At 42.6% G+C, this 164,395-nt stretch carries 160 protein-coding genes, 1 tRNA gene and 1 riboswitch; of the genes, 50 read left to right on the plus strand and 111 right to left on the minus strand.

Translation table 11 applies throughout. From position 1 onward, the window contains the following. The first annotated feature begins 14 nt into the window (after positions 1-14). Positions 15-905 carry a methylenetetrahydrofolate reductase gene (gene metF / locus KP803_RS08030; protein ID WP_248008311.1) on the plus strand — a complete coding sequence of 297 codons (891 nt, stop codon included), beginning with the start codon at positions 15-17 and terminating at the stop codon, positions 903-905. A 124-nt stretch (positions 906-1,029) separates the two neighbouring features. Here the strand turns inward: metF and zapB are convergent, their stop codons facing one another. Beyond that, on the minus strand, positions 1,030-1,272 hold the full coding sequence (zapB, locus tag KP803_RS08035; RefSeq protein ID WP_248008312.1) for a cell division protein ZapB: 243 nt from the start codon (positions 1,270-1,272) through the stop codon (positions 1,030-1,032). A gap of 289 nt (positions 1,273-1,561) precedes the next feature. On the opposite strand from zapB, the gene glpX reads away from it, so the two are divergent. Further along, on the plus strand, positions 1,562-2,569 hold the full coding sequence (glpX, locus tag KP803_RS08040; protein WP_248008313.1) for a class II fructose-bisphosphatase: 1,008 nt from the start codon (positions 1,562-1,564) through the stop codon (positions 2,567-2,569). 64 nt (positions 2,570-2,633) lie between these two features. On the opposite strand, the gene KP803_RS08045 is transcribed toward glpX, so the two are convergent. The 3 genes from KP803_RS08045 to KP803_RS08055 form a co-directional block, all read right to left on the minus strand. After that, positions 2,634-4,079, minus strand: a complete 1,446-nt coding sequence (locus KP803_RS08045) for an ATP-binding cassette domain-containing protein (RefSeq protein ID WP_248008314.1) — start codon at positions 4,077-4,079, stop codon at positions 2,634-2,636. Between the two features lie 304 nt (positions 4,080-4,383). After that, the gene (gene groL, locus KP803_RS08050; RefSeq protein WP_248008315.1) at positions 4,384-6,030 is read right to left on the minus strand and encodes a chaperonin GroEL; all 1,647 of its coding nucleotides are present in this window, start codon (positions 6,028-6,030) and stop codon (positions 4,384-4,386) included. Between the two features lie 71 nt (positions 6,031-6,101). After that, positions 6,102-6,392, minus strand: a complete 291-nt coding sequence (locus KP803_RS08055; protein ID WP_248008316.1) for a co-chaperone GroES — start codon at positions 6,390-6,392, stop codon at positions 6,102-6,104. Between the two features lie 277 nt (positions 6,393-6,669). On the opposite strand from KP803_RS08055, the gene KP803_RS08060 reads away from it, so the two are divergent. Beyond that, positions 6,670-7,287, plus strand: coding sequence for a helix-turn-helix transcriptional regulator (locus tag KP803_RS08060; protein WP_248008317.1), 618 nt, complete (start codon positions 6,670-6,672; stop codon positions 7,285-7,287). Positions 7,288-7,334: 47 nt separating this feature from the next. On the opposite strand, the gene KP803_RS08065 is transcribed toward KP803_RS08060, so the two are convergent. Both KP803_RS08065 and KP803_RS08070 read right to left on the minus strand, forming a co-directional pair. After that, the gene (locus tag KP803_RS08065) at positions 7,335-8,312 is read right to left on the minus strand and encodes a sensor domain-containing diguanylate cyclase (protein ID WP_248008318.1); all 978 of its coding nucleotides are present in this window, start codon (positions 8,310-8,312) and stop codon (positions 7,335-7,337) included. Then, positions 8,309-9,250: a response regulator gene (locus KP803_RS08070; protein ID WP_248008319.1), complete on the minus strand. Its 942-nt coding sequence runs from the start codon at positions 9,248-9,250 to the stop codon at positions 8,309-8,311. Before KP803_RS08070 ends, KP803_RS08065 begins: the two co-directional genes overlap by 4 nt. Before the next feature lie 426 nt (positions 9,251-9,676). Between KP803_RS08070 and KP803_RS08075 the strand changes: the two genes are divergently transcribed. Further along, on the plus strand, positions 9,677-10,018 hold the full coding sequence (locus KP803_RS08075) for a DUF3135 domain-containing protein (RefSeq protein WP_248008320.1): 342 nt from the start codon (positions 9,677-9,679) through the stop codon (positions 10,016-10,018). 23 nt (positions 10,019-10,041) lie between these two features. Here the strand turns inward: KP803_RS08075 and birA are convergent, their stop codons facing one another. Continuing rightward, positions 10,042-11,046, minus strand: a complete 1,005-nt coding sequence (gene birA / locus KP803_RS08080; protein ID WP_248008321.1) for a bifunctional biotin--[acetyl-CoA-carboxylase] ligase/biotin operon repressor BirA — start codon at positions 11,044-11,046, stop codon at positions 10,042-10,044. Next, the gene (gene murB, locus KP803_RS08085) at positions 11,043-12,131 is read right to left on the minus strand and encodes a UDP-N-acetylmuramate dehydrogenase (protein ID WP_248008322.1); all 1,089 of its coding nucleotides are present in this window, start codon (positions 12,129-12,131) and stop codon (positions 11,043-11,045) included. The genes birA and murB overlap by 4 nt, the downstream gene beginning before the upstream one ends. A 64-nt stretch (positions 12,132-12,195) precedes the next feature. On the opposite strand from murB, the gene KP803_RS08090 reads away from it, so the two are divergent. Both KP803_RS08090 and pssA read left to right on the plus strand, forming a co-directional pair. Then, on the plus strand, positions 12,196-12,657 hold the full coding sequence (locus KP803_RS08090) for a GNAT family N-acetyltransferase (protein ID WP_248008323.1): 462 nt from the start codon (positions 12,196-12,198) through the stop codon (positions 12,655-12,657). Positions 12,658-12,783: 126 nt separating this feature from the next. Beyond that, positions 12,784-14,124 (plus strand): CDP-diacylglycerol--serine O-phosphatidyltransferase, encoded by a 1,341-nt coding sequence (gene pssA / locus KP803_RS08095; RefSeq protein ID WP_248008324.1) that lies wholly within the window; start codon positions 12,784-12,786, stop codon positions 14,122-14,124. 47 nt (positions 14,125-14,171) lie between these two features. Here the strand turns inward: pssA and KP803_RS08100 are convergent, their stop codons facing one another. Beyond that, positions 14,172-14,729: a sugar transferase gene (locus KP803_RS08100; RefSeq protein WP_248008325.1), complete on the minus strand. Its 558-nt coding sequence runs from the start codon at positions 14,727-14,729 to the stop codon at positions 14,172-14,174. Between the two features lie 18 nt (positions 14,730-14,747). Further along, positions 14,748-15,713: a UDP-glucose 4-epimerase family protein gene (locus KP803_RS08105; protein ID WP_248008326.1), complete on the minus strand. Its 966-nt coding sequence runs from the start codon at positions 15,711-15,713 to the stop codon at positions 14,748-14,750. A 173-nt stretch (positions 15,714-15,886) separates the two neighbouring features. Here KP803_RS08105 and KP803_RS08110 point away from each other — a divergent pair, with 173 nt between their 5' ends. Further along, entirely contained in the window at positions 15,887-17,779 is a 1,893-nt protein-coding gene (locus tag KP803_RS08110; protein ID WP_248008327.1) for a polysaccharide biosynthesis protein, read from the plus strand. Here KP803_RS08110 and KP803_RS08115 read toward each other — a convergent pair. The 23 genes from KP803_RS08115 to tagD form a co-directional block, all read right to left on the minus strand. Beyond that, the gene (locus KP803_RS08115; protein ID WP_248008328.1) at positions 17,754-18,590 is read right to left on the minus strand and encodes a glycosyltransferase; all 837 of its coding nucleotides are present in this window, start codon (positions 18,588-18,590) and stop codon (positions 17,754-17,756) included. The genes KP803_RS08110 and KP803_RS08115 overlap by 26 nt on opposite strands. Continuing rightward, complete coding sequence (locus tag KP803_RS22005) at positions 18,590-19,267, minus strand: CDP-alcohol phosphatidyltransferase family protein (protein WP_427916929.1); 678 nt, start codon at positions 19,265-19,267, stop codon at positions 18,590-18,592. The genes KP803_RS08115 and KP803_RS22005 overlap by 1 nt, the downstream gene beginning before the upstream one ends. Beyond that, positions 19,257-20,060 (minus strand): hypothetical protein, encoded by an 804-nt coding sequence (locus KP803_RS08120; RefSeq protein ID WP_248008329.1) that lies wholly within the window; start codon positions 20,058-20,060, stop codon positions 19,257-19,259. Before KP803_RS08120 ends, KP803_RS22005 begins: the two co-directional genes overlap by 11 nt. Further along, positions 20,057-21,232, minus strand: a complete 1,176-nt coding sequence (locus tag KP803_RS08125) for a CDP-glycerol glycerophosphotransferase family protein (RefSeq protein WP_248008463.1) — start codon at positions 21,230-21,232, stop codon at positions 20,057-20,059. The genes KP803_RS08120 and KP803_RS08125 overlap by 4 nt, the downstream gene beginning before the upstream one ends. A 69-nt stretch (positions 21,233-21,301) precedes the next feature. Then, positions 21,302-22,276 carry a hypothetical protein gene (locus KP803_RS08130; RefSeq protein WP_248008330.1) on the minus strand — a complete coding sequence of 325 codons (975 nt, stop codon included), beginning with the start codon at positions 22,274-22,276 and terminating at the stop codon, positions 21,302-21,304. Beyond that, positions 22,269-23,456 carry a CDP-glycerol glycerophosphotransferase family protein gene (locus tag KP803_RS08135; RefSeq protein WP_248008331.1) on the minus strand — a complete coding sequence of 396 codons (1,188 nt, stop codon included), beginning with the start codon at positions 23,454-23,456 and terminating at the stop codon, positions 22,269-22,271. The genes KP803_RS08130 and KP803_RS08135 overlap by 8 nt, the downstream gene beginning before the upstream one ends. Positions 23,457-23,464: 8 nt before the next feature. Next, positions 23,465-25,027: a hypothetical protein gene (locus KP803_RS08140; RefSeq protein WP_248008332.1), complete on the minus strand. Its 1,563-nt coding sequence runs from the start codon at positions 25,025-25,027 to the stop codon at positions 23,465-23,467. Between the two features lie 282 nt (positions 25,028-25,309). After that, positions 25,310-25,906: a histidine phosphatase family protein gene (locus tag KP803_RS08145; RefSeq protein ID WP_248008333.1), complete on the minus strand. Its 597-nt coding sequence runs from the start codon at positions 25,904-25,906 to the stop codon at positions 25,310-25,312. Beyond that, positions 25,903-26,745 (minus strand): N-acetylneuraminate synthase family protein, encoded by an 843-nt coding sequence (locus KP803_RS08150; RefSeq protein ID WP_248008334.1) that lies wholly within the window; start codon positions 26,743-26,745, stop codon positions 25,903-25,905. The genes KP803_RS08145 and KP803_RS08150 overlap by 4 nt, the downstream gene beginning before the upstream one ends. Further along, on the minus strand, positions 26,739-27,419 hold the full coding sequence (locus KP803_RS08155; RefSeq protein WP_248008335.1) for an RraA family protein: 681 nt from the start codon (positions 27,417-27,419) through the stop codon (positions 26,739-26,741). Before KP803_RS08155 ends, KP803_RS08150 begins: the two co-directional genes overlap by 7 nt. Then, positions 27,406-28,068, minus strand: coding sequence for an acylneuraminate cytidylyltransferase family protein (locus tag KP803_RS08160; protein WP_248008336.1), 663 nt, complete (start codon positions 28,066-28,068; stop codon positions 27,406-27,408). The genes KP803_RS08155 and KP803_RS08160 overlap by 14 nt, the downstream gene beginning before the upstream one ends. 54 nt (positions 28,069-28,122) lie before the next feature. After that, entirely contained in the window at positions 28,123-29,610 is a 1,488-nt protein-coding gene (locus KP803_RS08165) for a hypothetical protein (RefSeq protein ID WP_248008337.1), read from the minus strand. A gap of 130 nt (positions 29,611-29,740) precedes the next feature. Next, the gene (locus tag KP803_RS08170; RefSeq protein ID WP_248008338.1) at positions 29,741-31,705 is read right to left on the minus strand and encodes a hypothetical protein; all 1,965 of its coding nucleotides are present in this window, start codon (positions 31,703-31,705) and stop codon (positions 29,741-29,743) included. Next, positions 31,698-32,750, minus strand: a complete 1,053-nt coding sequence (gene pseI, locus KP803_RS08175; protein ID WP_248008339.1) for a pseudaminic acid synthase — start codon at positions 32,748-32,750, stop codon at positions 31,698-31,700. The genes KP803_RS08170 and pseI overlap by 8 nt, the downstream gene beginning before the upstream one ends. 6 nt (positions 32,751-32,756) lie before the next feature. Then, positions 32,757-33,707: an ATP-grasp domain-containing protein gene (locus tag KP803_RS08180; protein WP_248008340.1), complete on the minus strand. Its 951-nt coding sequence runs from the start codon at positions 33,705-33,707 to the stop codon at positions 32,757-32,759. Beyond that, the gene (locus tag KP803_RS08185) at positions 33,700-34,413 is read right to left on the minus strand and encodes a metallophosphoesterase family protein (RefSeq protein WP_248008341.1); all 714 of its coding nucleotides are present in this window, start codon (positions 34,411-34,413) and stop codon (positions 33,700-33,702) included. Before KP803_RS08185 ends, KP803_RS08180 begins: the two co-directional genes overlap by 8 nt. After that, entirely contained in the window at positions 34,410-35,090 is a 681-nt protein-coding gene (locus KP803_RS08190) for an SDR family NAD(P)-dependent oxidoreductase (RefSeq protein ID WP_248008342.1), read from the minus strand. Before KP803_RS08190 ends, KP803_RS08185 begins: the two co-directional genes overlap by 4 nt. A gap of 7 nt (positions 35,091-35,097) precedes the next feature. After that, positions 35,098-36,183, minus strand: coding sequence for a UDP-2,4-diacetamido-2,4,6-trideoxy-beta-L-altropyranose hydrolase (gene pseG, locus KP803_RS08195; protein WP_248008343.1), 1,086 nt, complete (start codon positions 36,181-36,183; stop codon positions 35,098-35,100). Next, positions 36,183-36,965, minus strand: a complete 783-nt coding sequence (locus KP803_RS08200; RefSeq protein ID WP_248008344.1) for an SDR family NAD(P)-dependent oxidoreductase — start codon at positions 36,963-36,965, stop codon at positions 36,183-36,185. Before KP803_RS08200 ends, pseG begins: the two co-directional genes overlap by 1 nt. 4 nt (positions 36,966-36,969) lie before the next feature. After that, positions 36,970-38,601, minus strand: a complete 1,632-nt coding sequence (locus tag KP803_RS08205) for an aldo/keto reductase (RefSeq protein WP_248008345.1) — start codon at positions 38,599-38,601, stop codon at positions 36,970-36,972. Further along, on the minus strand, positions 38,598-39,755 hold the full coding sequence (gene pseC, locus KP803_RS08210; RefSeq protein WP_282437219.1) for a UDP-4-amino-4,6-dideoxy-N-acetyl-beta-L-altrosamine transaminase: 1,158 nt from the start codon (positions 39,753-39,755) through the stop codon (positions 38,598-38,600). The genes KP803_RS08205 and pseC overlap by 4 nt, the downstream gene beginning before the upstream one ends. An 8-nt stretch (positions 39,756-39,763) precedes the next feature. Beyond that, positions 39,764-40,777, minus strand: a complete 1,014-nt coding sequence (gene pseB, locus KP803_RS08215; RefSeq protein WP_248008347.1) for a UDP-N-acetylglucosamine 4,6-dehydratase (inverting) — start codon at positions 40,775-40,777, stop codon at positions 39,764-39,766. A 26-nt stretch (positions 40,778-40,803) separates the two neighbouring features. Further along, a complete protein-coding gene (gene tagD / locus KP803_RS08220) occupies positions 40,804-41,268 on the minus strand; it encodes a glycerol-3-phosphate cytidylyltransferase (protein WP_248008348.1) in 465 nt (154 codons plus the stop codon). 649 nt (positions 41,269-41,917) lie between these two features. On the opposite strand from tagD, the gene KP803_RS08225 reads away from it, so the two are divergent. The 3 genes from KP803_RS08225 to lpxM all read left to right on the plus strand — a co-directional run bounded on the left by KP803_RS08225 (position 41,918) and on the right by lpxM (position 46,134). Then, on the plus strand, positions 41,918-43,927 hold the full coding sequence (locus KP803_RS08225; protein WP_248008349.1) for an acyltransferase family protein: 2,010 nt from the start codon (positions 41,918-41,920) through the stop codon (positions 43,925-43,927). A 220-nt stretch (positions 43,928-44,147) separates the two neighbouring features. Beyond that, positions 44,148-45,089, plus strand: a complete 942-nt coding sequence (gene rfaD / locus KP803_RS08230) for an ADP-glyceromanno-heptose 6-epimerase (protein WP_248008350.1) — start codon at positions 44,148-44,150, stop codon at positions 45,087-45,089. A gap of 88 nt (positions 45,090-45,177) precedes the next feature. Beyond that, positions 45,178-46,134 carry a lauroyl-Kdo(2)-lipid IV(A) myristoyltransferase gene (gene lpxM, locus KP803_RS08235; protein ID WP_248008351.1) on the plus strand — a complete coding sequence of 319 codons (957 nt, stop codon included), beginning with the start codon at positions 45,178-45,180 and terminating at the stop codon, positions 46,132-46,134. A gap of 65 nt (positions 46,135-46,199) precedes the next feature. On the opposite strand, the gene KP803_RS08240 is transcribed toward lpxM, so the two are convergent. The 5 genes from KP803_RS08240 to KP803_RS08260 are packed head-to-tail and all read right to left on the minus strand — an operon-like array spanning position 46,200 to position 50,581. After that, the gene (locus tag KP803_RS08240) at positions 46,200-47,159 is read right to left on the minus strand and encodes a glycosyltransferase (protein ID WP_345791552.1); all 960 of its coding nucleotides are present in this window, start codon (positions 47,157-47,159) and stop codon (positions 46,200-46,202) included. Between the two features lie 18 nt (positions 47,160-47,177). After that, positions 47,178-47,666 carry a pantetheine-phosphate adenylyltransferase gene (coaD, locus tag KP803_RS08245; protein ID WP_248008353.1) on the minus strand — a complete coding sequence of 163 codons (489 nt, stop codon included), beginning with the start codon at positions 47,664-47,666 and terminating at the stop codon, positions 47,178-47,180. A 20-nt stretch (positions 47,667-47,686) separates the two neighbouring features. Further along, positions 47,687-48,751 carry a glycosyltransferase family 9 protein gene (locus KP803_RS08250; protein ID WP_427916930.1) on the minus strand — a complete coding sequence of 355 codons (1,065 nt, stop codon included), beginning with the start codon at positions 48,749-48,751 and terminating at the stop codon, positions 47,687-47,689. Then, on the minus strand, positions 48,748-49,542 hold the full coding sequence (locus KP803_RS08255; RefSeq protein ID WP_248008355.1) for a glycosyltransferase family 2 protein: 795 nt from the start codon (positions 49,540-49,542) through the stop codon (positions 48,748-48,750). The genes KP803_RS08250 and KP803_RS08255 overlap by 4 nt, the downstream gene beginning before the upstream one ends. 1 nt (position 49,543) lies before the next feature. Next, positions 49,544-50,581 carry a glycosyltransferase family 9 protein gene (locus KP803_RS08260; RefSeq protein ID WP_248008356.1) on the minus strand — a complete coding sequence of 346 codons (1,038 nt, stop codon included), beginning with the start codon at positions 50,579-50,581 and terminating at the stop codon, positions 49,544-49,546. Positions 50,582-50,734: 153 nt separating this feature from the next. On the opposite strand from KP803_RS08260, the gene KP803_RS08265 reads away from it, so the two are divergent. After that, a complete protein-coding gene (locus KP803_RS08265) occupies positions 50,735-51,427 on the plus strand; it encodes a 3-deoxy-D-manno-octulosonic acid kinase (RefSeq protein ID WP_248008357.1) in 693 nt (230 codons plus the stop codon). Here KP803_RS08265 and KP803_RS08270 read toward each other — a convergent pair. The 11 genes from KP803_RS08270 to radC form a co-directional block, all read right to left on the minus strand. Then, on the minus strand, positions 51,424-52,164 hold the full coding sequence (locus tag KP803_RS08270; protein WP_248008358.1) for a glycosyltransferase family 25 protein: 741 nt from the start codon (positions 52,162-52,164) through the stop codon (positions 51,424-51,426). The genes KP803_RS08265 and KP803_RS08270 overlap by 4 nt on opposite strands. Then, positions 52,164-53,462 (minus strand): lipid IV(A) 3-deoxy-D-manno-octulosonic acid transferase, encoded by a 1,299-nt coding sequence (gene waaA, locus KP803_RS08275; protein ID WP_248008359.1) that lies wholly within the window; start codon positions 53,460-53,462, stop codon positions 52,164-52,166. The genes KP803_RS08270 and waaA overlap by 1 nt, the downstream gene beginning before the upstream one ends. 11 nt (positions 53,463-53,473) lie before the next feature. After that, positions 53,474-54,517: a lipopolysaccharide heptosyltransferase II gene (gene waaF / locus KP803_RS08280; protein WP_248008360.1), complete on the minus strand. Its 1,044-nt coding sequence runs from the start codon at positions 54,515-54,517 to the stop codon at positions 53,474-53,476. Positions 54,518-54,521: 4 nt separating this feature from the next. After that, a complete protein-coding gene (locus KP803_RS08285) occupies positions 54,522-55,451 on the minus strand; it encodes a glycosyl transferase family 90 (protein WP_248008361.1) in 930 nt (309 codons plus the stop codon). After that, a complete protein-coding gene (locus KP803_RS08290; protein WP_248008362.1) occupies positions 55,448-56,677 on the minus strand; it encodes an O-antigen ligase family protein in 1,230 nt (409 codons plus the stop codon). The genes KP803_RS08285 and KP803_RS08290 overlap by 4 nt, the downstream gene beginning before the upstream one ends. Before the next feature lie 2 nt (positions 56,678-56,679). Then, entirely contained in the window at positions 56,680-57,441 is a 762-nt protein-coding gene (locus KP803_RS08295; RefSeq protein WP_282437220.1) for a LicD family protein, read from the minus strand. Positions 57,442-57,505: 64 nt separating this feature from the next. Next, positions 57,506-58,315: a bifunctional DNA-formamidopyrimidine glycosylase/DNA-(apurinic or apyrimidinic site) lyase gene (mutM, locus tag KP803_RS08300; RefSeq protein ID WP_248008363.1), complete on the minus strand. Its 810-nt coding sequence runs from the start codon at positions 58,313-58,315 to the stop codon at positions 57,506-57,508. Between the two features lie 40 nt (positions 58,316-58,355). Continuing rightward, on the minus strand, positions 58,356-58,835 hold the full coding sequence (locus tag KP803_RS08305; RefSeq protein WP_248008364.1) for a hypothetical protein: 480 nt from the start codon (positions 58,833-58,835) through the stop codon (positions 58,356-58,358). 200 nt (positions 58,836-59,035) lie between these two features. After that, positions 59,036-59,203 (minus strand): 50S ribosomal protein L33, encoded by a 168-nt coding sequence (gene rpmG, locus KP803_RS08310; RefSeq protein ID WP_002535344.1) that lies wholly within the window; start codon positions 59,201-59,203, stop codon positions 59,036-59,038. A 13-nt stretch (positions 59,204-59,216) separates the two neighbouring features. Beyond that, a complete protein-coding gene (gene rpmB / locus KP803_RS08315; RefSeq protein ID WP_017036316.1) occupies positions 59,217-59,453 on the minus strand; it encodes a 50S ribosomal protein L28 in 237 nt (78 codons plus the stop codon). Positions 59,454-59,748: 295 nt separating this feature from the next. Then, positions 59,749-60,423, minus strand: coding sequence for a RadC family protein (gene radC, locus KP803_RS08320; protein WP_248008365.1), 675 nt, complete (start codon positions 60,421-60,423; stop codon positions 59,749-59,751). Between the two features lie 221 nt (positions 60,424-60,644). On the opposite strand from radC, the gene coaBC reads away from it, so the two are divergent. The 4 genes from coaBC to lpxL (KP803_RS08340) all read left to right on the plus strand — a co-directional run bounded on the left by coaBC (position 60,645) and on the right by lpxL (KP803_RS08340) (position 65,009). Continuing rightward, positions 60,645-61,865 carry a bifunctional phosphopantothenoylcysteine decarboxylase/phosphopantothenate--cysteine ligase CoaBC gene (gene coaBC, locus KP803_RS08325; protein WP_248008366.1) on the plus strand — a complete coding sequence of 407 codons (1,221 nt, stop codon included), beginning with the start codon at positions 60,645-60,647 and terminating at the stop codon, positions 61,863-61,865. A 140-nt stretch (positions 61,866-62,005) separates the two neighbouring features. Continuing rightward, on the plus strand, positions 62,006-62,596 hold the full coding sequence (gene slmA / locus KP803_RS08330; protein ID WP_102402473.1) for a nucleoid occlusion factor SlmA: 591 nt from the start codon (positions 62,006-62,008) through the stop codon (positions 62,594-62,596). Between the two features lie 20 nt (positions 62,597-62,616). After that, positions 62,617-63,567, plus strand: a complete 951-nt coding sequence (gene lpxL / locus KP803_RS08335) for an LpxL/LpxP family Kdo(2)-lipid IV(A) lauroyl/palmitoleoyl acyltransferase (protein ID WP_248008367.1) — start codon at positions 62,617-62,619, stop codon at positions 63,565-63,567. A 491-nt stretch (positions 63,568-64,058) separates the two neighbouring features. Next, positions 64,059-65,009: an LpxL/LpxP family Kdo(2)-lipid IV(A) lauroyl/palmitoleoyl acyltransferase gene (gene lpxL / locus KP803_RS08340; RefSeq protein ID WP_248008368.1), complete on the plus strand. Its 951-nt coding sequence runs from the start codon at positions 64,059-64,061 to the stop codon at positions 65,007-65,009. A gap of 104 nt (positions 65,010-65,113) precedes the next feature. Here lpxL (KP803_RS08340) and pyrE read toward each other — a convergent pair whose 3' ends face one another. Together pyrE and rph are read right to left on the minus strand one after the other, a co-directional pair. Then, on the minus strand, positions 65,114-65,755 hold the full coding sequence (gene pyrE / locus KP803_RS08345; protein WP_248008369.1) for an orotate phosphoribosyltransferase: 642 nt from the start codon (positions 65,753-65,755) through the stop codon (positions 65,114-65,116). A 136-nt stretch (positions 65,756-65,891) separates the two neighbouring features. After that, positions 65,892-66,608, minus strand: a complete 717-nt coding sequence (gene rph / locus KP803_RS08350; protein ID WP_248008370.1) for a ribonuclease PH — start codon at positions 66,606-66,608, stop codon at positions 65,892-65,894. 152 nt (positions 66,609-66,760) lie between these two features. Here rph and KP803_RS08355 point away from each other — a divergent pair, with 152 nt between their 5' ends. After that, complete coding sequence (locus KP803_RS08355) at positions 66,761-67,627, plus strand: YicC/YloC family endoribonuclease (RefSeq protein WP_248008371.1); 867 nt, start codon at positions 66,761-66,763, stop codon at positions 67,625-67,627. Positions 67,628-67,716: 89 nt separating this feature from the next. On the opposite strand, the gene KP803_RS22010 is transcribed toward KP803_RS08355, so the two are convergent. From KP803_RS22010 to KP803_RS08380, 5 genes are all read right to left on the minus strand, one after another. Next, on the minus strand, positions 67,717-67,866 hold the full coding sequence (locus tag KP803_RS22010) for a hypothetical protein (RefSeq protein ID WP_248008372.1): 150 nt from the start codon (positions 67,864-67,866) through the stop codon (positions 67,717-67,719). Positions 67,867-68,159: 293 nt separating this feature from the next. Then, positions 68,160-68,234 (minus strand): SEC-C metal-binding domain-containing protein, encoded by a 75-nt coding sequence (locus KP803_RS22015; RefSeq protein WP_427916936.1) that lies wholly within the window; start codon positions 68,232-68,234, stop codon positions 68,160-68,162. Between the two features lie 56 nt (positions 68,235-68,290). Further along, the gene (locus tag KP803_RS08370; protein WP_248008374.1) at positions 68,291-69,601 is read right to left on the minus strand and encodes a type II toxin-antitoxin system HipA family toxin; all 1,311 of its coding nucleotides are present in this window, start codon (positions 69,599-69,601) and stop codon (positions 68,291-68,293) included. Further along, entirely contained in the window at positions 69,591-69,881 is a 291-nt protein-coding gene (locus KP803_RS08375; RefSeq protein ID WP_114337649.1) for a helix-turn-helix domain-containing protein, read from the minus strand. The genes KP803_RS08370 and KP803_RS08375 overlap by 11 nt, the downstream gene beginning before the upstream one ends. Before the next feature lie 173 nt (positions 69,882-70,054). After that, positions 70,055-71,425, minus strand: coding sequence for an NCS2 family permease (locus KP803_RS08380; protein ID WP_248008375.1), 1,371 nt, complete (start codon positions 71,423-71,425; stop codon positions 70,055-70,057). 69 nt (positions 71,426-71,494) lie between these two features. Beyond that, a riboswitch (purine riboswitch) is annotated at positions 71,495-71,594 on the minus strand. A gap of 387 nt (positions 71,595-71,981) precedes the next feature. Here KP803_RS08380 and gmk point away from each other — a divergent pair. The 5 genes from gmk to recG all read left to right on the plus strand — a co-directional run bounded on the left by gmk (position 71,982) and on the right by recG (position 78,247). Next, positions 71,982-72,605 (plus strand): guanylate kinase, encoded by a 624-nt coding sequence (gene gmk / locus KP803_RS08385; protein WP_248008376.1) that lies wholly within the window; start codon positions 71,982-71,984, stop codon positions 72,603-72,605. 137 nt (positions 72,606-72,742) lie between these two features. Further along, positions 72,743-73,015 (plus strand): DNA-directed RNA polymerase subunit omega, encoded by a 273-nt coding sequence (rpoZ, locus tag KP803_RS08390; RefSeq protein ID WP_004735648.1) that lies wholly within the window; start codon positions 72,743-72,745, stop codon positions 73,013-73,015. Between the two features lie 84 nt (positions 73,016-73,099). Then, the gene (gene spoT, locus KP803_RS08395; protein WP_248008377.1) at positions 73,100-75,220 is read left to right on the plus strand and encodes a bifunctional GTP diphosphokinase/guanosine-3',5'-bis pyrophosphate 3'-pyrophosphohydrolase; all 2,121 of its coding nucleotides are present in this window, start codon (positions 73,100-73,102) and stop codon (positions 75,218-75,220) included. A gap of 94 nt (positions 75,221-75,314) precedes the next feature. After that, positions 75,315-76,001 carry a tRNA (guanosine(18)-2'-O)-methyltransferase TrmH gene (trmH, locus tag KP803_RS08400; RefSeq protein ID WP_248008378.1) on the plus strand — a complete coding sequence of 229 codons (687 nt, stop codon included), beginning with the start codon at positions 75,315-75,317 and terminating at the stop codon, positions 75,999-76,001. A gap of 167 nt (positions 76,002-76,168) precedes the next feature. After that, on the plus strand, positions 76,169-78,247 hold the full coding sequence (recG, locus tag KP803_RS08405; protein ID WP_248008379.1) for an ATP-dependent DNA helicase RecG: 2,079 nt from the start codon (positions 76,169-76,171) through the stop codon (positions 78,245-78,247). A 92-nt stretch (positions 78,248-78,339) separates the two neighbouring features. Here recG and envZ read toward each other — a convergent pair whose 3' ends face one another. The 4 genes from envZ to KP803_RS08425 form a co-directional block, all read right to left on the minus strand. Beyond that, a complete protein-coding gene (gene envZ / locus KP803_RS08410) occupies positions 78,340-79,644 on the minus strand; it encodes a two-component system sensor histidine kinase EnvZ (protein ID WP_248008380.1) in 1,305 nt (434 codons plus the stop codon). An 86-nt stretch (positions 79,645-79,730) separates the two neighbouring features. Beyond that, on the minus strand, positions 79,731-80,450 hold the full coding sequence (gene ompR / locus KP803_RS08415; RefSeq protein WP_248008381.1) for an osmolarity response regulator transcription factor OmpR: 720 nt from the start codon (positions 80,448-80,450) through the stop codon (positions 79,731-79,733). Between the two features lie 260 nt (positions 80,451-80,710). Further along, on the minus strand, positions 80,711-81,190 hold the full coding sequence (gene greB / locus KP803_RS08420) for a transcription elongation factor GreB (protein WP_248008382.1): 480 nt from the start codon (positions 81,188-81,190) through the stop codon (positions 80,711-80,713). 140 nt (positions 81,191-81,330) lie between these two features. Next, entirely contained in the window at positions 81,331-83,220 is a 1,890-nt protein-coding gene (locus KP803_RS08425; protein WP_248008383.1) for an ATP-dependent zinc protease family protein, read from the minus strand. Between the two features lie 279 nt (positions 83,221-83,499). Between KP803_RS08425 and KP803_RS08430 the strand changes: the two genes are divergently transcribed. Then, positions 83,500-85,848: a Tex family protein gene (locus KP803_RS08430; protein ID WP_248008384.1), complete on the plus strand. Its 2,349-nt coding sequence runs from the start codon at positions 83,500-83,502 to the stop codon at positions 85,846-85,848. Positions 85,849-85,962: 114 nt separating this feature from the next. Here the strand turns inward: KP803_RS08430 and KP803_RS08435 are convergent, their stop codons facing one another. Then, positions 85,963-86,433 carry an ATP-dependent Lon protease gene (locus KP803_RS08435; RefSeq protein ID WP_248008385.1) on the minus strand — a complete coding sequence of 157 codons (471 nt, stop codon included), beginning with the start codon at positions 86,431-86,433 and terminating at the stop codon, positions 85,963-85,965. Between the two features lie 134 nt (positions 86,434-86,567). After that, positions 86,568-87,335 carry a pimeloyl-ACP methyl ester esterase BioH gene (bioH, locus tag KP803_RS08440; RefSeq protein WP_248008386.1) on the minus strand — a complete coding sequence of 256 codons (768 nt, stop codon included), beginning with the start codon at positions 87,333-87,335 and terminating at the stop codon, positions 86,568-86,570. 147 nt (positions 87,336-87,482) lie between these two features. Between bioH and KP803_RS08445 the strand changes: the two genes are divergently transcribed. The 4 genes from KP803_RS08445 (at position 87,483) to cysQ (ending at position 90,474) form a co-directional block, all read left to right on the plus strand. Further along, positions 87,483-88,211 (plus strand): ComF family protein, encoded by a 729-nt coding sequence (locus KP803_RS08445; protein WP_427916931.1) that lies wholly within the window; start codon positions 87,483-87,485, stop codon positions 88,209-88,211. A 91-nt stretch (positions 88,212-88,302) separates the two neighbouring features. Continuing rightward, positions 88,303-88,890 carry a Fe-S biogenesis protein NfuA gene (gene nfuA / locus KP803_RS08450; RefSeq protein WP_248008388.1) on the plus strand — a complete coding sequence of 196 codons (588 nt, stop codon included), beginning with the start codon at positions 88,303-88,305 and terminating at the stop codon, positions 88,888-88,890. Between the two features lie 161 nt (positions 88,891-89,051). After that, positions 89,052-89,600 carry an ADP compounds hydrolase NudE gene (gene nudE, locus KP803_RS08455; RefSeq protein ID WP_248008389.1) on the plus strand — a complete coding sequence of 183 codons (549 nt, stop codon included), beginning with the start codon at positions 89,052-89,054 and terminating at the stop codon, positions 89,598-89,600. A 25-nt stretch (positions 89,601-89,625) separates the two neighbouring features. Further along, positions 89,626-90,474 (plus strand): 3'(2'),5'-bisphosphate nucleotidase CysQ, encoded by an 849-nt coding sequence (gene cysQ, locus KP803_RS08460; protein WP_248008390.1) that lies wholly within the window; start codon positions 89,626-89,628, stop codon positions 90,472-90,474. 126 nt (positions 90,475-90,600) lie between these two features. Here the strand turns inward: cysQ and KP803_RS08465 are convergent, their stop codons facing one another. The 12 genes from KP803_RS08465 to gspC are packed head-to-tail and all read right to left on the minus strand — an operon-like array spanning position 90,601 to position 102,097. Continuing rightward, the gene (locus KP803_RS08465; protein WP_248008391.1) at positions 90,601-91,386 is read right to left on the minus strand and encodes a type II secretion system protein N; all 786 of its coding nucleotides are present in this window, start codon (positions 91,384-91,386) and stop codon (positions 90,601-90,603) included. Next, entirely contained in the window at positions 91,386-91,883 is a 498-nt protein-coding gene (locus KP803_RS08470; RefSeq protein WP_248008392.1) for a type II secretion system protein M, read from the minus strand. Before KP803_RS08470 ends, KP803_RS08465 begins: the two co-directional genes overlap by 1 nt. After that, positions 91,880-93,094 (minus strand): type II secretion system protein GspL, encoded by a 1,215-nt coding sequence (gene gspL, locus KP803_RS08475; protein ID WP_248008393.1) that lies wholly within the window; start codon positions 93,092-93,094, stop codon positions 91,880-91,882. Before gspL ends, KP803_RS08470 begins: the two co-directional genes overlap by 4 nt. Next, entirely contained in the window at positions 93,063-94,082 is a 1,020-nt protein-coding gene (gene gspK / locus KP803_RS08480) for a type II secretion system minor pseudopilin GspK (RefSeq protein WP_248008394.1), read from the minus strand. Before gspK ends, gspL begins: the two co-directional genes overlap by 32 nt. Continuing rightward, positions 94,082-94,912, minus strand: a complete 831-nt coding sequence (gspJ, locus tag KP803_RS08485) for a type II secretion system minor pseudopilin GspJ (protein ID WP_248008395.1) — start codon at positions 94,910-94,912, stop codon at positions 94,082-94,084. Before gspJ ends, gspK begins: the two co-directional genes overlap by 1 nt. Beyond that, positions 94,899-95,264, minus strand: coding sequence for a type II secretion system minor pseudopilin GspI (gene gspI / locus KP803_RS08490; RefSeq protein WP_248008396.1), 366 nt, complete (start codon positions 95,262-95,264; stop codon positions 94,899-94,901). The genes gspJ and gspI overlap by 14 nt, the downstream gene beginning before the upstream one ends. Further along, positions 95,248-95,847: a type II secretion system minor pseudopilin GspH gene (gene gspH, locus KP803_RS08495; protein WP_248008397.1), complete on the minus strand. Its 600-nt coding sequence runs from the start codon at positions 95,845-95,847 to the stop codon at positions 95,248-95,250. The genes gspI and gspH overlap by 17 nt, the downstream gene beginning before the upstream one ends. 34 nt (positions 95,848-95,881) lie before the next feature. Further along, positions 95,882-96,325 carry a type II secretion system major pseudopilin GspG gene (gspG, locus tag KP803_RS08500; RefSeq protein WP_248008398.1) on the minus strand — a complete coding sequence of 148 codons (444 nt, stop codon included), beginning with the start codon at positions 96,323-96,325 and terminating at the stop codon, positions 95,882-95,884. A gap of 37 nt (positions 96,326-96,362) precedes the next feature. Next, positions 96,363-97,586 carry a type II secretion system inner membrane protein GspF gene (gene gspF, locus KP803_RS08505; RefSeq protein WP_248008399.1) on the minus strand — a complete coding sequence of 408 codons (1,224 nt, stop codon included), beginning with the start codon at positions 97,584-97,586 and terminating at the stop codon, positions 96,363-96,365. Beyond that, complete coding sequence (gspE, locus tag KP803_RS08510; protein WP_248008400.1) at positions 97,586-99,079, minus strand: type II secretion system ATPase GspE; 1,494 nt, start codon at positions 99,077-99,079, stop codon at positions 97,586-97,588. Before gspE ends, gspF begins: the two co-directional genes overlap by 1 nt. Next, a complete protein-coding gene (gene gspD, locus KP803_RS08515) occupies positions 99,079-101,127 on the minus strand; it encodes a type II secretion system secretin GspD (RefSeq protein WP_248008401.1) in 2,049 nt (682 codons plus the stop codon). Before gspD ends, gspE begins: the two co-directional genes overlap by 1 nt. A 37-nt stretch (positions 101,128-101,164) precedes the next feature. Further along, positions 101,165-102,097, minus strand: a complete 933-nt coding sequence (gspC, locus tag KP803_RS08520; protein WP_427916932.1) for a type II secretion system protein GspC — start codon at positions 102,095-102,097, stop codon at positions 101,165-101,167. A 264-nt stretch (positions 102,098-102,361) separates the two neighbouring features. Here gspC and hslR point away from each other — a divergent pair, with 264 nt between their 5' ends. The 4 genes from hslR (at position 102,362) to KP803_RS08540 (ending at position 107,732) form a co-directional block, all read left to right on the plus strand. Then, positions 102,362-102,748 carry a ribosome-associated heat shock protein Hsp15 gene (gene hslR, locus KP803_RS08525; RefSeq protein ID WP_248008402.1) on the plus strand — a complete coding sequence of 129 codons (387 nt, stop codon included), beginning with the start codon at positions 102,362-102,364 and terminating at the stop codon, positions 102,746-102,748. 15 nt (positions 102,749-102,763) lie between these two features. After that, entirely contained in the window at positions 102,764-103,639 is an 876-nt protein-coding gene (gene hslO, locus KP803_RS08530; protein ID WP_248008403.1) for an Hsp33 family molecular chaperone HslO, read from the plus strand. A gap of 375 nt (positions 103,640-104,014) precedes the next feature. Next, positions 104,015-105,643, plus strand: a complete 1,629-nt coding sequence (pckA, locus tag KP803_RS08535) for a phosphoenolpyruvate carboxykinase (ATP) (RefSeq protein WP_248008404.1) — start codon at positions 104,015-104,017, stop codon at positions 105,641-105,643. A 151-nt stretch (positions 105,644-105,794) separates the two neighbouring features. Further along, positions 105,795-107,732 (plus strand): AsmA family protein, encoded by a 1,938-nt coding sequence (locus KP803_RS08540; protein ID WP_248008405.1) that lies wholly within the window; start codon positions 105,795-105,797, stop codon positions 107,730-107,732. Positions 107,733-107,754: 22 nt separating this feature from the next. Here KP803_RS08540 and KP803_RS08545 read toward each other — a convergent pair whose 3' ends face one another. The 3 genes from KP803_RS08545 to KP803_RS08555 form a co-directional block, all read right to left on the minus strand. After that, complete coding sequence (locus KP803_RS08545; protein WP_248008406.1) at positions 107,755-108,672, minus strand: bifunctional GNAT family N-acetyltransferase/hotdog fold thioesterase; 918 nt, start codon at positions 108,670-108,672, stop codon at positions 107,755-107,757. Positions 108,673-108,893: 221 nt separating this feature from the next. After that, complete coding sequence (gene dtd, locus KP803_RS08550) at positions 108,894-109,328, minus strand: D-aminoacyl-tRNA deacylase (protein WP_248008407.1); 435 nt, start codon at positions 109,326-109,328, stop codon at positions 108,894-108,896. Further along, positions 109,282-110,172 carry a virulence factor BrkB family protein gene (locus tag KP803_RS08555; RefSeq protein ID WP_248008466.1) on the minus strand — a complete coding sequence of 297 codons (891 nt, stop codon included), beginning with the start codon at positions 110,170-110,172 and terminating at the stop codon, positions 109,282-109,284. The genes dtd and KP803_RS08555 overlap by 47 nt, the downstream gene beginning before the upstream one ends. Before the next feature lie 439 nt (positions 110,173-110,611). Between KP803_RS08555 and KP803_RS08560 the strand changes: the two genes are divergently transcribed. Next, positions 110,612-113,857: a glycoside hydrolase family 3 protein gene (locus KP803_RS08560; RefSeq protein ID WP_248008408.1), complete on the plus strand. Its 3,246-nt coding sequence runs from the start codon at positions 110,612-110,614 to the stop codon at positions 113,855-113,857. Positions 113,858-113,893: 36 nt separating this feature from the next. Further along, positions 113,894-114,034 carry a hypothetical protein gene (locus tag KP803_RS08565; RefSeq protein ID WP_248008409.1) on the plus strand — a complete coding sequence of 47 codons (141 nt, stop codon included), beginning with the start codon at positions 113,894-113,896 and terminating at the stop codon, positions 114,032-114,034. A gap of 65 nt (positions 114,035-114,099) precedes the next feature. On the opposite strand, the gene KP803_RS08570 is transcribed toward KP803_RS08565, so the two are convergent. Beyond that, entirely contained in the window at positions 114,100-114,621 is a 522-nt protein-coding gene (locus tag KP803_RS08570) for an AAA family ATPase (RefSeq protein WP_248008410.1), read from the minus strand. Positions 114,622-114,729: 108 nt separating this feature from the next. Next, the gene (gene typA / locus KP803_RS08575; RefSeq protein WP_248008411.1) at positions 114,730-116,565 is read right to left on the minus strand and encodes a translational GTPase TypA; all 1,836 of its coding nucleotides are present in this window, start codon (positions 116,563-116,565) and stop codon (positions 114,730-114,732) included. A gap of 520 nt (positions 116,566-117,085) precedes the next feature. Between typA and glnA the strand changes: the two genes are divergently transcribed. The 6 genes from glnA (at position 117,086) to add (ending at position 125,708) form a co-directional block, all read left to right on the plus strand. After that, positions 117,086-118,495, plus strand: a complete 1,410-nt coding sequence (glnA, locus tag KP803_RS08580) for a glutamate--ammonia ligase (protein ID WP_248008412.1) — start codon at positions 117,086-117,088, stop codon at positions 118,493-118,495. Positions 118,496-118,646: 151 nt separating this feature from the next. Beyond that, the gene (locus tag KP803_RS08585) at positions 118,647-119,246 is read left to right on the plus strand and encodes a DUF4124 domain-containing protein (protein WP_427916933.1); all 600 of its coding nucleotides are present in this window, start codon (positions 118,647-118,649) and stop codon (positions 119,244-119,246) included. Between the two features lie 129 nt (positions 119,247-119,375). Next, a complete protein-coding gene (glnL, locus tag KP803_RS08590; RefSeq protein ID WP_427916934.1) occupies positions 119,376-120,443 on the plus strand; it encodes a nitrogen regulation protein NR(II) in 1,068 nt (355 codons plus the stop codon). Between the two features lie 67 nt (positions 120,444-120,510). Then, a complete protein-coding gene (gene glnG, locus KP803_RS08595) occupies positions 120,511-121,914 on the plus strand; it encodes a nitrogen regulation protein NR(I) (RefSeq protein WP_248008413.1) in 1,404 nt (467 codons plus the stop codon). A 140-nt stretch (positions 121,915-122,054) separates the two neighbouring features. Next, positions 122,055-124,592: a phosphodiesterase GepA gene (gene gepA / locus KP803_RS08600; protein ID WP_248008414.1), complete on the plus strand. Its 2,538-nt coding sequence runs from the start codon at positions 122,055-122,057 to the stop codon at positions 124,590-124,592. Between the two features lie 114 nt (positions 124,593-124,706). Continuing rightward, positions 124,707-125,708 (plus strand): adenosine deaminase, encoded by a 1,002-nt coding sequence (add, locus tag KP803_RS08605; protein ID WP_248008415.1) that lies wholly within the window; start codon positions 124,707-124,709, stop codon positions 125,706-125,708. Positions 125,709-125,822: 114 nt separating this feature from the next. On the opposite strand, the gene KP803_RS08610 is transcribed toward add, so the two are convergent. The 22 genes from KP803_RS08610 to flgB all read right to left on the minus strand — a co-directional run bounded on the left by KP803_RS08610 (position 125,823) and on the right by flgB (position 144,728). Beyond that, positions 125,823-126,788: a flagellar motor protein MotB gene (locus KP803_RS08610; RefSeq protein ID WP_248008416.1), complete on the minus strand. Its 966-nt coding sequence runs from the start codon at positions 126,786-126,788 to the stop codon at positions 125,823-125,825. Continuing rightward, positions 126,788-127,645 carry a flagellar motor stator protein MotA gene (gene motA, locus KP803_RS08615; RefSeq protein WP_248008417.1) on the minus strand — a complete coding sequence of 286 codons (858 nt, stop codon included), beginning with the start codon at positions 127,643-127,645 and terminating at the stop codon, positions 126,788-126,790. The genes KP803_RS08610 and motA overlap by 1 nt, the downstream gene beginning before the upstream one ends. Positions 127,646-127,655: 10 nt before the next feature. Then, positions 127,656-128,387 (minus strand): FliA/WhiG family RNA polymerase sigma factor, encoded by a 732-nt coding sequence (locus tag KP803_RS08620; RefSeq protein WP_248008418.1) that lies wholly within the window; start codon positions 128,385-128,387, stop codon positions 127,656-127,658. Between the two features lie 15 nt (positions 128,388-128,402). Continuing rightward, positions 128,403-128,870 carry a flagellar basal body-associated FliL family protein gene (locus tag KP803_RS08625; RefSeq protein ID WP_248008419.1) on the minus strand — a complete coding sequence of 156 codons (468 nt, stop codon included), beginning with the start codon at positions 128,868-128,870 and terminating at the stop codon, positions 128,403-128,405. Between the two features lie 9 nt (positions 128,871-128,879). Further along, on the minus strand, positions 128,880-129,938 hold the full coding sequence (locus KP803_RS08630; protein WP_248008420.1) for a flagellar hook-length control protein FliK: 1,059 nt from the start codon (positions 129,936-129,938) through the stop codon (positions 128,880-128,882). Continuing rightward, positions 129,935-130,240: a hypothetical protein gene (locus KP803_RS08635; RefSeq protein ID WP_248008421.1), complete on the minus strand. Its 306-nt coding sequence runs from the start codon at positions 130,238-130,240 to the stop codon at positions 129,935-129,937. The genes KP803_RS08630 and KP803_RS08635 overlap by 4 nt, the downstream gene beginning before the upstream one ends. Further along, the gene (fliS, locus tag KP803_RS08640; RefSeq protein ID WP_248008422.1) at positions 130,230-130,625 is read right to left on the minus strand and encodes a flagellar export chaperone FliS; all 396 of its coding nucleotides are present in this window, start codon (positions 130,623-130,625) and stop codon (positions 130,230-130,232) included. The genes KP803_RS08635 and fliS overlap by 11 nt, the downstream gene beginning before the upstream one ends. Before the next feature lie 10 nt (positions 130,626-130,635). Continuing rightward, positions 130,636-131,961 carry a flagellar filament capping protein FliD gene (gene fliD, locus KP803_RS08645; RefSeq protein WP_248008423.1) on the minus strand — a complete coding sequence of 442 codons (1,326 nt, stop codon included), beginning with the start codon at positions 131,959-131,961 and terminating at the stop codon, positions 130,636-130,638. A 531-nt stretch (positions 131,962-132,492) separates the two neighbouring features. Continuing rightward, positions 132,493-133,368, minus strand: a complete 876-nt coding sequence (gene lafA / locus KP803_RS08650; RefSeq protein WP_248008424.1) for a lateral flagellin LafA — start codon at positions 133,366-133,368, stop codon at positions 132,493-132,495. A gap of 164 nt (positions 133,369-133,532) precedes the next feature. Beyond that, a complete protein-coding gene (locus KP803_RS08655) occupies positions 133,533-134,120 on the minus strand; it encodes a hypothetical protein (RefSeq protein WP_248008425.1) in 588 nt (195 codons plus the stop codon). 135 nt (positions 134,121-134,255) lie between these two features. After that, complete coding sequence (locus tag KP803_RS08660) at positions 134,256-135,317, minus strand: hypothetical protein (protein WP_248008426.1); 1,062 nt, start codon at positions 135,315-135,317, stop codon at positions 134,256-134,258. A 70-nt stretch (positions 135,318-135,387) separates the two neighbouring features. Next, positions 135,388-136,293, minus strand: a complete 906-nt coding sequence (gene flgL, locus KP803_RS08665) for a flagellar hook-associated protein FlgL (protein ID WP_248008427.1) — start codon at positions 136,291-136,293, stop codon at positions 135,388-135,390. Positions 136,294-136,306: 13 nt separating this feature from the next. Beyond that, entirely contained in the window at positions 136,307-137,677 is a 1,371-nt protein-coding gene (gene flgK, locus KP803_RS08670) for a flagellar hook-associated protein FlgK (RefSeq protein ID WP_248008428.1), read from the minus strand. After that, positions 137,674-138,303 (minus strand): rod-binding protein, encoded by a 630-nt coding sequence (locus KP803_RS08675; RefSeq protein WP_248008429.1) that lies wholly within the window; start codon positions 138,301-138,303, stop codon positions 137,674-137,676. Before KP803_RS08675 ends, flgK begins: the two co-directional genes overlap by 4 nt. Positions 138,304-138,313: 10 nt before the next feature. Continuing rightward, positions 138,314-139,486: a flagellar basal body P-ring protein FlgI gene (locus KP803_RS08680; protein ID WP_248008430.1), complete on the minus strand. Its 1,173-nt coding sequence runs from the start codon at positions 139,484-139,486 to the stop codon at positions 138,314-138,316. 9 nt (positions 139,487-139,495) lie between these two features. Beyond that, positions 139,496-140,176, minus strand: coding sequence for a flagellar basal body L-ring protein FlgH (gene flgH, locus KP803_RS08685; RefSeq protein ID WP_248008431.1), 681 nt, complete (start codon positions 140,174-140,176; stop codon positions 139,496-139,498). A gap of 228 nt (positions 140,177-140,404) precedes the next feature. Continuing rightward, positions 140,405-141,190 carry a flagellar basal-body rod protein FlgG gene (gene flgG / locus KP803_RS08690; RefSeq protein WP_248008432.1) on the minus strand — a complete coding sequence of 262 codons (786 nt, stop codon included), beginning with the start codon at positions 141,188-141,190 and terminating at the stop codon, positions 140,405-140,407. A gap of 10 nt (positions 141,191-141,200) precedes the next feature. Next, complete coding sequence (locus KP803_RS08695) at positions 141,201-141,932, minus strand: flagellar basal body rod protein FlgF (protein ID WP_248008433.1); 732 nt, start codon at positions 141,930-141,932, stop codon at positions 141,201-141,203. A gap of 11 nt (positions 141,933-141,943) precedes the next feature. Next, the gene (flgE, locus tag KP803_RS08700) at positions 141,944-143,134 is read right to left on the minus strand and encodes a flagellar hook protein FlgE (RefSeq protein WP_248008434.1); all 1,191 of its coding nucleotides are present in this window, start codon (positions 143,132-143,134) and stop codon (positions 141,944-141,946) included. Between the two features lie 53 nt (positions 143,135-143,187). Continuing rightward, the gene (locus tag KP803_RS08705) at positions 143,188-143,904 is read right to left on the minus strand and encodes a flagellar hook capping FlgD N-terminal domain-containing protein (protein WP_248008435.1); all 717 of its coding nucleotides are present in this window, start codon (positions 143,902-143,904) and stop codon (positions 143,188-143,190) included. Positions 143,905-143,913: 9 nt separating this feature from the next. Then, positions 143,914-144,348, minus strand: a complete 435-nt coding sequence (gene flgC, locus KP803_RS08710; RefSeq protein ID WP_248008436.1) for a flagellar basal body rod protein FlgC — start codon at positions 144,346-144,348, stop codon at positions 143,914-143,916. Positions 144,349-144,353: 5 nt separating this feature from the next. Further along, positions 144,354-144,728 (minus strand): flagellar basal body rod protein FlgB, encoded by a 375-nt coding sequence (gene flgB, locus KP803_RS08715; protein WP_248008437.1) that lies wholly within the window; start codon positions 144,726-144,728, stop codon positions 144,354-144,356. 180 nt (positions 144,729-144,908) lie between these two features. Here flgB and flgA point away from each other — a divergent pair, with 180 nt between their 5' ends. The 3 genes from flgA to flgN all read left to right on the plus strand — a co-directional run bounded on the left by flgA (position 144,909) and on the right by flgN (position 146,544). After that, a complete protein-coding gene (gene flgA, locus KP803_RS08720; protein ID WP_248008438.1) occupies positions 144,909-145,643 on the plus strand; it encodes a flagellar basal body P-ring formation chaperone FlgA in 735 nt (244 codons plus the stop codon). Between the two features lie 125 nt (positions 145,644-145,768). After that, positions 145,769-146,083 (plus strand): flagellar biosynthesis anti-sigma factor FlgM, encoded by a 315-nt coding sequence (flgM, locus tag KP803_RS08725; RefSeq protein ID WP_248008439.1) that lies wholly within the window; start codon positions 145,769-145,771, stop codon positions 146,081-146,083. Positions 146,084-146,094: 11 nt separating this feature from the next. After that, positions 146,095-146,544, plus strand: coding sequence for a flagellar protein FlgN (gene flgN, locus KP803_RS08730; protein ID WP_248008440.1), 450 nt, complete (start codon positions 146,095-146,097; stop codon positions 146,542-146,544). 161 nt (positions 146,545-146,705) lie between these two features. Here the strand turns inward: flgN and KP803_RS08735 are convergent, their stop codons facing one another. The 8 genes from KP803_RS08735 to KP803_RS08770 are packed head-to-tail and all read right to left on the minus strand — an operon-like array spanning position 146,706 to position 154,816. Further along, positions 146,706-147,158: a flagellar export protein FliJ gene (locus KP803_RS08735; RefSeq protein ID WP_248008441.1), complete on the minus strand. Its 453-nt coding sequence runs from the start codon at positions 147,156-147,158 to the stop codon at positions 146,706-146,708. Continuing rightward, on the minus strand, positions 147,151-148,491 hold the full coding sequence (fliI, locus tag KP803_RS08740) for a flagellar protein export ATPase FliI (protein WP_282437222.1): 1,341 nt from the start codon (positions 148,489-148,491) through the stop codon (positions 147,151-147,153). Before fliI ends, KP803_RS08735 begins: the two co-directional genes overlap by 8 nt. Next, complete coding sequence (gene fliH / locus KP803_RS08745) at positions 148,488-149,417, minus strand: flagellar assembly protein FliH (RefSeq protein WP_248008442.1); 930 nt, start codon at positions 149,415-149,417, stop codon at positions 148,488-148,490. Before fliH ends, fliI begins: the two co-directional genes overlap by 4 nt. A 2-nt stretch (positions 149,418-149,419) precedes the next feature. Then, positions 149,420-150,445, minus strand: a complete 1,026-nt coding sequence (locus tag KP803_RS08750) for a FliG C-terminal domain-containing protein (protein ID WP_248008443.1) — start codon at positions 150,443-150,445, stop codon at positions 149,420-149,422. Next, entirely contained in the window at positions 150,435-152,168 is a 1,734-nt protein-coding gene (fliF, locus tag KP803_RS08755) for a flagellar basal-body MS-ring/collar protein FliF (RefSeq protein ID WP_248008444.1), read from the minus strand. Before fliF ends, KP803_RS08750 begins: the two co-directional genes overlap by 11 nt. 10 nt (positions 152,169-152,178) lie before the next feature. Beyond that, positions 152,179-152,511, minus strand: coding sequence for a flagellar hook-basal body complex protein FliE (gene fliE / locus KP803_RS08760; protein ID WP_282437223.1), 333 nt, complete (start codon positions 152,509-152,511; stop codon positions 152,179-152,181). Positions 152,512-152,543: 32 nt separating this feature from the next. Continuing rightward, a complete protein-coding gene (locus KP803_RS08765; protein ID WP_427916937.1) occupies positions 152,544-153,929 on the minus strand; it encodes a sigma-54-dependent transcriptional regulator in 1,386 nt (461 codons plus the stop codon). A gap of 5 nt (positions 153,930-153,934) precedes the next feature. After that, positions 153,935-154,816: a MotY family protein gene (locus KP803_RS08770; protein ID WP_248008445.1), complete on the minus strand. Its 882-nt coding sequence runs from the start codon at positions 154,814-154,816 to the stop codon at positions 153,935-153,937. Positions 154,817-155,394: 578 nt separating this feature from the next. Between KP803_RS08770 and KP803_RS08775 the strand changes: the two genes are divergently transcribed. Genes KP803_RS08775 through flhA form a run of 7 tightly spaced genes read left to right on the plus strand, consistent with a single transcriptional unit; the run spans position 155,395 to position 161,725 of the window. Further along, positions 155,395-156,273, plus strand: a complete 879-nt coding sequence (locus KP803_RS08775; RefSeq protein WP_248008446.1) for a FliM/FliN family flagellar motor switch protein — start codon at positions 155,395-155,397, stop codon at positions 156,271-156,273. After that, entirely contained in the window at positions 156,270-156,641 is a 372-nt protein-coding gene (fliN, locus tag KP803_RS08780; protein WP_248008447.1) for a flagellar motor switch protein FliN, read from the plus strand. The genes KP803_RS08775 and fliN overlap by 4 nt, the downstream gene beginning before the upstream one ends. Before the next feature lie 40 nt (positions 156,642-156,681). Beyond that, entirely contained in the window at positions 156,682-157,392 is a 711-nt protein-coding gene (gene fliP, locus KP803_RS08785) for a flagellar type III secretion system pore protein FliP (RefSeq protein WP_427916938.1), read from the plus strand. Further along, positions 157,392-157,661, plus strand: coding sequence for a flagellar biosynthesis protein FliQ (gene fliQ, locus KP803_RS08790; RefSeq protein WP_248008449.1), 270 nt, complete (start codon positions 157,392-157,394; stop codon positions 157,659-157,661). The genes fliP and fliQ overlap by 1 nt, the downstream gene beginning before the upstream one ends. Before the next feature lie 5 nt (positions 157,662-157,666). Continuing rightward, the gene (gene fliR, locus KP803_RS08795; protein ID WP_248008450.1) at positions 157,667-158,440 is read left to right on the plus strand and encodes a flagellar biosynthetic protein FliR; all 774 of its coding nucleotides are present in this window, start codon (positions 157,667-157,669) and stop codon (positions 158,438-158,440) included. Continuing rightward, positions 158,441-159,574: a flagellar biosynthesis protein FlhB gene (gene flhB / locus KP803_RS08800; protein WP_248008451.1), complete on the plus strand. Its 1,134-nt coding sequence runs from the start codon at positions 158,441-158,443 to the stop codon at positions 159,572-159,574. A gap of 57 nt (positions 159,575-159,631) precedes the next feature. Beyond that, positions 159,632-161,725 (plus strand): flagellar biosynthesis protein FlhA, encoded by a 2,094-nt coding sequence (flhA, locus tag KP803_RS08805; RefSeq protein ID WP_282437224.1) that lies wholly within the window; start codon positions 159,632-159,634, stop codon positions 161,723-161,725. 181 nt (positions 161,726-161,906) lie between these two features. On the opposite strand, the gene ohrR is transcribed toward flhA, so the two are convergent. After that, positions 161,907-162,350, minus strand: a complete 444-nt coding sequence (gene ohrR, locus KP803_RS08810) for a transcriptional regulator OhrR (protein WP_248008452.1) — start codon at positions 162,348-162,350, stop codon at positions 161,907-161,909. A 149-nt stretch (positions 162,351-162,499) separates the two neighbouring features. Between ohrR and ohr the strand changes: the two genes are divergently transcribed. Both ohr and KP803_RS08820 read left to right on the plus strand, forming a co-directional pair. Beyond that, positions 162,500-162,922 carry an organic hydroperoxide reductase Ohr gene (gene ohr / locus KP803_RS08815; RefSeq protein WP_248008453.1) on the plus strand — a complete coding sequence of 141 codons (423 nt, stop codon included), beginning with the start codon at positions 162,500-162,502 and terminating at the stop codon, positions 162,920-162,922. Positions 162,923-163,007: 85 nt separating this feature from the next. Further along, a complete protein-coding gene (locus KP803_RS08820) occupies positions 163,008-163,943 on the plus strand; it encodes an NADP-dependent oxidoreductase (protein ID WP_248008454.1) in 936 nt (311 codons plus the stop codon). A 271-nt stretch (positions 163,944-164,214) separates the two neighbouring features. On the opposite strand, the gene KP803_RS08825 is transcribed toward KP803_RS08820, so the two are convergent. Continuing rightward, positions 164,215-164,305, minus strand: a tRNA-Ser gene (locus KP803_RS08825). Positions 164,306-164,395 lie beyond the last annotated feature (90 nt).

A 164,395-nucleotide genomic window follows, 5' to 3' on the forward strand; every position in this document is an offset into this window, starting at 1 on the left:
CAGGGAGAGTTGAGATGGGATATACACACGCAGGTCACATAGACGCATTAAATCAAAATGTTGCTGAGCTTTCAGATAACATCAACGTGTCATTTGAGTTTTTTCCACCGAGTAGCGAAAAGATGGAAGAAACACTGTGGAGCTCAGTTCACCGTCTAAAAACACTTCAACCTAAATTTGTATCGGTAACTTACGGTGCAAACTCTGGTGAACGTGATCGTACCCACTCCATCATCAAAGATATTAAAGACCAAACCGGTCTTGTTGCAGCGCCTCACCTTACTTGTATTGACGCTTCTCGTGATGAGCTTATCCAGATCGCTGATGATTACTGGAACAATGGTATCGAGAGCATCGTGGCGCTTCGTGGTGATATCCCACCAGGTGGCGGCGCGCCTGATATGTACGCTTCAGACTTAGTCACACTACTTAAAGAGCGTCATGACTTTGATATCTCAGTTGCAGCTTTCCCAGAGGTTCACCCTGAAGCGAAAAGCGCTCAAGCAGATTTAATAAACCTTAAGCGTAAGATCGACGCAGGTGCAAGCCGAGCAATTACCCAGTTCTTCTTTGATGTGGAAAGCTACCTACGTTTTCGTGACCGCTGTGTAGCAGCTGGAATCGACGCTGAAATCGTACCGGGTATTCTTCCTGTTTCTAACTTCAAGCAAGCATCACGCTTTGCAGCGATGAACAACGTAAAAGTACCAGGTTGGATGGCGAAACAGTTTGAAGGCTTAGATGATGATCCAACAACTCGTCAACTAGTTGGTGCTAGCCAAGCAATTGATATGGTTCGAACACTAAGCCGTGAAGGTGTAAAAGACTTCCACTTCTACACGTTAAACCGCGCAGAGATGACCTACGCTCTTTGCCACACACTGGGCGTTCGCCCACAAGGTTAATTCTCGTAAAATGCGAGCCTTACAGATACAGCATATACAAAAACGCCAACGATCATTCGTTGGCGTTTTTCTTTAGTACTTAATAAGCCTAAACCTAAAAGCAAAGCTCTAATAAATCCTGAACTTATTCTACTTCGTCCATTTTACCAAGCAGGCCACGGATGCGCTCTTGCCATGCCGATTGCTCTTGTTGCATCTGCTCTGTTTTTTGCTCTAGCGCTTCACGATTTGCTTTAAGCTCATTAGCTTCATTCGCTAGCTGTTGCTTTTCTTCTTTTAGCTCTTCAACTTCCATTTGTAGCAGTGAAATTGTATCGACTGCTGTTTGAATCTTTGCTTCTAGTTGCTCTAATACTTCAAAAGACATTATTAGCCTACCTTTCTGTGCGCTTTAGTCGTTGTTTGGTGAGTGTTGCTCTTACCCCCATTCTACTCAGCCATGAAAAGATAAACACCTGCTAACTTCGATAATTCATATCATTCGCTCAAAATTCATACGTATATTGACAAACCGCTGACTGTTGCTCCGATCCGCTACAATATTTCATTCAAAATCGGCAAAATGGAATCGATTCGACAAAAAAGCAAACGTTTCCGATTCGTTGTGGTAAAATCGCGCCGAATTTTTCCTATTCCCTTTCATATTTGGAGTCATCATGAAACGCGACTTAGCTTTGGCTTTTTCACGAGTAACTGAAGGTGCTGCGTTAGCAGGTTATAAATGGCTTGGCCGTGGCGATAAGATTGCCGCTGACGGCGCGGCTGTTGAAGTTATGCGCACACTACTAAATAAAACCGAAATTAGCGGCGAGATCGTTATCGGTGAAGGTGAGATTGATGATGCTCCGATGCTTTTCATCGGAGAAGAAGTAGGTAAAGGTGGTGATGCTGTCGATATCGCCGTTGACCCAATTGAAGGTACACGCATGACAGCAATGGGGCAATCAAATGCTCTTGCTGTTCTTGCAGCTGGTGAGAAAGGCAGCTTCTTGAAAGCACCTGATATGTACATGGAAAAGCTCGTGGTTGGCCCTGGCGCTAAAGGTTGCATTGACCTTGAGAAACCACTAACAGAAAACCTAGAGAACATTGCTAAGGCTCTTGGTAAAACTCTAGATACTCTAGTAGTAACCACACTTGCAAAGCCTCGTCACGATAAAGTGATTGCCGAGATGCAAGCGATGGGTGTACGCGTTTTTGCTGTGCCAGATGGCGATGTTGCCGCTTCAATCCTAACTTGTATGCCTGATAGCGAAGTTGATGTGATGTACTGCATCGGCGGCGCACCTGAAGGTGTAGTTTCTGCTGCTGTTATCCGCGCTCTAGACGGCGACATGCACGGTAAGCTTCTTCCTCGTCACGAAGTGAAAGGCGATACTGAAGAGAACCGCAAACACGGCGAAGAAGAACTTAAACGCTGTGAAGAGATGGGCGTTAAGACGGGTATCGTTCTAAAAATGGAAGACATGGCACGCAGTGACGATGTTGTTTTCGCAGCAACAGGCATCACGAAAGGCGATCTCCTAGAAGGCATTGCTCGTAAAGGCAACATTGCAACAACGGAAACGCTAGTTATCCGTGGTCGCTGCCGCACGATTCGCCGAATTAAGTCTACACACTACCTTGAGCGTAAAGACCCAGAAGTACGCGATCACATTCTTTAATTAGAGTGTTTTGATATTGATAGAAGGCTTCGTTCTAAAATGAAGCCTTTTTAATCACCCTAGACTACTCGATATGAGTAGTGACCGCTTTATGCCCTTCTCTATCCGGTACAAAATCGACAAAGTGCGTGATTGCATCTAGCGCATCTTCTTCATAGTGCGTGACATACAAAAGCTGGCTCAGATTCGCTTTAGCAATTCTATTCAGTGCAAAATAGACTAACTTACGATTAATAAAATCGAGCCCCTGATACGGCTCATCTAAAATCAATAATGCAGGTTGCTTAATCAACGCACGACCAATCAGTAACAAACGCTGCTGTCCGTAATCAAGGCTTCGAAAGCTGATACTAGCAAACTCTCTCATCTCTAGTACTTCAAGCCAGTGATGCGCAGTTTCAAGCTGTTTTTTACTTGGCTTTTCGTAAAGACCGATGGAGTCAAAAAAGCCCGATAGAAGTACATCTAATGCCTGACAGCTAACTCGATATTGTAAATGGAGCGCAGAGGAAACAATGCCTATCTGCTTTTTAATATCCCAGATAGTTTCACCACTACCGCGCTTCATTCCTAGTACACTGATATCGTTACAATAACACTGAGGGTGATCTCCCATAATAAGACCAAGCAATGTACTTTTACCACAGCCATTAGGCCCTCTAACCTGCCAATGCTCGCCCTGTTTTATTTGCCAGTTGAAGTCCTTGAAAATGATGCCATCTAGGTACTCCACTTTGACATCCTTCATAGAGACTAAGTTTTCAAGGTTAGAATCTACTGTTGGATTTTCTGCCATTAAGTGAAGTAACGCGTCACTTTTTTGTTTTGATAACGCTTGGATTTGCTCTCTTGCTGGGTGTGTGTGCCATTGTTCGACGCTCATCGTTTGAGTCAGGCTTTGGTGATCAAATAAAGCGACATTAGTGATGCACTCGGGCAGTTCATCTTCCCTAGAGGTTATGATAATGAGCTGTATTTGGGTCGCGCATTGATTAAGTAACTCAGTTAAAGCCAAACGGTGCTGGGTATCAAGCCCAGTATAGGGCTCGTCTAAAATGAGTAGCAGAGGCTTTTGAACCAGCGCTCGTGCAAGCATGACTCGGCGAGTCTCACCTGTTGATAGTTGTCGAAATTGGCGCTCTCGCAAGCCAAGTAAATCTGTTTTATCCAGTATCCTTTCAAGCTCATTTGCACTGCACCCTGCATCCAATATCAACTGCTCTACTGAGGTTCCATAATCTAAGCTATCTTGGAAATCGGTTTCATCTTTGGCGATTTCCTCTTCCAGCAATATTTGCTGCCTTTCAAGAGAGACACATGCAATAGGGCTAGGAAGCTCATGAATCTCACCATTATCTGGTATTAAATCACCACTTAGTATCTTCGCCACCAACGAAGCACTATGGCTGTGAGCGGCAAAAATGCCCCAATGTTGAGTCGAGTCGATTTTCCAGTCGTTGATTTTCAGTGAAGCGGCTTCACTCTCATAGCGAAGCTGTTGAATGTGCATAACCTGTCCTTGTTTTGCCTTGCCCTAGCTAAGTTGTATTCAATATTTCAACCCTTTGTATCCATAGTGCAAAATAACCGCACTAATTTCTAGTAGCACATCACCATCAATTTCAAAAACATTAGCCTCAAATGACAGACAAAAAAACCGAGACTAAAAAGCCTCGGTTCTCTATCTGATATTTGTTTAACTATCTCTTTAAGCTGTAACGTTTTATAGCAAGAAGAAAGCACGGAGTTTACGCTAGTAAATGAGTACTTTCGACGCCGCTATCAAGCTTTACAGCGACAAGATAAACAACAAATTACATCATGCCTGGCATGCCACCCATACCACCCATGCCGCCCATATCAGGCATAGCTGGACCAGAATCTTGTGGCTTGTCAGTTACCATTGCTTCTGTTGTGATCATAAGACCCGCAACTGATGCTGCGAACTGAAGTGCTGAACGAGTCACTTTAGTTGGATCCAGGATGCCCATTTCAATCATATCGCCGTATTCGCCTGTTGCAGCATTGTAACCGTAGTTACCTTCGCCAGCGCGTACGTTGTTAGCAACGACAGACTCTTCATCGCCTGCGTTCTTAGTGATTTGACGAATCGGTGCTTCCATTGCACGAAGTGCAACACGGATACCTACGTTTTGCTCTTCGTTGCTACCTTCTAGGCCAACAACTTTAGATGCAGCGCGGATAAGTGCAACACCACCACCAGCAACAACGCCTTCTTCAACCGCTGCACGAGTTGCGTGAAGAGCATCTTCTACACGGTCTTTCTTCTCTTTCATTTCAACTTCAGTTGCTGCGCCTACTTTTATTACCGCAACACCACCAGCAAGTTTTGCAACACGCTCTTGAAGTTTTTCTTTGTCGTAATCAGAGGTTGCTTCTTCGATCTGTTGACGCACTTGAGAAACGCGACCTTGAATCATCTCTTCTTCACCCGCACCATCAATGATGGTTGAGTTCTCTTTAGTGATAGTCACGCGCTTAGCTTGACCTAGGTCTTCTAGCGTTACTTTTTCAAGATCCAGACCAATCTCTTCAGAGATTACTGTGCCGCCCGTTAGGATAGCGATATCTTGAAGCATTGCTTTACGACGATCACCAAAGCCTGGCGCTTTAACTGCAGCAACTTTAACGATGCCACGCATGTTGTTCACAACAAGAGTTGCAAGCGCTTCGCCTTCTACATCTTCAGCGATGATTAGAAGTGGACGAGATGCTTTCGCTACTGCTTCTAGTGTTGGCAGTAGTTCACGAATGTTCGATACTTTCTTGTCGATAAGAAGGATGAATGGGTTTTCTAGATCAACAGAACCTGCTTCTTGGTTGTTCACGAAGTATGGAGATAGGTAACCGCGATCAAACTGCATACCTTCTACAACGTCTAGTTCATCTTGTAGAGCTTGACCTTCTTCAACCGTGATAACACCGTCACGGCCTACTTTTTCCATCGCTTCCGCAATGATGTTACCAACAGTTTCATCAGAGTTTGCAGAGATAGTACCTACTTGAGCGATCGCTTTAGTATCTTTACATTCAACAGAAAGATTCTTTAGCTCTTCTACTGCTGCGATAACTGCTTTATCAATACCGCGCTTAAGGTCCATTGGGTTCATGCCCGCTGCAACCGCTTTAAGGCCTTCAGTAATGATTGATTGTGCAAGAACCGTTGCGGTCGTTGTTCCGTCACCCGCTGCGTCGTTTGCTTGAGAAGCAACTTCTTTTACCATTTGTGCGCCCATGTTTTGGAACTTGTCTTCCAATTCAATTTCACGCGCTACAGAAACACCATCTTTAGTGATCGTTGGTGCACCAAATGATTTATCTAGAACAACGTTACGACCTTTAGGACCTAGCGTTACTTTTACAGCGTCAGCCAGAACGTTAACACCTTCTAGCATTTTAACTCGTGCGTCATTACCAAATTTTACGTCTTTAGCAGCCATCTTTAATTTCCTTTCTAAATTCGATTGTCGTTTTCGTTGTGATTCAGAATCAACTATTCAACGAGTGCTTATTACTCAACAATTGCCATGATGTCGTTTTCAGACATGATTAGAACTTCTTTACCGTCGATCTTCTCAGTCTTTGTACCGTAACCTTCAGCAAAGATAACCGTATCACCGACTTTAACATCCAGCTCTTGAACGCTACCATTTTCTAGGATGCGGCCTTTACCCACAGCGACTACTGTACCGCGAGTCGATTTTTCCGCTGCTGAACCTGTAAGTACGATGCCACCCGCTGACTTTGACTCAACTTCTTGGCGTTCTACGATAACTCGGTCGTGTAATGGACGAATGTTCATCGGTCGTCTCTCCTAAAAATTTCCATGAGGTTTGATAGATACTGGCACCTAGCAGTTATTGAAGGCGCTTCAGCTTGTGAAAGAGATGTGGGGGCATTCCAAAATATCCCAAGGGGGCAAAGGGGAATATTTGTGAGCAAACCTGCAAATAAATGGGATTAGTGACGTAACTTAAGCTTTGTCTAATCAATCCTAATAGTAAATTCTTTGCTTTATTAAATCGTTACGACATAATTAAACGGTTACCGCATAATTGAGTAGCGGATACGAGGGAACAATGAAAAGTAGCGAAAAGATACTGCAAACGATCAAGGAAAATGGTGCGATCACCGCAAAGCAGTTAGCTCTCGATCTAGAGATGACCACTATGGGTGCAAGGCAACATCTTCAGCAATTAGAAGATGACGGACTGCTGAACTTTGAAGACATTAAAGTAAAAGTCGGCAGGCCTACGAGACACTGGACATTAACCAGTAAGGGCCACGCACAGTTTTCTGATCGTCATGGAGAACTCACCATTCAAATGATTGATGCGGTAGAGCGACTATTTGGTGAAGATGGACTAGAGAAAATCGCTGCCGATCGTGAAAAACAAACACTAGAGAATTACCAAAAGCTGATAGCAAGTAGTCACTCACTTGAAGAGAAGCTGACTATCCTTACCAAGCAGCGCCGTAATGAAGGGTATATGGCTGAGCTAGAGCCAATCGATAACGGCTATTTATTAGTTGAGAATCACTGCCCAATTTGTAAGGCTGCGACACGTAATCCAAAGCTGTGTACATCAGAGCTTAATGTATTTAAGGCACTGCTTGGAGAAGAGTATAGCGTCAATCGAGTTGAGCATATTGTGCAAGGGCAAAGACGTTGCGCTTATTACATCCATACCCTTTAATACTAAACAACGATGTTCACTCGTTTAAAGTAAGGTCTCACTGGCGCTCATAGTGCAAGTGAGTAAACCGTAGTTAGGTTTCTGCCGTTATCTTTGGATTTATACAGCGCAGTATCGGCTGCTTCTATCCATTGCGTTGCGGTCTCAATCTGAGTTCGGTTAAACTCACAAACTCCTAAACTAATGGTGTAGTTGATTGTCCCTTGCGCAGTTTTTATCTGGCTCTCTGCAATTCGTTTACGTAGTCTTTCGGCAAAATAGAGCGCTTGTTCATGCCCAGTGTTAGGCAGCAGAACTGCAAATTCCTCTCCACCATAGCGCCCAACAAAATCACTTTCTCTTGAAGTTTTTTCAGCAAGTTGAGCAGTATGGCGAATAACTTCATCTCCTATGCTATGACCATAGGTATCGTTCACTCGTTTAAAGAAGTCGATATCGAATATGACTAACGTCGAGACACGCTCATCATCGACTTTTAAACGACGACACTCTTTAATCAGTGACTGCTCCCAACAAGCTCGATTCAGTAGCCCTGTTAATCCATCAATTCGGCTTTTGTGCTCCAACTTTCGATTCGATTCATTCAGCAACATTTTGTTTTGCGCTGTATCAGAGACATCGCTGATCATCACGCACAAATGCGACACCTGACCAGACAACGAGCTCAATGGCGTAATCACCATGTTCTGATGCATTAACTCAAGCCCACGCGAGGCCGGAGAGAAGTTTTGGAACTCAAAAATATAGGCGCGATCTTCCCAAGAAGAAAACCCTTGAGTACCCAACGAAATAGTCGCATTGCATTTGGCTTCCATCCAGGCTTGTGGAAGATCAGTACACACACTAAAAAGTGGCTTATGTAGTATGTCCGAGGATGGAATGCCGCTGTAAGATTGCATAAAGCGATTCCACGCCATAACGTTAAACTCAAGGTCCAGAACAAAGATACCAACGTCCATTGTGTCAATAACCTGGGTGTACCAATGCAGCTCTTCTACTACATTAAGGTTGGATTCAACACTCATATCAACTCCATTACACGGTTTATCACTTGTTCCGAACCACTATCGAACATAAACAGCACTTCACACTCAAAGGCTTGCTTATCGCGATAAATAAACTCAACCGCTAAAGTATCATCACTAATACAGCTTGGTTTGGCGTACACCCTACTATCAACAACAACAGGTTGACGCAGTGAAATACTGACATCCATTTGCTCGCATAGTGAGGTCATAAATGAAGAGACGAACAGGTTTGCCACGTTGAGCACTACCTCGTTATAAGAGTTCTCTTCACTTGGGAATCCTAACCTTTCACCAATATGAGTGATCCCTTTTCCATGTAAGCAAATGAGAGCTTCACCATGCATGCCACTGCCGACAAAGCGCTGTGTTACGGCAGTTACCTCTTCACGATATAGAGCATCACGCAGCATCATATCGAGTTCAGCTTTTTCAATAGTACTGACTGTCGGAATGGGCAGGTGGATGAACTCCCCCAGAACAGAGGCTAAACTTCCAGCCCCTTGCCCTAGTGCAATATTAGCGATTTCTTTGAATTTAACTTGCGGAGAAATATCGTCAACTCGTACGCCATTGGCTTTAAAAATAAGACCAAGCCGCGTAAAAATTTCGGCTGCATAGCTATTAGAAAATGGTTTCTGAATAAAGGTATACGCGCCTAAGTCCATACAACGACTCACCGCTTGGGCTTGTACGTCGCCAGAAACCACCACCACTTTCGTTGGGTAGGTATGAGGCATCTGCTCTAATACTTGATAACCATCGATATCGGGCATAGTAAGATCGAGAAACATGACATCAATCGCTGTTTGATGTAAGTGCTGTAACGCTTGTTCGCCACCTTCGGCAAACAGCACGTTTTGATTCGGTAACAACTCGATACTTCTTGCTAGCATTTTTCGCGCAAGCGCAGAATCATCGCAGATAAGAATATTCATGGTTAGTGGCTAAAGGGGCTCATCATTTATCAACAACAAGAAACCAACTCACGTTATCCGGCTGGTCTCTCACGCATGCTTCTGGAATAAAGATCACTTTATAGTGTTAATCAATACACCATGTTAATAAATGGGTAAAGGCACGTTGTTTAAATTTAGAGCTTTGCTCATAGTTATTTCCTGATTTTTACTTTTAATTCATAGAAATAAGAAATGTTTCACTATTTTGAAAAGCAAGCAATTGCATATATAGCTGACGTCTCATAATTAAGAATCAAGACGTTCGTTCAAACTTTAAGCTATTTCATTGCGTAAGCTTAATGTAGTGTTGAAAAAAAGCTCAATGAGAAACATTGCTATTTTGGCTATAAAATAGACCGAAATTGTAAAATTAAAACGATAAACGCTGCTGTAGAGGAATTGGATATGAATGCCACGCCCTTAAATCAGACTCTTCCACCTTTTGATGAGTTAGTAGACTTGGCAAAGCACCACCCTGATGCTTTTGTTCAGTTTAAAAAGGACATGTGTGAGGAAATGATTTTATCTGCCTCTTCAGAGATGCAAGATCGCTTATGGGCACAACAGAGCCATATTGACCGTGTGGTGAGTCGATGTAAAAACCCAACTCACACCAATGTTATATTGATGAAAGAACTCTCTGAGCAGTTCCATCGTTTTCAGAACGTATTAGATGGACGAGAGAAGGTTACCCAGACCAGCGCAGATATTATCCCCTTTAAACCAAGAGATGATGAGTGGCGCTAAGAAGCGCCATGTAACTTTAAAGCCTACTGACTAGCTTCGTTGTTTCGTAGCGATATTTCCCCGCCAATAAAACTCTCTACGCCTTGCTCAGTTTCAAGTAGTACCGCGCCTTGTTCATTGATACCTCTGGCTATACCTTCTATCTCTCTTGAGCTCATAATCAGCTTCACTTTGCGATCTAAGAAGTTATCTAATCTATTCCAACGCTCAACAAAACCTGTCATGCCGCGCATCTCGTAATCATTTAGCGTGCTATGTAGCGTGTTGACCAGTGTTGCGGCCAACTCATTTCGATCAATAGGCGGTTGATTTGGTAGCGCATTACATACTTCAGATAAGCTTACCCATGGCTGAGTAATGTTTGAGGTTACTCCCTGATCATCTTGGTTATCAGCAACCATATTCAGGTTGATGCCCATACCAATCACAAGATTTGCCGCTGCACCTGCTTGACCTGACATTTCAACTAAAATGCCCGCAAGTTTCTTGTCCTGAAAATAGAGATCGTTTGGCCACTTTAGCTTAACGCCATCAATGCCTTGTTTTTCGAGGGCTTCAACAATTGCAACACCGACCACGAGGCTTAAGCCCATAGCTGCCGCCATACCTGCATCTAAGCGCCAGTAAATGGAAAGATACAGATTACTGCCAAACGGAGAAACCCACTCACGACCACGACGACCACGCCCTTTGGCTTGGTATTCAGCAATACAGACGGAACCTGATTCTAGTTGGTCAACTCTATCCAGCAGGTATTGATTGGTGGAGTCGATAATAGGGATGAGTTCTAATGGAGTGTCGACTTTAGATTTGAGTAACGCTTCATCTAAGAGCTGCATCGGTTTAGAAAGCTGGTAGCCCTTGCCTTGTACACTATATACATCCACGCCCCACTCTTGGATTCCTTTAATGTGCTTACCAATAGCTGCGCGTGACATACCTAGTTGTTCACCGAGATCTTGCCCAGAATGAAAGCCACCTTGAGAAAGCATGTTGAGAATCGTCAATTTTACGCTGTGGTCTTTCATTGTTCGTTCTCCACTTTAGCTCTTTCAGCCAGCATGGTTTTTAGATTAGTTTCGCCAGTGGCACTCATAAAACGAACTTCATGCTCAAGCTCTATGTTGTATCTGTCCAATACTGTCTGACGCACCTTCGCTGCTAACATCACTACATCGTTAGCGGTTGCATTATCTTTGTTAACAATAACTAGCGCTTGATTAGGGTGGACTTGCGCGCCACCAACCATCACGCCTTTTAGGCCACATTGATCGATAAGCCATCCCGCTGCAATCTTCATACCCTCACGGCCGTTTTCATCTATAGCAGGGTAAGCAACCATATCGGGAAAACGGGCCTGTAAGTCTTGAAACGTTGCCATAGAGATAATTGGGTTTTTAAAAAAGCTGCCCGCATTACCTGTTTCAGCTGGGTTTGGCAGCTTTTCCATACGCACCTGACAAACACAGTCAAAGATTTGCTTAGACGTTACCGTTGTTTCGTCAAAGGACTTTAATGGCCCATAACCAATATTCGGCTTCCAATACTTATCAAGTTTCAAACCTATAGCCACAACCACCACCTTTTGGTAGAGCTGATGCTTAAAGATAGAGTCCCGGTAGCCAAACTGGCACTCTTCACTCGCTAAGCGCTTTACTTCAAAGCTCTCAAGGCAAAGCACATCGACATACTCACATACATCTTTGAACTCAACACCGTATGCTCCAATATTTTGAATAGGCGCAGAGCCAGCACAGCCCGGGATCAATGCTAAGTTTTCTAATCCGTTATAGCCTTGATCTACACTCCATTTCACCAATGATGGCCAATCTTCTCCACCACTAACATGAAGATGATAATCACTATCAGATTCTTCTACATTAATGCCACTCAAACTATTGACGATAACCACACCTTGGTAGCGTTCAGTAAACAGCATATTGCTACCTTTACCCAAAATGAGCTTCGGCAATGATTGCCACAGCTTCGATTGATAAACCGCTTTCAATTGAGCTACGCTGGTCACTTCAAGTAAGAGTTCACACTGCTGCTCAATCGCAAAGGTGTGGTAAGAGCTAAGATTTGCATTAGATAGAGATTGCATGGCATTCATCGAGTAACTTAAACTGCCTCCATTCTACATGACAACAACGCAATTGGATAAGAGGAAGGTCAGAATGAGTGAGCAGAGCGCATCAGACAAGATAGAGCCAGAACTAACGATAGCTGTGCTGCCTCCAATAAAAGTGCCATTAGTCAATAAGCTTTATAAAGATCACTACCCTTCTGGCAAAGCAAAAAAAGATGAGCACATTATTACAGCCTCTACAAAGGGTGGCATAGTCGCTATGGTTCGGTTTCGAACCATTGAGCAGTATCGTTTACTCACTGGAATGTTAGTGATCCCAGAACATAGAGGAAAAAACATTGGGCATGCGCTTCTCCATTATTGCCATAGCCATGAGTTAACCCATAACGACTTCTGCTTTGCTTACCAGCATCTAGAATCGTTCTATATCCAGCATCAGTTTAAGACGGTTGACGTCGATACACTGCCCAACAGCCTCAAGAATCTATTCCAGCGCTACGTAAATAGTGGTAGAAGTCTCATTCCTATGCAGTTTCAGGTTGATAATTAGGCAACTGACCGCCTTTTCTGGTAAACGGTAGATTAAGTTTGGTAATATTCGTCTCTTGCTATTTTTTATGCTGGTTATAACGTTATATAACCAAGATGGCTTAACGATTAAGGTGATACGTCCGACATGATGGTCAATAGGAATCCATTAACTAAACTGCCAACCCTTGCCCTAGAACCTGAGAACTTTGATGTGCTCTATTCGGCGCAAGAGTTTCGAATTCGCATAATTAAAGCGATTCAGGAGGCAAGTAAACGGATTTACCTTGTAGCTCTTTATCTAGAAGATGATGAGGCTGGTCATGAGATCTTATCTGAGCTGTATAAAGCAAAACAAAAAAACCCAGAATTAGACGTGAATGTTTGTGTCGATTGGCACCGAGCGCAACGCGGCTTAATTGGCGCAGCACCTTCTGAAACCAATGCGGCAATGTATAAATCATTTGCTGACCAACATGAGCATAAAGTACCTGTTTACGGCGTACCAGTTCGTGGCAAAGAAGTGTTTGGTGTACTGCATTTAAAAGGTTTTATCATTGATGATGAAGTGATTTATAGCGGCGCAAGCTTAAATAACATCTACCTACACTATCAGGATCGTTACCGATTTGACCGCTACCATGTATTAAAGCAGCCAGCGCTTGCTGACAGTATGGTACGATTTATTCGTGATGCACTGATTGATCACCCTGCGGTTAACAACTTAGCTTGTGAAGCAAAGCCAACCACCAAAGATATAAAAGCCGATATTCGCCAACTACGAGCTTCCTTGGCTCAATCTAAGTATTTGTTTAAACCTGAATCTGTTAGCAATGAACAAATCGCTGTTACTCCATTAGTTGGTGTTGGTAAGCGTCGCAACAAACTGAACAACAGTGTTAACCAATTGCTTGCGGCTGCTAAAGATGAGATTTTCATCTGCACACCTTACTTTAACTTCCCACGTAGTGTGGCAAAAGAAGTGAAGAAAGCGATAAAACGCGGTGTGAAAGTGACGATAGTTGTGGGCGATAAAACAGCGAATGATTTCTACATATCTCCAGAAGAGACGTTTAAAACCATTGGCGGCTTGCCGTATCTGTATGAGATAAATCTGCGCAAGTTTGCCAAAGCCAATGAAGCTAACATCGCTAGCCGTAAACTTTCAATTCACCTTTGGAAGCACGACAGTAACAGCTTCCATCTAAAAGGTATTTGGATCGATAAGCGCTACATGCTACTGACGGGGAATAACCTAAACCCAAGAGCGTGGAAACTGGATCTTGAAAATGCGATTCTAATTCAAGATAACTACAACCACCTAACCGCAAAGTTTGAGTTAGAGGTTGAGAATATCTTGAAACATACTGATATGATTTGTGCGTATCGCCAATTAGAGAAGTTAGAACACTACCCAGCGCCAGTACAGAAGTTGATTCGTAAGATCACAAGAGTGAAAGCTGATCGGGTGTTAAAGCAGATTTTGTAGCACTCAAAGATTAACTTAACTAACTCGAGGGGTAGTTAAGTTAAGCTTTACGGCTTCTTCTTTACCCTATCACCGGAGCCTTTACCCAAAACTGTTTGCAGAATATATTTAAAATAGTGGGATATGGTTAGAGAGTTAATCATTTTAAGATCTAACTCGACGAGCTTTTTAGGAGTGGACATATCCACTTCATTGACTTGCGCTAAGCCTGTTATACCTGGTCTAACACTATAAATATTGTGCTTTCCCCTCAGCTTAACTAGCTCTTCCTGATTGAATAGCCCAGGTCGAGGTCCAACCAAACTCATCTCACCTTTAACTACATTAATCAGTTGTGGAAGCTCATCAAGCTTAGTTTTGCGTAACACCCCACCAAATTTAGTCACCGTGCTAGCACAAACAAGATGAGTAGCTACTGATTTAGTTTCAGCTGGCATTGTTCTAAATTTAACTAATGTAAAAGGCTTTTTGTCTTTACCTACGCGAGTTTGAGTAAAGATAGGTGAGCCGGTATCAAAATACCCGATCAGCCAAACAAGGAGAAGAACTGGCCATAGAAACACTAACCCTAAAAAGGATAAAACAAAATCTAAGAAACGAATCAAAACTCTACCTTTATTAAACTAGCTGTTACTCTTCAAAAATGCTTGTACGGCTCTGTTTACGCCATCTTGTGTCGAAATTTTCGGCTTCCACCCAAGTAACTTTTGAGTGTTAGACATATCAACCTGAAGGTTACTACATATCCGCTGTGAAATCTGTGGTTTGCCAATTAACTTTGCGCCCAGTTTTATCCAAGACATAGGTATAGGCAGCAAGCGGTTGGGTCTATTCATTGCTTTTGAGATTAATTCAATTAGACCTGTTGTTGATACATCTTGTTCATCAGCTACTAAGAAGGTTTCTCCAACTGCTTTGGGATGTTGACAACACAGTAAAATAAGATCAACAAGATTATCTCTAAAAACCAAGCTCCGCTGATTATGGATTGCTCCTAGGGGAAGCGGGAGCCCTTTTCGTATTATACTCATTAAATTTTCAAAGTTCGCCTTTACGCCCTCACCATAAACCAGGGGGGGGCGAATAATAACAACCTCGAATCCTGTTTCTTTGGCAAGAGCTTTTAACCCTATTTCAGCTTCGTATTTACTCAATCCGTAAGGGTCATTTGGAATACTCTCCAAATCCGGTTGAAATGCATTACCTTCTTTAGTGAATTCGCCATTCACTTTAATGGAGCTTAAAAATATAAATCGCCTTACACCAGCCTTTTCAGCCTGTTGTGCTAAATTTAATGTACCTGCTGCGTTGATCTCTCGATAAGCTTCTATTGCGTCTGTTTTTGACTCCTTCATCTGATGAACACGCGCAGCACAATGAACCACACAGTCCACACCCTCAAAGGCTCCGTCCCAGTTAGTTTTGGAGCTTATCGATGATACTATAAAGATTTCTCCATTTTTAGAATCCCATTTCTGAGTTAGGGTACTATCCCTTTTTACTTGGCAAACTTCCAAGTTAGAACTCATTGCCATTTCATAGAGACGCTGACCAACAAAGCCAGAGCTACCCGTTACTAATAATTTCATCTTTAACTTTCCAACCACTTTAAATTATCGCTTGCTTTTTAACCGCAATCAATTTGACGGCACAGTTTTACTAGATCTTAATCAATTCAACTAGCGTTTCGAGCTAAAGGTTTCTAGAATACTGACGACATAACAATAGACAACTTCATTAAACGGCTGGCAGTAAATACTCTATGTTCACACCGATACAACTTCTCTTAAATGCAAGTCGACGTAATAAGCGCATTATCAGTATCATCTACGATATTTTAGCCGTTCTAGGTTCGCTTTACTTTGCAACTGCATTTAGACTTGGTACTTACCAATTTAACATTGGTCCAGACGAAATCGCGAGCATAACTGCCACCCTTATCGTAACACTATATTGTTTTACTAAACTTGGGATGTACCGAGCTGTACTTCGTTACATGATGCTTCCTGCTATCGGTCATATTTTTCTTGCTGTGATTCTTTCTACCTTAACCTTAGTATTAAGCGGATTCTTTTTTCACTCGTTTATCCCAAGAAGCGTACCGTTCATCTATGCTGGGTTTGCCACTTTATCACTTGGTGGTCCACGCATTTTCATCCGTTCAATCTACTATCAATATTACAAAAGACAAAAGCCAAACGTGTTCATTTATGGTGCGGGGGCAACTGGTAGAGATTTAGCTTATACGCTTATTCAAGGCGACGAATATCACCCAGTAGCCATTTTAGATGACAACCCAAGTAAAGCTGGTCAAATTCTTTCAGGTATTACTGTCTACCACCCTAATGAATTTAAGAAATTACAACCTCTCTATCAACCCGTAAAGCTATTACTAGCAATTAACAACATCAACAAAGGGAAGCGCCTTCGTTTAGTTGAAAAACTGTCTAGTTGGCCGATTGAAATTCAATCTGTCCCTTCTGTCGAAGATATTGCTGCGGGAAGAGCATCAGCAACCGATGTTAAAGACTTGGATGTTGAAGACTTACTGGGTAGAGCACCCGTTTCTCCAGATAAACAACTACTCGAAAAAAACATTAAGGGAAAAAATGTCTTCGTAACAGGTGCTGGCGGATCAATTGGTTCAGAACTATGTCGTCAAATTATTACTCAGAAACCCAAAACTTTGGTTCTTTTTGAGCTCAATGAGTTCAACTTGTATAGTATTGATCAAGAACTCAACGCCATTAAGATTAACCTAAAGTCACCGACTGCCATTATAGCTTCTTTAGGATCGGTTCAAAAAGAGAACAGACTAACCAAGCTAATGGAAACGTATAATATTGATACTGTTTATCATGCCGCTGCATATAAACATGTTCCTCTTGTTGAAGACAATATAATAGAGGGTATTAGGAACAATGTATTCGGCACTCTTGCCTGTGCAAACGCAGCGATTGCAACTGGGGTTAAAAACTTTACGTTAATCTCTACAGATAAAGCTGTACGCCCAACAAATGTAATGGGGGCAAGTAAACGAATGGCTGAACTAGTCCTTCAAGCCCTTGCCGATAAACAGACAGAGACTACCTTTACCATGGTTCGGTTTGGCAATGTTTTAGACTCGTCAGGCTCCGTTGTTCCTCTCTTTAAAAAACAAATACGAGCAGGAGGGCCTGTTACTGTTACTCACCCTGACATTACTCGCTATTTTATGTTAATTCCAGAAGCCGCTCAGCTTGTCATTCAAGCGAGTGCCATTGGTAGTAACGGACAGGTATTTGTTCTCGATATGGGAGAGTCTGTGAAAATACTCGACCTCGCGAGACGAATGATCCAGCTTATGGGACTAAGAGAATATGTTGATGGCAAGCTTGATGAGGGTGATATCGAGATCCTATTTACTGGGCTAAGACCTGGCGAGAAACTATATGAAGAGCTGCTAATAGGTGAGAATGTTGAAGGTACTAGCCACCAGAAAATTATGACAGCAAAGGAAGATAAACTCACTTGGAATGAGATGGAAAATTTACTTGAGCAATTAGATGAGTGCTGTCACAACTTTGATGCTCAGTGCGTTCAAACAATTTTAACAAATGCACCGACAGGTTATGTTAATAAAGACCCTCTCATCGCCGAGGGTCAAATAGATTAATCAAAGGCCTAATAATATTAAATATAACATTAGGTATAATAGCTCTAAACATAGGGTAACAAAGAGCCAAATAGGCGAATACTCGCCTATCATAAGAATTGACAGCACTGAATCCAATCTTTGCTCGATTCCAAGCTACATCAAGAGAGTTTTTTGTTTTAGATGAGCGAGCCAATCGATAGCTAATCAGCTCCATTGATATATTGGCAAAAACTAAACCACTCGAAACTGCGCGAATCCAAAGCTCATAATCGTCCTGTCGCCTAGGTGCCGTTTCTGAGTAGCCTCCAATTTTTAAGATTTTTTCTTTCTTAAACATGACGCTAGGATGGATCATAGGACATGACCAAATAAGGCGTTTTATTTCATCGTGTTCTGTTGGAACTGTAAGTTTGTCATATTTATCACCGCTCTCTGAAATAACATCACAATAAGCTCCACAAATATCTACATCACAATGATTAGTCATAAATTCCACCTGTTGTTTGAATCTATATGAATGAGACAAATCGTCAGTATCCATTCTAGCGACCAAATCATGAGTACAATGCTTTAAGCCAATATTTAGAGCTCTAGCTAGCCCTTGATTAACGTTCAACCTGACTAACTTAAGAGGTAGCTTATCAGACCAATATATTATGGCATTCTCCAATTCTAGTCGTACGGGCCCATCTATAACTAAAACTACCTCTTCAGCAGGCAATGTTTGTACGACAAGACTTTCCATTGCCAAACTAAAATAATCAGCAATTTCGCCGTCATATAACGAAATCAATACACTTAACTTTGAAGTCTTTTGATTCAAAGACATTAGCTGCTCCCAACTTTAGACAACAACCTAAAATTGTACATTAGAAGAAAACCAGTGAAAACAGCATAAAAGGAATACAAAACAAGCACAAAATCAAAGTAGAAAGCCAGGCAAGTAAGAACGAAAAGGTTTCCAGTATCCAGCATCTCATATAAAATACGGGACAATTTATAAAAGTAACTATCTAACTTCTTAGCATGTCCTTTTAATTCTGGAAAATAAAGCGGTCTGAGGGTAGATACGAGTGAATTAAAGGCAATAAATAGAACACCGAGTAATACTATATAGTCCTCTATTCGCTCAAAATCTAGCTTACTAAATATCAATAATAGAAATATCAACGAACATAGCCTATCCACAGATACATCGAGAAATGCACCAAAACGGGTCGAAGAGTTAGTAGCTCTGGCCAGTGCACCGTCTGTACAATCGAACACGTAACTCAAAACCCAAACAGATAAAGATAAAATATAGTGTTCATTAATAAAAAATGTCGCACCAATCAAGAACAATAAAAATGATACCAATGTAACGAAATTAGGTGTAACGCCTATTCTTTTGGCTATTAAAAAAAATGGGTACGCTAAGTTTTGATAGATATTCTCAACTGTCCATAACGATACTGGTGTTTTATACGACTTAAATTTCTTTAAGCTTCGGAAAAGATCATTGACCATTTAAATTATTATACCTTTTATCATTTTCCAATAGCTTATTAGCACTAATGAGGTAGCCTTTTACCGCTGCCACTACAATTCTAGAACCAAACAAGAGCAATATCGCGTTATGGATCGGAAACGGGATATAAGTGTAAACAAAAAACAACATCACCAGAAGAAATAAATATAAAAGTGAAGATGATATTTCAACTATCTGCTTAGGATCAACGCCGAGTTTATCAAGGAAGGCATATCTATTGTCTGTAAATGCAACATACTCGATTACCATAGAATACAGAACCATAGAAAATAGAAAAGTATAAGCATAATAAGGAGAAATAAAATAAAACAAAACCAACGTACATGATATTGTCATTAAGTCTGATATCAATTTATATGTTGGTTTAATATTCTTAAATAATAGCTTCTTAGGTAAGTTATCATTCCCTTTGTTAACATACACTTCAATCAATGTATCTTGTTTTTTTTCTAGCCGTGAGAAGAATATTTGTTGGACAATATTAACGATATATATAAACACCGTAAATGAGAGTAAAAAAACAATATAACCCCTTTTATCTAATAAACCAGATAGCAAGTCTGGAACCAAAAAATCACTAGCAAGTAACAAGAATATTTTAATCGGGATAAACATTACAGCCAAACGCATATATCTGCTAGTAAACTGAAGAAATGATAATAATAATATATTAGCAGATACCTCTATACGATAAATGGTAAAGAATGACCTTAACAAAGAAAACTTAGCGATACCAGATTGAAATAAATATCTTATCTTTCTAATCTTCATTTTAATCGTGCTGCCTTAATCATTTTTTCAACTACTCGCATTGACGATCTCCCATCTTCAAACGGATTATAGGTTCTATTAAATTCAGAAACATTTACCGAAGGTGCGAAGTTAGAATCAATAGCGTTTAAAATTGCCTCCTTTAGCTCACTTTCCGACCCAACACGTACACACGGGAATGTATCATCAATTTCTATATACATACCTCTACTTTCATTAGCGTAGCTATCCAGGTCATATAGATAGCATATAATAGCGCGCTCTAATAATGCAAAGTCAAACATGATACTTGAGTAGTCCGTTACCAATAAATCCGTAATGTTAAGTAATTCATTCACATCGTTATGAGATGAAACATCAATTACATTATCAATACTTGCCATTTGATCACTAAAATAGTGCCCTCTATAAAGTACTATTATTTCGTCAGAACATCTTTGAATTGAGTCTAGAATGCCTTGAACGGAGAGGCTATCAGCGCTTAAAGAAGACTTAGGTGCAAACACATCGTCTCTATAGGTCGGTGCATAAAGTACAACTTTCTTATCTAAAGGTATACCCAACATAGATTTAACCGCACTACTATGCTTCTTCTCTTTCAATTCGATTAATCGATCACACCTGGGGTAGCCACTTTCAAGTATTTGGTCTGGTCGTAAATTAAAGGCACTAATAAACCTTTCAGATGCGTATGGGGATGGGGATAGGAAATAATCCACATCCTCAGTTTGCTTCGCATATAGGTAGTCTCGTGCAAGTTTTGATATCGATATGTCACTAGTTGTAACGATGTCACAACCAAGTTTTTTTATCGGTGTTCCATGCCAGCACTGTAAAAATATTTGACTTCGACTTTTTTCTAACTGTTTAGGCAAGCGACAATTTGTTACCCAAATTGAGGCCAACCTATAATTTATGAAGTAATCCTTCGATTTAAAGAAGACAATTTTCGTTCTAGGTTGAGACTCAATAAAGGGTAAGATCGTATTAGAGGGCGAATCAATCACCCATACAAAAGAAAGGTGTGAATAACATTTTTCACCTAACAAATACTCATAAATAGCCAGTGGAGAGTCGGACACAGTTCTGCCATTAAAGCTTTCAAAAATAACAACCCCTTGTTGTGGAGAACGAAAGAGGTTTATCACTTTAAAGCGTAACCGTAAGAGCATTGTTGTAAGTTTGTGCCAATATAGATCGACTTTCTGATTCTTCTTTCTTAAGTAAATAAACACCACAACTTACTTCACCAATCTAGAAAACCTGAGCTTAGCATAATCCCAGTAGTAGCCAAATATTCTCTTATAAGATCGCTGAATAGGCAGCGTGCGTAACTTTTCCGCAATAATCATTCCAGAGTTCCCTAAATACTCAGAAGGTAAGTACTGTTCCATGAACAACTTAACATCATCTCCTAAAGGTTTGTTCTCAGAAATAATTCGGTGAACATCTTCAATACTTTCAGCATGCAAACCGATATTATTCTCGAAAATATAAGCTTCTGCAGACCCTTTTACATACTTAATAACTCGATCTTTCAGTATCCAGCGTGGAAAAATGACTGGAATACCAAGTGCCCATGCTTCATAGACCATAGTGCCAAAATCTGAAATTACAAAATCAGATTCGGCGAGTGAAACTGTTGTAGGCTCTTTTGATGTTCGATTTCTTGGATGAAGAGCAATAGTATAGTTATAGAGTGAGTTCATTTCTTCACTATGTTCACCAAAGCGAGGATAAGAAGACGTTGATTCTTTTGATTTTCCGCGCTTTCTATGATCGTGCGTTGGTGCCCAAAGAACATTTGGCTGTGAACTTTCGCCTTTTTGTTCTAGATATTTTTTTCTAACTTTACATAGCGGGTCAAGCCTTGGCCACCCTACTACGTGAATCTGGTCCTCCTTTAGAGTAAGACCAGGCAGTGCCATCAATCTATTTTTTAGCCACGGCCCTGGAACCAATACATGCTGGAACTTATTGATCATTCGGCCTTCGCTATCTCTCATGGACAGGTAATTTTTATCTGCAACCCCGTGAGACATGAGGACATCCGCTTCCTGCCTTATAAAATATGTTATGTTAATAAGCCTCGGGTGATAAATAGGCTTATTACTGTACTCTCTACAATCCAAGTGGTTAATAATAGATTCATTTATATTTGACTGCACTTGTTTATAAGCTGCATTTCTTCTTTTTTTAAAATTAATCTTATTCATCGTTAGCTACTTCTAAAATATGTTTTTTAACCGTATCAATAAATAGCGTTGTCGACTCCCCCTTAGAGAGGTCACCCAAATATTTGACTTTAAGCTCTTTACTTCCTTGATAATCAAAAGATGCTAGCCTCGTATCTAACTCTGCTGGAATAGATGCTATTTGGTCTTTTTCGACCAGTACGCCTTTTAATCTAGCAATAGGAGGGAGGGTTGCTCGATTATCTACATGGAAATTATTAGTTATACAAAATGCTTTTTCGAAAGAAAGGTAATCGATGATCACTGATGAGTTATCAAATATAGCAAAGTCTACAGCATGAAAGACTGATAGGATGTCTTCATTGTTGGATAAGTAGACACCGTTTGGACTAGCATCCATTAACTTAACTATTTCACCATGGCTATCTCGATGAGCAGTTGAAGAAATACCTAAGCTTGGATGAGGCTTGTAGATAATAAAAAAATCTTCCCTTAAAAGCAGTCCTGCAATCATTTTTACCGCTTCGGAATCAACAGAAGAATAGCTCATCTCGCTATGCGAGCCTTCCCATGTCGGCGCATACAAAATTACTTTCTTTTCAGCAGGTACATTCAAATCTAGTGGACTAATAGAATCTAATTGCGGCCGACCAACACATATAAACTTATCTTCATCAAAATTTCTTAGGTGGTTTCGGTATCTATCAAGAGCAACTTGGCCTGCTACGAAAACCGAATCATAGGCTTTAGCTTGATTTGAGTACATTGAAGATTTTTCTGATTCTCCATGATTAATAAATACATGATGGGCATTATTATAGGACAATGATTGAAAGTTTCTCATTCGGTTATTTGGATATAGAACTAGTTTAACTCCATATTCACCATAAGAACTTAACAACCCATCAAGGTCGGAAACAAATATTTTACAATCGCCATAATCAGCCAAGGTATCCCAATCTATAGGGCCTCTAAACACAGTTAAAATATTAATGCTATTTTGAGACAAATTTTTAATTACAGGCCCCCACATATCATATTGATATAAGGTATCTTCCCCCCCTGACATATACAGTACAACATCATACGAAGAGTGTTTCAATTCAGGTGTACTAAGTAATGACTGTTTCTGATGAAAAGAAACATATGCACTTTTTGCATAAGATAATAGTTTAAAAAAAAGTTTATTTATCATATTCATTTAAAAATTTATTGTGTTTTCTTCTCAATTATATCTAGAGTAGAAGTAATTACGTCTTGCTTTGATAGGTGATAGAAATCATCAACTACCTTAATGTTTTCAAACCAAATATCATTGTTATCTTTAAACCTATAGCGTTGCGTTGAGGAGTTAGACAATAAATAAGTCGCGCTACCAGAAATACCTGCAAGCTCTAGAACTGCTGTTCCTGCACTAATAATAAAGTCCAATTTTGACATTAAATACAACACACTAATAAAATCGTTCAGCTGGTTTATCGGTGGTTCAATGAAATTAATCTTACAATTGTATTTATTAACCAACTCACGCTCTGAGTCAGAGAGGTCATATTGAAGAGATACAATATAAATATTTCGGCCGGCTGATTGAGACAGTAGCTCCTCTAAATCGAAATAGTTGTCATTTCTAAATGGGCCCAAAAGCATACTACGCCAACATAGGCCCACAAGAATAATTGACTCCTTTCGTATTTCAGAAACAAAAGCATCAATTACTTGAAACAAATTAGGCTTTGCACAATTGAATTCTTTACAACCATTTTTAACAAAGTCAATTCCACTCAGAAGATCCGTAGATAGGCAGACTTTATCCACTTCATCTGAGAACCTATATAACTCATTATCCATTGCATGATACAATCTAGATTCAATTATCTCGGAGTACAAATCATGATTAGATTTAGATATGAACTTCGTTCTATGTGATGGTATAAATTTTGCCTCAGGATATAGAGACTCAAAAAGTAATAATAGTCTTGGCTCACAAGAAAAATACACTTTAGAATGTGTTTTCAGAATTATAGGGATTATTTTTGAATACCTAATATCATCACCAACTCCCCAAGAAGACAAAACCAATAAATATTCATCACTTTTAACTAAATTTAGGTCTTGAATATACTTATCTTTAAAAACGTCTGCACAATATAATGATACATCTCTTTTTTTCATGGCAGAGTATCCTTCTCGCGTTAATCCTTGGCTATGAAAATATTTCACCAAGTTTGCGTTACTAATTAACGAACGATACTTACTGACAAACGAAGGCAAGATATTAACTGAATTTGTACAAATTAGCGATGAAACAATAAAATTTACACTTTGAGTGTTAAGTTCTACTATATTAGTATCGACGAAGATTTTAACTATTTCCTGGTCTTCTCCTAAGAGTGAGTAACTTAATATTGTATCATTAATATCAAGGCTATCTAAGCTTACTTTTTCCCCAAGGAAGCTACGAATCAATGCTACACTTCTAAGAGGGTAGTTACCATTTTTTTTTAAAGTTAAACGTAAAGCGTTATTCACTATTCGATAATCAAGGAACGAAGCAGATAAATGAGAAAACTGAGCAGTGGCGAGCAAACTAGGGTTTATCAAAACAGCGACGATAATGTACTCCAATTTGATATTTTCATTGTCAGAATTATTTGCCGCGTTTAATATTAATCTTGCTTTCTTTAAATAGATCAATAAACCAAGATTATCGGATACCAGTTTATTAAAATTCCTATAATCTCCTATAACTAATGAGCTTTTTAGTTCTGACAATAACTTACTGGGAAAAATAGTATAATACAACCTTATTGGCTCAAGGTTAGATAATGATATCTTCTTTACTCTGAAGTAATTACAGATACTTTCGTTTGATCTGGCATAATTATATTGCAATCTATTTAAAAGTCTCACTAGAAAAATCTTCCATATTATTTATTAGGCAACACAATTACATTACTAATTGTTAGTAATGTACTAACATGAAAGAAAATCAAACATTCTTAACTAATTACTTTCAATTAACATTACCAATGTTCACAGCCAGAAATAAATTATTCAATCACTTACTTTAACAGGAGTAGCTTTACCGCTTTCTAGTATATATATTGTATCTTGCGGATGATCCAGAGACAATATATCACTTTCATTCATTCCAGTATATGCCCCTCTAATGACTTTGCTAATCATCTCATGAGTAAATATTATAACATTTCGTTCCTTGAACTCTTCTAGAACCTTATTAGCTCGCATACTAATTAGATTATATCCTTCCCCTTGAGGTACTATATAGTCCCACCAATTCGCATACCTTGCCTTGAGGAAGCCTGGATAATCTGATTCAATTTCGGTTTCTGTTAACCCTTCCCATAACCCAAATGAATGCTCCTTAAGTAAGTCATTAGTTTGTATCGTTCCTTTTTCATTCTCAATATTCATTTCTTCGAGAAATATGGATGCAAACTGCATGGTTCTAAATAATGGACTTGAGTATATTTCAAAATCATTTACATCAATAAAATTACTTTTCTTAATATAACTAGCGATATCTTTAGCCTGTTCTATTCCTTTAAGTGTAAGCGGGGAGTCACTTTGTCCCTGCTTTCGTTTTTGTTTATTCCAAACTGTTTGACCGTGCCTAACTATAACAATCATTGGTAATCCATGCCTTTGAGAAATCTAAGTTCTTCTTCATCATATGAGGAGGAAACGTTTATATTTTCTAGTTTAATATTTGTTATTAAACTAGTCATTGCCTGATATTCGCTTGGTGTTAATGCTGCAGCAAGGTGATGTATAGCCCAATCTTTTGATAGGGTAAAGTGCCTTTCAATCATAGCTACGCCATTCATAGCTGCAAGTAAAGTAGCTGAATAACCAACCTCATGGCCTGAGTAACCAATTCTGACATTCTCAGATTCGTATTTATCTTTCAGTACCGGTATAAAGTTAATATTGTTCTTTCCCGTTGGCGTCGGATAAATAGAAACAGTATGCAATAGGAAAGCCTTTATTTTCGCATCATTGATTCTACCTACCAGTTCATCTGTAAACTCTATATCTTTACCACCTACACTAATTACTAATGGCTTACCTTCTTTTTTGCATAATTCTATAACATAATCTACAAATTCACTTTTATCAGCATCCATAGATGCAACTTTATATAAAGGTAAGTTGAATTGTTTCAAAAAATCCAACCCTTCTTTATCGTGTACGGTGCAAAACCATTCTATATCCAAGCTTTTGCAATATTTATCTAATTCAAAAAAATCCTCCTTACTCAACTCTAAAGAACCCCGATAGTCATTAAAGTTGAAATTTCTCCATTTCTTGCTATCATCCTCATAGTATTTTTCTACATTTTTTAACTTCAATTTAATTAATGTCGCCCCTGCTTCTTTTGCTGACTTAATCATTTGTTTCGCGATACTAACCATACCCAGATGATTAATAGTCAACTCCGCCACAAATTTTATATTATTAGTTACCATCGACCTTCTTCCTCAACAAGCTTTGATAGAATATCACTCATATCCGTTTCGTTCTTAATCTTGAAAATAGTATCTCTAGCCTTATTTTCTTTGTTCAAAATTGCTCTAACTTTCTCTTCAAATCTAAATAGGTCACTCTTTGGAACTCTAATTACTCCATCCTTGCTTGAAATTATTAGATCTCCTGGTGAAATAGAAACACTTTTAATAACAATATCCACGTTATACTTTGTCAATGCCCAATAATCAATTGCATCTATTGGATTAGAGTTTTCAGCAAACACTGGAAAATTCAGCTCATCAATTTTGTCCAAATCTCTTACATTTCCATCCGTAACAAAACCTTTAGCTCCCAGTGTTTGATATATTTGTGATGTTATATCTCCACTATGAGCTACATAATTATCATTTGCCTGGAGAAGAACAATAGGATTATCATTGAAATACTTTTTCTTATAAATATCCAACCTTATATTATCAAGCTCTTGATAGTTTGATTCTTTAGAAACAACTTCACCATAAGTTGTAAATGCAGGACCTATTATAGTTTTATCGTAACCCGCTAATGGTTTAATATTAATATAAAACTGTTCAGGTCGATATCCTAACAATCTCATTGCATCATATGCTACACCTGAGTATATTTCTTTATAAATTAGTTCAATACTTTTCATAAATTGCACCTATAAGCTCTAAGTCATCTTTGTCGTTTATATCAAGAGATTCAATCTTTGGAATTTCCAACATTAAAGGTCTTTTACCAACTCTAGTTTTATTTTTAATCAAACTATCAACATATATTCCATATACACCGTGAGTTTCCATATATACTTTATCTAACTCAAAACTGTTTGGTAGTTTCTTGATATCAAAGTTAATAGGCTCACTGTTCTCATTCCAGAAGTATTCTTGCATTTTAACAACTGAAAAAAATGAATCATACCCGCTAGAGTCAATGAATTTTTCGATGCAGTTATCAATAGTTTTTGATGTTATCAAAGGAGACGTTGCGAAAGTTTGAATGATAAGATCTGTTTCCTCTATTGAATGCAAACCGTATATCATCATATCATTAGCACTAATATCATTATTAGCAAGTTCACTAGGTCTTCTAATTAAATTCAAACCTTTAGAGAGAAGATCCTGTATGTCTAATATAATACTTTCGCTTTCTGTGTCTAGGTAAACCCTATGTACATTTTTGCACTCTAGCGCTTTCTCACATGCCATCCTTACAAGCGTTTTTCCATTGATTTTATATAAATTCTTATTTTTTAGCCGTTCACTTGTACCTTTAGCAGGTATGATCATTGATACCTTCATTAGTATTTCCTTTCTATCTGTTTATTCTATTCTATTCTATCTGTTTATTCTATTCTATTTTCTCATAAATAATAGACTTCGGCCAACAAATCTAATTGGTTTAGTTAATTTCCAACTAAAGCTACTCTTCAATTTTGAAAATTGTATCTTTTGATTTTTTATTTTAATTTTCATTTCAGCGATGACTCTTTCCTGAGATGTTTTTTGAGACTCCATAAGATGTAATTTATTTTCTACATGAATGGCCTTTTCATTTAAAGATTTGATCTTATTCCTTAACTCACTTATTAGTTCAATATTAGTTGATTCAATATGTTGGTCTTCTAATGCTTTTTTATTAAAATTTACTCGATAATTCTCTGTTAAACAAGAAGCATATTCAACATTTGACATATTTAATGTTAGAGTTAGTATATCATCAGCTAAAACTTTACTATTATTTTTAACTATACGTCTAATTATATTTAATTGACCAAACGGGTCATGAATAGAAAAAGACTTACTTACTGAAGCTTTAAAAAGTTCATCTTCGTTTAGGATGCTATTTTCGGAGTAATAATTTTTCACTCTTAAGGATGGTTTTAATTGCATATCACTATGAAATATTTTAATTTCAGAAGGAGAAAACACAAGTAAATCAAAAAGAGTATTTGGCAACATATTAAATGTTCCGTTTAGCAAGCTGTTGTCAAAAGGGTATAATCGTCTATATTTATTATTTCTATCAATAGACTTCCCTTTACCTACTAGAAATTTCAAATCATCAGGAGCCTGCCCGGAGAATTCCTCGTCTAACTTATTCAATGTCATTTTATTATAATACGATATATCTGTTCTAACTCCCTTATATATCATGTCACAACCTTGCCCTTTATATGAGTAGTTCAATCTAACAACTACATCTGAACCATCAATTTCACTAGCATCTAGAGTTTCTACTAATGTTGGTACTACAAGAGCAATTTTCTTTCCTGATATGTAATTATAATAATCTTGATTATTTGAAATGTATTTCTCAGCGATTTTACTTACAGTACCATTGCAAAAAGAAAATATCATGTCAAGGTGATCAAGATCGGCTAGCTTATTAGACGGTATTCCCTCTTTCTTTGATATTACTTTTCTTATTTCTATGTATAGTGCATCATCGCCATCTTCTATGGCCAGTGATAATAATTTACATAGAAGTTCAGTGTTTCTTTCTCCACTTCGATACTTTATATATATATTTCTCTTTGCATTTTCTCTAAATAAATATGCTAAAGAAAAATTACCCGTATGCATAGCAATTGAAAAACATAATAACCAAGTACTATAGCTACAGGAGCTAGAGTCTATAGACTGTATCTTATCAATAAGCTCAGCTCTAATTGGTTCTTCTAATGCTGTATTATGAATAGTGCACAGATAGATTATTTCATATAATTTCTTATCTCTTAACACAAGATCCTTAATTAGTTCATCCATGACATCTTCGTGATTTTCTGATCTAATTATTTCTATGATTCTTTCAACTAACTTTATACTTAAAGCCTGACTCATTTATCATCCCTTCAGTCTGAATTATTTAAATGACATTATCGCTACAAGATTTATATTATTTACCATCATTAACTCAACTATAGCGTCGATAGTCGATAGTCGATAGTCGATAGTCGATAAGGTATCGTCATCAGTGAAAAACTCTTAGTTTATCATTAAGAATATTAACTAAATTATCTAGGCAATCTATTGTTATTTCATTTGGCGTTCTATCATAGAAACCATCAAGTGGTGGTACAGAAATTGTGTTACATCCCATAATATCTGAGTTGTCTAATTTGGAAATGTCACCGTTTCTCATATAAATTGCTTCTGGAGAGTTACATATATGGAAGAAGGTACAACCAGAAGCAGCTGCCAACTCTGTAGTAAGGCTTGATGGACCAATAACAAAGTCTAACGTCTTATAAAACAAAAAACTCCCATAGAAATCGTTATACAAGTCTACGTTACTAGGGATTTGTATATCATACTTGCCACACAAGTGGTTAATATGTTCTGTTACAGGTGATTGTATACAAACAAACTCGATGCCATTATTTTGTTTACGTATCTTTTGGAGCGTTCTTATCATCATTTCACTAGGAATAGAATATCGTTGCTTTCGTATACCAGACTCTAAAGACGAAGAAAACATAACTCCAATGCGAACTTTTGTTTTTCGATCATTAAATTTCCGTGTATTAATACTTGTACATATATCTTTATCATCTAATAAATTATATAGTATCGATGTTGGATATACTAAATCAAAGTCCTTATAGTACTTAGGTATATTATCTCGATGAAATGAGATTAGTGACTCACCAGAACCTCGAAACTTCCTTTTGTGTGATAGAAAGTTTATACAAGGGTAAAGCTCACGAAATAATTTGTTATATCGAGGATCACACACTATAAATATATTACTAGCACCTGACTTTTCTAATTGTTTGTTTACTACACCATAAAGGTAAGACCACCTCACCTCATCAGCAACACCTGACTCAGAAATAAATAAAGTTTTACTCTTATTCATTTCAAAGACTGAATTTATTATATTTTCAACGTTTATGACATTTACATTATTATTAATATAGTTAGCTAAACCACTGGCGACGTTCATTCTCTCGATATTTGTTGCCTTATTACCATAATTAAATGCACTTAAGTATATTTTCAATGTATTTATTGGAACAGAAAAATCATCTAGGATACTTATAAGATCTTCTAACTTATCCGGCTTGTTATTATAGTATGCATAAGTTATATAATTCCTAAGTTGATAAATAATTGATTTACTTCTAATTAATCGTAAGAAATTAAATATTTTTATTACTTCACTGTATTCTGATACATAATAAGAGTAAATTAGCCTTCTTTTGGGGCTATATTTTAATTTAGGGTTGTTTCGATAGTGAAGTATTAGCCTTTCAATATCACCTAAAGCATGTAATATATCGAATACATACTTTTCAGAAAAATTAGAAATAATTGAATAAATCTCTTCCTTTATTTCATCATCTCCTCTAAGTTTAAAAATCAACAATAGAATCTTAATTTTTCTTTTTTGGCTCCAATCTTGAAAATTAACCCATTTTACTACACCGTCACCATCTAGACATTTAGACAACAGATATGGTGCTGCTAAATTCATAGAATCAAATCTATTGTCAGATTTGATTCTATTGTATATGGAAATATTTCTCCTTAATTCAGAAATATCCACATACTCAATTACCTTTCCATTAGTAATATTTAAAAAATCAGCCAACCTATTTGAATTGGTAATAAGTTCGATACTTTCATTATTAAAATAAAAATGAGAAATATAATCCACTGCCAATTCTAAAGTGACCAAATCTAAATTATTATTTATCTCATGTTTATTGCTGTTAAAAAAACACTCTGTAGCGAACTTAGAGTGTCTACAGGAAACATACTCTAATGATAAAGCTTTGCTAATGTCTGATTTTGACACCCATTTATTTGCTTCTTCTATATTTTTTAGTTTATAAAAACTATAATATAGTTTGTCATATTTAAATCCACTTTTAATATATGGACTTATTGCTTCACATATAATAAAAGCAAACATTTTTATTATATTAATCATTGAAGTCCTTAAGACTTATCGGTGTTCCTTTTTTAAGATTATACTTCGCTACTTTTCCAAGAGAGGTTTCATAATACTTAGGCTCTAACCCGAAGCCTGGTCTGATACTCTTCAAATTATCTTTTGTAAGTTTTTCACCTGCTTTTATATCTTCTACAAGATACAATGAGCGCCTAAACTTTACATTACCTTTTTCAGCTTCTGTTCTTTCATAGTTAACTTTACCAAGTGCTTGCCATGCTGTTTTTGCATCTTGACATAAAGCCTTTAAATCTTTTGGCTCTAAAGAAAAACTATCATCCGCACCACCACCATTTCGATCTAGCGTTACATGCTTTTCAATTAGACAAGCATCAAGTGCCACCGAGGCCACAGCAGTTGCGTTATCAATTGTATGGTCAGAGAGTCCTGAAAGCACTCCAAACCGTTCAGCTATATCTTTGATTGTTCGCAGATTATATTGTTCAGCTGGTGCAGGGTAGCCACTCACGCAATGAAGAACAACCAAATCCTTACAACCATTATCTCGTGCTACTTTAATCGCTGTTGAAATCTCTTCTTCATTTGCCATACCTGTTGAGATAATCATCGGCTTTTCGGTTTGAGCCACACGTTTAATCAATGGCAAATCAACAATCTCAAAAGAGGCAATTTTATAAGCGGGCGTATCCAATTCTTCGAGAAGATCTACAGCTGTAAAGTCAAATGGTGAGCTAAAAATAGTAATACCAAGTTCTTTCGCTTTATCAAACAATGGCTTATGCCACTCCCAAGGCATATGAGCATCTTTATATAGTTCATATAAAGTTTTTCCACCCCACAACCCACCGTGAATTTGGAACTCATTTGAATCACAATCTATTGTTATGGTTTCATGAGTATAACTTTGCAATTTAATCGCATCTGCTCCAGCTTTTTTAGCCTCCTCCATGATTTTGAATGCTCGATTTATGTCACCATTGTGATTAGCCGATAGTTCGGCAATAATATATGGAGGGTAGTTTGGGCCAATTTTACGACCTGCAATTTCAATATATTTATTCATAATATTCTACTTTATGTACTCTTGAATTCCACGATAAAATTTTGTACCAGCTTTTGGAGCGACATAGATATCTAATGGTAAATTAAACCTATCTTCTATTGCCCATATAAGGTCTCGAAAGCCTAGCTTATGTCTAAACATTACCGTACTAGATAATCTCGGGTTGATTTCAAACAAAACTGGCCCACATGACGTAAGACGTAATTGAAAATTTACCGCCCCAAAAATATTTAACTTCTTCGCTATTTCAAATATATATGAGTCTATTTCCGAGTTTTCAACCACTTCACCCTTATCCGTAAAACCACCACTTAAAGTTCTTCTCATGACAATACTTCGTGTCACACCGCTACTATGGCGAAATACACCACAGGTAAATTCTTGTTCATCTGGTAGTAGCAGTTCTTGCCAGATATAATCTTTGTTTCCAAGTAAATCCTTAGCCTCAGCTTCAGAATGAACAACCCTTAATCCTTTGCTACCTTGCCCTGATTTTGGTTTAAAAATGCATGGCAACTCTCTGGGCATTTTTAATGCTAACTCCGTCCAAGGGGATCTAACTCCTATTGTTTTGAGGATCTCGGCGGTTTTTAATTTGTCCAATGCGACCAATGCAGTTTCCTGATTAGTTATTAAAACTTCGACGCCAAACAACTGACCATTTATCAATCCAAAATCTATTGTAGCTTTAATCTCTGCTTCACTTGAGGGGATAAATAAGTCTACACTAAATTCCTCAAATATTTGTTTTAGGAAGTCAAAATACCCACTTTCGCTAGCAAGTGGGGCTCTGCGAAAATCATCAAATACGCATTCACCTGCGTGTCCTCTTTCTACATCGCAGCCTACTACTTTCGTGATTTCACATTCTTTTAGAATTCGGCCAATGGCAATACCGATATCGCCACCTCCGCCACTCACTAAGACAGTTTTCACTTTGTTATTAATTTTATACATACGGATTGTTTCTCTTAAGAATCTCAACTAAATAGCTATATTCTGGATCATTTTCCAATGATTTTTTACTAACAATATCGCTATCAAATGGTAATCGTCTTTGAATCAAAGCTCTATTTTTGGTGTTTAGTATTAAATAGCTGGCAAGAGAACCTACATCTCTTGGTTGGCCTACGGAACCTGGATTTGCAATAACACAACGTTCACGGTTAAAAACTACCGGATAATGTGTGTGTCCATAAAAAATATAATCTTCTATATCAGTCTCAATATCATCGATTCGTTCTTTGGAGGTATCAGGGTAAATATACTCATTGACTTCTTTTTCGCTTCCATGGAACAGGGCAAACTTAATACCATCAAGAGTAACCTTCTTAGATACAGGTAGATCATGAATCCATTTTATTTGATCCGGTGAGAGGCTTTCAATACAAACGTTAAGGCCACTCCCATATTTTTCAAAACATTGAATAGCAAACTTTTGATCATGAAGAGCTCGCAACAGCAGATCTTCATGGTTTCCTTTGATTACCGTACAATTGGAGAGTGCCATAACCTCCTGCACTACCTCCTGAGGCCAGTGATAATAGCCGACTAAATCACCTAATATAAAAATATGCTCACATTTACTCTTTGCTATATCGCTCAGTACAACATCTAGCGCAGGTAAGTTTCCGTGTATATCTGACAAAATAGCGATTTTCATGAAAGTAAATCACATATTTCAGCCAGTTCGATTGCAACATCTTCTGGAGACCTTAATTTACCGTTCTTGGCAAGCTCTCTAAAACTCTCCACTGACGGGACGTTCTGTGAACTTGTAGCCCGGATACTTTGCTGCATATGAGTATTAATTACGCCTGGGTCAAAATGAGTGACACTTACATGTTCATTCTCCTTAGAGAGTACATCCAAGAACATTCTAAACCCTGATTTTGCCATGCAATAGGCGCCCCAGCCGGCTATTGGCCTTAATGCTGCACCACTTGAAACGTTAATGATCTTAACGGCGATATTATATTTCTCAGCCCATAAGATAAGGCTAGATATCAACTCAACTGGCGAAGTCAAGTTTACATTAATCGCTTCTCTAAATAGCTTATTGTTTTCATGGGTTATAGGTCCAAGAGGCTGGATGACACCAGCATTAGATATAAATGTAAGTGTTTCTGGTAATCCTGAGTGATATACCGAATCCCAATCAACTTGACTATTTTGCGATAGATTTATTTCACAATAGACATGGCTTTCACTTTTAGTTACCCGTTCAAGAGCTCGTCCTATAAACACATATTGTGTACCTGTAGACTCTACAGTTATTGCACGGTCATGAAAGGCCTTCCCTAATCCACTAGTACATCCTGTAATTATTACACTTCTCATAACGCGGTTATTCTCCTAACAATGTTGAAGTAACCACTTCAACATTGTTACCAATATTCAGACTTAAAGCTAAACCAGACACTTCAACATACCTTGTTTCCAGTTCAATTAATGCTGAACCTAAAGCTTGTTCATCCTCTAGAGGTTGGAAATAACCTACTGAGGCACCTGATGAAATAACTTTGTTCACGACATCTGTCTGGTTATCTGCTGTTTTTACCAGTAAAGTAGGGAGACCTAAGAAGCAACGCTCCCAAGTGCTGCTTCCTGCAGCACCAATTGCCAGATCAGAGTCTACTATTAACTCCGCCACTCGGTCACAATCGACATGTATTGTCACTTTATAATTTAACAGCTCAGCTAAATGCTCAATCTTATCCAAATGTGGACATGCGCTACCGATCAAAATGACTACTTCAACATCACGAGAAGTTGCAAAGTAGCTCAAACCTTCCAAAGCTAATAATGTATGCCCTTTAGGATCTGTACTTCCAAAACTAACTAATAACTTTTGGGTTTTCCGGAATGACATTCTTTTTTCGATAGCTCTATTGCGAGCCTCAAAGAATTCCTTCCTCAATAGGCAATATTGCTCACCAACATATAAAACTGTATCGGGCTGCACCAGTTCTTGGTATTCATATTTGCCTCTACCACAAGTTTGATCTAACAAAAAATCAGATATATGTGGCCTATTCACCAAATCGTCTATTACTCCAACTTTTATACCTTTAGTATAAAAATAGCGTTCCCACTTTTCATCCAACCCATAATGATCGACAATAACCCAGTCTATTCCACTAGGAATAATGTCATTTATCGCTTTGTAAGTTTGCTCTGAATCAATATCCCATGGAGAACCTATCCAAGTAGAATAACAATCTGCATCTACTTCGTACCCAGGTGTTCTTGGCAACAAAATTAATTCAAAACCAGCACGCGTCACGTACTCCCCTAAAGTGCCAGAGTGATCTCGTAATACAAACAGGCATCTTGCACCTTTATTTTTCAGTGCACTGGCAAAGGTTAAGCAACGGCTTAAGTGCCCCCCACCTAGCTGAGGAGCCGCGTCAACTCTAAAGACTACATTCATTACCAAGCCGTCCACCCTCCATCTACTTTAAGGTTTGAACCATTCACAAAAGAACTTGCTGAGCTTGCGAGGAAAACAACTGGACCTTTAACTTCTTCTGAGTGCCCAACTCTCCCAAGAGGTACTCTATTTTCTAATACCTTACGGAAATCGACATTGTTAGTTTCAGGATTTGGGAATGGCCCCGGAGATATTGAATTAAAGCGGATTCCTTCTTTACCAAATTCACATGCTCCGTATTTTGTCCACTGTATAAGCGCTGCTTTTGCTGCACCATAAAACGGTGGATTAGAGCCACTTGGGGATGAATAAATTCGTAAGTCGGGACTAACAACACCATACATAGAAGCAATGTTAATAACAGAGGCATCACCAACCCTTCGAACCGAATCTCTCAGTTTTGGTAAAGCCTTTTGTAGAATGTTATGCGCTGATACCACTGAAATATCGAAAGCATCAAGATAGAATTGGCCATTACTACTTTCGATAGTGCCTGCACTTCCTGCGTAAGCGTTATTTACGATGATATTTATATCACCACTGTAGTGAAGAAAGAACTGCTCTACTTCTTGCTCTACTGATACATCAAATACTGCTTTCTCCGCTTTCAAGCCTTTACTCTTCAATTCACTAACTAGAGCTTGAGCATTTTCTTCTGAGCGAGAGTTAACTAGTATGTTAGCTCCTGCCTCCCCTAATCCAATACACATCTCACGACCCAGGTACCCTGTAGCACCGGTAACGAGTGCTACTTTTTCATTCAATGAAAAGGAGTATTGCATTAGATTACTTCCATAGAGCAGGATTGAGTGTATTTTCACTTAGTGAAAAGGGAGGTGTTAAGTTTCGCAAAGGATACTCTCTATTACTACATTCTAAATTAATGGCTTCAATATTACTTTTAATCTGATGCAAGTTCTCACACCCTACAACTATTCCATCAACCCAATCTAAGCTATTAACATAGGAAATACAAAGCTCATAGATAGAACTATAACCATATTTTTTAGTTTGATTTGTTAACCAAGTGACAGCCTGTTTAGAGGTATCAAAATCAACATTAGCTCTAGCCCAAAGTTTAGGACAGTCAGAAACCAATAACCCTTGCAATAAAACACTACGTACATGAATCGTTATCTTTCGATGCTTTTTCTCTTCTCTAATTTTTGTTATCGCTTCAGACCAGCGATGATCAAAAAGATTATACGGTAGTTGGATAAAATCAACATCCTTATGCTGTAACGCTATAAATAATTCTTGAGGGCTTTGGACAGATACACCTAGGTTCGTAATGACGCCAATGCTCTTAAATATATTAAGTTTTTTAAGCACCGCACCATCAAATTGATAGAGATGCTCAGTTCTGTGAAGCATTAGTACATCAATTCGGTTTAAACCTAAAGATAAACAAGACTGTGACAATGAAGCTTCGACAGCTGCACTCACAAGCCTAGTACTTGATCTTTCATTCAACTCTTCAAGCGTACCAAGTTTAGTAATTACTTTACATCTCCCTTGCCACCCTTTTTGTAACCATGATCCTATTACTTTTTCACTATCTCCATAGGTTCTAGCAGTATCAATATAATAGACACCTAAGCGAGCTGCTGTTGATAGTAAATTGGACGCACTATGTGAGTCTGGTTTACCAGTTTTATTATTTATTCCATATGCAAGACCAAGTTGAGCAGTTCCAAGAACTAACTTATTTGTACTTTTTTTAATAGGAAACTTATCTAAAAGCTCATTACACAGCCATTCAACTGAAGCACCAATAGGATCACTACAGCTAGAGAATATATCTGTAATCTTCAAATAATCATCTAAATTGTCTACCGTGCATCTCAATCTAGAAAACGAATTCTTCAAGTTTAAACTTTTGTAGAAATGTTCACCGTATTGTCGTCGAATATATGGAGTCACGTGCTCTAAATCAAAGTTATCATTAGCATGAACTAAGGCTTTTCTAAGGTGGTGAACACGCATCACCTCTGCAGATAATCCATATGGTAGCTCTGATGAATCCCCATTGGCACAAACATACTCAAATTCATTACTTTCGAAATAAGAGACGATGTTTTCTATAAATCGAGAATCAGGGAATACATTATCTGCAGTTAGACGAACTACAATGGTTTGATCATTTTCCGCTGACAATGCATCTACAAACCTTTTAAGTACGTTATTTAAGTCTCCACGGTAATATAAAACACCATGTTGTTCTAGAACACTCGCCAAATAATCGTCACTATTCTCTTCTGATATAAGCACCCGAGTATCATATGAAGACTGATACCCTGCTCTTTTTGCTGCTAACACTGAAAGGGGTAGACCACAGACAGGTAATAGAACTTTACCTGGTAACCTTGAAGAATTAGTTCTTGCTTGTATACAGATTACAACTTTTGACTTTATCATTTCAAAATTCGCTCTAGTATCGCTATCACCTGTTCTTGCTGCTTTTTGCTCATGCTATGATACATAGGTAGAGAGATTGCCTCTTTGTAATAGCGTTCAGCCGCAGGAAAATCACCCGTTTTGAACCCCAGATTTTGGTAATATGGCTGTGTGTGTACAGGTATGTAATGTAAGTTAACTCCAATACCATTTTCACGCAGTGCGTCAAATACTTGCCTGTGAGTCATTAATATTTTGTCAAGCTTCAACCGAATAACAAACAAATGCAAGCCAGAGTAGGTATTTTCTAATTGATGAGGAAGAATTATAGGTAGCTCTGATAGGAGTTCATTGTAACGTTTTGATAAAAGATGCCTCGCTGCAACAAACTCTTCAAGCCGCTGCATTTGAGTAACACCTAGCGCAGCCTGAAGCTCTGTCATACGGTAATTAAAACCTAGATCTATCTGTTGGTAATACCAACCACCATGAGAAGTCTCGCTCATCATTTCAGGATCTCGAGTGATACCATGGCTGCGCAGTAGCACCATTTTATCTGCAAGTTCTTTTTGATTAGTTAATGCAGCACCACCTTCAGCAGTGGTAACTATCTTCACCGGGTGAAAACTAAACACTGTAATGTCTGAGTATTCACAGTTACCAATAGGTTGGTTGAGATACCTTCCTCCAATAGCATGTGAAGCATCTTCTATAACTTTAAATTCGTACTCTTTCGCCAATTTAGCGATGGATTCCATATCACAAGGTTGTCCACACAAATGAACAGGTACAACCACCTTTGGCAGTGTACCGTTAGCCTTCGCTGCAATTAACTTTTGTTCAAGCTTTTTAGGGCACATGTTGTAAGTCGCTGTATCAATATCAACAAAATCAACCTTTGCACCGCAGTACAACCCACAGTTTGCCGAAGCTACAAAGGTGATTGGGGATGTCCACAGCCAATCACCTTCACCCAATCCCAAAGCTAGGCAAGCAATATGCAACGCGGATGTAGCACTATTCACCGCTAGAGCATATTCAGCCCCAGTATGCTTCGTTAAAGAATTTTCAAACTCAGGTACTTTTGGCCCCTGTGTCAGAAAGTCTGAATTTAAAACATCTATTACACCATCAATATCTTGTTGGGTAATTTCTTGTTTGCCGTATGGGATCATCTCACTTCTCACACTGTAAAAGTAGGGTCAACGTGCTCTACGATCAACTCTCGTAAGCCTTCAATCGTTTCCCACTCCGTATTTGTACCAGAATTATATTTGAAACCAAATGGAACCTTTTTAGCTTTATGGTGCTCCATAAACTCTTCTTCAGAATAGGTAAATGAGACAGATGGCAAAATCACATAATAACGGCCTAAATCAATGGTATTAAGTGAATCACTATCAGTGATCATCTCTTCGTGTAGCTTCTCTCCAGGGCGAATACCAACGACTTTAGTTTCAACACCTGGCGCAACAGCTTCTGCTATATCTAAAATCTTGTATGACGGGATTTTTGGAATGAAAATTTCCCCACCAAGGTGATTTTCTAGTGCGTACATCACCATGTTCACACCATCTTGTAGCGAAATATTAAAACGGGTCATTTCTTCATGAGTGATAGGTAACATGCCTTCTTCTTTCTTTTTCATAAAGAAAGGGATAACAGAACCACGAGAGCCCATCACATTGCCATAGCGAACCACACTAAAGCGAATGTCCTTTGAGCCTTTAATGTTATTTGCTGCTGCAAATAACTTATCAGACGCAAGTTTTGTCGCGCCATACAAGTTGACTGGTGCACACGCCTTATCGGTTGACAGAGCGACAACATCATGAACGCCACATTGAAGTGCTGCTTGAATAACATTCTCAGCACCGTCTACGTTTGTACGAATACATTCTGTAGGATTGTACTCAGCAGTATCTACTTGCTTGATTGCAGCAGCGTGAATGATGACATCTACGCCCTCACAGGCTTGAATCATACGATTCTGATCTCGTACATCGCCAATAAAGAAACGAAGTTGAGGGAAATCTTTCTGCGGATAATTTTGCTTTATCTCAAATTGTTTCAACTCATCTCGAGAATAAATTATAATTTTTTTTACATCTTGGTAGCGTTCAAGGATAGTTTTAATAAACTGCTTACCAAATGAGCCTGTACCGCCAGTAATTAATACTGTTTTATTATTTAACATTTCTTCTTAATTCCTTTCATTATGACTTAGCTTCGAGACATTGTTTTTACAATAGAAATAACGTCATGAAGAGAGCTTTCAATTTTATCTAATTCACTTTTTTTCAATGATGATAGTGTCGATTTTATTTTAGTCGTTGAAACATCTTCTGTTCTTGGTAAGTAAGCGACCTCACATAAGTCCTCTAGGAAATCAAATTTCCCCACCCAATCATCACCCATAGCAAAGATGTCAGCATTATATTTCTTAACGTCGTTTAATTTTTGTTCCCAATTGTGCTCAGGGAAGACCTCATCAACATACTTACATGCAGCAACTATCTCAGCCCTTTCATCATATGAGAAAAAGGATTTTTTCCCTTTGAGCTCATTAAACTCATCCGAAGATAGCCCGACAACTAATCGGTCACCAAGCTCACTTAAGCGTTTTAGCAAGCGAATATGACCAACATGAAAGAGATCAAAAGTCCCGTATGTTATTACTGTTTTCATCCAGCCTCACTTCTAATTATTTGATCTAAAATACTTTTTCATAGATTCCCACTACTTCATAGACTGCGCATCTAAGAACTGCTAGCTTTCAAAACGCTACCGCCATTAGGTTTAAGCTCCCACTGACTATCCACTGATTGTAATGAAATCCATATTCTACAAAATTCAAGCCGAAATTTTACAACAATTTACAATCAGAGGCGAGAAACATGCACTCCCTCTCCCCAGAATTGAAACTTGAAAACATCACTATAATCTGCTTAAGGCATGATTTTATTAGGGGCTTAGCTTACAGTACCATATCAGCTACCGACTGAAACTGAGCAACTCTTAAACAACACATTGAGTATCAAGCATACCAAACCTAGGCTTGTTCAGCGCTATGAGCATACGTAGGTTTCTCCAACCAGATAGTTGTTATTGGCGTTGTTGAACAAATCAAGTAAAGGATAAACAATACCCTTAAAACTTCTTTAATTAGTTTCTAACAGGCATACCTAGAATTATGACTTTGTTCATAGCTTTAACATGTGCGAGTTCCCTTGAAAGCCATAAAACTTAACAAGCGGTTGTCATTTTTTATCATTGATGGTTGTTTAGATATTTCTTTCCAGTACACTCAAGCTAATCTTTATTAATACTTAATTTTATGTTGACATACAGAAAAGAGCTAGATGGCCTTAGAGCTCTAGCAGTAATAGCAGTAATAGCCTACCACGCTAATTTACAAATCCTTGATATTGAAATATTCAAGGGTGGTTATCTTGGCGTTGATGTTTTCTTTGTCTTATCTGGATACCTGATTACAGCAATTGTGAGAAATCAAATGAGCAACGGAACGTTCTCATTACCTGATTTTTACTGGCGAAGAGCTAAACGTATAGTACCCGCGTTTATTTTTGTATTAGCAGTAACGTCACTATTTTCATATTTAATCCTAACTCCTAGTGACCTTATTAATTTTGCAAACTCTCTTAAGTCTTCCTTATATTTTGGTTCTAACCACTACTTTTATAGCATGGATAGCTATACCTCACCAGCTAGTATATATCAACCTTTATTACATACGTGGAGCCTATCTGTAGAATGGCAGTTTTATCTTATATTTCCATTTGTAATATGGGGGATAAATAAGCTATCTCCAAACAACATAATACCTTGGCTAGTAATAATACTACTAGTTTCACTACAGTCTTCAATTTACATTGTCAATAAAAATCCTGACATGGCTTTTTATTTTTTATTCACTCGAGCTTGGGAACTCATTATTGGAGGGATTATTACGTTTTACGACCGAGCCAACATAAAAACAAAAAATGGAACACTAAGTAATATATCTTATCAATCACTCCCATCTGTTGGGCTATTTTTAATAATTTACAGTTTTATTTACTTTGACCATAACATACCCCACCCTTCGCTTTACACCATTATACCAATAATAGGAACGTGCTTATTTATCACATTCTCAAAGGAAGGGGAGCTTTCCACTAGGATATTTTCCTCAAGGCCAATGGTATTAGTAGGTATAATTTCATTTTCATTATATCTATGGCACCAACCAGTATTTGTATTTTTTAGATTACTAAAGACAGATACATTCCAAGTGGGAGAGTTTTTTACTTTATTATTCATCTCCATTGCACTAGCCACTATAACCTATAGACACGTTGAATCTAGGTATAGGAAACGAAAAGTAGGTATTAAAAGCTTAATAATCTTGGTCTTGTTATATTCTGGCTGTTTTGCATTTTCAAAATTAATTTTGATAAATAATGGATTACCAGAACGACTAGGTCCTACAGCCAAGTTATTCAAACATCTAAATGATATTAGTCAATTTAGACTTGATGGTGAAAGGTGTCATGCTCGAACTTTTGAAAAATCATGTACTTTACTTAATAATGAAGGTCGTAATATAATATTATTAGGTGATAGCCATGCTGGAACTCTCGGCAGACACACCTACTTAATGTCTAAAAGAAATGAATGGGGCTTCACTCAAATGACCCACAATGGATGTATAGGTTTTGATAATGTAATGAGTGTAAGCGGTAGAGAAGAGCTTGAAAATGAATACTGTACTGAGCAATCTAAGTTAATATCAAAATTCATTGACAATAATGAAAATAATAAGCTAACTATTATATTTTCAGCTAGAATACCTTTGTATATACAAGGCACATCCTTTGACAACACCCAGGGAGGAGTAGAAATAATAGAACCACATCGTGGAATGATAGCTCGTAATGACTTATCGATAAGTGATAACATAGTCAATAAATTATCCTCATGGGCTTCTTTAGGGCACGAAATTGTACTTGTCTACCCTATTCCAGAAGTTGGCTGGAATGTTTCACAACTTGTTCAAAAAGAATTATCTCAACACTTACTCCCTATAAATAAAGCAATTGCCTATGATAATCTTATAATATCTACGTCTTATGATGTGTATCAAGAACGTACTAAAGAATCCTTTACAGCTCTTAATAGAATTACTGGTAACTCTATTACTCGTATATTCCCGGATGAACTTTTTTGCTCACATGAACGTTGTCATGCAAATGATAGTGAGAGATTATTTTATTTTGATGATGATCACCTTTCAACCCACGGAGCAAGTTTAGTAATTGACAAAATTGAGAGATCTATAAAATAGCTTGGCCAAAAACATAAGCGTCAATATTCATTACTTTTGAAAATTGACGCTATATCGTTTATCTAGACTTAAAAAATACATTCAACACTCACTTGATTGCCTATATTAAATCAAACCCTAGAATTAATATTCCCTGAACTCAAGTTAACAATCATCACTGTTCAGACTAAGTTCAAAAATATATAATGCCCTAACTATCTCACTGACTCAGGGAAATTCTATGATCATCGTTACTGGCGGTGCTGGCATGATTGGCAGCAATATTATCAAAACTCTAAACGAGCAAGGTATTAATGACATCTTAGTGATTGATAATCTTAAGGATGGTAAGAAGTTTCAAAACCTTGTTGATCTCGATATAACTGATTACATGGATCGTGATGATTTTCTTGTTCAAGTGATGTCTGGTGAAAACTTTGGGCCTATTGACGCTATTTTTCATGAAGGGGCATGCTCAGCCACCACTGAGTGGGATGGCAAGTACATGATGCTCAATAACTATGAGTATTCAAAAGAGCTTTTGCATTATAGCTTAGAACGTGAAATTCCATTTCTTTACGCATCTTCAGCTGCAACCTATGGTGAGACTGACACTTTCATAGAAGAAAAACAATATGAAGGCGCACTCAACGTTTACGGCTACTCTAAACAGCAATTCGACAACTATGTACGCCGTTTGTGGCAAGATGCCGAGAAGCACGGTGAAACGCTTTCTCAAATTACTGGCTTTCGCTATTTCAATGTTTATGGGCCACGTGAACAGCATAAAGGCTCTATGGCATCAGTTGCATTTCACCTGAATAACCAAATGAACAACGGTGAGAACCCAAAACTGTTTGCAGGTAGTGAAACCTTCAAGCGTGATTTCGTTTACGTTGGAGACGTGGCAGCGGTTAATCTGAAGTTCTTACGAAATGGTCAGTCTGGTATCTTTAATTTAGGTACCGGTAATGCTGAATCTTTTAATGAAGTTGCTAATGCAGTGATTAAACATCATGGTAAAGGTAGAGTGGAAACTATTCCATTCCCTGAACACTTAAAGGGCGCATACCAAGAGTTTACTCAAGCTGACTTAACTAAACTTCGCGCTGCAGGTTGCCATCACCAATTCAAGTCTGTTGCAGAGGGTGTTGCTGAGTATATGAACATCGTAAATAACTAATACGAATAGTCATTTGCTGAATTGTAGCCAAGGGTTTATCTTATAGCTCTTGGCTTTTTTATTTCTGATGCCCGCTGAAGGTTTCCCTGTGACTAAAACACGCAACGATTACGATCCAAAAGCATATAACCCAACATTTCAACGCAACTTTCTTGCACCAAAGCACTGGGGAACTTGGTTAGGGTTACTGTTCGGTTTACCATTAACACTGCTTCCAAACTCTACACGTGTTTCGGTTGCTCGTTTTGCTGCAAAAAAAATGTGCAAGAAGGAAAAAGGCTCAGTACAGAAAGCTCGCATTAACTTATCGCTCTGCTTTCCGGAAAAAAGTGAACAAGAACGAGAAAGAATTCTCGAAAAGTGCCTCACAACTGCAGGCGCATTCCTGTTAGGTTTTCCAACAATAAGTCTTCGTAGTAAAAAGTGGCTAGAAAGAAACTCTGTTATTATTGGCTTAGAACACTTGCAAACGCTTCAGAGTGAAGACCAAAGTGCAATTTTGCTAGTGCCACATTCCTGGTGTATCGATATCCCGGCTATTCTACTCGCCTCACGCGGCCTACCAGTTTCAGCAATGGCAAATAGCCAAAAAAACCCTTTTACTGATTGGTTAATGCATAAGCAGAGAGTTCAGTATGGAGGTAGAGTCTATGACCGTAGTGGAGGTATTAAACCTTTTATTAAGTCTGTAAAAGATGGCTACCTAGGCTATTACCTTCCGGATCAAGATCATGGGCCGGAACAAAGTGTATTTTCAGAATTTTTTGGCACAGAGAAAGCAACACTACCAGGGCTTGGAAAACTCGCTAAAGTTAGCCGAGCAAAAATTGTCCCTACCTTTGCTAGCTACAATATAGAGACAGGTAAATATGAAATTGAAATTAAAGCCCCTATCGATGACCTTTCAGGTGATGAATTCTTAGATGCCAGAGTGATGAATAAAGTCGTTGAAGACTTTGTAAATCCAAAGCCGGAACAATACATGTGGATCCTAAAGTTACTCAAAACTCGTCGAGATGGTGTGGATCCATATGTGGGATACTAGCTTGAAAAACACAGCGAGATAGCAAATCTATGGAGTTGCATACGAACGTACGCAACTCTTTTTATTTATGCTTTTGAATATTTAAGTCGCTTAAACTCTGAGATTACATCACCAAGTGATGAATTAAGCACAACGCCACTCACTACCTTCTGGTACTTTTCTAAATAAGCGCGAGCCATTACATCTGCATTAAAAAGCTCTTTTGCATATTCGTGGCACTGAGCAGCACTATATTGATTCGCATTAGCGACTGCGTCTACCAATTCAGATTCTTTGGCGGAAAGAAAACCTACATTAGCTGGCACAAGTTCAGGCAAAGATCCGTAAGGTGTACCAAATACAGGGCAGCCAAAGTACATACTCTCCGTAAGTGCTAAGCCAAATGGTTCATGCCATGTCACAGGGAATACCAACCCCTTCGATTGAGTCATTATTTTCGATTTCGTTGGATCATCAACCATGCCTAAAAAGCGTACATGCCTATCCAATGTTAGTCTAAAGCCCATCTTTAGATTTAATCGGTGTCCACCTAGTACATCAAGCTGCTGTCCCGCTTTTTTAGTGATATTAATAGCACCCTGTACATTCTTGACTCGCCATGCTGCTTTACCTAAAAAGTGAAATCGCTCTCGAGCCGTCCTTAAATCGGGCTTAAGGTAGTTATCCCAGTTTAATCCATTGTATACATATGCTTCACCACCATGATTCCTTGCATGTTGTGACGATACAAACACCGTGTTTGGGTTTATCGGTCCATCAGAGTTTCCATGCTGAGTCAAAATATATGGAACATCTAGCTCTTCAAAGTTTGAATGAAAATGAACAACATCGATCTCTTTAGGTAGTTGCGCCTGTAGGGGAATATCAGGCTGATACTCAACAACTTTCGCCCATTCACATTGAGTTCCCTTTCCCGCTAGCAGCGTTACTTTATGCCCCAATAAATGTAAGGCATAAACAAGATCCCAAATAACCCTCTCTGTCCCACCATAATTCACGACAGGTAATGTGGCTCGGGTATACATTAAAATATTCATAAAGACCTAGCTTTTTTGCGCTGTAACTTTGGCAAGTACCGCTTGATGAACGCACTCTGGAACAAATTGCTGTATTTCACCACCATGAATAGCAACTTCACGCACTAATGTTGAAGATAGAAATGCATACTCTTCTGATGGAGTAAGGAACAAACTTTCTAATTCAGGCTTTAATCGACGATACATAGTGGTAAGACCAAACTCATACTCAAAATCCATGGTCGTTCTTAATCCACGCACTAAGATTGTTGCATTTTGATCTGATGCAAAATCAACTAATAACCCGCTAAACCCACCGACAGAGACATTAGAAAGGTCTTTTGTCGTTTCTCTTAATAAGCCAACTCTTTCATCTAAGCTAAACAGGGTATTCTTGCTTGGGCTCGCTGCAACACCTATAACTAGATGGTCAAACATACTTGCTGCACGCTTGACGAGATCATAATGCCCATTTGTTACGGGATCGAATGTCCCAGGGTAAACTGCAATACGCATAAAAGGTCCTTAGTTTGGTACTAATCTTGGTTAGTTGCATTCTCAACAGTAACTGACCGAAGTACTAATACTCGCTCTAGTTGTTCTATAACTTGTTCTAATTCTATTTTCTGCATCAGATCACTGCCTTTCACTCTAGCCCCCCAATGCACGTTTTCCAACGGTTCACCGTATTGCTCTTCAGCAACCTGTTTATAAACTGAAACCGTATAACCTAAACTATTATAGGGACCGGTTCTATGAGGATTACTATGCGCATACAAACCAATCACAGGTGTTCCTTGTGTCGTTGCAATATGAGCAGGGCCTGAATCAGGGGCAATAACAACCTCGGCCTTTTTCAATACAGCAGTTAACTGCTTAAGAGATGTTTTTCCAATTAAGTTGATCGCTGGAGATTGCATAGCTTGCTCTATCTTCGTTGCGAGAGTTCTCTCTCTATCGGTTGGCCCACCACACAGTATAACTTGTAACCCCAAATGATAAGCATGATCAGCTAGTTGTGCATAGCGTTCAGTTAACCAATTACGCTCATCCTTGCTTGCTGCCGGACTAATAACAACATAAGGCTGATGAGAAAGCTCATTAGCTAACGTACTATCTTTTTCACTAATAGGAATAGACCAAGATGGTGATTGCTTTTTACAGCCCAGAAATTGAGAAAACTGAGCAAAATTATCGAGGACATGGGGGGCCTTAGTGTGGGGGAGCTTTTTATTTGTGAACAACCATTGACCTTCTTTCGCTCGTGACCAACTAAAGCCAAGCTTAGTTTTCGCCTTTATTCCCAGCGTTAAGATACTTGCACGTAAAGCGACTTGCATATGTAACAAATAATCAAACCTGTGGTTTTTAAGCTCAGCCCAAACATCTCGCATACCTTTAAAGCCTTGCTTCTTATCAAAGACCACAACTTTTATACCAGGGAGATCGCCTAGAAGTTGAGCTTCTACTTTCCCCATCACCCAGGTAATCCTGCATTGAGGATAAGTTGATTGGATCTGCTGTACTGCAGAAAGAGCATGGCAAACATCACCAATCGCAGAGAGGCGAACAATACAAATTGAGTGAATCGAATCCATCATTCTTCCTTCAAGAACCTATCAATACCTTTATCACACCTTGTAAGCTTATTAAGGACCGTATTCTTAAAGATACGATCATTCTTCTCTAATGACTCTCTTGGGTTCTCTTTGTGATACAAGTGGATTCCTGCTGCAGAAAACTTTAAATAAAGTCGATCTAAACCCAGATGGAGTAGCCGATATACAAACTCACTATCTTCACGCCCCCAACCTACAAACTCATTATTAAACCCATTTACAGATAAAGCGTCTTCACGCCAAAAAGACATATTACAACTGCGAGTCGACTTATCTACATTCCAAATACGTGACGTCAGTTTAGAAAGCAGTCTATTTCTAAGCATGTTTTTTCTGTTTTTTATTCCACTGTCAAAGAAGCTCGGCATAATATCTTTTGATATCAAACGTTGAGAGTTAGCCTCATTTAAAATAACTCTGCCTCCTTGAATAAATTGACCTTTCTTTGATGCATTAAGATGATCTTTTACAAAATGTTGGGGAAGATATATATCGCCATCAATAATGATGATGTAATCAGAACTGGCTTTAGCAATTGCTCGGTTTCTACTTTCAGCAGCTCTAAAGCCTTCATCAGGTTGCCAACTATGGATAATAGGGACTGGAAAGGTTTGCTGATAACTCATTACCAGCTCTTTAGTATCCCTTCGAGAACCATCATCAGCAATAATGACCTCATTGGGCAACAAGGTTTGCTCTTTAATACTACGAAGAACAGCACCGAGCGCCTCTTTCCAATTGTATGTGGTAATAATCAAGCTAACACTGGTCATGTCACTTTATTCCTTGATGGTAATGAATCGACTTAACGACACTTTCAAACACTTCATTGGGGGAAATATCAGATAAGCATGGCGATACTTGCTTCTCATCTGTGCGACATGCCCCGTATCCACATGGCACACAGCTACGGGTTGACTGTAAAATAGTCACATTCCCTAGAACTTGCCTACGAACTCCATTTCTATATGGCTGTTTTTCGTATTCATTGATCGACATTCGATATGGCCAGGGAGCCCACATACTCGCAGCTGCGACACTAATGATGCATATAATTGGAACGTTATGTCCAGATGCGAGATGTGTAATTCCACTGTCTGCACCTATATAGCCTTGACTACTCTTAATCAAACTTGAAGTTTGCGCGATTGATAGCGAACCACTTAAGTTAACAATGTTATCGCTTGGGGATAAACTTGCCATTAACTCAGAAAGTAGATTTTCATCACGCGCAGAAGGCGATCCTGTCAGCACTATCTTATGCCCTGAAATCTCTAGTCTCTCTATAAGCTCTTTCCAAGAAGACACTGGCCACTGCTTTACTTGGTTAGAGGAAGGGCAATGAATGACTATATAATTCTTAGGTAAACTTGGAAGTTCATCATTCTCGGGGGCTATAACCGCCATTTCATCATCTAGCGAAAGTGGTGAGAGCAAACTAAAATTTCGAATAATTCGATGCTCTTCATTGCTAGATTCAAAGACCGTATGTTCAGAAAACAGCCTACTGGTTCGCCACCCCTCTGAGTCACCTTCATTAACCACTCTTGAGCGCCAGCTTCCTTTACTCAACCACTTACTAAATAGCATTGCATAAATCTCTGACTTTCCCGAAGGTTTGTCGTTAATAACCCAGTCATACTGATAGAAATTATCTTTTAGCAGTTTAAGGCTTTCAACTAGCTTGGGCTTGCTTCCTACTGTAATTAAATTATTTAAATCTGTGTTCCCAGCTAGTGCTAACTTACCACTAACAGTCACCAAAGCATCGATTTGAGTGTCTGGATACGCCAATCTGAGTTTACGTATCATACACGTCGCTAATAAAGTGTCACCGATATAGCGCGTTAGTACAAAAAGGACTTTAGAGGGTGCAAGCTGCGAAGGCATAACCAGTTACTATAACCAAAAAGAGAATACTGATAGTATGCCATAAGCATGTAGGCAAAAACTAATGAACGAGTCATGATCAAGCAAACACGAACCTCTAAAGGCATAATCTGGAGCGTTAATTCAGAAAGTTGGGACGATAAGCATTTTGAGCCGTCCTACTGGCAATCAAAAAACAAAGTAATAGGCAGCGCCAAGGGAAGAGGCACTACATGGTTTGTAGAGCATGAAAACCAACAGCTTGCTTTACGCCACTATTACAGAGGCGGTTTTTTTGGCAAACTTATCCAAAATACGTTTCTATATACTGGTGAAAAGAACCTTAGGCCGCTAAAAGAGCTAAAGACCCTACACCACCTCGCCAGGTACGGTGTTAATGTCCCCGAGCCAATCGGAGCCAGAATAGTTAAGCAAAGTATCGGTTATACCTGTGATATTTTGACGAAAAAAATTCAAAATGCTCAGGACCTTTCCAAACTTCTCTCATCGAATGAACTGCCTGAGTCTATGTATTCAAGAATAGGTCAAGAAATCAGAAAGATGCATGATTCAGGGGTTAATCACACCGATCTAAATATCCATAATATTTTAGTTGATAGCACTGCTAAGGTTTGGATTATTGATTTTGATAAATGCAGTCAAAGAGAGGGTGATTCATGGAAATCTGACAACCTTAAACGATTATTACGCTCATTTAACAAAGAGCAAACTGCTATTAGATGGACTACAAGTAATTGGCAACATTTGCTCAATGGTTATTACAATTAATATTTAGTGATATTTTTAAAGTGTGCAAGGTGCTTTGCTTTTAAATTACTTAATATATGCTTCTTATAGTTATCTTTAAACCAAGCTCTAAATGCAGTATAAAAACCAGCCTTTCTTCCACTTAACTCGCTATCAAATAAACCACTTTTGCTACCTTGCTTGACCAAAGGTGGATGAACCCAAAACAGGTTGTACCCTAATAGGTGCCTTAGTTTACCAAGAGTTGTATCAATAGGGGCATCTTGAGTATATGACTCAACATACGTTACTACTGCCTCTGCCATAGAGTAATCATAAATCAAGCCACCAGCTAACTTATTAACCTCGCATAAATAGAGTTTTTGTTTTGGAACTCGAATACTCACAGGTACTAAGCTAGATGCCTCTTCAATATTAACCAAGTACTTTGATTGCTTCCTTAACTCCAAAGAAATCAAAGAGAGCTGATCTAAAAAGTCAGGCTCCAACAAAGCATCATCTTCTAAAACCAAGACTTGTGGGATTTTTTCTTCGACTACCCTCTTCATCACAAGGTAATGCTTATAGAAGCAGGACTTTTCTGGCAAACTCATTGATTCACCGAAAAAGTGATTACGAATATCATCACTGAGATCATCGATATCACCACGTAGCATATATTCATAATCGGTAATACCACGCTCTGGTAGATGACTATCTATATGTTTTCGACGATCTTCATAACCTTTACTTACATGAATGACAAATGTTTTAATCATTATGAACTCTTAGAAATTACTTGCTCAATTGTATTAAGTGTACGTTGAAGTGCACCTTGATTTTTCTGTACTATATCATAGCCATGCTGACCCATTGATGCCATTTTCCGCGAATCAGAAAACAGAGACGTGACCAAGCTGGCTAGCTCTTCAGAAGATGAGACTACGCTTAGAGCATTATGAGAGATTAACTGATTAGCAAGATCAGAAAAGTTAAAGTAACTTGGCCCAGTTAAACAGGGTTTACTCAAAAGCGCTGGCTCAATAAAGTTATGGCCGCCAACTTTATTTCCAATAAGGCTTCCTCCCATAAACACTAAATCGCTCGCTGCTAGTAACACCATCATTTCGCCCATAGTATCACCTAAATATACATCAACTTTTTCACTAATCGCATCGTTACTGTCAGTTCGACGACTAATCGTCAATCCACTTTCTCCGACTAATTTTGCTACCTGATTAAATCGTTCTGGGTGGCGTGGTACTATAACTAGCAATAGTTCCGGGGCGTGTTTTTTCGCAAGATTATAAGCCTTGATAATCAGCTCATCTTCGCCTTGATGTGTGCTTGCTGCAATCCAAACTTTACGCTCTAACCCTAATACAGAGCGCAAAGCTTTCCCTTTAACTAAGATTCTCTCATCTAAACTTACATCGTATTTTATTGATCCTGTAACCTTAACCTTATCAAGTCCTGATACAAGAGAGTTGAATCGACCTTTATCATCATTATGGACAGTCAAAATCATTTGAAGGTTATTAAGTGCTGGTGAGATCAACTTTCGAAACTTCTTATAGTTCGCTTCCGATTTTTCAGACAAGCGTCCATTAATAAGTACAATAGGTACGTTATGTTTAGACACGTTATGAAGGGTATTGGGCCAAATCTCAGTCTCGACAATGATAAATAGATCTGGCTGAATAATTTTCAAAAAACGGTTAATACACCAACTAAAATCTATCGGCATATATCGATGAACTATATTACCTTCTAAATTGACCACCTGCTCTGCGCCCGTAGATGTTGTTGTTGTGACCAAGATTCTTTTATGTGGGTACAATATTTGTATGCGTTCAAGAAGCACCTTACTTGCCAGAACCTCACCAACAGATACGGCATGCAACCATATAACCCCTTCTCGCCTTTCATCTAAGTCTGGTGTATAACCAAAGTGTTCCTTCCATCGCTCGCCAAATATTGGTTTATTCGGCTTTTTCCGATACAAGCCCCATAATAAAATTGGGCTAACCAAAGCAAGTGCCAATGTATAAAGCCAACGGATCATTGTTCCTGCCATACTAGCTAACCTTAAGTAATAACATCGAATTGTTTAACTGCGCCAATCACTCTTTCCGGTAGAAGTTCAACTAAGCACTTCATATGTTGCTTTGGACAAACGCGTTCGAAACAAGGACGGCAATCAATATCAGTATTTAAAACAGATAACTTATCAGTTAGTGGTGGAGTATAATTTGGTGAGCTCGACCCATAAACAGCAACTACATTACAGCCTACTGCTGCTGCTACATGCATTAAACCAGAATCATTACTAATGACCGTTCTGCATGCTCCTATCAGATCAACAGCTTGGATTAGACTTGTATTGCCAGCAAGGTTATAACAATGCTCCTGGTTAGCCTCATCAACCTGAGCAATAATCTTTGATGTAACTTCTCTGTCCTTTCCTGAACCAAATAGCCACACTTGGTAACCAAGATTAATCATTTCAGTTGCGACTGTAGAAAAATGATTGTCAGGCCAGCGTTTTGCAGGGCCAAACTCAGCTCCTGGACATAACCCTAAAATAGGACGTTGCTTATTTAATCCAAATTCGCTCATCGCCTCAAATTGGCTAGTATCAATAACATCAAGTTTTGGGTAGGGTAAATTTACGAGTTCGCCTAAACACCCACTCCCAATCATTTTTTGTTTTGAATGAGCAAGCGCAACATATCGCTCGAGCATAAACTGGAAAGATTTCTTGTTAGTACGGATATCGTTGAGCAATCCATAACGCATCTCTCCTTTCCATCCAATACGTTTTGGAATTTTTGCAAACCAAGGAATCAGTGCTGACTTAGCAGAATTCGGTAATATATACGCTGCATCGTATTTTTCTTCTCTCAAAGATTTCCCCAATGCATAGCGTGTTTGCAGATCAAATTGCCCATGCCCAAGGGGCATTTCTAAAGCAGAGTTAACTTCCGGCATGCGCTCTAAAATAGGTTTGCACCATAGCGGAGCTAATACATCTATTTGAGCATTTGGGTGTTGCTTCTTAAGCTCAATGTAAAGCCCTTGAGACATAACCATGTCGCCTACCCAAGAAGGGCCAATTACCAGTATGTTCATCGTATTAATTCTTATCGACATGTTGACCAGATAACTCAAAGTAACGTTCTAGAGTCTTAATACAGATTAATTGTTCTAGCTTTTCATCTTGAAAAGGAGCTACATATTCATGTGCATTTTTAATAATCTGCTCTGCTTTATCTGGGTTATCTAGGTAATACTGAATTTTATCATCAAAGTCAGACCAATCATCTTTTACTTCGATATAGTGAACGCCCGCTTTGAGGGTTCCTTCCATAAACCATGTTTCAAACTTCATTTTTGGTGTGACCACCACAGAGTTAGAAGACATAGCCCACTTTAAGTTTGACGCTACATCGTTACCTTCTAAACAGATTAGAAACTTACAATTAAGCTGCTCATCTACCGACATAAACGGTTTTGTCCACTCAGGGTACTCTTCACAAGAGTTAGACTGACCCGCGTCAACCAAAGGGTGTTCAAACATCTTCTGCATAAAGCGAATACGGTGCGGCTGAGTGACCGCACCGCGAAATACAGCCATATCTTTTTTATCTGTATAGTTACGCTTGTCATCGACAAATCGAAAATGACGTCGTTTATCGAGCTTAAATAGCACTGAATTTTGGTTATCACCGTCAATAGGCCGAGCCTTAAACAAAGTAGGAACAGGTTCTATGTGCGTTTCATCTCCAAAATTATAGTTAAATTTTAGCCCTTTAGGGAAATAATAAAGAAACTCTTTAAGATCATAATAATAAGATGTATATCCCTTTCTTGTATAATTATAAATATCACTTCTTGCTTGATTATCAATAGCCCATTTGTGACACTTGACATAGTAGCTGACACGAGATTCTACATAGTGACTTCTTGAATAAAGCAATCTATAAACTCCTTGCCTTTTCACTGTGAAGAAAGTTTTAGGTAAAATAGCCAGAATAAAATGCTTAAGGTAATAAGTTAATTTCATTTTCTCACCTTAGTATTTTCAATCATAGAGCCTTCTCTGTAAATATAGCTCAGCAACGCACCAACAAATAAAAGGTAAGAAAAGAAACTATGTCCATTTGTAAACGGAGTATCAGTAATATTAATTAAAGAAAACATTAAAGATAAGCCAAAGATCAAAATTGTCACAAAGGAGAACCCTACCTTACGAATTGAAAGTACTACAGGTAAAATCAACAAACCAAGCATTAATATCAAACCAACAATGCCGGAGGATACTAATTTTTCCAGATAGCCATTATGAAAATTCCAAGATGCTATCCTATGAACCTTATCGTTTATTATTTCACTCTCCAACATTTTATCTAATTTAATTTGAGTATTACTACCATGACCTAATAGAGGTGCTTCTTCTATAAATGAAAGGGATAGTTTATAAACACTAAAACGAAGACCTATGGAAGTATCGAAATTACCATCTTCTATTTTTTCTATTTCAGATACTGTATTATCATATCTCTCTATAATAAAAGGTAGAGATACAATAGACGCCATAAAAAAAGAGATTATACTAAACATAATAAACTTGGGGTTATATACCTTCTTCAATAGCACTATTGATATAACCAACATAGGAAGCACTATTATTAAGGCAATAATTGACCCCCTTGTCTGGGTCATCAAAGTAGCGGATAGTGACAATATGAAAGCCAATGACATCAAAATCGTTCGAACCCTCTCCTTTGAAAAGGATAAAATCACAAAAGAAGAAATCACTATCAGACTGGTGAAATTAGAGAATGGTATAGCATTCACAGGCCAATAACGCCTGTCTGTAGGCTCTATTATTTGAAAATATACGGACAAGACAATGGCATTAATAGAACCAAGTACTAATAAAAATACAAACGCAGATTCTGTATAGTACTTAGTTGGTACGGCTATAAAAAATACGGCAGCAATCGCTGCTGCTCTTAGTTCCCTTGAACCGAAGCCATAAGTTAGATAGGATAAAATAGAAAATGACAAATATAAAAAAACAACAGCTAGCCATTTGTTATTTTTAATGTTAAACACTACATCCTTTGTATTAAAGGAAAGTGAGAATAAAAGTGTCAATAACACAATCCCTACTAATACTTTATCTCCAGATGGGTGCCAATACATTCCTGTGAAAGACCAGAGTAAAGGTAGTCCATAGAAAAAAACAGAAAGCCAGTACATTAAAGTATTTTTATCTTTAGTCATATTTATAGTTTGACCATAAGTGGGCTATGTGTATTTCGCTCACTCTCTTTTGGTAAAGTCATATAGTCATCACCATATTTATTAATCAAATAGGATTCAACATTATTTGGGACACATATTTCAATATCACAAAAATCCATTTTTCTTAATGGAAATAAATTATGGTATTTAAATAAGTCCCTTCCATGTATAGCTCCATAGAAACCTGATTTATTCTCTGAATTAGATGTAAGGAATTCTTCTATCTTCTCATGCCTTTCACCTGGATTTCCGTACCTGAATTTATAAAATAGACGTTTTACAAAACCATAATATCCGTTATTGCTTTTTACTGCTCTAGAAAAATTGCAAATTAGTTTATTAGCAAAATCACATTGAACTTCATCAATCCCTTCATCTAAAGGAAAAATATCTATGAACAATCCATGATGAATATCAACACCTTTAAATCTTTCCTCTAAGAATACTGTTCCATTCATTCTTACCTTAGCAAAGTATAGTGAATAATTAGGGTCAGTTTTAAATGTCTGTATAAAGAGTTCATTCGGCAGTTTTTCTTGTAATGTTAAAAACTTATTATAGTCAGCCCTCGGCATAGCAATATCAATATCATCATCCCAAGGAATAAAACCACTATGCCTAAATGCACCCAATACAGTTCCACCAACTGCTACATATTCAAGGTTTTCTTTGTTTAAAAAATCACTTAAAGTTTTAAACATCGATAACAATCTATCTTGTATTTGTTTCGTTTTACCGCTCATACTTACTCTAACTAATTTTTAGCGAATTTGAGTTTCTAAATTAACTCAACTATTTAATACTTACCTAATCTTGGCAATGATTACATAAGTAACTATTTCTTTGCCCTATTTTTTTCTCTTCAATCAGAGCCCTACAAACTGGACAAGGAGAACCTGACTTCCCGTACACCTGTAACTCTTGAGAGAAATAACCTGGTTTACCATCTACTTGTGAAAAATCTTTCAGCGTGGTACCGCCTTGGGCAATAGCTTTCTCTAAGACTTTTTTTATCACAGTCACTAGATAGCTCCACTCTTTATCTGATACTTGCCCAGCATGCCTTAAAGGATGAATTTTAGCAGAAAATAGCGACTCACAGGCGTAAATATTCCCCACTCCAACCACATTTTTGTTATCCATGATGAACTGCTTAATCGTTATGCGCTTTCCTTTCGCTTTTTCAAACATATATCCAGCATTGAATTCATCAGTTAATGGTTCAGGTCCCATATTTTCCAATACTGAGTGTGAGTCACCTTTCTCCATCCATAACCAACAACCGAATCGACGGGGATCGTTATAGCGCAGCACTTTGCCATTAGTGAGCTTAAGATCAACGTGATCATGTTTGGAAGCTTCAAAATCAGCATCTAGCACTCTTAACGAACCAGACATACCTAAATGAACAATTGCACTGCCAATGTTTGTTTCAATGATCAGGTATTTAGCTCTACGAGAGATAGTTCGAATCACTTCTCCTTCAAGCTGCTTTAACTCTTGAGGAATTTCCCAACGAAGCTTTGGCGTTCGAAAAGTAATTGACTGAATAGTCTGGCCAATGAGGTGAGGGCTAATACCCATTCTACTCACTTCAACTTCTGGCAACTCGGGCATGAGTTAAAACTCCTTGAAAGTAGGTTATAGAAACTGTGCTTTAATTAGTTGGGCCTAGATACTGTGGCTCAACTGATAAGGCTATCCACTTGTCTTGCCAGTTTTTTAAAAGCCAAAACTGAGGTGTTCGATAATAGGTGATCCTTTGAGGCTCTTCTACATCGATATACCAAACTTCAATGGTCTGTGGATTTTTAAGCGTCGGGTTAAGTGTCAGCCTTGTTTCGTCATCCACTTCGGTTCCAACGAGCGCCTGCCAACGCTCAGCCAACTCTTCAGGGGCTATATCGCTTGGAACGCTAATTCGCCATCGGCCTTGGTTCTTCTCTAGTGACCACTGACTCAAGTGCAGTGATTGAAGCTCTTCACTAGGGTTTAGTAGATATGGATAAGGGCTTTCTGGTGGTTCAATCAAATACGTTTTGATCATAGTAGGAAGATACAAAATACCAATAAACGCCACAATCGCTAACATAAGCAGATTGTTCCAACGTTTTCGACGGGCTGGCGGCACTCGCATTTTAACTCCCTATCAATTCAAGCAAACTATCTTGAGTATAAGGGATTGAAGATAGAGATAAAGAAAAGATAGAAAACAGAAGAAAAGAAGAGGGAAATCTAGGATTGGAAAATTTAGCGGTAAGAACTAAAAAACCCAGCTCGAAAGCTGGGTTTTATGCAATCTTCTCTAAACAAGAAGCTTCAAAGAATTAAATTCAATTACTTGATTTTAGCTTCTTTGTACATAACGTGTTGGCGAACTACTGGATCAAACTTTTTGATCTCAAATTTGCCTGGCATGTTACGTTTGTTCTTGTCAGTTGTGTAGAAGTGACCTGTTCCAGCAGAAGATACTAGACGGATTTTCTCACGAATGCCTTTAGCCATTGCTCAATTCCTCTTAAACGTTTTCGCCACGTGCACGGACATCAACAAGAACAGCATCAATGCCTTTCTTATCGATAATACGCATGCCTTTAGCAGTTAGACGTAGTTTAACAAAACGTTTTTCGCTCTCTACCCAGAAACGGTGAGTTTGTAGGTTCGGCAGAAAACGACGCTTGGTAGCATTGCGTGCGTGTGAACGGTTGTTACCCGCTACAGGACGCTTACCAGTTACTTGACATACTCGGGACATGAAATGTCTCTCCAAATCGTTTCAGCTCGATATCAACCTTGGTGGCCGAACCTCTCTATCAATTCTGAAAATAGAGGTAAAAACCAAAATGGAAAATCCATTCAAGGCTATCAAAGGTCGCGCATTATACTAACTTGACATGCATTGCTCAAGACCCGAACAGATCCTTTTTACAGGTTTTCGTGATCTTTTTTTGAACATCGCAGCTTTTTGAGTAATCGAGGCTGATTTAAGGTTCTAAAAATGTGGCGGGAATGATAGCAGATTTTTATCAACTAACAAGCCAAAATGTGATTCAAATCCATCCTCGCTCTGCAAAAGAAACCACTTCGCCATCTCCGACCACAAAATGGTCCAGAACTCGAATGTCCACCAAAGACAACGCATCGGTAAGTTTTCGCGTTATTCTTCTATCCGCTTGGCTAGGTTCAGCAACGCCTGAAGGGTGATTATGTGCCAATATTAATGCGGCTGAGTTATGTTCTAGTGCTCGCTTTACCACCTCTCTAGGGTAAACAGACGCTGCATCAATTGTCCCTTCAAATAGAATTTCGTCCTTTATTACTCTGTTCTGATTATCTAAAAATAAGATATGAAAAGCTTCTCGTTGGCGATCTCTTAGAATACTAGAGAGATAGAGCTTAGTTTGTTGTGGGCTTGAAAGCGCATCACCTCTCTTTAATGTTTCGGCTAAATAACGCTGGGTCATTTCCAGCACCGCCTGAAGTTGGACAAATTTCGCTTCTCCAAGCCCTTTATGTCGACAAAATTGATCCTTCGACGCTGAAAATAGCCCTCGTAATGACCCCATCTCTTTTAACAGGACATCCGACAGCTCAAGAACATTCATCCCCTTTGTGCCTGTTCGCAAGAAAATCGCCAGTAGCTCCGCATCGGTTAATGAGCTTGGACCATTCGCCAGTAATTTCTCTCTCGGCATCGATTCAGCAGGCAGTGCTTTAATGCTCATAAATAAAATCGCCACTAATTAGTAATGAAGTATCCAATACCGACAGAGTAAAAGTCATACAACTATTTATCTTGTTCTTTGGTACTGTTTGAGATCGATTGATAAAAGTCATGCAACTGTGATGTTGATTAAAACGCATAAACCTAATAGAAAGCAGGGGGGCTAGGAAAAAAATAACGCTCCGTGTTATCGTAGCGACAGAATTTTCAAAGGAAAACATCATGCAAACGTTAGCGGGAAAAAAGATTCTATTAGGCATCAGCGGTGGTATTGCTGCTTATAAATGTGCAGAGCTTACTCGTCGCCTCATTGAACGAGGAGCAGAAGTTCGAGTTGTCATGACCAGTGCTGCTAAAGAATTCATTACCCCTTTAACCATGCAAGCTGTCTCCGGGCACCCTGTATCAGAAAGTCTTTTTGATCCTGCTGCTGAAGCCTCTATGGGGCATATAGAACTCGCTAAGTGGGCAGACCTTGTACTCATCGCACCTGCTACTGCTGATCTTATTGCAAGAATAAGAGCGGGAATGGGCAATGACCTTCTAAGTACGTTAGTACTTGCTACTGACTCTCCTGTTGCTGTTTCTCCTGCGATGAATCAGCAGATGTATCAAAATGCAGCTACTCAAGAGAACATCGCTGCGCTAGACAAGCGTGGTTTGAATATTTGGGGGCCAGGTTCTGGTGAGCAAGCGTGTGGAGATGTAGGCCTCGGTCGAATGCTAGAGCCAATGCAATTGGTCGAGCGATGTGAACTTTTTTTCCAAACAAATGAGATCCAGCCTAAATCCCAACCGCTAGCAGGGAAGTCAGTATTAATTTCTGCAGGCCCAACTCGCGAAGCCATCGACCCTGTTCGCTACATCTCAAATCATAGCTCTGGAAAAATGGGCTATGCACTTGCTGAAGCGGCACTTGAGCTTGGCGCAGAGGTAACACTCGTTAGCGGGCCAGTGTCTATATCGGCCCCTACTCATGCATCTACCGTTCAAGTAGAAAGCGCGCTGCAAATGCATGAAGCTGTTATGGCCAATGCTCCAACTCATGATGTTTTTATCAGTTGTGCGGCGGTTGCTGACTATCGTCCTGAGATCATTGCTGATCAAAAAATCAAGAAAGCGGACGATAGCGATCAAATGAGTATCACTATGGTGAAAAACCCAGATATTGTCGCTTCTGTCGCCGCCCTTACCAAAAATAGACCATTTACTGTTGGCTTTGCCGCTGAGACTCAAGACGTCGAAAAATACGCTCGTGGAAAATTAATCAATAAAAATCTTGATATGATCTGCGCTAATGACGTTTCTATTACAGGTCAGGGATTCAATAGTAATGATAACGCGATTACAGTATTCGAGAAGCAAGGTGAGCATTCACTTCCACTCGCCTCTAAGACACAACTTGCTCAATCAATCATGATGCTTATCGAGAAAAGCTTGTAACATCACTATTTTTACTTTTATCTACTGCATTTTTATTGAAATACTACGAACTCTATTCACTGTTGGTTACACTAATCCCCCTCCAACAGTGAATTTATAACACGTCCAAATTTATCAAGTTGTCATCAAAAGGAAAGGTCATGGCCGGTACAAGAAAATCCAATCGTCGTGAAGAAATATTACAAGCATTAGCACAAATGCTTGAATCAACCGACGGTGCCTCTCGGATCACAACCGCCAAGCTTGCCAAACAAGTCGGTGTTTCAGAAGCAGCACTTTACCGTCACTTCCCAAGTAAAGCGCGTATGTTTGAAGGACTCATTGAATTCATTGAAGAATCACTGATGTCACGTATCAACCGTATCCTAGATGAAGAGAAAGACACACTAAACCGCATTCGGTTAGTCATTCAACTGATCTTGGCTTTTTCAGAACGAAATCCAGGCTTAACGCGCATTTTGTCGGGTCACGCTTTGATGTTTGAAAATGAACGGCTACGCGACAGAATCAATCAACTATTCGAACGCATTGAACTGTCACTGCGCCAAATTCTACGAGAACGCAAATTACGTGAAGGAAAATCTTTCCCTGTCGATGAGTCTGTACTTGCCGCACAGTTACTTGGTCAAGTAGAAGGCAGTCTCAACCGCTTTGTACGCTCCGACTTTAAATATCAACCAACAGCAAACTTTGAAGAGTACTGGGCACTGCTGAGTGCACAAATTCAATAGTCAGCGTACTGAGTAGCAATATGACCACTAAAACATATGACCATCCGGAATTTTCACTTTCGCTACTTCACCCAAAATATTGGCCGGTATGGCTTGGGTTTGGTCTGCTCGCGCTTGTCGTCAACCTTCTGCCTTACCGTATATTGTTGAGCTTTGGACATAAGCTTGGCCTACTAGGAATGAAGTTTGGGAAAAAAAGGGTTCATGTGGCTACTCGCAATCTTGAGTTGGCCTTCCCAGAACAATCAAAAAGTGAAATTAGCGATTTGGTTCGTGAAAACTTCAAAAATACCGGGCTAGCGCTGATCGAAACAGGTATTGCGTGGTTTTGGCCAACTTGGCGTTTTAAGCTGCTACTTGTTGATAAAGATACCAACGCCCTCAGACAACATAGCCAAGACGGTAAAGGCGTACTGCTCTGCTGTGTCCATGCATTGAACCTTGAAATTACTTGCCGTGCATTTGCTGTATTGGGTTTATCGGGTTACGGAGCATATCGCCCTCACAACAACCCAGCCTATAACTTCATTCAATATCGTGGAAGAACCCAAAATGGCAACGGAGCGATTGACCGTAAGAACGTCAAAAAAATGCTACGCGTCCTTCGTAACGGTGAACGTTTATTCTACCTTCCTGATCACGACTACGGCCGTAACAAATCTGCATTTGTTCCTTTCTTCGCGATTGAAGATGCTTGTACCACCACTGGGACCAGTCTTTTCGCTTATACCACTAAATGCGCAATTGTAGTCGGCTCAGGGTATAGAAACTCTAATGGCCAATACGACATACTCGCCAATAAAACAATTGAAGAAGCTTATCCTCAAAAAGATGAGAAAGCCGCTGCCGCTTACATGAATAGGTATATAGAAGAGACTATCCTACGTGCGCCCGAGCAATGGATGTGGCTGCATAAACGCTATAAAACGATGGAAGATGAAAGTGTTGAGCGCGGTATTCGCTACAAATAGCCTTCCTATAGCAACAAGGGGGCTTACTCCACTACTTCAAAGTAAGCCCACTATATAAAGCGACTTTACCTAAAGGCCACTTCCATCTAAGAGCAACACCATCAATTCACGTTGGTATTCTTGTCTCTTATTTTTCTAATCACTTTTCTAAAGTTTATCTCTTACCACTCTTTGAGCATCACAACCCCTTTTCCTTTTCAGAACAAAGCACCCTATAGGATCGCGCATTAAGGTTTAAAAATGGGCGGTTACCCTATAAAATCTACTTTTGAGCGTATTGATAAATCTCTGCGCCAGATATTAAGTGAATGCAAGATACATGAAGGAAAATATTTCCTCTTGATAAGTCTGTACTCGCTGCAGTTGTGGGACCGATAGGAGGAAGTCTCAATAGCTTGGCAACTTCAGATTTTAATTATTAACCTACGGCTCGCTTCAATGAGCACTGCTAAGTGTACAAGTTGAGTGGCCATCCGTATTAAGTCGCCGTTATGAATAAGAAAGAATACGATAAACTAGAATTTTCTCTCTCCTTACTCCACCCTAAATACTGGTCTATATGGCTAGGATTTGGTCTATTGGCTCTGATTGTAAACCTTCTCCCCTACCGCTTACTGCTCTCTTTGGGGCATAAGTTGGGCCTATTAGGGATGCGCTTTGGAAAGAGCCGGGTTCACGTAGCGACACGTAATATAGAATTAGCTTTTCCAGACAAGCCAGAAAAAGAGATTAGAGAATTAGTTAGAGAAAACTTTAAAAATACTGGAATGGCCGTAATTGAAATGGGTATTACTTGGTTTTGGCCGACTTGGCGCTTTAAGACGCTACTGGTTGATAAAAATACCGAAGCACTAAGAAAACACGATAAAGACGGAAAAGGTGTTCTGCTCTGCTGTGTTCACGCACTTAATCTAGAGATTACCGCTCGTGCTTTTGCCGTACTAGGCCAGCCAGGCTATGGGGTTTATCGCCCACATAACAATGCGGTATATAACTTTATTCAGATTTGGGGAAGAACTCATAACGGTAATACTCTCGTCGATCGAAAAGATGTAAAACAGATGATCCGAATACTTCGTAAAGGAGCTCGCTTGTTTTACTTACCTGACCACGATTACGGTCGTAACAAATCAGTCTTCGTGCCATTCTTTGCGATTGAAGATGCCTGTACAACCACAGGGACAAGCATTCTTGCCTACACGAGTAAATGCGCTATTGTCACTGGTTCAGGATTTAAAAATGCCGATGGAAAGTATGAGATCATCGCCAATACCTCTATCGAAGAAGATTACCCTCAAAAAGATGAGAAAGCCGCCGCCGCTTATATGAACAAGTATGTAGAAGAGATTATCTTACGTGCACCTGAGCAGTGGATGTGGTTACACAAACGGTACAAGACGATGGAAGATGAATCAGTAGAACGTGGCATTCGCTACAAATAGCCTCCCTAGAAAGCCTGTAAATAAGCTGAACCCAATAAAAAAGCTGAGAATTATCTCAGCTTTTTCGTTTCTCACTTGTTAATCGCTGCTATTGCAGTCTTAACTTAAATTCCGTACTGTGCGCGATACGCTTTAACCGCTTCTAGGTTAGCAGCATCAGTGCCCTTCTCTTCCAAGAAAGTCACCAAATCCGTTAGGCTAACGATAGAGATAATTGCACAACCAAAGTCACGCTCAACCTCTTGAATCGCAGAAAGCTCGCCTTTACCTTTCTCTTGACGGTCAATCGCAACCAATACACCAGCTAGGTCAGCGCCGTTGGCTTTAATGATTTTCATCGATTCACGAATAGCCGTACCCGCTGTGATCACATCATCCACTAGCATGATACGACCTTCGAGTGCACTACCGACTAAGTTACCGCCTTCGCCGTGGTTTTTCGCTTCCTTACGGTTAAAGCAGTAAGGTACGTCTGTATCGTGGTGATCCGCTAGAGCAACCGCTGTGGTTGTCGCAATTGGGATACCCTTGTACGCAGGACCAAATAGCACGTCATAATCGATACCTGAATCAGCCAATGCCGCTGCATAGAAGCGACCAAGGCGTGCTAGGTCACGGCCAGTATTGAACAATCCAGCATTGAAGAAGTAAGGGCTCTTACGGCCAGACTTCAAAGTAAACTCACCAAATTTTAAAACTTCTTTCTCTAGGGCAAACTCAATAAATTCACGTTGATATGCTTTCATGTTTCTCTCTCATCTTTTCAAATAACGGTTTAAACAATGTCTCTCTTACCGCCTTTTTCATTACCGTTAATATTCAACGGCTCATATGAAAAAGGCAAAAAAATAGCCTCTATAAATAGAAGCTATCTTTTAAAAACTATTCTGCCAGAGCTGCTTTCTGCGCTGCGGTAATCTCGCTGATGCCTTTGCTTGCCGACTCCAATAGAGCCATTAGCTCTTCGTGGCTAAACGGTTCGCCTTCAGCAGTGCCTTGCACTTCAATCATCTTACCATCTTCGGTCATCACAACGTTCATGTCAGTGTCAGCCGCTGAGTCTTCAACATACTCTAGGTCACACAGTACGTCTTTACCTAGAAGACCAACAGAAACAGCAGAAACGTGTCCCTTCATTGGGTTCTTTTTCAGCTTACCGCTCTCAATTAGCGACTGAAATGCATCTGCCATTGCGACACTTGCGCCAGAGATAGACGCAGTACGTGTTCCACCATCGGCTTGAATAACGTCACAATCCACAGTGATCATGATTTCGCCCATCGCTTTTAAATCGACAACTGCACGTAGGCTGCGAGCGATTAAGCGTTGAATTTCCATCGTACGGCCACCTTGCTTACCACTAGCCGCTTCACGACGAGTACGCGTATGAGTTGCACGTGGCAACATACCGTATTCAGCCGTTACCCAGCCTTTGCCTTGGCCTTTCAACCAACGAGGAACGTTCTCTTCGATCGTTGCATTACAAAGAACTTTAGTATTACCAAACTCAACCAAAACAGAACCTTCTGCGTAAGCGGTGTAGTTACGAGTAATTTTAATTGGGCGTACTTGGTCTGCAGCGCGATCATTTGGACGCATAGGGCATCTACCTTTTATGGATGAGACGGATTGAATTGGGGCAAGATTATATAGGAAATGTCTCTTCGAGGCGAGTAGCAGATAGCGCATCCCCTTTAGTGTGCTACTATTACGCGGTTAATTTTCACCTAATATTGAGACAGGAAAATTCGATGATTTATAGTATGACCGCCTACGCGCGCAAAGAAGTAAAAGGCGACTGGGGCACAGCCGTATGGGAAATCCGCAGCGTAAACCAACGTTATCTTGAGACTTACTTTCGCATGCCAGAGCAGTTTCGTGGCCTAGAGCCTGTACTGCGTGAGCGTTTTCGTAAACGTTTAGCGCGCGGAAAAGTAGAGTGTAATTTACGCTTTGAAGCGAACCCTGCAGCAAAGGGCGATCTTTCAATCAATGAAGATCTGGCTAAGCAAGTGATCAATGCCGCGAATCAGGTAATGACGCTAACAGGCGAAGATAGCCGTTTAAACCCATTCCAAGTGATGAACTGGCCGGGTGTGATGGAAACGCCAGAGCAAGACATGAACAGCATCAACAAAGATCTGCTAGCAGGTTTTGATGAAGCGATTAAAGAGTTCATTGAAGCGCGTGCAAGCGAAGGTGCAAATATGAAAGCACTGATCGATCAACGTTTAACGGCGATCACTGAAGAAGTGGTTAAGGTTCGTGCCCGCATGCCTGAAATCTTGGTGTGGCAACGTGAGCGTCTACTGAAGAAGTTTGAAGAAGCGAACATTGAACTTGATGGTTCTCGTGTTGAGCAAGAACTTATCCTACTGGCGCAAAAATCAGATGTAGCAGAAGAGCTAGACCGTCTTGATTCACATGTAAAAGAAGCCAACGCTGTTATGAAGAAAGGTGGCGCTTGTGGCCGTAAACTGGACTTTATGATGCAAGAGTTTAACCGTGAGTCAAACACACTCGCGTCTAAATCTATCAGCACCGACATCACCGCATCAGGCGTTGAGCTTAAAGTACTTATCGAACAGATGCGTGAACAGATCCAGAATATTGAATAACGTCAATCTGTTCGTAAAAGAAGTTTGATAAAAATATGAGAGTCCAGCACTAGCTGGACTTAAGTTTTATACCAGTTACATTACAATTTTTAGCATTCATCTGGAACTGAAAAGCTTGCTTCATCAATGGCTGCCTGCACCCGGCTGTAATGCAATGCATTGAACTTATCTTCGTTACTGCCTGCATATTCACTGATGTTGATATGTCGTTCAAATTCAGAGACTGAAAACTCTGGCAAAAAACTCTCTAGCCTGCTTAACAATTTTTGTCGGCAAGTTACCTTTGCTAGTGGCGTTAAATGAGCCATCGTTTTGCATAGCTTCATTCAATATCAATGCTAAGTAACGCATCACTGGGCTGGTAATTAGGTTATCTGGCGTGTGTATTGTTACCCGTTCTAATTCTTTGAAAGGCGCATATAACCAATTGCTCATTTGTGTTGGCGAAAGGCCACAGAAATCAGGATGAGGCCGTTCATTAGCCGCCTTCATTTTTTGCTCTGCAACGATATTAAGTTCTTCTAAATACAAGTTAGGGTTCATTGCAGCAACGTTTGTACTTTTTACCGCTGCCACAAGGGCAAGGTTCATTTCGACCTGGTTTCATGTTTTATCTACTTGTCTTCTTTATCTTAATGCTAGGTCACCTTATAAAACGTTATCTCAAACTAAGAGTGCCGCATTTTCTTGCTTACGTTCTGCGAGCGTTTTTTCTATCGCTAACACAGTGGTCATACTCACCCCGTGTTGCTCAGCAAGCTGCCTAAACTGACTAATGGCATCAACGACCTCTTGAATGCATTGCTGTGCTTCCTTCCAATTAGCAAAGCCTGCACTGGCCGAGAGCTTTTGCATCACTTTGAGTGGTGGTGCTTTTCCGTACCCTGCAAAGGCGGTGGCATGTTCATTAAAAGGGTGAGGGCTAAAGGTTACGTCGTAAAACGGAGCGAGTTGCCACCTGCCATCATCGTCTTGTAAAAAGCCCCAGTTTTTACTGTGATCGTCTTGGTTAGCTGCAAACAAGTTAAACATTGCGCGACGAAATTGAAGCTGCCCAGCAGCGGGAGACTTACAAAGTTGACGGCTGGCCTTAATCAGCTCGCTGTAATCTAAGCTAGGGCTGCGAAAATCAGCATCCAATAGGCCGCAAGCACTGTGCATATGTAAACGCCCAGCCTTATCCTGCGCGGGCAAATAATCGAAACGCTTTAACGCAAGCCATGCTTTAGCGCCGCTACTTGCAGGTGCTTCAATTAACTGCCAAATAGGTGGCTGACATTTTGCCAACTCAGCCATTTCTAAATAGACCGCTTCACACAAACCTTCTTCGTGGCCCAATGCTAAGTTCTTCGAAGTAAACTTAACTAACCATGCTTCATCGCTAGGCTGTGCATAAGTGCGGCATTGCGTCGCATCACCAGAAGGCATATAAATTTGCGCTTTAGGGCGAGCACCGCCGGAGCTGCCGACTGCTACCAACGTTGCTAACACTTGCTGAGTGCTACCGTCTAAATCGTCAGATAGAGCCTGGTCGAACAAGGTTTGGGCTTCTAGCCCAAGTGTTTCCAAATCAATATCTGAACGTTGTTCGAGTGAGAATTCGGATACAGGCGTAAAAGACAATGCCCCCATTCCTTGCTGACCAACAAACGCCAGTCTATCCATTGCCGTTACTTGTGCAGGTAAAATACCTTGTTGGCGAAACACACGATCTTGCAACAACAAACCCCAACCATCTGGAAGGCTGTCTCCAAAAACGCCGTGTATACCTTGGTGAGGCTCTTTTGGTGCTTGCTGTAATCGCACATCGCCTTGAAGAGTAAAAGGGGATAGATTGCCAAATCTGCTTAGATAACTTTCATCATACTGAAAGAAAACACCTTGGCGGTTTTGCGCTAATATACCTGCCGATACAGTTTCGCCCGTTGTGAGAGTGCGCTCCACATTCAGCTTTTGGATAGATTTAAAGCTCATCTTTTAGTACCTCTTCTATACTGGTCGGTAAAGCGGTACGGTCAGCCGTGGTTTGTGTCAATTGATAAAGCCTGTCTAGTGAATCCAGCGACTGCCACAAAAGCAGCAGCTGACGAAATGAAATTTGCCCGGTGAGTTCAAACTTTTTTATGGTCGAAGCAGGTACACAACTACGCAGTGCCAGTGCCTCTCGCGATAGCTTCGCTTGTTTACGCAAACCCCGCAGATGAGTAGCAAAAGCTTGGCTTACGTCGGTATCATCTAAAAGTGAAAAGTTCATACGCAACCTCAATGGATACAATAACATCCATTATAGCGTTATTTTCTAATTTATGGACACAATAACATCCATATGAAAGTGAATGGTCACACCTAGCAAGCCAAATACAACAAAGCCAGAGCATGATGCTCTGGCTTTTCTATATATTCATTATGCTCTTAAAGCAAAAGCAATTAAAGCAGAACCAAATAAGTCATGAACAGCACACACAGCGCATAAATCACTGGGTGAACTTGCTTGCCTTTACCTGCAACAACCATGGTAAAGGCGTAGCTGATAAAGCCCATCGCCATGCCATTTGCCGGGGAGAAGCTCAGTACGGTAAACATGATGGTAAAGAAGGCAGCGATGCGCGACTCTTTCTTTTCCCAGTTAATTTGTCCAAGACGACCAATCATGTAGATACCTACTACTACCATCGCTGGCGCAACCATGGCAGCAGAGAAGATAGAGAACAGTGGGTATAGGAATAACGAAATCAGGAACAAGCCAGCAACCATTACCGCCGCAAGACCAGTTTTAGCCCCTTGAGAAGAAGCAATGCCAGACTCAGAGAAGGCCGTAATAGAAGTCGTACCTAATACAGAACCAATCACCGTGCCGCCAGCATCCGCCACTAGTGCAGAACGTGCATTTGGTACTTTACCGTCTTTATCGATGATACCCGCATCGCGACCAACACCGACAATAGTACTTAAGCCATCAAAGAAATCGACAATCAAGAAAATGATAACGATAAACAAAAGATCAAACATCTTCTCAGCGGTAAAGCCCGAGAAGTTAAAGATAGCACCAAAGCTACCTTCCATACTTGGTGGCATCGTTACGAACTGATCAGGAATAGGCGCGTGGTTCGTACCCAAAAAGATATCCGCAATGATCGTTAAGACGATTGCCGAGATAAACGAGATGAACGTGGCCAGTTTGATATCGCGAACCATGCAGCCTAGTGCAATGAAGATACTCACGAAAGCGATCAGCACTTGTGGATCAGTAATATCCCCCATACCCACTAACACAAATGGGTTTGAAACGATAATACCTGCGTTTTTTAGGCCTAAGAAAGCAATGAATAAGCCTAAAGAAACTGTAATAGCGAGCTTCAAGTCTTCAGGAATCGACTCAATCATGGCTTTACGCAAGTTGGTCATCGACAGAATCAGATACAGCACACCTGACAGGAAAATACCGAATAGAGCCTCGTGCCACACTAACGCAACAGAGCCACTAAATAGTAATCCTTTAAAGAAGCCATTCATGCTCATGCCCGGCGCTAACATCACAGGGTAGTTACCAAAAATGCCCATGATTAACGTAGCAATCGCTGCAGCCAAAGCGGTAGCCGTAAAGATTGCACCGCGATCCATGCCTGGAATGTCACCTAAAATGGCGGGGTTTACCGCCAAAATGTAGCTCATCGCAAGGAAGGTAATGAAGCCCGCGTACAGCTCGGTACCAATGGTGGATTTTCTTTCGGTAATTTTGAAGGTAGATTCAAGAATAGAATCAGACGCTCTTTTCTTGATTGCAGTATCGACGCTCACAGTGAGACCTTATTCAGTTAGTATAAATCGGTGGGATTATCACGCTGAATATGGTTAAACGCTCAATACAAGCAACCAAAGGAGAACTGTAGCAGCTGAGTTAGGCTCAGCGGTAGAGACGTTTAGACCAAATTACTAAACATATACAGTGCGATAAAACTTTGGCGCGAATTCTAATTCCTTACATGAATAATTCAATGATTTTCGACATTATTTTGAACAAAAATTACGCCGTAAAATCAAGTTGTTGAATTATAAGCAAACGTTTGCCACCCTAACAGTGTGATTTAGTGAGCGTTGATTGACAGAAAGCATCAATTCACCACAACAATACGACAAATTGAGTGATTGATTTACATCGCACTGCCCCACTTGTCGAAATCAGAATAACTGTGCTATTCTTCGCCTCCATTTTTCTGGTCTAAAAACCATCAAAACTTGCAGGTTCGCTAACTATTTAGTGCCTCGTTCGATGACGTGAATTTAGGCCAGTGCTATCTTTAATTGAAGACGAATATAATTCGGCTTTCATCCAACCAAACGTGGAACAGTACAGATGGGCAAAGGTACTCTATATATCGTATCGGCACCTAGCGGCGCAGGTAAATCAAGCTTGATCTCAGCAATGTTGGAAACCAACCCAACATACGCAATGAAAGTGTCTGTTTCACACACAACTCGCGGCATGCGCCCGGGTGAGCAAGATGGCGTACACTACCACTTCGTGCAAAAAGAGCACTTTGAAGACCTCATAGGTAAGAAAGAGTTCTTAGAGTACGCAGAAGTCTTTGGTAACTACTACGGCACCTCTCGCGTGTGGATTGAAGAGAACCTTGAAAAAGGCATCGATGTCTTTCTTGATATTGATTGGCAAGGCGCTCGTCAAATCAGAGAGCAAATGCCCCTAGCACGCAGCGTATTTATTCTACCGCCATCAAATGGTGAGCTAGAACGCCGCCTTAATGCTCGTGGTCAAGACAGCGATACTGTGATTGCAAAGCGCATGGCGGAAGCAAAAGCAGAAATCTCTCACTACGATGAGTACGACTACGTCATTATCAATGATGATTTCGATGCGGCATTAATGGATTTTAAAGCCATTATTCGCGCAGAAAGATTGAAGCAAGATAAGCAAGCTGCTAAATATAAAGGCATGCTTAACGCGCTTTTAGCAGAGTAATCCTGTAAACAGGCTGAAACTGCAAGATAAACACTAAGATCCTTTAGGATCAATTCTATTTAATTGCTAGAAAGTATCACACTAAGCTTGTATACTTTCTCGTCACATAAAATTTTAGTTAACTAATTGGAGTCCTCATGGCACGCGTAACTGTTCAAGATGCTGTTGAAAAAGTAGGCAATCGTTTCGACCTAGTTCTTATTTCGGCACGCCGCGCTCGTCAAATGCAGACTGGTGGTAAAGATTCACTAGTGCCTGAAGAGAATGATAAGCCAACGGTTATCGCTCTACGCGAAATCGAAGAAGGACTTATTACTAAAGATGTTCTAGACGCACGTGAGCGCCAAGAACAGCAAGAGCAAGAAGCAGCAGAACTAGCAGCAGTAAGTAGCATCGCTCACACTCGCTAACCAGTTCTCAAGGGATTAGTTCGCAAGGAAGATCTTTGCAAAGTAAGTTGCTTATACGATTAAACAACCTGCCGGGCCTATAATTTGTATCTATTTGATAGCCTCAAAGACGTTGCCCAAGAATACCTAACAGAGCCTCAAATTGAGGCTCTGCGTCAATCTTATGTGGTAGCAAGAGACGCCCATGAAGGGCAAACCCGCTCAAGCGGTGAACCATACATCATCCACCCTGTCGCTGTATCTCGTATCTTGGCTGAAATGCGCCTTGATATCGAAACACTACAAGCCGCTCTCCTTCACGATGTCATTGAAGACTGTGATGTCACCAAAGAAGATCTAGAAGAGAAGTTTGGAAACACAGTTGCAGAACTAGTTGATGGTGTGTCTAAGCTGGATAAGCTTAAATTTCGAGACCGTAAAGAAGCGCAAGCAGAAAACTTCCGTAAGATGGTCCTTGCCATGGTGCAAGACATTCGCGTAATTTTAATCAAGCTCGCTGACCGTACTCACAACATGCGCACACTTGGGGCACTTCGTCCTGATAAAAAGCGACGCATTGCTCGTGAAACTCTTGAAATATACTCTCCTTTGGCGCATCGCCTCGGTATCCACAATATTAAAACTGAGCTTGAAGAGCTTGGTTTTGAAGCGCTCTACCCTAATCGCTACCGCGTCCTTAAAGAGGTGGTTCGATCTGCGCGTGGTAATCGTAAAGAGATGATCCAACGTATACACAGTGAGATTGAAGGTCGCCTCGAAGAGGTTGGACTCAACGCTCGCGTGTTTGGTCGAGAAAAAAACCTTTTTTCCATCTACAACAAGATGAAAACCAAAGAGCAACGATTCCATACCATTATGGATATCTACGCTTTCCGTGTTGTCATTGAAGATGTAGACACCTGTTATCGTGTTCTCGGTCAAGTTCACAGCCTGTACAAGCCACGCCCTGGTCGCATGAAAGATTATATTGCGGTACCAAAAGCGAATGGCTATCAGTCTTTGCATACCTCTATGATTGGTCCTCACGGTGTTCCTGTCGAAGTACAGATTCGTACTGAAGATATGGACCAAATGGCTGACAAGGGTGTTGCAGCGCACTGGTCATATAAAGCTGATGGCGATCGCACCGGCACTACCGCGCAAGTGAAAGCTCAGCGTTGGATGCAAAGCTTACTCGAGCTACAGCAAAGTGCAGGTAACTCGTTTGAATTCATCGAGAACGTGAAATCTGATCTGTTCCCTGATGAGATTTATGTCTTTACGCCGAAAGGCCGTATTGTTGAACTGCCTGTAGGCGCAACGGCGGTTGATTTCGCTTATGAAGTACATACTGATGTCGGTAACATGTGTGTTGGGGCTCGTGTAGATCGCAACCCTTACCCGCTCAGCAAATCGCTGAAAAACGGTCAAACCATTGAGATCATCAGTGCTCCTGGTGCGCGTCCAAACGCCGCTTGGCTAAACTATGTCGTGACGTCTCGTGCTCGCACTAAGATCCGTCAGGTTCTTAAAACCATGCGCCGCGAAGAGTCTGTCACGCTTGGCCGCCGACTTCTCAATCACGCTTTGGGTGATAAATCGATCACTGATCTCTCAGAAGATAATATTAATCAGGTATTGAGCGATCTTAAAATCAACGATATCGAGGATCTCCTCGCTGCGATTGGTTTGGGTGAGCTGATGAGTATCGTGATTGCGCGTCGCCTATTAGGTGACAGTGATGAGTTAACGGAAGTAGTAAGCAAAGATGGCAAACCGAAGAAGAAACTTCCTATCCGTGGTGCGGAAGGAATACTACTGACCTTTGCCAACTGTTGTCACCCTATTCCCGATGACCACATCATTGCGCACGTCTCTCCAGGCCGTGGCTTAGTCGTTCACCGTGAAACATGTCCTAATGTTCGTGGCTACCAAAAAGAGCCAGACAAATACATGGGCGTTGAGTGGTCTGAAGATTACGATCAAGAGTTCATTAGTGAGCTAACCGTTGATATGCAAAATAGCCAAGGTGCTTTAGCAGAATTAACCAATGTTATCTCTAAAACAGGCTCTAATATCCACGGTATCTCAACCGAGGAGAAAGACGGTCGTTTGTATACCATTACCATGCTACTGACGACAAAAGACCGTGTGCATTTAGCCGGGATCATGAAGAAGATTCGTGTGATGCCTCATGCACTGAGAGTTCGACGCAAACGAAACTAAGCTCTTTATTAAAATGCGCTCATCATCGAGCGCATTTTTGTTTCTATGCCGCTCTCTTTAACTGTAAATTTATTATCTAAAAACAAATAAGATTATGAACTTAGAACGATACCAACGTATTCAAGAAGTGCTCAAAGCTCGTCAAACAGATCTCACTTTATGTTTGGAAGAGGTTCACAAGCCTAACAATGTTTCAGCGATAATCCGTACCGCCGATGCCACAGGTATTCACAAAATCCACGCCATTTGGCCAAGTGCTCAAATGAAAACACTGAGCCATACTTCCGCTGGAGCTAGAAACTGGGTTGAAGTAGATACGCATAACGGCATTGTCGACGCGGTTAAGCAATTCAAAGCGCAGGGCATGCAGGTGCTAGTCACTAACCTCTCAGATAGCGCAGTCGATTTTCGAGAGATTGATTACACCAAACCAACGGCGATCATTCTTGGAAATGAAAAAGAGGGTGCTTCAAAAAAAGCGTTAGAGCTTGCCGATCAAGACATCATCATTCCTATGATGGGTATGGTGCAATCACTCAACGTTTCTGTCGCTAGCGCCATTGTTCTTTATGAAGCACAACGTCAACGCCAGCAAGCTGGTATGTATGACAAACAAGAGAGTACGATTCCTAAAGAAGCCATCCACAAAACTCTCTTTGAACGTGGTCATCCCGTTCTAGCCAAAGTCGCCAAACGTAAGAAACTCCCTTACCCACCATTGGATGACGAAGGACAGATTGTCGCCGATGAAAATTGGTGGAAAGAGATGCAAAGTAAGTAACCAATACTTGATATTAATATCGGCATAAAATCCCCAGTCGATTAAGCACTTAGCCAGATACTCTAGCGTTCTCTGGTTAAGTGCTTCTTTCCAATTTTTCCTGTACAAAAACACAGCCTAATGGTTAACTATCTTCATTAACCTGCTGCTGACGTGCGAGCCTATTTATGTCCCAACTTCTTTCCGCTATTCCTCTAACTTCACTATCGGGTGTCGGAGCAAAAGTTGCGGAAAAACTGGCAAAAGTCGGGCTGCATTCAGTTCAAGATTTACTGTTTCATCTTCCTTATCGCTACGAAGATCGCACTCGTGTCTACCCAATAGTCAAGCTTCACGCTGGGCTTTGGGCCGCGGTGCAAGGCAAAGTCATGAGCGTCGATACCATCTTTGGTAAACGCAAAATGTTGGCGGTAAAAATCAGCGATGGTAACGGTACGATTACCCTGCGTTTTTTTAATTTTACCGCAGGTATCAAAAACAACTTTTCTGAAGGTAAATGGGTTCACGCTTACGGCGAGATAAAACGTGGTGGAATGGGGCTGGAAATTATTCACCCTGATTACAAGTTTTCATCGCCTGAACAAGCCCCAGAAACAGAGCAAACATTAACGCCCGTCTATCCCACAACCGATGGACTAAGGCAGCTCACTCTGAGAAATCTAACCGATCAGGCGCTAGCTTTACTCGATAAAGCCGCAGTACAAGAACTTCTCCCTGCCGGCCTTTACGATCATCAACAGACCTTGGCTCAAGCACTGCATACGATTCACCGTCCACCGCCAACGATCAATCTTGAACAGTTTGACGAAGGAAAACATCCCGCTCAACTGCGTTTGATCATTGAAGAGTTATTAGCACAAAATCTGTCAATGCTGGCCGTTCGTAGTAAAGGGCAACAAGACAACGCGACACCACTGCCTACGGTAAACACGCTAAAGCAGCAGCTTCTTGATCAACTGCCATTTACGCCAACGAATGCTCAATCAAGGGTCGTCAATGAGATTGAGCACGATCTCGCACTTGCTCACCCTATGATGCGTTTGGTTCAAGGTGACGTAGGTTCAGGCAAAACCTTAGTTGCCGCACTGGCTGCTGTTCAAGCGATTGAGCATGGTTACCAAGTTGCGCTGATGGCCCCCACCGAACTCCTTGCAGAACAACACGCCATCAACTTTGCCGCTTGGTTTGAAAAGATGGGTATTCAAGTCGGATGGCTTGCCGGAAAACTAACGGGTAAAGCCAAACAAACCGAACTGGATCGCATCGCCTCCGGTGAAGCACAAATGGTGGTGGGAACACACGCACTGTTTCAGCAACACGTTGAATTCCACAATCTCACACTGGTCATCATCGATGAACAGCATCGATTTGGTGTCCACCAGCGATTAGAGCTAAGAGAGAAAGGTGCAAAGCAAGGCTATTATCCGCATCAACTCGTCATGACAGCAACACCGATTCCACGAACACTCGCCATGACCGCCTATGCCGATTTAGAAACCTCTATTATTGATGAGCTTCCACCGGGAAGAACGCCTATTCAAACAGTGGCGATCCCAGATACGAAACGAGTTGATATCGTAGAGCGTGTCCGCAATGCCTGTCTAAACGAAGGCAAACAAGCGTATTGGGTTTGTACCTTAATCGATGAATCCGAAGTGCTCGAAGCTCAAGCCGCCGCTGATACGGCTGAAGAACTGCAATTGAAGCTGCCTGATTTAAAGATCGGTTTGGTACACGGACGAATGAAAGCGGCGGAAAAACAAGCCGTTATGAAGGACTTTAAAGACAACAAGCTTCATCTTCTTGTAGCGACAACAGTCATTGAAGTGGGTGTGGATGTACCCAATTCGAGCTTAATGATCATAGAAAACCCAGAACGCTTAGGGCTCGCTCAACTGCACCAGCTTAGAGGTCGTGTAGGTCGAGGAGAAATCGCCAGTCACTGCGTTCTTTTATATCACGCACCACTATCAAAGACAGCGCAAAAGCGCTTAGGCGTTCTGAGAGAAAGTAATGATGGATTCGTGATTGCTCAGCGCGATTTAGAAATCCGTGGCCCAGGTGAACTACTTGGCACCAAACAAACAGGCCTAGCAGACTTTAGAATTGCCGATTTATTGCGAGATCAATACTTGATTCCAGAAGTTCAGCGCATGGCTCGACATATTCATGACCAATATCCGAAAAACTCCGCAGCGATTATAGAACGTTGGCTTGGTGAGAGAGATTTCTACGCCAAGGCGTAAATCTATTGGTTTCTATCGCGTAAAAAACAAGGCTGACAAAGTCGCTGCCAGCCTCATTTACTCTACGTCATTCTTTTTCTTCTAAAATACCGTTATTTAGTCGGGAAACTTAGCTGCGCTTTTAGTCCGCCTTCACTGCGGTTATTCACCGAAATAGAGCCTTGGTGCTGGCTGATAATACGCTTAACAATCGCTAAGCCTAGTCCTGTCCCTTCACTTCCTCTTGCAGTATCACCACGAGTGAAAGGTTCAAACAGCTTAGACACTTGATCAGGTTTTATTCCGGGTCCGTTATCTTCGATACAAACCCAAACCAATTTCTTATCCGCTGTCACACCGGTACTGATTCGAACCCAGCCATTACCATAACGAACCGCATTAACGACGAGGTTTGTCACCGCACGTTTGATCGCGATCGAGTTTCCTATCGCGACCTTCTCTTTTTCAGTAAGGACGGTTTCAATCTCAACATCAGCGTTCATTTCCGCCAACGCTATTTCGTTAGAAATTTCATTCAAGGAGACAGGCGTGAACGTTTCTCGATCAACCGGCTTTAGATAGTCCATAAACTGGCTGATGATCTCGTTACACTCTTCCGTATCGCTAATAATTCCTTGAGCAAGATAACTGTCTTCATCAGACATCATTTCAGTGGCAAGGCGAATACGTGTAAGGGGCGTTCGTAAGTCATGACTGACCCCTGCCATTAATAGTGCTCTGTCTTCCTCTAACTCTTGAATGCCTTTCGACATTTGGTTAAAAGCTCTCGTTACAGAGCGGATTTCGGAAGGGCCTTTCTCAGGTAAAGGCGACGGTATTTCTCCTCGCCCGACCCCTTTCGCTGCTTTTTCTAAAGCAATTAACGGTCGATTCTGCAAGCGTATAAACAGCCAACCACCAGCAATAACCAGTAGTGCAACGATTAAGCTATTGTAGAAAAGTGGCGTAAAGTCATTTTCTTGTAGTTCAGATAAGGGAATACGGATCAGCGAATTGGGTAATGAATCGATTTGCATCCACAACACATAGCTGTCACTGGCAAGAATCATTCTCACTTCAGTGGGAGTATTTAATTCGTGAGACATGTCTTCACTCATTAAATCAATGCTCATCGCTTTTTGGTATTCGTTCGCAATAGGGCTATCTTTTGCGTGAATGGTCACACCAAGTCGTTCAAGCACTCGTCGACGCAATGGCGCGTCCATCTCCAGATCTTCAAGTCCAGAATCAGATTCATCCAACATCAAACGAATCTCATAGCCAATAATTTTATTGAATTGCTGCAAACTCGGCATTAAGGCGTAATTAAATACCGCGTAATACGAATAGACTTGGCTTGCGATAAGTAGAGTAAGAAACAGGAGGATAGTTTGAGTGAACGAGCTGCGAATGCGCATAATGGGAACCTTTGCTAATCCTTAGCAATGAACTCGAGCAGCTAAGTACTTAACCACTCGAGCATTCAATAGTCTATGAAGAGGAATTACACTTCTTTTCCATCTGGAACGAATACGTACCCCAAACCCCATACCGTTTGGATATAACGTGGTTTACTTGGGTCAACTTCTAGCATGCGGCGCAAACGAGAAATCTGTACGTCAATAGAGCGCTCCATTGCCGAATACTCACGGCCACGTGCCATGTTCATTAGCTTATCGCGAGACATTGGCTCACGAGCATTCGTCACGAGTGCTTTTAATACTGCAAATTCACCCGAGGTAAGTGGCATCGGCTCTTCACCGCGGAACATTTCACGCGTGCCTAAGTTTAAGCGGAACTCACCAAATTCAACCAAAGCTTCTTCAGAGCTTGGTGCACCTGGGGCTTCAATCGTTTGACGACGAAGAACGGCTTTGATTCGAGCCAATAGCTCACGCGGGTTAAATGGTTTTGGCAGATAATCATCCGCACCCACTTCAAGACCAACAATTCGGTCAATCTCATCGCCCTTAGCGGTTAGCATCAGGATAGGCAATAGGTTATTTGAGTTTCTCAGGCGTCGGCAAATCGATAGGCCATCCTCTCCTGGTAGCATCAAATCTAACACCATTAGGTGAAAGTTCTCACGTGTTAATAGGCGGTCCATCTGCTCACTATTGGCAACACTGCGTACTTGGAATCCTTGCTCTGATAAGTATCGCTCTAGCAATGCGCGTAAACGTGCATCGTCATCTACCACTAAAATTTTAAAGTTTTCTTGCATGTAATGATTCCACCTATTAATAAGCTTGCACTCAAAACAGAGTCGCAGTTGGAAATGTAACACTGTTCGCCGCAATGTGGCGCAAAGAATTGTTAACGTTTATTACGTGATTCAATAGTGTATTAAGCCCTTTCAACAATCATACGCCAAAACTATGAAAAACAATCAAATTAATCGCAAAGACTATGATCTAGTTTAATCAATCCGGCCACATTTTTTAAAGCAGAGTCATCTTATTCAGAGGGACTTCTGGCTCACGCTCAACACTTATCGTATTCAATCGAATTAATGAACCACTCTTTTTCGCCTTCGGGGGTTTTGACAACAAACTCATCATCCACTTCTTTTTTAAGCAGAGCTCTCGCCATTGGAGAGTCAATCGAGATGTAACCTTTCGCATCACCATAAATCTCTTCAGGGCCAACAATACGGAACCGCTTTACTTCACCCTCTTCATTTTCAATCTCTACCCACGCTCCGAAGAAAACCTTCCCTTCTTGCTGTGGGGAGTAATCGACAATGGTCACATCAGGTAAGAATTTTCTAAGAAAACGAACGCGACGGTCTATTTGTCGCAGCAAACGCTTGTTGAAAGTGTAATCTGCATTTTCAGAGCGATCGCCAAGACCTGCTGCCCAAGTGACTATTTTGGTGATTTCAGGTCGTTTTTCATGCCATAAATGATCATGTTCTTGTTTAAGTTTATTGTAACCTTCTCGGGTAATGAGCTTGGTTTTCACTTTTAGCACCTCTATTCGGGTTACTTATTTAACACCATTCAATTGTGGCTAATGTACAACATATATAAAGATTTACGACCTTCAAAAATAAAATCCCTGATTTGGACTGCAAATCAGGGATCGGGCCTGTTCGTTTAATCTTATTTTTTATCGGCGGGATCGTTACCTAAAATATAGTTTTCATCACTGCTCACAACAGCGCCATGCTTCAAGAAGTTTTTGCCTAAAATCATACTGTATTCAAATCGAGAGCGATCTTGTAGGTTCACTTTCACTTCTTTCTCAAGGTCACCCAATTTCACTCGCATCTCAACCACTGGGCGAATGTTTGGTTTCTCACCCTTCTTGGCTTTAATACGCATGACATCAATTACGGGTTTGGTGAAGACTTTCTCATCGCCTTGGCTATTTTGATAAGTGAAGGTCACCATATCTTGGCCGTCTTTCTTAAAACGTTTGAGCTTAACCGCATTCATCGAGCTCACATCCGCTCCCGTATCGAGCTTGGCAGGGAAAGACATACCACCCACTTGCACTGTCTCAATATGGCCTGCTTTAAACAAAGGCTCAGCTTCTAGCAAATGATCAGCACGAGCATTCACGAACACCCCACCCTTCGCCATTTTCTGCCCTAGGATGAAGTACGGGCGTTTCTCATCGCTATCTAGCGTATCAATCGCGAATTCAAGCTCACGAACCTCACCTGCAATGGAAAGCTGCCCTATCACAACAGGCCTCGTGGTCTCTCCAACTCTAAGGTTCTTTTCTACTTTCTTTTTGACTTTCTGTTGCTCACCTTTCGAGTTTCTTAAAAAGAATTCAACGTAATCGTCTTTACCTTCTGTCACCTCAAAGCTGGCGACTTTCAATAAAGGCGTTTTCACCGAGAACGAAGGTTCAGCCTCAAGTTTAAAGCCGTCCAACAAGATGGTCTCTTGAGGCGAAATAACCAGAGGTTTTCTTGATTTTTCTACTTCAAGGAAGCTTTTCGCACCTTTACCTAGCAGGTCTTCAGCACTGGTATCAATCATGAACGATTCACTGATGGTATCGGTGCCCACTCGAAGTTGAGAGCTACTGCCTGAGCGATCTTTGAGATACACCAACCAATATTGAGTTGTCTTGCTGTCTAGCTGAACAGGAACGTAAACCAAAGGACGTTTATGGCCGCTAACTTTAAGCATACGAACCAATGGAAGTGTCATTTCTTTCTGTTCACCACCACTGCCAACCATATCGAATTTCACTTCATCGTTTTTCTGATCAACATCGATATTTTTTGCATGCAAAATGCTATAGCCATTGTTAAGTGAGAAACTCACGTTCAGCGGAACATCTGAGATAGAGACCGTCTCTTTTTTACCTACTACTTTGGCTTTTGGCTGCTCTTGAAGATAATCGTAACCGGCAAAAACCCAAGCGTTATCTTCCAAGAAGGTTTTACCAATCAGTACGGGCGCAGAGAAATTACTTCTATCGGTCAGGTTTACATCGGTCTTCACTTCTGTCCCTGCGATACTCATAGGGATTTTTACTGTTGGGCGCAGTAAAGGCGTGCTGCTGGTACGGCTGCGAATCATGCTGACACGTTCTAGCGGCTCTTTAATGACGATCTCTTTGCCGTTATACGGGTGCTGAATCGTAAATGAGACTGTTGCCTTAAAGGGAGCAAAAACCTCTCCATCCCAGTCGAAATAGTCGAGCTCTTTGTCTTTCTCCACCTCTTCGACCAAGGCCATCATTAACTTTTCATCTTTCAGGTTTTTATAGTCAGGATGAGCGCTTGAAACGTGAATATTCTCAGCGTGCATAGATGTCGTGTCAGCGCCAGTATCTATCTTGCCAATAAAAGGGACACCTTCTAGCGCCTCAGATCCCGTCAGATAGACGTTTTCCGTACGACCCAATACCACTTTATCATCCAGTTCATAAGCTGGGCTTTGAGTCGTGAATGGAATATCAACCGCTAAAGATGAGTAAGAAAACAGAGATGTGCCTAACATGGCTATAACCAAAGAGATTTTTTTCATTATAGATTTCCGTAATTCAAGAGAACGCCCATCACTTTCGAGTCCATGAAAGTGGATAAGTTCGAGATACTCTATGTTTTGACATAATTTTAACCAAAATCGATCAAAAATCCTGCTTCGATGTGTTTTTTTGACAGCTGACTTACAAATATATTGGAAAATCCACTGCTTACCCCAATATTAAGATAAATAGAAGTTGTTAGTGTCCACGTGTCGTTTGGATACAGTACATAAAGGTCCGTTGACCTATCCAATACTAGAACAAAAGAGAATTCTCAGATGAGCCAAGCTATCTGCAACGCTATCGCACGCGAATTGAGTGTGCGCCCAGAGCAAGTTATTGCTGCTGTTACCTTGATCGATGATGGTAATACCGTCCCTTTTATTGCACGTTACCGAAAAGAGGTCACTGGCGGGCTCGATGATACTCAATTGCGTAACCTAGACAGCCGCTTATCGTACCTTCGCGAGCTAGGCGACAGACGAGAAACCATTTTAAAATCAATTCGTGACCAAGGTAAGTTAACGCCTGAACTAGAAAACGAATTGAATCAAGCGGACAGCAAAACACGTTTAGAAGACCTTTACCTGCCATACAAACCAAAGCGTCGCACCAAAGGGCAAATCGCCATTGAAGCTGGGCTGGAACCGCTTGCCGATATCTTGTGGTTAACTCCCCAAACAGAACCTGAGTCAGAAGCCACAAAATACCTGAATACAGAAAATGGCATTAACGATACCAAAGCAGCGCTTGATGGTGCTCGCGCTATCGTCATGGAACGCATTGCCGAAGACGCGAATTTATTGGAAAAAATTCGCCAGTACCTCACTCGTAATGCAGAGCTAGTTTCACGCGTTGTAACCGGTAAAGAGCAACAAGGTGAGAAATTTAAAGACTACTTTGAACATAATGAGCTACTCAGCAAGGTCCCTTCTCACCGTGCATTAGCAATGCTTCGAGGACGAAACGAAGGTTTTCTTAGTATCTCGATGAACGCCGACCCTGCGCAAGAAGAGAGCGTTCGACAATCTTATTGTGAAACCATCATTACCGATCACTACGGTATTAACCTTAGCAGTGCTCCGGCCGATGCTTGGCGCAAACAAGTGGTTAGTTGGGCATGGCGCATTAAGGTATCCATGCACATGGAAACCGAGTTGATGGGCGTATTGAAAGAGCGTTCTGAAGTCGAAGCCATTGAGGTTTTTGCCACCAACCTAAAAGATCTGTTAATGGCCGCGCCTGCTGGCCCTAAAGCAACATTGGGTCTCGACCCTGGTCTGCGTACCGGCTCTAAAATTGCGGTGGTTGATGCCACTGGTAAGGTACTAGCGACTGACACCATCTACCCTCACCCGCCGCAAAAGCAATATGACAAATCTGCGCATACGGTTGAGCAACTGGTTAAGAAATACAACGTTGATTTAATCGCCATTGGTAACGGTACCGCCTCTCGTGAAACCGATAGCTTTGTTGCAGACGTGATTAAGCGTGGTAGCTTGAAAGTACAAAAGATTACTGTCAGTGAAGCGGGAGCATCAGTTTACTCGGCATCAGAGCTTGCTGCGAATGAGTTTCCAAATATGGATGTTTCGCTACGTGGCGCAGTCTCTATTGCTCGTCGCCTGCAAGATCCATTGGCAGAGCTAGTGAAAATTGATCCGAAATCGATTGGTGTGGGTCAATATCAGCATGATGTGGGTCAATCCATGCTGGCGAAGCGTCTTGACGCAGTAGTCGAAGATTGTGTAAACGCCGTGGGCGTTGATGTTAATACCGCCTCTGCGGCACTACTGACTCGCGTTGCGGGATTAAGCACGACGATTGCGCAAAACATCGTCGATTACCGTGACACCAACGGCCGCTTTGAAGCACGTACCACATTGAAAAAAGTCGCTCGACTTGGGCCTAAAGCGTTTGAGCAGTGTGCTGGATTCCTACGAATCATGGATGGTAAAAACCCTCTTGATGCGTCTGCCGTTCACCCTGAAGCTTACCCTGTGGTTAAAGCGATTTCAGACAAAAACAGCACCGCCGTTAAAGCCTTAATTGGTAACAGCGATTTTTTACGTAACCTCCGCGCAAGTGAATACACCAGTGAAAGCTTCGGTGTTCCAACGGTAACTGACATTATCAAAGAGCTAGACAAACCGGGTCGAGATCCACGTCCTGAGTTTAAAACAGCAAGCTTTGCCGATGGCGTGACGAAAGTGTCAGATTTGGAAATCGGCATGGTTCTAGAAGGCGTGGTCTCTAACGTCGCTAATTTTGGTGCATTTGTGGACATTGGTGTTCACCAAGATGGCTTGGTACATATCTCAGCATTGACCGATCGCTTTGTCGCCGATCCTCGTGAAGTAGTAAAAGCAGGTGATATCGTCAAAGTGAAAGTAATGGAAGTGGATGAGCAGCGTAAGCGTATTGCTCTGACTATGCGTTTGAGCGATGAGCCCGGTCAAGACAATCGCCCACAACGTTCAAGCTCAGCTAAACCAAATCACACTAATGGTCGTAATAATCCGTCTCGCTCTGACTCTCGTCATCAGAATCAGCGCCAGAACAATGACCTCTCTGGTGGTGCAATGGGTGGCGCCTTTGCCGCTGCGTTTGCGAAAGCAAAAAAATAGTCACCATAACTATACGCTAGAGAAAAAAATACCCACTCAATAGTGGGTATTTTTATAGATAGCGATAAACACGTGAATACAACAAGTAACGATAGCCATGTTTAATACCCGTGTTTACAACACCGCTATAACCTCAGACGGTACGTTAGGGGCAACTGCGTGACCGTAATGATATTTTATTACTGTTCGCCGTTTTGCCATCTGTCCCTCAGTTATCGCTGCATCAACAATGTGCTTAGGTAACTTAAATCGCATTGCGTAGCCTTTGCCTTGCTTTTCGCTGTAAGTTTTTAAAGCGATCAAGCTAAATAGACGCTCTAATACGCTTTTGGGCTCTTCATTATGCGGCTCAGCAATATCGCCATCGTCATCCATGTCGTAATCAGGATGCTCTGACGGGTCCCATGAGGATCGCCTTCGCCGTTTATCGTCAGCTTTTAACTTACGCTCTGCGTTCGACTTCACTAACTCTGCGGTCGGTACAACAGGTTCGCGAATTTTATTGTCTCGCGCAGCCTGCTCCGTTTGCACATTAACTGATGGGGCGATAAGTGGCACACTAACGTTAGTCGGTGACACAATCATAGCCAAATACCTCCTTGGCATCGCCCAACCCGATAATGCTTTTCGTATTGTCAGCTATATTGGGTTAAATAACTTATCGGCTAAGGTGGTTAAATATTTAGCAGTATTTGAGCGATTTCACTCAAAAGTGCCAATTATTTTTCGCCAAAAGCGACAATTTGATGACAGAAGGCATCCAGTTCGGTCATGAAGGGCGCGTGAGACGACTGGCTAAAGACATACTGCTGAGTCTCTGGAAGGTGTTTTTCAACATCCGTTGCGACCTTAATCGGCACCAAACCATCTAACCGACCATAAAGCCTCAACATCGGCACAGAAAGCGTTTCTAACTGGGGGCGTAAATCGACATTCGCCAGCATAGCTAGCCCAGCGAGTAACGACTCGGGATTTGGTGTTGGGCGCGACAATACGGCTTTTTTAAGCTGCTTTACATCTTGTCTTGCTGATGGGCTACCCATCGCCTGCAGTGCCATAAAGCGTTCAATCGTGGTTTGGAAATCTTCGACCAGTTGATCAGTAAATGCATCCAGAACTTTCGGTTGAATGCCACGCCAATGTCTATCCGCTGCGAACTTAGGAGAGCTTGCTACGGTAATAAGCTTACTCACTCGTTCACTGTGATTAAGCGCCATGTGTGTTGCCACTAAGCCACCTAATGACCACCCTAGCCAAATGGCCTGCTCAGGCGCCTCTTCAAGTAGACTCAGAGCAATCTCTTCAAGCGTCGATGCGTGCAAATGTGCGCTATGACCATAGCCGGGTAGATCAACCACATGAACCCGATAATGTTGATTGAGTGCCTCAACGGTTTGATCCCAAACCGCGCCGTTCATTCCCCAACCATGCAGCAATACAAGGTCATTCCCCTGCCCTGAAACTTGCCAATGCAAAGCGTTATCCATGCTCACTCTCTCTATTCAACGTGACGTACTCAATTCATGTCACGTTTTGTACTTAATGTCACAATATACCCGACTAAAAACAGCCTGTTGGTGTGGCTGTTCCGCGCATTATAAGGATTAAACTCTTCCTATAGAAAAGCTTGGCTTATGGTATCCGATTGGCTACAAAAAAACATGCGCCGTTACTTAGGCTGCGACTGCGATTTATGCAGCCTTCCTATCAACTTCACCCACAGTACCCTCACTGATTATCCAAATACTATTTGGTGCCATAGCTGCCTTGAACTATTTACACCAACACCACGCTGCCTACGTTGCGGGTTGAAGACTCTTACAATCACACCTCAATGCGGAGAGTGCCTTCGTCGCCCACCACTTTGGTCTCGGCTTTATTGCGTTGGGGATTATCAACCACCCCTTTCCCACTATATCCATCAATTTAAGTATCAAAAGCAGTTTTGGCTTGCTAAACCACTGATTGCTCAACTTAATCAGAACATTGACAAAAAACCAGAACTCATTACCTACGTTCCACTGCATTGGAAGCGCTACCTTCATCGGGGATTCAATCAAAGTGAGCTGCTAGCCACACAGCTCAGTCGTACACTAAAAGTTCCGATCTCTAATACCCTATTTACTCGGACGAAAAGCACCCCACAACAGAACGGACTCAATAAACAGCTTCGACAACAAAATCTTAGAAAGGCCTTTCGACTTAACCACCCACTAAAACAGAAACACATTGCGATTATTGATGATGTCGTCACTACAGGCAGTACAACCCATCATTTATGTAAATTACTACTTGAAGCGGGCGTCGAAAAGATTGATATTTATTGTATCTGCCGCACTCCAGAAACCGACAACACAATCTAAAGCGAAGAGATTTCATTTTAGCTCTAGAAATTAGATTTCTCAGGAGTAGAATGGCGTATAAATAGTTTACAAAATTACTCAGGTATTCGTCGTGTCAAACACTATTACTATTACAGAAACAGCGCAAACTCACTTCGGTGGCTTACTTAGCCAACAACCTGAAGGAACTAATATTCGCGTATTTGTTGTTAACCCTGGAACTCAAAATGCAGAGTGTGGCGTTTCTTACTGCCCACCTGAAGCCGTGGAAGCAACAGATACTGAACTAAAATTTGAAACGTTCTCTGCCTTTATTGATGAGCTAAGCTTGCCATTTTTGGAAGATGCAGAAGTCGATTTCGTCACAGACAAAATGGGCTCTCAGCTCACACTTAAAGCGCCAAATGCGAAAATGCGTAAAGTGGCTGATGACGCCTCTCTCATTGAGCGTGTTGAATACGCTATTCAAACTCAAGTTAACCCGCAACTGGCCGGTCACGGTGGTCACGTTAGCCTAGTTGAAATCACCGATGATGGTGTTGCTATCGTTGCCTTTGGTGGCGGTTGTAATGGTTGTTCAATGGTTGATGTCACGCTAAAAGAAGGCATCGAAAAAGAGCTTCTTCAGCAATTTGAAGGCGAGCTAACGGCAGTACGTGATGCGACAGAGCATGACCGTGGTGAGCACTCTTACTACTAAGCAGTAATGATGAAACGAAGCCGATGTGAATACGTCGGCTTTTTTGTCTTAATTTCAATACTTTGATTTACCTCCAAAGGATCGCTTTTCAACTGGGTTGGTAATTTCATATATTAAAGCCTGTGGATCTTTCACTCTAATCACTCAACGGAGCGAGCAACATGACAACACTAAGCCCACCGACCATTCTAGCGATACGTTCGGTTGCTCAATCTAAATTATTCACCATCGAATCTCTCGACCTTCGTTTTAGTAATGGTGTCGAGCGTACTTATGAACGCATGAAGCCAAGCGGTCGTCATGCTGTCATGATGGTGCCAATCACTGAGCAAGGCGACTTGTTATTGGTGCGAGAATACGCAGCAGGAACAGAACGCTATGAACTGGGTTTTCCAAAAGGTCTGATTGATCCTGGTGAGTCAGACGAAGAAGCAGCAAACCGAGAGCTAAAAGAAGAGATCGGATTTGGTGCTCGCAAATTAACACCATTAAAGAGAGTGGTTTTAGCGCCCTCTTATTTTTCCAGCCAAATGACCCTATTCGTCGCACAGGATCTATACTCAGAGAAGCTAGAGGGTGATGAACCTGAACCGTTGGAAGTGGTACGTTGGCCATTAGCCCAAGCTGAAGAGTTAGTGACTCATTTAGATTTTAGCGAAGCACGCAGTATCACCGCTTTGCTGCTTGCTCTGAAGCATTTAAAAAAATAATAATCTCAGAGTCTTAGGAAATATTATGTCGACAGAAAAAGACTTATCTCATCTAGTGCCCTCCGTTATTGAGATCGCTCGCTCTGCAGGGCAGCTCATCCTCGATATTTATGAAACCAAACAATACGAAGCTTACGTAAAAAGTGACGAAACCCCTGTCACTAGTGCCGATATTGCCGCACATAAGCTGATTACCAAGCGCTTAACCGAGTTAACGCCTGATATTCCAGTGCTCTCTGAAGAAGCCGCGGATATTAGCTTAGACAAACGCGCTGAGTGGGATCGTTACTGGTTGGTAGATCCTCTTGATGGTACTCAAGAGTTCATTGCTCGAAGTGGTGACTTCGCGACGATTATCGCTCTAATTGAAAATAACAAACCGATCATGGGTGTCTGTTACGGCCCTGTGTCTGGTGTCACCTACTACGCCTATAGCGGTCAAGGCGCGTGGAAAATCCCCGCCTTAAATGAAGCGCCTAATATGGCGAATGCCGTGAAGATAGAGACTCATAAGCATGAACCTGGGCAAAAGCAGCCCATTGGGATCGCCATTAGCCGACGCCAAGATATTAATCGCATTACTGGGCGCATGAGCAGTGCCTGGAACTATGACCTAGTACCACTGGGTTCTGCTGCACTGAAAGCGTGTTTGGTCGCCGAAGGCGCTGTAGATTGTTATCTACGAATAGGTCCAACCGGTGAATGGGATACCGCGGCTACTCAATGTATTGTTGAAGAGGCAGGAGGGCGTATCTTGAGTACTCAGTTAGAGCCACTCTCCTACAACGAACGTGAGACGCTCGAAAATCCAAACTTTATTGTACTTGGCGATGAAGGGCTTCCGTGGGATGAGATCTTAAAAGTCAAAGACTAGCGGTTAATCTACGCACACTGTCGCATTCTCTATAAACAAAGCGAATAAATCAAAAAAGCGAGACCATTACTGGGCTCGCTTTTTTATTTCAACAATTCGCTTTCAGCTGAACGAAAACTGATAGTTCTATAGTCGACCGTTAAAGCTCTGTGGGTAACGACCTTGGTTATCGGGATTACCTAACCATTTTAATTGGCTGGACAGCGTAGCTGGGAATTCAGATTCAGGCTTAAACCATCCTTTGGCTTGATACGCGATTTGCCCATTGGCATTCACATCCAATGTAGCATCAAACTCAGCGCTCACCTGCTCACTGCCTTGCTTACCTTTTAAGGTAACAGCACTCTCTTGGCATTGAATATTAACAACGACAGGGCCAAGCACCAATTCTGCAATCGGCGTCGTTACGTTATTTCCACCCCAAACCACTGCGCCTTCACCTTGCTGACACGTTGGCATTGGCTGATCAAGATCTGAAACAACAAGCTTACTGATTGAAAGCTCTACCTGCCCTTCAAGATCAATCGGCAATGGCAGTGATAGCTGGTCAATAGCAAATTGAGCAGGAACGGAAGCAATCGTGTCACTCGCATAAGCGCCCGACAAGCCATAACCTATCGTTCCTCGACCACGCAAACCCATAGCACTGCCTTGACCAAACCTCACATCAGCTTGCGCTTTACCTAAGAGAAGCTGACTTGGATGTAGCGTCCATTGAAGCTGCCCAAAAGTGTTCCCCTGCCAGCTCACTTGTTTCACGCTACCTTGCCATACCGACCCTTGTACACCTTGAATCTCTAACCCTCTGGGTAGCGGTGCAAACTGCAACACAAATTGAGCTGGCATATGGACAACGATACTAATAAGCAGCGTCATTAGAATAATCAGTGAGGCTAAAATAATACGCTTCATTAACCACCTCGCTTAAACTGCAAGCGTTTCACATCAACCACACCCGCACGCTCTGTACGACTAATATCAAGATGCTCGACATCGATACCCTGCTGCTCTTTTAGATATGTAATCCATTGTAAGAACTGATTAAACTCAATTGGCTGAACCCATACCTGAAACATGTCATCGCGCGGTTGAATACGAATAAGCTCGACCTTAAAGCGACTCGCTGACGATGAGATCACTTGGTTTAGTGGTTGACTGGTTGTCGCTATACCACTTTGTGCTCTGAGTTGAACGATCTCATCCGCTTTGCTTTGTACCCAGCTAAGCAGTTGTTTCTCACTGTTCAGTCGATTCTGTGCTTGTGTGCTACGTTGGTTCATCGGCTCAAAAATGCCCCAGTAACCAATACCAATCAGTAGTAGACCGGAACAAACCAAGACCAGTCGCTGCTCTCTTAGTGAGATCCCGTGCCACCAAAGCTTCAATGTTGTGAGTAATTTATCCATCATTGCTCTCTCTTCAATACAAAGCTACCGTTCACCCACTCTCCAGAGCGGCTGAGCTGACCTTGTTCAACGTTGAAGTTCTCAGAGAACTTAACTCTCACCTGCTCAAAGCTTTGAAAGTCCTTACTTTGAGCCTGAATACGAATTTCTTCTCGATTTCCATCGTAACGAATACTTAATAGCGTCATGGAGTTGGTTGCTTCCAGTGATTCTGGAATTTTCATCATCCACTCTAGCATTGGGTAGCCACCGCCGCCGCCCGATAAACGATTCGATTCATCCGTCATTTGGCGCTTAAGGTAACTGACCGTTGGGATACGAGTCTTCCCTGGTAGCGCTTCGCGGAAGATACGTTCACTCTCAGTTCGATACGCATTGGCCTGTGCTTCGTCTTGGCTTACTTGCAATCCATGTTGACCTACAAACACCACACCGAGCGCGATAGCAGCAACAGCTGTCTTTTTCCAAATAGACCAATATTTCAGTAGCGATGAGCTTGGTTTGAAGTCGCCCGTCAGCATCGTCACTTTCGTTAAAAGGGCCCCTTGTGTCAGTAGCTGCATGATCAACGGTGCATCAACACTTTGCCAAGATTGTTCGTTCGCCAAGCTTAATTCAGGTAATGGACTATATGATGCCAAGGACAAGTATTCACCGTCTTGTTTTACCCAGTCAGACGGATGCAACATGCCAAGCCACTCCGATTGAACACAAAGCCCCAGATAGTCACCTTTTCGCACTAACCACTGATCACCAATATTCGCTGCAGTCAGTTGCTCGCTTTGTGGTAAAGCCAACACATCGGGCAGTACTTTAAACACATTAAGCCCTAACTCTTTAAGCTCACTTAAACATTCGTTCAGCCAGGCTTTATCGGTAGCCACGATGTTCGCTGTTTTCGCGTTTTTAGCTAAAACCGTAAAATGCAGTTCATCGACATCTTGCGCGATATCATCTTCAAGTAAATACGGCAGCATCGACTCTAACTGACGTGATGAACCCGCTGGTAAATCTACCTCAGACAACACCACATCATCACTTGAAAGTAGCGCGATCACTTGTCTTTTGTCGGCATAGTCTGATAATTCAGATAAGCTGTGCCAGCCGGTTAACTCACCGCTGGCGATGACTTCGTCTTGAGCTGTTGACCAGACGAGCCATTGAATTGGTGCACTTTTGTCACTACTCAGTCGAACTGTCAGAAACTCGCTCACTGATCCCTCCAAAGCGACGGCGAATCACCGTTGCTGTTTCTCGATTATCACTAAATAACAGACTTCGAATTCGGACTCGAGAGTCATTCACTAATATTTGTGCGTCTAATTCAAAGTAAGCGCTATCAATCGTTAGGTAGGCTTTCGCCTCATCTCGAACACTTTCTTCAATACTATTGATGGATGTTTCTGCCATAAAATCATCAACGGTTGACCAGCCATCAAACGGCCTAGATTCAATCAATGATTCGGCATTTTGTTCACTTAAATGCGGTTGAAATAGAGCAACAAGCAGCGCCGATTGTTCAGCTTCAATAGTATTAATATTGAGTCGCCAATCATCGGTCGGCAATGCGCAAATATAAGGCGCAATTTTTTGCATCACATCACCAGAAACCTGCTGAATTGAACGTAATTCACTGGTGTCAGCAATTAAGCCATTCGCCGCCATATAAGCCGGTGACAAGGATTCGTAATAGCTGTCACCTGCTCCCATTGAAGATTGCACGGAGTTCTCTTGGCTAATGTAATCCCAGGTAGATTCGGCAATGACTTCTGCTTGATACCCTTCAACCTCAACCTCTTCCAGCAGCGCTTGCCAAAAGCGAACTAAATAGGGCTTACGCGACTGCGATGAATCACTTTTTACTCGAGCAAACACATTGAGATTAAAGCACGCTTGTTTATCAAACATTCGTCCACTTAAGGTGCCGTAATCTAAGGGGTAGGTCTGCTCTTCAAGTGCCCAAGGTTGCGATAAGTTAATCGTATCGCTGTCTTGGTAACTCTGCTCAATACCTACTTTTGCTAAACCCTCTACACCAATGCTGTACCAATACGCTTGCTGATAAGTAAGCTGATTACTACCACGCTTAAATTGAGTAAACAGTCGGCTCGACATGGTCGCCGCAATCGACACCATCACTGCAAGAAGCATTAAGACAATGATTAACGCAACACCGCGCTGCCTCGATTTTAGATTACTCATCAAGTCTGCTCATCATCAGGGTCTTCACTATTGTTACCGCCTTGATTGTCACCACTTTGGTTGCCACTGCCTTGAACAATTGCACCACTTGCGACTAAATAAACTCGCGTAATTTTTCCGTAGTCCGTTAACTCTAACTCCACCGAGATTGCCTCAGGTAAAGCCTGCTCAATACTCCACTCTTCAACCCAACTTCCTTGGTAATAAAAACGTAGATTAAAGCTTTCAACGTCATGAAGAAGTGGAGTAACTACCGCTTGTTGGCCAACGGGCGTATCAGGATAACGCCACCAAACTCGCTCTAAGGTGTCGTCTTTTATTCGATAACCCACTTTAACAATCTCTCCACGGGGGAATTGTTGCTGCGGGTTATGCCAGCCAAGGCGTGTAAAAAGCACACCTTTGCTATCGGATTCTAATAAGTAATCTTGCCACTGAAGAAGCTGCACACCCTCTTCACCGTTAGCCTGTTCGCCATTGGTGCGAAATTGTCTGGTGGCGATCTGACGAAAATCACTGTCCATCATCACCATACTGCGTTGCAGCTCTTTCAGGCGCTCGCCTCGCTCAAGTGACATCGCGTTGCTTAAGCGAACTTGATCAACCACTTGATAAGCGCTAACACTCAATGCCGCAAAGATAGCCATGGCAACCAACACTTCCAAAAGCGTGAAGCCACTCTTCATTCTTGCGTTTTTTACAGCTTTATGGGCTTTTGGGTTGCCATGATCCAAAAGCTGTTGACCCTGACTTAGCCGCTTTTTATTTAGCAGCCTATCGTTAATCAACGACATGACTTTACTTAACAGCATTGTTTTACTTAGCCACATAGCTTCGCACCGTGACGATCGCATCACCCTGTTCACTCAATGATGCACTCACATCAAAAGCACTCAATAATCCATCGGATGTTTTTATCGGTGTGACTTTCCAATACCATTTTCGCTCTGCTAGCTCTTCTGTGCCTTGCTGCCCCTTTAACTCAGACGGGTTAAGGAGGACGTTTGCCATCTGATTATCAACCACCATCGCCGCAAAGGTTTTATCTTCTAAATGTGTAATGGTATTGATGTGCTGGCCCACGGAACGAATCACTGAAATCGCAGCCGTCGCAAATATTGCCAGTGCAACAAGCACTTCAAGTAGCGTCATACCCCGTGAAGGCTTAAAACGATTCATCATCTTCGCGCTCCCCCGGGGCTAACAGTAATATTTGACCATTTTCTTTGGCCACAACGCGCCAACTATCTTGTTTGGCATCTCTGTCTTGCGGGTACAGAGCAATCGAAACGGGTGTGATTTCACCACTAGAGAAGATAAATATCTGAGGTGGAAGCGGCTTTGCATCCGCATCTACATCAGCAAACATCTCTTCATCAAACAGTGAGCCGGGATTAAACAGGCGATCTTTGTCGTTCCAAATATCACCACCCAGTACCATCTCAATCGCAACACCGTCTTCAGCGAGTGATGTCAGCTCTGGAATAGTGTCAAACCCTTGGGTCTTCCACTCTCCGTTTTCAATCGTCATCCACACATAACGCGAGCGAGTTTCATCAACTCTTAAGCCAAAATCTCGACCACTGAGTATGGCTTCATCATTGAGCAGCTGAAGCCGCTGAAATAAGGCTTGCGCCTGACCCTTGGCTTGATCTTCACTGTTGCTTGGAAGGACAGAAAGGGTGGTCACAACACCGACAGAGATAACCACTAGAACCAATAAGATTTCTAGTAAGGTGAAGCCCTGTTGTTTATCGTTCCGCATGCGGTGACAACCCTATCTATGATCAATCAAGCCATTACTGAAAGTCTTGGATATTCCAGTTACCGATAACGGAATTGATCCCTTCGCCGCCCTCTTGACCATCAGCACCAAGGCTGAAGATATCAATTACACCATGCTCACCAGGGTTAAGATATTGGTACTCATTGCCCCACGGGTCAGTTGGCAAACGCGTTACATACCCATTTTCTGGGTAGTTGCGTGGCTCAGGGTTGTTTGGCTTAGTAACAAGCGCTTCAAGGCCCTGATCGGTCGTAGGGAACGTGTGATGATTCAATCGATACTTCATCAGCTCACTTTCTAATGCAGCGATATCAATCACCACTTTTTTCTGATCGGCCTGATCTTTACTACCAATCAAATTGGGTACAACAAAGCTAGCGAGTAAGCCTAGAATGACCACAACGACCATTACTTCTAACAGGGTAAAGCCTGACTGTTTGTTCATTTTACGTCTCATTTTTTCTCCAAAAACCATTGAGGCATAGATTGCAGTCTTATCGACTCATCAAATTATTCATTTCTAAAATAGGCATTAAAGTCGCCATAACGATAAACAGTACCATACCAGCCATTAAGGCAATCAGCATCGGCGTAAAGATACCCAAAGCAATGTTTACTGTTGATTCAAACTGGTTATCTTGGTTATCTGCCGCTCGCGTTAACATATTTTCAAGCTGACCACTTTGTTCGCCACTGGCGATCATGTGCAGCATCATCGGTGGGAATAGTTTGGTTTGATCCAAGGCTTTTCTCAGGCTAGCGCCCTCTCTGACATTATCCGTCGCCATCAACACTTGCTGCTTAATGTATTGATTAGACATCACGTCCACAGCCACTTTCATCCCTTCTAAAATAGGGATCGCACTGGAAGTACAAATCGATAATGTTCGAGCAAAACGCGCTGTATTCAATCCTTTTATGATTTTTCCAACCAAGGGAACTGACAGCATGGTTTTATCCCAACGCAATCGAATATCAGGCTTGGTGAGCAACCACTTGATAAAAGTAATCACTAAAACCGTGGCAACAAGCAACGCGACGCCCCACTGCTGCACAAAGTCACTGGCTGCCAATAAGATTTGAGTGGATTGAGGTAAGTCCTGCGCCATCTGCACAAATTGATCGATAATTTTAGGTACCACAGCAGCTAATAAGAACGCTACGATACTGATGGCAAACACCACCAACACGATTGGGTAAATCATCGCTTGAAGCAGTTTCGAACGCATTTTTTCACGATTTTCGGCGTAATCCGCCAAACGCTCTAGTACCGCATCCAAATGTCCGGACTTTTCACCTGCAGACACCATAGAACGGAACAAGTCGTCAAACACATGCGAATAGTCCGTTAAACTGTCAGCGAGGGTATAACCTTCGGTTACTTTAGCGCGAATGGCAGCCAACATAGTGCGAATTCTTGGCTTTTCTGACTGCTCCGACACCGCTTTCAGACACTCTTCGAGTGGCATTCCCGATTGAACTAAGGTTGATAGCTGGCGTGTAATCAAAGCCAAATCTGGCGTGCTCAAGCCACGCTTAAAGCTCAAGCCACCTTGAGAAGAATGCGCGTTACTTTTGGCTCGAGTTTCTGTCACCTCAATAGGAATAAGACCTTGCTCTTTTAGGCGAGAACGAACCTGACGAGCGTTATCGCCATCGATAACCCCTTTCTTCTGCCGCCCTTTGGCATTTAACGCTTTATACTCAAATGCCGCCATTAGGTCTCCTTAGTGACGCGCATAACTTCTTCAATTGAGGTCACCCCTAAACGAACTTTGGATAAACCATCGCTTCGAATACTCGGCGTTTGCTGACGAACCGCTTTTTCAATCGCCTGCTCACCTGCCTCACTGTGAATGAGCGCCTGAACATCCTCATCAACCAATATCAACTCATGAATACCTGTTCGACCACGGTAACCTTTGTTATTACACGCTTCACAGCCAGTCGCTCGATGTAAAGTAAGCGCTTCATCTTCTGCTAGACCAAACATTGCTTTTTGCTCAGGAAGGGCTGGATATGGCTGCTTGCAGTCACTACACAGAGTTCGCACTAATCGCTGAGCGAGTACGCCAAGCAATGACGATGAGATAAGAAATGGCTCAATGCCCATATCACGCAATCGCGTTATGGCGCCAACGGCAGTGTTGGTGTGCAGTGTCGACATCACCAAGTGACCCGTTAATGACGCTTGAACGCCAATTTGTGCGGTTTCTAAATCACGAATTTCACCAACCATTACCACATCAGGATCCTGACGCAGTATGGCTCTTAAACCACGAGCGAAGGTCATATCAACTTTCGGGTTAACCTGTGTTTGACCAATGCCATCAATATCAAATTCAATCGGATCTTCAACGGTTAAGATGTTTCTTTCATTACTGTTAAGCTCTTGCAAGCCCGCATATAAGGTCGTCGATTTACCTGAACCTGTTGGTCCAGTCACTAAAATAATGCCATGCGGACGTGCAATTAACTTGCTGAAACTTTCATGGATAGACTTTGTCATACCCAGGCTATGTAGGTCGAGGCGCGTCGCGTTTTTATCCAATAGACGCATGACCACTCGCTCACCATGTGAAGAAGGCATGGTTGAGACACGCACATCGACCGCTCGGCCACCAATACGCAGTGAAATACGGCCATCTTGGGGTACCCGCTTTTCAGCAATATCGAGTTTCGCCATAACTTTCACACGAGAGACAAGCAATGGTGCCAGTTTACGGCTCGGTGCAAGTACGTCACGTAAAACACCATCAACACGGAAACGAATAGAGAGTGATTTTTCAAAGGTCTCGATATGAATATCTGACGCGCCTTCTTTGATCGCTTCACCCAGCATCGCATTGATTAACTTGATGATAGGGGCGTCATCTTCAGCCTCAAGTAGATCTTCATCGTGTGGCAGCTCTTCAGCGAGCGAGAAGAAGTCATCGTTATCTGCACCAATATCTTCCATCAGCTGACGCGCTTCAGAAGAGTCTCGCTGATACACTTCGGTGAGCTTTTTATCAAACTCTTCAACGCTTTGCTCGATTGGCGTAAAGGTCACTTTCGCAACGCGTTTTACTTCAACCAGTGCTTCTATCGATAAAGGTGCAACATAAAAGAGCGTGCAACCTTGATCACTGCGCTCAAGTACAAGCTTAAAGCGATTAGCAAAGCTAAAGGGTAAGCGTGTTAGAACGCCACTATCTAGCAGCTCGCTCATTACTCGTCACCCATTTGATCAAGGAAGGCTTGAATCTCTGCAGGGTGGCGAATGTCTTGTCCAAAAGCGGGCAGTACCGGAATATTATTATCACCCATCAACTTAAGGCCTTGATCGGCTTTAAACAGCTGCTCAGCACGAATGAAGTTATATTTACGCTGCGTAATGCCGTCTGCGGTCATGCCATCACGAATAATGGTTGGTTTGATAAACACCATTAGGTTCTTTTTCTCTACCTGAGTGCTGGTCGATTTGAAAAGGTGTCCTAGGAATGGAATATCACCCAGCAGTGGCACTTTTGATTCACTCTCAAGCGCTCGCTCGTCAATCAAACCACCTAGGACAATCATCTGTCCATCTTCAACCATTACAGAAGTATTTAGCTGACGCTTAGCAAAACGTACATCAACCGCACCTTGCGCGCCTAAGACGTTTGAAACTTCTTGCTCGATATCCAGTTGGACTGAGTTACCTTCGTTAATCTGTGGTACGACTTTAAGTTTGATACCGACTTCTTTTCGGTCAACGGTTTGGAATGGGTTTTCGTTATTTGAACCTGACGTAGAACCCGTAATAACCGGTACTTCTTCACCAACAATAAAAGACGCTTCGCCATTATCCATCACAGTGATACTAGGAGAAGAAAGGATATTTGAGTTGGAGTCGGTTGAGACGGCACTGATTAACGCTGTCCAATCACCCATGGCAATGCTGACCGCAGCCCCGTTCACGCCAGATAAAGCAGCGGCTAATGTCGAGTAATCCCCTTCTTCGGTGGTTTCACGAGATTCCCATTTATTATCGCTTGAGTTCCAATAGCTTTCCGTTTTAGTCGTGTCTTTAGCTTCTTCTAAGCCAATCATCACGTTACCAATCGACGCTCCCGTGTTGCCGTATTGAACCACAGCACCCGTTTCCAAGTTACCCCATTGAACGCCAAGGTTGATGCCATCACCTTCCGACATTTCAACAATTAGCGCTTCAATCAAAACTTGTGCACGGCGGATATCAAGCTGGGCCACCACATCTTGGATGGCATTCATGATATCTGGCGGCGCGGTAACCACTAACGCATTAGTACCTGTATGCGCCGCAATCACCACTTCACTTCGGTTACTATTGGTATTCGCGCCACCACCTGACCGAGCCGCTTGCTTTTCAGCTTGTAAGTTATCTGACACGCCCTTTAGTACATCAACCAAATCATCCGCTTTCGCATACTTAAGGTAGATAACTTGGTTATTACCCTTTGACGCCATCTCAATATCAAGCTGAGTAATCAATCTTTTTAGTCTTGCTCGTACCTTAGGATCGCCAGAGATTAGGATAGAGTTGGTGCGATCATCAGCAACCAGCTTAGGTTGAAGAAATGCAGGGGTATTCTTGGCATCGGTAGTTTTATTAAGCGCATCAACAATGCGAACCATCTCCGCTGCAGAAGCGTTATTAAGCTCAATCACCTCAATTTCTTTATCACCCGCTTGGTCAACACGTTTGATGATTTCCGCTAAACGGTTCACGACCGCCGCACGGCCAGTAATGAGAATAATATTGGCAGGGTCATAATGAACCACGTTACCTGCACCTGCATTATCATTCAGCTGGCGCAGTAGTGGTGATAGCTCTCTCACCGAGACGTTTCTTACAGCAACCACTCGAGTGATGACGCTGTCCCCTTTAGCGCTGTCATCACTGACAACTGGAATGGCTGAGGTTTTGGCATCTTTCGATTTCACGACCTTCAATACGCCGTTATCCATCTCAATCACAGCAAAGCCATAGACTTCAAGGACATTAAGGAAGAAGCTGTAATATTGCTCTGTCGTCAGCATGTCGTAACTGCGCACATCCACTTTGCCACGTACGGATGGGTCGACAATGATGGTTTTTTCAAGATTACGCCCAACAATATTGATGAACTCTTGAATATCCGTCCCCTTGAAGCTGGCACTAAAATCATTGGCAACAGCCACAGGTGGTGCCAGTAAGTTGCCTACTAATAAGCTTCCTGCCAATAGACAAGCACTTTTGTTAAACCAATGCTTCACGTTTTACTCCTCATACCGATGCTTCATTGCACCCGCATTAAAATTCAATATTGATATCATGATTCTGACCATCTCTCTCAACCGTTAGATTTAACTCACTTAAATCAGAGATAGTTTTAAAAATTTTGCTCATTGAGGCCGGATCAGTGAGATCATGACCATTTAACTGTGTCGCAATATCACCACTTTCTAAACCCACTGAGCGAAACAGCTCCGGCTCTTGGCCTGGTGTCACTCGATAGCCCATCACCTGACCATCACGTTTTACTTGAGACATACGAACGTACTGGAATATTTTCTGTGGATCTTGTGAGATTTCGGCCCGAATGGTGTCTAGCTTGGCATCGCCATTAGAAGAGGCGTTTGCAGCGTTGTTACCATGGCGATTTTGAGCGGGCTTTGTCGCAGGCGTATTGGCTGACAATTTGCTGTAATCAATCCCCGCGAGCATAAGTGTTTCATCTCGACCCGAGTTATCAATAATAACGCGATCACTGAACACCGCTTTAAGCTGAGCACGCGTGCCTTCAATCTGCTCATTAATGCCATAAGTCGACTGACTGCCTCGATTCGCGATAACCGCTAAGCTCTTATTGTCATCACTACTCGCCACCACACCAACCAGTGTTAAATTTAAACGCGTTTTAGGCGCATCTTGCACTACTGGTTTCTCGACCACTTTGGCTTCTTGCTGATAAACACCAAAGAGGTGACTATTTTTTAAAGAAGAGGTATCCAAACTCGATTGTGTTTGGCTTTGTGCTGATACAGGTTTTGCATTCCAAGGGGAGACAGAGTCCTCTGGACTTTGAAGTAACCAGAACATCTTTCCTAATACCCACGCAGCAGACATCAAAAGTAGCAAGCAGCAAGCAAGGCTCAGGCGCTGCTGAATCACAACAGATTGCCCTGATAATTTCTGTAGCCAAACGTTTGAAGCGACGATGTGAGAAAGTGAGTTCTGCTTCACTCAACGATATCCTTATAAATACAAATCCAAGATCACGATCTACTGGCGTGATAAATATTACTGATCATACAGTTATGACCTTTCAATATAACATAGCGTTGTTAAGCTACCGTGAAATCATACGAATATTTACGCTTTACCTTGAAAAATTGGAACCTCAACACCATTGTTTACCCACATTTGATGACTATTTCTTCTTCGTCAGTGATCACAGTCTGTCTGCGTGAAACCATGCGTGATAAAAATTAGAGGTAATTTTTTACTATGAGTGCCAACTCTACAGCAATAAGACTCGATAAATGGATTTGGGCGGCCCGTTTTTATAAAACTCGCTCCATCGCTCGTAATATGATCGATGGCGGTAAAGTTCATTACAACGGTCAACGTAGTAAACCGAGTAAACTTGTAGAACTCGGCGCGCTTATTACACTAAGACAAGGGCACGAAGAGAAAACGGTTGTCATTGAAAAACTCTCAGATCAAAGACGGGGAGCACCAGAAGCTCAAACGCTCTATAGTGAGACCCCTGAAAGTATCGAAAAGCGACAGGCCAATGCAGAGCAGCGCAAACTACACGCGCACAGCCCTGCCCCTGAACGTCGACCTGATAAAAAACAGCGTCGAAACATTATTAAATTTAAACATCAATAAGCTGGAGCTCCCTAGATGGCAAGCAATGTATTAAACCGCTACCTTTTTGAAGATCTTTCTGTACGCGGTGAGTTGGTACAAGTGGATGAAGCCTACCAACAAATTATTTCTAGCAAGGAATACCCACTGGCCGTACAAAAGCTACTGGGTGAGCTACTGGTATCAACGACTCTTCTAACGGCAACCCTTAAATTTGAAGGCTCAATCACAATGCAGCTTCAAGGTGATGGGCCTGTTTCTTTGGTGGTTATCAATGGTGACAATGAACAAAGGATTCGTGGTGTTGCTCGTCATAAAGGTGAGATTGACGATAACGCGTCTCTACATGACCTGATTGGTAAAGGTCACCTAGTGATTACTATCGAGCCGAAAAAAGGTGAACGATACCAAGGGGTAGTTGGGCTTGAAGGCGATAATCTCGCTGAGGTTTTAGAAAGCTATTTTGAGCGTTCAGAACAACTCAAAACTCGCCTATGGATTCGCACTGGCGAATTTGAAGGTAAGCCTCATGCTGCAGGTATGTTACTGCAGGTAATGCCTGATGGAACAGGCTCTGCTGACGATTTTGAGCATTTAGAACAACTCACCGACACGGTGAAAAATGAAGAGCTCTTCTCACTAGAAGCGAATGAGTTACTTTATCGCCTCTATAACCAAGAGAAAGTACAGATTTTCACTCCACAACCGGTTGTTTTCCACTGTGGTTGTTCACGTGAGCGAAGTGGGGCTGCAATCATTACCGTTAGCCAAGAAGAGCTGGCCGATATTATTGCCACGGAAGGCGCGGTGTCTCTACATTGTGACTACTGTGGTACCAACTATTCCTTTAATGAAGAGCAAGTCAAAGAACTGTTTGTTGAAGCGAATTCAGGCAATAGCACTCTGCACTAGACTCTGTACGTGTAAGTCCTTGTAATTCAATACGCATTAATTCGCATAAAATAACAAGCACGTAAATCCCACCAATAAGCCAGCATCACGCTGGCTTTTTTTGTGATCAAACCCATGTGATATCAGGGTTTTCGTCATGAAATAATCCACTTAATTTCTTAGTATTAATAATTCTTTTGATCTAGCGCAAAGGTTTGCTTACAGGATAAAATAGCTGTAGCCAATATGTGATGGAACACATAACCCTTACCGGAATTGTGGGTATTTTTTGAACTACATCCCTTTTTTCCGACTACCCCATTGGTAGTATATTGAGCAGATAAAAAAATAATAAATTACAAATCCCTACATTATCTATCCCTACAAGGAGCACCTATGACCGTTATGGAACATACAAAGGCTGCACAACTCGATCTAACCAAGCACGGAATTACTGGCGCAACTGAGATTCTTCGCAATCCTAGTTACGAACAATTATTCGAAGAGGAAACCCGTTCAAGTTTAGAAGGCTACGAAAAAGGCGTAGTGACTGAACTTGGTGCTGTTGCTGTTGATACTGGGATCTTTACTGGCCGCTCGCCAAAAGATAAGTACATTGTTAAAGATGCAACAACAGAAGAGCACATGTGGTGGACCTCTGACGCGGTTAAAAATGATAACAAAGCAATCGACCAGGCGGTTTGGAATGACCTAAAAGCGCTTGTAACGAATGAGTTATCAGGTAAACGCTTGTTTGTGATAGACGGTTACTGTGGTGCTAACCCAGATACTCGTTTAAGTATTCGCATTATTACTGAGGTTGCATGGCAAGCTCACTTCGTGAAAAACATGTTCATTCGTCCAACCGAAGAAGAGCTTGCAACCTTTGAGCCAGATTTCGTTGTAATGAACGGCGCGAAATGTACGAACCAAAAGTGGGAAGAGCATGGTCTGAACTCTGAAAACTTCACGGTCTTTAACTTAACTGAGCGCATGCAGCTGATCGGCGGCACTTGGTATGGCGGCGAGATGAAAAAAGGCATGTTCGCCATGATGAACTACTTCTTGCCACTGAAAGACATCGCATCGATGCACTGTAGTGCCAACATGGGTGAAGAAGGCGATGTAGCCGTATTCTTCGGGCTATCAGGTACAGGTAAAACAACACTCTCTACTGACCCTAAACGCGCACTGATCGGTGACGATGAGCACGGTTGGGATGATGACGGCGTATTTAACTTCGAAGGCGGCTGTTACGCGAAAACCATCAAGTTATCGAAAGAAGCCGAGCCTGACATCTACAATGCAATCCGTCGTGATGCGCTGCTAGAAAACGTCACGGTTCGCAACGATGGTTCTATTGATTTTGATGACAACTCAAAAACAGAGAACACTCGTGTTTCTTACCCAATCCACCATATCGATAACATCGTTAAACCGGTATCGAAAGGCGGTCACGCTAATAAAGTGATCTTCTTATCTGCCGATGCATTTGGCGTTCTTCCTCCAGTATCGAAACTGACACCTGAGCAAACGAAGTACCACTTCCTATCAGGCTTCACTGCGAAACTTGCAGGTACTGAGCGTGGTATTACAGAGCCAACACCAACCTTCTCAGCTTGTTTCGGTGCCGCGTTCCTAACGCTTCACCCAACTAAGTATGCAGAAGTACTGGTTAAGCGTATGGAAGCGGCAGGTGCAGAAGCTTACCTTGTAAACACAGGTTGGAACGGCAGTGGCAAGCGTATCTCAATTCAAGATACGCGTGGCATCATCGATGCAATCCTTGATGGTTCAATTGAGAAAGCAGAAACAACCTCAATTCCAGTATTCAACCTAGAAGTGCCTACATCGCTACCAGGTGTTGACCCTGCAATTTTGGACCCACGTGATACCTACGTTGATCCACTGCAATGGGAAAGCAAAGCCAATGACCTCGCTCAGCGCTTTATCAATAACTTTGATAAGTACACTGACAACGCTGATGGTCAATCACTGGTTGCCGCAGGTCCTCAACTCGACTAATCGCTCTCTTTAAGCGTTAAAGTTCAGTTGTAAAGCTCAAACTTAGTACAAGCCCCTAACTTTAGGGGCTTTTCTATTGAAGCAGCCCTTGTTTTAGACCAATCTATAAACTCACATTCTATTTACTCACTCAGATTGGATTTCGCCTTAAATGAAGAAGCTGCTGACTATTTTGCTGATCCTCTTGCTGATTACTATTGCGCTCATCACTTCTGTTTATGCATTATCACAAACACGCTATGCCGCGCCAGCGAGCAATCAACTACTGAGTTATTGGCTAGGTGATAAGGTTCAATTTGAAAAAGTCACCTACAACGCACCGTTTCATCTTTCTTTGCAAGGGGTGAGCTACAACGCGGAATCACAACAGTCTGACCAAACAACCTATATTCCTCAAGTAGATATTTGGCTAAATAAACAGCCCTATCAACAAGGAAAATGGGTATTAGATAGCATACTTATCGATGGTTTGAGCCTGCAACAGCTCGACTCTTACTTTCATTGGCAAGAATCGGTGACACTCCACCAGCTTGCGCTCAATAACCTTGACCTCTCAGTCGATGATGTGATCGCACGTGGTGTCAATGTTCAGGTAAAGGAACCAGTTTGGCTAGGCGACAATCAGATCATTCCGTTTGGTGAAATTCAGCTCAGTGCCGAACAGCTCTATTACCACGGTGAAGCGTTCAATCAGCTACTCATCAATAGCGATTACAAAGCCAAAGACAGCACTGTCTATGGCGCGTCGTTTGAGTGGCGAGGTGCTGATATCTCAGGGCAAGCTGAACAGTATGATCACGGTTGGTCACTGATTAACGTGACGCTCAATAAGCTCAACCTTTCTCACTTAGAGAAATTCAGCGAATTCTCTGCCAAGCTATTGCCGATCGTGAAGAACATTTCACACATTAATAGTCTAGATATCCTGAATAGCCACTTTTCATCATCAACCATTCAAGCGACTAATTTAGATGCATCAGTTGAAAATCTGTCACTGTTCCCTACCTCTGAGGAATCCGTTTCACAATGGTTATGGCAGCAAGACAACGCCTCAATTTCATTTAACGCAGAAAGTGTCGCCTACCTAGAGCAACTTTTTGTCTCTCCGATGGCCAAGCTTCGTTTGGAAAGTAATAAGTGGGTCATTTCTGAGTTCGACAGCGACTTCCACCAAGGGCGAATTCAGCTTTCGGGTGAATTATCCCCTACCACCACCAAACTTGATTGGCTAAGAGCTACGGGCTTAAAGCTGACTGAAGCACCTCAGCAGACCTTAGATCTGTTATGGGCATACCTAGAACAGCAAGAAGTTATCAACATTGGGCAGCTCGATATTCTACGAAGCCAAATCATTCAGATTGAACAAGCTCCCTTCTGGCAAATGTCTGGATTAAACATGACAGGCAGTAACCTTGAACTAAAACGCAATCACACCCTGGGTTTGTGGAATGGGCAAGTAGAGTTATCCGCCAATAGCTTAAGCTACGATGACTTAATTGGCACTCAAGCCGTCCTTAATAGTAATGCGAGTGATGGCGCATGGGAATTAGAACGCCTGTTCATCCCATTGGAAAGTGGATACGTTGATGCATCCGGTTTTTGGGAAATCGGGAAACTAAGCCAACCATGGCAGTTAGTTGCGCATGGGGATGGATTGCCTCTTAATCTCATCCATCAGACCGCCAGTTTGCCAATTGAGTTAGATGGCACACTTGAGTTTGATATGAATGCGCATGGGCTGTTAGGCAGCAAAGAGATGCTTGAGCACTCACTGACTGGCTCACTTAATGCCAGCATTCGAGACGCTGACTTCACTTATAAGAAAGCCAACGGCTATGGCAGTGCGCAGCTGCAAACCATCGTCCAACCATTTTCAATCAGTGAGTTAGGTGTTCAGTCAGACCGAGGACGAGTGACCATTGCTGAGACCAAAGTGAATGGTACGGATATGTCTGGCGAAGTTCAGGGGTTTATTGACTTGGTGATGCCCAAGCAAGGCAACATTAAGCTGTCGATTGAGCAAGAGTGTCAGCAGCTTAACTTCGACTTACTCAAAGGGACAACAACATCACATCATCGATGTCCCTAATACCGAGTCAGTCATATTATCTCTATTTTGATAATGACGATTCATAGTTCGGCAACAGCATGTAGGTTCCGATAAACTCGACCGCCGGCTTATCACCACTATAAATGGTAACGTTAATTGCAATCCTTGCCTTACGACCCGATGCTAGTCTATCCAAATCACCACTAATACCATCTAATGAGGTACTGGCAACGGGGTTGTGCTCAACAGGGTGTCGATAACGAATTCGACTGTCGGCTAACACAATGTCTCCTTCTAGACCTCGCTCTTTTAGCAGTAACCAAGTCATCCCCCACCCCGTTAAGGTTGCAAGCGTAAACGCCGACCCTGCAAACATCGTGTTATGAGGATTCAAATTTGGGTTTAACTGCGCGCTACACTCGAACTGATAACCCGTATATTGGTTAATCTTGATACCCATCTTGTCGCTAATTGGGATCTGGTTCTCCCAGCGCTCTTGAAGCTCGGTACACCATTCAGGCTTTCTTAGCACATTTGCCATTGGGTCTAAGGTTTTCACCATCTGCTGATGACGCATAGGCCCACGCTGATCAGTTAACTCCCCACGACGCTCAAAATGGTTTTTTTCATAGAATGAGATGGCGTCTTCACGCGCATTACAGACCAGTCGCTTTACCCCCTCTTGGCGAGCTAACGACTCTAGTGCCACCAACAGCAACGAACCCATACCTTTATCACGACGATTGCTTTTCACCGCCATATAGCGAACTTGGCCTTCATCATCCGGGGTAATATACAAACGCCCAATCGCCATAGGTCGCCCACGACCATCGACAATCATGCGGTGATGGCTCGTTGAATCAAATTCATCGCGCTCTGAACCAAGCGGCATTTGCCATGGCTCACGTAACATCTGCCAGCGGAAGTGATAATACTTATTCAGCTGGTTATCTGTTTTAGGGGTAATTAGTTTGAACATTGAGCTCTTCCTAGCATGTAGACGCTTGTCTATTGAATGGTTCTGCGGTCGTTATTATTTTTATGGATCCGCTGAGTTTATCTCTTCTTTCTCTGTTCGTAGGTTTTTCTATCTCTATCAATTAGTGGCTTGCTCTGTGTATCCCATACATTGCGATGCTATCGCGAGATTCTAATAACATAACACGCGGTTTAAAGTTAACCGCTTCTTCACATCTCAAATTAGACCTGCAACCAGAATGTCACAGGGCCATCGTTGACCAAAGACACTTTCATATCCGCAGCAAATCGGCCTCGTTCTGTGGGTAATACCGCTTCACATTGATCAGAAAAGTAATCGTACAAACGCTCAGCATCAGCAGGATGTGCCCCACGAGAAAAGCCCGCTCTCGTGCCTTTTTTCGTATCAGCAGGCAACGTAAATTGAGAAACAACCAACACCTTACCGTCAATTTGTTTCACATTAAGGTTCATTTTCCCTTCGTCGTCACTAAAGACACGATAGGTAGTAACACGTTCCATTAAGCGCTTTGCTTTCGCTTCATCATCGTCCTTTTCGACACCAAGCAATACTAATAAGCCTTGGTCGATTTCCCCGACAACTTCACCATCAACCTTTACTGCGGCTTCGCTTACTCTCTGAATCAGCGCAATCACACTCTTTTCCTTTCTCTTGTTCAATACTTTGAACGTTATCAACATCAATAGCGCCTGATTGTAGCATCTCTGAATCTTGTGACCACTGGCTCTCTTCCCCTAGTGCTGCAGTCACTTCTGCACCGACTAAAACGATCAACCAGCATAAGTAGACCCAGACAAATAAAATGGGAATTGCCGCAAGTGCACCGTAGATCAGTTGATAAGAAGGGAAATGGGTAATGTAGGCCGCAAATCCTTTCTTACTCAATTCAAACAAGATGGCAGCGACAATCGCACCTACTACGGCGTGTTTAAACAACACTTTTTTATTTGGAACGAGGAGATACAAAACGATAAAGGCAAAAAATGACAACAAGAATGGCAGCCAACGTAACAGTAAATTATAAACCCCAGTAATCGCTTCGCTGTCGATAATTTTCAAAGAGGTAATGTACGAAGTTGCGGCAATACTGGCCCCGACTAAGATAGGGCCAAGTGTTAATACCATCCAGTACATTGAAAAAGAGAAAACGGGGCGGCGCTTCTCAGTCACACGCCAGATAAAATTTAGATTCTTATCGATATTAGAGATCAGCATCAATGCCGCAACAAACAGAAACAGACCACCCACTGCGGTCATTTTCCCTGTATTGGCAATAAACTCAGCCAACGCCCCTTTTACGGCATCGCCAGCTGCAGGTACAAAGTGCGTAATAACAAAGTCTTGAATGACGTCACCAGCGGAAGCAAACAGTGCGAACGAAGAGAGCACCGATAACAATACAGTAAGCATAGGAACGATAGAGAGTAAGGTAATATAAGTTAAATACCCCGCATTCACATTAACGCGATCGTGCTGCATTCTAGTTAACAAGTATCGAAAAAAGTGAAGCGCTTTATGCGCGATTACGTTCAATTCCACTACAACTATCCCTAGTACTTTTAATCCATGTCACTTACAACAAAGAAATATTCAAACGTTTAATGTACCTAAGCATAAACCACAGCCGCTATCGTTGAATAGAGATAATCCCAACACTCAATCGCTCTAGTTGCATTTTGAGCCACGAACTCGCACTCAAAACCATTCATTTTCTGTATTTGTTTCACGACAAACGGATATTCGTGATTATCAGCCCAAGGCTATAAACAACTCAAAAGTACTGGCTAAACAACGCTATAAATCACAAAAAAGCCCGCAACAATTCTATCTACTGATGATATCCCCCGTAGAACAACAACCCTCATCATCGTGAAGTTACCTATTTTCACGATTAAATACGGATATTGAAGGACTATCTATGACGTATAGAAAAACACTCATTAGTACCCTGATTTCGTCAGCGCTGTTTCTACACTCCACCAGCTATGCCGACACAGAAAAGAGTCAATTGCCCTACTTTGAACAGTGGCCTGAGATTAACAGCCTAATTAAAGAAAACCCTGGCATTGAGAATCGAGTCGCTAAAATCCTAGCCAAGATGACTCTAGAAGAGAAAGTAGGTCAGATGATCCAACCCAATCTTCAAGAAGTAACACCGGAAGAAGCCAAGCAATATAAATTAGGCTCACTGCTCAACGGTGGCGGGAGTTGGCCAAGTGAAAATAAGTACGCGACAGCCGATGATTGGGCAAAAGAGTCTGATAAATATTGGCTTGCTCTAAAAGAAGCGTATGCCGAACGCGGCTTTGATATCCCTTTTATCTGGGCAACAGATGCCGTTCACGGCCATAACAACGTCTTTCGTGCGACTGTTTTCCCACACAATATTGGCCTAGGTGCCGCTCGAAACCCAGACCTTATTGAGCAAATAGGTCAAGCCACAGCCAAAGAGGTCGTGGCGACAGGGTTAGACTGGACTTTTGCACCAACCGTCGCTGCACCTCGTGATTATCGATGGGGTCGGGTCTATGAAGGGTACTCTGAAGATCCTGAGGTCATTCACCAATACGCGGCCAAAATGGTTCAAGGCCTGCAAGGTGGTAAAAATGGCATTAAGAGCGATCGTTATGTTATCTCCAACGTAAAACACTGGGTTGGTGACGGCGGTACCTTTGAAGGGGTTGACCGTGGTGAGAACCATTCCACAGAAGAGTATCTACGCAACATTCACGCGACGGGTTATTTCTCAGGGCTCGATGCAGGTGCACAAGTTGTGATGAGCTCATTTAACTCGTGGCACGATGAGGCGAACTACGACCAGACAGGAACAGGCGAATACAACTACAAACTTCATGGCAGTAAATACTTACTCAATGACATTCTAAAAGAAAAAATGGGCTTTGATGGCATCATAGTAACCGACTGGAATGGCCAAGGTGAAATCAATGGTTGTAGCTCAGCCAACTGCCCTGAAGCCGTCAATGCGGGTAACGATGTATTCATGGTGACCGCCCGAAATGACTGGCAAGCTTTCTACCGCAACGTAATCGAACAAGTCAACGAAGGCATTATTCCAATGGAACGTATTGATGATGCTGTGACTCGCATTCTAAGAGTTAAAATGCGTGCTCAACTGTGGGAGAAGCCACAGCCATCACTGCGTACCTATGCTGGAGATCAAGACATTCTTGGGGCCGATGCGCACCGAGAACTTGCTCGCCAGGCGGTAAGTGAATCTCTTGTTCTACTCAAAAATAACGATCTTCTGCCACTGAAAAAAGACAAGAAGTACCTTGTTGTGGGCAGCGCGGCGAATAGTATCCAAAAACAAACGGGTGGCTGGAGCTTAACCTGGCAAGGCACAGAAAATGAGATCGACCGAGACTTCCCCGGCGCTCAAACTCTCTTAATGGCGATGAAAGACGTCGTAGGCGACGAAAATGTGATCACCGATATCTCCTTGGCGGATGACGAAACGATTGCCCTCGTGGTCTTCGGTGAAGACCCATACGCCGAAATGTTTGGGGACATTAAGAGACACCAAACACTTGAATACTCAACGCTAAAATCTCGCTATGGAAAAGATCTAGAGCTCATCAAAGAGCTAAATAGTGCGAAATTACCGATTGTCTCAGTTTTCTATTCAGGTCGACCTCTTTACGTTAATGAAGAGATTAATCTTTCAGACTCATTCGTGGCGGCTTGGTTACCCGGTACGGAAGCAGGAGGCATCACTGATGTGCTGTTCGCTAAAGACGGGGCTGACTTTTCTGGAAGCCTCTCTTATTCATGGCCTAAGCTAAAATGTTCCACCACCATCAACCGACATGCACCCAATATCCCCGACTACCAAACACCGGATATGGAGCAGGATATCAATGGTGAACATAAGCCACTCTTCCCATACAGTTATGGACTTAGCTATGCTTCTGGATCAAATTCGCCCGCTTCAGAACAGGACCTTAACAACCTTCCTTTAGATCCTAGAGACTTTGGTTGTGGTCAAGACAAGCCCGATGATGCGGTCGCAACAGACAACCTAGAGATTTTTGGTCGATCAAGCAGTGGAGAGTTCATTGCTCGCCTTGGCGGTGAAACCACTGGATGGTCAAACGTTGATATCTCAAGTGGCTCTGAAACGGACATTGGGAATATAAAAACGCGACCAATCAACTACAACCACCAACAAGATGCATTAGAGGTGACTTTCTACGGTGAAGGCGCTCGTCAAATCTACATGCAGACTTACGATGAACAAGGCGTCGATAAAAACGCATACCTCAACGCTGATTCCACGCTTCAGTTTGATATTGATATGAAGACCACAGCACCTGATGATTTTATTTTGTCGATGCACTGTGAATGGCCTTGCCATGGGGAGCTAAAGCTTGGTCCGGTTCTTCCTAAGCCTAGTGACCCTACTATTCCAAACTGGGAAACAATCAAAATACCGTTAGCCTGTTTAGCGGAAGAAGGTATGGTTTTTCCTAACTTAAACAGTGCGTTCTTGCTCTATTCAAATAGCAGTGAGGAAATCAAATTTAATCTCGGTGAAATTCGTTTTGTTCCAAAATCGATCGATCCGGCTGAAGACGCATTAAGCTGCGACATGTTACAAGGAGAGACACTACCACCATTAAATAAACCTAAGGTTGATGTCACTGAACAATGGCCTGATATGGCTGACTGGAAAACCAACACCGATGATTGGCAAGGTATCGATGGGCATGTTTTCTACACTAAAAGCGTATCCGGAGATGAGACAACCATTCATGTCGAGTATGACGCGAGTAGCCCAGAAAGCTATAAAGGCATCGTATTTGTAAAAGGACCGACTCAAAACCTTAGCCTTTATCAAGAAGGGACACTTTCCTTTGATCTCTTTATTGAGAGCTATGGTCAACCAGCCAATGATGGGGAAAATCCTACACATGGTTTGGTCTTTAAAATAGAGTCTGAAGAGGGGCCTGGAGACGATTACCTATTGCCACGAGATAACTATCCAACAGGTGAGTGGCATCATGTCGTTACGCCAATTAAAGATCTTAACAATGGCTCTTTGGATATCGAAAAGGTCAATACTCCAATTGCGCTTCTCCCCTCTTGGAGCGCAACTCAAGCAGGGTTTAAGTTTCAAATAAAGAACATTGAGTTAGCTCAATAGTACTGATGACTAAAGGTCCTAAGGCTAAAAGGGACGATGACTAAAAAGCCAGTTATTGCACTGTTTTTACCTGCAATGGCTGGCTTTATTCACGCAAGAAACCCCATTCAGGCTGGCGCAAAAAAACTGAGAAGTTTCATCATCGATGAAATAATAAGCACTCGATCACTCTATTAGCTCTAATATACTGATCTTTATCGATTTATATCTTTATAAAAGTCAGCAAGTAAGATTAAACGCCATCAAAGCTCGTTTTCAATAAAGTTTACTCTCTGCTCAACACTTCCCCACGGTACATCCACCACCTCAAAACCTAACTCAACATAGGTATCATGCAGCTGATTGTGAATATCAATGGCCTCTTCAAATGGGTAAGGTCGTACGTCATCTTGCACGTAAATCGAGAACTCAGGCTTACACAGGAACACGTGTGGATGATAGTCACAGCACCCTTGTACAAATCGCTCTGAAACATCCAGTTTTCCCTGTTTCAAGTAAGCACAAATATCAGGAATGGCACGATCCATAAAAGAAAGTGAGTTTGAATCAATGGCTGCTTGTTTTTGCTTGCCCATGACTTCCAAGCAAAGCTCTGCAAAGCCCGCTAAGTTCGTCCATGGCAATATTCCATGCTCTAGTTGGCTCTGCTGCTCTATAAGTTGTCTAGAGCTCTCTGTATGCGTTTGATAGCCACGTTCAGCTAGCGCGTTTATCAAGGTGGTTTTTCCCGCCCCAGGGCCACCAGAAATAATGATCGGCTTCATTTTCTTCTCCATGAGGTGATCGCCAGATACAAAAAAGGGCAAGAAGAACTCTTCTCACCCTTTCTAAGGCTTAACCGTTACTGCATTAAGCAGTTAAGCAAGCTGTTATTAAGCGTCTTTAGCTGGACGTGCTGCACGCTTACGTTCGTTTTCAGTAAGAAGTTTCTTACGGATACGAACGTTCTCTGGTGTTACTTCTACTAGCTCATCTTCGTCGATAAACTCAAGCGCTTGCTCAAGCGTATGACGAATAGGCGGCGAAAGAACCTGTGCTTCATCTGTACCAGATGCACGAACGTTGGTTAGCTGCTTACCTTTCAAACAGTTAACTGTTAGATCGTTAGAACGGTTATGAATACCGATTACTTGACCTTCATAAACTTCGTCTGCGTGCTCAGCAAATAGACGACCACGAGCTTGAAGGAAGAACAGTGCGTAAGTCAGTGCTTTACCTGTACCGTTTGAAACAAGTACACCGTTGTTACGTTGACCAATTACGCCGCCTTTGTGTGGGCCGTAGTGATCGTATGAGTGGTAAATAAGACCAGAACCAGACGTCATTGTTAGGAATTCAGTTTGGAAGCCGATAAGACCACGAGAAGGCATCATAAAGTCCATGCGAACACGGCCTTTACCATCTGGAGCCATATCAGTTAGCTCACCTTTACGTAGACCGATGCTTTCCATGATTGCACCTTGGTGCTCTTCAACAACATCAATCGTTACCGTTTCAAACGGTTCCATTAGTTGACCATCTTCTTCTTTGATGATTACTTCAGGACGAGATACCGCTAGCTCAAAGCCTTCACGACGCATGTTTTCGATAAGAATCGAAAGGTGAAGTTCACCACGACCCGATACGCGGAAACGGTCTGGGCTGTCAGTCTCTTCAACACGTAGTGCAACGTTGTGTACCAATTCTTTCTCAAGACGCTCAAGAATGTTACGTGAAGTAACGAACTTACCTTCTTTACCTGCGAACGGAGAAGTGTTTACTTGGAAAGTCATTGTTACTGTTGGTTCATCAACAGACAGTGGTTCCATCGCTTCAACATTGTTTACATCACAGATAGTGTCTGAAATTTTCAGCTCACCAAGACCCGTGATTGCAATGATGTCACCAGCATTAGCTTGTTCAACTTCGTGACGCTCAAGACCTAGGTAACCTAGAACCGTACCCACTTTACCGTTACGCTTCTTGCCTTCAGCATTCACAATTGTTACTTGCTGGTTTGGCTTAATGCTACCGCGAGTTACACGACATACGCCGATAACGCCAACGTAAGAGCTGTAGTCTAGTTGAGAAACTTGCATTTGAAGTGGACCGTCTAGGTCAACTTTAGGGGCTTCTACCGTATCAACAACCGCTTGGAATAGTGGTTCCATGTCTTCGCCAACAACGCCTTCTTCCATTGTTGCCCAGCCATTAAGTGCTGATGCGTAAACCGTTGTGAAGTCTAGTTGCTCATCGGTTGCACCTAGGTTGTCGAATAAGTCGAATATTTGGTCCATAACCCAATCAGGACGAGCACCAGGGCGGTCAATCTTGTTGATAACAACGATTGGCTTAAGGCCGTGTGCGAATGCTTTTTGTGTTACGAAACGAGTTTGAGGCATTGGGCCATCAACCGCGTCAACGATCAGTAGAACAGAGTCTACCATTGACATGATACGCTCAACTTCACCACCGAAGTCCGCGTGTCCCGGAGTATCTACGATGTTGATGCGGTAGTCATTCCAGTTAATTGCTGTGTTCTTAGCAAGAATGGTAATGCCACGCTCTTTTTCGATGTCGTTCGAGTCCATGACTCGCTCTTCAGCTTCACCGCGAGACTCAAGCGTACCTGACTGCTGTAGCAATTTATCAACCAGTGTTGTTTTGCCGTGGTCAACGTGCGCGATGATCGCGATATTTCTTAACTTATCAATCTGTGGAGTAGCCATGGATTCTGATTCACTTATAAAAGAAACAACCCTCTTAAATCGTATATTTAATGAGCATTGCTTTATTTGATTAAAAAAACGTCCGTAATGTACCAGATTCTAGGAAAAATCCCAGAAATATGTGATCTATCACAGCGAATTCCTTTCATATAAGACTAGAAGAGGAGTTGATTTGGGACAAATTACAATCAGGTACACATTATTACGATTGACATCTACGGTAAATATTGGCTGAATAACCTCTGCTGTTTGATTCATATTGGTGCACCATCAATTAATTCGCACCACTTAGGTGCAACAAAGGATCATTTTGGTGCAATAGATAGTTATTCCACCTTCAGCAATCACATAATACATTGAAATTAATGGATTAATTTTTTTGGCACGATAATAGCTTTATGGAAATAAGCATCGATTAATACTATTGAAACCAAATTAATCAATGCTGGATTTCATGCTTAGTTAAGTTAAGCACACAATCGAGCCAATACCGCTTTAATTACACTGGAGGTTATCCAAGATGTCAGTAGAAAACGTTCTATCGCTGATCCAAGAAAACGAAGTTAAGTTTGTTGACCTACGTTTTACCGATACAAAAGGTAAAGAGCAGCATATCTCTCTACCATCTCACCAAGTTGACGCAGATTTCTTCGAAGAAGGTAAGATGTTCGATGGTTCTTCAGTTGCTGGCTGGAAAGGCATCAACGAATCAGACATGGTAATGATGCCGGATGCATCATCAGCTGTTCTTGACCCATTCACAGAAGATTCAACACTAAATATCCGTTGTGATATTTTAGAGCCTGCTACAATGCAAGGCTACGATCGTGACCCACGTTCAATCGCTAAACGCTCGGAAGAGTACATGCGTTCAACAGGTATCGCAGATACAGTTCTTATCGGTCCTGAGCCAGAGTTCTTCCTATTTGACGACGTTAAATTCAACACTGACATGTCAGGTTCTTTCTTCAAGATTGACGACATCGAAGCCGCTTGGAACACAGGTTCTGAAGTTGAAGGCGGTAACAAAGGTCACCGTCCTGGCGTTAAAGGTGGTTACTTCCCAGTAGCTCCTGTTGATTCATCTCAAGATATCCGTTCTGCTATGTGTCTAATCATGGAAGAGATGGGTCTTGTTGTTGAAGCGCACCACCACGAAGTAGCGACGGCGGGTCAAAACGAAATCGCAACTCGCTTCAACACGCTAACAACGAAAGCTGATGAAACTCAAATCTACAAGTACGTTGTACACAACGTTGCTCATGCATTTGGTAAGACAGCGACATTCATGCCTAAGCCACTTGTTGGTGATAACGGTTCTGGTATGCACGTTCACCAATCTCTAGCGAAAGACGGTGTTAACCTATTCGCTGGTGATAAGTACGGTGGCCTATCTGAAATGGCTATCTACTACATCGGTGGTGTTATCAAGCACGCTCGCGCAATCAACGCATTTGCTAACCCATCAACGAACTCGTACAAACGTCTTGTACCAGGCTTCGAAGCACCAGTAATGCTTGCATACTCTGCACGTAACCGTTCTGCTTCTATCCGTATCCCAGTGGTACCAAGCCCTAAAGCACGTCGTATCGAGCTACGTTTTGGTGACCCAGCGGCGAACCCGTACCTATGTTACTCAGCAATGCTAATGGCTGGTCTTGACGGAATTAAGAACAAGATCCACCCAGGCGAAGCGATGGACAAAGACTTGTACGACCTTCCAGCAGAAGAAGCAGCAGAAATCCCAACAGTTGCAGAATCTCTAGAAGTTGCACTAAAAGCTCTTGATGAAGATCGTGAGTTCTTAACAGCTGGCGGCGTATACTCTGATGACTTCATCGATTCATACATCGCACTTAAGTCTCAAGATGTAGAGCGCGTAAACATGACAACTCACCCACTTGAGTTTGAACTTTACTACTCTGTATAACCTCAGCCCATATTTCACAAATAAATGTGTAATATGTAATTGAAGTATCTAGTTATTTAGGCTCACCTCGCAGGTGGGCCTTTTTTCTATTTAGGCTTTAGTTATCACCCTTTAACATACTCAACCAGTTGATTAATTAAAGGGACTGGTGATGACAAAGCGACTTCTTACTTATTTTTGGCAACTCTCATTACGTCTAGCCACTTCACTCATGATCGTATCTACCTTGATCGCGCCCACAGCTGCATTTTCCCAGACTGTTTATACCTGGGAAGATGAAAATGGCGTCCTGCACTTTAGTGATTCTCCTACGGCAAGCAAAAATGCGAAGCGTGCAAAAACGCTCACTTTACCAGACCATCAAGCCTCAGCGCCTGCACCATCATTTGAAAACCTCCCAACCGACCCATCAGGCACGCCTAAGGCCAATGAAAAAAAGAAAAAGCCCACAGCAAGGCCTGAGCCTTTATCGCTCTCCTTTCAATCTCCACAACACGATCAAACCATTCGCAGCAACACAGGAAATTTCAATATCGCTGCCCAGCAGAATCGCAAGCTTTCGGTCGATGAACATCTACAATTGCTCTTCAATGACTCCCGCTATGGAGCCCCAAACACCACTGGAAAATGGCAATTAAAAAACATCGATCGAGGGACTCATACTATTTCAATTCAAGCATTTAGAGACGGCAAGCTTATTGCATCATCCAGTACTATAACGGTGCATTTACACCGAGCTTCGATTAAGTAGCTCAAAATTGGCTTGAAACGCATGACATAGCCCATTTTCACTTTCTCTTGATGCTCCTATGCGCCATACTGGAAACATAGCGCACCATATTGGTGCATTGATGATTTCCAGAGACACAAGGATGAGGCTGTGAGCTTAGAGCAAAGTAACGTAGAGTTAAGTAATGCCATATTAGATAATGTTGTTACAGCAACATTAATGCTCGACGAGTCCCTAACGGTAAGGTATGCCAACCCTGCCGCCGAACAACTCTTCACTCAAAGTGCCAAACGAATTGTTGATCAGCCACTCTCAAAGCTCATTCAGCACGCCTCTATGGATTTAGCACTGCTTTCTCAGCCATTACAGAGCGGTCAAAGCATTACTGATAGTGACGTTACCTTTGTTGTCGACGGAAAGCCTCTAATGTTAGAAGTCACCGTTAGCCCACTATCGTGGAAAAAAGAGCTCATGCTGCTCGTCGAAATGAGAAAGATTGGTCAGCAGCGCCGCTTATCTCAAGAGCTGAATCAACATGCGCAGCAGCAAGCGGCAAAATTACTGGTTCGAGGTTTAGCTCATGAAATCAAAAACCCGCTAGGTGGGTTACGAGGGGCAGCGCAACTGCTTGAACGTATGCTGCCAGATCCCAACCTGACCGAATACACCCAAATAATAATAGAGCAAGCAGATCGACTAAGAGCGTTAGTTGATCGTTTACTTGGCCCTCAAAAGCCAGGAAAGAAACAGCCAGAGAATTTGCACTCTATTATTGAAAAAGCGCGTCAGCTGGTAGAGCTAGAATCCCAACATGCCATTGCGATTGAACGAGATTACGACCCGAGCCTGCCAGATATCTTGGTTGATGCCGACCAAATCGAGCAAGCACTGCTCAATATCATTAGTAATGCGGCTCAAATTCTAACTGAACATAAAATCGAACACCCAACCATCACCATTCGCACCAGAACGGTGCATCAAGCCAATATACACGGCCAAAGGCACAAACTCAGTGCACGTATAGAGATCATCGACAACGGCCCTGGAATCTCTTCTGAACTGCTTGATACCTTATTCTACCCAATGATCACGGGGCGCGAGGGTGGGACAGGACTTGGGTTATCAATTTCACAAAATTTAATTGATCAGCACAACGGAAAAATCGACGTTGAAAGCTGGCCCGGTAAAACAACATTTACCATCTATTTACCAATTTAAACTTTTATCGCTTGCAACATTAACGCCGCGACATCATCAACTGACGTTGCCGTAAGGAATAGACACTATGAGTAAAGGATACGTTTGGGTTGTTGATGACGACAGCTCTATCCGATGGGTTATGGAAAAAACACTCTCATCGGCAAACATAAAATGTGAAACATTTGCCGATGCCGAAAGTGTCCTACTCGCTCTAGAGCGAGAAACACCAGATGTGCTGGTTTCGGATATTCGTATGCCCGGCATAGATGGTATACAGCTGTTAGAACAGATCCACAAACGGTCCCCAGAGCTGCCCGTTATTATCATGACTGCGCACTCAGATCTTGATGCCGCAGTTAATGCTTATCAAAAAGGCGCCTTTGAGTACCTGCCAAAACCTTTTGATGTCGATGAAACACTGACACTGGTTGAGCGAGCGATTACTCATAATCAAGAGCAGCGTAAAGCACAAAGCAATGATGATGTCACACCCGATGAAACACCTGAAATCATTGGTGAGGCCCCAGCCATGCAGGAGGTTTTCCGCGCTATAGGTCGACTCTCTCGTTCTTCAATTTCAGTCTTAATTAATGGTGAATCAGGGACTGGTAAAGAGCTCGTCGCACACGCACTGCATCGCCATAGCCCACGCGCAAAGAAACCCTTTATTGCCCTCAACATGGCCGCTATTCCAAAAGATCTGATTGAATCTGAGCTTTTTGGCCATGAAAAAGGCGCATTTACCGGAGCAAACAGCGTTAGACAAGGTCGCTTTGAACAGGCTAACGGTGGCACACTGTTTTTGGATGAGATTGGTGATATGCCACTCGATATTCAAACTCGCCTGCTAAGAGTACTTTCTGATGGCCAGTTTTATCGAGTCGGTGGACATTCCGCGATTCAAGTGGATGTTCGAATTGTCGCCGCGACTCACCAAAACCTTGAAAGCTTGGTCCATCAGGGTGACTTTCGTGAAGACTTGTTTCACCGCCTCAACGTGATTCGTATTCATATCCCTGCACTTCGAGAGCGAAAACAGGACATCGAAAAGCTAACTCTACACTTTTTATCGTTAGCCGCAGAAGAGCTCAAAGTGGATATCAAAACACTGAACCCAGCCACCATCGATATTCTCAATAACCTTGAATGGCCAGGTAATGTACGTCAGCTAGAAAACATCTGTCGCTGGCTCACTGTAATGGCCAGTGGTAACGAGATTCTACCCAATGACTTACCAACAGAGCTTCTTGACGAAAAGCCGGTAGCTGCTTTAAATGAAGGGGAAAACTGGCAGGCTTTATTAGCATACTGGGCTAAACAGGCGCTCTCTTCAGGAGAAACCGAACTGCTCACCTTCGCTCAACCTGAATTTGAACGTATCTTATTAGAAGCGGCACTCGACCATACCAATGGCCATAAACAAGATGCAGCTAAGGTATTGGGTTGGGGCAGAAATACACTGACGAGAAAATTAAAAGAGCTATACTGATTGAATACAAGGAAAGACAACGCATAAATGAGACAGAATGACGACATACCACTTATACGGCATATCATTCTGTACAATATTGAGGCATGCTCAAAAAATAACCCTCGAAATGCGCTGATACCTAATATTCATGGACGTTGATGACTCAAATTACCCTTAGAACAGCGGTTGTAGTGCCTTTCATCTTGATATTTATGATCACGATGGGGAGCATTATTACTGTTCAAAAGTTTAGCTATGAAGAGATGGTTGAGGTGGTCAGTGATAAGCACCTCACTTCACTCACCACAAACGTGGTTCAAAAGCTCAACTATTACTTAGAAGAGCCTTTTCAAGCAGCTCTCTCGATCAGTCATAGTATTGGGCAAAATAATCTCTACCAAAAAGATAATCTTGAGGTCATAGAAAAGTACATCTTAAGTAGTTTTGAATCATTGTATCAGCCAATGTCTCAATTGGGTGTGATCAGCTTTGGTAGTGAAGCGAAAGAGTACCTCGGGTTTAGGAAAGAGGCGAATAACGATTACAGCTTGATGCTGCAAGACAATCGAACCGATGGCAAGCTTGTCATCTATCAAGGTAATGCCATCACCCCACAGGCCCGTGCGATCATCGATAATTATGACCCAACCGTTCGGCCTTGGTATACGCCTGTTGCCACTCATGGAAAAGCGACATGGTCTTCTATCTATACCGATGCTGATGAAAGACAAACCATCACCATTTCTGCACTCGCTCCCGTCATTCAAGATGAACAATTTGTTGGGGTCATCGCGAATGATATTAAAATCCACACCTTTAACGCCTTTCTAAAAGAGTTAAAGCAGAGAACCAAAGCCACCATTTATATCTTCGATAATGAGCAACAGCTTGTGACACACTCTAGCGACAAAAGTGTGGTTTCATGGGGAACACCGATTACCGACAAAGGCGAAAGACTGCTTGCCATAGAGAGTAACAACCCCATTATTTACGCGATGGCACAATTCATTCGCCCGTTGGCATTTCCCGTTCAATCACGTTTGTATAAATTCGACTTAGTCCTAGAAGGCGAGCGTTACTTTAGCCTAGTCACCCCCTACACTGACCATCATGGTCTTGAATGGTATATCGGCGTCTCGATTTCTGAACCCGACTTACTTGGTGCCTTGCCGAACAATCAACGCCTCAGCTGGAGTATCGGTATCTTTGTCAGTGCTATTGGTATCGCATTAGGCCTACTCGCTTTTAATCGAATAACTCAACCCATAACCGAAACCGCACAATCGGCTCGAGCACTGGCGTATGGTGATTGGGAAACCAACATGCCGAAGCCTGGACGCATTTATGAGATAAGCGTGTTGGTTAATGCCTTTAATGACATGACCAATAACCTCAAGGCTTCTTTTCAGACTTTACGTAATCAGCTGCTCTACGATTCGCTAACCAATCTATACAGCCGTGAAGGACTTATCGACTGCTGTGACAAGCTTCCTGCACTTAACGGTAGCCTACTTCTTATTGGAATCAATCAATTTCGAAACATCAACGACAGCATCGGACACAACCGAGCCGATTTGCTGCTCAAAGACATTACTCACCGCGTAAAACAACTCTTCAATAACGACGCTTACATAGCCCGAATAGGGGGTGATGAGTTTGCTGTCTATCTCACTGAAGGCCACGATAATAATGAACTAAAACTACTGGCAAACCGAGTACACCAAGTATTTGCATCGCCGTTTGTTATGGAAAAAAATAGCTTAGTGATTAACGCCGCTATTGGTGTTGTGCCCAATAACAGCGAACTACTGTCCATGGAGAAATGGCTGCGTAATGGCAGTATTGCACTGAGTAATGCCAAGCACGAGCTGTCTAATATCAGTTTCTACCTTCCTGAAATGGCAGACATATCTAAAAATAGAACCGCGATGATGGCGAAACTCCAAACCGCGATTGAAAACAACGAATTCGTAGCGTTTTATCAACCCATTATCGATCTCAACACCGGAGATGTAATCGGTGCAGAAGCGCTCGCTCGTTGGATATCACCACAAGAAGGGCTCATCTCACCACTCGATTTTATTCCTATTGCCGAAGAATATGGATTTATTGCTGAAATCGGTGAACAAATATTGCGCCAAGCCTGCAGAGACACAATGTTAGGCACTCAACAAGGAAAGTGGGGAGAGACTTTCCATATGCACGTTAATATCTCAGCGCATCAACTCTCCCATCAAGACTTCATCAATACCTTGACCGACATCATTAGCGAGTCTGGTATTCAAACTCACAACCTCACTTTAGAGATCACCGAATCTCGAATCGTCAGCGGAGATAAGATAGTTTTGGATAACATGCAAGCCATTCAAGACTTGGGATGCCATATTGCTATTGATGATTTCGGTACGGGTTATAGCTCATTGGCGTATTTGCATGAACTCCCATTTGATTGCATCAAAATTGATAGAACCTTTGTTGAACAGATGAAAGCGAATAACCTTGATAGCTCTATCGTCTCCGCCATCATTAATATGACCAAAGGGATGAAGGTTGATATTGTCGCAGAAGGTATTGAAACAATAGAGCAAGTTCAAATGCTCAACTCACTTCACTGCCCTCAAGGACAAGGCTTTCTCTACAGCCGCCCTGTTCCCTTCGAAGAGTGGCCAACACATTTAGTTAACATAGAGCAGTAAACACACCATTTACTGCTTTTTGTCCACTTTCGCTACTGACAGTATCGTGAATGGTTTTTATACTTAGCATCTGCCGGCCTAATATAGCCCTCTAATTTTAAATGGAATGATTACATGATTACTAAGAACATCCCTTTAACTGATCTTCATCGTCATCTTGACGGTAATATTCGTACTCAAACCATATTAGAACTTGGTAAAAAGTTTGGAATCTCGCTTCCTGCCTACGATATTGAAGGATTAACTCCTCACGTACAGATTGTCGAGGCTGAGCCATCACTGGTCGCTTTCCTATCTAAGTTAGATTGGGGGGTTGCAGTACTGGGCGATCTTGATGCCTGTCGTCGTGTCGCTTACGAAAACGTGGAAGACGTCCTCAACGCACAAATTGATTATGCTGAACTGCGTTTTTCTCCTTACTACATGGCAATGAAACATAAACTCCCTGTTGCGGGCGTTGTTGAAGCCGTGGTGGATGGTGTGAATGCTGGCATGCGTGACTTTGGCGTAAAAACCAACCTTATCGGTATCATGAGCCGTACTTTCGGTACCGATGCTTGTCAGCAAGAACTTGATGCAATCTTGACTCAAAAAGATCACATTGTTGCCGTCGACTTAGCTGGTGATGAACTGGGTCAACCGGGCGATCGTTTCGTTACTCACTTTAAACAGGTTCGTAATGCAGGCCTGAACGTAACGGTTCACGCAGGAGAAGCCGCCGGTGCTGAAAGTATGTGGCAGGCCATTCAAGAGCTTGGGGCGACCCGTATTGGCCATGGTGTGAAGGCGATTCACGATCCTAAACTGATGGATTACCTAGCCGAGCACCGCATTGGGATTGAGTCGTGCTTAACGTCTAATATCCAAACCAGCACCGTTGACTCGTTAGCCAACCACCCAGTGAAGCAGTTTTTGGCTCATGGTGTACTCGCTTGTCTAAATACGGACGATCCAGCAGTTGAAGGTATCGAACTGCCATACGAATACGAAGTGGCCGCACCTCAAGCAGGTTTAAGCCAAGCTCAAATCAAACAGGCACAAATGAATGGTTTGGAACTGGCGTTTTTATCAGAGCAAGAGAAGCAAGCGCTGAAAGACAAAGTCAGTCAACGTTAATCACTTAACTTATAGCTCAACCAGTCGCTCAACATATTAAGTTATCAAGATCAAAAAAGCCTCTATCACTAGAGGCTTTGTTATATTCAAATGAATTCGGCATTTCACCAATCACTACCACACAACGGGCTGATTGTCCTGCGCGGTTTGGTGAGCCTGATTTAATGCGCTACCGCTCTTTCGACCAAACAGTTCATTCAGCATTTCTTCACTGTCAGCCGTGAGCACTAATATCTCGATACGTCGGTTCACTGCACTATTTGGGTTCTCTTCATCGAGTAGCATTTTGTCTGACATCGCCGTCACTTGTGACACGCGATCAGCCGGCATACCGCCAAACTCAAGTACCTCTCTAGCACGTTGTGCACGTTGCCCAGACAAGTTCCAGTTGTTATTTCTAGAGCGACTATTAAATGCCGTGGCATCGGCGTGCCCAGAAATCATTATCGCGTTTTCTACTGTCGTGAATACTGGTGCAAGCGCTAATAACAGATCTTCAAAGTAGTCGGTTAAACTAGAACCTCCCAACTTGAACATCGGTCTTTTCTTATCATCGTTCACTAAGATTCGTAGGCCTTGTGGCACAACCTCAATCTGAACGTGATCACCAATCGACAAATGGTCACTGTAGGCGTTCATAAACTCACCCAATACCACCATCTGCTCTTGGCTATCATAACGACCTGCAACTAATGAAAGGCGCTCCGTTCCAATACCACCAAAGTTACTGCCATCGCCATCCTTGACGTTAATGGTTAAGCTGTTCCCCAAGTGACGAGGGTTACTCGGATTTACACTAAGTAAATCAGGTAATGCACTACCACCAAAATCAATAGCAAATAAGCTATTATCAACAAACTGCTCCTCTATTGGAATCATCTGGGGCTGGCCCGCTAATTTTCCAACAATCCGTTCTTTTTCATCCGATGTGGTCACTTGTAATATCCACATCACCATAAAAAAGGCCATCATGGCTAAGGTAAAATCAGCAAACGCGACTTTCCATGACCCTTTCGATACCTCCTCGCTGTGCCGACGACGTGCACGACGAATAATAATCTGCTCTGATTGACTACGCATTATTGAAATACTCGCTGCGTCACCCAGTTCTCCATCTCAGAGAAAGTCGGCTTAACATCCAATAAAATCAACTTACGACCCGCATCCACAGACACTAAAGAGCCCTTTCCTGACGTATGCGAAACCAAAATAGCGCGAACACACTCAAACGCGGATATTTCTCGCCTAACACGCTTTTCCATCGCAGCACTGATTGGGTCAAAGACACAGTAACAAAAGAAAATACCAAGGAACGTACCGACTAGCGCCGCAGCAACGCTGATACCAATTTCAGCCATGTCGGCATTAATATTGGTCATGGTGATCACGATACCCATCACGGCGGCTAAAATACCAAAGCCAGGCATCGCTTCCGCTAAACGGTGCATGCTCTTTGATGGTGTTAACATGTCATCTTCAATTGATGCTATCTCTTGCTCAAGCATGTGTTCAAGCTCATGGCCGTTGATTTTACCCATCGCCAATAGACGGAAGTTATCGCAAATAAACGTCACCAGTTTTGGGTGCTCCATGATCTCAGGGTACGCAAGAAACATGCTGCTTTGATACGGCTCTTCAATGTGCTCATCAAGTGCTCTCATACCACCAACACGTATCTGCTCAAGCAGGTGATGCATCATCGAAAGAAGTTCACGATACAGCTTACGCTCATCTTTTTTTATCATGATCGCTTTAGATTGAGTCCACATATCAACAATGACATGCTGAGGGTTACCTAAAATTACCGCACCGGCACCAGCACCTAAAATAATGATTAGCTCAGCCGGTTGCCACATCGTCCCCAAATAGCCTCCAGCCATTAAGAATCCGCCAAACACACCAAATATGATGACGATTACACCGATAAGTTTTTGCATGATTGTTCCTTTATAATTGACTCTTAATCATCGTCTGAAGATGAGTTAATGCTTGTTTATGCAGCTGACAAATACGCGCTTCAGTAAGACCAACCACCATGGCAATCTCTTTTAAACTCAGCTCTTTCAAGTAATACAAACTTAAAATCAACTGCTCACGATCTGGCAATCGCCCCAATGCGTATTTCAATAAGTCTTGGTCAATTAAATGTTGAACCGCGCTGTCACTCGGTTCTAAATGAAATTGTTCACTGCCCTGCTCAAAAAGCTGTTCTAAGCTTTGAAGCTCTTCTGCTTGGCTCACGTAAAGTAAGCGATGATACTCATTCGACGTCAAACCTAGCTCTTGCAAAATCTCTTGCTCTGATGGCTGGCGTGACAGTTTTTTTGTTAGAAGCTTCACTTTGTTGGTCAAGTCATGAGCCTGTTGGCGCAGCTGCCTTGGTCGCCAGTCACGACGTCTTAGCTCATCTAATATCGCCCCACGAATGCGTCTTGAAGCAAAATAGGGGAAGTTTTCATCCATTTCACCATAACGTCTAGCGGCCTCCAGAAGACCAAGCAACCCAAGCTGCTCCATATCATCAAGGCCAACAGTAGCCGATGCATGAGGACGCAATTGATTCACGATACGCTTTACCAATTTCAGGTGCTGACGAAGTATCGCTCCTTCATCAATGGCCGAAGGTGTCGGCTGAACTTCCAAATAGTCATGTTGCGAACAATCTTGGGCTTCTAGCATGATTTCACCTGTCTGTTATTGAAGAACCAACTTGGTAAACAACACGTCATCGATGTTGTACATAAATCCATTTTCCAGCAGGGTTTTCGCTAGATTCATCTGAACTTGCTTTTGCATGTAGTCAATATCATTAATGTCACGCATCTCTTCATAGCTGTACTGGCTAAACATCTTTAGCAGTACATTATTCACAACTGGGCGATAGCGGATCAGCTCTTCGTGAGCCGTCAAACTAGACGTTTTTAAATCTAACTCGAGAAGTAAATAGTGTGGGCGCTCTTCGCCATTTAACGAGATAACGAACTTATCAAGTGACATAAAATGGGTTTGAGCATCTTTAGCGTTCGAGCCAAAAATAGTCGACACATCTTTGACTTGCTTATCGGTAAAATGAAGCGTACCGAATACCGTTCCTCCGATCAGCGCTGAAGTAGCAATACCTGCCAAGACTAACTTGACCAGTGGGTGACTGAAATTAAACATAAATATTCCTTAAACTAAACGTGTGATGCGGTGGTCTTCCAGACCAGATGATTGAAACGTTGAATCCCGCCAATCCGATTCCGCCACCATAATCTTTTCAAGAGATTCAGCTTGAGTGTCTTGATATTGAGCATCGCCATGCTCACCCACATCAACGCTGACTTGGCTTCCCATCAACTCTTTCGATTCCAGTTCCAAACGCAGCCGTTCCGCACTTTGCTGGATCGCCTCACGAAGAGCGGGATCATTGGCCAACACTTGAATTTGAACTTTACTGCCATCCACTCTCACGCTTAGCTCTAACGCTCCGAGGTGAGGTGGGTCTAAGCGAATGCGAGCTTGCGAGACATCTTGGCTCATCTGCATCTGAACGCGGTCTTTCAACACGGCCGTCATCTGCTGACCCCAAAGCTGCTTATTCGCATCAACCTTAACTGGCGACCATTCAACGAGCTGACTATTCGCGTGAGTATTTGCAGCGGCTTCTGTAGGAGCTGCCGTGGTGATTCCTGCTTGTAAATTTTGCATCGTCATAAACGATTGAGGAGATTGCGACCCGCGCTGTAACTGGGCTAGAAGCTCTGGGTTGTGCATTTCAGGTCGAACCGGCACCATTGCATTAGAAATAATGCGCTCCATCGCTTGAGAAAAACTCAATGTTTCTTGTGGTTGCTGTGAATGAGCGAGTGCTTGAGGTCGATGGTGTTGTCCTAATTGAACATCCACGCTTTGAAGACCATCAGATCGACGCATCATAGAAAGCAGCTGCTCACGAACCTCACCACCAAAGTGATTAGCAAGATCGACGACTCGAAATTGCCCATCAGGTGGAAGCTGAGAGATCAGCGACTGCTCACTATTGAACTGCCAATCTTCCATCTCAGCGAGCTCTTTAAGCTGGTCATAGAGGTCAAACCAATATTGGCCTTGTTCACCACCGCCAGGTGTCGCAACCTCTCCAAGCCCCAGAAGCTCTGAAAAATCCAAACCAAGCTCAGCATTGCTTGAACGCATAGGTGTAACATTATGCGCTTGAGTAGGAGGTAGAGTCGCAGAAATAGTCGTCATGCACTCGCCCTCTCTACTTGTGAGTATTCTGAGGCGCCTTCTCGCTGATTATGTAGGCTCGCCAATACACGCCCAATGCGCTGCTTCTCTTCATCACACAGCGCTATCGCTTGACTGTGAGACTCTTTGAGTGCGATCAAATCGTGTTTTAATCGCTGAGCGGCTCTCGGCTGTTCATTAATGACCGTTAAGATCTGACGTATTTTCAAATCCAGTGACCGCAGCTCTTTCCACTCTTTGTTTTTGCAAATGGACTGAAGCTTCTGATTGACCGAACGTAGCAGAGCGCTATTAATTTCCATGTACCGCTCCAAAGTTCTGCCAACCTTCCTGAATGTTCGTCATTACGGTGCGCACCTCATGAAGCTTTTCAATCTCATTTTTAGTACTGGCCTCAAACAGACGCAGGCTGCAAAAGTCATATAAGTTGTTCATCTGCTCTGCCATCTCGCCGCCTCGCTTCATGTCGAGTGCACTGTTTAGTCCGCCGATGATGTCGAGACAGCGTGCGATAGCTTCGCCTTTTTCTTTTAAGCGGTTCGCTTCCATGTGCGCTTCCGCTCGAGTTAACGTATCGAGAAAGCCACCAATCAGCATAAGAACTAACTGGTATGGACTCGACGCCGCCGCTTGTGCTTCTACGTCAACTTGTTGATAGGCATCAAAGCCCGACTCATCATTAAACATCTGTTACTCCTTAAAACATGAACATGCCTGCGGTTGATTGCATCTGTGCCATGGCCTGTGCCATCGCAGAGTATTCACGCAGGTATCGGTCGTAGGTTTTTTCCATTCGGTAATCGAGGGTCTCTTTTTTATCTTCCACTCGATCAATGTTGCCTTGCAGTGTGTCTTGGCGGGTTTTCAGCAGATTACTGTTACTACTCGAGCTGCCGGTATAGGGTTCGATCACGCGATCCAGTGTTGCGAGTGCGCCGTTATCACCAAAAAAGATGGCATCAATTTTCTCAGGTTCTTCCGCTAGTGCTTTTTCAAAGCGGTCACTGTCGATTTTTAGTGTGCCGTCGCGATTAGCTTCAATGCCGATGCTGTAAAGCGTGCCTTCATCAAAGACGCCACGAGTCGCATTATTAAGTGCACTCTTTAGGCCGCGAGCCGTTGAGTCTCCTGCTAGCGCTCCCGCTGTTGTTACAGAGCTACTGCTGTCATCATCGTCATCGTCGTTATCATCCTGATCAATCTGATAATCGGTTTTGGTGTGCTTTAAGATGACTTTCATCAAATCGTTATAAGCATCAACAAACTCTTCAACCGCTTCTTTGGAGGCCTCATTATCGGTGCCAACGACTAAAGTCAACGGCGCTTCACCTGGCTCATGTACTTTGGTGACTTCAAAGCTCACACCATAAATCGCATTATTGAAGGTATTGGTGCTGCTGGTCAGCTCAAGACCATCCTCACCACCGAGCATCACAATGGCATCCGCTGCAGCACTGAGTTCACGATGATTGTGAGCTGTGCCCGTTATCTCAACTTCGAACTTATTTTCAACACCGGTCTCATCCGAGCCAAGTACCAAGTGTTTCTCACCACCAGAGCTCACCACGCTGGCATTAATCCCCACATCAAGACCATTGATATGGTCAGTCAACTCATTAAGATCAGCGTAATCAGCAAAGTCGATATCAATCTTCTCCCCATCCGCCGTAGTCAGGGTCATCGTCCCTTCTGCTGGAATCTCACCATTGGCAAAGGTGAATGAGTCTTGCTGTGATTTCGCTAATTGCTTAACGAAGAGATCATAAGAGCCCTCGCGCGCCTGACTGCCCACCGTGGCATTGATGTAACCATCTTGGTTCGTAGAACCTGATTTCTTAACGAAGCTATTATCGGCTTTGTTCATGTCATCAAGTGCGCTTTGAAAGCTGCTAAAAGCGGTATCTATCTCTTTCCATGCGTCTAGCTGGGTTTGATATTTGGCCTGCTGATTAGCGTATTGAATATCAAACGGTTGACGTTGAATCATCACCATTTGCATTGCCATTTGAGCCGGATCGATCATCTCTACTTTCCTATTATCTGCACCGTCAAAACAGACGGATTTATCTCTATTCTGGAGCGTTGCTTCGGTCGACTCTGCTCAAGTGGATTCACTCAATCTACTTGCTTAGAGCAAAAAGCATTCCAACACTTAACTGTTTGTTTAATGGTGATTTAACTACCTAAAATAACGTGGTTTTGACTATTTTCTCACCGCTACACCATTTCAGGTTTGAAGAAACGGAAGCAGGTATTCCGTTAACGGAAATCGAGCGGAATATTTGAAGTTAAAAATTCCGACTCTCTTCAGCCCTTGTCATATCTATGTTTCTCATTGATAACAAACGACAAACTGGCGAAATTTCTTAATCAATTTCAAAGCTTAAATTGGGATCTTGTGGGCAGAAATGGAGAGGCTTAAAAAGCAAAAGGTAACAATACAAAGAGTCAAAAATGAGCGTCATTCCTAGTTCAACACGCATGAAAAAACCGCAGTGGGGGCTGCGGTTTAGAAGATAGAGATGGTCGCTAAAATTATTTAGCGTAAGCCAAATTAGATTAGGCTCATTACCATGCCAGACATGCCATTTGCTTGAGAAAGCATAGACATAGACATTTGCGTTAGCATTTGGTTCTTCATCATGTTTGAAGATTCAACCGCGTAATCAGTATCCATGATACGGCCTTTCGCCATTTCAGTGTTCTCACGCATGTTACCAAGGTTAGTAATTGTGTGGTCTAGACGGTTGATGTTTGCACCTAGTGCAGAGCGAATATCACCAATACCTGCTGTTCCATCAGGATCTCCATTGGCATCAACACCACCTTTTAATAGGGCATCAACTGCATTCATAGCTGCGTGTGAACCAGCTGCATCACTTAAATCACCACCTGCCAATGCTGTAACAGCCGCTGTTACTTCAACAAGCTCATCACTTACATCTACTGTCAACACTTCATTTGTAGATGCGCCAATTTGAAATTGCATAGGCTCAGATAGTTTACCATCAGCACCTAGTAGGTTATTACCTGAACCAAATTCAGTGTTCGCCATGATACTAGTTAGCTCATCTTGTAACTCATCCCACTCGGCTTGCATTGCTGCACGCTCAGAAACATCGTTGGTATCATTCGCCGCTTGCGTAGCAAGGTCTTTCATACGGTGAGCAATGTTCGTCATCTCATCGAAAGCGCCTTCTGCTGTTTGAAGCATGCCGATAGCGTCTTGAGAGTTACGAGAAGCAACCGTTAGACCGTTCACTTGAGACTGAAGGCTTGTTGCGATTTGCAGGCCAGCCGCATCGTCAGATGCAGAGTTGATACGGAAACCAGTAGAGATGCGTTGCATCGATTGGTCCATCGCACTTGATGTTTTATTTAGGTTGTTTTGCGTCATTAGTGACGTGTAATTAGTATGAATCGATAGCATGGTTAAATCCTCTTTTGATTATGCTGTTCCGCTTACATAGCTATAAAACGTCGACGGCTCCCTACCTCTTAAACCACTATTTTCAGATTTCTTTCACGACGACAGGAAAAAAAATAAATTAAATAACAAAAGCTATATTTTTGCTGAATGGATCGATATTTCGCTTAAAAGATCATCAACAAAACGAGTGTTAACCCGATCCCACACCACATTGCTCGCTTCACCCATAGCCTTTGTTCTTGACTCGCGATTGGGTTGTAGCCTTCTCCACCTAGTGGAGACCAAAGCAGCTGGACGGGTTGAGCAAGCTCTAAACCATTGGTGACGATTCGCCAGCCCCCACCAACGGACGGCAGCAATTTAATCATTTGATCATTAGCTAATGTAGAAGCTACTAAGACCGCTTCCCCTTGTGATATTTGCCAACGTACTTGGTGGGTTTGCCCGTCTAATTCAAATTGCGCCATTAATACACCACGCCCTTGAGGCAAGGTTAATACTGGCGTCGTTTGTTGCCCTTGCTGATAAGCCATATCGTGACGACTTGACGTCACGGGCTGAGCAGAGTAGAGCATCCTTATCACTTGCCATTGAGCCAGCGGCATCACCAAACTTGGCATCTGCTGCTGTTGATGCGCCGTTGGAAGGTGACTTGCTTGCTTAGAGGGCTGAGACATCTGCTGCTCAGATTTAAGCTGTGTCGGTTCAACACGAACCAGTTTCTCGATACCAGGTGGGAGTTGTGACTGCATGCTAGCCTCTGAAAAATAGTGGCCTCAAAAGTGAGGAAGCAACAATGAAGTTCAGGTTAAATAGGTATAAAAAAAGCCAGTCAGGCACTGGCTCGTTTTCATTAATAATCAATTAAAGTTAGTATATTAGCGTTATCAAGACCTCGTAAGCAGTGCGACCACAGTATGACGGTGCACGTTCGCTTGGGTTTGGATGTTCTGATACACCTGAGTAAAACTCGCTTCTTTAGGCAATACTCGCTCTAAATCTTTCTCTACCGTTGCTAAGCTTATTTCTGACACATCGCTATTGCGCTCATTGATCGCCGTAATTTTTTCATTCACTAAGCGTCGATGTGCACGAAGTTCGTGAATACTGACTTTAACCTGCTGCATCAGCTGCTTGGTTTCAGCTTGAGACTCACGCAAATGCTGATTGTCTGACTTAAGCTTTAGCGGTTCGAATCTCGGTTCTGTCGTCTCCACTCTAGCTCGGTTCGCTTTGCCCGCCGGAAAACGTTCACCTTGGCCTGTGACTTTCAAGTGCGTTGAGACACGTTGCCAATCTTGCTCACTAGTGCTAAACACCAGTTGACGCTGTTTATCAAGACCAACACCAATACCATGTTCGTTAAAGGCTTGGCGAAATTGCATCGCCTGTTTCTCTGGTGTCGCTTGGCTATCTAGTTTAACAGGAACGGCATTTGCGCCCCCCTTACCTAGGTTGAACACCAACGTCTCATCTCGCCCCACAGAGCGAGCAGTATCAAGCCCTTTGATGCGAAAAGTGGTTCGATCATCACCATGATAAATAGGTTTTAACTGACGGCTCACAACAGGCTGCTGCTGAAATTCCGCGCTCTGGATTGTACGTTCCATACTGCCGTTGATTTTCTCAATTTCAGCACTGATTTTCGCAGACGCTCCACCGGATTTAAGCGCAAAGCTCAAACGTTTGTTGAGCTCACCAAGCCCATTGCCAATTTCCATTAAGCTGCGCTCAGCAACCTGTGCTGAAGCCAGTTGTTGCTGAGCTCGCTGAAGTAGGCTTTGGCGGCGAGTATGTTCTGGCGTCAGTGTTTGCGACAGGCGGATGGGGTCGCGCTGCTTACTCTCTGCCACTTTTGTGCTATTTGTGACCAGAGAACCTTCCGCACGCTTAGCTATCACAGAAGAGTGGCGATTTGCCCCTGACGTTGCTGCTCTTAAATCACTCACTTGAGAAACCATACTCGAATTCAATTCCTACTTTAAACTTATGTTATTTGTTGATTGCCTATCAATTCACTTACATCATTGTAAATAAAGACATATTGGATGTCTTGATGTACGTCGCCTGAGTAGCCTGAAGCGCCAATAAGTAGTTATTAAACTCAATCATTGCTTCACCATAATCCAAATCTTCCAATTGACCAATCAGCTGATTATTGAATAACTCAACCTCAGCATGCCCACTGTTTAAGGTCGTAAGCGAGTTCTGCCTCGTGCCCATGTCGGTCACGGCTCCTGCCAGCGAATTTAAGGTAGAATCGAGCGTATTGAGACTCCGCTCAAGCACATCATTAGTAGCTGGGTTAAAATCGGGATCGCGAAGCTCCGCTACCAACTCGTCAAGCTGATTAAATAAGTCAGCGCCACCGGAGAAGAAGATATCACCTGCATTCACATTAATCTTCATGGTCACGCCATCACCGACTACCACCTCACGAACGCCACTGTCACCATTATATACCCAGTTTCCATCAGCATCTTTATCCAGTGGTTTGGTATTGACTTCGTTACCAGAGAAGATGTATTTACCATTCTCATCTTTGGCGTTCACCAGCGACACCAGTGTCTCTTGCAATTGTTCAATCTCTGACGCTATCGCCTCTCGCTCCGCAGGACCGTTAGTATCATTACCAGCCCAAAGTATGCGATCGCGCATCTGATGAATCACATCCACACTGCTAGAGAGGTAAGTCTCTTGATTTTTAAGCAGAATATCTGCCTGCTCAATATTGGTTTGATACTGACTCAGTGAGGCTTGCTGACGTTGCAGACTCATTGCTCTGGTTGAGGCCATTGGGTCATCAGAAGGAAGCAAAATTCGCTTTCCGGTTGCCATCTGCTGCATCAATTTGTTCAAACCAAGCGAGTTATTGTTCAAGCTCGATGACATCATTTGGCTGTATTGGTTAGTACTTACTCTCATGTAAAATCCTTAACTAAAACAATTGCATAACAGCAGCAAAAGTCTGATTAGCGGTGTTAATGACTTGAAGATTGGCTTGATACGCCTGCTGATACTTCATTAAGCTCACCGCTTCTTCATCTATGTTCACACCACTAGTACCTGATTTCTCCACTGTCGCTTGTACATAAATGTTACCTGCGGCTTGGTAGTCTGACTGAGCTTGACGGCTTTTTACTGCGATATCACCCAGCATTGAGTTATACGCCCCACCTAGGGTTTGAGAACCTAGGTGAACAATGTCAAACTCCTGATCTTTAATCTCAATAAGCTTCAACAGGTTTCCGTTATCACCAGGAGTACCATCACTTGAAAGTGCTAAATCTTCAGGTTTAAAATCAGGGTCTATCGATAACGTTGAGGCTGGATTATCAGGGTCGAAAACAAACAGAGGTTTACCCGGCTGACCGTTGAGATCAAACCCTTGTGCAAGCTGGTCATTAAACGCGGTCGCAAATTCTAAGGCGATATCGTTAATGATCTCTTGAGACGGGATCAACACGTCTTTCTCATAAGCATCAAGTGCGCCCAGCTTGCCACCAATATCACTACCTATTGGAAAGTCTTGCCCATTGAAACTCAATGACAACACTTGGCTTTGCGGATTATTCGGGTCAGTCGCTAGCGAAAACTGCGCCGTTTGATTACCGCTGATCAGAGGTTGGCCATTTGGCAGAGAAAGCTCAAGAGTGCCATCTCCTGGATCGGTCACACGAACATCAACTATCTCTGACAGTTCATTGATCATCACATCACGCTCATCACGAAGTGCGGAAGTATTAGCGCCACTGACTTCACCTTTACGGATCTCTTCATTCAGCTGACTGATATTGCTCAATAAGCTGTTCGCTTGCGCGACGGCTGATGTACGTTGCTGATTAAGATCAGAAAATTGTCCATCAACCGAACTACTTAATTGATTAAAGCGATTGGTCAATGCTTCTGCTTCACTGACTATTTGTTGGCGATTGGCCGAACTATAAGGCGTTGGGCTGCTGCCGTTAAGTGCAGAGAAAAAACTGTTAAAACCCTGATCAAGGTTCATTGAATCCGCTGCAAGCATGGTTTCTAAACGTTGTAGCTGCTGAGCCGAAGTCGAAGCCGCCCCCAGCATAGAGCTGGCACGGAACATCTGATTCGTTTGATATTGATCTGTTACTCGACGAATACTAGTCACACTGACGCCGTTGCCCGCATCATTCATTCCGTGAGAGCCAACAGAACCAAAAACAGCTTGCTGACGGCTATAGCCTGGTGTGTTGATATTCGCAACGTTCTGCGAGGTTACGTTCATCCCTATTTGGCTCGCTTGGACACCCGAAAGGCCGATGTTCATCATACTCATACTGAAGATTCCTTAAGATTGATGTGCAGCAGTGGTTGAACAAAGGCACGGTTTGATTGCGTCGTGCTCAAATCTTGCGGTGTTGAAATTTGCTGCTCTTGTGTAGGTAAAGCGACCGCTGGGATCTCGTTCTTAAATTCGCTATCAACAATTGTGTTTACTGGTGTAGAAAGAGCCGAAGAAGGAAAAACCGCCACTGAAGCCGCTTCGATTGCCGCGTCTTGCATCTCTTTTCCTGTCGCTTGCTCTCGACCAAGTTGAGCAACTATCGACTCAGCTAAGCCCATACGTCCTTTCGACATTTCAATTGAGATCTGGCCATCAAAAAACTCTTGATAGGTCTTATGTTCACGGCTGCTAAACAGTGGGTTATCGTCATCACTTTGCAGTGCTTCACTGGCTTGACGCATCTGCTTAAGCACCATTTGTAAGAACAGTGATTCGAACTGTTCCGCCACCCCTTGCAGAGCCTGTTCTTGATCGCCAGAAACTTTAAGGTCATTCAAGTTTCGGCTATCAAAGCTGGTGACAACCCCCACGTTCGAAGGTTGATGGTTTGAGCGCATGATGCTTGACGGCATATGCTGCAAAGCAAAGGGGTTAACGGGAAGTGTGGTGACAGTCATAGCAATCCCCTTAAATCACAACAAGTTCAGCATTTAGCGCACCAGAAGTATGCAATGCTTGCAGAATCGCCATCAGATCATCCGGTGAGGCACCTAAGCTATTCACAGCATTGACAATGGTTTCCAGCTCAACCCCTTCTGGCCAGATGAACATCGGGTTGCGCTCTTGGTTAATATCGATGTCAGATTCAGGGACCGCAACAGTTTGACCGCCACCAAAAGCATTAGGCTGACTCACATTAAACGATTCGCCAATCGTCACCGTAAGATTGCCATGACTCACCGCGGCACGACTGATTTGCACCCCTTGGCCAACCACCACAGTTCCGGTTCGAGTATTGAAAACCACCCGCGCACGCTGGCGACCAATGTCCACTTTCATCTCTTCCAGAATCGACATGAATACCACTCGTTGCTCAAAGTCTTCTGGCGCTTGAAGCTCTATTCTCGCGTAACTCACAGCCGTTGCTGTATCTGGGCCGAAGGTTTCATCGATAGTACGAGAGATGTTTCTCGCCGTCGTAAAATTGGGCTGTAATAGGTTTAGGGTTACGATAGGTCGAGAACTAAAATCGGAAGGAATTTCACTTTCAATAATCCCGCCATTCGGGATACGCCCACTGGTTGGGACATTAATCGTAATGCTTGAACCAGTGCGGCCTTCAGCCTTTATGCCACCTACCACTAAGTTACCTTGAGCCACGGCATAAACCTGACCGTCAATGGCTCGAAGTGGTGTCATGAGTAGCGAACCGCCACGCAGACTTTTCGCATCACCAATCGAAGAGACCGTAATATCGATGGTTTGTCCTTTCCCTGATAAGGGCGGGATTGAGGCATGCACACTCACCGCGGCAACGTTACGCAATTTCGGGTCAATATTATCGTCAAGCTGCAGACCAAACTGACGAAGCATGTTAGTCACAGACTGACTGGTAAATTTCACTTGGTTGCGGTCACCGGTACCATCAAGGCCAACCACTAAACCATAACCAATCAGTTGGTTTTCACGCAGACCTTGGATGTCGACGAGATCGATTAGGTGCCTTTCGCTCGCTGAGGCGTGTGCAGGGGTCGCCGCAATGACCGGAATAGCCGCGATGCAGCTAAGAAACAGAGCATTAACTGCCAATGTATAAAGAAACGCGCGAACGTTAGATTTCGTTCTCATTATAGATTTCATGATCACCTCTTAAAATGGGAACAGTGGGTTAACAAACAGTTTGGTTAACCAACCTGCTTCATTGGCATCCGCCAACACGCCACTTTGTGAATAGGTGATCCGGGCATCGGCAACACGCTGAGATGAGATTTGGTTGCCGTTATTGATGTCATCAACACGCACTAAACCATTAAGGCGAATAAACTCGTCACCTTGATTAAGGCGAATCCATTTTTCACCTTTGATGCGCACAACACCATTAGGCATGACTTCGTGCACCATGACGGTGATAGAGCCACTTAATGAGTTACGTTGAGAACTGGCTGAGTTACCACGAAAATCTCGATCACCCGATAGGTTTCCGCTTATTCCACCCGCGCTACTTCCAGTATCATAGTCACCAGAAAGGCCCCCAGAAGAGCTTTTACCAAAGTTAGTATTTGCTTGCTTACTTGAACGCGTATCTTCATCCAGTGACACCGTTAAGATATCGCCAACACGATAGGCGCGACGGTCTTGAAACAGCGTCCAGATATAGCCATCACGATACACAGAACCCGACCCTGCATCAGGTAATGAGTAGTCCAGAGCAGGAGGTGCATAGACATCATCATCAGGCGATGGACGATCATCAATCAATGAAGATGACTCGAACGACGAACACCCAACAAGCAGCAGTGCACTGGAGAACAGTGCGAATAATCTCAACATTGGTTTACCTTTATAGGTTTAGGCGGTGCACTTAGTTTTCGGTGCAATAGATAGTGATGAAGACCTAAACACATCAATCCATTAATATATCGTTGCGTTGATGACCAATAAGGTGTGGAGCCAAACCCTCAAAAGAGGCCCTTATCAGTCATAACGCACTGACCGTTCAAGCTTTACTAGGCCTTAATGAACAAGCCGTTACAGAACAAGCCGTTACAGAACAATCGGTTACAGAACCTGGTTTACGTACTGAAGCATTTCATCTGATGACGAGAGGGCTTTCGCATTCATTTCATAACCACGTTGAGTCGTGATCATATCCACCATCTCTTCAACGACCTGTACGTTTGACCCTTCAAGAACACCTTGCTTTAACTGACCAAATGCCCCTTCGCCTGCAATCCCATCAATCGCGTCACCACTTGATGCCGTTTGACGGTACATGTTGCCCCCGAGCGCTTCTAGACCCGCTGGATTGATAAAGTTGGCTAATGTAATTTGGCCAATCTCTTGTGGGAAATCACTGTTTGCGACTTTGGCAGAAACCGTACCGTCGTTACCAATGGTGATGGTTTCAGCATCTTCAGGTACCTGAATCGCTTGTGCCAATGGTAAACCTTGGGCCGTCACCATCATGCCTTCTGAGTTAAGGTGAAATTGACCATTTCGCGTATACGCGGCTTCACCGTCAGCGGTTTCTAATTCAAAGAAACCTTGGCCATCAATCGCCACATCAAGGCTTTGATTAGTGGTTTGGTACATACCTTCGGTGAAAACTTTCTGTGTACCTACCACGCGTACACCCGAACCAAGCTGAATACCACTTGGCAGTTCATTCACTTCATCAACCATCGCCCCTGGCTGACGCTGAATTTGGTAAAAAAGGTCTTCAAATGCTACGCGGTCGCGCTTGTACCCGACGGTATTGACGTTGGCAAGGTTATTCGAGATGGTCGCCATTTTCGCATCTTGTGCGGCCAGGCCTGTTTTACTTATCCATAATGCTGCGTTCATTGTTGTTTCCTTAACCTCTTACTAAGCGGTTGCCCGCTTCAGCTGCTTTTTCTGCGGTTTGCATCATTTTCAGTTGCATCTCGAAGTTACGGCTAAGGTTCATTGAACTCACCATCTCTTCAACTGCAACTACATTGCTTTGCTCTAGAAAACCAGAGACCATCGCCACTTCCCCTTCAAGGGCTGGAGCAAAGGGGTCTTCACCACGAAACAGGCCATTATCAAGCTTGCGCAGCTCAGCCGTTTCAGGGTTAACCAGTTTTACTTGGCCGATCTCAATCGCCAATATCTCCCCTTCAGGAACAATATTGATGCTACCGTTATCACCAAACTCGATGCTGCTATAAAGTGGCACGTTGATCTGCTGACCGTCATTGCCGATTAATGGCAGGTCATTGATCGTGAGATCCCCCTCCTGACTGCGCTCAACGTTACCTGCACGGGTATACGCTTCTTGTCCATCTGGCATTTCGACGGCGAAGAAACCTTCAGTGCGCAGCGCTAAATCCAGTGGCCTGTCGGTTTGTTGTAGTGCGGCGATATCAAAACGAGTCCCACTGGTTTCTGCTTGAACCAGGGCGCGCGTATCGTAGGCGGCTCCTTGTACGGCATAGGCTTGTGCGCGCTCCATATCTGCTCGAAAGCCATGAGTGTTAATATTCGCTAGGTTGTTTGCAGCAACTTGCTGAGCGGTAAATATGCGACCCGCGCCGCTCGCTGCGGTATAAATCAATCGATCCATCAGGGTTTGCCTTACATGTTAAATAGGACTTGAGTCAGTTGCTGCTGAGTCGATAAAGATTGTGCATTCGCTTGGTAGTTACGTTGAGCGGTCATCAGGCCAACAAGCTCACCCGTTAGATCAACGTTTGACTCTTCAAGGTATCCAGCGCTGAGTGAGCCAAGCGTTCCAGTACCCGGTGCACCTGTCAGAGGCTGTCCAGATGCTTGTGTGGCAGCCCAGCCCGTGTTGCCCACCTGAACTAAACCACCGTTATTTGGGAAGTCAGCTAGGATCACTTGACCTTGAATCATCTGCTCACCATTGCTGTAGTTGGCAAATAGGTAGCCATCTTCATCGATGGTAATTCCCGTCAGCTCACCAGCCGTATGGCCATCAGATCGGTTAGTAGATACCGCAAAGTCGCTACCGTATTGAGTCGTGCCCGTCATTGAGATATCAAACGCCATTGGAGAAGCGCCATTTTGAGGATCATAAGCGATTGCAACCGGCGCAGTTGGTGCGGTTAGATTACCTTCTGTATCAAACATCACCGTTTCAGACTGACCAAGGTCATCACCGTTCATGGTGTAGTGAACTTCCCACTCGTTCTCACCCGTTTTAACAAAGTACTGAGTCATAGTGTGCTCATTACCGAGAGAGTCGTACACCGTTGTCGTGTATGAAGAGTTAAAGCTGTCGCTGTCATCGGGATCAAACGGATTATCCGCTGTATCGATCACTGAAGCACCGGCATCAAAGTTCGCAGCAAAATCGACACTGTCCGTCGCTTTTGCAGGTACCGAGCCTGTTTGCACTTGCAGGTCCGTGACAGAGCCCGTTTGAACGTTGCCTGCGGAGTCCACACTGTAGCCTTGTAGACGATGACCTGAATTATTGACGATGTAGTTATCTTTATCTTGGTGAAACATACCCGCGCGCGAGTACGTGGTTGAGCCATCAGGCCCTTCTAGTACGAAGAAGCCACTGCCACCAATCGCTAGATCTGTTGGACGCCCCGTCATCACCATGTTTGAGCCATTGAAGCTTTGAGAAACCGTCGACATCTCAACACCTCCACCCATGCCGCCATTCATCACCGCCGCAAACTCGGCACGTGACGATTTATAGCCAACCGTCGAAACGTTAGCGATGTTGTTACTGATGGTATTTAGCTCTTGTGTCGTGGAGTTCAATCCACTCATTGCAATGTTAAAACTCATTTTTTACTCGTCCTAAATATTAAATGTGGTATCTAAAATCACAGGTAGAATGACTATCCACGTGCTAGTAAATTAAACGGTGATGGGGTTGGAGAGCTGCCCTCTCCGTCAGAACCTTTTTCACCGTATTGGGTAACTTGGAAGAACGGCACATAGCCCACACCAGCAATAAGAAACTCTGGTGAACCACCACCCGGTGGTATGCGCATTTTTTCGATGGTGCCCGCGATCATGAGTTCTGGGGTGTAGTCGTTATCGTCGGTCACCACATTAAGATCGTATTGACCATCTTTTAGGCCTAGTGCTTTAGGGTCGATAACAAACTCCACTTCCCCTTCACTGTTAGCGCCAAGCTTAATGGTTTCAACCACCTTGCCAGCTTCATCCTTAATCTCAATATTGAGCTCTTGTACTGAGCTGTTTAACTCAATCACCCCTTCATGCTTTGTTCCGTCAATTTCAATGGTGTCCGTAGACACTCGAACATCTTGACCCACCATTCCTGCGGTCGTCAGCACCTGAATGTTGTCGAGCAGAACCATTTGATGAGTGATGGTGCTGTTCATTCCCTGCATGGTTTCCACTTGGGTCATCTGCGCTAGTTGCGTCATGAACTGAGTGGTATCGAGTGGATCGAGTGGCGTTTGATTTTGAATTTGAGCGATCATTAAGGTAAGAAACACATCCTCTTGACCACCATTGGAGGTCACTTGTCCATTGCTGGTTTGGGAGGGGCTTGACTCGTTTGACATAACTCCAGGTAAACTCATATCCGCTCCTTACTGGCCAAGTTTTAGCAGGCCTTGCTGCATGCTTCGGGTTCGAGTCAGTACATCAACGCTGGTTTCAAAGCTGCGTGATGCTGACATCATGTCGGCCATTTCATGGACCACATCAACATTTGGGTAGTAAACGTACCCTTCGTCATCAGAGATTGGATTGCCAGGTTCATAACGGCGATCAAGTTCACCCTCGGTATTCACTACATCAAGCACCTGGACTCGAGCACCCGCTGTCGCCATATTGTCACTAAACAGTTGCTGCTGGTTTTGCTGGTAGACAGTGGCGAAGACCGGCTTACGAGCGCGATAGGTTTCCGCTTCTGTCGTCGCGCCCGAATTGGCGTTGGCGAGGTTACTCGCGATTGTGTTTAAACGTGTGGTTTGCGCGGTCATTGAAGAACCCGCTATTTGATAGATATCACCAAATGACATAACGATTACTGCCCCATAATGGCTGTCGATAGCCCTTTAAATTTCATATTGAGAAACGTTAAACTCGTTTCAAAATCCATCGCATTTTGTGCAAACTGCGCTTGCTCAACCCCAAGTTCAACCGTATTTCCATCGATTGAGTTGTTGTATGGATTGCGGTACATAAGCTCCTGTGGATGAACCACTGAAGACGATGTTTTTTGCCCTTGTTGCAACCGATGTTCGACTTGCGAAACCGCTGCTTGAAAGTCAAAATCTCGTGCTTTAAATCCAGGGGTATCGACATTTGCCAAGTTTCCTGCGATAACTTTTGAGCGCTCGGCACGAAGTTCGAGAGTGTGCGTATGAACGCCTAATGCGTTGTCAAAACTGATTCCCATTTGATTTTCCTTACAAGCAAAACGGTGTTTAGGAACGGTATCTATCAAGATGCATGCCAGAAAATAAACCATTGTTTTTATTAGGTTAAAAAGAAAATCAACGTAGAATGGGAACGTTGATTTCCGCTAATGGGAAGTAGAGAATAATAAAGAGGAAGTGCCTTATGAAAAGTGACAACAATGAGAAATAACATTCAATGGCGCTGGGTTCTTATCGCGCTGCTAGGTCCGTTTTCTCTGCAAGCAGAAGATGGGATTTCCACCCGAGATAACCCAGCAATTGAACGAGCACTGACTCAACACATTAAAGGGCTAGTGGCTCAATCCATTCAACAAAATCAATGGCGAGCAAGCGGTCAAAAAATTGCAATCACTCTACCCCAGGGGAGCCACCGCTTAGCCTCTTGCAAAAAACCGTTAGCGATCACCCGTCGTGATAATCGCCTCTATCCCGCGGGCCGACTGCGCTTTAATGTTCAATGCAGCGATAACACACCTTGGTCTGTAAATGCACAAGCCAATGTCGATTTGGTGGTGCCCATGGTGTATGTCACTCGTACTATCGCTAAAGATTCACTGCTCACCGCTGAAGATGTGACAACCAAACCAACCAGTCTTGCGAGCATCAATCGCGATTTTATTTCACAGCCCAATTCCATTATTGGTCAACGAGCCCTTAGGCAGGTTCGTAATGGTCAATTATTATCGCCAGAAAGAGTCAGTCACCCTTTTGTTATAAATAAAGGTGATAGCGTAATAATCGAGGCTGTTGGCGACAGTTTCTCTGCATCTATGTTAGGGCTCGCGCTCGACAACGGGTATTTAGACCAGCAAATTCGGGTCAAAAACAACAGCTCAGGGAAGACGATTCGAGCAGTTGTGCTAGAGAGCGGCAAAGTACACACACTGTTTTAATTCGCCGTCGATTTCTCTTTAATAAATCGACTCGATTATTTTCATCAATACACGAGTTTTTTTTAAGCAGGCTAAAGGCGCGGTCGTTTAAAAAAGATAACAGAATCAGACTCAAGGAATGCCCGATGATTAATATTGGCAATAACGGTAACCACACCGTTTTCAACCAGACAGTAAAGCCTTCTACTCAAGCAGAAAGCAGTGCCAAAAAAAGCAATGTGGGTGAAACAGAAGTGTCAGTAAAAGAAACGTTAACGCTTGAGCAGAAAGTGAGCCAAGAAGCTCGCACTCTTGAATCTCTTCAAAAAGAGCTAAAACAACTTCCTGAAGTCGACTTAGCGCGTGTCAATGAGATCAGAGCTCAATTACTACAGGGTGATTATAATATCAACCTTGATGAGTTAGCTGGTGCAATCAAGTCGACACATCAACGCGACTAAGAAGAGCGATTATGAGTGTGAGTACTATTAATACAGCTCGTTCAACCGCAATTAAGCAGTTCATTGTTGAGCTCAAAGCTGATTTGAATGATTATCAACGCTTGCTTGAATTGATGTTAGTACAGCATAAGCTGATGACTAAACGAGAGACTGAAAAGCTCTCTCAGATATCAGGAAAGCATAAGAGTTTTTTAGAATACCTAGAAGCTCGTGCACAAAATCGCTCTCAGCTGCTTATTCAAATAGGTGTATCTGCCGATGCCAGTGGGGTGGCTAAATTGGTCGCGGCACTGCCTAATAAACTGGCCCACCCACTCGCTGCCGATTGGAATGAACTGCACAAATTAATAGAGAAATGCAAAGCGCAAAATGAACGCAACAATACATTATTAGACATGCAGCAAAGTATTCTAAGTCGCTTAACTCAAGAAACGGACACACAACTCTACGCCCCTGACTAACGTTGTTATTATCAAAACTATCGACTCCTTCCAATAAATGACGTCCCATGAATCCTATGTATAAAGATAAAAAAAGCGCCTAGACTTTCCTCTAGGCGCTTTCACTCTGCGTCATGCTCTTCTCTCAAATTATCAATGGGTCATAACCTGATGATTCACATTTATCGTAATACTTGGGCATTTAACTTGTTGATCGTATGGCGCTGTGCACCTATCTCATCATTCATGGCTTGTTCAATTCGCCTCTCTTTTTGCAGCGCCGTTTTACGACGCTTCTCTAGCACAGTGTCCAGAGATTTCACTCTGACATTTTGATTGAGTACATGTTGCTGGATACGTCGGTGCTCGGCTTTTGAGAGCGCCATCTGCTGCATTTGAAGCGATTGTAGGTGCTGCAAATTGCTACGTAACTGATCTCTATTGCGCCACGCCATTGCGCTCTCACCATCGCTCACTTGAACAGAGTCATAAATATCCATTAACTGATTGGCATGATTTTGGTGCAGATCACTTTGAGTTTGCTGTTTTTGTAGCTGCTGACTCAAGCGTTCTAACTGATCTTGGTTCATGTCACGAAACTTCGCTAATCCACTGCCTTTCAATCCTCTAGCCATTATTTACCTCTTCAATCAATGTTTTTAACTGCTGGGTTGAGTCATCAAGTGAGGAGGCCTCTTCTTGAGACTGCTGTAGGAAATCCATTAGATTTGGATAAACACGAACCGCAGTATCCATCAAAGGATCGTTACCTGGTTGATAACCACCCAGTGGGATGAGCTCTTTCACCTCTTGGTAACGGCTGTAGCACTGTTTAAATTGCATTACGTCTTGTACTTGCTCTTTGCTCACCACAAGCGGCATGGTGCGAGAGATAGACTGTGCAACGTCAATCGCAGGATAGTGACCAGACTCAGCCAACTGGCGACTTAAGACAATGTGGCCATCTAATATTGCACGTGCGCTATCGGCAATCGGGTCTTGCTGATCATCACCTTCAGTAAGTACCGTATAGATGGCGCTCATGCTGCCTGTTGGGTTCGCACTGTTACCAGCACGCTCCACCAACTGTGGCAACATACTAAATACGGAGGGCGGATATCCTTTGGTGGCAGGGGGTTCACCTAAAGCCAAACCAATTTCACGTTGTGCCATCGCAAAGCGTGTTAATGAGTCCATCAACAGTAAGACATCTTTGCCTTGGTCTCGATAATGCTCAGCCACTCGGTGACACAACTGAGAAGCTCTAAGGCGCATTAATGGCGACTCGTCGGCAGGAGAAGCAATCACAATCGCGCGTGATAATCCTTCTGGCCCCAAAGCGTGATCGATAAACTCTTTTACCTCTCGGCCTCGCTCACCAATTAAGCCCACCACCACAATATCCGCTTCGGTTTGACGTGTAATCATGCCTAACAGGACACTTTTGCCCACACCACTACCGGCAAAAAGCCCCATCCGCTGACCTTTACCAACAGTAAGCATGCTGTTTATTGCTCGAACGCCAACATCAAGAGGCTCTCGAATCGGTTGGCGTGACATTGGGTTTACGCTTTGCCCTTGTAGACAAATCGTTTCACCGCCATGAAACGCACCGAGGCCATCAATCGGTTCACCCAGACCATTAACAACACGACCAAGCCATTGATCACTGATCTTTAGCTGAGACTCACCTTCTATTGGCCAAACACGAGCCCCAGAAAATAAGCCACTAGCAGGACGAATCGGCATTAAGTAGGCCACATCATGGTGAAAACCGACGGTTTGCGCTTCGATTTTCTCTCCACTCCCCGTTTCAACCAAGCAACGCTGCCCAGTCAATAATCGGCACCCCACGGCTTCTAGCATCAATCCCGTCACTTTTATCAAGCGCCCTGTGACTTTCGCAATCGGAACGGCCCCGAGTGAGGCCATGGCTTCTTGCAGTCGTTGATCGATGCCAGTCTTCATACTTGCGGCTCTAATTCAGCTTGATGGCTTTTTTTACGATTGACCGCAGCAGCGGTCAGCGTGATATCCACGTCTTTATTTTCATCGAGAAGATGCTCTTTTACTGAGTTCATGCAGGTTTCTAAACGTAATTCACAACCTGCATCGGCCTCGGCTGTTTTAGTGATAATTCGGCAATCACCTTGGCGTAAGCTAGGGTCACAAATAATGTTCCATTCGGCAATCTTCTCACTCGCCACTTTCTCGATTTGTGAAAACTCTTCCTGGGCCATGAGAACCTTGATGCCTTGTGGCTCACTTGGCAGCGTTTCAAGCGTCTCTTCAACCAGCGCTAAGATCTGCTGAGGTTGCAAGGCAAGTTCACAACGAATCACTTGCTGAGCAACCTTTTGTACGAGCTCACACACGAGTTCACGTTGGCGAAGTTCTTGATCGGCAAACAGACGCTCTACTTTCTCATACATGCTGACAAATGGCGCACTGGCAATCATGAACTCTTTTTTACCTTCAGAGATGCCCTGCTCAATGCCTTGCTGCTGACCCTTACCCAGCCCTTCTTCAAAGCCTTGTACTTGGCCTTTCTCTATTCCTTCTTGCAGGCCTTCTTCATAACCTTTGTTCATGCCTAGCTGGAAGCCTTGGCTATATTGCTCTTGAATATCACCGCCACTGGTCGACTCTTTCTCTTCGCCAAGGCTTAATGTGCTCTCTGCTAAGGCGGCATCGCCGTCTAGCTCGAAGCTAAACTCACGGTCCAAATCGACCGCCATATCAAAGTCATCAAAGCCAAAATCATCACTCTGCTCTGCTTGCCCTGTTTGTGCAACGGCAGGCGCTGCGAGTTGAGCGGCGTCAACCAAAGGAGGAAAGCGGTGGCTTCGATATTCATGAGGCGCTAAGCGCATCACTCGATTTCGTTTAAACATCCTTATTCCACCGTTTTCTCTTGATACAGTTGTAAATTGATTTGTCCGGTTTCGTTTAGGTCACGAACATAATCCATGATCTCATCACGCGCTTTCTTCACCTGACTCACAGAGACTTTGCCTAACATCGCGATTTCAGATTCAAACGACTGACGCATACGGCGAGGCAAGATAGAAAGAATCGACTTACGTGTTTGTGTATCCGCACCTTTCAATGCCAGCGCCAATGTTTCCACAGGAATCTCTTCAATAATACGAGTACGAACCGCTTCAGATTGACGAGTAAGAACACCAAATTCGTACATTTTGTTTTTCAGTCGGTCAACGAGTTCACTGTCTTGGTCACCGAGCGCTTCCATCAGGCTCGCTTGGTTGCCTTGGTAGCGGTTGATAATATCTGCCGCCTGTTGTTCACCTTCCACCACGGAACTTGAGTTCTCTGCGAGGTATTCAATACAACGCTCAACCAAATCTTTGAGTTCCTGAGCGACCTCTTTGTTCACTTCGGTTAAATTGGCAATACGGTAGAGCAGGTCATGCTGTGTCTCTTTGTCGTATTCCGCCAATGTTGCCGAGGCAATATCGGCAGGTAAGAAGGCGATGAAAAGAGCACGCATTTGAATGTGTTCATGACTTAAGAAACGTGCCAATTGATTAGGCTGTATCCACTGCAAACGCTGCATGATGGTACGCACTTCATCGCCATAAATACTGTCGAGTAGACTGCGAGCCAAACGGCCACCGAGTGCTTTATCCAATGTGCGCTGTAGGAAAGTGCGAGAGGCGCCACTGATGCCCGATTGCGCTCTGAACTCATTGAAAAAACACTGTAATACGAATTGTGCTTCCACACTGCGAATAGCCGATTGATGCGCCATTGCATGGCTCACTTTCAATAGCTCATCGCGAGACATATGACCCATCACTTTTGCAGCAGAGTCTTCACCCATGCTCAATAGTAGAATCGCGGCTTGTTCGACTGGGTCGAGTAAAACTTCATCTGGAAAAGAGGTACTATTAAGACTCATTATTGCTCACCCATTTTTTAACTACATCTGCAACACGCTCTGACTCAGCATCCGTCAGCTTTTGTAAATGCTCGACTTGAACTTCTAAGTTTGAGCCTGATGGCGGTAAATCGTATAAATCTGTCGCGATACTGTTATCAGAACCACCTGCACCACCGAAGTGAACTGAGTTAAGCAGTGCATCTGCTAAGTCTTGTTCGTTATCAATGTGGCTACCAATATTGCCAAACTGATCAGCAGTGGTTTGGTCTTCAAGACTGTCACCACTTGGCTGCGCAGCTAATGCGGCCGCAGAGTTATTGGTGGTATTGTTTACGCTGCTTTCTGTAGTGGCTTTCAGTGCATTCACCAGTGGGCGAAGCACAAACAGAATAAAGCTCAGACTCAATAGGCCGTAAATGGCGTACTGGAGTAGTAGCAGTGTTTGTTCTTCTTGCCACCAAGGTAGTGGCTCACTCACAACAACAGGCGCTTGCGCAAAATTAAATGCATGCAAGCTAAATTGATCGCCTCGTCCATCCATATATCCCACTGAATCCTTTATCATTTGAGCAATTTGCTCGAGTTGTTCTTCCTGCCAGCCTTGTTCGTTTGTTGCATCATTAATCAGCACAGATACTGACAGATGATCCACTGAACCTTGTGCCTGACGGGTATGAGTGACCTTACGCCCAACATCGTAGTGACGCGTGCTTTCTGCCCGCTCATTACGTGACTCATTGGCGGCATCACCCTCTGCGCCTGGCGCTTGGTTGCTCAGCGAGCCCGGAATACCTAGCGCTAATTGACCAGACGTATTGTCTTGTTTGCTAAATTCAGTACGCACGACAGGGTCGTTATCAATTGACTCATGCGTCTCTTCGACTTGGTCAAAATTCAATGTTGCGGACACTTGGACGCGGAAATTTCCTACCCCAAGTAAAGGGGCAAGCATGTCACCCGCTCGGCGTACGATATCTCGCTCAACACGCTGTTGCATTTCATGGTTTTGGACACTTAAGCGACCGTTGTTACCACTTTTTAGATCCGCACTCAGTAGGTTGCCATACTGATCAATCACCGAAACGCCCTCAACAGGCATCCCTGATATACTGCCACTGACGAGATTGACAATTGCTTCAACTTGCGTGGGCTCTAATTGCTTGCCCGGCAGAAGGTCAAGCATGACCGCGGCTGATGGTTTCTCTTCGTTAATCCCAACAAATAGTGTTCGATTTGGAATCGCCAAGTGAACGCGCGCATGATTCACCACGTTGATCGCAAGAATAGTTCTAGCGAGTTCGCCTTCTAAGCCTTGACGGTAGCGAGCACTTTCAATGAACTGGCTGGTACCTAGCCCAGTTGCTTTATCAAGAATGTCTAATCCTTGGGGCAACTTTGCCGAAACGCCATGCGCCGCTAACGTGATGCGAGCATCCGCAAGCTTATTCTCAGGAACAAGAATTTGCCCCGTCACGCGGTCAATTTGGTGCGCTATTTTTGCTTGGCTCAATACCTCTAATATTTCAGCACTGTCATAGCGCTCATTTTCCCCATATAGGGCTTTATAAGGGCTAGTATGCGTCCACAAGATCACCACAATAAACAGCGATATCAACACCGTTAGCGCCGTTATCTGTGCCACTTTACTGTGTTGACCTATCTTTTCTTTTGCTGTTTCTCGCCATTGTTGCCACTTTGGTGATTCGGTGGTCGGCTGATTTTCTACAATTGTTGTACTCATTTGATTCTCACTACAATGGCATTTTCAGTACATCGTCATACGCCGTCATTAACTTATTACGTACTTGTGTTAGTGCTTGAAAAGAAATACTGGCTTTCTGGCTGGCAACCATAGCGCCAACCAAATCATCAGAGCGTCCGGCATCGACATCGGCTGCGAGTTGAGCAGCATGTTGTTGATGATTATCAACGCGTCGCACCGACTGGCGCATCGCACTTTGAAAATTGTCACTTTGAATACGGTGTTGATTCGGTATCACAGTGATGCCTTGCTGGGCATGGTCGCGCATTGATGTCATTCGCTGCATCATGTCCTGCTGCATAACCGAAGGTGAATTCGACATAAATTGCTCTCTATTAGTCACGTCGCTGTTGATTAGGCAGCTGAATAAGAATAATGGGAAACGGCATCGACGTTGATGCCCTGCTCGCGCATTGCGGCTATCTTGTAACGAAGCGCTCGTGTGGTGATCCCCAATGCTTCTGCGGTTAAATTTCGACGACCATTAAATTTGGCTAAAGTGTCTAAGATGAACTGATTTTCAGCCTGCTTTTTGCTGTCTTTTAATCCGCTCTGGTAACACGCTTGATGAGATTGCTGGCTGTTCGACGTGGAAGTCAAAGTGATGCTGTTTGTGCTATCACACGTGGGTAGCATTAAGTCTTGCGACGTAATCCAAGTCGAGTGACGCATCACCAGTGCACGCTGAATCGTATTCTCTAATTCACGGATATTGCCGACCCAGTCATAAGCCAATAGGCTATTTTCTGCCTCAGCAGAGAGGCGACAGGTTTCCGTACAGCCTTGGTTATACTTAGCGATAAAGTGTTTCGCGAGGGGCAAGACATCTTCTTTTCGCTCACGCAATGGTGGCCACTGAAGTGGCAGTACATCAAGACGATAATAAAGGTCTTGTCTAAACAAGCGTTGGCTGACGGCTTCTTGTAAGTTCACGTTCGTGGCTGCAATGATGCGAACATCAAGAGCAATTGACTTATGGCTACCCAAACGCTCAACTTCACGCTCTTGAAGCACTCGCAGTAGCTTCGCTTGTACCGCTAATGGGATTTCACCAATTTCATCAAGCAACAGCGTTCCGCCATTCGCTTCTTCAAATTTCCCAGCTTGAGCAGCTGTAGCGCCAGTAAACGCGCCTTTAACGTGACCAAACAGCACCGCTTCTAGCATGGTCTCTGGAATCGCTGCGCAGTTGATTGCGACAAATGGCCCTTCACTTCTTTGTGAATGTTGATGGACGTATTGAGCAAGCACCTCTTTACCTGTGCCAGACTCTCCCGTAATGAGAACCGTAGCATCGGTTTTAGCCGCTCGATGAGCGAGTTGAAGTACTTGCTGACTACGCCAGCTTGAGGCGATTAAATCAGTAGAAGAGGAGCGCACCGTAGTAACTCGTTGAAGCAGATCCATGAGTTGCATGGGTTGGTAAGGGGTTAGTAAATAGTCTGAAGCACCAGCGCGCATCGCTTCACTAGCAAGGTCATGCTGTTGATAGTCAACAATAGCGATCAACGCTGAATGAGGATTGAGGTGCTTAGATTTCTCGACGACCTCAATCAATGACATATCGGGAAGCTCTGATGAAACCATCAGTACCGATTCAGGTGAAGCATTCAAATGAATCAGCGCATCGAACGCTGTACTGACACCACGACATCGATACCCAGACTCACTTAACATCAATTGTGTCTTTTCTAATTGCTGCACATCGCTATGAGCAACGATGACTTCTGTAGCAGTTATTCGATTCACGCTTGATCTCTCCCAGTGTTATCACTCTTCACAATGCGAACCTGAACACGACGATTCTGCTCGCGGTTTGATTCGTTAGTATTCGCTTTCAGTGGGAATCGCTGTCCGTGTGCTCTCACTTGAATTTTCTTAGTATCGACGCCAACTTTCTTCAATTCGGCCTTAACCGCTTTCGCTCTTTCACGAGCAAGCCCTAAATTATTCAGTGAGTTACCACTGTCATCAGTATGACCATCGATGAGGATAGTCCCGATCGTATCGTCGTAATGAATGTAACTCGCGACATCCGCGATACGTAGCTTCTGCTGAAGGGAAAGCTCACTTGAACCCAACGGAAAATGAAAGAGATTATCTTTTGCTTGCGGATAGTCCATTGGAAGCAAATTACTCATACACGTTTTCATTTCTTGTAAACTTTCGGAGAAATGAATCGCAGGCAATTCCCAAGTTTTAACGTCTTGATGCTGGCTATAACGTGCTGATACCTGTGCCCACGCGCCTTTTTCCATTTTATTCAGTAAGCTTTTTATTTTATGGCTGTCTTGAAAAATGAGTTCTTCAGCGCCTCTCGTTCGTCCTTCAATCCACTGGTAGCTAAGACTCTCTTTTTTCCAAGGCTCATCATTAATGCTAAGCCAAGCCGAATCCACAAAGTAAGGTCGCTGAAAAGTTTTAAGTGTCACGCGTGGCTGCTGACCTGAACGAACTAGAACAGTGGCATTACCATCAAACTCCAAGGGCGTCTCCATTTGACAATGGAAACGATCACCACTGAAGTTCCAGCTAACCTGATCGAGTGGCTTTTGAATAGGCTTTGCATTGATGTGCAGCGGTAAACTCCCAATTGCAGCCAAAATCACCACATTTATCATTTTCATAGCTATCACTCACTCCATTAAGCAAATTAAACAACCCGTACATACGACCAATAAAAGAAAAGTATTAAACTTATATTCACCCTTATAAATAAGAATGTGATCTACATGCCAAACTGATGGTATTAATAAAAATGACATTAACAAATTAATATAACTAACAGTTAACTACTAATTAAAAAGTCAGCTAATGCTATTTATAGAGCTAGATAATTACTATAAATATATAGTCATTCATTGCATATGATTGCATTAAGATCACAACAAAGCGGTTTCATCACCTAAAACAAAGACAACCTATTAATATTTACTTACACTCAGTTACCACCTGACATAGAGACAACGTCAAACTTCATAAATTCAGACAGTTATATAACATTTCCATGACGAAGGGCTCAAAAAATCAATTTGAGATCTTGGTTCACTTCTATCAACAAATCATTACTAATTTAATTAAGATTAATGCCTAATTAAGCCGATTATGAAGTTTGGATATTATTAATAAATATATTTAAGAAAATCATCTTGTATATATTCACATTCTAGCCCTGGCTAGATTTAAAGCTAACCTAGATTAAAATATGAAAAATAATATAAAGACAGATAACAATAAACTTAAAAAAGAGTCCGACAACATAGTTGTGCATAATATCGACACTCGCACATTAGGTCGGCCGCTAAACATGGCTAGACAAAATCTAATTCCGCTACTTAACAAGTCGGAAGAACAGTTAAAGCTAGTCATCAACAGCATGACAAGACGTAATGATACGGAAGTGAAGATCTCTGAAGTGAGCATTGAAATGCAGCCCATTGCGCCTCTGCATCATGAACCCATCTATTTCTCTCATAACCGGAACCACGGCATGAGCATGGTGGTCGTCAGTGGTGATCTCATTACTCAGATTGCTGATGCTTTTTATGGCGGAGCACCGAGTTTTGAGTCAAATGACACTCATAGTCACCCTCCACTGAACTCAAGTGAGAAGCGTGTTCAGGCAAGACTTGGCGCGACCGTTCTTAACCAACTGAGTTCTGAATGGCAGACTGTTTCGACTCATGAGCCTCTCGACTCAACCACACTGCATGTCTTATTTACTATCACTATCGGTGATCGTGTGGGTCAACTTAGCCTGCAATTAGATGACCACCTTCTCATTCACCTAGGTCAACCAACCGCGCCTATCATTCGAGACGTGCAGGAAGTTGAAGACCGACGCAATAAGCATTTACAACAAGTGCCCGTCCAGCTAAATGCAGTTCTGGCCAGCCAAAGAATTTCACTTAATCAGGTATCCAAACTTAAAGTTGGCGACATTATTTCTGCCGATATTAAAGAATTGGTGGAAGTTAGTTCCGGTGCTCAAAAGTTATTTAGAGCCCGTGTATCAGAGCAAAATAACCACCTGGTTTTACAAATTACCGATCACATCAACCCATCAGAGAACTTTCAAAAATGAACGACGAAACATTAGACCTAATGCTTGAAGATGACCTTAACTTTGATGCTGAGGTGGCAGATATTTTCAACGCTCCACAAGAACAAGCAGAACCAGCACCTAAAGCCGCTGAGCGCGAACTAAGCTTCTTTCGTCAAATTCCAGTAACAGTGACGTTGGAAGTGGCTAGTACGGCGGTAACGCTTGGCGAACTTATGCAAGTTGGCCCAAACTCCGTTATTGAATTAGACAAGCTCAATGGTGAGCCTCTTGATGTGAAAGTAAATGGTCACTTACTAGGACATGCAGAAGTGGTTGTTATCAATGATAAATACGGTCTTCGTATCACTGATATAGCTGAAGATGCCCTACATGACGTTACTCACTAAACACACTTCTATTCTACTTCGCGTAGCACTCGTCATTGGCATGCTGGTTTTTTCCGGCGTGTCTTTGGCCGATCAGGGGATTCCATTTATCACTGTTTCAGATGGTGATAGTAGTGAAGAATACTCTGTAAAGATTCAAATTCTTATTTTGATGACCGCATTGAGCTTCTTGCCTGCAATGCTGATGATGATGACAAGTTTTACTCGAATCATCATTGTTCTCGCAATTTTACGCCAAGCACTTGGCCTTCAACAAAGTCCCCCTAACCGAATTCTCATTGGTATTGCACTGACAATGACCATGCTGTTAATGAAACCCGTTTGGACACCAATCTTTGAAGATGCCTATAAGCCTTATGAAGCGGGAGAAATCACATTACAACAAGCCTTTGCTGTTGCCGAGCAGCCCGTTCGTCAATTCATGTTGAGCCAAACGTATGAGAACTCTCTTGAGCAAATGCTTAGAATTGCAGGCGATCCACTCGATTTAGAACCTGAAGAGATAAGCTTTGCAGTGCTAATGCCAGCGTTCGTTATTAGTGAACTAAAAACCGCATTCCAGATAGGTTTTATGCTGTTCATCCCATTTTTAATCATCGATATCGTTGTTGCTAGTGTCCTGATGGCAATGGGTATGATGATGCTATCACCGCTGATCATTTCTCTGCCATTTAAGCTGATGGTATTTGTCATGGTGGATGGTTGGGCAATGACGGTCGGTAGTTTAAGCGCCAGTTTCGGAGGGTTGTGATGAATAGTGCAGTAACAGCCAACCTCTACGCTGATGCCATCTACATGATCATTACCATGGTCGTGGTCTTAATTGGGCCAAGCCTTCTCGTTGGTTTAGTGGTTGCAATTTTCCAAGCAACGACACAAATTAACGAGCAGACCATGAGTTTCTTACCGAGACTATTAACAACACTGTTGATGCTGATTTTTGCCGGCGGTTGGTTACTTAGAAATATCTCAGATTTCTTTAATAATCTGTTCTACACCATTCCAATGATTGTCAGCTAGCATCAATGGTTAATCTTACCTTTGCTGAAATCACCTCTTTACTCGGTCAACTTTGGTGGCCGTTTTTTCGCTTTTCTGCGGCCTTCATGAGCATGCCATTTTTTGGTAATGCCTACATGCCTAATCGAGTGCGTTTATTGCTCGCTCTCTCGGTTTCCATTATTGCGGCACCGCTCCTTCCTGCTATGCCTGAAGTTGATCCAGTGTCGATTCATGCTCTGGCGATTGCCCTTGAGCAGATCGCAATTGGTGCCCTGCTTGGGATTAGCCTGCACTTTCTGTTTGCTGCTATGGCGATGGTAGGACAAATTATTTCAATGCAGATGGGTTTAGGCATGGCGATGATGAATGATCCCGCGAATGGGATCACCGTTGCTCTGATTGGTAATTATTTCCTGATGTTTACCACCCTGATGTTTCTCTCTCTTGATGGGCATTTAGTGGCGCTAGACATTGTCGTTCAAAGCTTTGAGCGTTTTCCGGTCGGCAGTGGGATCAGTGAAACATCACTACGATATATGATTGGTCTGTTTAGCTGGATGATGACCGCAGCAGTCTCCATCGCACTGCCAACCATTGCAGCCATGCTGACCGTAAACTTAACCTTTGGTGTGATGAACCGTGCTGCACCTTCGCTCAACGTCTTTGCCCTTGGCTTTCCAATGTCGATGATTCTCGGCTTATGTGCGGTATTGCTCTCTTTGTCTGGGCTGCCAAGTATTTACGCTGAGCTTTGCCATCAAATTTTATCGGAAATGAAGCTAATGGGAGGCAACTAGGTGGCAGAGAATCAAACCAGTCAGGACAAAAGTGAAAAGCCCAGTCATCAAAAGCTCAAGAAGGCGAAGGGTGAAGGACAAGCGGCTCGTTCCAAAGAATTTACTGTTGGCGTTTTATTTATCGCCATCGCGCTTTTTCTATGGGCGTACGGACACTACCTTGGTGAGCAGGCGGTTAAGCTCTTTACTATTAATTATCAGTTAAGCTACGACGATATTCGTCAACCTGACATTATGCTAAGAAAGCTTGGTGAGAGTGTTCAGCTGCTTGGCGGCTTATTCATTCCAATGGCTGCAGTACTAATTTTAGTGACCATTCTTAGCTCATTAATACCGGGCGGATGGGTGATGTCACTTAAGTTAATCAAGCCAAAGTTAAGCAAAATAAGTCCTATCGAAGGTTTAAAACGACTCTTCTCCATTAAATCTTTAGTCGAATTAGCAAAATCTATCCTTAAGGTGGTGTTTATTGGCGGGGTTCTCTATTGGCTACTCAGCAGTAATCTTTTGTCTCTGATTGCCGCGCAGCGTGCACCTCTTGAGCAAGGCGTTGCACTCACGCTTAACCACTTAATCATCGCCATTATCTGCTTTGGGTTTGTTGTCCTTCTTATCGGTCTTATCGATATGCCTTATCAGCTTTGGAACCATATTAAACAGCTGAAAATGACCAAACAGGAAGTGAAAGAAGAAAACAAAAATACCGAAGGCCGCCCTGAGATAAAACAGAAGATAAAACAGCTTCAACAGCAGATGTCACAGAGACGAATCGATAACTCAGTACCCGGTGCTGATGTCGTGATCACAAACCCAACGCACTACGCCGTGGCCATTAAGTACGATTTATCTCGTGCTGGTGCTCCGTTTGTTGTCGCTAAAGGGGAGGATGAAATGGCATTACGAATTCAATCCATAGCCAAGAAAAATGACATTGAAGTGCTCTGTTTACCGCCATTAACTCGTGCGGTGTACTTCAATACTAGAATCGATCAAGAAGTCCCTGGGCCTCTGTTTGTTGCTATTGCACATGTACTTACCTACGTGATGCAGCTTAAAGAGTACAAACAGACCAAAAAAGTTCAACCAACACCATTACCAACATTAATTATACCTAACGAACTGCGTCACGACTGATGCGAGATAACATCTGATTAGGCGATGTTACGTCGCAAAAATATTGAGTAATCACTTATGAAAGAAAAGTTAAACATGCTATTCCCTGCAATTAAGAGCAATTACTTTGGGATTCCTATCTTATTGCTGACTGTGCTTGCAATGGTGATATTGCCTTTGCCGCCTCTACTTCTTGATGCACTGTTTATTTTTAATATCGTTCTTGCGGTCATCGTACTTTTAGTCGCAGTATCGAGCAAACGACCGCTTGAATTTAGTGTTTTCCCAACCATTTTGTTAGTTGCAACCTTAATGCGACTGACATTGAATGTAGCTTCAACACGTATCGTTCTACTTGAAGGTCATAATGGTGGAGATGCCGCAGGTAAGGTCATTCAGGCTTTCGGTAACGTGGTGATTGGCGGTAACTATTTCGTTGGTATCGTTGTTTTCGTAATCTTGATGATCATTAACTTTGTTGTGATCACCAAAGGTGGTGAGCGTATATCTGAAGTATCGGCACGCTTTACGCTTGATTCCCTTCCGGGCAAACAGATGGCGATTGATGCGGACCTAAATGCTGGTTTAATCGATCAAGAGCAAGCCAAATCACGTCGTAAGGAGATCGCTCGAGAAGCTGACTTCTATGGTTCAATGGACGGTGCTTCCAAATTTGTTCGTGGTGATGCGATAGCGGCAATGATGATCCTCATCATCAATATCTTAGGTGGTGTAACCATAGGTATGGTTCAGCACGATCTAAGCGCAGCTGAAGCATTCCAACGATTTGCATTGCTTACCATAGGTGATGGTCTTGTTGCTCAGATTCCTTCGCTATTATTGGCAGTAGCAGCAGCAATCATTGTTACTCGAGTTAGTGACTCTGGTGAACTGTCTGACGATGTTCAAGAGCAGATGCTTGCATCACCAACCACGTTAGCCACCGCTTCTGGCGTTATGTTTGTAATTGGCATTGTTCCAGGTATGCCACACCTTGCCTTTTTCAGTTTTGCAGCACTTTTGGCCTTTGCGGCATGGCGTCAAGCGAAGCAAACTCTAAACCCTGAACCATTAGAACAAGCTGAGGCGGTTGCAGAGGCGGTAGCACAAGACAACACACCTACTTTAACTTGGGGAGATGTACCGAGTGTACATGCGTTATCTCTAGAGCTAGGTTATCGATTAGTTAACTTAGTGGATAAAAACCAAGGGGAACCTTTGGCTCTGCGAGTACGAGGCGTTCGAAAAACCATTACTGAGCAAGCGGGTTTCCTTATTCCTGAAATTGCAATCCGCGATAACCTAAAACTCAAACCAACACAATATACTCTCTCGCTATACGGTGAAGTCCTAGGTAAAGGGGAAATCGATCCAGAGCGCTTAATGGCCTTGGCCGTCGGTGAAGTGTATGGTCAGCTTGATGGTGTACTAGGAAAAGATCCAGCCTACAACCTTGATGCGGTTTGGATTGAACCTACAAATAAACCTCAAGCGCTCAACTTAGGTTATTCCGTAGTAGATGGTGCAACAGTTATAGCAACGCACTTAAGCAAAGTCGTAAAAGAGCACACTTCTGAGTTATTCGGTCATGATGATGTGGAAAGAGTCATGGAGCGCTTATCACAACATTCACCAAAACTGGCAGAGGCTCTTTCAACGCAATTAACTCATCAACAACAGATGCGAGTCTATCGTCAGTTGCTTGTTGATCAAGTACCGATTAAAGATATGGTTAATATTGCTGCCATCATGCTTGAAAGCAGTGAAGTCACTAAAGACCCGATTCTTATTGCTTCCGATGTGCGATGTGGATTGAAGCGGACACTGACCAGTACTCTACTCGGCAATAGCAATGACTTTAATATCTTCACACTGAGTGATGCTCTAGAGAAAATGCTCATGACGGCTTTGACCAAAGCTCAACAAACAGGTGCAGTGGCCTTAGATAGTTTCCCAGTCGAGCCCAATTTATTAGCGCAACTTCAACAAAATATGCCAAATATTCGTGAACAGTTAAAGCAAAATGGGTTTAAACCCGTTTTACTTGTGGCGCCGCAATTACGGCCACTGCTGTCTCGCTACGCGAGAACCTTTGCGAAAGGACTGGTTGTTCTCTCTTATAACGAGATACCAGAAGATAAAAACATTAATGTTCTCGGACACTTAGGATAGTTACACACTTAGGGTAAGCTTGACTAAGCACACAGGCTAACAATACACGTTGAGTGCGTAGACACTCCATTTGAATACTTCTAACGGGTTATGTCGAGTACTTACGTATAGCAGAGACAAAGAAGCACGCTTTATTGGCGTGCTTCTCCATTTATTGTCTATCTGTCATACAATGAATTTTTTACTTCACTAGGTTCGTCAGCAGTTGTTCACATTCTGCTTTTAAGTTTGTGAGTTCATCAACGGTCATTTTCGACAAACCCATCATTTTTTTCGGTATCAACTCAGCCTGTTCTCGTAACTCCACACCTAAATCAGTAACAGAAATAATTCTAATTCGCTCATCTTCAGGGCTACGCCTGCGATTAACATAACCTTTTGTTTCCAAGCGCTTCAACAATGGTGTTAATGTTCCAGAATCAAGATGGGTCATTTTTCCGAGTTCTTTGACATTCATTGCTTGTTTTTCCCACAGCACCATCATGACGATATACTGTAAATAGGTCAGATCCAGCTCCTTTAACAAAGGTTGATAAGCCCGACTCATCGCGTTTGATGCACTATAAAGCGCAAAACACACCTGATTATCTAACCGTAGGTAATTCTCATTTTTCGACTCAGTCATTTAACCAATCCATACAAAACAATTCAATTGCACACAATATACTTGCGCACCTATAATTTTTCAACTAGTATTGAAACCAAGTAAATTGCACGCAACCTAAATGCTCGCAATTAAATAATCCATAAAGAATCAATCTAAGGGGCACAGACATGACCACAATTTACTCTACTTCAGCGACAGCAAATGCAGGCCGTAATGGACAAGTTTCAACAGATGATAATAAGTTGTCTGTCGCGTTAAGTTATCCAAAAGAGATGGGCGGCTCTGGCGAAGAAACCAACCCAGAACAGTTATTTGCAGCTGGGTACTCTGCCTGTTTCTCCAATGCTCTGTTGCATGTCGCTCGCGAAACAAAGACGTCGATTAAAACCGCGCCAACAACCGCTACTGTCGGTATCGGACCAAATGAAAACGGTGGGTTTGCTCTTTCAGTGAGCCTTTCTGTTGAATTGGATCTTGAGCAAGAACAAGCTGAGCAATTAGTGAAAACGGCTCATCAAGTTTGCCCTTACTCTAATGCAGTAAAAGGCAACATTGATGTAAAACTGACAGTGAACGGCAAGTTACTCTAGCACTCCAGGTTATTTAGCCGACCTTTTAAAGCTGGTTAACCTTCTGTTTTACTAGCTATATAGAATTGAATAATAAGGATAGATTATGCGTGCAGTTCAAATTCAACAATACGGTGGCACAGACACACTGAAACTCGAAAATATTGTAGCTCCTAAGATTAACGATGATGATATTTTAGTTTTAGTTAAGTCGGCTTCAGTAAACCCTGTTGACTGGAAGATTCGTGAAGGGTATCTACAGACCTTCATTCCTTACGATATGCCTCTAACACTAGGTTGGGACGTGTCTGGGGTTGTAGCAGAAGTTGGCTCCAAGGTAACTAAGTTTAAAGTCGGTGATGAGGTGTTTAGTCGCCCTGCCATTAATCGTAATGGTAGCTACGCTGAATATATTGCAGTAAAAGAAGATGAAGCAGAGTTCAAATCACCTAAGCTGAATTTCTCTCAAGCCGCTGCATTGCCATTGGCCGGCATTACAGCATGGCAATGTTTAGTCGACGTCGCAGATGTAAAGGCAGGAGATAGAGTCTTGATTCATGCCGGAGCCGGTGGCGTGGGGCACTTAGCCATTCAAATAGCGAAAGCAAAAGGCGCGACGGTTATTTCAACAGCCTCAAAAGCAAATCAAGCATTGTTAGTTGAACTTGGTACTGATCAAGCTGTTGATTACACTGCAGCGCCTTTGAGTGAGCAAATTCAACCAGTCGATATAGTAATTGATACTATGGGCGGTGATGTACAACAACAATCATGGGGACTCTTGAAGCCTGATGGTATCTTGGTATCAGTTGTTGATCAGCCCGATGAAGAAGTAGCTAAGGCACACTATGCCCGTGGTGCTTTCGTTTTCATTGACCCAAGTAGCCGGATCTTAAGAGAGCTCAATAGCTTAGTTGAAAATGATGAATTAACTCCACTGATTGAGCATCACTTTACTTTAGAAACCGTCGTCGAAGCACATTTACAAAGCCAGAGCGGACGTACTCGAGGTAAAATTGTTATTGATGTGGCTGAAAGTTAATAGCGCATGAGTACTAAGGTGCTTTGATAGTGAGTAATAATACTAAGGACGCATAAAGCGTCCTTTTTTATAGCTTGAAGAGCGATTTTATTCTCTCTAGAGCACCTGTGAAACACTCATCAAGTAACACATTAATACAGAATCATAGAAGTATATTATTCGGGTACTTAAGAATTAGGCTAGCTCATTGGAATAGAGAACTCTTATGGTCGACGCTTTTAGAACGCTAGAAAGCAAAAAAGCCCGCTGAAATTCAGCGGGCTTTTTAATGTGGCGGAGAGATAGGGATTTGAACCCTAGAAGGGCTACAAACCCTTGCCGGTTTTCAAGACCGGTGCTTTCGACCACTCAGCCATCTCTCCGTAAATCTTCATCGTCAGATTAGTGCACTGATGATGTTTGTTATTTGTGCTAACAAATAACGATATTTAAAGCCTGGCGATGTCCTACTC

It is taken from the genome of Vibrio amylolyticus, from assembly GCF_023145695.1.
In the GTDB taxonomy this organism is placed as follows: domain Bacteria; phylum Pseudomonadota; class Gammaproteobacteria; order Enterobacterales; family Vibrionaceae; genus Vibrio; species Vibrio amylolyticus.

Excerpts from the sequence above, each read along its gene's own strand:
- metF (WP_248008311.1), top strand. The coding sequence starts at position 15 with ATGGGATATACACACGCAGGTCACATAGACGCATTAAATCAAAATGTT.
- zapB (WP_248008312.1), bottom strand. The coding sequence starts at position 1,272 with ATGTCTTTTGAAGTATTAGAGCAACTAGAAGCAAAGATTCAAACAGCA.
- glpX (WP_248008313.1), top strand. The coding sequence starts at position 1,562 with ATGAAACGCGACTTAGCTTTGGCTTTTTCACGAGTAACTGAAGGTGCT.
- KP803_RS08045 (WP_248008314.1), bottom strand. The coding sequence starts at position 4,079 with ATGCACATTCAACAGCTTCGCTATGAGAGTGAAGCCGCTTCACTGAAA.
- groL (WP_248008315.1), bottom strand. The coding sequence starts at position 6,030 with ATGGCTGCTAAAGACGTAAAATTTGGTAATGACGCACGAGTTAAAATG.
- KP803_RS08055 (WP_248008316.1), bottom strand. The coding sequence starts at position 6,392 with ATGAACATTCGTCCATTACACGACCGAGTTATCGTAGAACGCCAAGAA.
- KP803_RS08060 (WP_248008317.1), top strand. The coding sequence starts at position 6,670 with ATGAAAAGTAGCGAAAAGATACTGCAAACGATCAAGGAAAATGGTGCG.
- KP803_RS08065 (WP_248008318.1), bottom strand. The coding sequence starts at position 8,312 with ATGAGTGTTGAATCCAACCTTAATGTAGTAGAAGAGCTGCATTGGTAC.
- KP803_RS08070 (WP_248008319.1), bottom strand. The coding sequence starts at position 9,250 with ATGAATATTCTTATCTGCGATGATTCTGCGCTTGCGCGAAAAATGCTA.
- KP803_RS08075 (WP_248008320.1), top strand. The coding sequence starts at position 9,677 with ATGAATGCCACGCCCTTAAATCAGACTCTTCCACCTTTTGATGAGTTA.
- birA (WP_248008321.1), bottom strand. The coding sequence starts at position 11,046 with ATGAAAGACCACAGCGTAAAATTGACGATTCTCAACATGCTTTCTCAA.
- murB (WP_248008322.1), bottom strand. The coding sequence starts at position 12,131 with ATGAATGCCATGCAATCTCTATCTAATGCAAATCTTAGCTCTTACCAC.
- KP803_RS08090 (WP_248008323.1), top strand. The coding sequence starts at position 12,196 with ATGAGTGAGCAGAGCGCATCAGACAAGATAGAGCCAGAACTAACGATA.
- pssA (WP_248008324.1), top strand. The coding sequence starts at position 12,784 with ATGATGGTCAATAGGAATCCATTAACTAAACTGCCAACCCTTGCCCTA.
- KP803_RS08105 (WP_248008326.1), bottom strand. The coding sequence starts at position 15,713 with ATGAAATTATTAGTAACGGGTAGCTCTGGCTTTGTTGGTCAGCGTCTC.
- KP803_RS08110 (WP_248008327.1), top strand. The coding sequence starts at position 15,887 with ATGTTCACACCGATACAACTTCTCTTAAATGCAAGTCGACGTAATAAG.
- KP803_RS08115 (WP_248008328.1), bottom strand. The coding sequence starts at position 18,590 with ATGTCTTTGAATCAAAAGACTTCAAAGTTAAGTGTATTGATTTCGTTA.
- KP803_RS22005 (WP_427916929.1), bottom strand. The coding sequence starts at position 19,267 with ATGGTCAATGATCTTTTCCGAAGCTTAAAGAAATTTAAGTCGTATAAA.
- KP803_RS08120 (WP_248008329.1), bottom strand. The coding sequence starts at position 20,060 with ATGAAGATTAGAAAGATAAGATATTTATTTCAATCTGGTATCGCTAAG.
- KP803_RS08125 (WP_248008463.1), bottom strand. The coding sequence starts at position 21,232 with ATGCTCTTACGGTTACGCTTTAAAGTGATAAACCTCTTTCGTTCTCCA.
- KP803_RS08130 (WP_248008330.1), bottom strand. The coding sequence starts at position 22,276 with ATGAATAAGATTAATTTTAAAAAAAGAAGAAATGCAGCTTATAAACAA.
- KP803_RS08135 (WP_248008331.1), bottom strand. The coding sequence starts at position 23,456 with ATGAATATGATAAATAAACTTTTTTTTAAACTATTATCTTATGCAAAA.
- KP803_RS08145 (WP_248008333.1), bottom strand. The coding sequence starts at position 25,906 with ATGATTGTTATAGTTAGGCACGGTCAAACAGTTTGGAATAAACAAAAA.
- KP803_RS08150 (WP_248008334.1), bottom strand. The coding sequence starts at position 26,745 with ATGGTAACTAATAATATAAAATTTGTGGCGGAGTTGACTATTAATCAT.
- KP803_RS08155 (WP_248008335.1), bottom strand. The coding sequence starts at position 27,419 with ATGAAAAGTATTGAACTAATTTATAAAGAAATATACTCAGGTGTAGCA.
- KP803_RS08160 (WP_248008336.1), bottom strand. The coding sequence starts at position 28,068 with ATGAAGGTATCAATGATCATACCTGCTAAAGGTACAAGTGAACGGCTA.
- KP803_RS08165 (WP_248008337.1), bottom strand. The coding sequence starts at position 29,610 with ATGAGTCAGGCTTTAAGTATAAAGTTAGTTGAAAGAATCATAGAAATA.
- KP803_RS08170 (WP_248008338.1), bottom strand. The coding sequence starts at position 31,705 with ATGATTAATATAATAAAAATGTTTGCTTTTATTATATGTGAAGCAATA.
- pseI (WP_248008339.1), bottom strand. The coding sequence starts at position 32,750 with ATGAATAAATATATTGAAATTGCAGGTCGTAAAATTGGCCCAAACTAC.
- KP803_RS08180 (WP_248008340.1), bottom strand. The coding sequence starts at position 33,707 with ATGTATAAAATTAATAACAAAGTGAAAACTGTCTTAGTGAGTGGCGGA.
- KP803_RS08185 (WP_248008341.1), bottom strand. The coding sequence starts at position 34,413 with ATGAAAATCGCTATTTTGTCAGATATACACGGAAACTTACCTGCGCTA.
- KP803_RS08190 (WP_248008342.1), bottom strand. The coding sequence starts at position 35,090 with ATGAGAAGTGTAATAATTACAGGATGTACTAGTGGATTAGGGAAGGCC.
- pseG (WP_248008343.1), bottom strand. The coding sequence starts at position 36,183 with ATGAATGTAGTCTTTAGAGTTGACGCGGCTCCTCAGCTAGGTGGGGGG.
- KP803_RS08200 (WP_248008344.1), bottom strand. The coding sequence starts at position 36,965 with ATGCAATACTCCTTTTCATTGAATGAAAAAGTAGCACTCGTTACCGGT.
- KP803_RS08205 (WP_248008345.1), bottom strand. The coding sequence starts at position 38,601 with ATGATAAAGTCAAAAGTTGTAATCTGTATACAAGCAAGAACTAATTCT.
- pseC (WP_282437219.1), bottom strand. The coding sequence starts at position 39,755 with ATGATCCCATACGGCAAACAAGAAATTACCCAACAAGATATTGATGGT.
- pseB (WP_248008347.1), bottom strand. The coding sequence starts at position 40,777 with ATGTTAAATAATAAAACAGTATTAATTACTGGCGGTACAGGCTCATTT.
- tagD (WP_248008348.1), bottom strand. The coding sequence starts at position 41,268 with ATGAAAACAGTAATAACATACGGGACTTTTGATCTCTTTCATGTTGGT.
- KP803_RS08225 (WP_248008349.1), top strand. The coding sequence starts at position 41,918 with ATGTTGACATACAGAAAAGAGCTAGATGGCCTTAGAGCTCTAGCAGTA.
- rfaD (WP_248008350.1), top strand. The coding sequence starts at position 44,148 with ATGATCATCGTTACTGGCGGTGCTGGCATGATTGGCAGCAATATTATC.
- KP803_RS08240 (WP_345791552.1), bottom strand. The coding sequence starts at position 47,159 with ATGTATACCCGAGCCACATTACCTGTCGTGAATTATGGTGGGACAGAG.
- coaD (WP_248008353.1), bottom strand. The coding sequence starts at position 47,666 with ATGCGTATTGCAGTTTACCCTGGGACATTCGATCCCGTAACAAATGGG.
- KP803_RS08250 (WP_427916930.1), bottom strand. The coding sequence starts at position 48,751 with ATGATGGATTCGATTCACTCAATTTGTATTGTTCGCCTCTCTGCGATT.
- KP803_RS08255 (WP_248008355.1), bottom strand. The coding sequence starts at position 49,542 with ATGACCAGTGTTAGCTTGATTATTACCACATACAATTGGAAAGAGGCG.
- KP803_RS08260 (WP_248008356.1), bottom strand. The coding sequence starts at position 50,581 with ATGATACGTAAACTCAGATTGGCGTATCCAGACACTCAAATCGATGCT.
- KP803_RS08265 (WP_248008357.1), top strand. The coding sequence starts at position 50,735 with ATGATCAAGCAAACACGAACCTCTAAAGGCATAATCTGGAGCGTTAAT.
- KP803_RS08270 (WP_248008358.1), bottom strand. The coding sequence starts at position 52,164 with ATGATTAAAACATTTGTCATTCATGTAAGTAAAGGTTATGAAGATCGT.
- waaA (WP_248008359.1), bottom strand. The coding sequence starts at position 53,462 with ATGGCAGGAACAATGATCCGTTGGCTTTATACATTGGCACTTGCTTTG.
- waaF (WP_248008360.1), bottom strand. The coding sequence starts at position 54,517 with ATGAACATACTGGTAATTGGCCCTTCTTGGGTAGGCGACATGGTTATG.
- KP803_RS08285 (WP_248008361.1), bottom strand. The coding sequence starts at position 55,451 with ATGAAATTAACTTATTACCTTAAGCATTTTATTCTGGCTATTTTACCT.
- KP803_RS08290 (WP_248008362.1), bottom strand. The coding sequence starts at position 56,677 with ATGACTAAAGATAAAAATACTTTAATGTACTGGCTTTCTGTTTTTTTC.
- KP803_RS08295 (WP_282437220.1), bottom strand. The coding sequence starts at position 57,441 with ATGAGCGGTAAAACGAAACAAATACAAGATAGATTGTTATCGATGTTT.
- mutM (WP_248008363.1), bottom strand. The coding sequence starts at position 58,315 with ATGCCCGAGTTGCCAGAAGTTGAAGTGAGTAGAATGGGTATTAGCCCT.
- KP803_RS08305 (WP_248008364.1), bottom strand. The coding sequence starts at position 58,835 with ATGCGAGTGCCGCCAGCCCGTCGAAAACGTTGGAACAATCTGCTTATG.
- rpmG (WP_002535344.1), bottom strand. The coding sequence starts at position 59,203 with ATGGCTAAAGGCATTCGTGAGAAAATCCGTCTAGTATCTTCTGCTGGA.
- rpmB (WP_017036316.1), bottom strand. The coding sequence starts at position 59,453 with ATGTCCCGAGTATGTCAAGTAACTGGTAAGCGTCCTGTAGCGGGTAAC.
- radC (WP_248008365.1), bottom strand. The coding sequence starts at position 60,423 with ATGAGCATTAAAGCACTGCCTGCTGAATCGATGCCGAGAGAGAAATTA.
- coaBC (WP_248008366.1), top strand. The coding sequence starts at position 60,645 with ATGCAAACGTTAGCGGGAAAAAAGATTCTATTAGGCATCAGCGGTGGT.
- slmA (WP_102402473.1), top strand. The coding sequence starts at position 62,006 with ATGGCCGGTACAAGAAAATCCAATCGTCGTGAAGAAATATTACAAGCA.
- lpxL (WP_248008367.1), top strand. The coding sequence starts at position 62,617 with ATGACCACTAAAACATATGACCATCCGGAATTTTCACTTTCGCTACTT.
- lpxL (WP_248008368.1), top strand. The coding sequence starts at position 64,059 with ATGAATAAGAAAGAATACGATAAACTAGAATTTTCTCTCTCCTTACTC.
- pyrE (WP_248008369.1), bottom strand. The coding sequence starts at position 65,755 with ATGAAAGCATATCAACGTGAATTTATTGAGTTTGCCCTAGAGAAAGAA.
- rph (WP_248008370.1), bottom strand. The coding sequence starts at position 66,608 with ATGCGTCCAAATGATCGCGCTGCAGACCAAGTACGCCCAATTAAAATT.
- KP803_RS08355 (WP_248008371.1), top strand. The coding sequence starts at position 66,761 with ATGATTTATAGTATGACCGCCTACGCGCGCAAAGAAGTAAAAGGCGAC.
- KP803_RS08370 (WP_248008374.1), bottom strand. The coding sequence starts at position 69,601 with ATGAGCTTTAAATCTATCCAAAAGCTGAATGTGGAGCGCACTCTCACA.
- KP803_RS08375 (WP_114337649.1), bottom strand. The coding sequence starts at position 69,881 with ATGAACTTTTCACTTTTAGATGATACCGACGTAAGCCAAGCTTTTGCT.
- gmk (WP_248008376.1), top strand. The coding sequence starts at position 71,982 with ATGGGCAAAGGTACTCTATATATCGTATCGGCACCTAGCGGCGCAGGT.
- rpoZ (WP_004735648.1), top strand. The coding sequence starts at position 72,743 with ATGGCACGCGTAACTGTTCAAGATGCTGTTGAAAAAGTAGGCAATCGT.
- trmH (WP_248008378.1), top strand. The coding sequence starts at position 75,315 with ATGAACTTAGAACGATACCAACGTATTCAAGAAGTGCTCAAAGCTCGT.
- recG (WP_248008379.1), top strand. The coding sequence starts at position 76,169 with ATGTCCCAACTTCTTTCCGCTATTCCTCTAACTTCACTATCGGGTGTC.
- envZ (WP_248008380.1), bottom strand. The coding sequence starts at position 79,644 with ATGCGCATTCGCAGCTCGTTCACTCAAACTATCCTCCTGTTTCTTACT.
- ompR (WP_248008381.1), bottom strand. The coding sequence starts at position 80,450 with ATGCAAGAAAACTTTAAAATTTTAGTGGTAGATGACGATGCACGTTTA.
- KP803_RS08425 (WP_248008383.1), bottom strand. The coding sequence starts at position 83,220 with ATGAAAAAAATCTCTTTGGTTATAGCCATGTTAGGCACATCTCTGTTT.
- KP803_RS08430 (WP_248008384.1), top strand. The coding sequence starts at position 83,500 with ATGAGCCAAGCTATCTGCAACGCTATCGCACGCGAATTGAGTGTGCGC.
- KP803_RS08435 (WP_248008385.1), bottom strand. The coding sequence starts at position 86,433 with ATGATTGTGTCACCGACTAACGTTAGTGTGCCACTTATCGCCCCATCA.
- bioH (WP_248008386.1), bottom strand. The coding sequence starts at position 87,335 with ATGGATAACGCTTTGCATTGGCAAGTTTCAGGGCAGGGGAATGACCTT.
- KP803_RS08445 (WP_427916931.1), top strand. The coding sequence starts at position 87,483 with ATGGTATCCGATTGGCTACAAAAAAACATGCGCCGTTACTTAGGCTGC.
- nudE (WP_248008389.1), top strand. The coding sequence starts at position 89,052 with ATGACAACACTAAGCCCACCGACCATTCTAGCGATACGTTCGGTTGCT.
- cysQ (WP_248008390.1), top strand. The coding sequence starts at position 89,626 with ATGTCGACAGAAAAAGACTTATCTCATCTAGTGCCCTCCGTTATTGAG.
- KP803_RS08465 (WP_248008391.1), bottom strand. The coding sequence starts at position 91,386 with ATGAAGCGTATTATTTTAGCCTCACTGATTATTCTAATGACGCTGCTT.
- KP803_RS08470 (WP_248008392.1), bottom strand. The coding sequence starts at position 91,883 with ATGATGGATAAATTACTCACAACATTGAAGCTTTGGTGGCACGGGATC.
- gspK (WP_248008394.1), bottom strand. The coding sequence starts at position 94,082 with ATGAGTAATCTAAAATCGAGGCAGCGCGGTGTTGCGTTAATCATTGTC.
- gspJ (WP_248008395.1), bottom strand. The coding sequence starts at position 94,912 with ATGTGGCTAAGTAAAACAATGCTGTTAAGTAAAGTCATGTCGTTGATT.
- gspI (WP_248008396.1), bottom strand. The coding sequence starts at position 95,264 with ATGATGAATCGTTTTAAGCCTTCACGGGGTATGACGCTACTTGAAGTG.
- gspH (WP_248008397.1), bottom strand. The coding sequence starts at position 95,847 with ATGCGGAACGATAAACAACAGGGCTTCACCTTACTAGAAATCTTATTG.
- gspG (WP_248008398.1), bottom strand. The coding sequence starts at position 96,325 with ATGAGACGTAAAATGAACAAACAGTCAGGCTTTACCCTGTTAGAAGTA.
- gspF (WP_248008399.1), bottom strand. The coding sequence starts at position 97,586 with ATGGCGGCATTTGAGTATAAAGCGTTAAATGCCAAAGGGCGGCAGAAG.
- gspE (WP_248008400.1), bottom strand. The coding sequence starts at position 99,079 with ATGAGCGAGCTGCTAGATAGTGGCGTTCTAACACGCTTACCCTTTAGC.
- hslR (WP_248008402.1), top strand. The coding sequence starts at position 102,362 with ATGAGTGCCAACTCTACAGCAATAAGACTCGATAAATGGATTTGGGCG.
- hslO (WP_248008403.1), top strand. The coding sequence starts at position 102,764 with ATGGCAAGCAATGTATTAAACCGCTACCTTTTTGAAGATCTTTCTGTA.
- pckA (WP_248008404.1), top strand. The coding sequence starts at position 104,015 with ATGACCGTTATGGAACATACAAAGGCTGCACAACTCGATCTAACCAAG.
- KP803_RS08540 (WP_248008405.1), top strand. The coding sequence starts at position 105,795 with ATGAAGAAGCTGCTGACTATTTTGCTGATCCTCTTGCTGATTACTATT.
- KP803_RS08545 (WP_248008406.1), bottom strand. The coding sequence starts at position 108,672 with ATGTTCAAACTAATTACCCCTAAAACAGATAACCAGCTGAATAAGTAT.
- KP803_RS08555 (WP_248008466.1), bottom strand. The coding sequence starts at position 110,172 with ATGCAGCACGATCGCGTTAATGTGAATGCGGGGTATTTAACTTATATT.
- KP803_RS08560 (WP_248008408.1), top strand. The coding sequence starts at position 110,612 with ATGACGTATAGAAAAACACTCATTAGTACCCTGATTTCGTCAGCGCTG.
- KP803_RS08565 (WP_248008409.1), top strand. The coding sequence starts at position 113,894 with ATGACTAAAAAGCCAGTTATTGCACTGTTTTTACCTGCAATGGCTGGC.
- KP803_RS08570 (WP_248008410.1), bottom strand. The coding sequence starts at position 114,621 with ATGAAGCCGATCATTATTTCTGGTGGCCCTGGGGCGGGAAAAACCACC.
- typA (WP_248008411.1), bottom strand. The coding sequence starts at position 116,565 with ATGGCTACTCCACAGATTGATAAGTTAAGAAATATCGCGATCATCGCG.
- glnA (WP_248008412.1), top strand. The coding sequence starts at position 117,086 with ATGTCAGTAGAAAACGTTCTATCGCTGATCCAAGAAAACGAAGTTAAG.
- KP803_RS08585 (WP_427916933.1), top strand. The coding sequence starts at position 118,647 with ATGACAAAGCGACTTCTTACTTATTTTTGGCAACTCTCATTACGTCTA.
- glnG (WP_248008413.1), top strand. The coding sequence starts at position 120,511 with ATGAGTAAAGGATACGTTTGGGTTGTTGATGACGACAGCTCTATCCGA.
- gepA (WP_248008414.1), top strand. The coding sequence starts at position 122,055 with ATGACTCAAATTACCCTTAGAACAGCGGTTGTAGTGCCTTTCATCTTG.
- add (WP_248008415.1), top strand. The coding sequence starts at position 124,707 with ATGATTACTAAGAACATCCCTTTAACTGATCTTCATCGTCATCTTGAC.
- KP803_RS08610 (WP_248008416.1), bottom strand. The coding sequence starts at position 126,788 with ATGCGTAGTCAATCAGAGCAGATTATTATTCGTCGTGCACGTCGTCGG.
- motA (WP_248008417.1), bottom strand. The coding sequence starts at position 127,645 with ATGCAAAAACTTATCGGTGTAATCGTCATCATATTTGGTGTGTTTGGC.
- KP803_RS08620 (WP_248008418.1), bottom strand. The coding sequence starts at position 128,387 with ATGCTAGAAGCCCAAGATTGTTCGCAACATGACTATTTGGAAGTTCAG.
- KP803_RS08625 (WP_248008419.1), bottom strand. The coding sequence starts at position 128,870 with ATGTTTAATTTCAGTCACCCACTGGTCAAGTTAGTCTTGGCAGGTATT.
- KP803_RS08630 (WP_248008420.1), bottom strand. The coding sequence starts at position 129,938 with ATGACGACTATTTCTGCGACTCTACCTCCTACTCAAGCGCATAATGTT.
- KP803_RS08635 (WP_248008421.1), bottom strand. The coding sequence starts at position 130,240 with ATGGAAATTAATAGCGCTCTGCTACGTTCGGTCAATCAGAAGCTTCAG.
- fliS (WP_248008422.1), bottom strand. The coding sequence starts at position 130,625 with ATGTTTAATGATGAGTCGGGCTTTGATGCCTATCAACAAGTTGACGTA.
- fliD (WP_248008423.1), bottom strand. The coding sequence starts at position 131,961 with ATGATCGATCCGGCTCAAATGGCAATGCAAATGGTGATGATTCAACGT.
- lafA (WP_248008424.1), bottom strand. The coding sequence starts at position 133,368 with ATGCTATCGATTCATACTAATTACACGTCACTAATGACGCAAAACAAC.
- KP803_RS08655 (WP_248008425.1), bottom strand. The coding sequence starts at position 134,120 with ATGCAGTCACAACTCCCACCTGGTATCGAGAAACTGGTTCGTGTTGAA.
- flgL (WP_248008427.1), bottom strand. The coding sequence starts at position 136,293 with ATGAGAGTAAGTACTAACCAATACAGCCAAATGATGTCATCGAGCTTG.
- flgK (WP_248008428.1), bottom strand. The coding sequence starts at position 137,677 with ATGAGTATGATGAACATCGGCCTTTCGGGTGTCCAAGCGAGCCAAATA.
- KP803_RS08675 (WP_248008429.1), bottom strand. The coding sequence starts at position 138,303 with ATGACTGTCACCACACTTCCCGTTAACCCCTTTGCTTTGCAGCATATG.
- KP803_RS08680 (WP_248008430.1), bottom strand. The coding sequence starts at position 139,486 with ATGAAATCTATAATGAGAACGAAATCTAACGTTCGCGCGTTTCTTTAT.
- flgH (WP_248008431.1), bottom strand. The coding sequence starts at position 140,176 with ATGTTGAGATTATTCGCACTGTTCTCCAGTGCACTGCTGCTTGTTGGG.
- flgG (WP_248008432.1), bottom strand. The coding sequence starts at position 141,190 with ATGAACGCAGCATTATGGATAAGTAAAACAGGCCTGGCCGCACAAGAT.
- KP803_RS08695 (WP_248008433.1), bottom strand. The coding sequence starts at position 141,932 with ATGGATCGATTGATTTATACCGCAGCGAGCGGCGCGGGTCGCATATTT.
- flgE (WP_248008434.1), bottom strand. The coding sequence starts at position 143,134 with ATGAGTTTTAACATTGCAATGAGTGGATTGAACTCCACGACACAAGAG.
- KP803_RS08705 (WP_248008435.1), bottom strand. The coding sequence starts at position 143,904 with ATGAGTTTACCTGGAGTTATGTCAAACGAGTCAAGCCCCTCCCAAACC.
- flgC (WP_248008436.1), bottom strand. The coding sequence starts at position 144,348 with ATGTCATTTGGTGATATCTATCAAATAGCGGGTTCTTCAATGACCGCG.
- flgB (WP_248008437.1), bottom strand. The coding sequence starts at position 144,728 with ATGGGAATCAGTTTTGACAACGCATTAGGCGTTCATACGCACACTCTC.
- flgA (WP_248008438.1), top strand. The coding sequence starts at position 144,909 with ATGAGAAATAACATTCAATGGCGCTGGGTTCTTATCGCGCTGCTAGGT.
- flgM (WP_248008439.1), top strand. The coding sequence starts at position 145,769 with ATGATTAATATTGGCAATAACGGTAACCACACCGTTTTCAACCAGACA.
- flgN (WP_248008440.1), top strand. The coding sequence starts at position 146,095 with ATGAGTGTGAGTACTATTAATACAGCTCGTTCAACCGCAATTAAGCAG.
- KP803_RS08735 (WP_248008441.1), bottom strand. The coding sequence starts at position 147,158 with ATGGCTAGAGGATTGAAAGGCAGTGGATTAGCGAAGTTTCGTGACATG.
- fliI (WP_282437222.1), bottom strand. The coding sequence starts at position 148,491 with ATGAAGACTGGCATCGATCAACGACTGCAAGAAGCCATGGCCTCACTC.
- fliH (WP_248008442.1), bottom strand. The coding sequence starts at position 149,417 with ATGTTTAAACGAAATCGAGTGATGCGCTTAGCGCCTCATGAATATCGA.
- KP803_RS08750 (WP_248008443.1), bottom strand. The coding sequence starts at position 150,445 with ATGAGTCTTAATAGTACCTCTTTTCCAGATGAAGTTTTACTCGACCCA.
- fliF (WP_248008444.1), bottom strand. The coding sequence starts at position 152,168 with ATGAGTACAACAATTGTAGAAAATCAGCCGACCACCGAATCACCAAAG.
- fliE (WP_282437223.1), bottom strand. The coding sequence starts at position 152,511 with ATGTCGAATTCACCTTCGGTTATGCAGCAGGACATGATGCAGCGAATG.
- KP803_RS08770 (WP_248008445.1), bottom strand. The coding sequence starts at position 154,816 with ATGAAAATGATAAATGTGGTGATTTTGGCTGCAATTGGGAGTTTACCG.
- KP803_RS08775 (WP_248008446.1), top strand. The coding sequence starts at position 155,395 with ATGAAAAATAATATAAAGACAGATAACAATAAACTTAAAAAAGAGTCC.
- fliN (WP_248008447.1), top strand. The coding sequence starts at position 156,270 with ATGAACGACGAAACATTAGACCTAATGCTTGAAGATGACCTTAACTTT.
- fliP (WP_427916938.1), top strand. The coding sequence starts at position 156,682 with ATGCTGGTTTTTTCCGGCGTGTCTTTGGCCGATCAGGGGATTCCATTT.
- fliQ (WP_248008449.1), top strand. The coding sequence starts at position 157,392 with ATGAATAGTGCAGTAACAGCCAACCTCTACGCTGATGCCATCTACATG.
- fliR (WP_248008450.1), top strand. The coding sequence starts at position 157,667 with ATGGTTAATCTTACCTTTGCTGAAATCACCTCTTTACTCGGTCAACTT.
- flhA (WP_282437224.1), top strand. The coding sequence starts at position 159,632 with ATGAAAGAAAAGTTAAACATGCTATTCCCTGCAATTAAGAGCAATTAC.
- ohrR (WP_248008452.1), bottom strand. The coding sequence starts at position 162,350 with ATGACTGAGTCGAAAAATGAGAATTACCTACGGTTAGATAATCAGGTG.
- ohr (WP_248008453.1), top strand. The coding sequence starts at position 162,500 with ATGACCACAATTTACTCTACTTCAGCGACAGCAAATGCAGGCCGTAAT.
- KP803_RS08820 (WP_248008454.1), top strand. The coding sequence starts at position 163,008 with ATGCGTGCAGTTCAAATTCAACAATACGGTGGCACAGACACACTGAAA.